The following is a 230686-nucleotide window of genomic DNA, read 5'->3' as shown; positions in this document are numbered from 1 at the left end:
ATTTGTGCGTCGCTTTCTCGTCATAAGTGCGACGATGAGAGCGACAAATAAGCCGGCTGACACCAACCAAACGATCGCTCGGTGTTGATGATAAAACTGCTGGAATAACTGTAGGTGGTCAAAAGCAAAATGAGTGAGTAAACCAAATACAGCAACCCAAATCGTTGTCGCAAGAGCGTTCCCTAATAAGAACTCATTGCGCGGCATTTTTGCTACGCCACACGCCAGTGGCATAAACTGCTTCATTCCTTCAACGAAACGGCTGATGACTAAGCATGCAGGACCATAGCGTTTTATCATCGATTGAAGCTTTTGCATTTTAGGGCCTGATACATAGCCCTTCTTATCCAGCCACCCCTCAAAATAGTAGCCAATCATATAGCCACAAGTATTACCCAAAAAGCAGCTTAACCAGGATATTGACAGGACCAAGCTTAGATTCATAACCTGTTGTGAAGAGAGTATTGAAGCTGCAATCATCAAAGATTGTCCTGGCATGGGAATACCAATACCTTCTAAAAAGATACTGACAATAAGAGCGAAGTAGCCGTACTGCTCAAGTAACGGTTTCATTGCGATCAAAAGGTCGTTGATATGTTGCAAATGCAGTATCCAAATAATGAAGATCTATTGATAGATACTCCTGTTATTCCTGTTCGTCAATCAAAGTCCCGACAAAACCTACACCTCACTGCTGAGCAATCGATTAACAATCTTCTCTTTACTAAACAACTGACAGGTGACATGGTTGACGCACGTTGTATATGAGAAAGGAAGATAAGATGCAGGATAAGTGTCAAGTTGTATTACCCGGAAATCGGGCGATTACACCCGCAGAGATGTTTTCGCAAATGGCGGCCTGGTGTGAGCAAAATGGTGTAAAGCACGACAAATATGGTGAGGGGGAATTGATACAATCCTTTGAGCGCCAAGTTGCAGAACTCCTCGGGTTTGAAGCCGGACTGTTTGTAATTACTGGCACCATGACACAGCCCACTGTGCTGCAAATTGCCTGCGAACAGCGAGGCAGTAACAATGTGGCAATGCATCCTTCCTGTCATATCTATATACATGAAAACCAAGGCTACCAGTTACAAAATCGTTTTAATGCATTGCCCGTTGGCAAACCTTATGAGCCTTGGAATGTGTCATCGCTTTTGCAAATTCCAGACACGCTAGGGGCGGCTGTTTATGAATTACCAATGCGAGAAATTGGTGGGCAGTTACCTAGCTTTGGTGAATTAGAGGCGATTAAAAACCACTGTCAAACCAACAACATTCACTTACACATGGATGGAGCTCGGCTTTGGGAGTGTGCTGCGTACTACCAGAAATCTTATCAAGAGATCGCTAATGGTTTTGATTCAGTTTACGTCTCTCTTTATAAAGGTATCGGAGGCTTAGGTGGCGCGATGCTGCTTGGTGATAAAACCTTCATTGATAAAGCGAGTGTTTGGATGCACAGGCAAGGTGGTAGTGTTTATCAGCGTTCTCCATATATAGTTGCAGCGGCGATGCAATTTGAATCACGCATTCAAGCACTTCCTGCCTTATTTGAGCGCACACTTGAGCTCTACCAAATGTTGGCAGATTACCCCTCTCTCACTCCGAATCCAGAAGCTCCGCAAGCTAATATGCTACATATCCATTTGCCAATTAGTCAGAAGAAAGCCATTGCCCTTCGCGATACCTTAGCGCAGCAGCTCAGTGTTTGGATTGGCAATCCCCAACAAGGGCTACTCGCACAGCAGAGCTATATTGAGTGGTATGTTGGTGACACATTGCTGCAGATGCCAGACGATGAGTTGAAAGGATATCTCGAGCTCATTGAGCAAGGTTGCCAGTAGTACGAGTAAAACCTGCAACCTTTTGACCACCAGTAAGCTTTTGGGCTATAGGTGGTCAAAAGCAAATAACCGACATTAAGAATGAGCAGTTTACTGAAACTGGAAGAGCGATAACTAGCGTAGTTGTCGCTCTTTTTTCTTATATCTCTCGTACAGTTAGCTACTAAGGTTGCGCCTGACTAAATCGTGCATCTGTTTAATGGTCATTAATGCTAGCCATATGATCTCTTCTACCGAGCGTTGACCTGATGTAGAGCTGAGTGCCTTGTCTGCGGTTTTATTACTCAAAGCAGGTAGTTCGTGAACTTGTTGGTCGCGCAGACTAAATATTAAGGCATCCATTGCGCTGTTGATTAAATACTCTACCTGCTTGGAACCTTGATACGAGATGCCAGCTCGCACCAAAGGCAAAAGCAAACAGAGGTAATGATTGAGCAGTCGGTAATGGCTTAGCATATCGTCATAATAATGTGGGTCACTGCGAGTGTGGCGTGGTTCTTGTTGCATCTCACTATATACCAACTCAAGGTCACTCTCGGCAGTAAGCATTGCGGCTCTTTGCTTAGTGAGATCTATGTGGCTTCTTTGAGCCGGCTCCGCTTGCAGTTGAGTGTAGCAATACACAAAAAGGCTTTTTGAGCTGTCTAATGCCTTTAATGCTTGAGAGTGAATTTCTTTACCGCGCCATTGTGGCCATAAAACGCTGTAGCCTAACAACACTATCGCTCCGCCAAGAAGATTATCGATCAAACGTGGTGCTGCAAAGTTAAGCCCTTGATGAGCCATAGCATGGTAAACCAGAATTAATAAAGCGGTGATGCATCCAATAGCAAGCGAATAACGGCGCATGATATTAAGCATAGCGACGGGCAGTAATACAATGATCAATGTGTATATAGCTGCGGGCGGCACTCCAATTTTAATGACAGTTGTTGCAAACAAGACGCCCAAGGCGGTGCCTAAACAGCGCTGCCATGTCTTACTGCGTGTGGCTAAGAAGCTAGGTTGGATCACCATTAACATGGAAATAAGCACCCAATCAGGACGAATCAATTCGAAATACTCAGCAATGCCTGCGCCAAGGGCAAACATTAGCCCCACACGAGCGACGTGTCGCCAAATTGGATTGTCTTTACTTGGCCAGCGCAAGGAAAGCTCGAAGGGCTGTACTTCAAAAGAGCGTTCGTAGGCGGGCTCGTTTAACTCAATGCGATGAGAGATGTGTTTAATCGCATAGGCCCAGTAGCGGAAACGCGGTTGATCTTCAAGCTTTACCGCTTCGATGAGATCGTGAGCCTCTTGCTCGAGTGAACTTAAATGGGCAGCCTTCTCATGAGAGTTGTACAGCAGCTGTCTCGCTTTGTGTTTGAGCCTTTGCTGACAGTGTTGGCTCCATACCAATAGTAGGTCACGTTTCGACTTACTGGATTGGAACTGTGATAACAGATCTGGGTTATTAGTGTGGCTGCTCAGAATAACTTCAAAAGTATCCAGAGCGAGAAATAAGGCCAGTCTAAGATCGTTAACGTCCTCATGTTTTGAGCGAAATGACTCAGATTGAAGGGCTTGTTGAAAAAGCTCAATAAGCTGGTATTTGATAAGACGCTTAGGAGCTTCACTTTCATTCCCTAACAAAAAAGCTTGTCGATATTGAATGTAGTCTGCCAATTTCTCGTAGATCGCCGAAAGGCAAACTCGCAACGCATAATGTTTCCATAAGGCAAACCATAGCCAACTGAAGAGCGCAAAAGTGAGCGGTCCAAGCACTAACATTGGATACAAAAGGGTGCTGGAGTGTGAATGATAAAGCGATAAAGTCACCACGGCGATAAGCAAACTCGACATACCCAGCCGCCCCCAGAATGGTCCATTAACGGCAAAACTTGCCATTACGGCACCAATAGCACCGTAAGTAAGCCACAAGGGTAATTCGCTCAAAAGCAATACGTAGCTAGCAACGAGAGTAAGACTCCACGTCATTGCAGTAATAGCAAACCGAGTCCAACGTCTAGGCCCCGCAGTGTCTAATCCGCTGATCAATGCTGCAGGCATTGTCATCAAAGCGGTCATCGCAATATTAACTTGATGGAATAACACACCTAAGCCAATAAAAATCACAATGGCGCTGGTGGCTCGTAGCCCTAAGTTGATGGATGGTGAGTACCAAACCTTACGTAAAATGGCAGGAGAAATGGTCATAAACCCTCGACACTTATTGTTATCCATTCAGTGTAACTCTAATTGTTACAGTTGTTTCGGTATCAACTACAGATTACTAAATTGTCGAGCTGAGAAGGCTCATTTGACAGAAAAGTGCGTTTGCTTTGTTTAGAGAAGGTCATAAGAAACAAAAAGGGCGATAACTCTAAGAGTTATCGCCCTTTCCAAACGTTTGGTGGAGCTGGCGGGAGTTGAACCCGCGTCCAGAAACCATTCATCATTGGTACTACATGCTTAGTCGATCTTTAATTTCACCACCAACCTGCGAACCGACACGCTAGTTAATGGCTAACCTGAATTATAATTCGCCGTTCATCTCTCAGGTGGGAAAATCCGGGCTAGCGCGTTTGGGTTTGATCTCTCGTTATTCCCCGTCTTACGTGCGGAAGCTAGGGCGAGAGAGCTCTGAGCAGGTTATTAAGCTGCTAGTGCGTAGTTTTCGTCGTTTGCGACTATTTTTTTGCGGCTTTTTACGTGGCCAACCGCCCCACGGCATGCACCTCAGACTGCAAAATTCCTGTCGAATCCTAAATCAGCCCCAAAGTGTTCCTTGCATAGTACCAGAAAAGCTTACGCTGTCTAGCTTTGCAAGTTTAAGTGGTCACTATTAACGCAAATTACTCTTCATAATTCGTGCTTTATCGCGAGCCCAATCTTTTTCTTTAAGATCAGCACGTTTGTCGTGAAGCTTTTTACCTTTCGCAACACCGACTTTGAGCTTCGCCCAAGAGCGAGACCAATAAAGTGCAGTCGCTACTAATGTCATACCATCACGGTTAACCAAACCAATAAGTTTGTCTAGTTCACGACGGTGCATCAGTAGTTTACGAACGCGAGTCGGTTCAGCCACGATGTGTGTAGATGCTTGGTTAAGTGGAATGATAGACATGCCACTGATGTACGCCTGACCATCACGGATATAGACGTAACTTTCTGCGATATTAGCTTTGCCTTGGCGAAGTGATTTTACTTCCCATCCTTGCAGCTCAATTCCAGATTCAATTTCGTCTTCGATGTGATATTCGTGGCGAACTTTTTTGTTCTGAGCGATGGTATTGCTACCCGCTTTTTTCTTTGAATTCTTCTTTACCATAATGGAGTCATTATAAGGTCTGTTTTTGGATTAAGGAAAGGCTTTTATGTGCTTGATTGATAAATTAGCAACAAGGGTGTGTGCTTGATTATGACGAAACGTAAGGTCGAGTAACTTGAGCTAACTCAAGGTAAACAGTAGAATCGGAGGCAGCCTTTTATTTTGAGGAAATTTTATGCAACAAGTGACGCGTTCAGCATTGGTGATGTTTAGTGCTGATCAAATGTTTAACTTGGTCAATGATGTTGACAGTTACCATGAGTTTTTGCCTGGTTGTTCTGGCTCTCGAGTTTTGGAGTTATCGAACTCAGGTATGGTGGCGTCGGTCGATGTATCAAAGGCCGGGATCAGTAAAACCTTTACGACAGCGAATACCTTGGTGCATGGCAGCGAAATTTTCATGGAATTGGTCGATGGTCCATTTAAGATGTTGAAGGGCGTTTGGTCCTTTATTCCTCTTGATGATCAGGCCTGTAAAGTGGAGCTGAAGCTAGAGTTTGAATTTTCGAGCAAAATGATTGAATTGGCGTTTGGTAAGATTTTCCATGATGTGACCAGTAATATGGTCAATGCATTTACCAAGCGTGCCAAAGAGGTGTACACCTATGAGTGCTGATAGTCAGCTTATCCATGTCGAAGTGGTGTATGCACTACCTCACGAGCAGCGCGTGTTTCAACTGGTTGTAAATCACGAGTCAACGGTCGAAGAGATCATTCAAAAGTCAGGCGTTTTAGCGGTTTATCCTGAAATTGATCTTGAAAACAATAAAGTGGGTGTGTTTAGTCGTAATGTTAAGCTGGACGCGACAGTACGAGATAAAGACCGTATTGAAATCTATCGTGCGTTGCTAGCTGACCCGAAAGAAATTCGACGTAAGAGAGCAGAGCAGGCTAAAATGGCTGGTACCGCTGACCCAGTTACTGGTGGAAAACCTGCTGCGCAGAGAAAGTCTGAATCTACATCCAGTTAGTGGTGACGCTTAAAAGACTCAAATAGAAAAGCTCGCTAAAAGCGAGCTTTTTTGATGTCTAATTTAGGCTTTCGTAGAACTGGTCACTGGCTTCATAATCGCCAGAGATACTGGTGAGAGTGCCTGTTGCATCGAAGTTGGCAACCAGATTACGTTGCACTGGATCATCGTGACCTTTCGTTGCATGGTAAATGTAATACCAAGTATTTGGGTAGCCATTTTCAATCAGCATAGGTGAGCCAAGTACGAAACGAACTTGTTCTTTTGTCATGCCGAAACGTAGCTGTTCAACAGCCGTTTGCTCAACAAAGTTACCTTGGTTGATATCGATACGATAAACGATTTTTTCGATCACTGAACATCCTGTCAGCATCGTGAGCGCGAGTGGTAATGCGATCAACCACTTTTTTAATTGCATAGCTTTAATTTACGACTTTGATTTTTGAGACTGCAAAGATAATAAACAAGGATGAAGCAGAAGTAAAAACTTGTCTGTCTTAGATTGTAACTAGAGACGCTATTTTATGAGTTAGCTTACAATCCTTGTTTAAAAAAACAATCCGATGGAACTATCGTGAAGTCCCGCAATCACGCCGCAATTAATAGCTCTTTCGCATTGGCCAGTGTGCTATCGGTAATCTGGCTACCGCCCAGTAACCGCGCTAATTCACTGATGCGTTGTTGTTCGTTTAGCGTCAACATACTGGTCTCTGTTTTGTTGGCTTTGGTAGTTTTCGTAACAAACAGCTGTTGATGGCCATGGCCCGCAACTTGAGGTAAGTGGGTAACGCACAGTACCTGAGTTGATTCTCCGAGCTTACGTAACATTTTGCCTACGACTGCTGCTGTTGGACCACTGATACCCACATCTACTTCGTCAAAGATGAGGCTAGGTGTGTCAACTTTTTGTGCGGTAATGACTTGAATCGCGAGTGAGATTCGAGATAGCTCACCACCAGAGGCTACTTTCGCGATTGGCTGCATTGGTTGACCTGGGTTGGTGGAAACAACGAATACCACGTTATCCATACCTGTTGGTGAAGGATGCTCTTGCTGGAAATCAACGGTAATGGCGAACTTGGCCTTCTCCATGCTCAATTCATGCATGCTTTGTGAGATCAATTTGTTGAGCTCTTTCGCGTAGCGTCCACGAGATTTGCTTAGCTTTTCACATGAGCGGACGTAAGCGTCGAAATGTGCAGAGACTTCTTCCTCCATTGCCGCTAACTTTTCATCGGAGCAGTCCAGTGCTTCAATTTGCCCCAGAAGATCTTGATGATGTTGGTACAGCTCTTCGGGCATCACATGGTGTTTTCGAGCCAGAGACATAATCTTTGAAAAGCGTTCTTCTACATAGGCCATACGTTCAGGGTCAACATCAATCTTATCAAGGTAACTGCGCAGCTCGGTATTGGCCTCCTCTAACTGAATCATGGCTTCTTCAATCATATTAGGTAGGGCAGTCAATTCGGTGTCTAACTCGGCAAGTTGAACCAGTTTACTGCTCACAGTTTGAAGCATACCTAATGCATTGACTTCTTCACCTTCATAGATGATATCAATGGCTTGCTGACAGGTGATTGCCAGCTCTCCGCTATTTGATAGACGTTTATGTTCTTGTTCTAATTCGGGAAACTCTTGTTCGCCAATCGCTAGCTCATTAAGTTCTTTTATTTGGTACTCTAAAAGTTGAAGCTGAGCGAGGTTATTAGCACTGTTTTCTTTTAATTGGGAGAGTGCAATATCGGCACTGCGCCATGCTTGGTATTTATTGCGAACTTGTTGCAATAAATTAGTGTGACCAGCGTATTGATCTAGCAGTGACAATTGGTAATCGCTTTTCATCAACTGGTGATGAGCGTGCTGACCATGGATGTTGATTAGAAGCTGCCCTAGAGATTTTAATTGCGATAACGGAACAGGGCTGCCGTTGATGAAGGCACGCGAACGACCTTCTTTGGTAATGGTGCGTCTTAAAATACATTCAGTGCCATCAAACAAGTCATTATCTTCCAGCCAACGTGTTGCTTGTTGGTTGTTTTCGATAACAAAAGCCGCGGTGACTTCGGTTTTATCTTCACCAGCGCGAACGGCTCCTGCTTCCGCTCTGCCACCTAAGCAAAGTCCTAGTGCATCAATCGCAATCGATTTACCTGCGCCAGTTTCACCGGTGATGGTTGTCATACCTGTACTGAGTTCTAACTGCAGAGATTTTACAATGGCAAAATTATTAACACTTAGATGAGACAGCATTTTTAGTTACCTGTTTAAATGAACATTACTGTATGTAAATTCAGTATATACTGTTTCTTTATACAGTAAAGTTGTACAGGTGTTTTTTTATGTGATTGAACGCACTGTTGTTGAATTTGTCGTCAATGTTAACGCTAGATACGAAAACCCCAGCATTATGTGCTGGGGTTCATCAATATGATTTTTAAAACAATTTGCTTGACCAGCCAAGCTTGTTTCTTAGGACGTGGTAATAGCTATAGTCTTTAGGGTGAATCAGTTTCAGACGATTTGGGCTTTGGTAAATATGAATCTCGTCACCTGGTGAGACGGGTAAGGAGATTTGCCCGTCACAACTGACTTCTTGAGTGCCTCGGTTATCGGGGGAGACAATCAGCTTAATGCGACAGTTTGCATCGACAACCAAAGGGCGACTAGAGAGAGTGTGAGGAAACATCGGCACCAGCGAAATCGCATTTAGGTTTGCGGACAGAATAGGGCCGCCTCCTGAAAGCGAATAGGCTGTTGAACCCGTTGGTGTAGAAACGATTAGCCCATCAGAGCGTTGGCTAAATGCAAAGGTATCATCTATGTATACCTCAAACTCGATCATATGTGCGACTTGTCCTGGGTGAAGGACTGCTTCGTTGAGAGCGGCATTATGACTCTTTATCTGGCCATGACGGTGAATTTCGGCTTCAAGAAGAAATCGTTCTTCTTCACGAAATTCCCCTTGAAGTACGGCTTCAAGAGAGGTTTCAAACCCTTCTGGATTTAAATCGGTCAAAAACCCTAAGCTACCTCTATTGACGCCAATAACTGCAACATCGAAGCGCGAGAGAACTCGTGCTGCTCCGAGCATGTTACCGTCACCTCCAACCACAATGGCGAGATCAGCTTCACGTCCAATACGGACTAGGCTAAAAAAGTGTTGTCGTGGGATATCGACGAGAATGTCGATAAGCCGGTCGTCCACCAATACTTTGTAGCCTTTAGAGGTGAGCCAGTGAAACAGTTCTTTATGGGTCTGAACGGCTTTCTGTGCTCTTGGTTTGCCTATGATGGCGATCACCTCAAAGGGTTTTTTCATATCACTTCCAAACTAATAGTGCTTGAATCACAAATCTTCATCCCCATAATATACCCAAAGTATGTATATATGCAGTGTTTGGTATGATTTTGATCCAAGTTTTATGGGCAAGTCATATTCTACATTGCCTTGAATTGAGTATTCCGGAGAAACCATGAGCAACGAAGAAAATAAGGTAAACCAAGAAGAGCTGCACACGCAAGAAGCGGAAGCGAAGCAAGCTGACGCTGATGTAGTTGGTTCTGACGCTGATGTTGAGTGGAACGAAGAATCCGAGCAAGATATTCAAGAATCGAAAATTGCTCAACTAGAAGCCGCTTTGCTAGCGAGTGAATCGAAAGTAAAAGAGCAGCAAGATGCTGTGCTTCGTGCAAAAGCAGACGTTGAGAACATGCGTCGCCGCACAGAACAAGAGATCGACAAAGCACGTAAATATGCACTGAATAAGTTTGCTGAAGAGTTGCTTCCGGTAATTGATAACCTTGAGCGCGCTATCGCCGCTGCTGACACAGAGAATGAAGCGGTAAAACCGATTGTTGAAGGCGTAGAGCTAACTCACAAAACGTTCGTTGATGTAGTAGCTAAATTTGGCTTGAAAGAAATTAACCCTGAAGGTGAAGCGTTCAATCCAGAGCTGCATCAAGCGATGTCTATTCAGGAAAGTGCTGATCATGAACCTAATACCGTAATGTTTGTTATGCAAAAGGGTTACGAGCTAAATGGCCGCGTGATCAGACCAGCTATGGTAATGGTGTCTAAATAACAAGCAAACAGTTAGGGATTGACACTAGAGGTTTATCCCGCTTGTTTTTGATTTATTGAGAAATGAAGCCTTATGGGCTTCATTTTTTTTGGTTATTTATTCTAATAACCTTTGAAAAAATAGGTGATAGTATTTTAAATTTTGGATAACAAAATGTAAAATTAATGCTTTATTTTGAGTTTCAGATCTGTAAGATGCCCTGAGCTTTCTACTAATAAGAAAGTAAATAACTATAAAAACACAGGGACTAAACACAACATTCTGGAGTTTATGAATGAATAAATCACTATCCCAAAAGATCTTTATAGGTCTATTTGCTGGCCTGCTAATTGGTACAGCTATTCAATACTTATTCGCAGGTGTCAGCATTTTTGACCAATACCTACTTGGTTTTGCTGAAGGTGTGGGCGGCATGTTCGTCTCGCTTATCAAACTGCTTGTTGTTCCACTCGTATACGTTTCTATTGTCTGCGGTATCGTAGAACTTAAAGACATCAACTCTTTTGGCCGTTTAGGCGGTAAAACTTTTGCGCTTTATATTCTTAATACTGTAGTCGCTATCACTTTTGCGTTAGCAATCGGTATGATTGTTCAGCCGGGTGCTGGTGCAAACCTTGGTGGTACAGTAGCTCAAGCCGTTGAGATTACGTCAACCACAACACCAGATATCTTCTCAATGATCACTAATATCGTTCCAAGCAATCCAATTCAGGCGTTTGCAAATGGCGATATGCTGCAAATCATCTTCATGGCGATTTTGACAGGTCTTGCCATCCAAGCATTGGATAAGAAGGGCGGTCCTGCTGTGAATGCGTTCAAAGTAGCGAACGACATCATGATGAAGCTCATTGGTCTAGTCATGAGTCTTGCTCCTTATGGTGTGTTTGCTCTTATGATTCAACTAGGTGCAACTCTAGATGCTGGTACGCTAGCTTCAGTGGCAGGTTATGTGGCACTGGTTGTTGGTATCCTTGTGCTTTGGATTTTTGTTGTGTATCCATTAATGGTGGGTGCAACAACCAAGATGACTCCTTCACAGTTTATTCGTGCGACTCGTGAGCAGGTACTGTTCTCACTATCAACAGCAAGTTCGAACGCTACGATTCCAGTAACGATGCGTACTTTGACTGACAAAATTGGTGTGTCTAAATCGGTAGCTGGTTTTGGTGTTCCACTAGGTGCAACGATGAACATGGCAGGAGCGTCTATTTATATTGCTATCGCAACTATTTTTATCGCCAACGCGTTTGGTCAGCCAATTCAAATGAGTGACCTATTTACACTAGGTTTCACAGTTCTACTACTTTCTATTGGTGCTGGTGGTGTTCCTGGTGGCGGCGTTGTCATGATCGGCGTTATCCTGCACCAACTAGGTTTGCCGCCAGAAGGTCTAGCTATTGTTGCCGCGGTTGACCGTATTAATGATATGTTCTGTACAAGTTCTAACGTTGTTGGTGATACTGCAGTGAATACGATTGTAGCGGGCAGCGAAAATGAGCTTGATGTTGAACAAGGTTCAGAAGCTCAACTTACTGAAAGCCGTGTCTAATCACCTTATTTAACGATTTGCAAAGCGGAGCCTCAAAGGTTCCGCTTTTTTTATGGATATCCATGCTTTCAAAGAGTTAGTTGTCCCTTTTATAGACAGTTTCTAATTTCTTCGGTAAAAAACTTAATTTTTTTTACCTTCCTCCCTTGAAAAGCATTTTGCAGCCCTTATTTAAGGTTCATACATAAAACAAACCTATTGCGAGCGGGTGTATTGCCGGCTCAATGCTCCATACTGGAGCTTGCAAACGAAACAATAGAATTTATTCGGAGATAGCCTGATGGGTAAAATCATTGGTATTGACTTAGGTACTACTAACTCTTGTGTTGCTGTTCTAGATGGCGACAAACCACGCGTAATCGAAAATGCTGAAGGTGAGCGCACAACCGCATCGGTTATCGCTTATACAGACGGCGAAACGCTAGTAGGTCAACCTGCAAAACGTCAAGCAGTTACAAACCCAGAGAACACGCTATTTGCTATTAAGCGTCTAATCGGTCGTCGTTTTGAAGACGAAGAAGTTCAGCGTGATATCGAAATCATGCCTTACAAAATTGTTAAGGCAGACAACGGTGATGCATGGGTAGAAGCAAAAGGCCAACAAATGGCGGCTCCTCAAGTATCTGCTGAAGTACTTAAGAAAATGAAGAAAACTGCTGAAGACTTCCTTGGTGAGGAAGTAACTGGTGCAGTTATCACAGTTCCTGCTTACTTTAACGATGCACAGCGTCAAGCAACTAAAGATGCTGGTCGTATCGCAGGTCTAGAAGTTAAACGTATCATCAACGAACCAACAGCAGCAGCACTTGCTTACGGTCTAGACAAGAAAGGCGGCGACCGCACTATCGCAGTTTACGACCTTGGTGGTGGTACATTCGATATCTCTATCATTGAGATTGACGAAGTTGAAGGCGAGAAGACATTTGAAGTTCTAGCAACTAACGGTGACACGCACCTTGGTGGTGAAGACTTCGATAACCGTATGATCAACTACCTAGTTGAAGAGTTCAAGAAAGAGCAAGGCATCGATCTTAAGAACGACCCTCTAGCAATGCAGCGTGTTAAAGAAGCAGCAGAAAAAGCGAAAATCGAGCTTTCTTCTACTTCTCAAACTGACGTAAACCTACCTTACGTTACTGCAGATGCAACTGGTCCTAAGCACATGAACGTAAAAGTGACTCGTGCGAAACTAGAATCTCTAGTTGAAGACCTAGTACAACGTTCTCTTGAGCCGCTAAAAGTTGCTCTAGCTGATGCAGACCTATCAGTAAGCGACATCAACGACGTAATCCTAGTTGGTGGTCAAACTCGTATGCCTATGGTTCAAGCGAAAGTGGCTGAGTTCTTCGGTAAAGAAGCTCGCCGTGACGTGAACCCAGACGAAGCAGTAGCAATGGGTGCTGCAGTTCAAGGTGGTGTACTAGCTGGTGATGTGAAAGACGTACTTCTACTAGACGTTACTCCTCTGTCTCTAGGTATCGAGACTATGGGCGGCGTAATGACTAAGCTAGTTGAGAAGAACACAACTATCCCAACGAAAGCGAACCAAGTTTTCTCTACAGCAGAAGACAACCAGAACGCGGTAACTATCCACGTTCTTCAAGGTGAGCGTAAGCAAGCGATGTACAACAAGTCTCTAGGTCAATTCAACCTAGAAGGCATTCAAGCTGCACCTCGTGGTATGCCTCAAATCGAAGTAACTTTCGACCTAGATGCGGACGGTATCCTACACGTATCTGCGAAAGACAAGTCGACTGGTAAAGAGCAGAAGATCACTATCCAAGCGTCTGGTGGTCTGAGCGATGAAGACATCGAGAAAATGGTTCAAGAAGCAGAAGCTAACAAAGAAGCGGACAAGAAGTTCGAAGAGCTAGCAGCTGCACGTAACCAAGCAGACCAAATGATTCACGGTACTCGTAAGCAAGTAGAAGAAGCTGGTGAAGCGCTACCTGCAGAAGAGAAAGAGAAGATCGAAGCAGCAATCACTGAGCTAGAAGAAGCTCGTAAAGGCGAAGACAAAGAAGCGATTGACGCGAAAGTTCAAGCGCTAATGGCAGCGGCTCAGAAGCTAATGGAAATCGCACAACAGCAAGCTCAAGCACAAGGTGCGGGCGCTGAAGCTGGTGAACAGCCTAAGCAAGACGACGATGTTGTTGATGCTGAGTTCGAAGAAGTAAAAGACGAGAAAAAATAATTTCTCGTCGCTATAAAGCCCAATCTCGGCGTCGGAAATGCTCATTTGCACTTTCTCTATGAAGACTAAGCAAATTGCGCGTTTCCTCCTTGAGCTTGAACTTTATGGCTTAGAGAATTCAGTGAACTGGATTCTCGAAAAGTGATTTATGCGGGCGTTTGGGGTAACCTTTACGCCCGCAAATTTGTAAACAGTGAGTTTACGAGAGTCATGTCGCTCTAGATAAGGACACCAATCTTTATCTAGAACGATACAATCCCCAAACAGCGTCGGGCTGTTTGTCGAAGTAATTGGTAACAAGCAATATGTCAAAACGTGATTTTTACGAAGTATTAGGCGTTGATCGTGACGCATCAGAGCGCGACATCAAGAAGGCGTACAAGCGTCTTGCGATGAAGTATCACCCAGATAGAAACCAGGGTGATGAAGCCGCTGCTGAGAAATTCAAAGAAGTAAAAGAAGCGTACGAAATTCTTACCGAGCCGCAAAAGAAAGCGGCTTACGATCAGTATGGTCATGCAGCCTTTGAACAGGGTGGTATGGGCGGTGGCGGCTTTGGTGGCGCTGGTGCTGATTTTGGTGATATCTTCGGTGATGTATTCGGTGATATCTTTGGTGGTGGTCGCCGTGGTGGTGGGAGTCGTGCACAGCGTGGTGCTGATCTACGTTACAACATGGAACTGTCACTGGAAGAAGCGGTTCGTGGTATCTCTAAGGAGATTGAAGTTCCAACGCTCGTTGAGTGTGAGACTTGTGACGGCAGCGGCGCGAAGAAAGGCTCTTCGCCACAAACTTGTGGTACCTGTCATGGACACGGTCAAGTTCAAATGCGTCAAGGCTTCTTTGCGGTTCAGCAAACCTGTCCTACCTGTCATGGCCAAGGTAAGATCATCAAAGACCCTTGTAATAGCTGTCATGGCCAAGGTCGTATTCAGAAGACTAAGACACTTAATGTTAAGATTCCAGCTGGCGTAGATACCGGCGATCGCATTCGTCTATCTGGCGAAGGTGAAGCGGGAGAGCATGGCGCCCCAGCAGGTGATTTGTACGTTCAAGTGCACGTGAAAGAGCATCACATCTTTGAACGTGAAGGCAACAACCTATACTGTGAAGTACCTGTGAGCTTTGCTCAAGCGGCATTAGGCGGCGAAGTGGAAGTTCCTACCCTTGATGGTCGTGTAAGCCTTAAAGTACCAGAAGAAACCCAAACAGGACGCATGTTCCGTATGCGCGGTAAAGGCGTGAAAGGTGTTCGTGGCGGCGGTGTGGGTGACCTTATCGTGAAGCTTGTAGTTGAAACACCAGTTAAGCTAAGTTCCCGTCAAAAAGAGCTACTACGTGAATTTGAAGAGTCATGCGGTGGTGATGCTGCTAATAAGCATAAGCCTAAATCAGAAGGTTTCTTCAATGGCGTTAAAAAGTTCTTTGATGATCTAACAAGTTAAGATTATTCAAACTATTGCTAAAGCTCGCGACCAGTCGCGAGCTTTTTTATTGCCCCCAACACGCCTTAGGGGTGGTCACTCCTAAGGCATTTAATGTCATCGACTTATCATCATCCAGACAGCTATCTTTCGTTTGTTGTTGTGATGATTGAGCCGTTGCCTTAATGATGTAGGCAATGGTGCTGCCAGCAGTTATTTCAAACCGATATCGCGTCGTTTGTGAGTCACAGATCGAACAAGTGCCGGCAGAAACGATTTGTTCGAAATGATAGCCGTTATCATAGCCGCGCTCTAGTTCGTATTGAATAGCGAGCATATCACTCAGCGCTACCATACGATGACTCTTCCTAACTTGTTGCAGGTAACTTGGGTAAGCAATACCTGTGATCACTGCAAGTATGGCTAAAGTAATAGCAACCTCGACCAAGGTTAAACCACGTTGAAGCCTGTTACTTTTATTGCATTTCATTTTTCTCCCTAGCCCTAAATAACTCATTTCATTTACTTTAATAGTTTTCGTGGCTGCTAAATTTAACGCAAGTCTTAGTCGTCATTTGTAGGTGGTTTCATTCTTTTTTGGGAAAGATCTCGCGGCTTCTCACTCTTTGAGTTGGTTATTGCGATAGCGGTTCTTGGTGCTCTGCTTTCTGCTGTAGCTCCTACCTTTCAAGACGCTTCTAAGAAACTCAAAGCAACGCGAGCCGCTAATGAGCTATATGCTCTGTTAATGCAAACAAAGGCCGAGTCGATTGCACAGAATACGCCGCTATGGGTTCATTTTTCGGGGCTCTCAGAGCATCCAGAAACTGAGCACTGGAGTGTTGAAGTGACGAATCGTGTTGATATTAATGATCCCGATGCCAGGTTGTTGCGGCAAATAAAAGGCGAGGTGTTTAAAGGCATTGGGTTGTCACTCAATCATTCTAACCATCGGATTAAGTTTGATAATTTGACGGGAATGGCCCTGTCTAATGGCACTATCAAATTACAGCCCTACAGTGATGAGGAGTCTTATATCAATATTCGGACTCACAGTGTTTCTGGTCGAGTGATTGTATGTGATGTTGGCGAGATCCAGTTTGGCTTTGGAGCCTGTCCTAAATGAGAAGTGCCCCTAATCTCGTACGTGGAGTCATGTTGATAGAGCTTGTCATTGCAATGGCTCTGAGTACGTTAGTGCTATCGGCACTTGTTACCTTCTATATGTCTATCCAACGTCATGTTATCGAGCGCTCGCAGTTACTTATTCTTCAGCAAGCGCTATCAACAACAGCACGGCGAGTTCAAAATGACCTTATACGCTCTGGTGCAGCTGGCTTTAATAATGCGACGCTGAATCCTCAAGGTTCAACACAGACTGTATACATATCCAACAATGGCATGTCGGTTCAATATGCTTATTGGGACGACAGAGACCCTAATGTGACCAAACCAATTGAAAATGTAGTGTGGCAATTTGATGCTGATAACCAAAAACTGAAGATTTGCCGTTCAGTTTCAAGTTTGGCATCGGGGGCAAGAGACATTAGTTTTTCCTTCGTCTCGGGATGTACATCCGTATTCGAACCAAACTTGGTGGCGATTTCACGCTTTGAGCTAATCAGCGATGAAGTGGGCTCTTCGAGTAGCACCAATCAGTACCTTAAATTGGAGATGGAAGGACACTTAAGAGCAAAACCTTCTGTCACCGCATCCATTTATCGAGACTTCATGGTGAGGAATGGCCAATGAGAGTCAGACATCAGTTAGGAGCGATCACTTTAATGATGACTTCAATATTGCTGAGTTTGGCTTTGATGTTGTTTATTGGTATGTATAAGACGACATTTTACGAGATCAAGCGTGCACAAAACGAAATTACCTCTCGAAAGTCTTTCTGGCTCGCTGAAGGTGGTGTGGAATGCGCGATTGCTCAGTATTTCCCTTCGCAGAAAATCCCTGCAAGCATTCAGGTTTGCGATGACACATTATCAGTGACAACAAAATTGTGGTCAGACAGTATAACTGGTGATGTGGTGGCTTCAGCGACATCAGGAAACCAGACTATCAGCCGGCGTTTTGCTTTAGCAACGTCCAAATTAAAGTCAGGGGCAATACAAACTTCTGCGAGCATTAAAATCAAATCGTCCTTGGTGATCAATACGCCGGATCCTGGTATGGAAGAGGATGAAGGCTGGGAATGTGCGGCATTTCGCTTCAAAGGTCATCTTTCAGTAAAAGGTTCATTAATTAATCGCGGATTGAGTGATGGTCCAGTGCCTAGTGAAGAGTTTATGAGTCATAAGAAGTGTTTGCAGGAGCACTTAACTACTGTCGTCGGTGATTGCAGCTCTTCTTCAGATCCCAAATGTTTTGCTAACGATTTTGTTCAAGATGACCAGCTTAGCGTATTTGAAGATTTTTTCGGTGTTCCTCGTCATCAACATGATGCGGTGAGAACTAACGGCATGTTTAGAGAGATAAACCTAGAAACTCAAACGGCAGAAGGCCTTTGGGAACGGAAAAACTGTGGAGAAGAGATACTCCAGCAGCTCCGACAGAATAACTTACATCTTTGGATAAATGGCTCATGTGTCATATCGGATGATTACTTAGCAGATATTAAAGTGCTATCGGAAGCGAGTGACGGCATTACGTTACTAGTTCATGAAGGTATATTTGCGATGCAAGGCGCAGCAAGCATTAAAGGTGTTTTGTTTCATTTCAATCAAGACTTTGAACCTTCAATTGAGCAATGGCAACAGTTAGGAATAAGCGACAGTATTACGACACACTTTCCTGAAGATCAATCACTTGCGGCTTATTACCAAGACGGCAGTTTTATGATTACTGGAGGCGCATTTTTTGATTACTCCAATGTAGAACATCTTGCATTATTCCGAGATTCCTTAAGCTTTCAATACAATCATGATGTCATCACTCATTCTAGTTCTTCATCCTCCAGTTACCTATGGAAGAAGGGGGCGTGGCGTGATTTTTAAACAGAGTGGCATCAGCATCATTGAAGTGTTAGTCGCATTGTGCCTTTTTGGAATTAGTGCGTTAGGTCTGGCGAAAATGCAAGTCGACATGGAGCAGCGCTCAGATTTTGCTTATCGAAGTACTCAAGCGCTAGCATTAGCGGAATCAAAGCTAGAGTGGTTTCGAACTCGCGGGGCTGACTCCTCAGTTTCCAATCGAGTTGTTGCAGATTATATGACGGATATTGTTGACGGACAGGACCACTCACATCCAGTGTTTGATGTTAAGTGGACTGTCTCGAAAGTAGCTCTGAATGGAAGCATCAAGACGGTTGAGGTTGAAGTATTTTGGGTTGATCGATTGGGAGTGAAACGCAATGTTGCTCTGGTTACTCAGATTTCCCGCTTTAGTGAGTTTGACTAATTCTCTTGCCTCTATCGTGTCATTTTTCCATTAAGTAAATGAACTGAGAGTCATAGCCAAGGTTTGCGTTATTGTCGCAAGCATTAGGCGCTTAGATGGTGGTGAAAATATAAGCTATGTTTATATAATCGGGTCTTTTGCGTGCTAGTTAGATAATTGTTTTGCATTTGTGCATTAACATGTTGGTTAAATGTTATGTTAGTCGGTGTTTTTTGCAAAATAAGTCTACAAATATGGAAAAAGTTCCAAATTATCTACTCTTTTCATCTTTTTTAAATAAAATGGTCACGCAAATATAATCTTCTCGCCTCGCGCGATGAGACCAACAAATAACAACATCACACACGGAGTTACCATGAGTAACCAATCGATTAATCAAGCGCCAGCTCCAAAGCCGAGTGGAATGGATCGCTTTTTAAACTTTATTGAGAAAGCAGGTAACAAGATCCCAGATCCTGCTATCCTTTTCTTCTGGGCACTGGTTATTGTTTGGGTTGCGTCAGCACTTTTATCTAACGTCAGTTTTGATCTGATTAACCCACGTACAGGTACTGCACTAGAAGTTAATAACCTACTTACTGGTGAAGCACTGGCTAGCTTTTTAGCTAATATGGTGACAACCTTCACTGGCTTTGCGCCGTTAGGTATCGTTCTTGTTGCGATGCTAGGTGTTGGTGTTGCTGACTCTTCAGGCTTTATTACTACAGGCCTTAAGAAGATGCTTAACTTCACACCAGCTAAGCTACTAACACCAATGCTAATTCTTGTTGCTATTGTATCGCACACAGCAGCAGATGCAGGTTATGTACTGGTTATTCCTCTAGGAGGTATCATCTTCCACGCAGCCGGCCGTCACCCATTAGCGGGTATTGCAGCAGCATTTGCTGGTGTATCTGGTGGTTTCTCTGCGAACTTTATCCCTTCTGGTATCGACCCACTACTTGCTGGTTTCACGCAGACATCTGCTCAAGTTCTTGATCCTGAGTACATCGTTAACCCTCTAGCAAACATTTTCTTCACTGGTCTATCTTCAGTGATTATTGTTGCTATCGGTTGGTACGTTACAGAGAAAATCATCGAACCGCGTCTTGCGAATACACCTGTAGATGAAGATGCAGAAGAAGCACCTGACCTAGGTACATTTACTGAGACAGAATCTAAAGCGTTCCGCGCTGCTGGTTGGTCAATGGTTGCTGGTATCGCGCTATTAATCGCAGCGATCATTCCTGAGACATCGGCACTGCGTTCACCTGAAGGTGAGATCACTGCGTTCTCTGCGCCATTAATGAAGTCGATTGTTCCTCTAATCTTCATTCTATTTATCATCCCTGGTTACGTATATGGACGTGTTTCTGGCACATTCAAGAACAGCAATGATGTAATCAAAGCGATGTCTGACACAATGGCGACAATGGGTGCGTACATCGTAATGTCATTCTTCTGTGCACAGTTCCTAGCTGCGTTTGGTCAATCAAACATTGGTACTATGCTAGCGCTTTATGGTGCAGAAGGTCTGAAAGCGATGAACCTTCCTGGTGAAGCGACGATTGTTGGTATGATTCTGCTAACAGCGTGTGTAAACCTGCTTGTTGGTTCTGCATCTGCGAAATGGGCACTAATTGGTCCTATCCTTGTTCCAATGCTAATGGCAGTAGGTATCTCTCCTGAGCTATCTCAAGCGGCATACCGTGTAGGTGATTCTGTTTCTAACATCATTTCACCACTAATGGTATTCTTCCCTCTAGTTGTGGTTTACTGCCAACGCTACGTTAAGTCGACGGGTATCGGTACGCTTGCGTCACTAATGATGCCGTTCTCTATTGCAATGCTAATTGGTTGGACAATCTTCTTGCTAGCTTACTGGGCACTAGGTATCCCTCTAGGTATCCAAGCGCCATACACTTATACAATGTAAGTTGGTAGACAGTTAGAACAAAGCCCGCCCTTTCTATAAAGGGCGGGCTTTTTAGTTTAAGTAATAGCTAAAACTTAGTCTTTCAAGAATCCAGCATGAAAGCGTAAGTGATCTTCAATAAAACTCTGAATGAAGAAATAGCTGTGGTCATAACCAGGCTGCATACGAAGCTTTATATCACTACCAGAAATTTCTGCCGCAGCTAACAACAGCTCTGGCTTTAGCTGCTCTTGTAGGAATCCGTCGTCTTCCCCTTGGTCTACTAAAATTGGCAGCGTTGCCATCTTAGCTTTAAGCAACTCAGCACTGTCATACTGTTTCCAGTCATCCGTATTGTTACCAAGGTACTGACTCAGTGCTTTTTGGCCCCAAGGGCAGTTCATTGGATTACTGATTGGGCTAAATGCCGAAATAGAGCGATATCTATCACTGTTCTTTAATCCAATCGTTAGCGCGCCATGTCCGCCCATGCTGTGTCCAGAAATGGATCGAACCTGCGTGACAGGGAAGTGCTGTTCGATAAGTGATGGCAACTCATCGACGACATAGTTGTACATTTGATAGTGTTGATTCCAAGGTGCTTGTGTGGCATTTACATAGAACCCAGCGCCTAGACCGAAGTCGTATGCACCCTCGGCATCATCAGGTACATCTTCACCGCGAGGGCTAGTATCAGGTGCGACGATGGCAATACCGAGTTTTGCCGCCATGCGGAAAGCGCCTGCTTTTTGCATGAAGTTTTCGTCGGTGCAGGTTAAACCTGAAAGCCAGTAGAGGACGGGGACTGGATTATCAGCGCTCGCTTCTGGTGGTAAATAGATGGCAAATCTCATCTGGCAGCTCAATGCCGAAGATTGGTGATGGTACTGTTTGTGCCACCCACCAAATACTTTGGCTTGGCTTACATTTTCTATGGTCATTCTATCAACCCAATTTAAAAGCAAGGGCTCTAGTACACTAGAGCCCTGAATCATTAATAGTGAATAACGGTACGAATACTTTCGCCTTTGTGCATTAATTCGAATGCTTCGTTAATATCTTCCAGTGGCATGGTATGAGTGATGAACTCTTGTAAGCCGAACTCACCTGCCATGTAACGGTTAACGATTTCTGGTAGTTCACTACGGCCTTTAACACCACCGAAAGCACTACCACGCCATACGCGACCAGTCACGAGTTGGAACGGACGAGTCGAGATCTCTTGACCTGCACCTGCTACGCCGATGATAACGGATTCACCCCAACCTTTGTGGCAGCACTCAAGTGCTTGACGCATCACGTTTACGTTGCCGATACATTCGAAAGAGTAATCAACGCCACCATCTGTCATCTCAATAATTACTTCTTGAATTGGCTTATCGAATTTTTGTGGATTGATCACGTCAGTCGCGCCAAGTTGCTGAGCAAGCTCGAATTTGCTTTCATTGATGTCAACACCAATGATTTTGCTAGCGCCAGCCATACGAGCACCAATGATAGCTGATAGCCCGATGCCACCAAGACCGAAGATAGCAACAGTGTCGCCTTTCTCCACTTTTGCTGTGTTCAGTACCGCACCCATACCGGTAGTAACACCACAACCAAGTAAACATACTTCCTCTAGAGGCGCTTCTTTGTTTACTTTAGCCAGAGAAATTTCTGGTAGTACGGTGTATTCAGAGAAAGTTGAACAACCCATGTAGTGGTAAATCGGTTGACCGTCTTTGTAGAAACGAGTCGTACCATCTGGCATCAGACCTTTACCTTGAGTCTCACGAACTGCTTGGCAAAGGTTAGTTTTACCTGATTTACAGAACTTACATTCGCCACATTCTGCTGTGTAAAGTGGAATAACATGGTCGCCAACTTCAACACTTGTTACACCTTCACCAACCATTTCTACAATACCGCCACCTTCGTGGCCAAGAATGCTTGGGAAAATACCTTCTGGATCATCGCCAGATAGAGTGAATGCATCGGTGTGACATACGCCAGTAGCAACGATTTTTACGAGTACTTCACCAGCTTTTGGAAGCATTACATCCACTTCTTCCATTTTAAGTGGTTGGTTAGGGCCCCAAGCAACAGCAGCACGTGATTTGATAAATTGTTCAGTCATGGTTATTCCTTATTATTACAAGGTCACAAAATTAACTAACGGCTAACTTGAGTAAGACTAGTTCACTTCACGCCGTTTGCATCAGATGGGGCTAGTATATTTATTTCTTAAATAATGATAATTAGCATAAATTGAAATACACTATTACATGAAAGTAATAGTGAGGGTTGAAATGGCAAATTGGGAAGGGATCAATGAGTTTGTAGCAGTGGTAGAAACGCAGAGTTTTACTGGTGCAGCAGACAGGTTGGCAACATCAGTAGCCAATATTAGTCGCAGAGTGAATGCGTTGGAGGAAAAGCTCGGCGTAAAGCTATTTGTTAGAACTACTCGCAAGGTTTCAGTAACGGAAGTGGGGGCGACTTACTATCAACACTGTAAACCTCTTGTTGATGGACTAGCGTTGGCAGAGTTAGCGATCACTCAACTTCAATCTACACCTAAGGGTAAAATAAAAATGACGGCGCCAGTCACCTTTGGTGAACAAGTTCTTGCGCCGTTGATGCACGAGTTTCTGTTGATGCACCCACAAATTGAACTGGACTTGATTCTTTCTAACCAGAAAATGAACTTGGTGGAAGAAGGGTTTGACCTAGCCGTTCGTCTTGGTCGACTCGAAGACTCTTCTATGATGGCCAGAAAACTACTCGACCGACATATGTTTGTGTGTGCAAGTCCAACCTACCTTGAAAACCATGGTGAGCCTCACACACTGTCGGAATTGAAAAGGCATAGCTGTTTACGAGGTTCAACAAAGTACTGGCGTTTCGATGAAAAAGGGTCTGAGCGTCTTATTCACGTTGAAGGTCGAGTTCAATGCAACAGTGGTTATGCGCTCGTTGATGCGGCTTTAAAAGGATTAGGCATAGTGCAACTTCCTGATTACTATGTGCAGCCGTATTTGGAAGCTGGGGAGCTGGTGGAAGTGCTGACTCCATATCGAGGTGATCGTGAGGGTATTTGGGCATTGTATCCACAGAACCGAATGCTCACTTCGAAAGTTCGAACGTTAATTGATTACTTATCAGAAGCATTAAGCCGAGAAAAACATGACTGATGAACAAATGACCTTTGAGTTTAATGATGAAGACCGTCGTTTTATGCAACGCGCGATGGAGTTGGCGAATCATGCTGAATCTGAAGGTGAAGTGCCTGTTGGAGCGGTATTAGTCAGAGGTGGGGAGATTATCGCTGAAGGATGGAATCAATCTATCGGTAATCACGACGCGACGGCGCATGCTGAGATGCAAGTGATTCGTAAAGCCGGGCAGAACCTAGAAAACTATCGACTGTTGGATACGACATTGTATGTAACGCTAGAGCCTTGTCCAATGTGTGCTGGAGCTCTGCTACACAGTCGTGTGAAGCGGGTTGTATTCGGTGCACCAGATTTAAAAGCTGGCGCAGCAGGGACGGTATTAAACTTGTTTGAAAGCCAAGCATCGTATCATTATGCCGATGTTGAATCTGGATTATTAGAAGAGGAATGTCGTCATCAATTGCAGGCATTCTTTAAACGCAGACGTAAAGAAATAAAGCAGAAGAAGCGTGATGAACAGATGAAGGGTGAGGAATGATTTATTAGCAAACATCTGCTGGGCAGATGTTTGCTGTCTGTGCTTTATGGAGTGAGTAACTGCATAAAAGCTCGGTGACGCCAAATAACCTTCTTCTTATTATTGGCCATTTTTCTTTTGCGGCGGTTTGCTGCCACCGTCTTATTAAGGTGTTTAGATTGCATTCTTTTCCTTGCAAGCATAAAACTACCTCCTATCACGAAAGATAAACCTCTCCGATCTGTATCTAGACACAATCATTGCGTAATAGATTTCCTTATCAATGGATCGATGCCGGAGTACGAAACACAATCCACCGCCCAACCTTGTCGTAGGGTGATTTCGATTATGCTGAGTATTTGCAGAGGGCACGACAGTACCTTGCGACAGAAGAGATTATCTCGCCAACCGAAGCGTTGGCGAATGATCAATCTCAAAGTTTAATGTAAGGGCTTGAGAATAAGATTTCAAGTATGCGATATACGATCACATTCGCATACTTGAAGATTGCTGATAGTTAACGTCCTGAGTGTCCAGTTTGCTGGGTTGATGCAGAGTCTGAGCCTGAGCTAACCTCCTCTTGTTCTGGCGCGACCGGTCCTTTCTCTGGAGGCAGTGGTGGGATGACGATTAAGTCTTCTGTACTTATTTCTTTTTCCGCTTCAACGGCTATCTGCTTGTCGATGTGACCAATAATGCTTTGATAGTAGCGACGAATATTCTCGACATAATTTCTTGCCTCATCACCGCGAGCATAGCCGTAACGTGTCTGGCTGTAATATTTCTTTTGGCGTAATAACGGTAAACGATCTTTCACATCCGCCCAAGCATCAGGATCACCACCTTGTCGTTTTGTCAGGCGTCTTGCGTCCATCATATGACCGAAACCGACGTTATAAGAGGCGAGGGCAAACCAGATTTTCTCATGTTCTGCGATAGAATCTGGAACACGATCAACAATTCGTCTTAAGTATTCCACACCGCCACGAACAGACTGTTCTGGATCCAAGCGGTTGGTAACACCAACACTTTTAGCCGTCGGTAATGTAAGCATCATCATACCGCGAACACCTGTTGGCGATTTAGCCACAGGATTCCAGTGAGACTCTTGATAGGCAAGAGCAGCGATTAAGCGCCAATCAAATTCGTTCGAATATTTCTTAAAGAGAGGCGACCACTTAGGCAATTTGCCATCTAAAGCACGGATAAACGCGCGAGTATCGACGTAGTCGAAAACACCGATGTGTCCGATATACTTCTCTTCTAAATTCGCCAGTTCACCTGTCTGTTTCAAGCGACCGAAGAACTCGATCAATAACGCGTACAGGCTTTCATCTTCTGACTTTCGCATATACCAAGAGATCGGTTGATCTTCAGTCATTTCAAACGCCAATGCGAGGTCAGGATAAATTCGTTGAGAAAGTGACAGTTCCACAGAGTCTGCCATGGTGAATTTAAGTTGGCCTTCAGAAACCTGCTTTAGTAGGTCATTGACGTCAGCATTAGCATCAATGTAGTAGCGGAACTCAGGGTTCTGGTTAGCGACATTCGCTAGTGTTTGCTCAAAGTGAGAGTCTTTTACTATCGCAAAGACCTCTTCACCATCGGCTTTATCGATTAACTCTTGCTGATTGTTTAATAATTGTTCTAAGTTTCTTGGTCGCCATTGACCCTTCTTATAGACCACCTGTTGGCTTACGTAGTAATAGGCAGGGCCTGCACGAAAGTGCTTGATACGTTCTGGAGATTGGCTTAGTCCGGCGGCGATAATATCGATTTCACCTTTTTGCAATGCTGGAAACAGACTTGCTTGGCGGTAAGCGGGCTTCATTTCTAACCGCACACCCAGTTCATCGGCAAACTGCCTTGCAAGCTCATAGTCCAAACCAGTCGGACCATCAGGACCAATATAATAAGAGAGTTGATTATTGAGAGTACCGACACGAAGCACACCACGCTCTTTAATATTCTCTAGTTCGCTTTTGGGATCAGAGTCGATTTGGCAGCCTGCCATTCCAAGCGTTAACAGACAAACGGATAGTAATTTGAGCCAGCGTAAATTTAACCAATAAACAGCAGATGGATTTTGCATTAATTCATTTATCTCACAACGATAGTGCTGTCTTTATACCAAAGCTGACGAGCTTGGCAAAGCAAGAAGGCATAAACACCCGAGAGTGGTCACTTTATCACCATGACGATATCGTTTGCTGCAAATCGAAAAAAAATGACGAAAACGTTTGCGTTAGCGGTTACGTCACAAAAAAAAATCCTCTATAATAGCGCCGCATTAGAGCAGGATAAATTGTTATAAGTTCAAAAATACAATCTAACCATTTGAATTTATACTAATTTCACCTCAATCAACTGCATAAGAGACCTAAGCACATGAGAATTTTGCGTGGTTCCCCAGCTCTTTCTGAGTTTCGTGTTAACAAGCTACTAGAGCTTTGTCGTGAACTAAACCTACCAGTAACAGGTATTTACGCTGAGTTTGCCCACTTTGCCGACCTAACGGCAGACCTGGATGAGTCTGAAGTTGAAAAATTAGAGAAGTTGCTGACTTACGGTCCAACGATTGAAGAGCACGAGCCAACAGGCACGCTGCTATTAGTGACACCTCGCCCTGGCACTATCTCGCCATGGTCTTCTAAATCTACGGATATTGCGAATAACTGTGGTCTAGACAAAGTGACTCGTCTAGAGCGCGGTACTGCTTACTATGTAGAGACATCAAGCGAACTGACGGAGCTTCAACTTGTTGAGCTTAAAGCGGTGATCCACGACCGTATGATGGAAGTGGTTTTCTCTGACTTCGAATCAGCGGCAGCACTGTTCCAAGTAGCAGAGCCAGCACCGGTAGCTGATGTTGAACTACTAACAGGTGGCCGCAAAGCACTAGAAGAAGCGAACGTGACGCTAGGTCTTGCACTTGCAGAAGATGAAATTGATTACCTACTTGAAAGCTTTGTGACTAAGCTAGAGCGCAACCCAACAGACATCGAGCTGATGATGTTTGCGCAGGCGAACTCTGAGCACTGTCGTCACAAGATCTTCAATGCAGATTGGACTATCGACGGCGTGAAGCAAGACAAGTCGCTGTTCAAGATGATCAAAAACACATTTGAAACGACACCAGACCACGTTCTATCTGCTTACAAAGATAATGCAGCAGTAATGGAAGGCTCTGAAGTGGGTCGTTTCTTCCCAGATCCAAAAACACGTCAGTACGGTTACAACCACGAGAAAGCACACATCTTGATGAAGGTGGAAACACATAACCACCCAACAGCGATTTCTCCGTGGCCAGGTGCCTCTACAGGTAGCGGCGGTGAAATCCGTGACGAAGGCGCAACAGGTATTGGCGGTAAGCCAAAAGCAGGTCTTGTAGGCTTTACGACTTCTAACCTTCGCATTCCAGGCTTCGAACAGCCTTGGGAAACGGATTTTGGTAAGCCAGGTCGTATCGTTAACGCATTGGATATCATGCTAGAAGGTCCACTAGGTGGCGCGGCGTTTAACAACGAATTTGGTCGTCCAAACCTACTTGGTTACTTCCGTACTTACGAAGAAAAAGTTACATCACACGCAGGTGAAGAAGTACGTGGTTACCACAAGCCAATCATGATTGCCGGTGGTATGGGTAACATCCGTGACGAGCACGTTCAGAAGAAAGAGATCCCAGTAGGTGCAAGCCTAATCGTACTTGGTGGTCCAGCAATGAACATCGGTCTTGGTGGCGGCGCAGCGTCTTCTATGGCGTCTGGTCAGTCTGCTGAAGATCTAGATTTTGCCTCAGTACAGCGTGAAAACCCTGAGATGGAACGTCGCTGTCAAGAAGTGATCGACCGCTGCTGGCAGCTAGGTGAAGACAACCCAATTGCATTTATCCACGATGTGGGCGCGGGCGGTATCTCAAACGCACTTCCTGAGCTTGTTGACGATGGTGAGCGCGGCGGTATCTTCCAGCTACGTGACGTACCAAACGATGAGCCAGGCATGAGCCCACTTGAGATCTGGTGTAACGAATCTCAAGAGCGCTATGTAATGGCGGTAGCGCCAGAGAACATGGAAGCATTCGATGCTATCTGTAAGCGTGAGCGCGCACCTTACGCAGTAGTGGGTGTGGCAACAGAAGAGCGTGAACTGAAACTTGAAGATTCACACTTCGACAACACGCCAATCGACATGCCGATGGACATCCTTCTTGGCAAAACGCCGAAGATGCACCGTGATGCGAAAACACTGAAAGTAGACAGCCCTGCGATCTCTCGCGAAGGCATTGAAATGAACGATGCGGTTGACCGCGTTCTTCGTCTACCAACGGTTGCAGAGAAAACATTCCTAATCACCATCGGTGACCGCACGGTTACAGGCCTTGTTGCTCGTGACCAGATGGTTGGTCCTTGGCAGGTGCCGGTAGCAAACTGCGCAGTAACAGCAGCGAGCTACGATACTTACCACGGTGAAGCGATGTCTATGGGTGAGCGCACGCCAGTTGCTCTACTAGACTTTGGCGCTTCTGCTCGTCTTGCGGTAGGTGAGTCTCTGACTAACATTGCAGCGACAGACATCGGCGATATCAAGCGTATCAAGCTGTCAGCTAACTGGATGTCTCCAGCGGGTCACCCAGGTGAAGACGCCGGTCTTTACGAAGCGGTGAAAGCGGTAGGTGAAGAGCTATGTCCAGCTTTGGGTCTAACGATTCCAGTAGGTAAAGACTCAATGTCGATGAAAACTAAGTGGAATGAGAATGGTGAAGACAAAGAAGTCACGTCTCCACTTTCACTAGTTATCACTGCATTTGGTCGTGTAGAAGATGTTCGTAAGACGGTCACGCCGCAGCTTCGCACTGACAAAGGTGAGTCGTCACTGGTTCTTGTTGATCTTGGTAACGGTAAAAACCGTCTAGGTGCAACGGCATTGGCACAGGTTTACAAGCAGCTTGGTGATAAGCCAGCAGACGTTGACAACGCAGAGCAGCTAAAAGGCTTTTTCGATGCGATGCAAACCCTTGTTCGTGATGACAAGCTAGTGGCCTACCACGATAAAGGCGATGGCGGTCTATTCGTAACGCTTGCTGAGATGGCATTTGCGGGTCACTGTGGTGTGAAAGCACACATTGCAAGCCTAGGCGAAGATGCACTAGCGGCGCTATTTAACGAAGAGCTAGGTGCGGTTGTTCAGGTTAAGAATGACGACCTTGAGGCGGTGAAAGCGGTTCTAGCGGCTAACGGCCTAGAAGCATGCTCTCACGTAATTGGTAGCGTTGAAGTGTCTGACGACTTCGTTATCACTTCTGGTGATGCGGTTGTTATCAAGCGCTCTCGTACAGAGCTACGTACTATTTGGGCTGAAACTACGCACAAGATGCAGTCTCTACGTGACAACTCTGCGTGTGCAGACCAAGAGCACGAAGCGAAGAAAGACAACTCTGACCCAGGTCTAAACGTGAAACTGAGCTTCGATGTTAAAGAAGACGTTGCAGCGCCATACATCGCAACAGGCGCTAAGCCTAAGATGGCAATTCTTCGTGAGCAGGGTGTTAACTCTCACGTTGAAATGGCAGCAGCGTTTGACCGCGCTGGCTTTGAAGCAACAGACATCCACATGAGCGACATCCTGACGGGTCAAGCAGTTCTAGAAGAGTACCAAGGTCTAGTGGCTTGTGGTGGCTTCTCTTACGGTGATGTTCTAGGTGCGGGTGAAGGTTGGGCGAAGTCTATCCTGTTCAACGACCAAGCGCGTGACCAGTTCCAGAACTTCTTCCACCGTGAAGACACCTTCTCACTAGGTGTGTGTAACGGTTGTCAGATGCTATCGAACCTAAAAGAGCTGATTCCAGGTGCAGACCTATGGCCACGCTTCGTTCGTAACGAATCTGAGCGCTTTGAAGCTCGCTTTAGCCTAGTAGAAGTTCAGAAGTCTGACTCTATCTTCTTCGATGGCATGGAAGGTTCTCGTATGCCAATCGCAGTTTCTCACGGCGAAGGCCGCGTAGAAGTTCGCGACACTGACCACCTAAACGCGATTGAAGCTTCAGGTACGGTAGCGGTGCGTTACGTTGATAACCACGGTAACCCAACGCAGCAGTATCCAAACAACCCTAACGGTTCACCAAACGCAATCACAGGTCTAACGACTCGTGACGGTCGTGTGACTATCATGATGCCGCACCCAGAGCGTGTATTCCGTACGGTTGCTAACTCTTGGGCGCCAGAGTCTTGGGGTGAAGACAGTGCTTGGATGCGCATGTTCCGCAACGCTCGCGTGAACGTTGGTAAGTAATCGACCAAGGCAACAGCCTCAAAGGTCGCAACCCAATAGTTAATGAAGTCCTCAGTGGAAACACTGGGGACTTTTTCTTATAAAAACTCTGAGCGTCAGCGCTCGATTTGTGTTCTAATACCGCGCTGGCTTAGGGATGGCCAGCATTACATTGCTGGAATATCCCTTAACAAAGTCTTTAGGAAATACATAAATGTCTGAAAATAAAAAATTTACTATCCGTCTAACGGAAAAGCGTAACGGTTGGTCTGCAGAGATCATTCGTCAAGTAACGTCTCGTCGCACTGTTGTTTCAAAGCGTGAGATGGGTTTTGAGAGTCAAGAGCTGGCTCAAGCTTGGGCGGATAAAGAGCTAGCTGGTTTCATTGAAAACCAAGCAAAGCGCAATGAGCGTAAAGCGGAAGCACGTGCTGCTAAAGCTGCTGCGGCTGTTGCAAGCGAAGAATAAGAATTTATGTACCTAAGGTCGGTTTAGGCCTTAGGTACTTTGTTACTTTATTGAGTGATTTGCGCATTCAGTTGTGCTACTAACCCCTCTTCTAAACCTAACTGGTTCGCCAGTTCTTTCAAATACGCTTTTTCCATAAAGTTTTGTTCATCCGCGACTAATAGGCTCGCTAAATAGATTTCAGTACCATGCTCGGGAGAGACGGCTAGCTTAGCAATTTCGCTTGGATCGAGGGGTTTTGCCATTTCAGTTTGAACAAGTCTATGCACTGATGGGTCTGCATCTAATCCTGTCAGAGCTTGTTCAATCTTCGCCATTTCTTGCTCATCAATATGACCATCTGCTTTAGCTGCGGCTATCATGGCTTTGAGTACCGATTCATCGTGCTGGTTAGTCTGAGTAAAATTAGCCGATGTTGATGAATGTGTAACTGTAGTAGCATCGGAGTTTCCTCCGTTGTTATTGCTGTAGTCGTTGTAAAGTTTATAGGCTAGAGCTCCAAGCGCTGCTGCACCGCCAACACCTAAGGCTTTCTTACCCATTTTCTTCGTTTTCTTAGAGCCCATTAACATGCCAAGAATACCGCCGCCTACAGCTCCTGCTCCTAACACTCCCAGAGTCTTTTTGTCACCAAGTGCGTTACTTAAACTGGATGAAGATTGGCTTGCTTTTTGAGTGGCCTGTTTTGCTAGATCTGAGTTGAGAGCTTGATTAAGAAGTGCTTTCAAGTCCATCTTGTTCTCCTGGTACTTACCGATATAGGTCATAGTAAAAGAGGGAAGATGAACAGAATATGAAGGTGATAAAAAAGGCCGCGTAAGCGGCCTTAAAGATAAAATTTAGCTCGTCTGGCGTAGAGGACCAGTCGCGATAACGCAGTATTACGCTAGCTGCGAAGTAACGTGCGCTACGATTTGTTCCATGGCAACTGGAGTCTTATCACCAGTGCGACGGTTCTTATACTCGAAGTTACCTTCGTCCATGCTGCGGTCGCCAATAACGATCGTATGAGGAATACCGATAAGTTCGATGTCAGAGAACATTACGCCTGGACGTTCTTTTCGGTCATCAAACAGAACTTCGATACCAGCAGCAGTTAGTTCAGCGTATAGCTTTTCTGCTGCTTCTTTAACGCGCTCAGATTTGTGCATGTTCATAGGAACTATAGCTACTTGGAATGGGGCAATCGCATCTGGCCAAATAATGCCGTATTTGTCATTGTTTTGCTCAATTGCAGAAGCAACTACACGAGAAACACCGATACCGTAGCAACCCATCTCTAGAATAGTATTTTTACCATCTGGACCAAGTACGCCACAGTTCATTTTCTCTGAGTAGTTTTTGCCAAGCTGGAAGATGTGACCAACTTCGATACCACGCTTGAGTTGGATAGTACCTTGACCACATGGGCTAGGGTCACCTTCAACAACATTACGTAGATCTTCAACTTTACCTAACTCTACATCGCGGCCCCAGTTGATGCCAAAGTAGTGTTTGTCATCAATGTTTGCGCCCGCACCGAAGTCACTCATTACTGCAACAGAGCGGTCTACGATAAATGGCAGTTCAAGGCCAACTGGACCAAGAGAACCAGGACCAGCACCAATAGCAGCGCGAATCTCTTCTTCAGTCGCCATTTCTAGTGGTGAAGCGATTTCAGCCAGTTTCTCTGCTTTGATCTCGTTAAGCTCGTGGTCACCACGAATGATCAATCCAACAAGTGGAGCATCAATCTCTTCAGAGGCTTTTACAAACAGTGTTTTGACGGTCTTTTCGATTGGTAGATCGAACTGTTCTACAAGCTCAGCAATAGTTTTTGCATTTGGTGTATCAACCAATGTCATCTCTTGAGTCGGTGCTGCTAGATCCATTGCTGGTGCTACTGCTTCCGCTTTTTCGATGTTAGCAGCGTAGTCAGATTCAGAAGAGAAGGCGATGAGATCTTCACCGCTCTCTGCCAATACATGGAATTCATGTGAACCGTTACCACCGATAGCGCCAGTGTCTGCTAGTACTGGACGGTAATCTAGACCCATGCGATCGAAGGCTTTGCAGTACGCCTCGTGCATCGCTTGGTAAGATTTTTCTAGACCTTCTTTGTCGATATCGAAGCTGTATGCATCCATCATCGAGAATTCACGTGCACGCATAACACCGAAACGAGGGCGACGCTCATCACGGAACTTAGTTTGAATCTGATATAGGTTCAGCGGAAGTTGCTTATAAGAGCTTACTTCGTTGCGAACAAGGCTAGTGATAACTTCTTCAGCCGTTGGGCTAAGAACAAACGGACGCGTGTGGCGATCAGTGAAGCGAAGTAGTTCCGCACCCATCTTTTCAGATCGGCCTGTTTCTTCCCATAGTTCAAACGGCTGCACTACGGGCATCAAAGTCTCAACTGCACCTGCATTATCGATCTCTTGGCGAACGATGTTTTCGACTTTACGCAGAACACGTAGACCCGTAGGTAGCCAAGTGTATAAACCTGAAGCTAGTTTACGAATCATACCTGCACGCAGCATTAGCTGGTGACTTACAACTTCTGCGTCGTTTGGTGTCTCCTTCAGAGTAGAAAGAAGATAGTTACTGGTACGCATTTATGGGTATCCGTTCATTATGTTAATAGAGAATTTGGGCAGAAGACCCAAATTGAGTTAAGCCGCTTATGATATCAGCCAATTCGCTTTCTACAAAGAGTCAATGGAAGTTACCAAGGCTAGTTGCGCGATTATTTTGAATTTTACGTTCCAATCGAAGAGTCTGACTCCGTATTCCTTATTATCAACCTTACTTTTTTTGTAAGCAGGTCGGGGATCTTGAGCGAGTACCTCTTTGATGACTTGCGTCTTATAGGCAACCTCCTTGTCCTTAGCTAGTTCCTCTAATGCAATGTCTGAAAACGCGACTTCTATCGATTCAGGTTCAGATTCCGCATAGCCACCGATGGCATCAGGGATTGAGTCTGAATAAGGGATATAAGGTTTGATATCGACGATTGGGGTGCCATCGACAAGATCAACACTGCCCACATCAATAAAGACTTGTGAACCTTGCTGACGAATACCTTTCAGTTCAACTGAAGACATCCCGATACCATTGGGACGAAATGTCGCGCGGCTGGCTAATACTCCGACTCGTTCATTGCCTCCTAATCGAGGCGGTCTCACTGTAGGTTTCCAGCCTGCGGCAAGGTTTTGGTCAAAGAGAAACAGCAACCAAAGGTGAGAAAACTGTTCAAGGCCGCGAACGGCTTCTAGACAATTGATGTCACCCTGCAACGCAATTGTTGCGGTGGCGCTCGAGACTAACCGAGGTTGTCTCGGTACAGCAAACTTCTCTTTGTAAGGAGAACGAATGATGCCAATTGGCTCCAATGAGTAAGTCACGAATTGAGTCCTAGTTCACATAAATCACAATCCATCATTTCAGAAGCGGAGTGTGTTTTCAATGATGATTTAGTTGAGCTTTTTTTATCCCTAATCGGTTGTCGATATTACAAAAAGGTAAATATGTCACGAGATTGTTATTTTTTGTTTTATATTTTTGTCATTATAAGTTGTTGTGTTTTTGCTAAATAACTGGATGTAAATTGCGCATTATTTACAATTAGCAACATTTTCGGCTTTTAATGTTGAGCTCCCTCACGTACCCTGCGGCTGCTTTTTTACAAAGTTGTCAGGAATCGACCATGGCTTTGTAAAGAATGCTAGGACAAATAAAAAAGGAGGGGACAGATGAGTTCATCTGCCACAATGAAACACAACAAGCCAAAAAAGCCTCTATTTACCCGTTTTCTTGACGCGGTAGAGTACTTGGGGAATCTATTACCCCACCCAATCACACTGTTTGCTATTTTCTGTGTTGCTATCTTAGTTATGTCAGGCATCGCCGGCTACTTTGACGTAGCGGTTGCCGATCCGCGCCCTGAAGGCGCTGCTGGTCGTGCAGCAGACGGCATGATTAAAGTAGTGAGCTTATTGAACGCAGAAGGCTTACAGCTAATCGTGACAAACTTAGTGAAAAACTTCACAGGTTTTGCGCCATTAGGAACCGTTCTTGTCGCTATGCTGGGTGTGGCAATTGCTGAACACTCTGGCATGCTATCTGCCGCAATGCGTGGTCTTGTTATGGGTGCTTCTCAGCGCATGGTAACAGTAACCGTTGTATTTGCAGGTATTATTTCTAACACTGCTTCAGAGCTTGGTTACGTCGTACTTATTCCATTGGCAGCGATGCTGTTCCACTCTCTAGGACGTCACCCTCTAGCAGGTCTTGCAGCAGCGTTTGCTGGTGTATCTGGTGGTTATTCAGCAAACCTCTTAATTGGTACTGTGGATCCACTACTATCAGGTATTACTGAAACTGCCGCTCAAATGATCGATCCAAACTACACCGTTGGCCCTGAGGTGAACTGGTACTTTATGTTTGTATCGACCTTCTTCATTGCGATTACAGGTGCCTTTGTTACCGAGAAAATCGTTGAGCCTAAACTGGGTAAATACAATGAAGAAGAAGCTGCAGAAGATCTTTCTAATGACAGCATGGGTTCACTGACTGCAGTAGAAAAGAAAGGCCTGAAAATGGCAGGTATTGCAGTACTGGTTGTAAGTGCAATCATTGCATCAACTGTTGTTCCTGAAAATGGCGTGCTTCGTACTGCTGATGGTCAGGTTGCAGGTTCTCCGTTCTTGAAGAGTATCGTAGCATTCATCTTTGTCTTCTTCGCGATTCCGGGCTTTGTCTACGGTAAAGTGACTGGCTCTATGAAGAATGACCGTGACGTGATCGATGCGATGTCGAAGTCTATGTCTTCGATGGGTATGTACATTGTATTGGTGTTCTTTGCTGCACAATTTGTTGCTTTCTTTAAGTGGACGAACTTTGGTCAGGTATTTGCTGTAGCGGGTGCTGACTTCCTACAGACTATCGGTCTAACAGGTCCTGCTCTGTTTTTTGCATTTATCCTAATGTGTGGCTTTATCAACCTAATGATTGGTTCAGCGTCTGCACAGTGGGCAGTAACAGCACCTATCTTTGTTCCAATGCTTATGTTGGTTGGTTATGCTCCTGAAACCATTCAGGCGGCATACCGTATTGGTGATTCAACCACCAACATCATCACACCTATGATGAGCTACTTTGGACTGATTCTGGCAGTGGCAACACGCTATATGAAGAATCTAGGTATTGGTACACTAATCGCAACTATGTTGCCGTACTCTATCTGTTTCTTGGTTGGTTGGAGTTTACTGTTCTATATCTGGGTATTCCTACTAGGTCTACCAGTAGGTCCAGGCGCAGCAACGTTCTATACACCTTAATAGATAAGCCTATAAAAAATGCTCCCAATGGGAGCATTTTTTTAATTACTTTAACTTTTCTAAATCCGCTTCAATCTCGGCAATTTTGCTAGAAACGACTTTTTCTAAGTGGCGAAGATCGGTGAGGATTTTCTGCTTAACATCGACTTCGGCGACTTCTACAGGTTTGGTTAGTTTATTTAATTCATCAATAACAAGCGTGAGATTGCGGTTAATTTCGGTGACTTCTTTGTAATTGCCACTGCTGCTATTAACACGAACATTCTTTACTTGTCTTGGATACTTAAACTTAACGCTTTTGGCGAAGAGCTCGCCCTTTTGCTTATGAAAGTATATCTTCAACACATCCTTGTGCGCTTCTTGTCGTAGTGAGTAACGCTCAATTTGTTTAGGATCGTGAATGCCTAAACCTGTGAGGTTTGGATACATAAGTTACCTCTTATTGCAGTGTGTTTTCTCTACAACTGTAGCAGGCAATTAATGTGGTAGATAGCTGATAATTAGACAAATAAGAGAGAAATGTGGACGAGATCGCTTAAATGATGCGCAATTTTAATTTAGGTGACTGGCCACGACGGTGTGGCCAGTCATTACTACTGACAACTATTTATTAACTAGCAATTTGTTCTGAAATTGTGTCGTGCAGTTTTTGTTTTAGCTGGCTCTGTTCCTCTTCAGACAGTCTGCCACCCGTTGCGCTTGTTAAGATAAATAAGTCTTCTGCACGTTCGCCAATTGTGGTGATTTTCGCCGCATGTAGATTAACGCCAAGCTGGGCAAACGTCGCTCCCACTTTTGCTAGTAAGCCTGGGGCATCTAAAGCGACCAGTTCCATCAGCGTGCGCTTTTTCCCCTTAGTGGGTAAAAAGTCGACCTGAGTTTTTACATTGAAATGCTTTAGGTTTCTTGGTGCGCGACGCGTTTTCACGCGGGTAGGGCGTCCATCCTCCAAGACATGAACCAAATGTTTGATCACTGCGGAGTGTCGCTCTACATCAATGGCATCACCATGTTGATCAAGCACCATAAAGGTATCAAGGACGAAACCGTCCTTACTGGTCATGATCTGCGCGTCATGCACGTTAAAATTACGGCGATCGAGTTCTGCAACCACTGTGGCAAACAATGCAGGCTGATCTTGGCAATATACAAAGACTTCAGTGCCGCCACGTGTCGCATTCTTACTCATCAGCACTAGTGGCTTAGTAGGATCATCGGCATTAAGGATGTGTTCACTGTGCCAGGCAATCTGCTTGTGAGTGTGTCTTAGGAAATAGTCAGCCTTGAATCGTTGCCAAAGTACTTCGATCTCTCGAGCGTTAAAGCCTTGCTTACGTAGAAGCGCTGAAGAGAGTTGTTGATTGTGTCGAATACGGTCACGAACATCGACGGGATTCTCTAGGCCTCTTCTGAGTGCTCGCTGTGTGGAGTAAAAGAGCTCAGCAAGCAAGGTTCGCTTCCAACTGTTCCATAGTTCTGGGTTCGTGGCACAGATATCGGCAACAGTGAGGCAGACTAGATACTCAAGGTATTCTTCATCGCGAACTTTTTTAGCAAATTCGATAATCACATCTGGGTCGTAAATATCACGACGTTGAGCGGTAACCGACATTAAAAGGTGATTTTGAACTAACCAAGAGACCAGTTTGGCTTCTGGTTTAGACAAGCCGTGTTCCATACAGAAATCATACGCTTCGACAGCGCCGATCTCAGAGTGATCGCCCCCTCGACCTTTACCGATATCATGAAAAATGGCAGCGAGGATAAGCAGCTCTTTTTTCTGCATACGAGGATAGACCTCGCAGCAAATGGGGTGCTTGGAGTAGTTTTCCTCGATACTAAAGGTGTGAATATGATTCAGCAGGCGGACACTGTGTTCGTCAACGGTGTAGACATGAAACAGGTCAAATTGCATTTGTCCAACGATCTGACTCCACTGAGGCAGGTAGGCTGATAAAACCCCTAGCTTGTGCATCAAGCGGAATGCTCGGTGCAGCGCGTTAGGATGGCGAACTAGATCCATAAACTTCTCTCTAGCTGCCGGAATGGTGTGCAAAAACTTGTTTAATCGACGTCGAGCAGTACGTAATTGACGCAATGTTGCTGGGCTGACGCCTTCAATACTCGAGTCATTAGCGATATGAATAAACATATCTAAGATGGTTTCTGGTCTAGCTTGAAATAGCGCTGGCTTTCTTGCTTCTATGAGTTTGCCTCTACGTTGGAAATCATCGTTAATGATGATGGCGTCTTGAATCTTGCCTTTATTGACGATGGCTTGATCAAACAGTTTCAGCAACATCTTATTCAGTTCAGCGACACGTCGTAGTGTTCGATAGAATTCTTTCATCATCATTTCGACCGCTACGTTGCCTTCACCGACAAAACCTAAGTTCTCGGCCACTTGAGCTTGATGAGCGAAGGTTAGCCGATTGTCGTAGCGTCGTAGTTCTATGTGTAGTGCAAAGCGTACGCGCCAGAGAAAGTTCTGGCACTCGACGAGTTCTCGGTACTCTGCATCGGTGAGGAAACCAAATCGGCTCATCTCGTACAAGGAAGTAGCGCCAAAGTGGCTGCGCGCTACCCAACTTAGAGTATGGATATCACGCAATCCGCCCGGTGTTGATTTAATATCGGGCTCTAGATTGTAGGTGGTGTCGTGGTACTTGGCGTGACGAGTGCGTTGTTCTTCGATTTTTGCGTGATAAAAGGTTTCTGAGGGCCAAAATTCTTCGGAATCAATCTGGCTCTTAAGTAAGGAAAAGGTGTCTTCGCTGCCACATAGCAAGCGTGCCTCTTGAAGATTGGTGGCGACGGTTAAGTCCGACTGGCCGATTTCTAGGCATTCTTGAACGGTTCTTACTGCGTGGCCGACTTCTAATCTCAGATCCCAAAGTAGGGTAATGAATTCACTAATGGTGCTTTCAAGGTTCGCTGGAAGCTTTTTGCGCGAGACCACCAGAATATCGATATCCGATAGCGGGTGCAGCTCACCGCGACCATATCCACCTACAGCCACTAACGCGAGGTTAGTTTGGTTAGCGAGACCAGTGAACTGCCATAACCGGTTAAGTAACTGGTCAATGTAATCTGAGCGACCTAGGACCAAATCGGTAATAGGGTGGTGATTTAAGAACTCCTGTTTCTGATGTTCAGAAAAGGTTTCTAATTGTGACTTTAACTCGCTGATCGTGAGTTGTTCGTCGCTTAGTGTGGTTGGGCTCTGAAAAGTCATGAGTGCGATCCGTGCAAGCAAAAAAGATTCTAACTACGGTTATACCAAAATGATTCAGATAAAAAAATATCCCCAGTGTTTGGGGATATTTTTGAATCGAAGCGGAATGGCTAGATATTGTTCATGTGACGAGGAATAGATTCGTCGCTACGTAAGGTCAATACTTCGCAACCTGTTTTGGTCACCACAATCGTATGTTCCCATTGCGCGGAGTTTTTGCCGTCGCCAGTGTAGACTGTCCAATCGTCTTCTGCGTCAATGCTGCAGCCAAATTTACCAGCATTGATCATTGGTTCAATAGTGAACACCATACCTTCTTTTAGTACACGGCGGTCGTTGTTTTTGTAGTGAACCACTTGTGGCTCCTCATGGAACTCAGAACCGATACCGTGGCCACAAAAATCCTTCACGATAGAGAACTTATTACGTGGGTTGTTCTTGTTATTCGTTTTAATGAATTTTTCAATCTCAGTACCGATAGCACCAACTGTGGAACCTGGTTTGACGGTCTTCATGCCCAGATACAGTGCTTCTTGAGCAACCATACATAGGCGCTTATCAGCAGGTGAAACATCACCGACTAAAAACATTTTTGATGTATCGCCGTGATAACCTTCTGGACGAGTGTCTAGTGAGGCATTTTCATCGTTAGGAATAATAACTGTCACGTCCACGTTGACGATATCGCCATTTTTTAGAACAGCCGGTTTTAGTTTACCTGTAGTACCCATTGCGTCTTGTTCTGCTGGGATACCGTGACAAACAATGTGGTTGATCGATGTGCAGATTGATTTTGGATAACCGTGATAATCAAGTGGGGCCGAGTAAGCGCCACGCTCACGAGTGTAATCCGCACAAATTCTATCGAGCTCTTCCGTCGTGACCCCTTCTTTCACGTGAGGTTCGATCATTTCTAAAAGCTCTGCTGCAAGCTTACCTGCGATACGCATTCTTTCGATTTCAGCTTCAGTTTTGATTTTGATAGACATCTGTGTTCTCTGCTTTCTAAATTGACGGGTTATTCTATCAGTGGCGAGATTAAGCGCAACAAGAATAAAACTCGTTTGTAGTTATGTACGTGATTCATTTTAGTTGGGTTTAGTTAAAAACTCACTGCTGTGATGATTGTACTTTGTACATTTATTGCGATTTTTGTAGAAATCAGTGGCCAAATTATGGTATAAAGCGCGCCGGAAACAGGACTTAGTTTCTTCGAATCGGCGAGCTCGGTTTTGTTCCCATTAACTTTAATTTAAATCACACACATTTCGTCACATGTTCCGGGGTGCTTGAGTAATCATTCATACCAAGTCGGATTCATGGGAAATGTGGAGGCCTAACCCCATAGAGGAATTTAAAATGGCAACTGTATCAATGCGCGATATGCTAAAAGCTGGTGTTCACTTCGGTCACCAGACTCGTTACTGGAACCCAAAAATGAAGCCATTCATCTTTGGTGCTCGTAACCGCGTACATATCATCAACCTAGAAAAAACTGTACCAATGTTCAACGATGCACTAGCTGAACTAGCTAAAATCGGTGAGAAGAAAGGTAAAGTTCTTTTCGTTGGTACTAAGCGCGCTGCATCTGAAGCTGTTAAAGAAGCTGCAATCAACGCTGACCAGTTCTACGTGAACAACCGTTGGTTGGGCGGTATGCTAACGAACTACAAAACTGTTCGTCAGTCTATCAAGCGTCTAAAAGATTTCGAAGCACAAGCTCAAGACGGTACTTTCGAGAAACTAACTAAGAAAGAAGCTCTAATGCGCACTCGCGAAATGGAGAAGCTAGAGAAGTCTCTTGGTGGTATCAAGAACATGGGCGGTCTACCAGACGCTCTATTCGTAATCGACGCTGATCACGAGCACATCGCTGTTAAAGAAGCAAACAACCTAGGTATCCCAGTATTTGCTGTTGTTGATACTAACTCTAACCCAGACGGCGTTGACTACGTTATCCCAGGTAACGACGACGCAATCCGTGCAGTACAGCTTTATCTAAACGCTGCTGCAGACGCGGTTAAAGAAGGTCGTAACAAAGACGTTGCAGCTGTAGCTGACAAAGACGGTTTCGTAGAAGAAGCTGAATAATAGCGGCTCGAAGTCACACTTAGTTTCGTAGACATCTAGTCTTCATATAAACTGAGTTATAGTTAGCATCAGGGGCCGAATGAGAGCCCCTGATTTTTACCCTAATCAGAATCAACTGAGGAATAGAGAATGGCTGTTACTGCTGCTCTAGTTAAAGAACTGCGCGACCGCACTGGCGCAGGCATGATGGAATGTAAGAAAGCGCTTGTTGAAACTAACGGCGACATCGAACTAGCAATTGAAAACATGCGTAAGTCTGGCGCTGCTAAAGCTGCTAAAAAAGCAGGTAACATCGCTGCTGAAGGCGCGATCATCATTAAAGAAGAGAACGGCGTTGCTGCTCTTCTTGAAGTTAACTGCCAAACTGACTTCGTTGCTAAAGATGCAAACTTCACAGCATTTGCTGAGAAAGTAGCTGACGAAGCTCTAGCAACTAAAGCAACTGCTGAAGAGCTAGTAGCTAAGTTCGAAGACGAGCGTGTTACTCTTGTTGCTAAGATCGGTGAAAACATCAACATCCGTCGCGTACAGTACGTTGAAGGCGCTGCTATCGCTACTTACCGTCACGGTGAGAAGATCGGTGTTGTTGTTGCTGGTGAAGGCGACGCAGAAACTCTTAAGCACGTTGCTATGCACGTTGCTGCTTCTCGTCCAGAGTTCGTTAACCCAGAAGACGTACCTGCAGACGTAGTAGAAAAAGAGAAAGCTGTTCAAGTTGAAATCGCTATGAACGAAGGCAAGCCTGCTGAGATCGCTGAGAAGATGGTTGTTGGCCGCATGAAGAAATTCACTGGCGAAATCTCTCTAACTGGTCAAGCGTTCGTAATGGAGCCAAAGAAAACTGTTGGCGAAATCCTTAAAGAGCGTGGCGCATCAGTAGCTACTTTTGTACGTCTAGAAGTTGGTGAAGGCATCGACAAGGGCGAGCAAATGAGCTTCGCTGACGAAGTAGCAGCAGCTCAGAAAGGTTAATCCTTGATGATTTGTTGATGAAAAGACCGTGGCCTTGGCTACGGTCTTTTTACGACTAGGCTATCTGTCATTTTTTAGCCGTCATGAGTTGAGTCTATACTAGTCTCAAGCCATGACCGTTAATCGATAACTCTTTGGAAGGTATACTTCATGACAACGAACCCTAAACCAGCTTATCAACGTATTCTGTTAAAACTTAGTGGTGAAGCGCTACAAGGCGAGGAAGGCTTTGGTATCGATCCAAAAATCCTTGACCGTATGGCACAAGAGGTTAAAGAACTGGTTGAACTGGGTGTTCAAGTTGGTGTGGTCATTGGTGGTGGTAACTTGTTCCGTGGTGCAGGCCTTGCTGAAGCAGGTATGAACCGTGTAGTTGGTGATCACATGGGTATGTTAGCAACGGTTATGAATGGCCTAGCTATGCGTGATGCTCTTCACCGTGCGTATGTGAACGCTCGTGTTATGTCTGCTATCCCTCTTAAAGGTGTTTGTGACGATTACAACTGGGCTGATGCTATTCGCGAATTACGTCAAGGTCGCGTCGTAATTTTCTCTGCAGGTACTGGTAACCCATTCTTCACAACTGACTCTGCTGCGTGTCTTCGTGGTATCGAAATCGAAGCTGATGTTGTGCTTAAAGCAACAAAAGTAGATGGTGTTTTCACAGCTGATCCAGTGGCTAACCCTGATGCAGTTTTATGTGATAAGCTTTCTTACAGCGCAGTTCTAGACAAAGAGCTGAAAGTAATGGACTTGGCGGCATTCACATTGGCTCGTGACCATAAGATGCCAATCCGCGTATTCAACATGAATAAGCCAGGTGCATTGCGTCGTGTTGTGATGGGTGAAGCAGAAGGCACACTTATCAGCGACGCAGAATAAGAGTACACTCTTAACCAGAATTATCGAAGGACATAGCCTGAAAGCAGACCGGCTTTCAGGTTACTATTATTTAAGGTGATATTGTGATTAACGAAATCCAACAAGACGCTCAAGAGCGCATGGCAAAAAGTGTTGAAGCACTTAAGAATAACCTAACTAAAATTCGCACAGGTCGTGCACACCCAAGCCTTCTTCAAGGTATCTCTGTTGAATATTACGGTGCGCCAACACCTCTAAACCAAGTAGCAAACGTTATTGCTGAAGACGCGCGTACACTTGCTATTACAGTATTCGATAAAGAGCTTGCGCCTAAAGTTGAAAAAGCGATTCTGACTTCTGACCTTGGTTTAAACCCAATGTCTGCGGGTACGGTTATCCGCGTGCCACTTCCACCGCTAACAGAAGAGCGTCGTAAAGACCTAGTGAAGATCGTTCGTGGTGAAGCTGAAGGCGGCCGTGTTGCAATCCGTAATATCCGTCGTGACGCTAACGGTGACCTGAAAGCGCTACTGAAAGATAAAGAAATCTCTGAAGATGAAGATCGTAAAGCACAAGATGAGATTCAAAAGCTTACCGATGCAGCAGTGAAAAATGTTGACGAACTGCTTGCTGCAAAAGAAAAAGAGTTGATGGAAGTCTAATATTTCACCACTCAGTTCTAGTTTGAACGCTGTGCTGACAGCACAGCGTTTTTTTATGCTACCCTGTCCGACCCGAATTATAACTATACTCTTTTATGCAAAACTCACACATCGTCAATGATTCCCTTCCAAAACATATCGCTATCATCATGGATGGTAATGGACGTTGGGCAAAATCTAAGGGAAAACCACGAGTTTTCGGGCATAAAAAAGGGGTTTCTGCTGTCCGTAAGACCATTTCTACCGCTGCAAAGCTGAATATTCAAGCCGTAACACTGTTTGCGTTTAGCAGTGAGAATTGGCGTAGGCCTGAAGATGAAGTTGGCTTGTTGATGGAACTCTTTATTAGCGTTCTGTCGAGTGAAATTAATAAACTTCATCAGAATAACTTAAGACTTTGTATCATTGGCGATAAATCTCGTTTTAACGACAGATTGCAAAGAAAAATCGCCGAAGCAGAGAAGTTGACAGAAAACAATACAGGTACTGTTATCAACATCGCTGCAAACTATGGTGGGAAATGGGATATTTTACAGGCAACTAAAACGCTGGCTGGTTTAGTGGAGCGAGGCGAGTTGTCAGCCGATGACATAACTGAAGATATGATCGGTCGTTATGTCACTATGTCTGATTTGCCAGATGTCGACTTACTGATCCGTACCAGCGGCGAATGTCGCATTAGTAACTTTATGCTTTGGCAAATGGCGTATGCCGAAATGTATTTCACGGATGAGTACTGGCCAGAATTTAACGAGGACAGCCTAATAAAGGCAATCACTTGGTTTGTGAATCGCGAACGACGCTTCGGTTGTACCGGAGAGCAAGTCAAAGCGTTAATGGAAGCCAATTAAGGACGATTTAATTTGAAACAACGAATTATTACCGCCCTAATACTAGCTCCGCTGGTGGTTTGGGGTATTTTTTCACTGCCATTAACTTGGTTCATAGGTTTTGTTGCCGCTGTTACGCTTATTGGAGCGTGGGAGTGGACTCAATTTACTCTTACTCGTTCTCGGCTGCTAGCCTTAATTCCTCCTGTCCTTACTGTTGGGCTCTCTTTGTTCATTGTCCCTTCTGACATTGTCTCTTTGAATCAGGTCGATTCATTGCATCTTTTATTGCTGGGTATTGGCTTTAGCTGGTGGCTCATTGCGAGTAGTCTAGCGATGACGTACCCTAAGTCCGCGGGACTGTGGGAGCACTCTAATGTACTGCGACATCTATTCGGACTACTAACTTTGCTACCATTTCTATGGAGCATTGTTATCTTGAGAGGACAGCACTATTACTTAGACCCTTATTACGGCTCAAAACTGGTTCTGTTTGTTTGTTTGATCGTTTGGGCTGCAGATAGCGGTGCTTACTTTGCTGGAAAAAGTTTAGGTAAGCGTAAGATGGCGCCTCATGTAAGCCCTAACAAAACCATCGAGGGTTTGATTGGCGGCATTGCGGCTGCTTTGGTTGTCGCGTGGGGAAGTTCATCACTCTTTGATATTCAGTTTACGAGCTATGCCAGTATGACTATCATTACTCTTGCCACAGTCGTTATTTCAGTGCTGGGCGACTTAGTGGAAAGTATGTTCAAACGAGTATCGAAGATAAAAGACAGCAGTAATATTATTCCAGGTCATGGTGGTGTTCTCGATCGTGTGGATAGTCTAACCGCAGCATTTCCTGTATTTGCTCTCCTTTATCTCATTTTCTAATCTCCCCAACCAGAGAGTAAGTTCTTATTCTCTGGTTGACTTATAAGCGGTTGTAATAGCATGCAAAATTTAACCATTCTAGGCGCTACTGGTTCTATTGGAGCAAGCACTCTAAAGGTCGTTTCAGAAAATCCTTCATCTTTCGCTATCTATGCTCTTGTTGGTGGTAAAAACGTAGCCAAAATGGCTGAGCTTTGCTCCATTTGGAAACCCAAGTTTGCGGTTCTGAATGACGAAGTGGATGCGTCAGAGCTAAAGCGACTACTTCCTAGCAATATGAGAACCGAAGTACTGTTTGGTCAACAAGCCATGTGCATGGTATCGGAATCCAAAGATGTCGACGTTGTAATGGCTGCTATCGTCGGGGCTGCGGGTTTGTTACCTACGCTTGCTGCTGTGAAAGCAGGCAAACGTGTACTGTTAGCTAATAAAGAAGCGCTGGTAATGTCTGGTAAGCTATTTATGGACGCCGTGTACGAATCTGGTGCTCAGTTGCTACCCGTTGATAGTGAACATAACGCCATATTCCAATGTTTACCTGCGAATATTCAAACCAATCTTGGGAACTGCCAGTTATCTGAAGCGGGTATCAATCATATCCTTTTAACCGGTTCGGGTGGCCCTTTTCGATATACTGACGTTTCAACGCTTTCTTCAGTAACACCTGCACAGGCAATTGCTCATCCAAATTGGTCGATGGGGCCAAAAATTTCTGTTGATTCTGCAACAATGATGAACAAAGGTTTGGAGTTTATTGAGGCCCGCTGGCTATTCAATACCAATCGAGAGCAGCTAAAAGTGGTCATTCATCCTCAATCGGTTATTCACTCTATGGTGCAATACAATGATGGTTCGGTCTTAGCACAGATGGGACAGCCAGATATGGCAACGCCGATTGCTTATTCGATGTCTTATCCCGACCGAATCCCTTCTGGTGTTGCTCCTCTTGATTTTACGACAATCGGTGAATTGACTTTTATGGCTCCAGACTATGCTAAGTATCCTTGCTTAGCGTTAGCAATAGATGCCTGTTTTGAAGGGCAACATGCAACCACGGCTATCAATGCCGCAAATGAAATTGCGGTTGAAGCCTTCTTGTCGGAAAAAATCCGTTTTACTGATATTAGCGTGGTAAATGAGCGCGTTATGTCGAAAGTCTGTTCAGCAAATGAATTTATACAATTAGATAACTTGGAAACTATTCTTGAGCTAGATAGAATGGCTCGAAACTATGCACGAGAAATCGTGCGTTCGATTTAGTGAGAGAATTTTTGATATGACGGACATCCTTTGGAACTTCGCGTCCTTTATCGTTGCGCTAGGGATTCTAGTCGCGGTACATGAATACGGTCACTTTTGGGTAGCGCGAAAGTGTGGTGTGTATGTCGAAAAGTTCTCGATTGGTTTCGGTAAATCGATTTGGTCTAAAGTCGGTAAAGATGGGACTGAGTATAGTATCTCCGTTATTCCTTTAGGCGGCTATGTCAAGATGCTCGATAGTCGAGTTGATGAAGTCTCTGAAGCCGATCACAAGTATGCCTTTGATAAAAAGCCTCTCTGGAAAAGAACCGCTATTGTAGGTGCAGGACCAGCATTTAACTTCTTTTTTGCGGTCTTTGCTTACTGGCTGGTGTTTTTGATTGGTGTGCCTGCGGTCAAGCCTGTTATTGGCGAAGTTACCCCGCACTCGATTGCTGCACAAGCTGGGTTAACACCAGGAATGGAGTTTAAGTCCATTGATGGTACGCCAACCTTGGACTGGGAATCGGTTAATTTGGGGCTAGTGTCGCATATTGGCGATAATCAAATGACGGTCACAGTTTCATCAGATAGCCAAATAGGAACGGACAAAAAATTAACAATTGATTTGTCGGGCTGGAACTTTAATCCAGAAACAGAGTCTGCTATGGGGACGCTTGGTTTTAAACCGTATACCCCAGAGATTAAAACAACGCTGACAAATGTAAGTGAAGACGGAGCCGGTTCGGCGGCTGGCCTTCAGGTTGGTGATACTATTATCTCGGCTGGAGAGCAAGACATCTCTCAATGGCAACAAGTCGTGGATGTGATTCAAGCGAACCCAAATAGTCCAGTGACTATACAAGTGCTGAGAGACGGTGAGCGATTAACAACAACATTGACTCCTGGGTCACGTGAGCTGCGAGATGGTACGGTTATTGGCTTTGCGGGTATCGCTCCAGAGATTGGTGAGTGGCCTGCTAGTTATCGCTTTGACCTTCAATACGGGCCGGTTGAAGCAGTAGGTAAAGCTATCGCGAAAACGGGACAAATTATCGAGCTTACGATCTCTATGCTGAAAAAGCTGATCGTGGGTGATGTTGGCCTAAACAACCTAAGCGGACCTATTTCGATTGCGAAAGGGGCAGGTACAACCGCAGATTATGGACTGGTTTATTTCTTAGGCTTCTTGGCGCTGATTAGTGTCAACTTGGGTATTATCAACTTAGTACCATTGCCAATGCTTGATGGAGGGCATTTATTGTTCTTTGCAATTGAAGCAGTAATTAGAAGACCAGTACCAGAAAAAGTACAAGAAATGGGGTATCGAGTGGGAGGGGCTATTATCTTCTCATTGATGCTGATAGCAATTTTTAATGATTTTACACGCCTTTGATATCAGAATTTAGGCAGCGGTATTAGCAAGGATTAATTAGAGCAGGTATGGCGATTAAGCATATTCTATTCGCATCTCTACTAGCGACCAGTGTGTCGGCGAATGGGGCTGAGGATTTTGTTGTACAGGACATTCGAATCGAAGGTTTGCAAAGGGTAGCACTAGGTGCTGCTCTTTTGAAAATGCCTGTACGTATTGGTGATTCGGTAGACAGTAAAGATATCTCAGAGATCATTAATGCCCTCTATCAATCGGGTAACTTTGAGGATATTAAGGTACTTCGTGATAAAGACGCACTGGTAATACGTGTGAAAGAGCGCCCAACTATTGCGAGCATCTCTTTCTCAGGTAACAGCGCGATAAAGGAAGAGCAACTACAGCAAAACCTTGATGCGTCAGGTGTTATTGTCGGTGAAGCACTAGACCGCACAACGTTAAGTAATATCGAAAAAGGTCTAGAAGATTTCTATTACAGTGTCGGTAAATACAACGCGAAGGTTCAAGCGGTTGTTACACCGTTGCCACGTAATCGTGCCGACTTGAAGTTTGTATTCTCTGAAGGTGTTTCGGCAAAGATCAAACAGATCAACTTTATCGGTAATACTGTCTTTAGCGATCAGGAATTGTTATCACGTTTTAATCTGAATGTAGATGTTGCGTGGTGGAACTTCCTTGCAGACGATAAATACCAGAAGCAAGTTCTTGCAGGTGATATTGAAGCTCTCAAGTCGTTTTACCTCGATCGTGGCTATTTAAAGTTTAAAGTCGATACGACTCAAGTATCGATTTCTCCGGACAAGAAAGGCGTTTACATCACGCTAGGTATCGATGAGGGCGAACCTTATCAAGTGAAAGATGTGACGTTCCGTGGTCAGCTAATTGGCAAACAAGCCGAATTTGAAAGTATGATCCCATTTAAGGATGGCGATACTTATAACGGCTCTAGTGTTACCGCATTAGAGGAGAACATTAAGCGCGTATTAGGTGAAGCTGGCTATGCTTACCCGCAAGTACGCACCATTCCAGAGTTTGATGATGAGAATAACCAAGTTTCTTTGGTCATCAATGTTGAAGCTGGAAACCGTATTTATGTTCGCGATATTCGATTCACAGGTAACAACTCCACCAAAGATGAAGTGTTACGTCGTGAAATGCGTCAGATGGAATCGAGTTGGTTGAACTCGAAGTCTATTGAAACCGGTAAAAACCGTTTGAACCGATTAGGTTTCTTTGAAACGGTTGATGTTCAAACAGTTCGTGTGCCTGGTTCTGATGATCAGGTAGACTTGGTATATGATGTCAAAGAGGCAAACTCAGGAAGCATTAACTTTGGTGTCGGTTACGGTACCGAATCAGGTATTAGCTTCCAGGTTGGTCTCCAGCAAGATAACTTTGCAGGTTCTGGTGACCGAGTTGGTATCAGTGCGATGACCAACAAGTATCAGAAAAACATAACGTTGGATTATCGCGACCCATACTGGAACCTAGATGGTGTCAGTCTTGGTGGTCAGATTTTCTACAATGAGTTTGAAGCATCGAAAGCAGGTATCGTTGACTATACCGACCAAAGTTATGGTGGTACGTTGACTTGGGGTTTCCCGGTCGATGAACTTAACTACCTAGAGTTTGGTGGCGGCTATACACATAGCCGATTAGGTAACATCAAAGAGTACGTTCAAATTGAGAAGTTCCTGCAAGCTCAAGAGAAGAACCGTGATGCTGAAGGTAACTTGATTACGGATGATTTCCACTTAACGGCAGCTTGGACTCGAAATAATTTAAACCGTGGACGTTTCCCGACCGCAGGTAACCATCAAAAACTCTATGGTAAAGTGACGGTTCCTGGATCGGATGTTCAATACTTCAAGACTCAATATGACGTAAGACAGTATTTTCCTATTACCGATAGTCACAGTTTTACGTTATTGTTGAAAGGTCGCTTAGGTTACGGTAACGGTTATGGTCAAACCAATGGCAATGATAACTTGCTGCCATTCTACGAAAACTTCTATGTGGGTGGTTTCTCAACACTGCGTGGTTTCCGTCAGAACTCGGTAGGCCCTAAAGCAGTCTATAACGATCCAAATGGTGGTGGGTGCGGTAATGTAGGTGGGAATAATCCGTGTTACTCCGCGACTGACCAGTCAGTGGGTGGTAACGCAGTAGCGCTTGCTAGTGTTGAGTTGATTGTCCCGACGCCATTTGCTTCGGATGAGTTCCGCAACCAAATTCGTACTAGCTTGTTTATGGATGCTGCGAGCCTTTGGGACACAGAGTTTACTTATGTTTCACCAGACCCTAACATGCCTGGAAGCCAGTATTATTACGATTACTCGGATCCGTCGAATTACCGAGCGTCGGTAGGTGTAGCAGTACAGTGGATGTCTCCAATGGGGCCTCTTGTATTCTCACTCGCAACACCAGTTAAGAAGTTTGAAGGCGATAAAACAGAAGCCTTTACCTTCACGATTGGTAATACTTTCTAACTATATATTTTGTAACGAAAATAGTTTCTATACGAACAGAGGAATCGACCTTGAAAAAATTAATGAAAGCGGCTGGACTTGGCCTAGTTATCCTTACGTCTTCACTGTTTGCAAACGCAGCAGAAGCGGCGCAGAAAATTGGCTATGTGAATACGCTTCAAGTTTTCCAAGCACTTCCACAGCGTGAAGCAACACTGCAAAAATTACAGAATGAGTTCAAGGACAAAGCTGCCGAGCTTCAAGCGATTCAAGCGGATGCAGCTAAGAAGATGGAAAAACTTCAGCGTGATGGTGAGCTACTAGGTAAAGATGAAATCGAGAAATTACGTATCGAGATTGGTCAGCTAGATAGTAAGTACAAGATCAAAGGCCAAGCTCTAGAAAAAGAGAGCCAGCGTCGTGAAGCGGAAGAAAAGCAGAAGCTGTTTAAGACCATCCAAGAAGCAGTTGAAAAAGTAGCGAAAAAAGAAGGCTACGACATGATCATCGATATTCAGGCGGTTGGTTATGCAAAAGAAGAGTTCAACATCTCGAAGAAAGTTATCGACTCACTTAAGTAACAGTATTGCAGTAGGTTAGACATGACAGCATTGACGTTAGCACAATTAGCGGAGATTACTGGTGGGGAAATCCATGGTAATGAGAGCACGCTAATTAGTGCGGTAGCGCCTATGAACAGCGCAGGTGAGGGACAAATTACTTTCCTCACTAATGTAAAATACGCAAAGCATCTTGGTGAATGCCAAGCATCGGCAATCATGGTGAAAGCCAGTGAGTTAGAGCATTGCAAAACCAATGCTCTAGTGGTTGCTGATCCTTATGTGGCCTATGCTAAAGTCGCCCAAGCGTTAGATACTACTCCAGCTCCTGCTGCATCTGGTATTGCGCCAAGTGCAGTGGTCTCTTCAGAGGCCTGCTTGGGTGAGAATGTATCCGTAGGCGCCAATGCTGTGATTGAAGCCGGAGCAGAACTTGGCGACAACGTAATTGTCGGCGCGGGTTGCTTTATCGGAAAGGGTGCTAAGCTAGGTCGCAATACTAAGCTTTGGGCTAATGTATCGATTTATCATGATGTAGTGCTTGGTGACGATTGTTTAGTGCAGTCAAGTACTGTCATTGGTTCTGATGGTTTTGGCTACGCTAATGAAAAAGGCGAGTGGGTCAAAATTCCTCAAGTCGGTACCGTGCGAATTGGAAACCGTGTAGAAATTGGTGCTTGTACCACTATCGACCGCGGTGCGCTGGACGACACCATCATCGAAGACAATGTAATCATTGATAACCAGATGCAAATTGCTCATAACGTGCACATCGGATATGGCACAGCAATGGCTGGTGGTACTATTGTTGCTGGTAGCACCAAAATCGGTAAATACTGCCAAATTGGCGGTGCGAGTGTTCTCAATGGACATATCGAAATTGCTGATGGTGTTATTGTCACAGGTATGGGAATGGTCATGCGTAGCTTGCCAGAAAAAGGCATCTACTCATCAGGTATTCCACTACAGACCAACAAAGAGTGGCGCAAAACGGCTACTCGAGTCCATCGTATTGATGAGATGAACAAGCGCCTCAAAGCAGTTGAGAAACTGCTAGAGCAAACAGAAGACTAACTTCTGTGGCTTAAAAATGAAGGCTCGCTTAGGCGAGTCTTTTTATGTGTGTCAGATAACGCTAGGTTGAGCACTGCTTCCCCCCGAACTGACACTAAGTGGCATTTGGGTATATAATGCCTCTAGTTAGAAAAAGAATTGATAATAGGATTTTTACTTTGAGCACTGATACAAAAACAATGACAATCACTGAGATCCAGGAACTGCTTCCTCATCGCTATCCGTTTCTGTTGATCGATCGCGTTACTGATTATCAAGAAGAAAAGTATCTAACCGCCATTAAAAATGTGTCTGTGAATGAACCACAATTTACAGGGCACTTTCCGCAATTACCTGTGTTTCCTGGTGTGTTGATTTTAGAAGCTATGGCTCAAGCGACGGGTCTATTGGCATTTAAATCGTTTGGTGCGCCAAAAGGCAATGAGCTGTACTACTTTGCGAGTGTCGATAAAGCGAAGTTCCGCAAGCCAGTTGTACCAGGTGACCAATTGATTATTGAAGTGGAATTTATCAAGGAGCGTCGCGGTATTGCTGCCTTCAACGGCGTAGCAAAGGTTGATGGTGAGGTTGTTTGTTCTGCTGAGCTAAAGTGTGCTCGTCGAGAGTTTTAATATGATTCATGAAACCGCTAAGATTCATCCTAGTGCCGTTATCGAAGGGAACGTCACTATTGGTGCAAATACCACAGTAGGTCCTTTTACCTATATCTCAGGTGATATCACAATTGGTGAGAACAATGAGATTATGTCGCATGTTGTTATTAAGGGTCATACTACAATAGGTAACGATAACCGAGTATTCCCTCAAGCGATCATTGGTGAAGAAAACCAAGATAAGAAATACGGTGGTGAAGATACGCGAGTTGTGGTTGGCGACCGGAATGTTATCCGCGAGAGCGTACAAATTCATCGTGGTACTGTTCAAGATAAGACCCAGACAGTGGTCGGTAATGACAACCTTCTTTGTGTAAATGCTCATATTGCGCATGATGTGATTGTGGGCAACCACACACACATTGGTAACAATGCTATTCTCGGTGGTCATGTAACGGTTGGTGATCATGCTGGAGTTATGGCATTGTCGGCGATCCACCCGTTCTGCACAGTTGGCGCTTACGCTTATGTTGGCGGGTGTTCGGCAGTAGTACAAGATGTACCACCATACGTTCTTGCGCAAGGCAACCATGCAACACCGTTTGGTCTCAACTTAGTGGGATTAAAGCGTAACGGTTTCGAGAAGCCAGAACTGCGTGCTTTGCAAAAAGCGTACAAAGAGATCTACCGTTCAGGCAAGACACTGGCAGAGGTAAAGCCTGTGCTTGAGGAAATGGCGCAAGAGTGGGCATCAGTTCAGCGTTTTGTGGATATTTTGGAAAGCTCTGAGCGTGGCATTATCCGCTAACGTTGGTCACGTAAGTATAAAAAGATCGCTAATCAGTTAGCGGTCTTTTTCTGTTTTATGGTATTCGAGAAATTTGGCGAAAATAAGGACTGGTAATGGAACGACCATTGCGAATTGGTATCGTAGCTGGCGAACTTTCCGGAGATACTCTGGGAGAAGGCTTCATTAAAGCAATAAAGCAACAATATCCAGATGCCGAGTTTGTTGGTATCGGTGGCCCTAAAATGATAGCTCAAGGTTGCGAGTCTCTTTTCGATATGGAAGAGCTTGCGGTCATGGGATTGGTAGAAGTTCTTGGGCGCTTGAAACGGTTGTTGCATGTTAAAGCAGAGTTGGTGAAATACTTTACTCAAAACCCGGTAGATGTGTTTGTCGGTATAGATGCCCCTGATTTCAACTTGCGTCTCGAATTGGACCTTAAACAAGCTGGAACAAAAACGGTACACTATGTCAGTCCTTCTGTTTGGGCGTGGAGACAAAAGCGCATTCATAAGATTGCTGAGGCGACTAACCTCGTACTTGCTTTCTTGCCATTTGAAAAAGCTTTCTATGACAAATTCCAAGTGCCTTGTGAGTTTGTCGGCCATACTTTGGCTGATGCCATCCCTCTAGAATCGGATGCACAACAAGCTCGCGAGCTTTTAGGATTAGCGCCTGATAAAAAGTGGCTAGCGGTCTTACCTGGTAGTCGTGGTAACGAGTTGAAGATGCTTTCACAACCGTTTATTGAAACCTGTGTGAAACTACATCAAGACGACCCAAATCTCGGTTTTGTGGTGGCTGCTGTCAACGAAAAGCGTAAACAGCAGTTTATTGAAGCTTGGCAGCAAATTGCGCCTCAGCTTGAATTTCACATTGTTCAAGATACCGCACGTAACGTTATTACTGCTGCAGATGCAGTATTATTGGCGTCTGGCACCGTAGCTTTAGAGTGCATGCTACTTAAAAGACCAATGGTCGTTGGTTATAAAATGAATGCAATAACCGCATTTCTGGCCAAGCGTTTAGTGAAAACCAAATACGTTTCCTTACCAAATATTCTCGCCGATGATGAGATAGTAAAAGAGTTTCTGTTAGAAGCTTGTACGCCGGAAAACTTGTACAATGAGCTCACCAAGCTTCTTAATAGTGACAACAGTGCGGTGATTGCCAAATTCACGGAAATGCACCACTGGATTCGTAAAGATGCCGATAAACAAGCGGCAAAAGCAGTGTTAAATCTAATTGGAAAGTTATGACAACGAAGAAAAAAAGTGCTGAGCTTCCCCCCTTTGATTATCCGCAAGGTTACTCACTAGTCGCGGGTGTGGATGAGGTAGGTCGAGGCCCTTTAGTGGGTGATGTCGTCACAGCCGCGGTTATCTTGGATCCCAACAATCCGATTGAAGGGTTGAACGACTCAAAGAAACTTTCCGAGAAGAAACGACTCGCCCTTTATCCTGAGATAAAAGAAAAAGCGCTGGCATGGGCAGTTGGGCGTTGTTCTCCAACAGAAATTGATGAGTTAAACATCCTACAAGCGACCATGGTAGCAATGCAGCGTGCGGTCGCTGGACTGCAAGTACAACCTGATATGGTGCTTATTGATGGCAACCGAACGCCAACGTTACCAATGGATGCTCAAGCGGTCGTTAAGGGAGACTTACGTGTCGCAGAAATCAGTGCAGCATCGATTATAGCTAAAGTCGTTCGCGACCAAGAGATGGAAGAGCTTGATCTGCAACATCCACAATTTGGTTTTGCTAAACATAAAGGCTATCCAACGAAAGCGCATTTTGAAGCCATTGAACAGCATGGCGTCATTGCAGAGCATCGCAAAAGTTTCAAACCAGTCAAACGCGCCTTAGGTATTAAAGACTAGCTCACGTTAGTCGTATTAAGGATCGTGATAGTACGATTCGTTAGAGTATGATTCGCCAAATAATCGTCATGGCAATTTAGGATTTATTATGTCAGACCCCAAGTTTATACACCTTCGAGTTCACAGTGACTTCTCCATGGTCGATGGCCTGTCGAAGGTGCCACCATTAGTAAAAAAAGTGGCAGAGATGGGTATGCCAGCAATGGCACTGACTGATTTTACTAACCTATGTGGGTTAGTGAAATTTTATGGTAATGCACACTCCTCTGGGGTTAAACCGCTGATTGGTGCTGACTTTGCTGTTCAGTCTGACGAATTTGGAGATGAGTTAACTCGCATAACAGTATTGGCAGCGGATAATACTGGTTACAACAATCTGACTTTGCTTATCTCAAAAGCATACCTTCGAGGCCATATCCAACATCAACCTGTGATTGATAAGGCGTGGTTAGTCGAGTTATCTGAAGGGCTTATCGTTCTTTCTGGAGCGAAAGAGGGTGATGTAGGTAAAGCGCTATTAAAAGGCAATACAACACTTGCTAAGCAGTGTGCTCAGTTTTATCAGACGCATTTTCCAGATCGCTACTATTTAGAGCTGATTCGTACAGGACGACCTGACGAAGAAAGTTACCTGCATTTTGCCGTAGAGTTGGCCGAGGAGCTCGATCTTCCGGTTGTCGCGACCAATGAGGTCGTGTTTGTCGACAAAGAACTATTTGATGCTCATGAAATTCGTGTTGCGATCCATGATGGTTACACACTTGATGACCCTAAACGTCCCAAAAAGTACAGTGCTCAACAATATCTTCGTAGTGAGGAAGACATGTGTGAGCTGTTTGCGGACATCCCAGAAGCACTTCAGAACTCAGTAGAAATTGCTAAGCGCTGTAACGTGACCGTGCGCCTCGGTGAATATTTCTTACCTGCGTTCCCAACTGAAGGTATGAAAGAGACTGATTTCTTGGTGATGAAATCAAGAGAAGGTCTTGAGGAGCGTTTGGAGTTTTTGTTCCCAGATGAAGCGGTGCGAGCAGAGCGTCGTCCTGAGTATGATGACCGACTACAAATTGAGCTTGATGTTATCAACCAAATGGGATTCCCAGGTTACTTCTTGATCGTTATGGAGTTCATCCAGTGGTCAAAAGATAATGCGATTCCAGTAGGACCTGGACGTGGTTCAGGTGCTGGTTCATTGGTGGCCTATGCTCTTAAAATCACCGACCTTGATCCGCTTGAATACGATCTTCTTTTTGAGCGATTCTTGAACCCTGAACGTGTCTCCATGCCCGATTTCGATGTCGATTTCTGTATGGATAAACGTGACCAAGTGATTGATCACGTAGCTGAGATGTACGGTCGGGATGCGGTATCGCAGATCATTACCTTCGGTACTATGGCTGCTAAGGCGGTTATTCGTGATGTGGGGCGTGTATTGGGTCACCCGTTTGGCTTTGTTGACCGCATATCAAAACTGATTCCAGCTGACCCTGGCATGACGTTAGAAAAAGCCTTCAAGGCGGAGCCTGCATTGCCACAGCTTTATGATGGCGATGAAGAAGTTCGAGACCTCATCGATATGTGCCGCATATTGGAAGGGTGTACTCGGAATGCCGGTAAACACGCGGGTGGGGTAGTAATTTCACCGACTACGATTACTGATTTTGCACCGATTTATGCCGACTCTGAGGGACATTTCCCTGTTACTCAGTTTGATAAGAACGATGTTGAAACGGCAGGCTTGGTTAAATTCGACTTCTTGGGTCTGAGAACATTAACGATTATCGATTGGGCGCTTGGACTGATTAACCCTCGACTCGAAAGAGAGGGTAAACAACCAGTTCGAATTGAATCGATACCACTTGATGACTCGGCTTCATTCCAGCTGTTACAGAATTCTGAAACCACTGCGGTATTCCAGTTGGAATCGCGAGGTATGAAAGAGCTTATCAAGCGTCTACAGCCGGACTGTTTTGAAGATATCATTGCATTGGTGGCGCTATTCCGTCCAGGCCCATTGCAATCAGGCATGGTTGATAACTTCATCGACCGTAAGCACGGGCGAGAGACGGTCTCCTACCCAGATGAAACGTGGCAACATGAATCTCTAAAAGAGACTCTGGAGCCTACGTACGGCATCATTCTTTATCAAGAACAGGTTATGCAAATTGCACAGATCCTAGCGGGCTATACGCTGGGTGGTGCGGATATGCTGCGTCGTGCAATGGGTAAGAAAAAGCCGGAAGAGATGGCTAAGCAGCGTGCCGTCTTTGAAGAAGGGGCGATAAACAACGGCGTTGATGGCGAACTCGCCATGAAGATCTTTGATCTGGTAGAAAAGTTCGCGGGTTATGGCTTTAACAAATCTCACTCAGCGGCATATGCACTGGTCTCCTATCAAACGCTCTGGCTGAAAACCCATTACCCTGCTGAGTTTATGGCGGCGGTTATGACCGCCGATATGGATAATACAGAGAAAGTTGTTGGTCTTGTAGATGAATGCTTCCGCATGAAGCTCAAAGTGCTACCACCTGATATTAATGCTGGTCTGTTCCGCTTCAATGTTAACGAAGAGGGCGCGATCGTTTATGGTATTGGCGCGATCAAAGGGGTTGGTGAAGGTCCTATTGATGTCATTATCGAGGCTCGTAATAAAGGTGGCCACTTCCGAGATTTATTCGATTTTTGTGCTCGTATTGACATCAAGAAAGTCAACAAGCGAGTAATTGAAAAGCTTATTATGTCGGGTGCGCTTGACCGACTAGGCCCGCATCGAGCGGCGATGATGGCATCACTGAACGATGCGGTTAAAGCGGCGAGCCAACACCATCAGGCTGAAGCCTTTGGTCAGGCTGACATGTTTGGTGTATTGACTGATGCGCCAGAAGATGTGGAGCATAAATATACTCAAGTTCCACCATGGCCAGAAAAGGTATGGTTAGAAGGTGAGAGAGAAACTTTGGGGCTTTATTTGACGGGGCACCCAATAAACGCCTATCTTAAGGAACTTACCAAATACACCAGTTGTCGATTAAAAGACGCAACACCAACAAGACGTGATCAATCGTTGACGGTCGCAGGTTTAGTGATTGCTGCTCGGGTAATGACAACCAAGCGTGGAACACGTATCGGACTGATGACTTTGGATGACCGGAGCGGTCGTATGGAAGTGATGTTGTTCTCAGATGCGCTAGATAAATATGCTGAATTGTTAGAAAAAGATAAAATAGTGGTCGTTTCTGGACAGGTCAGCTTTGATGACTTCAACGGTGGCCTTAAAATGTCTGGCCGCGAAGTTTTAGATTTAGGTAGCGCTCGTGAGAAATTTACACGAGGCGTATCCATTTCGTTGTTAGAGCAACAAATAGATGAGCGTTTTTACCAGCGCTTCACAGAAATATTAACCCCACACAAAGCTGGGACAGTACCTGTTAATATTTACTACCAGCGTGCCGATGCACGCGCAAAACTTACGCTAGGAACAGAATGGCGTGTAACGCCGAATGATGCGTTACTAGAAGAATTACAGCAGTTACTTGGTAAAGACCAGGTTGAACTCGAATTTAACTAATTGAGTCCCAGAGCAAAAAGACTTGGGGCTGAATCGATAAGGATTCACAGATGAGCTTGAACTTTCTTGAATTTGAAAAGCCAATTGCCGAACTAGAAGCAAAAATCGAAGCATTGCGTGACGTTTCTCGTCATGGTGGTGATAGTGCAATTGACTTAGATAAAGAAATTGAACAACTAGAGAAAAAGAGCTTAGAGCTTAAGAAAAAAATCTTTAGTGATCTTGGGGCATGGCAAGTGGCACAGCTTGCGCGTCACCCACAGCGTCCGTACACGCTTGATTATGTAGAGCATGTATTTACTGAGTTTGATGAACTGGCTGGCGATCGCGCGTTTGCGGACGATAAAGCTATTGTTGGTGGTATGGCTCGTCTAGATGGTCGTCCGGTTATGATCATTGGCCACCAAAAAGGCCGCGAAACAAAAGAGAAAGTGAAGCGTAACTTTGGTATGCCAAAACCAGAAGGTTACCGTAAAGCACTTCGGCTGATGAGAATGGCAGAGCGTTTTAATATGCCAATCATCACTTTTATCGATACTGCGGGTGCTTACCCAGGGGTTGGCGCAGAAGAGCGTGGTCAATCAGAAGCGATTGCGATGAACCTTAAAGTCATGGCAGGTCTAAAAGTGCCAGTCATCTGTAACGTTGTCGGTGAAGGCGGTTCTGGTGGTGCTTTAGCGATCGGTGTAGGCGATTACGTGAACATGCTGCAATACTCAACGTACTCGGTAATTTCTCCTGAAGGCTGTGCGTCTATTTTATGGCGTGACTCTGATAAAGCGCCGCAAGCAGCGGAAGCAATGGGACTAGTTGCTCCTCGATTAAAAGAGCTTGAGCTTATTGATGAAATCATTGAAGAGCCACTAGGTGGTGCTCATCGTGATGCGGTGCAAATGGCTGCCAATATGAAAGCGACATTGCTACGCCAATTAGAAGAACTCGATCAGTTGGATGATGACAACTTACTTGAGCGTCGTTATCAACGTTTGATGAGTTATGGCTACTGCTAAGTAGAAACTGTTTATATAATAAGGCGAGCGAGATGCTCGCCTTTTTTTATTTAACCTAGGAAGAAACCATGACTCTGTACCAGCAATTTTCTCAAGTGCTTGATGAACAGAAAGTGATGCATGGCAAGATCATTGTTGGATTTAGTGGCGGGGTGGATTCACGTGTACTGCTGCGATTAGCAGCAAGGTATAGCAAACAGCATTCAATAACCTGTTTAGCGGTACATGTGCATCATGGATTAAGCGATAACGCAAATGAATGGCAAGTTCAGTGTGAGCGTTGGGCTCAAGAGGAGGCCGTTGAGTTTACCTGCGAGCGCGTAACATTGTCGCAAGACTCGGGAGAAAGCCTTGAGCAGTTGGCGCGTCAAGCTCGGTATCAAGCACTGCGTCAACATATGCAGAGCGGCGATATTTTGCTTACGGGTCAGCATCTTGATGATCAAGCTGAGACCATGTTACTGGCCTTAAAACGTGGTAGCGGACCCAAAGGGCTCTCTTCGATGGCCTCTTCAATGAACTTTGGCTCGGGGAGGTTAGTTCGTCCACTCTTAAATATTGCACGACATGATATTGAGCGCTATGCGCAGCATGAGCAATTACAGTGGGTCGAGGATGAAAGTAATTCAGACACTCGATTCGACCGTAATTTTCTTCGTCAATCTGTCTTACCCGTATTGAATCAGCGCTGGCCTAGTTTTGCTAAAGCTGCAAGTCGCAGTGCGCGCTTATGTGCGAAACAAGAACGGTTAATTAAAGAGTTACTATTGCCTGAACTTGAAGTATGTATGAATGAGTTCCAAGGGCTGAGTATTTCCACGATGTCATCACACTCTATTTTAAAGAGAGAACAACTACTTAGACTGTGGTTAGAAGCCAATACTTCGTTGATGCCTACTGAGGTGCAGTTTCGCAAAATTTGGCAAGAAGTGGCACTAGCTAAGCAAGATGCTAACCCGGAAATGAATTTGGCTGGTGGAGCGATTAGACGTGCTCAGGGGCATCTATATTGGGTTGAAGCTTATAAAGATGTCAGCGATTGGCAACAATCATGGTTAGATAAAGACATGTTAGTGTTGCCAGATAACTTAGGCGTATTAAAGTTGGTTTCACCGAGCAAAGACGCAAAGATGACACTAGACCGCCAAACGTTGAATAGGTCGTTAAAAGTCATTTTCAACCCTGAAGGTTTGAGTGCTCACCCCCATGGACGAGCAGGATCTCGTAAGTTAAAAAAACTGTTCCAAGAGCTGAAAATACCTAGCTGGCAGCGACGTAGAATCCCAATTCTAATACAGGATGATAAGGTCGTTGCTGTTGGTAACTTATTTGTAGATAAAGCATTTTATGGTTCAGATTGTGAACTTGTATGGGACAAGTGACCACATTTCATGTCACAATCGTATACAATAATAAAGCGCCAGAAATGGCAAAGCGCAAACTAGAGTACACGCTGTTATCTGGCTTATATGGAAATACACAGAAGGTAAAGCAATGAAAAATATGGTAATTGGTGCAGTATTGGCTGCAGGCCTATTGAGTGGTACGGCGATGGCCGCTGACATTGAAGCTGGTAAGGCAAAAGCAGCGATTTGTGCCGCTTGTCATGGTGCTGATGGCATCGCAGTTATTCCAGGTTACCCAAACCTTAAGGGACAAAACGAGCAGTACTTAGCAACTTCTATCAAAGCGTACAAGAATAAAGAACGTACAGGCGGTTTGGCTGCTGTCATGCAAGCTCAAGCGTCAATGCTGAGCGACGAAGATATTGCCAACGTTGCTGCTTATTACGCTAGTCTGAAATAATCGCATTATCGATTTACTATTAAGAGACCCGAAGATTGCCTTCGGGTTTTTTGTTTTCGTTGATTGTTGGCGCAGCCTGCCAGATAATGGTGTCAATCAATGAGGTTTAAGGGAAGAACATGAAAAAGATTGAAGCGATTATCAAACCATTCAAACTTGATGACGTCCGTGAAGCATTGGCAGAAGTGGGCATTACAGGTATGACCGTATCTGAAGTAAAAGGTTTTGGTCGCCAGAAAGGTCACACAGAGCTTTACCGCGGTGCTGAATACATGGTCGACTTTTTGCCAAAAGTAAAATTGGAAATTGTCGTATCAAGTGACGTGGCTGATCAATGTGTGGAAACCATCATTGAGACCGCTCAAACGGGTAAGATTGGTGATGGTAAGATTTTCATCACTGATATCGAACGTGTAGTACGAATTCGTACTGGCGAAGAAGATGAAGACGCTATCTAAGTCGAATCTCAAAGAATCATAAAGGAGTAGGTAACTGCTCCTTTTTCGTTTTAGAGAAGAGGTATTATGAAGTTAAAGTGGGTACTGCTTACTGGTGTCGCTATTGTGGGAATGACAGTGGGTGGTTTTCAATCGGTATTTACCGTGCGAGAAACACCAGAAATTACCAGTATTAAGGATAGCCAAGTTCAAACGGAGCTAAAGTGTTACCGCAATGACCATCCAGTTGCGTTGGACGAGTCCGGACACTTGAATATTTTGGTTTGGAATATTTACAAACAAAATCGCGAAAACTTATTGCCCGAACTTACTCGTCTGTCCGAAGACCGACAATTGGTCCTACTTCAAGAAGCCAGCCTCGATGATACATTTTTAGATTGGTTACAGCGCTCGGACTGGGGGAGTAATCAAGTTAGTGCATTCAAAGCATTTGATGTCTCTTCTGGCGTACTTAATTTAAGCCGTACCATGCCTTCAATCGCTTGCGCGAATCTGCAAACCGAACCTTGGCTAAGATTACCTAAATCAGGCTTGTATGCGGAATACGCACTGACGAATGGACAAACTTTAATCAGTGTGAATCTGCACTCTGTAAATTTTACGATAGGAACAGAAGAGTATAAGCAACAACTCGAGTCCTTCAAGCAAGTACTCGAGAAGCATCAAGGACCACTGCTAATAGCAGGGGACTTCAATAGTTGGAGTGAATCACGACTCTCCGCGTTAAAACAAGCCCTACATAAATACCATATTAAAGAGGTCGAATTTCAACGTGATAACCGTAAGCGATTTATCACTGGTTTACCTTTGGATCACATTTTTTATCGTGGAATGGAACTGACAGGACAGCGCGTTCCTGAATCTGATGCCTCTGATCATAATCCTCTACTTGCTGAGTTTAGGATTGTCTCTAAGTAATTGAACCAATGAGGTGGTCAGACATTAAAAAAGCGGCGTAAACGCCGCTTTTTTAATGAGAACTAAGCACTAGTTTTGGTGACATCAACGTAGAGTTTCAGTTTTTGGCCCGGCTTAAGATATTTCTGTTTCTGAAGGTCGTTCCATTTAACAACATCGTTGGTACGTACTTTGAATTTCTGTGCAATACCGCTGATGGTATCCCCACTTCTTACAGAGTAGAAAACGGTGCGGATAATCGCGCCATCACTCGCATTTTTCCAGATTACGAGTTCCTGCCCAACTCTTAATGTGTCACGAGGCCCCATACCGTTCCATTTTGCCAACGATTGGTGAGAAACTTTATTTGCTCTGGCAATCGACCACAAACTGTCACCACTGGCAACTTTGTGGGTCACTTTATAGTTACCACGAGATGTTGATTGTGTTTTTGCCAAGCGATTTGCTGCGCTTAATGAATAGGTTGATTCATCTTTGGTTGATGTCGGAACGAGAAGATACTGGCCCGCGCGAATATTGTTGCCTTTTAACCCATTGGCACTGCGAATTACTTGCGTCGTTGTCTGGTGGTCTCGCGCAATCACACTCAATGAATCACCTGACTTTACTTTATAACGCACAAGACGCATCCCTTTACCGCGATTCTGTTCCAGTTCGAAGCGGAACTTATCTAAAGTCTCGATAGGTAGCAGTAATGTCTGAGGGCCATCTGGTGCAGTTGCCCATTGGTTGTATGCAGGGTTATAACTTTGCAGTTCCTTAATCGAAATGCCGGCATATTTGGCTGCAATTGCAAGATCGAGCTGTTCATTAGGGTCGACCAATTCCAACACAGGCTTGTTTGCGATTGGTGGAATGTCGACACCATACTTTTCTTTGTTAGCCAGAACATCAGCTAGAGCCAGCAACTTAGGGACATAGCTGCTAGTTTCTTTCGGTAAATCGAGAGAGAAAAAGTCCGTTGGCTTGCCTAAGTTACGATTTTTTCGAATCGCACTGTTTACTCGACCACCGCCACTGTTATAGGCCGCGATCGCGTGATTCCAGTTGCCATCAAAACGTTTGTTCAACTGAGTCAGATAATCTAAAGCGGCTTGAGTCGATGCGGTAACGTCACGACGACCGTCATACCAGTAGGTTTGGTCTAGGCCGAACGCTTTTCCTGTTGCAGGGACAAACTGCCATAATCCTGCGGCGCTGCCATGAGAATAAGCGAAGGCATCAAAGGAGCTTTCGACAATAGGCAGTAACGCAAGCTCTAATGGTAGGTTACGTGCTTCTATTTCTTCAGTAATCAAATATAGGAAAGGCTGAGCGCGCTGTGAGACTGTTCTCAAGTGGCTAGGGTGTTTAATATACCATTCGCGGTAATAGTCCACTTTAGCGTTGTCTGGAATCTCCATTTTTAGCTGCATAGCGATGCGCTGCCATACATCTTCTTGCTCTTGTGGCGTTAGTGCTTTTGCTGGAGTTGGAGTATCAACGGAAACGGGCTTTGTTGTATTAGTGGTTGCTGTTTCTGCAGGAGAGTTGGTGGGCTTTGTTGTGGTGTTGCTTGAATCTGGCTGTGTCATCTGACAACCGGCCAGCAACAGGGCTAAGGCCCAACTGTATTTCTTATGCATTTTGTTTGCTACAACCTCTAATTTGAACGGTTGTGCATAATACTAATACGGATTGGGCCAAACAAGCAGCAAAACGTTAAAATTCGTTTTTCCACTCACGTAATGCTGTAAAAGTTGATAGGGGATCATTATTGACAGTTCGGTTTGCTACCGAGCTCACAACTTCTGCTTGAGTAGTTCGTAAAAATGGATTGATGCGCTTCTCTATGGAAATCGTGGTTGGCAAGGTTGGGAAACCTTTAGCGCGTTTCTGATTGGCACCATCTCTGTACTCATGAAGGAACTCATTATGGGGCTCTACGGCCATGGCAAAGGCGAGGTTACTAAGTGTGTATTCGTGAGTGCAGTACACTTCCGTCTCTTCAGGCAGTAGAGTGAGTTTTTGCAGCGAATTGTACATTTGCTCTGGAGTGCCTTCAAAAATGCGCCCACAGCCCGCGGAGAACAGGACATCGCCACAAAATAGCTTACCGTCGCCTACATAGCCAATATGATCGAGCGTGTGGCCCGGTAAATTGAGCACCAAAAACTCTTCATTGAACAAGTTGATACGATGTCCTTCACTGACATGGTGAGTAAGCTGTCCTATATTGGAATTCTCAGGGCCAAGAACGGTGATCGTCGGGTATTTTTCTACCAGTTTCTCTATGCCACCAGTATGGTCCCAGTGGTGATGGGTAATCAATATCGTGACTAACTCAAGTTGATTGGCTTCTAAATATTCGATCACCGGTTCAGCATCTCCTGGATCGACAACGGCGCACAAGTTCTGGTTATTTTGAATCAGCCAGATGTAATTATCGTTAAATGCAGGTATGCTTTTGATATGTAACATTGTTGTTTCTCCAGTTCAGTATGGGAGAGAGCGCGTAAATGAAGCCAGCACGCAGCAAGAAAAAAGTTGATCATCCCCATTCTTGGGAAGAGCTTGCCAACGGTCAATGGGTCTCTGAATCTATTCAAACGAGGCTTGATGAGTGGTGCCCCAAGTTCTTTGGCTATCATATGCTAAAACTTGGAGGACTGAGTTGTGAACTCACAAGCTGCAATTGCAACATTCAGCATCAAGTGAACCTTGATTCTAAGAACCCTCTGCACAATGTTATCGCTGACCGCTACGAATTACCATTCTTAGAGAAGAGTTTTGATGCTGTTGTAATGTCGCATCAACTTGAGTATGCCGAAGACCCCCATCGCCTACTGCGTGAAGTGGATCGAGTGATGATCGATGATGGTTACCTTATCATTACTGGCTTCAACCCTATGAGCTTCACCGGTCTTGCTAGCTTGATGCCTTGGAGAAAGAACAATTTCCCTTGGAGTGGCCGCATGTTTACGCCAAATCGGATAAAAGACTGGTTAGGGGTACTCAATTATCAGGTCGTCTATGCGGATACTTATGCGCTGTTTCCTATGAAACGATATCGGACGATGTGGACGTGGTTAGAAAGCAGTATTGGTGACTGGGCGTCGCCCATGGGAAGCTTGTATTTTATCGTAGCGAGAAAGCGAACCTACCCGCTTAAACCGATAAAGCCGCATTGGCGTCTAAAGAAAAAGCTAACACCGGCCAGTGTTAGCTATCGTACTGCAGATAAAAAGCAAAGCTCGTAAGCAAGGGAAAGCTTTAAGCGGGAGGAACCTTAGCTTGGTTGATAGCCAGTGTCTTCTTCTGTTGGGTTTTCTGCAGCAGCTCTTGCTAGTTCATCACACATTTCATTTTCTCTATGACCTGCATGACCTTTCACCCAGCGCCAGTCAATATCGTGCCGTGCAGTCTCTGAGTCGAGTGCTTTCCATAGGTCCGCATTCTTAACGGGCTTCTTATCTGCGGTTTTCCAACCACGTTTTTTCCAGTTGTGTATCCACTGGGTAATCCCTTGTCGAACATACTGACTATCTGTGGTTAAGATAACGTTGCAAGGCTCTTTAAGTGTCTGAAGTGCAACAATGGTTGCCATCATTTCCATGCGATTGTTTGTTGTCAACGTATAGCCTTTGGCTAACGTCTTTTCGTTCTGTTTGTACCTTAGGACGATTCCATAGCCGCCGGGACCAGGATTACCCAAACAAGAACCATCTGTGAAAATTTCAACCTGCTTCGTCATGATTTGATACTATATAGCTCAGTAAGTTTATCTACATAGTCTGACATACAAAACATCATGAATACCAGTCTCAATTCAGAACAACGCAGAATAGTGGTACTCGATACCGAAACAACAGGTATGAACCGCGAAGGTGGTCCTCACTACATGGGGCATCGAATCATTGAAATCGGCGCGGTGGAAATCATCAACCGTAAACTGACTGGTCGCCATTTTCACGTCTATTTAAAGCCTGATCGTGAAATTCAACCTGATGCTATCGACGTTCACGGTATCACTGATGAGTTTCTATTAGATAAACCGCTCTACCATCAAGTTCACGAAGAGTTCTTAGACTTTATTAAAGGCGCAGAACTTGTTGCCCACAATGCGCCGTTCGATGTGGGCTTTATGGACTACGAGTTTGAGAAGTTAGACGCTTCGATTGGTAAAACGGAACAGTACTGTAAGGTTACCGATACGCTTGCGATGGCAAAACGCATGGCGAACATGCCGGCAAGAAAGAACCTCGACTCGTTAGCAAAACACTACACCATAGATACGTCTGCTCGTGTTCTCCACGGCGCTTTGCTCGATGCGGAGATCTTGGCGGATGTATATTTGGCAATGACGGGTGGCCAAACTTCGATGCAATTTAATGCGGGACAGTCCGATGGGGACGAAAGTGGTGGTGAAACCATTAAGAGGCTCACAACGGGAAGAAAATCGCTAAAGATCTTGCATGCTTCTGCCGATGAAATAGAAGCGCACAATTCGCGTTTAGATATTGTTGAAAAAGGTGGCAGTTGTCTCTGGCGCCTGTAGGAGAGAAACATGCAGAGGATTATTTTTGCGATGGCGTTATGGTTATCGCTGACAGTTGGTGCATTCGCGACTGAGTCCTCAATGTCATTTCTTGATAACCGTTTTCGAGTTGACCAAACGGTGGAACGAATCACTTTTTTGGTTTATCGACAGGATAACTCTAAGCCGGTTACGCTAGTTCGCCCTGACGGTAAAAAATACTACGCTTGGCGTCATCCTGAAAACGTTCACTGGATTGAAGAGCCTAGTGTCGATGTCATTTCAATCGAAAAGCCAATGCCAGGCCCTTGGCAAGCCATTGGCAAAGTCACGCCCAAAAATAACATTCAAATCATTTCTCAGCTGTCTTTAAAAGCTGACACCCTGCCACAGCGTATTTATCAAGGTGAGAAGTTAAAGTTTACTGCCCGACTCATGACCGATGGCAAGCCGTTAATTGTTGAGAACATCCTCGACCGTGTGAACCTTAAAGTGGTGATGACGCGCTATTTAGAATCTCAAGAACAAACGGATAACAAGGTGCGCCCGGTACCTATTGTCATTGGTGAGTTTTATGATAACGGTGAAGGGTTGGATGAGCGCGCTGGAGATGGTGTGTTCACCGTTGAGCTACCTATTGAACTTGAGCCCGGGAAATACAATGTTCGAATTACTACAGGCAATGGGGTGTTTTTACGCGCTCTAGAGCAAGAAGTGCTGATTTACCCGACGCCATTTTCTAGCAAATTTATCCAAGGCGATGATAAGAAACCACATCAAATTGTAGTTCGCGGTGAAGTCGCGACGATTGAAGCTGGTAGTTTGGCCACCTCAATTGAACTGCAGTCCCCTGATGAGTCAGAGCAGGTCGTGCAACACCAAGCGGACGCAGGTAAAAACGATGTCACCTCGTATTTTAACGACTTACATCAAATGGGGACCTATCATTGGACTGGCCATGTGTATGCCAATGAGGCTTCCACGGGGCGTTCGTTAGTGTTTGATCTTCCAATGCGTACCTTCAGTGTTGTCGGGGCTTTGGATTTAGAAAAAGCCGAGGAAATGCAAGTGGCGGCACGAGAAGCGAAGAAAAAAGCGGAACAAGAAGCGCAAATCCTTGCACACAGAGAACAAGTGAGAACTCGAGCAATACTGGCCATCGTGATCGGCAATCTAGTGCTTATCGTGGTGGGTGGAGTCATCTGGTGGTTGGTTCGACGTAAGCGAGCCATTAAGGCTTCACTACCAGAAATGCAGTTAAATATGCCGCGTTAGTTTAGTAACGGTAATGACATAAAAAAGGGTCAGCAATTGCTGACCCTTTTAGCTATTTGGAATGATCAATTACCTAGAGTGATCAATTACGCGACTTCTTCCATTGTCGGGTAGACAGGCTTTGCTGCTAGCTCCTCTGGAGCAAAGTCATCAACGTTTATAGTGTACAGGCGATGTGCTTCTGCAGTAATAAGCAAGGTCGCCTCATCCTGAGTGATTAGGCCTTTCTCTAAACCTAGTGCTGCGACTTTATCAAGCTGCGTAAATGGACGACGCTGCTCAAGCGCTTTACACACTTTAGTAAACACAGGCTCAGCACGTAGAATGATATCAAGCGCTTGCTCAATACGACCTGCCGCATTGAACTCGGTTGGTTCTAGGTATTGACCACGACCCAAACGGCTTCGAGCTCCACAAGGGGTTTGTAAGATACGAGCCACTTGGCTATCAAGCTTATCTGAAGGCGCTTTGCGAACTGTGCCCAGTGGCAAGACGATAAAGCGCATCAAACGACCAATCGCTTTATTAGGGAAATTAGCCAAGAAATCGTCCAACGCTTTTTCAGTTTGCATTAGGCTATCTTGTAGACCCCAATGAAGAAGCGGTAAATCTTCGCTGTTACGGCCTTCCACGTCATAACGTTTCAATGCTGCACTGCTGAGATACAACTGACTCAAAATATCACCAAGGCGCGCCGATAAGCGTTCTTTACGTTTTAGTGAGCCACCAAGGACCGCCATAGACACATCTGACAGCAATGCTAGGTTGGCACTGTAACGGTTCAACTGTTGATAATAACGTTTTGTTGCGTCTTTCTGCGGCGTTGATGAACCACGACCATCAGTAAGACCGAGCCAGAAACTACGTACTAAATTACTAATCGTAAATGAAACATGGCCAGCAAGGGCTTTGTCGAATTTATCAACAGCATCATTGGCGGTAGAGTGCGCAGCATCCATTTCCGTTAAAACATATGGATGACAACGAATCGCGCCTTGACCAAAGATGATCATTGAACGAGTAAGAATATTGGCACCTTCTACCGTTACTGCAATAGGTGAACCCTGATAGCCGCGTGCTAAGAAGTTCGATGGACCAAGGCAAATGCCTTTACCGCCAACAATATCCATAGCATCGATAATGCTTTGTTGACCACGGTGAGTACAATGATATTTAACGATGGCAGAGATTACTGATGGCTTCTCGCCCAAGTCGATCCCTGTAACCGTAAGATGACTGGCTGCATCCATTACGTAAGCATTACCGCCAATACGCGCTAATGGTTCTTCAATACCTTCCATATGGCCGATTGGTTGTTTGAACTGACGACGGATACGAGCGTAAGCACCTGTTGCCAAAGCTGCTGTTTTGATACCGCCTGTTGAATTTGATGGTAACGTGATGCCACGTCCAACTGAGAGGCACTCAACTAACATACGCCAGCCTTGACCAGCCATTTTTTGACCGCCGATAATGAAATCTAGTGGCACGAACAATTCGTTCGCTGTTGTAGGGCCGTTTTGAAACGGAACGTTCAGTGGGAAATGACGGTTACCAATCTCTACACCTTTAAGGTGTGTTGGAATAAGCGCACAAGTAATGCCCAAGTCTTCTTTGTCACCTAGCAGGCCATCTGGATCTCGAAGTTTGAAAGCGAGACCAAGTACGGTAGCGACTGGAGCAAGCGTAATGTAACGTTTGTTCCATGTGAGCTTCATGCCCAAGACTTCTTTGCCTTCCCACTTGCCTTTACAAACCACACCAAAATCAGGAATCGAGCCTGCATCAGAACCTGCTTCTGGGCTAGTTAGAGCAAAACACGGAATCTCTTTACCGATGGCTAGACGAGGTAAGTAGTAGTCTTTTTGATCTTCTGTACCGTAGTGCTGAAGGAGTTCACCTGGGCCCAAGGAGTTAGGAACACCAACGGTAGATGAAAGTACACCCGACACGCCAGTTAGTTTTTGTAAAACGAGAGACTGTGCATACGCAGAAAATTCAAGGCCGCCGTATTTTTTCTTAATGATCATGGCGAAGAATTTGTGGTCTTTTAGGTATTGCCAGACTTCTGGTGGAAGGTCAGCCAGCTCGTGAGTGACTTGATAATCGCTCACCATCGCACAGACTTCGTTAACAGGACCGTCTAAGAAGGCTTGCTCTTCTGCGCTAAGTTTTGGCTGACTAATATTCTGTAGCTTTTGCCAGTTTGGCTTGCCTTTGAAAAGCTCTGCTTCCCACCAAACCGTACCCGCATCCAATGCTTCTTTTTCTGTCTGAGACATGGCAGGAAGCACTTTCCTAAATAGTTTAAGCGCTTTAGCAGAAATCAGTGATTGTCGGATAGAAGGAACACACAATACCGCTACCGTAGCAACGTACAACGCCCATATGATGGCGCCAAATACACCGAGTAGTGAACCTAAGACCATAGCAGCGGTCACGAGTAATAAAGATTTTGCCAGCGATGCTCGTTGGTAGAAACTGAATCCAACTGCGCCGAGCAAGGCGACGAGAGAGAGCAAGATGTCCATGATTGTTCCTTTATCTGGGTACTTATCGTTGTTGTAGTGGTTGACCGTTTTAGTAATACGTAAGGTAAGAGGTCGTACCAGTAGTAATTGTAACTCAATTATTGCACAAATGTAAATTTTCAAAAGTAATTACTCTAATTCGATTCAAAAATGAGAGCTTTGTATAATTTCCCAGCAGTTTCGAATGCGAAGCTATGAAAAACGAATCAGGGAGGGAGTTAGATGAGCCTATGCCTATCGACAGAATTGGGGGTTTATAGTTAAACTCAGGTAATCGCAACGACGCGTTGATGTCGGAAAATAAAGAGAATAAACCTATGTACCAAGATCTAATTAGAAACGAGCTTACTGAAGCGGCAGACGTACTAAACAAATTCCTGAGCGACGATCACAACATTGCGCAGATCGAAGCAGCAGCGAAAATGATTGCGGAATCATTCAAGCAAGACGGCAAGGTACTGTCTTGTGGTAACGGCGGTTCGCATTGTGACGCGATGCACTTTGCTGAAGAGCTAACAGGTCGCTATCGTGAGAACCGCCCAGGTTACGCTGGTATCGCCATTTCTGATCCAAGCCACCTTTCATGCGTTAGCAATGATTTTGGTTACGATTACGTATTTTCACGTTATGTGGAAGCAGTAGGTCGTTCTGGTGATGTTTTGTTTGGTCTTTCTACATCGGGTAACTCTGGCAACATTTTGAAAGCTATTGAAGCTGCCAAGGCAAAAGGCATGAAGACAATTGCCCTTACCGGTAAAGATGGTGGTCAAATGGCAGGTGTTGCTGATATTGAGATTCGCGTACCGCATTTTGGTTATGCGGATCGAATTCAAGAAGTACACATCAAGATCATTCATATTGTGATTCAATTGATTGAAAAAGAGATGGAATAATCTCAGTTTACTAGTGACATTATTGTGGAAGAAAAAGAGTAGGGAACTCAATGTGTGAATTGCTTGGCATGAGTGCAAATGTGCCAACAGATATCTGTTTCAGCTTTACCGGTTTGATTCAACGGGGTGGCAACACCGGTCCTCACAAAGATGGCTGGGGTATAACTTTTTATGAAGGGAAAGGTTTTAGAACCTTTAAAGATCCGCAACCGAGTTGTGATTCTAAAATAGCGGAGTTGGTTCAAAACTATCCGATAAAGAGTCGTGCAGTTGTTAGTCATATACGACAAGCGAACCGTGGTCAGGTTAATCTAGAAAATACGCACCCATTCACGCGTGAACTATGGGGGCGCTATTGGACATTCGCACACAATGGTCAGCTCAGTGACTATCAAGGGCTGGAAACTGGTCACTTTCGTCCAGTTGGCGAAACTGACAGTGAATTGTCATTTTGCTGGCTGCTGCGAAAATTGGATGAGCGCTTTCCTGAACCACCGCAAGACATGATGGCGATGTTCGCATACATTTCCGAATGTTGTGATGAGTTGCGAGAATACGGTGTCTACAACATGCTGTTGAGTGATGGTGAGTTTGTGATGACCTATTGCACTAACCATTTGTACTGGATCACGCGTAAAGCCCCATTTGGTAAAGCGACTTTACTTGATGAAGATGTGACGATTAACTTCCACGAAGAGACAACACCTAACGATGTGGTGACGGTTGTTGCGACTCAACCGCTGACTAGTAATGAGAGTTGGCATCGAATGAAGCCGGGTGAGTTTAACCTGTTTCATTTTGGGGAGTTAGTCGCCAGCAATGTTGATGAGTTAAAAGACGTGGAGTTTGCGGAGGCAAAGCCTGCAAGCCAAGCGCCTACTGAGCCGTTATAAGTCCACATCAAACTGGAACATAAGAAAAAAGCGAGTGATGGAATCACTCGCTTTTTTGATATTGACTCGTTGTGAGTTAGAGGGTTATTTGTCTGCGTAGCCTTGAGGGCCAAGTTCTAAACCATCCAACATCGCTTTGCTACCATCCATAGATAAGCGGCCTTCGACGAACCATTTTACAACCAGCGGGTAGATCTTATGTTCCTGACTTTGAACACGCTGTTCTAGTGTTTCAATTGTATCATCATCGAATACCGGTACTTTAGCTTGCAAGATAATTGGACCACCATCTAGCTTCTCAGTAACAAAATGGATACTGGTGCCATGGTGTTCATCACAGTTATCAATTGCACGTTGATGTGTGTGCAAACCTGGATATTTTGGTAACAGTGAAGGGTGAATGTTGATCATTCGTCCCATGTAGTGGCGTACAAACTCGCCACTTAAGATACGCATGTAGCCTGCTAAGACCAATAAATCAGGTTTGTGCACGTCAATACGACGCATCAGTTCAGCATCAAACGCTTCACGTGTTTCACTTAATTTTGGATCAAGGAACTCAGCCTCCGCTCCTGCTTTACGTGCACGTTCTAAGGCGAAAGCGGACTCTTTGTTTGAGAATACCGCTCGAACCTTGGCGTTTTCGATGGTGGACTCACAAGCGTCAATAATCGCCTGCAAGTTGGTACCATTTCCTGAAACTAAAACAACAATATTCTTCATGAAACTAATTGATCTCTACTTGCTCTTCACCAGCTTGTGCAGTCGCGATCTCACCAATTACCCATGCGTTTTCGCCTTCAGCTTTTAATAGTTCAACTGCTGCCTCTGCTTGATCTTTTGGCAGAGCAACAATTAGACCTACGCCACAGTTGAAGGTGCGGTACATCTCAAATGTATCAACATTACCTTTCTGTTGTAGCCAGTTGAAGATTGCTGGCCATTCCCAGCTCTTGCCATCAATCACAGCTTTTGTTCCTTCAGGAAGTACGCGTGGGATATTTTCCCAGAAGCCACCACCTGTGATGTGTGAGATTGCATGGATATCGTGTTCAGCGATCATTTTCAGAGCTGATTTGATATAAATTTTCGTCGGTTCTAGTAAGTGTTCACCAATTGTGCGTTCACCTAGCATCTCGTTTTTATCTGCGCCAGATACTTCTAAGATCTTGCGTACAAGAGAGTAGCCATTTGAATGTGGACCACTTGAACCAACCGCGATAAGTGCGTCACCGGCAGCGACTTTTGTACCGTCGATAACTTCTGATTTTTCAACGACGCCGACACAGAAACCAGCAACGTCGTAGTCTTCACCTTCATACATACCAGGCATTTCAGCCGTTTCGCCACCAATCAGCGAACAACCAGCTTGGATACAACCTTCAGCGATACCAGATACAACATCAGCTGCAGTGTCTACGTCCAGTTTGCCTGTTGCGTAATAGTCGAGGAAGAACAATGGCTCTGCACCTTGAACAATCAAGTCATTCACACACATCGCAACCAAATCGATACCGATAGTGTCGTGTTTGTTCATATCTAGAGCTAGGCGCAGTTTGGTACCGACACCGTCTGTTCCAGATACGAGTACAGGCTCTTTGTATTTAGTTGGCAGCTCACATAAAGCACCAAATCCACCGATGCCTCCCATAACTTCAGGGCGACGAGTGCGCTTAACCGCGCCTTTAATACGGTCAACTAATGCGTTACCAGCATCAATATCTACACCAGCGTCTTTATAGCTTAGGGAAGTGTTGTTTCCGCTCACGGGACAGTCCTCGATAAATAAATGGATGTGAAAAGCGGCGCTATTCTAACAGGGGTTTAAACAAAAAGGAAAACGTTTGCGTAAGAAATTACAAACTATTTTTGAGTGAGGGTAATCTGTTGATATAGGCAGGTTTAAGCGAGTAAATATGCGGAAAAAACACCATTAACCTATAATCTTGACTGAAATAGCAAAAGAAACCATGTATAATTTGCAGGTTTTGTTAAAAATTGCCGGAGTAGGACATGAAAGTTGTTGAAGTTAAACACCCTCTTGTGAAGCACAAACTGGGTTTGATGCGTGAAGGGGACATCAGCACAAAGCGTTTCCGTGAACTTGCTACAGAAGTAGGTAGCCTGTTGACGTATGAAGCGACCGCAGACTTTGAAACTGAGAAAGTAACTATTGAAGGTTGGAATGGTCCTGTTGAAGTAGACCAAATCAAAGGTAAGAAAGTGACCGTAGTGCCAATTCTTCGTGCTGGTCTAGGTATGATGGATGGCGTGCTTGAGCACATGCCAAGTGCACGTATCAGTGTTGTTGGTATCTACCGTGATGAAGAAACGCTGGAGCCGGTACCCTACTTCAACAAGCTAGCGTCAAACATCGACGAGCGTATTGCGCTAGTTGTTGATCCAATGCTAGCAACGGGTGGTTCTATGATTGCAACCATCGACCTGTTGAAAGAAAAAGGCTGTAAAGCAATTAAAGTCTTGGTTCTTGTTGCTGCTCCAGAAGGCATCGAAGCACTAGAAAAAGCCCACCCAGATGTTGAGCTATATACTGCTGCTATCGATGAGTGTCTGAATGACAAAGGCTACATCGTTCCAGGTCTAGGTGATGCTGGCGATAAGATTTTCGGTACTCAATAATTAAGAGTCTGATGATTTAAGAAGAAAAAGGCTGACAAGTGTCAGCCTTTTTTGCGTTCAGAGCAATTAATCTTCCATTTGAGCGTTATCAACCATTTTATTCTCACCTAGGTCATGAGGAAGAATCTGGTTAAGAACAATCGCCACAATACCGCACAAACTCACACCTTGAAGGCTGAAGTCGCCAATACCAAATGCCATGCCGCCAATACCGAATACTAATGTGATAGCGACAATCACTAAGTTGCGGGATTTATGCAAATCAACATTGTTCTTAATCAGTGTATTCAGACCTACGGTAGCGATAGATCCAAACAGCAAGATCATGATGCCGCCCATCACAGGAACAGGGATGGTTTGTAAAATAGCACCAAGTTTACCTACCAATGCTAAGACGATCGCAGTCACTGCCGCCCAGGTCATGATAACTGGGTTGAACGCTTTGGTTAGCATCACAGCGCCGGTAACTTCGCTGTACGTCGTGTTTGGCGGAGCACCTACCATAGAGGCTGCGATTGTTGCTACGCCGTCACCTGTGATGGTGCGATGAAGCCCTGGCTTTTTCAAATAATCTTTACCAGTAACGTTCGAGATGGCTAGCATATCACCAACGTGTTCAACCGCTGGTGCAATCGCAACAGGTAACATGAACAGAATTGCATTGATGTTAAATTCGGGAGTAGTGAAGTTTGGCATCGACAGCCAAGACGCTTGAACAACAGGAGTAAAGTCAACGACACCAAATGCTAAACTAGTGACATATCCCGCCACGATTCCGCTGAAAATAGGCAGAAGCTTAAGGAAACCTTTTGCAAAGACACTGACAGCAATAGTCACTAATAGCGAAATTGACGAAATCCATAGTGCGGCATTACCGTTGACGAGTTCAATGGCGCCATCGCCAGTTTTACCCAATGCCATGTTTACAGCAACTGGCGCTAGGCCAAGACCAATCACCATAATAACCGGGCCTACTACAACAGGCGGTAATAGCTTGTGAATGATCTCCACGCCTTTTGCTTTGATAACGGCACCCATTATGACGTAAACAACACCTGCGGCCATCAAGCCACCCATAGTGGCACCGACGCCCCAAGTTTGAACACCGAACATGATCGGAGCGATGAAAGCAAAAGAAGACGCTAGAAAAATAGGAACGCTACGACGGGTGATTAATTGGAACAACAGTGTGCCCACACCAGCTCCAAACAGAGCAACATTAGGATCTAACCCAGTAAGCAGCGGTACTAGGACTAAGGAACCAAACGCGACGAATAGCATTTGCGAACCTTGTAAGATAGTTTTCATAGTTTGATATCCAAGCAAATAGAAGTTTTCACCCAAGGGCTTTGGGCAAATTGGCGCGATAATATCACTTTGCAATCGATTACTTAATGATCTTGGTAAAAAATCTGGATTATTTGTTAGTAAAACTTCTATACAAGGCCAGATATCGTGCTTTGGATCTTGATGGATAGGGGCTGTGGCAAAAAATATTAACCAAACCTTGAAGCACTTGGCTTGCTCCTGAACTCATACTTGCTTATCATTTCGACTTATATCTTTGTAATTTAGGATGCTTATGCGTTATTTAGCTTGGTTGTTGGCAACAGTCTTTGTACTGCCAGCTTATGCACTGACCAAGGTTGATATTTACTCGACCGAAGTGGTGGTGAATTCTGAAGAACCGAACGCTGATGAAGTGGCTCGCCAGCAAGGCATGCTGGAAGTACTCATTAAAGCCAGTGGTGATTCGAAAGCTGCGGCTAATCCCGTGGTAAAGAAAGCACTAGGCAAGAGCTCTCAGTTCATTACACAGTTGGGTTACACGCGGCTAAATGGTGAGCAAGCATTAAGAATGACATTCAATAGTGAGCAAATTAACACCCTATTGAAGCAAGCTGATTTGTCGTCTTGGCCAATTGAGCGCGCCAATGTCATGGTGTGGTTGGTTGAAGATGACGGTCGGGATCGCGCTATCACTTGGGAGCATACCAATTCTGAAGCGGCGAATCAGTTAAGAAAAGAAGCGAAACGACGTGGGCTTCCAGTAACGTTCCCTGTTGGCGACTTTGATGACATGACGGGAATTCAACCAACAGATTTGTGGGGAGGCTTTGTTGGCCCAATATCACAAGCAACTCAGCGTTATCCTGTAGATGCGGTGATGGTTGTAAGAGCTGAAGGTAGTAGTTTACGCTGGACACTATACGACCAAGCACCAGAAACCTTAGGTCGAAACCAGTTAGAGCCTATCACTGGTTCAGCGTCAGGTGGCGTTGCAATGGCTAACCTTATCGATCAAGTCAGTGACTATTACGCCTCTAAAAATGCAACAGTGATTAGCGGCGAAAGTGCAGGCACCGTTACTGTGTCTTTTACCGGTATGAAGAGTGCAGATGCGTTCTTTACTCTGGAACGTGCATTAGGGCGCTTAGCTTCGACGGCGAAAGTGGAAGTGGCTGAAGTTAAAGGTGATGAAGTCATTATCAGAGCTTACTTACTTGGTTCGATTGAGTCATTTGAACAAGAAGTACTTAAGCTTGGCTTAGTAAAGCTGGTTGAAGTTCTGCCGGAAGAAACTGTGGCTGAGCCTGCTCCTACAGCTGTACCTGCGACTTTACCTGAAGTCGATAGCTCAACGGCAAATCCCGAGGCGAATACTCCAGCTCAGCCCGATACCGCTGAACCAGCAACGGTGTCGTCGGTTGATGAGGTTAATGTGGCTACGGACTCATCAGAGTCTACAGCGTCTACATCTGGCCTAATCGCTAAGCCACAACTGACTTTTGAATGGCTATAATTAGCTGAGATGTAAATTTACAGATTAAAAAAGGAGGCAATGCCTCCTTTTTTCTTGGTCTTGAAACAAGAACCTATCCTTCTTCTTCAAAGCCTACTCTTCGAAGCGTTGCTTTTCCTTTTTCTCTACCGAAGACAGTCTTGGCAGCTTAAGTCCAAGCTCCTTTCCTTTTAATCTGGCGTAGAGGATGTTTCCTGCGAAGGCCGAACAGGTGAGCAGAAGTTCTACTAATGCTAGCCAACGTTCTCCTTCATCGGCATAAAGCAGTGTTAGTGCATGCAGAAAATACAACATCAACACAAAGTTCGCCCAAGCGTGGGTATAAGGTTTTCCCGCGATAATACCCGGTAACGGTAATAGCAGCGGAATCATCCAAGCGATTGTAATCGCAGTGGGACTAATGTGAGGGTGTGGAGACAAATAGCCGTGCCAAACAGTGACCCAAGTTAGCAATGCTAAGTTGGCTGCCAGTGCAAAGATGCGCATGGTTTTGGTTTTAAAAGGGATTGCTATCATGATTCCATTACTTCAATTTTCTGGCGGTTTGTGCCAAGCGTTTTCCTAACGCAAAAGCTAGCTCTGACTCTTCAATACTAAGTTGTGTGCTTGAATCTGCTACGTGTGATGCTCCGTAAGGCGTTCCACCGGTTGTCGTGGTATGTAACTGTGGCTCACTATAGGGAATACCTAGAATCATCATTCCGTGGTGTAACAGAGGAAGTAGCATACTCATGGCGGTGCTTTCTTGGCCGCCGTGCAATGAAGATGATGAGGTAAACACACAAGCGGGTTTATCGATTAGGTCTCCAGCGATCCATAAGCTGGTGGTTTGATCCCAAAAGTGCTTCAAAGGAGCAGCCATGTTGCCAAACCAAACTGGACTCCCCATAGCTAAACCGTCGCATTGCTTTAGATCCTTGATGGAGACAAACGGATCGCCACTGTTTGAGTCTGACTCTTTCGTCAACTCTTCCACTGTACGCAGAATGGCTTGGCATTGCTCGACTGATTCAACTCCTCGCGCTATTGCGCGAGCGAGTTGCTTGGTGCTTCCATGTCGACTGTAGTAAAGCACCAGAATTTGGCATGGCATTATAGAATGTCTAGCACTTGCTCAGGTGGGCGGCCGTGCTTTGCTTTACCGTTGCTGACCACTATAGGACGCTCGATTAGCTTTGGATTATCGAACATAGCCTGAAACAGTTGATCATCGGTCAGTGCTGGATCTGCTAGATTAAGTTCCTTGTAAATATCTTCTTTAGTACGCATCATCGCACGAACGCTTTCTAATTCCAGCTGACCAAAAATCTCTTTGAGCTTTTCTACTGTTGGTGGAGTATCTAGGTATTTAACTACTTCTGGTTGAATGCCTTTTTCTTCAAGAAGAGCAAGAGTTTGGCGGCTTTTAGAGCAACGTGGATTATGAAAAATGGTGACTGACATAGATGGCTATTCCTTTTTGGTTTTATTGTAATGCCATGAAACGGTCACGTTGTACCAGTAATTGGTCAATACGTGCGTCATAGCGAGCCTGTTTTAGGCTTCCTAACTCGGCCAGTTGACTAGCCTGAGAGTAAAGCTGAATAGATTTATCCCACTGAGCATTCAATGCCAAGATTTCAGCGCGTGCGGCGAGATCTTCGGCACTGTTGCCTAGTTTAATGTTAGCTTCCGATAACAAGTGCCAGCCATTAGTATCATTGGGGTGCTCGTGAGTGTATCGCTGGAGAACTTGAATTGAGTCTTTGTATTTTTCGCCCTTGAGTAGCGCGTTGGCGTAATTGATAGTGATGACTGGGTTATTAGGCTTAACAGTTAAGACTTCTTTCATCAGCTCGGCTGCCTTTTCAGGCCTCTTTTGAGCAATGTAAAGATCGGATGCTGCATCAAGATAGAAATTATTGTTTGGATCTTTCTTTAAAAGCTTGTCGAGTATCGCTTCAGCTTCATCGAGTTTATTTGTGTCTAGATACACTAGGGCTTTGCCGTATTCGAAAGAGTCCTGAATTTTCGGCCCGGCTTTACGAGCAGTTCGCTCGAACCAATCCATTGCCGAAGCGGACTTAATTCCAGCATAGCGGGCCACAATTCTAGCCCGAGCCAAGTGATAATTGATTGAAGGCTGTACTCGTAGTGGCGGATAGCTCTGAGCTCGCTCACGAGTGTCGGTAATACGATCTTCTGGAAGTGGGTGAGTCAGTAACATTGGTGGCGGCTTGCTTGCATAACGATATTCATCCGCAAGGCGACCGAAGAAGCGTGGCATATCGTTGACATCAAACTTTGCGCGAGCAAGAGTGGCAATGCCAAATCGGTCGGCCTCTTTTTCGTTACTGCGTGTATAGTTGATAGAAGCTTGCATCGAACCAGCGGTGGTCGCTGTGAGCGCTGCCATACCCGCTTGAGGGGAAGCAATCGCCAATAAGAGTGAACCAACAAGTGCTGCAACAGTAGCGGGTGAACGGCGAGCTTCGTCTTCCATTCTACGCGCTAAGTGGCGCTGAGTGACGTGGGCGATTTCGTGCGCCATAACGGAGGCCAGTTCACTTTCAGTATGGGCGTGAAGGAACAGCCCCGTATGCAGTGCGACATAACCACCAAAGAATGCGAAAGCATTTATGTTACGGTCGCGTATCATAAAAAAGGTGAAAGGGGTCTTTACATCATTAGCACTGGAAACCAATCGATGGCCAATAGAGTCAACGTACTCGTTGAGCACTGGGTCATTAACAATTGGAGAGCTAGCGCGAATCATCCGCATATACGCATCACCATAAATAAGTTCTTGATCTATGGTCAACGTTGCCCCTGCTGCAGTTCCGATATCAGGAAGATCGAGTTCGGCATAGGCAACTTGAGGGACGCTTAATGCGGTAGCAACGCATAGGCAAATCAATGAACGGGCGCGTTTCAACATACGACTGAGGTGACTCCTTAAAATGTGGTAGTTTTGACCATGAAATCCTAACTTGGTTTCCTACCTTATCCTCTTGCCACTCATTTTTGCATACGGAACTGGGATAGGAAAGGTTTTCTCATTCTCGGGCTTAGCTGTATTTTGTTATCTCTGGTTTGTGTGAATATCCATTATTCATAGTTTCTGTAACACTTACTGGTTGGGTATGCTATCAAAAGTCTTTACAATGGATGACTTTGAGAGATTCGTAGCGTATATGTTTAGTTTCAACGCTGTTCAAATGGAAAGTGTATGACCGATATACATCTAGACTTAGTGGAAGAACGATGCCCGATGTCATTACTCTTGGTCAAGCGCGCTTTTAAACAGATTGAAATAGGGCAACTATTGTCGGTGAGATTAATCGACAAACACTCAGTCTCGGACGTCCTTCAATACTTATCTATCCAGAATGCGGCAATACATCATAGGATTGAAGGTGAAGTGAGCGTTATCAATATTCGTAAACAGGATGATTAATTGATGCTAGATATGGTCCGTCGTTGGTATAAGCGACGTTTTTCAGACCCAGATGCAGTGAGCTTGGTAGTAATTCTGTTATTTGGATTTATTACCATCTACTTCTTCGGTAATTTGATTGCTCCGCTATTGGTGGCGATTGTTTTGGCGTACTTATTAGAGTGGCCGGTTAGTAAACTATGCGCACTTGGTGTACCGAGAACCCTATCAGTAGTAGCGGTCATCCTCCTCTTCATCAGTTTAATGCTGTTAGCAATTTTTGGTTTAGTACCAACAATTTGGAATCAGGTTGGAAACTTGCTGAATGATATTCCAAATATGTATAACGGCATGCAGCAGTTTGTTGCAACGATACCTGAACGATATCCTGATCTCGCTGAGATTCATTTAGTCGAAACCATTATGGGTAACGTGAAAGATAAAGTTCTCGTTTTAGGTGAAAATGTAGTGAAAGGCTCTCTGGCATCGCTCGTTAGTTTAGCGGCGCTAGCGGTATATTTGATTTTAGTACCGTTACTGGTTTTCTTCTTATTAAAAGATAAAGAAGAGATGGTCAGCATGGCGAGCGGCGTTTTACCTCGTAACCGTCGCCTAGCGAATAAAGTTTGGATCGAGATGAACCAGCAAATTTCTAACTACATTCGTGGTAAGGTATTGGAGATCTTGATTGTTGGTACAGTAAGTTATGTCACTTTTGCTATTCTAGATCTTCGTTATTCGGTCTTGTTGGCCGTGTTGGTTGGTTTCTCAGTACTTATCCCTTATATCGGTGCAGCAGCCGTTACGGTTCCCGTTGCTATGGTGGGTCTGTTCCAATGGGGCTTAGCACCACAATTTTACTGGTTACTTGTAGCATACGGTATTATCCAAGCGTTGGATGGTAATGTTCTTGTACCAGTACTCTTCTCTGAAGCGGTGAATTTACACCCGGTAGCAATTATCGTTGCGGTCTTGGTATTTGGTGGATTATGGGGCTTCTGGGGAGTGTTCTTTGCCATACCATTGGCAACGCTAGTTAAAGCGGTTTGGAATGCACTACCAAGTCATGATGATGGCACTCAGCAAGCCACTTAGCTATCTGAAAAGAGTAAAAAAGCCTCGCTAAACAAGCGAGGCTTTTTTGAATTGAATGTCCCGAACTACAAGGTGTATTAAGATGCTTTGTCGTTCAAGTAATCAAGCACTACTTCGTGGTGAGTTTTAGTCTTGAACTTATTAAATACATGCTCAATCACACCTTCTTCATTGATTAAGAAGCTGATACGGTGCAAGCCATCATAGACTTTGCCCATAAACTTCTTCTCGCCCCAAACACCGAATTGGTCTGCAACGGCATGGTCTTCATCTGAGAGAAGCGTAAAGTTAAGTTCATCACGCTCAATAAATTTACCTAGACGTTTTACTGGGTCAATACTGACACCCAATACCACAACGTTGTGAGCGTCAAGCTCGGCTTTAACGTCACGTAGCCCCTGAGCTTGCACGGTGCAACCCGGTGTCATAGCTTTAGGGTAAAAGTAAAACAGGACTTTCTTACCTTTGAAGTCTTGTAGTGTGACGGTGTTGCCGTCTTGGTCGAGCAAAGAAAAGTTTGGAGCTGGTGCACCCGCAGTCAACGTGTTCATTGAAATTCCTTTGAAGCTGAATGGTGTTATTGTTTTATTTACTACCGCTGATGAAGTTCAGCGAGCCTTTTACTGATAAGCGTTGACACAAAGAGTCGAACTCTTCTTGTAACTGCATCAAATTGCAATTTTCTTCTACGTTAGCAGTTAGAGCGATCTGGAATTGATCGACTTCTGTGCCCGCACGCTCTTTGACAATAGTTTGCGCGCTTAATGAAGCCAGACCGATCTGTTTATCGGCGAAAAACTGGGTAAATTGTTCAGTGAGTCCAATGCGGTCTTCTGATTCAATAAACACTTCAACAGTATATTGATTCGGTAAGGCATCGTGTTTGGATGTACGTTTCATCATCGTAATGAGATCATGTTCTTGCCCTAAAAGTGGCAAGGTAGTCTCAACTCTTGTGATGTAACTGGGGGTGCCGGATATCAGCATTATGAGAGTAAATTCATTACCAAACATGGCAATGCGACTATCGATGATGTTACATCCGGCTTGTGCGACCAGATGTACGACTTCATTACAAATCCCTGGGCGGTCAGTACCAACGGCGGTAATCACTAAATACTGATTCATGGTGTCACTCTAAAGTCCTTATTTGATGATATGGTAGCACAGCTAACGGTAAAGCTCTTGTGATAGATGTAACCGAATACCGACAAATTTAAGGGGAATAAGTTTATCAGCCAGAAAATTGACCTGTTGATGACACCTCGAAATAGTAATAGCGCACCTTATACGTGCCTCATATCTGAAATCTGATAATTATTCATTCACTTCTTGCGGGGATCGTTTTTAATCTCTTGTGTTTATCAATAGCATTACAGTACCATGCAAGAAGTATCAATTTAGGGAGATCACCATGTTTTCAGGAAGTATTGTTGCCTTATTAACCCCATTCACTCCAGACGGCGAAGTGGACTTCGTTAGCTTACGAAAGCTAGTTGAGTATCATATTGAAGCTGGTACAGACGGTATTGTTGCTGTCGGTACAACAGGTGAGTCTGCAACACTAACTGTTGAAGAACATGTCAAGGTCGTCGCGAAGACGGTTGAGTTTGCTGAAGGTCGTCTACCAATTATTGCTGGTACAGGTGCAAATGCGACGCACGAAGCGATTACATTTAGTCGGTTATTTAATAATGTTGGTATTGCGGGTTGTCTGAGTGTGACACCGTATTACAACAAGCCAACGCAAGAAGGCATGTATCAGCATTATAAAGCGATTTCCGAAGAGACAGACATTCCACAAATCTTGTACAACGTACCTGGTCGTACAGGTGTGGATCTACTACCAGAGACGGTTGCACGTTTATCTGAGATTTCAAATATTGTTGCACTTAAAGATGCGACAGGTGATTTATCACGAGTTCAAATTCATCGTGAACTTTGTGGCGAAGATTTTATCTTACTAAGTGGTGATGATTCGACAGGGCTTGATTTCATCAAGCAAGGCGGCACTGGTGTGATTTCCGTAACGAACAACATTGCAGCGGCAGACATGGCAAAAATGATGAAGCTGGCTCTAGAAGGTAAATTCGAAGAAGCTGAAATCATCAATCAACGTCTTATGCCTTTGCATAAAAATCTGTTTGTAGAATCTAGCCCGATTCCTGTGAAGTGGGCTGCGCATAAAATGGGTTTGATTGACAACGGAGATTTACGTTTACCTCTTGTTGAACTATCCGAGCAAGCAAAACCTATTGTTGCTCAAGCTCTAACAGAAGCTTGTATTTACTAATAGAACATTAAGAGGAGTGAACTATCGCTCCTCTTATTAAGGGAGTATCAATGAAATTTTCTCGTCAGCTAGCGGTATCGTCGTTAGCTGTTATTGTTTTAGCCGCTTGTTCGAGTGACCCTAACACTCGTCGCGAAGCAAAAGATGACTTTAACTACCTAGATGCGCCACCGCTAGAAAGTTGGACGCTACCGGAAGATGCCACGCCTCAGTTCTATCCAAATTATGAAATTCCTAAAGGGGATTACTCGGGTGGCATTGGCCGTGAGGTTGATATTCGTCCGCCTCAACAAGTTTTAGAGCTTATCCCTGGTGCTCGAGTAGAAAGGCAAGGCTCCGACGTAACACTGTGGCTGCTACAAAAAGATGAGATGGATAAAGTATGGTCAACAGTCAAGACCATGCTAGCTGAAATCAACGTCAAAGCACGAAAAGAAACCGATGACTTTATCGAAACCGACTGGGTGTCTTGGGTTTCTGAAGATGAGGACGTTGAGATTGGTAGCCGTTACGAGATAAGCCGTTTCGAAGCAAACAATCGTTATGGTTTCAAAATGAAGCTGATCGATTGGCGTGAGGGTGGAAAAGATAAGCCAGTAACTCGTGTTAACGAAGAGCGTTACAACACATTGATGACCAATTTGGTAACTGCTCGCTATGACAGAGACCTTCGTGAAGAAGCCGCTCGTCGAGCTCAAGAGTTGGTCAAGTCTATCCCGATTAGCATGGGTACGGACAGAAGTGGTCTGCCAGTCATCATTGCACGTACACCGTATAATGTAATGTGGCAAGAGATCCCAGAGCTGCTGCCTAAGATGGGCTTCACCATTGAAGAGCGTAACCAGTCTCAAGGTACTGCAAAAGCCAAATACGCTGCACCGGATGACGCGTTCTGGAATGACGTTGGCTTGAAACCAATTGATCTAGAACCGGGCGAATACACCTTCCTATTCGGTGATTTAGGGAACCGTACTTCGATTAATGTTACGGATAAAGACGGTAAGCCAGTAGCAGAGAACCTGCTCCGCTCCCTAGAACCGTTGATATCGACAGTGATCAAGAAAGACTAAAACAAAAAAGGACCGTTAAGGTCCTTTTTTTATGTCTTCGTCATCATCGCCATATTTTTGTTTATCTAACTCATTGAGGCGGTCAAGTTCATGTTTACGTGAACGGACGTTATCTTCTTGGTTGAACTTCATATTGGCGGTGTGTTTCAGTGCTGCAATGTTGCCAATCACAACGGCTACAACAACAATAATGATAACCCACGGGTTAAATAGCCATTCAATCATACTTCACTCTCAACGTTGTATATTTGTTATATATTGATTGTAGATGTAATCAAGTTGAGAAAGTATGGCACGTTGTCCCAAAATCTCTGATTGCTCTAAAGTTTCTTGAAGCAATGTGATGGAAAGTTGGCTAAGACATTGTTCTGCCGTGGCATGGTGGCTGATATGCCAGGGTTCAAAGGCTACTCCGCCACGATCTTGCTGATAAGGAAAGCGGAAACCATACCGGCTAGCATTGTTTTTTAGCCATTGATAGAAGGGTACTTGATGACCTTGTGTATATTCCCAAGGCTCTAAGGCGAGAGAAGTGTCAACAGGTAACAAGTTACCTGCATAGACATCAAAATCGGTACCCCAGTGATGGCGGCTTGCACCGGGTAAAGCACTCCAACGCAAAATTGCTCGAACCTTTTGCTCATCAGACAGTGAGGCAGTATCCATGGGGTGGCTATCATCGTCTAGAATTGGCTTACCCCCTGACATTTTGTTGTTCCAAATACCAAGTTGACGCTCGAAACTTCGAAATCCACTGGCGATATACAGTTGAAATCCATCGGATGAAGCAGCTTGAATCAGAGCGTGCAAATCTTGCCTAACTTGCTGATGCACAAGAAACGCTTTGTTTCCAACTTGAAGTGGAACTAGCTCACATTCACTTTGACCAACAAGCTGCTTTCTATCCATATCTATTTACCCAAAAGATTAAACAGAGTTTTCTCGTACATATCGGTGAGCTTTTCAAGGTCAGCAATGTTTACACATTCGTTTACCTTGTGAATGGTTGCGTTAACAGGACCAAGCTCTACTACTTGAGTGCCCATGCGTGCAATAAAGCGGCCGTCGGATGTACCACCCGTCGTTAGAAGCTCAGGTTTCTTATGGTTGACCTCTTCCACGGCATCGACTACTGCATCCAGTAATTCACCTCTATCCGTTAAGAACGGATGACCACTTAATGTCCATTTTAACTCGTAATCCAACCCATGAAGGTCAAGTGTCGAATGTACGCGTTGTTTGATGTCTTCGTCGGTCAGTTCAGTACTGAAACGGAAGTTGAACTGCACATCGAATTCACCAGGAATCACATTAGTTGCACCGGTGCCAGAATGTAGATTGGGGATCTGGAAGCTGGTTGGAGGAAAGAAGTCGTTACCTTCATCCCACTTTGTTGCAGCAAGCTCTGCTAATGCAGGAAGCGCTTGATGCACTGGGTTGTTTGCTAGGTGAGGGTAAGCAACATGACCTTGTATGCCTTTTACTTTCAAATCACCAGTGATAGAGCCACGACGGCCATTTTTAACCACATCGCCAACCGCTAGCGTACTTGAAGGTTCTCCTACAATACACATGTCGATCAGCTCGTTACGCTCCATCAAGGTATCGACCACTCGGGTAGTCCCGTTAATAAATGGGCCTTCTTCATCAGAGGTGATCAAGAAAGCAATGGAGCCCGTGTGGTTTGGGTTCTGTTCTATAAATCGTTCTACCGCAACAATCATACAGGCTAGCGAGCCTTTCATATCTGCTGCACCACGTCCATGAAGATGACCATCAATGATTGTTGGTTCAAATGGTGGGGTATGCCATTGTTCTTTTGGTCCAGCTGGTACAACATCGGTATGGCCAGCAAAGGCGAATAGCGGCGCTTCACTACCTTTGCGAGCCCAGAAGTTGGTGGTGTCTTCAAACACCATCACTTCGATCTCAAAACCGAGTTTTTCTAGGCGTTCAATCATTACCTTTTGGCAATCTGCATCTTCCGGTGTTACTGATTCGCGACTAATTAAATCTTTTGCGAGTGCCAATACGGGGCTGTCTGTCATCCTTGATGATCCTTGTACTTATCGTTAATTCGAATTATGCGTTGAAAATCTGTTGGTATTGATCAGCTTTGAAGCCAATGTGTTTGCTGCCGTCAATATCGACAATAGGACGTTTAATCATGGCAGGATGCTCAACAAGAAGTGAGATCGCAGAGTCTTCATTAAGTGTGTCTTTTTGCTCTTGTGAGAGCTGGCGGTATGTCGTGCCGCGTTTGTTTAGTACTTGTTCCCAACCTAGAGCATCACAAAACTCGCGAACCATTTGCTCTGAAATACCATTTTTACGATAGTCGTGAAATGTGTACTCCACGTCATTAGCTTCGAGCCACTTTTTAGCTTTTTTAATTGTGTCGCAGTTAGGGATCCCAAACATGGTGATCGACATAATGACTTCCTTTCTATAATTGACTTGCCGACTCGGCAATTTTGTTTTCAAGCATCCTATCAAGAACTCTCCTTATAAACAAAAACTTGTTCTTTATCACACTTGGTCTGATCTGTTTGTTCTGAACAGATGGCGCAAAAACAACAGAAAAGCCAGCTAAATTAACCGATATTGATGAAAAGTTACAAAATCTGAATTGTTGATATCGCGCGGATTATCGAGAAATTGATCAAGCGCAACACCATCTTGTTGAAATCCAATATATTGGAAATGCACATAAATAGGAGGTGTCAATGGAACTGAGTCCTGTTTTTGCACGTCGTCTCTATCTCGCATTGCTTGTTGAGAGCATCGAGAGACCGAATGTGCCAAAACTTATCGAAAAAACGGGGTGGCCTCGCCGAACAATTCAAGATGTAATCAAGGCGCTACCTGGTATCGGCATTGAGCTCATGTTTGTTCAAGATGGGCGTAGACACAATGATGGTTATTACCAGTTATCTGACTGGGGACCATTCGACAGCCAATGGGTGATTGAACGCCAAAATGACATCGAGTCAACTCTTGGCGTTTAAGCAGCATATCGTTGTTGAGTGTGAATTAAGTATCAGCCGTGTGCATATGGATGATAAATGAGGCCAGAGTGAAGACTCTGGCTTTATTTTTTACATCGGTACGCGCTACCTATCAAGGTTACCGACGTTTGAAAGTCGAGAGGGGATAGCAAAAGTACAGTATCTGCTTCCAACTCACTTGCATGATTCTTTATGTCATTCATTGCGCCACGGGCCAGTGCATCATTGCCATAAAAAATCGAGCTATACCAGCGTCCTTCTGAACCAGTGATGTCGCCTTTCCAAGCGCAAGACGAGACATCCATAGTGGCATCCAGTCTTACCTCAACACGTTCAGCTTGCGGTGATGAAAGTTGATTGGCTGGTGTTGAGCAGCCTTGCAGCACAATCAGTGCGGTGATAGCACCGAGACTACGTTTAGTTAAGAGCAACATAAGCAATAAAACCTATCCAGCTAAATACCAACAACATCCAAGGTAAACGGGTAGAGCCTACCTCCTGAACTTGAATGTCTTGTGTTTGATTGTCTGCTTCAACGTGGTCACGTTGCTGCTTATCTCTTTTCTGTTTTTTTAGCGCTTTATCTGCCTGACGTTTTTTTTCTTTCTGCTGTTTTTTAAATTGCGCGATGCCTTTTTCAATTCCTTGAGCGATCAATTTAGTCTGTTCTTTTGTTTGACCAGGCTTTTGGGTTGATTTCGCTATGCGCATCGCTTCTTGCTGCGTTTCTACAGAAGGCGCACTTTTGTTGGTTTTCATACTCATCCTAACTCAAAATTTGCTGCATTTTATCATAACCAAGAGTTTGAACTTGAATCATTGCGCCATTAACACCATATAGTTTGATATTAGTTAGAATTTGAGACGTATTATGCGCTATGGCATAGAACAATATGACCAGCACGGAATCCTCAAAGCGCCAATTTGGCTCTGGTTAGGGTGGGCGTTCCTGACACGTGCTTGGGTGGTATTTATTGTTGCTGGTGCGAGTCGCCAAGAAGGAAGTCAAATTCTCGAGTATGTTTACCCAAACCACACTATGCTTTACCTCGGATTGGCCATGGGGCTACCGATTGTTGTAGGAATGTGGCTAATGGGATTGCGTAAAGCGGATACAGACAAAATCAATCGCTCTGTTAGCTATTTAAGAGGCACTTCTATTCTCGTGGTGCTAATGCAGCTAGGACATACTGTCTACTTAGTCAGCTTACAGCACTGGCAGTTTACCTGGACCAACGCGATGACACTGGTATTGCTGTGCTGGTTTGCTATTTATTTGGTAAATAGTCGCTATGTGATAGATTGCTTAGCGATGCCAAGAAAAATCAATACAGTTACTGATCAAGGTCATACTACGAGTAACTAGTTAAAAATACACTGTGCAAAAACAGAGGAAAGATCAATGTCATTACCACAAAGTGCGATAACGCCTGATGCTGAACCATTTGCGTTGTACATGCAGTTAAAAGTGAATCAAAACCCTCAGCAAGTGCTAAGTGCACTGCAAGCATTACCACAGTTAGTAAAAGAGCTTAATGAGTCTCAACCTGGTGCTGAACTGACTTCATCAGTAGCATTCTCTCACTCATTCTGGACACAGTTTGAACAGGCGATGCCGCCAGAACTGAAAGCGTTCCCAGAACTAGGTGAAGGTGATATTCACGCTCCATCGACTGAGGTAGATGTATTAGTGCATTGTCACTCTAAGCGTCATGACCTGCATTTTTATGTGTTGCGTAAACTCATGGGTCAGATTGCTGAGGACGTAACTGTTGTGGATGAGACCTACGGCTATCGCTTTATGGATGCTCGTGATATGACCGACTTTATTGATGGCACTGAAAACCCGAAAGGTGAGCAGCGTGGTGAAGTCGCATTAGTTGCTGATGGTGAGTTTGCTTCTGGAAGTTACGTGATGGTGCAACGTTTTGAACATAATCTGCCAGCGTGGAACCGCCTTAATGTTGCAGCACAAGAAAAAGTGATTGGTCGTACCAAGCCTGATTCTATAGAGCTGGATGATGTCCCTGCCGCATCTCACGTGGGGCGTGTAGACATCAAAGAGGAAGGCAAAGGACTTAAAATTGTTCGTCACAGCTTACCGTATGGTACGGTAAGTGGCGCTCATGGCTTACTGTTCATTGCTTATTGTCATACGGTACATAACTTCGATGCGATGCTTGAAAGCATGTACGGTGCAACCGATGGTAAAACTGACCAGTTGTTACGCTTTACCAAAGCGGTCACAGGGGCGTATTTCTTTGCGCCGTCGCAAGAGATGCTTGCCTCACTAAATATCGCAGCATAATCCATATCTTGGTTCCTAGGCGTTTGTACTAGGAACCTTCTCACTACCTTTTTTCCCTTCAGTTTTTTCTCATTTAGTCGATATCAAACTAACCCTCTTGTTTTCGGAACTTGTATGTCGATTACTGTTAATACCAATGTCAGTGCAATGATGGCGCAGAATCAACTGAATAAAGCGTCTCAGGCGTTGAATCAGTCGTTAGAGCGCCTGTCATCTGGCTATCGTATTAATAGTGCTAAGGATGATGCAGCTGGCCTACAAATTTCTAATCGATTAGAAGCTCAAATAAGTGGTTTAGGCGTAGCGCAGCGTAATGCAAATGATGGTATTTCCATCATGCAAACTGCGGAAGGCGCGATGAATGAAACCACATCAATCCTACAACGAATGCGAGATCTCTCTCTGCAATCTGCCAATGGTTCCAATTCGGCTCAAGATCGAAAGGCGCTGCAAGAAGAGTTTACCGCCCTCAATGATGAGCTAAATCGAATCGCAGAAACCACCTCATTCGGTGGTAAAAGATTGCTCAATGGAAGCTTTGGTAAGGCCACGTTCCAAATAGGTGCGCAGGCAGGTGAGGCCATTCAAGTTGAACTAAAAAATATGCGTTCTGACCAACTGGAAATGGGCGGCGTTGCTTATCGTGCCAATAATGGCGTTTCTGAATCGTGGCTGGTGGATTCAAGTAATCGTAGCTTGAGTTTCAGTTATCAAGATGCTCAAGGTAGAACTCAGACTGACACGATAGAGCTTAAAGTTGGCGATGATATTGAACAGGTTGCAACTTACATTAACGGGCAAACAGATACGATTTCAGCCTCAGTAAACGGGCAGGGGCAGTTACAATTGTTTGCAGACTCCCAGCAAGTCATCAGTAGCGTTACATTTTCTGGGAGCTTTGCTCAGGCTTTAGATATTGCGACACAAGGTATTGTGACGGTGGATAATTTGTCTATCGAAGCAGTAGGAGGTGCGCAAATGTCGGTGTCGGTGATCGATCAAGCTTTAAAGTATGTGGATGGTCATAGGGCTGAGTTGGGTGCGTACCAAAATAGGCTAGGTCATACCATTAATAATCTGGCAAATATGGAAGAGAATTTATCGTCTTCGAACAGCCGTATTAAAGATACTGACTATGCGAAAGAAACAACCGAAATGTTAAAGCAACAAATCCTTCAACAGGTTAGCACTACGATTTTGGCTCAAGCAAAACAGACTCCTAACCTAGCACTTACTCTTTTGCAGAGCTAATAGCAAAATAGGTCGTACGACGGCTAGGCAGATAACTTTAGTTCTTTTTCCTACAAAACTTCACTTTTTATGTTTCTTATCACAATTCATGTCCAACCGCATAAAAAAAGTAACTTTCCATAAATAAACTTCTCAAGTCTTTCTTTTTGAAGACGATAAAGATAGTAACTTTGAGAGAACTACTTGGTTTTCCGAGACGTCGGAAACCGCTACACCGGAAAATCAATTGGAGAAACAACATGGCAGTGAATGTAAATACTAACGTATCAGCGATGACCGCTCAGCGTTACCTAAACAGTGCAAGTCAGGCGCAAGCAACGTCAATGGAGCGTTTGTCTTCGGGTCATAAAATCAACAGTGYGAAAGACGACGCAGCGGGTCTACAAATTTCGAACCGTTTGAACGTTCAAAGCCGTGGTCTTGATGTGGCAGTGCGCAACGCGAACGATGGTATCTCTATCGCCCAAACWGCTGAAGGCGCGATGAACGAGACAACGAACATCCTGCAACGTATGCGTGACCTATCACTGCAATCGGCAAACGGCYCAAACTCAAAAGCAGAGCGTGKGGCGATTCAAGAAGAAGTGACGGCGCTGAACAACGAACTAAACCGTATCGCTGAAACCACAGCATTCGGTGGTAACCGTCTACTGAACGGTACTTACGGTACCCAGTCATTCCAAATCGGTTCAAACAATGGTGAAGCGGTGATGCTAAGCCTGAAAGACATGCGCTCAGACAACAGCGGCATGGGTGGTTCGGTTTACCAAGCAGCGAACGCGAAAGATAAAGATTGGTCAGTGGCAGCAAACTCAACACTGACTATCGACATGAACGACAGCGCAGGTAATGCGATGACAACGCTGACGATTAACGCGAAACAAGGCGACGACATTGAGCAGCTAGCGACGTACATCAATGGTCAAACTGACCTAGTGCAAGCGTCTGTAGATGAAGATGGCGCACTACAAGTATTTGCGAGCAACAATAAAGATATCGACAGCGCTTCATTAAGCTTCGGTGGCACGCTAGCGGGTTCAGGTGAGCTAGACATGTCAGGTGCAGCGGCAGCAGCAACGGTTAACGATATTGATGTCACGTCAGTAGGTGGCGCTCAAGAATCCGTGGCGATTCTGGATTCTGCGATGAAGTATGTGGATAGCCACCGTGCTGAGCTTGGTGCTTTCCAAAACCGCTTCAATCACGCTATCAACAACCTAGACAACATCAATGAGAATGTGAACGCGTCGAAGAGCCGTATCAAAGACACGGACTTTGCGAAAGAGACGACAGCGATGACGAAGAATCAAATTCTATCGCAAGCTTCAAGTTCGATTTTGGCACAAGCGAAGCAAGCGCCAAACGCAGCATTGAGCCTACTAGGCTAAGCGTCACCTCAGATGACAAACAAAAAACCAGAGCTTCAGCTCTGGTTTTTTTATGGTCTCACACTTTTTAGCTACAAAAAATAAAGGAGGCAGACTGCCTCCTTTATGATATTTAAATTCTGACTTAGTTAGAGAACAAGATAGATGAACCTTGGTTTAAACTAGTCAACAATAATGTTTTTTCGTTAACGATATCAATACGTCGACTTTGCTGGGCTTCCATTTTTAGGAACTGCTTAATCATCGCAAGTTGCTCATGAGTAAACTCGTCCGATTGTGCCGTCGCAGTGTCTTTGAACTCTCGAGGTGAAATCAGTAAGTAGTTGTCACTGATAGTCCAAGCGCCTTTCTCAGAAATCTTAATTAAGGTGTGTTTTTCTGGATCGTTACCGTACAAGCGCATTGAAGATTCGCGGATATATTCACCACCTGGCAAATATTTTACGTTGGCCGACATTTCTAATCGGCTTAACGGGCCGATATCGGTATCTGGATAGTCACGGGCAGCAATGATACCTACCATGTTGGATTGCCATTCATTGGACGTTAGAACTTGCTCGATTTTTAAATCACTTCCCCAGTAAAGCCAAGCACTTAGAGCAGTAGATAGAGCAAGTAAAATAGCAGCGTATTTCATTTTCATCAGGACACTCCTTACTTGCACACTTTGCTTAAGTCTGATTGCTCAGTAAAAATACGCATTGTGCTATTTTCACCAGAGAATTCGACACTATGAATAAAGTTCAGTGCAATTTGATCACTCTGATCGCCTGTTACAATCACTTCTAGAGGCAACATGTCGTCGGTATGTGTTTCAATATACTTAGCAACACATTGCTCAATTTTTGGTTGCCAGCTAGAGACGTCAGGGTGGTTTTCAGGCGTCACAATCTTAACGCTTTCGACCATACCAAGCTCTTTAAAGCTTGATTGCGCCGGGTTGGTTACCATAAGCACAAGAATAGGTAGCAAAATTGCCACTACGACCATTGCCCAAACGGTTGGCGGTGTCTTTTCTTTTGGAGCTGGTGGGATCACTGGCTCTGAGTGAGGAACGGTTGACGCAGAGTTTGGCTCTTGCAGTTCTTTGGCAAGATCAACAACAGGAGCTTCGTTTATGGCTTCTGATGAAGCGACAGGCACAGAGCGCTCAACACTAGATATAAGCTGATAGCCACGCTTAGGCACCGTCTTTACAAATTGAGGTGACTTTGTTGGATCCTTCAGCATCTTGCGGAGCGTAGAAATAGCTTGAGTCAAGCTTGAGTCATCGACCTCAAAGCCTTGATCTCTCCAAACAAATTCATGAAGGTCGTTACGAGTCACGACTTCATTCGGTCTTTCAGCGAGTAGAAGTAAAATGCGACTTTCATTACTACCAAGACGGACTACTTCATCGTTATTGGTTTGATCGACTAAAGAGTTGCTATTAGGGTCAAAAATGTACTTTTGACCGAGTATAAACTTAGTGCCTATGTTACTCATTGCATTCTTCTTTTTAGTGCCGCAACGCGACAGATACTGATACTTTGGCACTGAATAATTGCAGGGCCAATTATAGGATTTTAGGATTTTTTTATAGTCAGGAGCAGTAGGATAATAAAAACCAATCAAAAAAACAGCATTTTTATGTTTTTTGACCTTGAATTTACAATCTTCATCCTCATTTCTTTAGCAGATTAATCATAGCAATAACGAGTTCCAGAAAATGTCGAAACTCGATATTAAATGTGTAATGGAGATAGCATGAGCACCGCTGAAACTAACAATAAAGAAACCCGTGGCTTTCAGTCAGAGGTAAAACAACTTCTTCACTTAATGATTCACTCTCTGTATTCAAATAAAGAGATCTTTCTAAGAGAGTTAATCTCGAACGCGTCCGATGCAGCCGATAAGCTGCGCTTTCAGGCGCTATCTAACGCTGACTTATATCAAGGTGACGCAGACTTAGGCGTTAAGTTGTCGTTTGATGCAGAGAGCAACACATTAACCGTTTCCGATAATGGTATCGGTATGACGCGCGATGATGTGATCGAACACTTAGGCACTATTGCAAAATCAGGTACAAAAGAGTTCTTTGCTAAATTGTCAGATGAGCAAAGTAAAGACTCACAACTAATCGGTCAATTCGGTGTTGGCTTCTACTCAGCGTTTATTGTGGCAGACGCGGTGACCGTACGCACGCGCGCAGCGGGCACGGCCGCTGACCAAGCGGTGCAATGGCACTCTGCTGGTGAAGGCGACTACACCATCGAAGACATCACTAAAGAAACACGTGGTACGGATATCATTCTTCACATGCGTGAAGAAGGTAAAGAGTTCCTATCTGAATGGCGTCTTCGTGATGTAATCAGCAAATATTCAGACCACATCGGCATTCCAGTATCTATTTGGACGCTTGAGCGTGATGAAGAAGGTAAAGAGACAGAACAAGGTAAGTGGGAACAGATCAACAAAGCGCAAGCACTTTGGACTCGCAACAAATCTGATATTACCGATGAAGAGTATCAAGAGTTCTATAAGCATGTGTCTCATGACTTTGCTGACCCTCTGCTATGGAGTCACAACCGCGTAGAAGGCAAGAATGACTACACTAGCTTGCTGTATATTCCAGCTAAAGCGCCTTGGGATATGATGAATCGCGATCATAAGAGCGGACTTAAGCTGTATGTACAACGTGTGTTTATTATGGATGACGCAGAACAGTTCATGCCATCTTATTTGCGTTTTGTCCGTGGTCTAATTGATTCAAATGACCTACCACTAAACGTTTCGCGTGAAATTCTTCAAGACAACAAAGTTACTCAATCGTTGCGTGGCGCATGTACCAAACGCGTGCTAACTATGCTTGAACGCATGGCTAAGAATGATGAAGAGAAATATCAATCGTTCTGGAAGGAGTTTGGCCTAGTACTGAAAGAAGGCCCAGCGGAAGACATGGCAAATAAGGAGAAGGTCGCTGGCCTGCTTCGTTTTGCGTCGACGGAGGTGGATTCTGCTGAGCAAACTGTGTCTCTTGCGTCTTATGTTGAGCGCATGAAAGAAGACCAAGACAAGATCTATTACCTAACCGCAGATAGTTACGCGGCGGCAAAAAACAGCCCACACTTGGAGCAATTTAAAGCGAAAGGCATTGAAGTTATTCTGATGTATGACCGCATCGACGAATGGCTGATGAACTACCTAACCGAGTTTGACGGTAAGCAGTTCCAGTCCATTACTAAATCGGGTCTTGATTTAAGTAAGTTTGAAGACGAAGCGGAAAAAGAGAAGCAAAAAGAGACAGAGGAAGAGTTCAAGTCTGTGGTCGAGCGCACTCAAGCTTACCTAGGTGATCGCGTTAAGGAAGTTCGCACCACGTTCAAGCTTGCGACTACTCCAGCTGTTGTGGTTACCGATGACTTCGAAATGGGCACACAGATGGCGAAGTTGCTTGAAGCAGCTGGTCAGGAAGTTCCTGAAGTTAAGTACATCTTTGAAATTAACCCTGAGCATGAGTTGGTTAAGCGCATGGCAGACGAAGCGGATGAAGATGCGTTTGGTCGCTGGGTTGAAGTATTACTAGGGCAAGCAATGCTGGCTGAGCGTGGCTCTATGACAGATCCATCTCAATTCCTAGGTGCAGTGAATAAGCTTTTGTCTAAAGTCTAATAACCTTAGATTTATTTTGTGACTTAAAGCATAAAAATGAGCCCAATAGTATTGGGCTCATTCATTTTAAAGTGTGGTTTAACACAGAGTTAGCGAACTTTAGATGCTTGTTGGCTATTCTTTAGTCGTATTTCGCGCCAAGCAAAAGATTTCTGTGTTAGAATGCGCCGCACGCATAAACATTCAGATCTTTGTTGAGCAATGTTTATACATTCAGAATTCATCTTTATACCGAAACTTATCGTAAAGCAGCCACTAAGGTGAAGCCTTTAGCTGTGAGCTTCGGTATAAAATCTTTTTAAGTATAAGAGGACAAGTCATGCGCATCATTCTTTTAGGTGCTCCAGGTGCTGGTAAAGGCACACAAGCTCAATTCATCATGGAGAAGTACGGTATCCCTCAAATCTCTACTGGTGACATGCTACGTGCAGCAATCAAAGCAGGCACTGAGCTTGGTAAGAAAGCCAAAGCGGTTATCGATGCAGGTCAGCTAGTATCAGACGATATCATTCTTGGTCTAATCAAAGAGCGTATTGCTCAAGACGACTGTGAAAAAGGTTTCTTACTAGATGGTTTCCCTCGCACTATCCCTCAAGCTGATGGCCTGAAAGAGATGGGTGTAGACGTAGACTACGTTATCGAGTTTGACGTTGCTGATGATGTGATTGTTGAGCGTATGGCGGGTCGTCGTGCTCACCTTGCATCTGGTCGTACATACCACGTTGTTTACAACCCACCTAAAGTGGAAGGTAAAGACGACGTAACAGGTGAAGACCTAGTAGTTCGTGATGACGACAAAGAAGAGACAGTACGTGCTCGTCTAGGCGTTTACCACGATCAAACTGCGCCGCTGATTGCTTACTATGGTAAAGAAGCAGAAGCGGGTAACACTAAGTACCTGAAATTTGACGGTACTAAGCAAGTTGCTGACGTAAGCGCAGATATCGAAAAAGCTCTGTCTTAATTCGCAATTGTGAATCAAGTAAAAAAACGACCTTATTAGGTCGTTTTTTTTGATCCATGGATGGTCAGCTAGAGTATATAATCCGTTTAGAAATCAAATAACAACTAAAAGGAAGTCTATGAGCGGTTCGCTAAAAACAGGAGTTTTGCTGGTTAACTTAGGTACGCCTGATGAACCTACAGCAAAAGGAGTGAAAGCGTTCTTACAAGAATTCTTGCATGATCACCGCGTTGTGGATATGAATCGTTGGCTTTGGTGCCCTATTTTGCACGGCGTCATCTTGCCTATTCGTTCGCCTAAAGTCGCTAAACTGTATCAATCAGTATGGATGGAGCAGGGCTCACCCTTGATGGTGTACTCCCGTCAACAAGCCGACAAACTGGCGCAAGCTCTAAATATGCCGGTTGAACTCGGTATGAGCTACGGCAATCCTTCTCTTAAAGATGGGCTCTCAAGATTACTAGACCAAGGGGTTGATAAGATCGTGGTACTGCCACTTTATCCTCAGTACTCAGGGACGACGACTGCGGCTGCATTTGATGGTATTGCCAAGGCTTGTAAATCTATCTCAACGCTTCCTAGCATTTCATTGGTACGCGACTATCATGACAACGCCAGATATATCAAAGCGCTAGCCAATTCGGTGCGAGCGCATTGGGAGCAGCACGGGCGCGCGGATTACTTGTTGTGCTCATATCATGGCATTCCAAAACGCTACGCTGATAACGGTGACGTCTATCCTCTGCATTGTGAAGCGACGACGAAGCTTCTGGGTGAAGAGTTAGGCTTAGATTCGTCGCAAATAGGAATGAGCTATCAGTCCATTTTTGGTCGTGAGGAATGGTTACAACCGTATACGGAACAGACGTTGAAGCAAATGCCAGATAAAGGCATTAAATCGCTGGATATTATCACACCGGCATTCTCGGTGGATTGTTTAGAAACACTGGAAGAAATCGCGGTGGAGGCGAAAGAAACCTTCATCGAAGCGGGTGGCGAAAGTTATCGTTATATTAGCTGTCTTAACGATTCGCAGGAACACATCGACATGATGGTTGAATTGGTTCAGTCTGCTTAATGGCTTGTCTTAATTAAAAAAGGGTCAGACATTCAATGTCTGACCCTTTTTAGTTATTAAGCTTATTCGTTTATTAAGCGAGTTGTGCTTGTTGCTCTTCTACTTCTTGAGCCTTGCTAATGCCGTTAGACTCGGCACCGTGCATCCATTTTACTAAGGTACTTGAGAACACGAGTAAAATAACACCACAAATGACGGCCGTTGCGGCAATGCCGCCAAAGATAGCCATTGCACCTAGTTCACCAACGTGTGAACCAATAAGGCCAGCCACATAGTTTGCAATCGCATTGAAACCAAACCATGCACCCATCATAAGTGATGCGAGGCGAAGCGGTGCTAATTTCGTTACAAGTGATAGACCGATCGGAGATAGGCAAAGCTCACCTAGTGTGTGGAAGAAGAACGCACCCACTAACCAAAGCATAGAGGTTTTAACCGCAGTGTCGCCGCCTTGCTCCATCACTGCACCAACCATACAAAGGAAGCCAAGTGCTAGGAAGAATAGTGCTAGAGCAAATTTAACTGGAGAGTTAGGTTCACGCTTACCAAGTTTCACCCAAACTGCCGCTAAAACAGGAGCAAGAGTAATAATGAAGAACGGGTTTAGCGATTGGAACCAAGCTGCTGGTACTTCAAAGTCACCAATCATACGGTCTGTATATTGCTGCGTGTAGATGTTCATCAGGCCACCAGCTTGTTCAAAACCAGCCCAGAAAACGATAACAAATAGACCCATGATAAGGATAACTTTAAGACGATCGATCTCTTCTTTAGTTAATGGCGCTTTTGTTTTTGAGTTGTTCAGTGCTTTTGCACGAGCAGCCGCAGGCACGTTACCGATTTCACCTAACCAAGATTTCGCCATAGTAAGCTGCATGATTAAGCTGAGCACCATACCGATACCAGCAACTACAAAACCTGCTGACCAACCGAATGAATCCGTTGCTGAGCCCACAACGATACCCGCTAGCAGTGCGCCTAAGTTGATACCCATATAGAAGATAGTGAAGGCACCATCACGACGGTTGTCGCCTTCTTCGTAAAGGTCACCAACCATGGTTGAAATGTTTGGTTTAAACATACCGTTACCAGCGATAAGAAGTGCCAAACCACCATAAAATAAGTGCGCATTAGGCTCGCCTGATGCTGCAGCAGCCAGAGTGAATTGACCCGCTGCCATCAATACACCACCAATGATGATAGATTTTCGTTGGCCTAGGAAGTTATCGGCAATGTAACCACCGATAAGCGGGGTGATGTAAACAAGTCCAGTATAGATACCATAGAGATCTAGAGCATCTTTAGTGGACCAGCCCATACCGCCATTCATAGTAGCATCAGTTAAGAACAGAACTAGGATGGCACGCATTGCGTAATAGGAAAAACGTTCCCATAGTTCGGTACCGAACAATAGAAACAGGCCTCGTGGGTGGCCTAGGATGTTGTGCTGTGCTGTCATAAGTTTTACTAATTTTAGTTATCAAAGAATATAATGTGCCAACTTGTATACATGACCAAATTAATAACTGCAATAGCATTAATTAATAGATATTGTGAATAAAATGTTTAACACAATGAAATGTAAGTAAATTTTTCAGGGATGGTACGAGAAAAATGTGCTGCAAACTAACATTTCATTTTTTGTTAACTCGCAATTATTAGGAATATTCCTCTTTACTATTCGATTCATTAATTGAACTTTAGAGAAAGACCGCAAATTTAGTGATACGATGTAGGTAATTAGAAACATTATGCAGTGAAAATGAAACGTTGGTATTTGCTTTATTGTAAGCGCGGAGAACAAGCTCGCGCGAAAATGCATCTCGAAAATCAAGGCTTAGAGTGCTACTACCCAGAGATCTCGGTAGAAAAAATATTGCGTGGCAAACGACAGAATGTGAAAGAGCCGCTCTTTCCATCCTATGTATTCGTGAAGTTTGATTATGAGGTAGGACCTTCTTTCACTACCGTTCGCTCGACACGAGGTGTGGTTGATTTCATTCGTTTTGGTGCTCAACCAAAAGAGATCAATGGTGATCTGATTTTTGAATTAAGATCGATGGTTCATTGTGATGAGCCAGATTGCGCTGACCTTCCTGACAAAGGGGAATGCGTGAGAGTGATTGGTGGTCAGTTTGCGGGCATTGAAGCCATTTTCCAAGAGGCTGACGGTGAGGCGCGTTCTATTATGTTAGTCAATTTGATTAACAAACAAGTCCCAGTAAGTATCGACAATAAAGATTTGGATATATAAAAAGAGCCTCAGCATTATGCTGAGGCTCTTTTTTGAACATCGTGATATTGCTACCGACTAGTTATTGCTGTGTAGCTCGCTGTTTAACTCAACCGCAGTCTTATTAGTTAGACATTCGATTTGACCAGTCACAGAGTTGCGACGGAATAGTAAGTCTGGCTTACCTGCAAGGTCACGTGCTTTGACGATTTCTACTTCTTGACCAGAAGCATCAAGCATACGTACTTTAGAACCCGCAGTAACATACAGGCCAGACTCAACAGTACAGCGATCACCAAGCGGGAATCCGAGACCCGCATTTGCGCCCAGTAGTGAGTTCTCACCAATAGACACTACAACCGTGCCGCCGCCTGACAGTGTGCCCATGATAGATGCACCACCACCAATATCAGAGCCGTTACCAACAACAACACCAGCAGAAATTCGGCCTTCAACCATGCTAACGCCTGTCGTGCCTGCGTTAAAGTTGATGAAACCTTCATGCATAACCGTTGTACCTTCACCAACATGTGCGCCAAGACGTACACGAGAAGTGTCGGCGATACGAACGCCAGTTGGAACCACGTAGTCCACCATTTTAGGGAACTTATCGACGCAATCAACCGTTAGCGTTTCGCCTGCAAGGCGAGCTTCGATTTGGCGGTCAGCCAGTTCTGGAAGGTCGATAGCACCTTGGTTAGTCCACGCGATGTTATGAAGTAGACCAAAGATGCCGTCTAGCACTGTACCGTGTGGTTGAACCAAGCGGTTAGAAATCAGTTGTAGCTTCAAGAAGCCCTCTGCGACAGATTGTGGCTTCTCGTCAGTGGCAAGAATAACGATAACTAATGGTTGAGAAGAGTTTGCTGCTTTTTCTGCGAAGGATGCATTTTGTACATCGTCGTTTGATGCGAATGCTGTCGCTAATGCAGCGCTTTGCTCTGCAGTTACTTCAATCGCTTGGTTACCGTCTGTGTAACCTGCTACTTCAGCAATGGCTGAGACCAGTGCGTCACTTGGATTTAGACGTGGGTGTGGGAAAAACGCTTCGATGATTTTACCGTCGCGGTTTTTGGTTGCGCTGCCGAAAGCAATTGAATATGCTGCCATGACTCTCGTTCTCCATGTATAGAATTGTCCAAAAGTCGCGCCAAACTGCAGCGACTTGGTGTAATTTGTTGGCAATCATCTTATAGAGTGACAGGATGTGATGAAAGGGCAAAAATGGCAAAAGTCTGTAAAACGATACCCTTTGTCTTTTTAGCGATAGTTTTGTCTAATAAGAAATAGTCGATACTAGAGACAAAAAAACCAGCAGGACCTGATTGGCCGTTGCTGGTTTATTGATGAGAAGGGGAATACTAAGGTAAGCGATTTATGCTGCAGCCTCGCTATCATCCTCTTCCACAGGCTCAACCACTTTTGGTTTCTTTGGTGTCGGTTTGCGTTTAGCACCCAGAGCATAAAGCACTTCTTCTTTACGTTGAGCAAGGAAAAGGGATAGCTCTTCCTGTTTTGCTTCATCTTCAATGAGCTCACTTTCGCCTAGCAGTGAGAATAACTCGTCTGCCATATCCAACATTTTGTCATAAGCGTCAGCTTCAGCTTTAGAGGTAAAAGTCATCTTTTCTTCTCCGTTGCGTTCCACCACGTACTTGACGATTACAGCCATGGTCAATCCTCTAATATGTTAATTTTGAAACGTGTAATACTGTCTGTTTATACAGATGCGAGATCCGCTTGTCCAGTCGGCGGGTCAAAAGTGAGAACTGATTGCCTATTTCCTATTCATGCAAGACTAGGCTTTATCCCACACCTGACAAAAATCGATAAAGTTCTTAAGCAGCGGGCTCTGATATTTCTCTTTATGAACTAATACCCAGAACCGTCGCTTCATATCCAGCGCAACGGGAAGTTGTTTGATACGACCGTCATTAATCGCTGTTTGTGCGGCAAGTTTAGATAAACATGCGAGACCTAATCCCGCCGATACGCAGTTAATGATCGCTTCTGTGGTATTCAGCTCGAATGCTTCGTGCCATACCTCTATTCTTGGTGCAACCGTTCTTAAAAAAAACTCTCTTGTGCCGGAACCCGGTTCTCGCAATATCCAATCGCTGTTTTCAAGCAAGGACAAATCATTCATATCACTAGTTGCTAGTGGGTGATTGACCGAGGAGACGATACACATTTCATCTTCACTAAACTGAGTGCTATTAAGTTCGGGATGCAGCGTTTTACCTTCAACCAAGCCAATATCTAACTCATAATCGATGAGCTTTTGGCAGATCAACGCGGTATTGGAAATAAACAACTGTTGCGCTTTATGTTGGTGTTGCTGGCGAAAATCACTCAATAAAAACGGCGCTAATTGATTACCAACGGTATCACTGGCGCCAATGCGTAGTTGCCCGCGATAACTTTGCTCATCGCTAAATAGAGATTCTATGTCGCGACTTCGACTAAGCAGTTCATCGGCGAGAGGGAGTAACTTCTGACCCTCTTGATTGATCACTAAACGGTTATTTACCCGATCAAAAAGAGCATGGCCGATTTGCTTTTCTAGTTCACTTAACGACATACTCACCGCCGCTTTTGAGAGAAACAGTGTTTCCGACGCAGCAGTGAGAGTTTGATGCTGAGTGACGGCTACGAAGACTTTAAGTTGCTTAAGCGAGATATGTGGGGTCATGTTTAGTTAATCTGAACGTTAGTTGAATTTTAATGGATATACCTAAACATAAGGCAGAGTTAGAATAAGCGCAACACATTAATTGAGGCAGCTAATAATGATTGCGACCGTGAAAAAAGCACACTACAGAGTTAAAGGCGCACCTACACCAATGGCAGGGTTGGCTTTAGGTATCGCGAGTCTTGGCTGGTGTTGGGAAAATGCACTGGAACTGCATCATGGCGCACAGTGGATGGGCGCGGCCATCGCGAGTGTATTACTTGTGATTTTGGCTTACAAATTTTTATTTCATAACCACCTATTAAGAGAAGACCTAGCACACCCTGTTGTGGGCAGTGTTGTTCCTACGTTTGCAATGGCCACTATGGTGGTCTCTCACTCAGTTGGTCAGTTTTTACCAAGACTCGGTGATGGTATCTGGCTAGTTGCTGTAGGCTTACATATCGTGTTCCTAGCAAGCTTTGTTTATCACCGTAGTCGTGATTTCGAATTACACCATATGGTGCCAAGCTGGTTTGTACCACCTGTTGGTATTGTGGTTGCGGATGTGGCGTTCTCTGGTAATCCAAATCTGCAATGGGTAGCAAATGGTGCTTTGTACTTTGGTCTAGGTGTGTACGCAGTGATGCTTCCTACCATGATTTATCGTTTGATTTTCACTCACGAAATTCCAGACGCAGCTAAACCAACATTAGCGATTATGGCAGCGCCAGCGAGTCTCTCACTTGCCGGTTACCTAACCGTGGCAGCAGAGCCTTCACCAGTGATACTTGCACTGCTATTCGGTATTGCAGTACTGATGACGATGATTATCTATTTAGCGTTCATTAAATTGCTTCGTTTACCATTTAGCCCAGGCTATGCAGCATTTACTTTCCCAATGGTTATAGGTGCAACAGCCTTGTACAAATTGGTAGCCTGGATGGGCGCTCACGGAATATCAGAGAGTGCGATTCAGCAAGTTCGAGTGCTAGCCAATATTGAGTTAATTGTGGCAACGATTGTTGTAAGCTACGTAGCGGTACGTTACTTAATGGCTTATCTACCTAAACCTTCACATCAAACAGCGTAGGGCTTCAAGTAAATATTAGAACTGAAGTTAATGTGTTAATCTTGAGTGAGGACAATTAGTTAAAGGCGCGCGGCAACGTGTTCACCGTTTATCACTCAAATCAAATCGATGTATTGAAATCTCTACTGGTGCAATTAATCAAGATTGACCCACTAGATAATCCATTCGAAAAAGAACAGATTCTTGTGCAAAGCCCAGGTATGTCACAATGGCTGAAAATGGCGCTGGCACAAGAATTTGGCATTGCTGCCAATATCGACTTTCCACTTCCCGCGACGTTTATTTGGGATCGATTTGTTCAAGTGTTGGATGAGGTGCCCAAGCGCAGTGCATTCAATAAAGAAGCGATGACATGGAAAATCATGCATCTGTTACCGCTTCATCTCAATGACCCAGACTTTGCTCCGCTCGCTCAGTACCTTTCCGATGATGCCGATGCCTCGAAACGCTATCAATTGGCTGAAAAAATCGCCGATATCTATGACGGCTACTTGGTTTATCGACCAGAGTGGATAGCGGCATGGGAAGCTGGGGAACCTGTCGTTGAACTGGAAGATCAGCAGCCTTGGCAACCTAAACTATGGCAGGCGTTGTATGATCATACGGTAGCGTTAGGTCAGTCACCTTACCACCGTGCTAACCTCTATGAACACTTTATTGATGCCTTAACACACAATGTGGATGTGAAATCGCATGGTCTAGATAGGCTGCCCAAGCGCTTATTTGTTTTCGGCATTTCTTCTTTGCCCCCGAGATACTTGGACGCCCTTAAGGCGCTCGGGCAGCATATTGATGTGCATCTGATGTTCACCAACCCTTGTCGTTATTACTGGGGTGAAGTGCGTGACAGAAAATATCTGTCCAAGCTTGCCGCCAATAAGCGCAAGCATTTACAACAAATTGCCGATGTGGCGCATTCTGGCGATATGTCGATGGTGGAGCAGCTTAAAGGCTCCATCGAGCAAAATATCGAAGATGAACTGCATATCTCTGAAGTTGGCAACAGCTTACTAGCGTCTATGGGTAAGTTAGGAAGGGATAATCTCTATCTTCTTTCACAGCTGGAGTCGAACGAAATAGAAGCATTTGTTGATGGACAGCGAACTACGCTGTTGGAAAATATCCAAGCGGATATTTTGAACTTAGAAGAACACCAAGATGATCAGCTATTGCTAAGTTCTCAACATAAGCCAACCATTTTGCCTCAAGATCATTCACTATCTTTACACGTTTGCCACAGTCCAATGCGTGAAGTGGAAGTGTTGCATGATAACTTGCTAGCGATGTTTGATCGTAACCCCGATCTCAAGCCGCGTGATGTGATTGTCATGGTAGCCGATATCAACGCCTATAGCCCTGCGATTCAGGCGGTATTTGGTAATGCTTCCGGTGAGCGCTACATTCCATTTTCGATCTCGGACCGAACGGCAGACAAAGAAAGCCCTTTATTGAATGCTTTTAACCTATTATTGCAGTTACCTGAGTTGCGTTGTTCCAGTAGTGAGTTACTTGAATTGCTTGAGGTACCTGCTATTTTGCAGCGATTCAATATCAGTGACAGTGAATTTGCTACATTAAAACTTTGGGTCGAAGAGGCTCAGATACGTTGGGGTTTGGATAACCACACTGCCAGTGAGTTCGACTTACCTGAATTTGAGCAAAACTCATGGATGTTCGGTATTTCTCGAATGCTGGCCGGGTATGCTATTAGTGAACAAGCTGGCTTGTTTGAGTTTGAGCATGGCACCATTGCGCCTTATGAGCAGACTCAAGGTATGCAAGCCGAAAGTGCAGGCAAACTGGCACAGTTTATCGATACCATTACCAAGTATCGTGGATTGCTTGCCAAATCCGCACCAATAGATACATGGCAAACCAACATAAATGCCTTGTTGGATGATTTCTTTGATGTTGATCTAGAAGGTGAAGTGGTTGTAAAAGCGATTCGTGACACGCTTTCTGGTCTCAAAGAACAGCTTCAAGATGCTTGCTATAGCGAACCACTTGCACCTCGCATTGTACGCCAATATTTTATCGATAAGCTATCGGGATCACGAGTCAGTCAGCGCTTCCTTGCTGGGCAAGTCAACTTCTGTACCTTAATGCCAATGCGCTCGATACCATTTAAAGCTGTGTGTTTGCTTGGTATGAATGACGGTGTTTACCCGAGAAGTGTTCCACCTGAAAGTTTTGACTTAATGACAGGTCGCACCAAACCGGGAGATCGATCTCGTCGAGATGATGACCGCTATCTATTTTTGGAAGCCTTATTATCGGCACAGCAACAGCTTTATATTAGCTACGTTGGACGCTCTATTCAGGACAACACTGAGCGAGTACCTTCGGTACTGGTATCAGAGCTGGTGGAATATTGTGAGCAAAACTACTGCTTGCAAGGAGATAGTGAGTTAAGCGTGGATGAGTCTGGAGCCAAACTTCGCAACAGTTTGGTTCAGGAATACGCGATGGTGCCGTTTAGTGCTTCTCATTTTAAGTCCGCACACAGCTATCAAAGTTATGCCTCCGAGTGGCTACCCGCTGCTTTGCAGCAGCTCAGTAATGTGAGGTTTGACGGTTCAGAGCCATTTACGCTTGAGCCTATTGAACGTGCCGTCGGCAGTGTTGTTGAGCTGGAACTTACCGAGTTGCAGCGTTTTTGGCGGTTGCCCGTTCAATATCTATTCAACCGCAGGCTTGAAGTCAGTTTTGATTCACAGCAGTTTACAACCGAAGACGATGAACCCTTTGCGCTTAATGGATTAGAGAGCTTTGTATTGCGAAAAGAGCTACTTGATTTCTTTACTAAATCAGAAGACGGCACTGACTTAATAACGGCATTTAAATCCGAACAGAAGGCGCAAGGCTATCTACCTATCAATCACTTCGGTGATTTGGAATTTGCATCGAACGTGGTGCAAACCGAAGAACTCGCTAAGGCCGTGAGACCGCTGTCGAATAAAGCATTGGACGATACCGAAATAAACCTGCAATTAACCTTGGGTTCGATCACCATTAAATTACAAGGTTGGGTCACGGGTATTTATGCCTCAGGCTTGCTTAGATACCGTAGTGGGCGTTTGCGTTCTAGTGACTATTTAAGTGCGTGGATTGACCATCTAGCACTGACCCTCGCAGGTCAACCAGCAGCGACCCATATGCTGGCCTACGACAAAAAAGAAGGGGTAGTACATCGTGTCTATCCTCAACTTGATAGTGTTCAAGCGGAACAGTATATGAGGCAATTACTTGAGTTGTTTCTTGGTGGTTTGGATAAACCTCTAGCCTATTTCCCTGAATCGGCATTAGCAGGTATCGAGGCGAACTATAGTCGAGGCAACTGGACTCCGAACGATGAAAAGATGTTGAGTAAAATGGAAGCTCGATTTATCGGTGGTTACATGCAAACGGGAGAGGGCGAGAATCCTTATATTTCTAGAGTCTGGCCTGAATGGAGTGAAGTGCTTGCCAATGATCTCAAATTAGTCTCGCAGCTCGTGCTAGAAGCCCCAAGAACCCTAAGTATGGATGCTGAAGAGTACTACTCTCATGAATAGGGAAAGTTTCGTGAATTTGGGAAGGCTGCGTGAGCAAGAAAGGGGGCGGCCGCCAGTATTTTTATAGTGTGTAGGGAGATTGCTGTGCGGCCAAGTAGGTCAGAGGGACCAGTTTCTAGGGCGCATAGTAGTGGGAGCAGATAATGAATTCCGTGAATGCGATCGCACCCTGTATAAATGATAGTTATATCTAATTGATAGAATTAAAGAATTAAGCGTTGGATCACACAGTTGAGTTTAAACACCATGTCACAGAGCCATGAACCAATAGCGTTAGACACCATGCAGTTTCCATTGCACGGTGCAAGATTAATAGAAGCGTCAGCGGGTACTGGTAAAACATTTACCATTGCGGGCCTTTATTTGCGCCTACTTCTCGGTCATGGCAGCGACCAAAGTCGTCATAAACAGCCACTAACTGTCGACCAGATTTTAGTCGTAACGTTTACTGAAGCGGCAACGGCTGAGCTTAGAGATCGTATTCGCGCTCGAATTCATCAGGCTCGAATTGCTTTTGCGCGCGGTGACAGTGACGACCCGGTCATTAAACCTCTTCTAAATGACATAACAGATCATCGCTTTGCGGTAGATACTTTGCTTCAGGCAGAACGCCAAATGGACGAAGCGGCGGTGTACACCATCCACGGTTTCTGCCAAAGAATGCTGACACAAAATGCGTTTGAGTCTGGATCTCGATTCAATAATGAATTCATCACCGACGAAAGCCGACTAAAAGCTCAAGTGGTCGCAGATTTTTGGCGCAGTCAGTTTTATCCGCTAGGGTTGGAGCTTGCAAGTGAAGTCCGAAAGCTATGGGCGACGCCAAATGATCTACTCAAAGTGATTGCCAATTACTTGACTGGCCCGGCGCTGTCGCTAACAAATGTCGATGCTTGTAGTGACATTACCCAGCTTCATGCACAGAATTTACAGCGAATCCGAACCCTTAAGTCGGAATGGCTAGCGGTCGCTGACGACATTGTTGGTTGTGTGAGTCAATCGGATGTAAACAAACGCAGTTACACTAAAAAGTCACTGCCGACTTGGGTTGAGGCGATTACTGATTGGTCTAAACAAGAAACATTGGACTACTACCTACCAACGCAATTAGAAAAATTCGCTCAAAACGTTCTTACAGAAAAAACGCCTAAAGGCGACGCGCCAACGATGGCGATCTTTACTGAGATTGAAGCCTTCTTAGCACAGCCACCTGAGCTCAAAACCTCGTTGTTGGCATTGGCTATTCAGCATTGTCGTCAGCGATTGGCTCTAGCTAAGGAACAAAAGCAATGGCTCTCATTTGATGATTTGCTGACCCATTTATCAGCGGCTTTGGACAGCGAATCTGGTGACACTCTGGCGGAAAAAATCCGAACACAATTTCCGGTGGCGATGATTGATGAGTTCCAAGATACAGATCCGCTTCAGTATCAGATATTTAGTCATGTGTACTTAAATCACGCCGACTGTGGTTGGTTTATGATTGGTGACCCGAAACAGGCAATCTATGGTTTTCGTGGAGCTGATATCTTTACTTATATACAAGCTCGAAACCAGGTACAAGACCACTATACGTTAGGTACGAATTGGCGTTCCAGCGAGAGCATGGTCACTGGCGTTAATGCACTGTTTAAACAGGCAGATTCGGCTTTTCTTTACGATGATGATATTCCGTTTCATGCTGTCAATGCTAGCCCTAAAGCGAGTAAAATGCAGTGGCAGTGTAACGGTGAACATCAAGCGGCAATGCAGTTTTGGCTCCAAGACGCGGAATCCCCCGTTGCTAAGAGTGAGTATGTACCAACGATGGCAGCTGCCACCGCTCAGCACATCAAACAGGTATTAACCCAGTCCCAAACCGGTAAAGCAGCGCTGATTAATGGTGACAACAACGAAGCGATTGAAGCGGGCAATATCGCAGTGTTGGTGAGAACTGGTAGTGAAGGTCAGTTGATTAAACAGGCCTTGGCTGAGCGCGGTATCGCTAGTGTTTATCTTTCCAACCGTGATAGCGTTTTTACCAGCGAAATAGCTGATGACTTACTGCGTTTGATGCTGGCAGTTTGGCATCAAGACGATGAAAGAATGCTAAAAAGTGCGTTAGCCTCCCAGCTATTTGCTCTGCCTGCCGTTCAACTGGACAGCCTCAATAATGATGAAAATCTCTGGGAACAAGTGGTTGCTGAATTTCGTGACTATCGCCAACAGTGGATATCGCGCGGTATTTTACCAATGCTGCGTTCAGTATTGTTTAAGCGAGAAATCTCCAACCGATTGTTGTCTACTGATGGTGGTGAACGATTACTTACCGACTATCTCCACTTGGGCGAACTGCTGCAAGCAGCAAGACAAGATATGGAGAGCGACAGTGCATTACTACGTTGGTTGGGGCAAGCGATAGAGGATGCCAAGCAAGGATTAGGCTCTAGTGATGAGCATATTCAGCGTTTAGAGTCAGAGCGTAATCTCGTTCAGATTATCACTATTCATAAGTCAAAGGGTTTGGAATACGACTTGGTTTATTTGCCGTTTGTGGTGAGTTATCGAGAAGCGATGGAAGCCAAGTATTATGATGCCGAAAGCCAATCATCGGTACTCGATCTACGTCAATCATCAGCCTCTATGGCACAAGCCGATAAAGAGCGGCTTGCCGAAGATTTGCGCCTCATCTATGTGGCATTAACTCGTGCAGTTTATGGTTGTTTTATCGGGATGGCGCCACTGAGAAATGGCCGCTCAACCAAGGAGCCAACTGGAGTTCATCACAGCGCAATAGGGCATCTAATCCAAAATGGTCAAGAAATGGGAGTGAGCGAGTTAAGTTCTGCGCTCAATCAGCTTGCCAATGCTTCTCAAGCTATCGCTATCACAGAGGTACCAGTACTTGATGAGGAGCGTTATCAAGAGTTGGCGCAACCGACCGAAGAGCTCGTCGCTAAAGCTCAATCAATGGCCATTGATCGTGACTGGCGAATCACCAGTTATTCAGCCCTTGTAAAACAGAGCCATCATAGCAACGATAGTGAGGTGTTTATTGAAGCATCCGGACTTGATATCGATTCATCCGAAGAGCATGAAGTCGACGTGTTATTGGAACCAGAAAAAACCATTTTTCATTTTCCTAAAGGGGCGCGTCCCGGCACGTTTTTACATACCGTGTTTGAAGAAATCGAATTTACAGAGCCCGCGACATCACTACAAAATAGCGAGGTTATTCGACAGCTTCTCGAGCGAGAGCAATACGATGCAGAATGGTTACCGGTGATTCAGCAACTTGTCGATCAGGTCATGAATACGGCGCTAGATGGTGAAGCGCTGTACTTAAGAGATAAGGACTCTACGCAACGTTTGGTGGAAATGGAATTTCTTTTGCCGATTGAAGTGCTTGATGCGGTGTCATTAAACCGTGTTATACAACGCTACGATGCGTTATCCGCTAAGGCGAGCGAGCTGGGCTTTTACACCGTTAAAGGCATGCTTAAAGGTTTTATTGACTTAGTGTTCGAACATCAAGGTAAGTACTATGTGCTCGACTGGAAATCTAACCATTTAGGTGATGAAGCAGAGCGTTATCAAAAACATCAACTCGATAACGCTATGGTTGATCATCGCTATGATCTCCAGTACCAAATTTACGCACTAGCGCTGCATCGGTTCTTGAAAACCCGTATCTCTGATTACGATTATGACCAGCATTTTGGCGGCGTGTTTTATCTCTTTTTACGTGGTGTTAGGCCCGATTCTGACTCCGGTATTTTTAGTGCTAGGCCCGACAAAGCCATGATAGAAGCATTAGATGGGCTTATTTCAGGAGAGTCTTTGCAATTAGATGAGACAAATGAGCAAATGGGGTTAGGATTCTGATGGCAATGGTATTAAAAAACTTCTCCGAATGGGTCATGTATCTAGCGGAAAAAAATGTCTTGAGACCGCTGGATTTTCAGTTTGCGAAGTTTATCTCTTCCATTGAGCAACAGCATCGAGATCCGTTGATGTGGTTAGCTGCGGTTACAAGCTACCAATTAGGTCAAGGGCATATTTGCGTCAACCTTGATGCAGATGAGCAAGTCTCTCTGCCGATGCCAAGCTTGATCGGTTTGTACGGTGAAGCTGCTGAGTCGCTAGAGTGCATGGTGAGTCAAGTCGATTGGCAAAAGGTAATGACGGAGGCGTCTACGGTTACCTGTTTGTCTCCAAACGACATTATGACATCGGCGGTCACGCCATTGGTTTGGCAGCAAAATAGATTATATCTACAGCGTTATTACTACTTTGAACAGACGATCGCTACTCGCCTCCATGCCATGGCTGAACCGATTTCCATTGAGAGAGATGCGCTGCAAAGCGTCGCAAAGATGTTAGATCGCCTATTCACGCGTGAGTACCACTATCTTTATTCCGCTTTGTCTGCTCTACCCGCAGAGCAGAATAATCAGGTTATGCGCCAGCAAGTTATCTGCGATTTTCTCGATGTGGTTAAGCCGGAATCTATCGATTGGCAATATGTTGACGATATAGTCACGCAAGCGACAAACGTAAAAGCACTTCAAGGTTTGGATGATGCTATTCCATTATCTCTGTGTTTAAACTGGCAAAAAGTGGCAGCCGCAGTTGCGCTTACACGTCGCTTCGCTGTGATATCAGGCGGACCTGGTACTGGCAAAACTACGACGGTAACTAAGTTGTTAGCTGCGATGGTACATCAGGCGAATCAAGCCGGTGAATCACCTTCAATTAAGCTGGTGGCGCCAACGGGGAAGGCGGCAGCTCGTTTGACGGAATCCATAGGTAAAGCGGTAGACTCGTTAACTGTGGAGCCAGAAATTAAGCAGCAAATTCCAACGGAGTCGAGCACGCTACATCGCTTACTCGGTGCAATCCCCGGTCGCGTTGAGTTTCGACATAACAACGCTAACCCATTGCATTTAGATGTGTTGGTTCTCGATGAAGCGTCTATGGTGGATCTGCCGATGATGCATCGTCTATTGGATGCGTTACCGGCGCATGCTCGACTTATTCTTCTTGGAGACAAAGACCAGCTAGCCTCAGTGGAAGCCGGAGCAGTGTTGTCGGACATTTGTGACTTTGCTCAGTTTGGTTACAGCAGTCAGCAAAATGATTTGATTCAAGCGTTAACACAGTTTGATTGCCGATTAGCTGGCAAAGTGGAATCCTCAAAATCCGCCTCTGCATTGGTTGATAGTTTGTGCGTGCTACAAAAAAGTTATCGTTTTGATGCAAGGTCTGGCATCGGTCAACTAGCTAAGCAAGTTAACTCGGCAAATAGCTACGGTTTTGATCAGGTCTGGAACAAAACATTTGATGATATTGAATGGCTAGCCTTAAGTGCGGATAGCTATCAACAGTTAGTTGATAAGCTAGTACGTACTTACAAAGATTACCTGACGCTATTGGTGCGCGCCAATCCGCAAGGAGAAGAACTGCAAAGTGCTGAAACGTTGTCACATTGGCAGCAGCGTTTGGCGAGAGAGGTGCTCTCCAGTTTTGCCCAAAGCCGGTTGTTGTGTGCGGTTCGTGAAGGCGATTTTGGAGTTTCAGGGCTTAATCAGCGAATCGAAAAACGTCTAAAGCAACGCGGGCTAATTTCTCGCGGTGACGAGGCGTGGTATATCGGCCGCCCTGTGATGGTGACGAGAAATGATCATGGTCTTGGCTTATTTAACGGTGATATAGGCATTTGTATGTGGGACCATTGCGCTGAGACACCAAGGCTTAAAGTATTTTTTGAATTGCCTGATGGTAGTATTAAGTCTGTGCTGCCGAGCCGTATGCCTGAGCATGAGACGGCTTATGCGATGACGATTCATAAGTCTCAAGGCAGTGAGTTTTCTCATACGTTTATGATTTTACCAGCCGACTTCTCGCCCTTGTTGACTAAAGAGCTTATCTATACTGGCATTACCCGAGCGAAAAAACAGTTCACTTTGGTGGCTGATCAACGAGTCGTGAATCGAGGTATTCGCCATAAAACTTTACGACATAGTGGTTTAGCGAAGCGGTTAGTGAACTAAAACGTGAGAAAGAGGGAGATACAGTGAGTGGTTTTCCACCATCCATGGCGGTAGATGCCCAAAGCCTTTAGTTAAAGACTTCTGAATACGTGATTTGGTTGATTCGATACTGTTGTTGGTAAATCTTCATTAGAGACTTTACCTTGTCAGTTACCGGAAACACGCAATGGACATTGTGTCCTTCTAAGAACTGGTTTTCAGCCATATCCCAGAAGCTCTGAATGGAATTGCAAATAACTGTACGCATAGATGTCACTCTTAAAGTTGTCGTGGCACACCTAGCTATCCTTGCATTCCCCAAAAAGCGCTATGTATTTGGGAGTCCCATCACAAAAATGCCTGTGATTTGAGCGAATTTTAGACAGTAATCTTTGAGAAGTAAAATAATTTGTGAATTTTATTGATAGCAATCGATTTCATAAAATCGACGGCTATCGAGCTATTATTAAACTGCTACAGACAATATCTTTGATTTGCGCTGTAGGTTGTACAAATCTTGTTTTGCCATTGGCAAGGACTCTACACCGATCTCTAAGAATCCTTGTTCTCTAAACCAGTGCAAGCTATGAGTGGTTAGCACAAAAATCTGCTCTATCCCTTTCATCTTTGATTGTTGTTTCATGTGATTGAGTAATAACACGCCACGGTTGCCATCACGATAATCGGGATGAATAGCGACACAGGCCATTTCCGCCATCTTTTCATGTAGATATGGATAAAGTGCCGCACAGCCAATGATCAACCCATCTTTTTCTATGATGGTAAACTGATGGATTTCCTGCTCAAGTTGCTCGCGCGAACGACGAACTAAAATACCTTTTTCTTCAAGCGGGCGAATCAAATCAAAAATACCGCCAATATCATCAATATCTGCCTGTCGAACTTGTTCGGCACTGGCCATGACTATCTGCGTTCCGATACCGTCAAGAGAGAATAGCTCTTGTATCAATGCGCCATCAATTTTATAGCTGATAAGGTGACAACGAGGAACGCCCGCGCGACAAGCCGACTGAGCGCCACGTAAAAAACGTAGCGTACCGCTGCTTTCACCCTCGTTAACGCGTTCTTTATCCTCGAACTGCTCGATAAGTTGATTGACCTCGGCAGGGAATAGTTCTGCAATAGCATTTCCATTTTCATCCAACACGCCTTGCTCGGAACAAAAACCAATTAATTTATCGGCATTTAATTTTATTGCGACTTGGGTCGCCACTTCTTCTGAGAGAAGGTTAAAAGTTTCGCCTGTGACAGAGCCGGCAACTGGGCCAAGAAGTACAATAGAACCTTGATCGAGTACTTGGTTGATTCCTTGGATATCGATACGACGGACTCGCCCACTGTGACAGTAGTCGATGCCATTATCGACTCCAAGAGGTTGCGCGATAACGAAGTTGCCACTGATGACGTTAAGTTGATTGCCTGCCATAGGAGTATTATTAAGGCTCATAGACAGGCGAGCGGTGATGTCGAGTTGCAATCTTCCCGTCGCTTGCATCACGTAATCGAGACATTTTTCCGTCGTGACACGTGTTCCCTTGTGGTAAGGACAATGGCAATCATTTTGCTCCAGTAATTGGTTTATCTGTGGTCTCGCGCCGTGGACGAGAACCAGTTTGACACCGAGGCTGTGCAGTAAGGCAATGTCGCTGACGATATTGGTGAAGTTTTTATCGGAAAACGCTTCGCCACCTAACATAATGACCATGGTCTTGTTACGGTGTGCATTAACATAAGGTGTGGACTGCCTAAATCCTTTAACTAAGGCGGTACTACGAATCTTCACGCGGCTTACTCTTGGTTTATTTATGTTGAAATAATGACTTTTTATTCAGTGTTGCGCAAGGTTTAATTTGCGCAGTTTAGGTGATGAGTTGCATGATTGGATTTGCAGTGACAATATGTCGCTGTCGATAAATGGTAAGGCTTGGTATGAGTAGCGGTAAGCAAAGCGGTGCAGTCGGAATCAAAGCAGTACCGGCAGCTAGACTAAAACCCAATAAGTGGTTGGAACGAACCTTAATCGTGCTGGCGTTAGTCGGTAGCTTAGCAGTATTAGGATTATATCAAGACTTGTATGACCGTTATCAATCTCATGCGAATCCAAAACAGGCCGTGTACGGTGTTTGGTACGAAAGAGATGCGGCTCCTTTTGCTAGAGATTCCTTCGAGCTTACTCCTGATAAAGTGGTTATCGATAACCGAGTAGTTGCGACAGACTTTGAGCTTACTCGTGATGAATTGTCATTCTATGTTGGTCCTACCTTGTATCGTTATCACATTCTTAATGAAGCTAAAACGGAATTGAGGCAATTATCACCGACTCATTACAATCCCATCTTTGTTTTGTCAGGAAAACACAAAAACAACCTACTATAACGTTCGGTTTTATTGCGCTTTTTTAAAGAGTTTGCCATCCTGAATGCACCACAAATAAGGGATGACTAACTTGATCAAACGTATTCTGCCTCTCGCCTCTGTATTGCTCGTATTTGGCTGCGCACAAACTGACCGCGCTCAGCAATATCAAGATGGCGAATTTACCAAACTGCTTAACAAGACCGAAGTTATCGAGTCGAACCAACCTAGAAACTTCAACTCTTTTGCAAGTCAGGCAGATGAAGTGATTAAGAAGTCGCCGTCGATGGCTAAAATCTATCAGCCTTTGTATGAGCAACTAGAGGCGTGGGCGATCCAAAGTGGCGATCCAGCGCAACTGGCAAATTTTGGTGTGCAAGCGGCCCAATTAGGTGGCGGCGATAACAAAGGTAATGTGTTATTTACAGGCTATTTTTCGCCAGTGATGGAACTGCGTCACAAGCCAGATGAAACCTTCCGCTATCCGGTCTATGCCTTACCAGATTGTTCGCAAGACTGCCCAACTCGAGCTGAAATCTACGGTGGTGCGCTTAATGGTCAAGGTTTAGAACTTGGCTATGCAAGCAACTTGATTGATCCATTCATTATGGAAGTGCAGGGTAGTGGCTTTGTTCATTTTGAAGATGATGACACGCTCGAATATTTCGCCTACGCCGGCAAAAACAACAAGGCATACGTGAGTATCGGACGTGTGCTTATTGAACGCGGTGAAGTACCAAAAGAAAAGATGTCGCTTAAAGCCATCAAAGATTGGGTGATGCAGCAAGATGAGCAGACCGTGCAAGAGCTACTAGAGCAAAATACCTCGTATGTGTTCTTCCAGCCTCAAGATGCCGCACCGGTGACGGGTACGGCTGGCATTCCATTATTGCCAATGGCGTCGGTAGCGGGTGATCGCTTAGCATTTCCAATGGGAACACCAATCCTTGCAGAAGTACCGCTGTTGAATGCGGATGGTACGTGGAGTGGTGCCCATGAATTACGTCTATTGATTGTGCTTGATACCGGTGGGGCGGTAAAAGGAAATCACTTCGACTTATATCATGGGATGGGTGATTTTGCAGGTACACAGGCTGGTCACTATAAGCACTTTGGTCGAGTTTGGAAGCTTGGTCTAGAAAACTCGGCGACAGAGAGTCCTTGGGCATTGCCACCTGAGAAAAAGTAACATTGAGAAAATAGTACGAGCGTGTTTCGTACATAGTTGACCTTTTTACTAAGAGTGCGTATAAATCGCACTCTTTCTTTTTTCTTCGAGACAAGTTAGGTAACCCATGCGAGAACTTAACCAACCAGCTTCTGATAGCTACAATCAAAGATTTGGCGGCACGCGCAGACTATACGGCAACAGTGAGGTCGAGATCTTACGTGCGGCGCATATTTGTGTGGTAGGAATTGGTGGTGTGGGTTCATGGGCGGTTGAAGCGCTTGCAAGAACTGGCGTGGGTGAGCTGACTCTTATCGATATGGATGACGTTTGTGTGACCAACATTAATCGCCAAATCCATGCGATGTCAGGTACTGTTGGTCAGAGCAAAATTGAAGTTATGGCTGAGCGGGTAAAATTGATTAACCCCGAATGCAAAGTTAATTTAATTGATGACTTTATTACAGCAGACAATGTCTCGGAATACATCAGTAAAGACTTTGACTATGTACTGGATGCCATTGACAGCATTAAACCTAAGGCAGCGCTATTGGCCTACTGTCGTAGCAACAAAATCAAAGTGGTGACCACTGGTGGAGCTGGTGGACAGACCGATCCAACACAAATTACGGTGGCGGATCTGACAAAAACGATTCAAGACCCGCTAGCTAAGAAACTCAAAGACACTTTGCGTCGTCATCACAACTTCAGTAAGAACCCTGCACGTAAGTTTGGCATTGACTGCGTATTTTCTACGGAGCAGCTTAAATACCCTCAAGCTGATGGTTCTGTCTGTGGAGTGAAGTCCACGGCGGAAGGGCCAAAACGTATGGATTGTGCAAGTGGTTTTGGCGCGGCTACGGTAGTGACAGCGACATTTGGCTTTGTTGCGGTGTCTCGTATCGTTGAGAAGCTTATTCAGAAATACGCGCAGAAATAGAGGCAGCTTATGTCATCAGATAACAACAACCCATTTGGATTGGAAATCAAAGCACAAGATGTTGTTGACGCCATGGCTCAATTGAAAGGTTGGGAAGACCGCTATCGACAGGTTATTCAGTGGGGTAAGAAGTTGCCAGTATTGGATGAATCCCTCAAGCAAGATCAGGTTCTAGTTGCTGGCTGCGAAAGCTCAGTATGGTTAGTTCTCTCCCAGCAAGAGGGCAAATGGCAGATTCAGGCAGATTCTGATGCGCGAATCGTTCGTGGCTTGATCGCTATCGTTTTGGCAGCTTTCAATGGTAAAACATCGGAGCAAATATTGGCGTTCGACTTGGATGAGTATTTCGCACAGTTAAACCTCATCAATCATCTTAGTCCGTCTCGCGGTAATGGCTTGAAAGCCATTGTTGACGTCATTAAGTCTAAAGCGTCAGAGTAATTGATTATAAATAAGGTCGACTCACATTCGTTAGTCGACCTTATTATTGAAGCGATGTTGTTGAAGTTTGAAACGTTATCGTTACAGCATATCCACCGCTTTAGTTAGTGCGATAAGAAATCTCTCTACATCTTCTTTTGTGTTGTAAATAGCAAAAGATGCTCGAACTGTTCCCTTCACACCAAGCGCATCCATTAATGGGTGAGCACAGTGATGACCAGCTCTTAATGCAATGTTCTGTTGATCTAACAGCGTGGCGATATCTTGATGGTGAACGCCATCCATCACAAAAGTGATGACGCTTGCACCAGGTTGGTAACCAATGATGCGAATATCCTCTAAGGCGTTCAAACCCTGAAAAGCTTGATGTTGTAGGTCACTGATGTGACTCTCCAGTAGTTGACGGTCATAGCTTGATAGCCAGTCTATGGCACAAGCTAGTGCTAAGGCTCCTGCCACGTTCGGAGTCCCAGCTTCAAACTTTCCGGGTAGTTGACTAAATGTGGTGCCTTCAAAGGACACTTTTTCCACCATCTTGCCACCACCATGCCAAGGCGGCATAGCTTCCAGTAGGGCTAGCTTGCCATACAGTACCCCAATACCAGCTGGTGCATACAGTTTATGTCCTGAAAAGACGTAGAAATCAGCATCCAACGCTTGTACATCCGTTTGCTGATGAACAATACCTTGCGCACCGTCGACGATGATAATGGCATCGGTGTTAGCTCGGGTTAGCGTTACAATCTTATCCAACGGTAGAGCAGTTCCGGTAACATTGGTGATTTGCGTAGTGGCGACAATTTTCGTTCTCGGGCTGAGTAGCGCCTCAAACGCATTAAGATCAAAGTGACATTCTGGTGTTATTGGAATCTTAACAACCTTCGCGCCAGTCTGCTCAGCAACGATTTGCCATGGGACAATATTTGCATGATGTTCCATCTCAGAAACCAGAATCTCGTCCCCTGGTTGTAGGGTGCTTCGAGCGTAAGTCTGTGCGATAAGATTGAGTGCTTCGGTTGCCCCTCGTGTCCAGATGATCTCTTTACTGGAAGCCGCATTAATAAAGCGTGCCACGGTTTCTCTCGCTGCTTCAAAGCGCTCGGTTGCAACTGCGGTGAGTGAATGTGAACCACGATGGACGTTGGCGTTTTGGTTACCATAATACTGAGTGATACAGTCGATTACAGCTTGCGGTTTTTGTGTCGTTGCCGCACTGTCCAGATAAACCAAATCGCCATCAATAGCTGGGAACTGGGCCCGAATGTTGAGTAACTCACTCATCGTATTTACCCATTTTATGGTAGTGAAGAGTCGGGTTAGTGATCATTGGCTCAGCCACTTGCCAGGCTTTTTCTTTACCACACAAGGCGATGATAATTTCAATCGCAAATTCGAGGGCGGTCCCAGGGCCTTGGCTCGTGATAAGGTTGTGGTTGATATCAATTGTTACTCGTTTGCTGCGCCAGCGGTTTTCTGGGATATGTGATTGAAAACTTGGGTGGCCTGTCATCAGCGCATTTGGGTAAAGCTGATGATGTTGCAGCACCAATGCAGGCGCTGCGCAGATAGCACCAACCAGTTTACCGTCGTATTGGTGTTGGCGAACCATTTCGACTAATAATGTGCTGTCTCGAAATGTTTCGGCACCGCCTACACCGCCTGGTAAGGCGATAACATCGAACTCTTCATCGGCGACATCGACCAGCCTGCAATCCGCAGTCAGGGTGACACCGCGTGACGCTTTCATAGTCAGCGCTCCATCAAATGCCGCGCTAGCGACGGTCACGTTGAAACCTGCACGCACCATAATGTCGATGATGGTAATCGCTTCCATCTCTTCGGTGCCTGGCGCTATGGGAACAAGGATTTTCTTAGTCATGTTGATTCCAACTTGATTCGATCTGTTTAATTTGATGATACAGGGCTAGGTTGGTGGGAACAGCAATACCGTATCGCTTTGAAATAGAGACCACATAGCCGGTAATATAATCAATTTCGCTTTGTCTTTTATTATAAATGTCTTGATGCATGGATGAGTAGTTTTGCGCAGTGGCATGGATGACTTTGTAGACGGTATCCAACATCTCTTCTGCTTTAAGAGCCACTCCCACTTTGTTTGCACACTCAGTTGCTTCGCGCACTACCATGGCGATCTGTTGCTGATAATCTTTATGAGCCAGTCCACCATTTTGACAGTTGTTGATAGCTGTTAATGGGTTTATGGCACAGTTAATAACAAGTTTGCTCCATAGTGCCGTTTGAATTTCAGAATTCCAAGCTACAGGTTTGAAAGCATGGTCGAGAACGTCGGCGATAAAGGAACAACGTGAGCCTTTGTCATTCCAGGCCCCTATAAAGGTCTGGCCTAGGCCGGTATGGCGTACTTGTGAGCTTGATAGTTTAAGCGCGCCGTGAGTAGAAGTACCAAGTAACACTGGGTGGTGATTAATGGCGGTTTCTAAGTGCTCAACGGTGCCCATACCATTATGAAGAAAGAGCAAGATGGTATCGCTATTTAAATGTTTAAGTAGTGGCTTTAAAGCCAATTCCACTTGCCATGCTTTCAATGTAACGATAACAAGATCACTCGCTTTAAGTGAGGTGATATCGCAATTGGGTAAGTGGATAGCACTACCACCATCTAGCTCGATGGCTACGGTATCTTGAGGTGATCGGCCCCAAACCGAAACTCGATGCCCTGCCTGATGAAGCTTATAAGCGTATAAAGAGCCAATAGCGCCGGGGCCCAAAATAGTAATATTCACAATAGCTATGTAATCGTGGAAAGAGAGGATAGAAGAATAGCAAATTTAGCTGTGGTTTTCGAAAGCTATGTTGGCGATTTGGTGATACAAAAAATGGCGCCGCAGCGCCATTTTATCTAACTTCGAAGAATTAGAAGTTGTATTGCAGACGGTAGATGATTGCATCACCGTAGTGCTGTTCGTAGTTTGTTGAACCCCAAACACCAAGTTTGTTTTGGAAGTAACGATACTGAATTGCTGCTGTTAGGTGCTCTGTTGCGTGCCAGTTAAACAATAATGCACCGTTAAGGCCTGTCTTACCGCCTTGAGCTTTAGCGTATTCATCGTTGCGGTCAAATTCGATTTCGTTCCAGTTAACGAACGAGAAGTTTTGACCGAATGCTTCGAAACCATAGCGTGCAGTCCAACCTGCCATGTAGCCGTTGCGACCGTTGATGTTTTGGCTCATGCCATCAGATTCTTTATTAAAAGAGTCCCAAGAAGTGATGTCATGAACACCAATCCATGGTTTGAAGAACCAGTTATCACCTTGTAGAGCCGTATAACCAAGACCCAGAACGCGGTTGGTTTCACTTTGAGCTGGGTTATCGTGGTGGTAAACCTGACCGTAAAGCGATACGCCAGTATCACCTAGGTAAACATGCGCAGTACCTTTGAATGAGTTCTTTTGCTCTGATGCACTTTTCTCAACACTTTCGCGATCGTAGAAGCCGTAGATTTCGCCCCAAGTGAAGCCAGCGCCACCTTCAATACCTAGTACAAATTGGTTACGTTGGTCACCCACTGCACCGTTATCGATTTTGTTAGGACCGTGATCCCAGCTCTGATGATCAAGATAAACGCCACCAAAACCGTATAGATATTCTGCTGAAGCTGGTACAGAAGCTACCGCTGCAACAACGCCAAGAGCTAAAAGTGATTTACGCATAGTGTTAACTACTCTTTAAGTTGTACTGAAATTAGCCGCGAATCCATGCGAACTCATCCGATGGGTGGGCATGATAGCGATTTATATCTCAAAGTAAATGTGCAACATCGCAAACGTTTACTAAAGTTTGTGAGAGATATCACAAATACTAACGGTGAGTGGGAACTTTTATAAATAGCCTACAATTTAATCAATATTGTCGATCTGTGTGATAACAAAATCTCGATAGTTGTTAACATATGTTGGTTCTGATCGTATTTAGCGAGTTAGCGTACAAAGGGTATATAAAACTAAAAGGAACTATGATGACGCAGATAAAGTTGTTTCCATTGCGCTCCGTGGTGTTACCCGAGGGAAAAATGAGGCTCAGGATCTTTGAACCTCGCTATAAACGCATGGTAACGGAGTGTCTTAAAAACGAAACAGGGTTTGGAGTCTGTTTGATCAGTGCATCTGCGGGAGCTATCCCTAGTAACGTTTCATCTGTAGGCACCTACGTCAGAATTGTTGATTTCGAGAGCCTTGAAGATGGAATGCTTGGCGTTACCGTTTCTGGGATACGCAAGTTTCAGATTCACCATGTTGTTTCTGAAGAAGACGGTTTGCGTCAAGCTCAGGTCAGTTGGATAGAAAGTTGGCCTCCAACCGATTTAAGTGATGAAGACCAATTTCTTGGTGAGAGGCTTCAGCACGTCTACGAAAAGTTTCCTCAAATTGGCGATCTTTACCTTCACCGCTTTTTCGATGATGCGACTTGGGTTAGCCAGAGGTGGCTGGAAGTATTGCCACTCGAATGTCATCATTTTGAACATCTTGTAACTCAGCAGGATTGCTCAGCTACTTTGTCATTTTTGGGAGAAGCGTTTCGCAGCGACGACGTTGATAATGCAACTCGACACTAAATATTTGTGCAATCGTAGTGATCATTGTTGTAAATTTGTCGTAAGTATTTAGGTAGAAAGACGGATCATCTGGAACTCTAGGGATACAAGGCATGACATTAGACAGTCCTCAAGCCCTTAGTAAGCAAGAATGGGCAGAATGTATGGAACGGGTCAAGCAAAGGGACAAAAGTGCCTTCGCTAACCTGTTTAACTATTTCACTCCTAGGTTGAAGCAATTCACCTTTAAGCACATGGGTAATGAGCAAGTGGCCATTGAAATGGTCCAAGAAACCATGGCGACGGTATGGCAAAAAGCTCACTTATTTGACGGCTCGAAAAGTTCGTTGTCGACTTGGATTTATACGATTGCTCGTAACTTATGCTTCGACATGCTCCGCAAGCAAAAAGGTAAAGAGCTTCACGTCCACGCCGATGATATTTGGCCTACAGATTATTGTCCACCTGACTTTGTAGAACACTATTCTCCGGAAACTGATCGTTTGAAAGAGCAAATAATTAAGTTTTTGGATGAGCTGCCAAAGGCTCAGAGGGAAGTAGTGCAAGCAGTCTATTTGGAAGAGTTACCGCACCAACAAGTCGCTGAGATGTTTAATATTCCGCTGGGAACCGTTAAATCGAGGTTGAGGTTAGCAGTGGAGAAACTTCGACATTCAATGGAGGCAAATTGATATGAGTCACCACCCTAATTCAGAATTATTAAAGCTATATGCGACGGGTGAGATAGATTCTGCGCACGGTGCAGCAATCGCCTCACATATTGAGTCTTGCTCAGAATGTCGCGCTAAAGTGATGAGATTTGAAGCTGAAGTTGGCGAAGCGATGATGTCCTTAAGTTCAAAGGATGAAAAGTCTTCAAAAGATCTGGAGCTGGTTTTTTCTAATATGCTCGACGATATAATGACCCTTGATGCCGACTATTCGAAGCCCAAGGTGAGAAAACCCGGCAAGGTGCAAGTAGATGGCAAAGAATTTACTGTACCGGCGACAATAGCTCCTCTCGTAGAGAGGATGAGTGAATGGCGTAGCTACGGCGGCAAGGTGTTTACGTCAACAATCGATGTGGACGAAGAATGTAGAGTAAGTCTCCTCTACATAAATCAAGGCGTTCAGGTGCCTCAGCACACCCATAAAGGGTTCGAATCGACACTTGTGTTACACGGTAGTTTTAAAGACGAAAAAGGCGAATATCATGTTGGAGATTTCATTCGTGAAGACGGTGAAACCAAGCATGCGCCTCAGACCGTTGAAGGTCAAGATTGCTTGTGCCTATCGATCCTAACAGAGCCAATGATTTTCACCCAGGGCGTAGCAAGAGTATTTAATATGTTTGGGAAGGGAATGTATCCTTAAGCCTCAAGGCTCGACAAAGACGCAGAGAAAAGAGCCTCAATTTATTCTTGAGGCTCTTTTTATTTCAACGATGTATCTATTCAACGATCTTATCGTCTTTAATTTCTTCTTGGTCTCTTTTACGTGCTTTATCCAAGAGATCGGTAAAATAGTGCCTTAATGAATAGAGCATAATAAGGCTTGGAATGACCATTAACGACGTAATGACAAAGAAGAGAGCCCAGTCATTTAGCGCATCAACCAATTCCCCACTAAATGAAGCCAGGGTAGTTCTACCGAAGTTACCCAAAGAAGCCAACAAGGCGTATTGTGTAGCCGAGAAAGCCTGACCTGTCAGTACGGTAAGGAACGAAACGAAAGCGACAGTGGAGAAGGCGGTGGTAAAGTTGTCCACTAGAATGGTTGCTAAGAACAGGTGCTCACTCGGACCAACCTTCGCGATCCATGCAAACATCAAGTTACTGGCACTCATCGCGATACCACCAATCATCAACCCTTTTACAATACCAAAACGCACATTGAACATGCTGCCTAATAGTGTAAATAAGATGGTTGCGCCCCAGCCAATGAGTTTGGAATAGTAGCCGATTTGCTCGTTACTAAAACCGATCTCTTTGTAGAACGGAATTGACATTCTACCTAAGAAGGCCTCGCCGATTTTAAACAAGAAAACAAACAACAGTAGGGTAATCGCGACTTGAACACCATTACGGCGGAAGAAGTCGAGAAAAGGCTCAATAACAGTAACTGATAGCCAGCTAATTACTGGGTTGCCAACCACTTTCTCATGGCGCTTCTCGGCTTCAGCTTGCAGTTTATCCCGTGCGGTTTTTGGTTCTCCTACGAGAAGGGTAAATAGCATCAAAATAGCAACGATTCCGGCCATGCCATAGTAGACGCCATTCCATCCCATTGAGTCAGCATTGATAAACGCGAGGTAGCCAGGTAACGAGTAGCCTGTCCACCAACCAATCACAGCCATAGCTGATGCTTGTGGTAGCTTGTTCGACTCAGATTTTGGGAAGGTGTCGATACGAAATGCATCGATAGCAATATCTTGCGTTGCCGATGAAATAGCGATACACAAAGCGAGCATTGACGTAAACATCAAGTCATTGGCGGGGTTAACACCTGCAATGAATAAGGTAGCAACCAGAATGGAGCTCTGACACAAGAATATCCAACTACGACGTTGACCGAGGGCTGAGTGCAAGACAGGTAACTTTACCCTGTCGACTAATGGAGCCCACAAAAAGTTGATTGCATAGACAGCAAAAACAGAACCAAAATATCCGATGGCAGCACGAGTTAAACCTGCATCTTTAAGCCATCCGGACATATTCGAGCCAATTAGAACCCATGGAAAGCCACTTGAGCACCCCAACATAAAGACCCAAAGCAGTCGTTTGTCCCAATAGCTTTTGACCGTGTCTAACCACGTCATTTTATGTTCCACAAGTACGCTCCTTGCTAGGGGGTGAGCTGATAGGAAAATGAGAGAGGAAATCCTCTCTCATTTTTGCGTATTATTCAGTAATACGTTGTATTTTTGTAATGACGATAGGCTCTAAAGGAACATCTCGCATTCCACGAACACTGCGTGTGGGTTTCTGTGCCATTTTCTGGACGACGTCAAAGCCTTCGATAACTTGGCCAAATACTGCGTAACCTGGATTTGTCACGCTGTAATTCAAGAAATCATTATCAACGAAGTTAATGAAGAACTGACGTGTTGCTGAGTTTGGATCTTGAGTTCTGGCCATTGCAATGGTTGCTGCGTCATTATCCAGTCCGTTTGAGGCTTCATTTTTGATTGGGGCGTTAACAGGTAAGCGGTTAAACTTGCTGTCAAAACCACCACCTTGTGCCATAAATCCCGGAATTACGCGGTGAAATTGACTGTTTACGTAACTGCCATCTTCAACATAGGTTAAGAAGTTTTCTACCGTAATAGGTGCCTTCTCTTGGTTTAGTTCTACGATGAATGAACCCAAATTTGTTTCGACTTCTACTTTTGGTCCCGCAAAAACGCTCGTAGCGATCAGTGCTAGGGAAGCGACAAGTGTTTTAATCATTAGAAACGTTCCTTCATGTAATCTTGTAGCTCAGTATCGTTAGAAATTTCTTTTAAAACAAGGTTTACGGTGTCGTTAAGCACGGTTTCGATCTCTTCGTTAGAAGCACTCATTAACCCAGAGCGCTTTGCGGTACCAGTGTAGGTTTTCACCAATTTACCCTGCTCATTCTCTGCTGTTAGCTCGAGAATGACCGTTGCGTTCATATCATTCTCCATCACAGTGTGCTTGACTGAGACTAATGCTTCTTGGATCTCAACTTTTAGTGTGTTTTTGCTGTTTACGGTAACCTGATAACCCTCTGAAGAGAATTGGTTGACTAGGGCGTTCTCGATACCAATGCGAACATTCTGTCTAGCATGCACTGGGGTGATGTTCGCTCGACCATTATCCAGTAAAGCTACGTATTGCGCAGTACGGACATCTTGGCTAGAGATGGACATCGCCTTACCTTCAACGATCTTGGCAGCGCTGGTTGCCGCGGTAGGCGCAAAATTAATCTGTTCTTTTTGAGGACTTGCACATGCAGCAAGTAAAACGACTGAAGCAGCCAGAACGAGCTTTCTCATTGATTATTCCTTTTCACACTCTTCAAAATGACGAGTAAAGTTATGAAGTCCGCTTGGGCTTCATGATGAATATTATCCGATTATTGTTAAGCTATATGACTATTAGCAGCAACAATGACTCAAACTTTACTTAGTTGCCTGTAAAATAACAAATTTGGCGTTAGATGCGACAAGTTTTACATTGTGTTTGCCAAAGAGTCGCGCTAGTTTTTTATCGTAGCCTAGATGACGATTGCCGATAACCATTAACTCCCCTGTATCTCGAAGAACTTGCTTAGCATCACAGAACATTTGCCACGCAATGTGATCGGTCACCGCTTGTTGTTGATGGAAAGGTGGGTTGCAAACTACCAAATCTTGACTATTTGCCTGGAAACCGTCTAAACAATTATTCGCCACAAACTCACAACCATCGAGAGCGAGGTTGTTTAAAGTTAGGTTGTGATGAGCTGACTTCACGGCCATAAAGCTTTCGTCGATAGCTGTGATATTTGCTTGAGGATTGAGTTGCTTTAGCTTCAGTGTCAATACGCCATTACCGCACCCCAAATCCACGATATCTTGATATTTGGTGTTGCTCTTAAGATGTTCTAGGATAAACCGCGCACCCAAATCAAGACTTTCCCCGGAGTATACATTTGGTAAGTTAGAAAGTACCAGTTTATGCTCTGATACTGGCCAAGTTGTATAAGGGTCAATACTCTCTTGATGCACGCTATTCAGATCTGAAAACACCAAACGATGCTTTTTCCAAGCGAGTGAAGTTGTGGTGTGTCCTGCATATTTTTCAAAAATCTTAAGAGTAGAACTATGGATCTCTTTTGCTTTGTTCACGGCAATGAGCGAGCAGTTATCTCTGTACTTTAAGGCGATTTGGTTGAGTTGCCATGTCAAGTAACGATTGTTACGGGGAATCTGCATCAACACGATATCTACTTGTTGCGGCCATTCATCGGTTGAGGCTCGAAGATCGATGGGTTTGCAATGGTTAAGCGCTAAATTATGCTTAATGCCTTGATGAGAGATAAAAGAATCACTGATTGTAGTCACTTTATGCTGTTCTGAAAACCAGCAACTTAGGGCACCAAAACTGTCGTTAAGAATCAGAATGTTAGAGCCAGTAGGCAGTTTTAGCTCTTCAAAATTTTGAATCAGGTATTCGTCTCCAGCATCCCAAGCTTGAAGTTGTTCATTGTTGAGTTTAGGGAAACGAAATAGTGAATATGAGCGCTCAAATAGGTTTAATTCAGTCTTCATAATGCTGTGATTTGGTGACAATGGTTGTATTTTGACAAAATCTCGGAACTTTCGCCAAGGCGAATATGATTTAAGGGAAGATTCTTGATTAAGTAAAGTATATACTTTACCGTCTAAATAAAAATAAATAGTTACAGCCCAAGGAAGTAAGATGATTCAACAAACCATCGAGCAAAAGCTCCATCAGACTTTCAACCCCACATTCTTAGACGTTCGCAACGAAAGCAATATGCATAATGTCCCTCCAGGGTCAGAGAGTCATTTTAAAGTAATTGTTGTCAGCGATAGCTTTAATGGCGAGCGTCTTATTGCAAGGCACCGTAAAGTCAATACGGTCTTAGCAGATGAATTGGCAGGTCCTGTTCATGCCTTAGCAATCCATACTTATACACCAGAAGAGTGGACAAAAGAGAATCAACTCGCCCCAGACAGCCCTAATTGCGCAGGCGGCGGTAAATAGCTCTATACTCTTTCTAGTTTTGGTGCAGGTCATAGCGTTTCGGTAACAATCACACGCGTCAACAATAAACCGCAGTTATTTTTACGTAAGTGTTTGATGGAGCTGCTACCACTTTGGTGGTAATTCATTAACAGCGTGTCAACATATAATGTTATGTGTTTTTGTTAGTTAGGAATGTTTCAGGATATGAATGGGGCAATTGCTTATTTTCAAAAGGGTTAATAAGACTTTGTGCGATTGGTCAAAGTTATACATATTCGCAACCCTAGAGATAGCAAAAGTTTCGAAATAATGACCCCTTTGCAGGGATTCATCATGGCATCCCCTTTGCAAATGATGCTAAACTACCGCACCAGAAAAATCTCGCAGTGATTCTATGACGAGATTGTTAAAGTGATGTTGCTGCCTTGGTGCTAATAAAACCAAGGTTAGACACTCAATGTCGTGTCTATATGTTACGCAATTTTAAAGAATCTTTTTCCCGATAAAAGTAGTGCAAGTGCGTATGATTACAATAAAGAAGGGCTTGGATCTTCCTATCGCAGGAACTCCATCCCAGGTGATTAATGATGGTAAGTCCATCACTAAAGTCGCCTTGCTTGGCGAAGAGTACGTGGGTATGCGTCCAACAATGCATGCTCGCGTGGGTGATGAAGTGAAAAAAGGTCAGGTTCTTTTTGAAGATAAAAAGAACCCTGGTGTTAAGTTCACTTCTCCAGCAAGCGGTAAGGTTATTGAAGTTAACCGTGGCGCGAAGCGTGTCCTACAATCTGTTGTGATTGAAGTGGCAGGTGACGAGCAAGTTACTTTCGATAGCTACACAGCTGACCAACTAGCAGGTCTTGATCGCGAAGTGATCAAAACTCAACTGGTTGAATCAGGTATGTGGACTGCGTTGCGTACTCGTCCGTTTAGCAAGGTACCGGCGATCGATTCAACGACTCAAGCGATTTTCGTAACTGCAATGGATACTAATCCACTTGCGGCTGAGCCTGAATTGGTTATCAATGAGCAAAAAGAAGCGTTCGTTGCAGGTCTTGATATTCTGTCTAAATTGACAGAAGGCAAAGTTTACGTCTGCAAAAAAGGAACGAGTCTACCTCGCTCAAATCAATCCAATGTCGAAGAGCATGTTTTCAATGGTCCACACCCAGCTGGTCTTGTTGGCACTCACATGCATTTCCTATATCCAGTTAGCGTGAATAACGTTGCTTGGAGCATTAATTATCAAGATGTGATTGCATTCGGTAAGCTCTTCACCACTGGCGAAATCTATACAGATCGTGTGATTTCACTTGCTGGTCCAGTAGTTAATAACCCTCGTTTAGTTAGAACTCAACTAGGTGCAAGCCTAGATGATGTCACTAACAACGAGCTGATGCCTGGTGAAGTACGAATCATTTCTGGTTCAGTACTGTCTGGTACTCAAGCTTCTGGTCCACACGCTTATCTAGGTCGTTACCATCAACAAGTGTCTGTATTGCGCGAAGGTCGTGATAAAGAACTGTTTGGTTGGGCGACACCAGGTAAGAACAAGTTCTCAATTACTCGTTCATTCCTAGGTCACCTATTCAAAGGTCAGTTGTTCAACATGACAACTACGACTAACGGTAGTGATCGTGCAATGGTTCCAATCGGCAACTACGAGAAAGTAATGCCTCTAGATATGGAGCCAACGTTATTACTTCGTGATCTATGTGCAGGTGATCAGGACAGCGCTCAGCGTCTTGGTGCTCTTGAACTAGATGAAGAAGATTTGGCGCTATGCACCTTTGTTTGTCCAGGTAAGTACGAATATGGTCAACTCCTACGTGAGTGCCTAGACAATATTGAGAAGGAAGGGTAATCCATGCTTAAGAAATTCATCGAGGATATCGAGCATCATTTCGAACCAGGCGGCAAACATGAAAAGTGGTTTGCACTGTACGAAGCAGCGGCAACGCTATTCTACACGCCAGGTCTGGTCACGAAGCGCAGCTCGCATGTCCGTGATAGCGTTGACCTAAAACGCATCATGATCATGGTTTGGTTCGCAGTATTCCCAGCAATGTTCTGGGGTATGTACAACGCGGGTAACCAAGCAATTATGGCACTTAACCATCTTTACGCTGGCGCTGAGCTTGCGGGCGTTATCGATGGCAACTGGCACTACTGGCTAACCCAAGGTCTTGGCGGAACGCTAGGGACTGATGCGGGTTGGGGCAGCAAGATGCTACTTGGTGCAACTTACTTCCTACCAATCTACGCGACAGTATTCATTGTCGGTGGTTTCTGGGAAGTCTTGTTCTGTATGGTGCGCAAGCACGAAGTTAACGAAGGTTTCTTTGTAACTTCTATTCTGTTCGCACTGATTGTTCCACCAACTCTTCCTCTTTGGCAAGCTGCTCTAGGTATTACCTTCGGTGTTGTTGTTGCAAAAGAGATCTTTGGTGGTACAGGTCGTAACTTCCTTAACCCAGCTCTAGCTGGCCGTGCTTTCCTATTCTTTGCGTACCCAGCACAAATCTCGGGTGACGTGGTATGGGTTGCAGCAGATGGCTTCTCTGGCGCGACGGCTCTAAGCCAATGGGCACAAGGCGGCGAAGGCGCACTTATCAACAACATTACTGGCCAAACGATCACTTGGATGGACGCGTTTATTGGTAACATCCCTGGCTCAATTGGTGAAGTATCGACACTTGCACTTATGATCGGTGCAGCGATGATTGTTTACATGGGCATTGCTTCATGGCGCATTATCGCAGGTGTTATGGTTGGTATGGTTGCTGTGGCGACGCTATTCAACGTTGTTGGCTCAGATACTAATGCAATGTTTGCAATGCCTTGGCATTGGCACCTAGTGCTAGGTGGTTTTGCATTCGGTATGTTCTTTATGGCAACGGATCCTGTATCGGCTTCGTTCACTAATAAAGGTAAGTGGGCTTACGGTATTTTGATTGGCGCTATGTGTGTCATGATCCGTGTTGTGAACCCTGCATACCCAGAAGGTATGATGCTAGCAATTCTATTTGCTAACTTGTTCGCACCGCTATTCGACCACTTTGTGATCGAGAAGAACGTTAAACGGAGAGAAGCACGCTATGGCAAGTAATAACGATAGCATTAAAAAGACGCTGTTTGTTGTTATCGCGTTGAGCTTAGTGTGCTCAATCGTTGTATCGCTTGCAGCAGTTGGTCTGCGTGACAAGCAAAGAGCGAACGCGTTACTAGACAAACAGTCAAAAATTATCGAAGTCGCTGGCATTAAAGAGAATGGCACAGTCGCTGAACTTTATAGTCAGTACATCGAACCTCGTCTTGTGAACTTTGATACTGGTGAGTTTGTTGATACAGCTCCAGATGGTAGCGATGCAAACAACTACGATCAGCGTAAAGCGGCGAAAGACCCTTCGGAGTCAATTCGCCTAACAGCTGAACAAGACCAAGCAAAAATCATTCGTCGTGCTAACGTAGGTACTGTTTATCTAGTTAAGCAAAATGGCAAAGTGAGCAGCATTATCCTACCAGTACATGGTACGGGTTTATGGTCTATGATGTACGCGTTCGTGGCAGTTCAGACAGATGGTAATACTGTGAACGGTATTACATATTACGAGCAAGGTGAAACTCCAGGATTGGGTGGTGAGATTGAGAACCCGTCTTGGCGTGCACAGTTTGTTGGTAAGAAACTGTTTGATGAAAACTTCAAGCCAGCGATCGAAATCGTAAAAGGTGGCGCACCTGAAGGCTCTGAACACGGTGTTGACGGTCTATCTGGCGCAACACTGACAGGTAACGGCGTTCAAGGTACGTTTGACTTCTGGTTGGGTGATATGGGCTTTGGTCCATTCCTAGCAAAAGTTCGTGACGGAGGTCTGAACTAATGTCTAGTGCTAAAGATGTGAAAAAGAGCCTGATGGCACCGGTGTTGGATAACAACCCGATTGCACTTCAAGTTCTAGGTGTGTGTTCTGCTCTAGCAGTAACCACTAAGTTAGAGACAGCATTTGTAATGACTTTAGCAGTAATTTTCGTTACTGCACTGTCTAACTTCTTTGTATCTCTGATTCGAAACCATATTCCAAATAGCGTACGTATCATCGTTCAGATGGCGATCATCGCATCATTGGTAATCGTGGTAGACCAAATTTTGAAAGCGTATCTTTACGATATATCTAAACAGCTTTCAGTTTTCGTTGGCCTTATCATTACCAACTGTATTGTAATGGGTCGTGCGGAAGCATTCGCTATGAAGTCTGAGCCAATCCCATCATTAATCGACGGTATTGGTAACGGTCTTGGCTATGGCTTCGTTCTAATCACTGTTGGCTTCTTCCGTGAACTATTTGGTTCAGGCAAGCTGTTCGGTATGGAAGTTCTACCGCTGGTAAGCAACGGTGGTTGGTATCAACCTAACGGTATGATGCTTCTAGCGCCTTCAGCGTTCTTCCTTATCGGCTTCCTGATCTGGGTAATTCGTATTATTAAGCCAGAACAAGTAGAAGCGAAGGAGTAACGGCGTCATGGAACATTATATTAGCTTATTAGTTAAGTCGATTTTCATCGAAAACTTGGCGCTTTCTTTCTTCTTGGGTATGTGTACATTCCTAGCGGTTTCAAAGAAAGTTAAAACTTCTTTCGGTCTTGGTGTCGCAGTAATCGTTGTACTTACAGTCGCAGTACCTGTAAACAACCTACTGTATAACCTAGTTCTAAAAGAAAATGCGCTAGTTGCAGGTGTCGACCTTAGCTTTTTGAACTTTATTACCTTTATCGGTGTAATCGCAGCACTAGTACAAATCCTGGAGATGGTACTAGACCGCTTCTTCCCACCTTTGTATAACGCACTAGGTATCTTCCTACCGCTAATCACGGTGAACTGTGCAATCTTTGGTGGCGTATCATTTATGGTACAGCGTGATTACAACTTTGCTGAATCAGTCGTTTACGGCTTTGGTTCTGGTGTGGGTTGGATGCTAGCTATCGTTGCGCTAGCGGGTATCCGTGAGAAGATGAAGTACTCTGATGTACCTCCTGGTCTTCGTGGTCTTGGTATCACGTTCATCACAGTAGGTCTGATGGCACTAGGCTTCATGTCTTTCTCTGGTGTTCAACTGTAAGGTATAAGGAATAGTCAATGGACATTATTCTTGGTGTAGTGATGTTTACGCTGATTGTTCTAGCCCTAGTTTTAGTGATTTTGTTCGCTAAATCTAAGCTAGTACCAACAGGCGACATCACGATCTCTGTAAACGGCGATCCTGAGAAGGCAATCGTAACTCAACCAGGCGGTAAGCTTCTGGGTGCTCTAGCTGGTGCTGGCGTATTCGTGTCTTCTGCTTGTGGTGGTGGTGGCTCTTGTGGTCAGTGCCGCGTGAAAGTGAAAACTGGTGGTGGCGACATTCTGCCTACTGAGCTTGACCATATTACTAAAGGTGAAGCACGTGAAGGTGAGCGTCTAGCATGTCAGGTTAACATGAAGACGGACATGGACATCGAGCTTCCAGAAGAAATCTTCGGTGTTAAGAAGTGGGAATGTAGTGTTATTTCAAACGATAACAAAGCAACCTTCATCAAAGAGCTTAAGCTTCAGATTCCAGATGGCGAATCAGTACCTTTCCGTGCTGGTGGTTATATCCAGATCGAAGCACCTGCTCACCATGTTAAGTACTCTGACTTCGACGTACCTGAAGAGTATCGTGAAGACTGGGACAAGTTTAACTTGTTCCGCTATGAGTCAGTGGTTAATGAAGAATGCATCCGTGCATACTCAATGGCTAACTACCCAGAAGAAGAAGGCATTATTATGCTAAACGTGCGTATCGCTACGCCGCCGCCTAATAATCCTGATGTACCACCGGGTATCATGTCATCGTTCATCTGGTCACTTAAAGAAGGTGACAAGTGTACGATTTCAGGTCCGTTCGGTGAGTTCTTCGCGAAAGAAACAGACAACGAAATGGTATTCATCGGTGGCGGTGCTGGTATGGCTCCAATGCGCTCGCACATCTTTGACCAACTTAAGCGTCTGAAGTCTAAGCGTAAGATGTCTTTCTGGTATGGTGCTCGTTCTGTACGTGAAATGTTCTATGTAGAAGATTTCGACGGCCTACAGGCTGAGAACGATAACTTCCAGTGGCACGTTGCTCTATCTGACCCAATGCCAGAAGATAACTGGGATGGTTACACAGGCTTCATCCACAACGTAATCTATGAGAACTACCTCAAAGATCACGAAGCACCAGAAGATTGTGAATACTACATGTGTGGTCCACCAATGATGAATGCGGCTGTTATCGGCATGCTGAAAGATCTTGGTGTAGAAGATGAAAACATTCTTCTAGATGACTTCGGTGGTTAATCTTCGTTGAAGCATCGACATGGCTGGCTCATGTGAGTCAGCCATTTGTATTTTCAGGGACAACACATTTCCTGTTTCTAAGTTTCTGAAACTATTCACGTTTGTCTAGAAATTTATTTTTTGGGCAAACGTAAATACTTTTGAAAGTAGGTGAGTAAAGGTATGTTTCATCTAGCTAAACATCTTAAGCTAATTTTGGTTGTATTGTTTGCGACTGTAATTTTGTCGGGTTGCGGTAATCAGCGTGAGCAGGTTCATTTGAGTGGACCAACAATGGGCACAATCTACAATGTTAAGTACATTGTGACTGATACGTCCCCTAAACCGGAAGTCATTCAAGCTGAAATCAATCGATTACTTGAAGAAGTAAACGATCAGATGTCGACGTATCGTCAAGACTCTGAACTGAGTCGCTTCAATCGTTACTATGGTACGGAACCATTCCCTGTTTCACGACAAACCGCTATCGTAGTTAACGAAGCTATTCGTTTGAATGAAGTGACACAAGGCGCACTTGATGTGACAGTAGGTCCGTTGGTTAACTTGTGGGGTTTTGGACCAGAAGCTCGTCCAGAAGTAGTCCCGAGTGATGAAGAACTGGCGTCTCGTAAGGCGCAAACTGGCATCAAGCATTTGTCTGCAACCGATACAACGTTAAGAAAAGACCTTCGTAGTCTGTATGTAGATCTATCTACTATTGCAAAAGGTTGGGGCGTTGATGTTTTAGCTAACTACCTTGAAAGTATCGGTATTCAAGATTACATGGTTGAAGTGGGTGGTGAAATGCGTCTGAAAGGGATTAATCGTGACAGCGTGAAATGGCGTATTGCGATTGAAAAGCCAACCGTAGACGAGCGCAATGTACAAGAAATTATTGAACCTGGAGATATGGCGATTGCCACGTCAGGTGACTATCGTAACTACTTTGAGAAGGATGGTGTGCGCTATTCTCACATCATTGATCCTTCGACAGGTAAGCCGATTCATAATAAAGTGGTGTCGGTGACGATTTTGGATAAGTCATCCATGACAGCGGATGGACTTGCGACAGGACTGATGGTTTTGGGTGAAGAGAAAGCACTAGAGATCGCTGATCAAAACAATATCCCAGCCTTTATCATAGTTAAAACAGAAGACGGTTTTGAAGAGTTTGCATCAGAAGCGTTTAAACCTTATCTGAACAAGTAATAGGTCAATCACATGAATACATTTTTAATTACGTTTGGTGTTTTCTTAGCGGTTATTGCTGCCATGTCGATTGGCTATATTATCCAGAAGAAAGTAGTAAAAGGTAGCTGCGGTGGACTAGGTGCCGTAGGTATTGACAAAGTTTGTAACTGCCCAGAACCATGTGACGCACGTAAGAAGCGTGAAGCACGTGAGCAAGCGCGTGCTGAGAAGCTAGCAGCGTGGGAAAAGGACCGTATTGCGTAAGCGTTCAATCTGGTTTGCTGCGGTTTTGATAATTGCGTCAACCTTAATACTTTATGAAAGACCAGAGTAATGCTCTGGTCTTTTTGTTTTGATTACCTGAAAACTCGTCGTATAATTAAACTGTATAAATAAACAGTTGTGAGTGGCGGTGTCTGACAAAATACGAAAATTCATCCATGTTGATATGGATTGCTTCTACGCCGCAGTGGAAATGCGAGATAATCCTCACTATCGCGGTAAGGCACTAGCGGTTGGTGGCAGCGAGCGCCAGAGAGGCGTAATAAGCACATGCAATTATGAAGCTCGAAAGTTTGGGGTTCGTTCAGCTATGCCAACTGCACAAGCGCTTAAGCTTTGTCCCAATTTGTTGCTAGTCCCTGGACGTATGCAGATTTATAAAGAGACCTCAATTAAGATTCGAGAGATATTCTCTCGTTATACTTCGTTGATTGAGCCACTGTCTCTGGACGAAGCTTATTTAGACGTTACCGATTCTCCACACTGTCAAAACTCTGCAACTCTGATTGCGGAAGCGATTCGCAAAGACATCTGGGATGAATTACAACTCACGGCTTCAGCAGGCGTCGCACCATTGAAGTTTCTCGCCAAAATCGCTTCAGACATGAATAAGCCAAATGGTCAGTTTGTGATTCCACCCGATAAAGTACAACAGGTTGTTGATGATCTCGAACTTGGTAAGATACCTGGAGTGGGAAAGGTCAGCCTTGAGAAACTTAACAAAGCAGGTCTTTTTACTTGTTTAGACGTTCGTAATAGTGATTACCGAGAGCTGATCGTACGGTTTGGCCGCCTTGGCGCTTCTCTGTGGAAAAAGAGTCACGGAATTGATGAGCGGGAAGTGGTCGTTGAGCGAGAGCGTAAGTCTATTGGTGTTGAAAGGACGTTTAGTACTAATATTTCCTCCTTTGAACAATGTTGGCAAATAATAGAAGAGAAGTTGTATCCAGAACTGGATATGCGGCTTAATAAATCTCAGCCTAAACGTAATGTTATCAAGCAAGGCATCAAAGTGAAGTTTGCTGACTTTAAACTAACGACCATCGAGCATGTCCACAATAGATTGGATTTAGCATATTTTAAAGACCTGCTGCGAGAGGTGTTAGAGCGTCAACAAGGCCGCGAGATTCGTTTGTTAGGATTAAGCGTTATGTTGGAGCCCATAGAGCAAGCTCGCCAACTAACGATGTTTGAAGATTAACCGTTACATTGTTAACTAGTAATTGTAGTAAGGAGCTCAATGGACAAGCAAGCGCTGCTAGACGACGTGATCGATCAACTGGAACAGAACGTTGTGATGTTAACTTCCGCGATGGAGAAAACGGTTGACGCCGCTACCAATGAAGAAACAGTGCCAGAGCATAAATATGATACCTTGGCTTTAGAAGCGTCATACCTTGCTCACGGGCAAGCGGTGAGGTTGGAGCAAGTAAAAAGCGATATCGCATTACTTCGCAAAATGGTATTGAATCCATTCTCGTCACTAGACAATGTTAGACTTACCACCGTGGTAGAGATAGAAGATGAAGACGAAGTAGTGTCGCGATTTTTCGTACTACCATGTGCTGGCGGCCTGACCATTGAAGAGCCGACAATCAAGGTAGTCACACCACATTCTCCTTTAGGTAGGGCCCTAATTGGTAAGTCTATTGATGATGAGGTTGTGGTTAGTATTGGAGAGAAACTGACGCATTATGCTATTATTCACTTATATTAAGCGTATGCTATAGGGTAATTTATGAAGATACACAATAGAGTGTTCAGTCGTAGTCTATTATTAAGCACCTTACTAGCCTCGGGTCATGCTTTGGCTGTGGGTCAGTGTGGTGTCGATATCAAGAATGAAGTTCACCTTGATGGCGAGCAGGTAGAAATTGTAAAGACCCCCGCTTCTAAAGTACTTATTGATCAAGACAATAACTTATTCATCAATGGGAAAGCGATAGAGCTGACTCAGTTGCAAAAAGAAGCACTTGAAAGTTATCGCGAAAACATGAATAAGTACGTGCCTAAAGCGAAGGAGCTTGCGGAAAACGGGCTCGAACTTACCAATGAACTTATCGACGATGTTGCAGAGAGTTTTGACAACTCAGAAGCGTTCCAAAACGTAAAACAAGCCGTTGCCGAGTTTTTTGCTGATGTGGAATCTCGATATGAAAATAATGGCGAGTTTGTTCTACAATCTGAAGCCTTTAGCTCCTTTATGGACAATTGGGAACAAGATGTCGCTAAAGCGAAAGAAGTTTTTAATAAAGAATTCTTTAGTAGTGCGTTTACTGCTCTTCAAGAGAAAATGAGTGAAGAGGGAGGCTTGAATTTGACTGAACTATCGAAGCAGATGGACGAGCTCAAAACTCGTATGTCAGAAACCATGAAGGTACAGTCTGAATCGTTGAAGCAACAAGCAGAAGATTACTGCGATTCTCTCAATGATGTTGCTGAACAAGAGCAAGATCTTCAAAAGAAAATCCCAGAGTTAAAGGACTATCAAGTCTTTACTATTTAACTTTGTTATTACTGTAAGTTATCTATGAGCTCCGCTAGTGCTTAAAAAGTAATAGCGGAGTTTTTTGTATTAGGATGTTGGGTTTTAGTGTTGCATCTCTTGGTAATTGTAAATTAAGTTGCTTTTTTTTTGCTGTAACGAAAAACTTACTATTAATACTGATGTTTATATTAGAGTATTTAACTAAATAACATTGCTCTCGTCGCATTTTTATCATACTGTACCAGCAAACTAGTACGGTATGATATTCGCAGTGGACATTTCTAATTCTTCTTCAGCTCCAAGGGAGCATTTTGGTTCTCGACTTGGCTTTATACTGGCTGCAGCTGGTGCAGCTGTTGGTCTCGGCAACATCTGGGGATTCCCAACTCAAGCTGCAAGTAATGGCGGTGGGGCATTTTTGTTGGTTTATTTGGTGATGATTTCGGTGGTCGCCTTTCCTATGTTGGTTGTGGAAATGGCGATTGGTCGTCATGGTCAAGCCAACCCAGTGGATAGTATGAAGTCACTAACCACTAATGCTCTAGGTAAACGAGCGGGCGGCCTCGTTGGCTGGATTGGCCTTTCTGTGCCATGCGCAGTACTAGCATTTTATTCCATTGTTGGTGGCTGGCTGATTTGCTTCTTGTTTGGGGCGTTAGCAGATATTGCAGGCTTAACGAGTCTTGCCGACTGGTTCAAGGGTTTTAGTGTCGAACGCAACGTGTTCGGTACCATTGTCTTCTACCTTCTCACTGTTCTTATCGTTCAAGGTGGTGTTAAACAGGGGATCGAGAAATGGTCAACCCGATTAATGCCTTCACTCTTCATTCTATTTGCGTTGTTATTCGTTTATATCATGATGCAACAAGGAGCGATGGAAGGACTCAAGCATTACCTAATCCCTGATTTCGAAAAAGTTTGGGACAGGAAATTAATTCTTGCTGCCATGGGACAGGGTTTTTTCTCATTAACGATAGGTGGCTGTTCAATGCTGATTTATGGCTCTTACCTTTCAAAAAAAGAGAACCTGCCGAAGATGGCGATGAACGTCACGTTAGTAGATACAGCGGTGGCATTTATCGCTGGTTTGGTGGTGATGCCAGCGATGTTTGTTGCTATGCAGAAAGGGGTACAAATCTATGCTGAAGACGGTTCATTATTGAGCTCCGACACGCTTGTTTTTACCGTGCTGCCATTGATGTTTGAATCTCTTGGTTTATTGGGTTTAGTGTTTTCTGTTGTTTTCTTCTTGTTGCTTACAATTGCAGCGCTAACGTCTTCTATTTCGATGCTTGAATGTCCGGTAGCGTTAGTAGATGAACGCTTCAAGACTGGCCGTAAGAAAACCAGTTGGGTACTGGGCGCATTAATCGCTCTATTTAGTGTCTATATTGTGTTTAATTTTGCAGAGCTATTTGGCCTAGTAGCAATGGTAGCAACGCAATATTTACAACCAGTCGCAGCACTGCTGTTCTGCTTATTTGGTGGTTGGGTCTGGAGCCGAGCTGGTAAGATAAAAGAGCTTGAACAAGGCTGTCCAGACTTTCAGCTTGGCTGGTTTGGCAAGGTATGGCCTTTCTACGTGAAATTTGTCTGCCCAATCTTAGTGATTACGGTTATTTGGGCATCGTTTGGCTAAGACAAACAGTATGAGATCAGTAAAAAAGCTCTGCATTTGCAGAGCTTTTTTACAAAGAAAACGTCGTGTCTACGTCTTATCGAAATTGACCAGCCTCGGGAAGAAAATCAAACCCAGCACTTGCTAGTTTCTCAATTAATGCCGACTTACTGATATCGAAGAAGTTAGCAAGTTTGTCGAGATCGCCAGCAAAATCGTCCCGTAGCTTCATATTAACAATACTCATCAGCATGACAGGGTCCATACTCTCAAAGTTCGCTAGATTCATAGTGTGCTCTCTACTTATCTTCAAAATCGGAAATGAGTAAATTGGCCGCGGCAAAAGCTGCCTTTTCACGTGTTTCCAAAGGTAAGGATTCGTCCGCTGCAATGTCGTTTAACGCACGTACTGCACAAGAAATAGCCTGAGGGATATAACCTTGGTCACCACTACCAATTTGGGCGTAGATTTCTCTTACTAAGTCACAACAACCGTAAACTTGCATATCAATGATCTCTGTAAATGATAACTTGTCTCAATATACACAGAGGTAACGGAAAAAACAAAACTGCCTTTTGATATGAAACAAAAAAGCCGATGTTATGGTTAAACATCGGCTTGATCATGGCGATTAAAGCAGCGAATTATGCTTTAGCAGGAATAGCTTCTAATAGCGCAACCATTTGGTTCCAGAACAGTTCAACGGTATCGATTTTCACTTTCTCATCTGGCGAATGAGGGAACTTGATCGTTGGGCCAAACGAGACCATATCCATGCTAGGGTATGGTTCTTTGAACAGACCACACTCTAAGCCCGCGTGAATGACCATAATGTTTGGTTTGTGACCATAGATACCTTCATACATGTCACGGAAGATAGCCATGATTTCTGATTCTGGATCAGGCTTCCAACCAGGATATGCGCCTGAGCATTGGATAGTAGCGCCAGCTAGCTCTGCGATAGAGGCTAGCATGCCTTCAACTTGTGAACGCCCAGAGTCAATTAAAGAGCGAATCAAACAAAGTACTTCTACTTTATCTGTTTGAGTGGTGATAACGCCAACGTTTAACGAGGTTTCTACCACGCCTTCAATATCATCACTCATGCGAATCACGCCATTTGGACAAGCGTTTAGTGCTGCAATGAAGCGAGTTTGAGATTCTGTCGCAAATACATCAGCTAAGTCAGCTGCATCGTTAAAGGTAACAATATCGGTTTCGATAGCGCCAAGCTCAGATTTCAGCAGTTCAGTATAGAAGCTGTATAATTCGTCCAGCTTTGCTAGATTCGTTTCTGGCAGTGCAAGGGTGACAAAACCTTCACGTGGGATGGCATTACGTAAGCTACCGCCACGGAACTCAATAAGACGTGCGTCTAACTCTTGAGCATGACCAGCAAGGAAGCGAGCCAGCAGCTTGTTAGCATTGCCGCGACCAGTATGGATATCACACCCGGAGTGTCCGCCTTTAAGACCTTTTAATGTCAGCTGACGCGCCACATAACCTTCAGGAGCTGCTTCACGATTTACCTCGAAAGTAATTGCTGCGTCGATACCGCCAGCACAGCCCATGTAGACTTCACCTTCTTGCTCTGAATCCGTGTTAAGTAGGATGTCACCTTCCAGCCAACCTGCTTCAAGACCAAACGCGCCAGTCATACCAGCTTCTTCGTCGATAGTCAGCAATACCTCTAGAGGACCGTGTTTGATGTCATTAGAAGCAAGTACAGCTAAACATGTTGCCATACCAATACCGTTATCAGCACCCAATGTTGTGCCTTTTGCGGTTACCCATTCGCCATCGATGTAAGGTTGAATTGGGTCAACGGTAAAGTCATGATCAGTATCTTCGTTCTTTTGCGGTACCATATCGATGTGCGCTTGAAGCACAACACCTTTCTTGTGCTCCATTCCTGCGGTAGCAGGCTTCTTAATGAAGACGTTGCCAGTTTTGTCACGTTTTACTTCAAGACCTTGCTCCTTTGCCCAGCCGACAATGTACTCTGCAAGAGCTTCTTCATGCTTAGATGGGTGAGGGATAGAGCAGATTTTATCGAAAAATTGCCAGACAGGTGCTGGTGACAACTTACTGATTTCAGAATGGAATTCAGACACGGAACTCTCCTTTTGACGGGCTTTGCTAGATAGTTGTTCCTCAGATGCCCCTTATTTTGAAGGGAACGTCTGGTTTTCTAGCTTATTTAAGATAAAGCAAAGGATATCATTAGTTGTAAATAGGTAGTAGTCAAACCTGAAGTATCTTGTAGAAACGATGGTAAAGCTTAGTTACCAGACTTAAATGAGTCTAGGTGCATATTTGATAGTGTTGTTTTTGTAATTTAATTACAGTTTTAGGTAATAAATTAGTCACTAATAAAATAATTGTGACTTAGATCGCTTTTGTGCTTGTAATAAAAATCCGATATGGTATTCTTTTGAACAGTTGAGAGACTCAACGATACTGCTCACGGAAAGAGCCCGATTTATCGCCTCCAAGGAACCGAGATTCAAAGCAATTAATGCACAATGATGTTTTGTTAGAAGGTGATGTTTATGAAAGGTTTAGCAAGCGCGATGTTTTGGACAACTCAAAACGTATACACAAAAGACTTCGCGTACAATGTCTACTTTGGTAGATAGTGAACGATTTATACCCCTATATTTAGAATTTTTCGTTGGTTATATACCCCAATTGATGACCAAATTATTCTACCGCCACTCAACTGAGTGGCGTTTTTTTTGCCTTTTATCTCCCCAAACTACCGTCTTAATCTCAAAAAACGTTCAAATAGTGAACGAACGGTAAATAGCCTGACTACACTGAATTCTATTGGCGATTGAGTAACTACATCAAATTGTTAGTTATTGTTACCGAATAGGTTTCATATCAACTTAAAATTATTTGGTTTAGAGTCAAAATTCTAGGTGGAATTTGCGTTTTGATAACCTTATAATTCGCGCCAATCGTTTACGCAACCGTTTACTTTTTACATTTTAGGGATTCGATTATGCTCGAAAGGCTGTTTAAACTCAGTGAACATGGCACCAATGTGCGCACTGAGATCATCGCAGGTTTAACAACCTTCCTGACGATGGCTTACATTATTTTTGTTAACCCAGCAATTCTAGCTGATGCCGGCATGGATCGCGGCGCAGTATTCGTTGCTACCTGTCTTGCGGCTGCTATTGGCTGTTTCATCATGGGCTTCGTAGCTAACTATCCAATCGCACAGGCTCCTGGTATGGGGCTGAATGCGTTCTTTACCTACGCGGTTGTGCTAGGTATGGGTTACACATGGCAAGTGGCTCTAGCGGCAGTATTTTGCTCAGGTGTCTTGTTCATCCTTTTGAGTGTGTTCAAAATTCGTGAGTGGATCATTAACTCCATTCCAATGTCGCTTAGAACCGGTATTTCTGCGGGTATTGGTCTATTTTTGGCACTTATCGCGCTGAAAAACGCGGGTATTGTTGTCGATAACCCAGCAACACTGGTTTCGCTTGGTCATATCACGTCACTGCCAGCAACTCTCGCTGCAGTTGGTTTCTTTCTGACTATTGCACTTGTACACCGTGGTGTAAAAGGTGCAGTAATGATCGCTATCTTGGCGGTAACCGGTCTTGGTCTTATTTTTGGTGACGTGCAGTGGGGCGGTATCATGTCTGCTCCACCAAGCATTGCGCCTACCTTCATGCAATTAGATTTCTCAGCTGTGTTTGAGATCGGCATGATTTCAGTGGTATTTGCTTTCTTATTCGTCGACTTGTTTGACACTGCCGGTACGCTGGTTGGCGTTGCTCAAAAAGCAGATTTAATCGGCAAAGATGGCAAAATCCCACGTTTGAACAAAGCGCTTCTAGCGGATTCAACAGCGACATCAGTAGGTGCACTACTGGGTACGTCAAACACAACCTCATATGTAGAGAGTACAGCAGGTGTGGCTGCTGGCGGTCGTACAGGTCTGACTGCAGTTGTTGTTGGCATTTTGTTTGTACTTGCTTTATTCTTCTCGCCTTTGGCGGGTATGATCCCAGCTTACGCAACTGCAGGTGCTCTGTTTTACGTGGCAATTCTTATGATGTCTGGTCTAGTTGGTATCGACTGGAGAGACATTACAGAAGCTGCGCCGGTTGTTGTAACTTGCTTGCTGATGCCTTTTACATTCTCTATTGCAGAAGGTATCTCGTTAGGTTTCATTGCTTACGCGGCGATCAAAGCATTGAGTGGTAAAGGACGTGACGTTTCTCTAAGTGTATGGGTAATGTCGGCAATCTTTATCATGAAGTACATTTTGGCTGCATAACGCACGAACACGTTTTAATTAGGTTTTTACTATGGCTAACAAATTCATCATCACATGGGACAATATGCACGCATATTGCCGTCAACTTGCTGAGCGTCAAATGCCAGCAGAACAGTGGAAAGGCATTCTAGGCGTAAGCCGTGGTGGTCTGGTTCCTGCTGCAATTCTGGCTCGTGAGCTAGGTATTCGTTACGTAGATACGGTATGTATCTCTAGCTACGATCACGATCATCAGCGTGACATGACAGTGCTAAAAGCACCTGAGCATGATGGTGAAGGTTATCTAATCGTTGATGACTTAGTAGACAGTGGCGACACTGCTCGTAAGATCCGCGAGATGTACCCTAAAGCTAAATTTGTAACAGTATGTGCGAAACCTGCGGGTGTTGAGCTTGTTGATGAATACATCGTTGACATCGCTCAGGACTGTTGGATTGAGCAGCCATGGGATATGGTGCTGTCTTACGTTGAGCCAATCAACCGTAAACAAAAATAAATACATCAATCTGTATTTGCGAAAAATGACCCTTTATTGGGTCATTTTTTTTATTACTATATAGGACAAAGTTCCATTAGAAGGCTATGACATGTCTGAAGAAACCAGCAAGAATATCTCTGAGACGTTGTTCGAGAAAAACAAACAGGCAAAAGAAACCTCCCGTCTGATTAGATATATGCCGAGTAGCGATAAGCTGCTTGAGGAGCGCAGAGCGGAGAGCCCCACCTCTTGGTACCGAAACCTACTACGGTTGCAATGGGTTTGGCAGGGTATTGATCCTATCGAACAGGAAAGTGTGTTAGCGACCATTGCCTCATCAAAACATTCTCGTACGGTTGACGAGTGGCTGGATACCGTAATGGGCTATCACGGTGGCAACTGGAACTATGAGTGGACGAAGCTTGGTATGTTGCATCAAAAGCGTGCTAATGATGTGACCGGGGATGACTCGGCCGAAGAGTTATTTAAAGCCTCACTTTGTTTTAGCATTGCAGGTTACCCTCATCTAAAGAACGACAATCTTGCGTTACAGGCGCAGGTGCTGGCGAATACGGCTTACAATGAGGCAGCAAAACGCACTAGTCACATTATTAAGCAAATTGAGGTTCCTTATAAGAACAAACGTATTATTGCCAATCTGCATCTAGTTAGCACAGACAAACCACAACCTGTTGTTATAGTGAGTGCTGGCCTCGACTCCTTACAAACAGACATGTGGCGTTTGTTCCGCGATTATCTTGCGCCCGCAGGTATCGCGATGTTAACCGTCGATATGCCTTCTATCGGTCACAGCTCTCATTGGCCCCTAACGGAAGACACGTCTTGCTTACACCAAGCTGTGCTAAACGAGCTACCAAATATCCCATGGGTCGATCATTTCAAAGTAGGTCTATTAGGTTTCCGTTTTGGTGGCAACGCGATGGTTAGGTTGTCTTTCCTTGAACCCAATAAGATTAAAGGCTGTGTATCACTTGGCGCACCTATCCATGACTTGCTGACGAGTCCAAAGAAAATCCAGAACATGCCTAAGATGTATTTGGATATGCTGGGCTCTCGATTAGGCAAAGATGCTATTGATATCAATAGTTTGTCAGGGCAGCTAATGGCTTGGTCACTCAAGATACAAGGCTTCCTCAGTGCTCGTCGCACGAAAGTGCCGATCTTAGCAATGAGCCTAGAAGGCGATATGGTTTCACCACATTCAGACAACCGCTTGGTAGCCATGTTCAGTGATTACGGCAAGGCAAAACAAATACCTGCGAAAGGTATTGCTAAAGGATATGAGCAATCACTCGAAATGGCGATTAAGTGGTTGGAGGACGAACTTTGGAGGTGACATTTGTGGTAAATTAGTTAAATATGAAATAAGCGTGTAATCAAATATATGATAAAACAATAAATATCTCGGAAAATTTAACGCTATTTCAATTCAATAACTAATTTTACTTATAAATGGAGTTTCCCCATGTCAGAAGCGGCTAAAAACCCTACGCATTATCGTTTGCTCACTGCTCTAAAAGCGATTGGTCCTTATCTTAGAGAGCCTCTATGCAAAGAAGGGTTTTATCACTTTGATTGCCTTTCCGTTTGTGTTGATGATACTAAGTCTCCAGAAGATAGAGAGTTTTGGGGTTGGTGGGTTGATTTGAGCCTAGTTGATGAGCAATTTGAAGCAACGTATCAGATTGGTCGCTATAACCAAGTAGGTGAGTGGGTCCTAGAGTCGGCTCCGGAATCAGCAACTCAAGAGATTACTCGAACACAAGAAGTGTTCCATGAAAAGTTGGTTTCTGCGCTTCAAGAAAAGTTCTCGTTGGATGTAGCAATACATGATGACTCTGTAGAGTTCGTGTAACGTTTACAAAGCCTCAATGTCTCGATTGGGGCTTTTTTTTGCTGCTTTTCCAATCCTCTCACTTTTTACTTGTATAAATGATGTTTGATTGCTAAAACATCACTCCTTATTTAACTTTCGTGTCCAACAAACAGAGATGACAACTGATATTAATCGTCAAGCTACAGACAAAAAAACTGTAGTGGTGAAGTTAGGAACAAGCGTTCTTACAGGTGGTTCCCTAGCGCTAAACAAAGCGCATATGGTCGAGCTCGTTAGACAATGTGCTGAGCTGAAAAAGCTTGGTCATTCTGTGGTTATGGTATCTTCTGGTGCTATTGCCGCAGGCAGAGAGCACCTAGGATACCCCGCACTTCCCAATTCAATGGCGAGTAAGCAGCTATTAGCGGCTGTGGGACAAAGTCAGTTGATTCAAGTTTGGGAGTCGCTATTTGCGATTTACGGACTTAAAATCGGTCAAATGCTGCTAACACGCGCAGATCTTGAGGATCGTGAGCGATTCTTGAATGCACGTGACACCATCAATGCGCTAGTGGAAAACGACATTATTCCGGTTGTAAATGAGAATGATGCGGTTGCGACTAGCGAGATTAAAGTTGGTGATAACGATAACCTGTCAGCATTGGTGGGTATCTTGTGTGGTGCAGACAAACTGCTGCTGTTAACCGATCAGCGTGGCCTGTTTACCGCCGATCCTCGCAAGGATCCTAATGCGGAACTTATTCGCGAAGTCACTACGATTGATGAAACGCTTCGTAAGATTGCTGGCGGCAGTGGAACGACATTGGGCACAGGCGGTATGGCAACCAAACTTCAGGCAGCGGATATTGCACGTCGTGCCGGTATTGAAGTTATTATCGCTGCTGGTAGTGCTGAGAACGTGGTGTTTGATTCGTTGTCAGATGAGCCCCAAGGTACACGCTTCCTACCACTTCCAGAAGCACTAGAGAATCGTAAACGTTGGATTCTTGCTGGCCCGGCAGCAACGGGTAACATTGTCATCGATGCGGGGGCAGTCAATGCTGTGATTGGCAAAGGCAGCAGTTTACTCGCAAAAGGTGTTGTTAAAGTTTCAGGCCGCTTCGCTCGAGGTGAAGTGGTGCGTGTGACAACCAAAGACGGAGCACTGGTTGCAAAAGGAATTTGTGGCTACTCCGATACTGACCTAGCGAAAATTGCAGGTAAACACAGTAAAGAAATCGGTGAGACTCTAGGCTATGACTATGGTGCTGAAGTCATTCACCGCGACGATATGGTTGTCATTCAAGATTAAGAATAAAGGGATAAGTAATGGATATGATTAAACTCGGTCAGAATGCCAAGCAAGCAAGCTTCTCTCTGGCTACTGCATCGACTGCTCAAAAAAACAATGCGCTACAGATCATTGCTGATGAGCTAGAAGCGAATGCTGACGTAATCTTAGCGGCAAACGCTAAAGACATTGAACTTGGCCGTCAAGCAGGGCTTACCGAAGCACTTTTGGACCGTTTGCTGTTAAACGAGCAGCGCTTGAAAGGCATTGCTGATGACGTGCGCAATGTGATCACCTTGTCAGATCCTGTTGGCAGTGAAATTGACAGCAAAATCCTTGAGAACGGCATGAGTCTGTCTCGTCGTCGCGTGCCACTTGGTGTAGTAGGTGTTATCTATGAAGCGCGTCCAAACGTAACCATCGATATTGCGGCGCTCTGCCTAAAAACAGGTAACGCAAGCATTCTGCGTGGCGGTAAAGAGACGTTTTACTCCAATATGGAACTGGTGAAAGTCATTCAATTGGCGTTAGATAAAGCGGGCTTACCAGCTGCTTCGGTTCAGTATATTGAAAAGCCAGATCGTGAGCTTGTATCACAACTGCTTAAGTTGGATGATTATGTCGATATGATCATTCCTCGTGGTGGTGCCGGTTTACACAAAATGTGTAAAGAGAACAGTAATATACCAGTAATCATTGGCGGCTTTGGTATCAGTCATATTTTCGTTGATGAGTCTGCTGACCTAGTACGTTCTTTAGATGTGGTTGAAAACTCTAAAGTTCAGCGTCCATCTGCGTGTAATGCATTGGACACCCTACTAGTGCATGAGAAGGTAGCGGCGGAGTTCTTATCGATGCTTGCCGAGCGTCTCAAAGGTAAAGTGAGCCTAGTCGCTGAGCCAAAGGCGGAGGCTATTCTAGCTGGCGCTGCAGATTTAAGAAGTGCAGGCGAAGGCGATTTTGATACTGAGTGGTTGAGTTTTACGCTAGGTGTGAAAGTGGTTGCGGATGTGGAAGAAGCGATTCACCATATGCGAATACATAATGCCAGTCACTCCGACGCTATTATGACTAACAGCTTGGTGAACTCAGAAAAGTTCATCAACTCAGCAGGTTCGGCAGCGGTTTATGTTAACGCATCTACGCGTTTTACCGATGGAGCGCAGTTTGGCTTAGGTGCTGAAGTTGCCGTGTCTACTCAGAAGCTTCATGCTCGTGGTCCAATGGGCTTAGAAGAACTAACCAGCTACAAGTGGGTTGGAAAGGCTGATTACTTGCCACGTGCGTAATTAATCACAAGCATTATGAATTGAAAAAGTCAGAGCCATAAGCTCTGACTTTTTTGTTTGTGCGCTTCTGTTTGCACCGACGACTTACTTGGAGTGCGCTATCGCTTCGCTTTAGCCAAAAAGCGGTCTAAATTATTGGCAAATTCGCGTCGTTCAGTTTGTCCTAACGGTGCGGGCCCGCCAGTTTGAACGCCACTCGAGCGCATGGTATCCATAAAGTCGCGAATGTTGAGTCGTGCTTTAATTGTATCTTTAGTGTACATCTCGCCGCGCGGACTTAGCGCTAGGGCATTCTTGGTGATGACTTCATCTGCAAGCGGGATATCTGATGTGATGACTAAATCGCCCTCGCTAACACGCCTTACAATTTCATTGTCAGCGATATCAAACCCTGAAGGCACAGTGAGTGAGTGAATGTTCTCTCGTTTTGGTACAGGCACCGCGTGATTCGCCACGAATGTGCAGGTTAATCCGGTTCGCTCTGCTGCTCGACAAATGGTTTCGCGAATTACCTTTGGACACGCATCGGCATCCACCCAAATCTTAACCATTGTTCTGCTCCAGCTTGGTCAGTCTTTCCGTCAGTAGCGCGACTTGTTGTTCTAATTCCTTCACTCTGAGTTCCAATGGCTGAATCTCAGGCTCAGCAGCCACTTCAACTTTAGGAACGTGTTGGCTACTCTTCCAGGACTTAATTACAGTGATTAGTGCAGGCATAGGCACTTTGGTCTTCAAACGCGCCTTTACCAAAGCGACTGTTGGTTCCTTGCCCTCAGCATGCAATGAGTTTAAAGCCGCTTCAATTTCTGCGGAGACATCTTTCGTTAGCATGTTTTTTTCCATTCAATAAGGGATAACTAAATAGTACCTGTGATTTTGGTCGGGGTACAGAAAAGCAAAAGTCGATTCTCGTCACACTTTGGCATTGATGGCTTCATTAATAAGCGCGCTAAAACGGAAGAGGCTTGTGCGAGATCTCTCACAGCAGTTGTGAGAGAAAGAGATAAAAGCGCGAGAAATTTGGAAGGAAATAATATTAAGTGTTTGTATTTATTGATTTTTAACCGTTGTGAAACATTTTGGTGCGGAAAAAATTGAGTTTTCTGCATTGCTCAAAAACGGCAATCGCGTAAATTAGAACTTGTCGGAAGGATGCTGACACGGAACAGGAAAGACATTGGAAGGTCATCTTCAGGAAGAAGATTTGGTTACCAAGGGAATCGTAACCAGCAAGGAAGTTAGGATAGCGCGGGATGCGAACAATCATCAGGAAGATGATTTAAAAGGAAAAGGATACACTCAGGAAGAGTGAAGGAACCCCATCAGGAAGATGGTCAAGGACACCGCTCAAGGAACAAGTGAAGCGAGCTGACTGGGATGGTTAGCGTCATTGGATGAGATGGACACCGCTAGGACGGCGACGAATGGATATAGCTGAAGGATTCAGCCACTATTACGGATGATGCATGGAGCATTTTTAGTAGCCGGACTGCTGCGAGTAAGACTATAGCCCCAATACGCAAGTGTTGGGGCTTTTCTTATATCTGAGATCAATAAATCTCATGGAATCACTTGTTATAGTCTGCACGCGAAATCAAAGGAATGTAATAACGTTATGACGATCGCTACGCTACGGACAGTATTAATCCCCTATACCGACCATCTCGAGTCGGATTTTCTCATGCTTAACGTCTGTGCTAAGAATAGAAAGCACATGAATGGGCCTCACACGCTGGCAAAAGCACGCACTATTTTTCAATCGATCTTAACCGACCCTGATATTTATGCCATGGCAGTCTTGGACATTCGAACCCGGGACTATCTAGGTCATATATTTGTCGACAGGCATGCGAGTAGTGAAGGGGAACTGGGCTATATCTTTGATAAACAGTATTGGAATAAAGGTATTGCCACGGAAGTGTTGCGCGCGTTTATTCCTGACGTGGTTGCCACCTTGGGATTAAGTAAATTGACGGCGAATGTCGATACTGATCATGAACCTTCCATCAGACTACTTAAGAAGCTCGACTTTGAGCAAATAGGCCATGCGAAAGATGAACATGGCCCGTATTTGATCTTTCAATCTACATTCGGTGCGGTGGCAGATGAAAATTCAGAACATGAAAGCCTTTCATCAACAGCTTTCCTTGATAGTAATCATCGCCTAGGGCTGAAAACTCAAATTCATAAATAGTATGCCAACCCCATCTACCGTTGGCATCTCTTAGTTTGTGTGCGCCGAACGACACGCTAAGCATCTGCAGATCCAATTCTTTGCAACGCCTACTTACCGCAGCTTTAGCAATTTCACCTTGTCGTCTTTGTTGCCAAAACAAAAAGCAAAATAAGCTCAATGCTAAGATCATCAGTAAATTGTTGATCACCGTTAGGTCTCCTTAGTGCATCCGGCCCTGAGTGGCGCTTTGCTGAAGCGCAACTAAAGCCTGTGCTAGTTCAGGGGACGGACTAGAGTGCAACAGTGGCAGCAGAACCAAACGTAAACTTGGCATCATAACCAGATCGGCGAACAGCTGGTTGAACAGAGTCTGGTTTCCTGTTTGTGCCAGCCTAATCAGAAATTGCTCTGCCAGCGCTGGTGTCGTTAACGGTAACCAAGAGCGACCCGCGATTGCGATGAGAATTTCTTGATGACTGAGTGTCGCACTGGCCAAAATGGTAGTAATCAGCGACTCAAGTTGTTCCGGTTTTCCTCCAGATAAGGCACGGACATATGCGGATAGTAGGAACAGATCGGTATACTCTGTCTCCACCTCTTTTTGTGCCAATTCAAATAAGGTATCAGAAAGTTTTGCTGGAAGGGCAATATGCTCCAAGGCTCCAAGCAGAGCATATCTCGGCTCGTTAGCAATATGTCGTAAACTGGTTCTTACTAGTCGACTGTTATCATCAGTACTGAGACGAGCGGCAATGTCAGTAATACCTTGTAGACCGACAGTTTGCCAATTATCCCATCCCAGCTTACCGGCAAAATATTCTTGCGCATGCGTGTAGTATTGGCTGGTTGGTAGTGCTAACTCAGCACGAAGTACGCTATGAAACACGGCAAGCTTGTCGTCTTTTGGTTTGAACGTAAATGGATTATTAGCGAGCTTTTGTTGTTGCTCTTCACTCATTTCTTTACTCAGCCGACTCCCCATCGCTTCCATCACAAACTTAAGAAACTGGCCCACATCAGCCTGACTAAGTAGGCCACGCTCATCGAGGTTAAACTTCAGAAACCATATCCAAGGTTGTTTCTCCGCGTTCCAGTAGGCAATCGCAAACTGTGCCTGTCTTTGAATCGGATAAGGGTACGGTTGGCTTGCTTGCTCAACGTTGGCAAATTGATCATTGTCGATGCGCTGAACTCGTCGAGAAATATCATAAATGTGATATTCGCAGCCACTGTTTACCAGAAGGTCCGACAAAGTATGAATGGTATCCATGGAGTAATTCCTAGTACGGTTTGGGTATAGAACAATAGATGGTATTCTATCGCGAATTTTCAAGTCATTGGTTGCCAATTTCATCGAATGATGAGACCGCAATCTAACGAACGGCCTATTTACCATGAAGCTATTGCTCGTAGAGCTAAAAGAGTTGCTTAAAAAACATGCACTGTGGCAAATCCAAGAGCCAACAGCCAGTGCGATGAGCAGCCAACAACCTTTCTCTGTCGATACTTTGGAACCCCATGAGTGGCTACAGTGGGTTTTTATTCAGCGTATTGAATCTATGATAGAGACGGGACAGCCATTACCGAAGGGCTTTGAGATCGCTCCTTACTTTGAAGAGGTATGGAAGCTGCGCCCTGAGTATCAAGAAATAATCCTTGTATTGAAAAAACTGGATGATAACGCCAAATGACCGAAACCATGACTCTACCTGCCGTGGAACCACTAGAGATCGTTTATCAAGACCAATATTTAGTCGCGGTAAATAAACCTGCGGGTATGCTTGTGCATCGTTCGTGGCTTGATAAAAACGAAACACGTTTTGTCATGCAAACATTACGAGACCAAATTGGCCAACATGTATTCCCACTGCATCGCTTAGATCGACCAACGTCTGGCGTGTTGTTATTTGCTCTGTCTAGTGAAATCGCTTCACAGGCTATGCCGATGTTTGCTGAGCACAACATTGAGAAAACCTATCATGCCATCGTTCGAGGCTGGATCACTGAGGGTGATGTTCTCGATTACCCTCTTAAAGTGGAGCTTGACAAAATCGCCGATAAATTTGCTTCTCAAGACAAGGAAGCGCAGCCTGCAGTAACCGCTTATCAGCCATTGGCATCGGTTGAAGTGCCTTATTCAACAGGGCGATTCCCAACTAGTCGCTATTGCCTGGTCGAGATGAAACCTAAGACTGGTCGTAAACATCAACTCCGCCGACACATGCACCATCTGAGTCACCCGATTATTGGTGATACTAGTCACGGTGATGGCAAGCACAATCGTTTGTTTCGCGAACACTACGATTCGCACCGCCTATTGCTACACGCTTCTGAACTGAAGTTTGTTCATCCTATTACAGAGCAGGAAATAACCATTTCTGCAAACTTTGATGCGGTCTGGCAAAGTCTTGTTGATGCATTTGATTGGCAAGAGTGTGAAGCCATTCAGCAATACCATAGATAACGGGCTTAACTGGTCAAATAGTGGATTTCTTAATAGGTGAATTTTCGCTAAACTGGGAAATCAACCACAGGAGGTGTTATGCATTGTCCCTTTTGCACTGAAAATGATACAAAAGTTATCGACTCAAGGTTGGTAGCGGATGGCCACCAAGTGCGTCGTCGTCGTCAATGTTTGGCATGTAGTGAACGTTTCACCACCTTTGAAACGGCCGAACTGGTGATGCCTAAAGTCATCAAGTCTAACGGCAATCGTGAACCGTTTAATAAAGATAAAATGGTTGGCGGTATTCAGCGTGCTTTAGAAAAGCGTCCGGTAAGTGCAGACGCTATTGAACTTGCTATCAGTCATATTGAGTCACAACTTCGTGCGACTGGAGAGCGTGAAGTACCAAGTGAGATGATTGGTAACCTTGTTATGACTCAATTAAAAGAGTTGGATAAGGTCGCTTATATTCGCTTTGCCTCCGTTTATCGAAGCTTTGAAGATATTCGAGAGTTTGGAGAAGAAATCGCTCGTCTCGAAGACTGATCGACCCAGATGCATTTAGCCATAGATATGGAAAGTTATGAGCCAATTTAGCGCTATTGATTATCAAATGATGAGCCGTGCCATAGAGCTCGCGAAAAGAGGGCGCTTTACCACTGCGCCTAACCCAAATGTAGGCTGCGTCATTACCTTAAACAACGAGGTAGTGGGAGAAGGCTATCATAAGAAAGCCGGTGAGCCACATGCGGAAGTTCATGCCTTAAGAATGGCAGCAGAGCGAGCTAAGGGCGCGACCGCTTATGTCACATTGGAGCCATGTTCACACTATGGACGAACACCTCCATGTGCTGAAGGGCTGATAAAAGCAGGAGTGTCTAAAGTCATTTGTGCCATGTCTGATCCCAATCCGCAAGTGGCTGGCCGAGGCTTTAATATGCTTCGTGAAGCTGGTATTGAGGTGTCCGTTGGTCTTTTGGAACAAGATGCGCGAGCGCTTAACCCTGGTTTCCTGAAGAAAATGGAAACAGGGATGCCTTTTGTTCAACTGAAAATGGCAGCCAGCCTTGATGGGCAAACGGCATTAGCTAATGGCAAAAGCCAGTGGATTACTGGCCCCGAAGCACGTCGAGACGTTCAAGCATATCGTGCCCAGTCAGGAGCTATTCTATCGACCAGTCAAACAGTCGTAGAAGATAACGCCTCTTTGAATGTACGTTGGGATGAGCTTCCAAGTCATGTCACTGATGTAATTAAGCCTGATGAATTACGCCAACCTACTCGCGTGATTTTGGATAGACAAAATGCACTATCGAGAGAGCTGAAATTGTTCCAATCTGAGGGTGATATGATTCGAGTGGCTCAGGCTGGTGGCGATCTTAACGTGACAATGAACTCAGCTAATCAACTGGATTTAGCTGAAACACTGCAAGGCTTGGCTAAAGACCAACAAATTAATCATGTATGGATAGAAGCTGGGGCAACGCTAGCGGGCTCGATGATTCAACAACAGCTCGTTGATGAGCTTATTGTGTATTTAGCACCTAAGCTTATGGGGGCCGATGGGCGAGGGCTTATTGGGGCACTTGGATTGACTGAGATGCAAGACGTCATCGAGCTCGATATAAAAGATATTCGTATGGTGGGAAGCGACATTCGCATTGTCGCCACACCACAACTAAAGCAGAAGTAGAACAATGTTTACAGGAATTATTGAAGCGGTTGGCACACTGAAGGGTATCACTCCAAAAGGAGAAGATATCAGTATTCATGTTGAAGTGGGCAAACTGGACATGAGTGACGTAAAACTAGGAGACAGCATCGCGACAAATGGCGTCTGTCTTACGGTCACCAACTTCACAGACAACAGTTACCATGCGGACTTATCCGTTGAGACGCTAAAGAAAACAGGCTTTGCTCACTACAGCGTTGGCGACAAAGTAAACCTAGAAAAAGCGATGCTACCAACGACACGATTTGGCGGGCACATCGTGTCTGGGCATGTGGATGGTGTCGGAGAAATTGTGGACCGACAACAAGTTGGTCGCGCCATAGAGTTTTGGGTGCAGATGCCGTCTGAGCTAGGCAAGTATGTAGCGGAAAAAGGTTCTATTACCGTAGATGGGATCAGTCTGACGGTAAACGACGTTCGCAAAGATGCCTTTAAACTAACGATTGTGCCCCATACATCTGAAGAAACGACCATCGACAACTTTCATGTTGGCCGAAAAATTAATTTAGAAGTGGATGTCCTAGCTCGTTATATGGAACGATTGCTGCAATCGAAAGCCAGTGACGAATCTGAGTCTCGAATTACCATGGACTTCCTACAACAAAACGGCTTCGCTTAAAATCTGACGCAAAGCTTGATGCCCAACGAACCAATACAGGAATGTGAAATGCCAATTAGTACGCCGCAAGAAATCATTGAAGACATTCGCCTTGGGAAAATGGTTATCCTAATGGACGATGAAGACCGTGAGAATGAAGGTGACCTTATTATGGCCGCTGAACATATCACACCAGAAGCCATTAACTTTATGGCGACTCATGGACGTGGATTGATTTGCTTAACCATGACAAAGAGCCGTTGTGAAGCACTAGGCTTACCACCTATGGTTCAAGACAACAACGCGCAGTACACTACTAACTTTACTGTGTCTATTGAAGCCGCGGAAGGCGTAACCACTGGTATCTCTGCGGCAGATCGCGCACGTACAGTTCAGGCCGCAGTTGCAAAAGACGCAAAGGCTGCAGACTTAGTGCAACCAGGACACATTTTCCCATTGGCAGCTCAAGACGGTGGTGTGTTAACTCGCGCTGGTCATACTGAAGCTGGCTGCGATCTGGCAAAGCTCGCGGGTTTTGAACCTGCCTCTGTGATTGTCGAGATTCTTAATGACGATGGCACTATGTCGCGCCGTCCTGACTTAGAAATATTCGCCGAAAAACACAACATTAAGTTGGGAACGATTGCTGACCTCATCGAGTATCGTAACAATAACGAGACCACTATTGAACGCGTTGCTGCGTGTCATTTGCCGACTGAATACGGTGACTTTGAGTTAGTGACCTACCGCGACACTATCGACAATCAAATCCACTACGCGATGTGTGCTGGTGATTTGACGGCTAGCACTCCATTAGTTCGCGTGCATTTGCAAGACACCTTCACTGATATCTTACGCTCAAATCGAAACTCCGATCGCAGCTGGACTTTGGACAAAGCAATGAAGCGCATTGGAAAAGAAGGTGGTGTACTGGTGATTCTTGGTAATGAAGAAAGCACTGAGGCTATTGTTCACAAGATCAAGGTATTCGAGCAACAAGACAATGGCTCAGCACCGACCATGGCTAAAAAACAAGGCACATCACGCCGAGTAGGCGTAGGGTCGCAGATTCTTGCGGATCTTGGTGTACATGAAATGAAGCTTCTGTCTTCGGCGGATAAAAAGTATCACGCACTGGGTGGCTTTGGTCTGAGTGTCACCGAATACATTACTGAGTAATTTATCCAAGCCTTTGCTTATGAAACGCAAAGGCTTTTTCTTTTTCGTCGCGCCGCAACCGATTTCAAGTATTGTGAAAGCAGTGTTTGACTAAAGTTAGCGGTGGATATTAATAATTGAGTTGTGCTAGAATCCGGCGATTCTCGCGCGATGAACATAGTTTATAAGGAAAGCATATGAAAGTTATCGAGGGTGGCTTCCCAGCACCGAACGCAAAGATTGCTATTGTAATTTCTCGTTTCAATAGTTTTATCAATGAAAGCCTATTATCTGGTGCTATCGATACTTTAAAACGTCACGGCCAAGTAAGTGAAGACAACATCACTGTTGTTCGCTGCCCTGGTGCGGTAGAGCTACCATTGGTTGCTCAGCGAGTTGCTAAAACAGGTAAGTTTGATGCAATCGTGTCTTTGGGTACAGTAATTCGTGGCGGTACACCACATTTCGACTATGTTTGTAGTGAGTGTAATAAAGGTCTTGCGCAAGTGTCTCTGGAATATAGCCTACCAGTAGCATTTGGTGTATTGACTGTTGATACTATCGATCAAGCAATTGAGCGTGCCGGAACCAAGGCTGGTAATAAAGGTGCAGAGGCTGCACTAAGCGCGCTTGAAATGATCAACGTTCTTTCTGAAATCGATTCCTAATGGGGGCCAGTGTGAAACCAGCCGCACGTCGTAATGCACGTCAATTTGCTCTGCAAGCAATTTATTCTTGGCAAATTACTAAAGAAAATGTTGCCACTGTTGAAGAACAGTTCTTATCAGGTGGTAAGTATGATGAAGAAGAGCATCATGCTGCTGAGCCTGCGTTGACTGCGCCAGAGACTGACGTTGTATATTTCCGTGATTTGCTCACGGGTGTCGCGTTGAATCACACGGAACTAGACAGCAAGTTACGTCCGTTCGTTTCTCGTCCAATGCAAGATCTAGACATGATGGAGCTTGCGCTTCTTCGTCTAGCTATGTACGAAATGACGAGCCGCGAAGACGTACCTTACAAAGTGGTTATCAACGAAGCTATTGAGCTTGCGAAAGTATTCGCAGCAGAAGACAGCCACAAGTTCGTTAATGGTGTTCTAGATAAAGCAGCACCTCACGTTCGCAAAAAGTAACGATTAACGTTTGTCTATTCGTAAAAAGGTCAGCAAATTGCTGGCCTTTTTTATATACTCTTCTCACCTTTCCAGCACAAAGCCTACAAGATGTCCGGTGAATTTAGTTTAATCGACAAGTACTTCGCGTATAAACAGCAGCAACGCAAAGACGTGGTCTTAGCACAAGGTGATGATTGTGCTATTGTTGCCCCTCCAGCTGACAGCCACATCGCCATTAGCACTGATACCTTAGTATCCGGTACCCACTTTCTCGCTGACGCCGATCCGGCTTGGATTGCACATAAGGCACTTGCCTCGAATATCAGTGATTTAGCTGCAATGGGTGCATCACCTGCTTGGGTCTCCATGGGGATCTCATTACCAGAAGTGAACGAACGCTGGCTTGAACGTTTTTGCAATGCGTTTTTCTCGTTAGCAGACTATTACGGTATTCAGCTCATTGGCGGCGACACCACAAAAGGACCGCTGGCGATTACTCTTACTGTGCAAGGCACACTGCCACAAGGCAAAGCCTTGACTCGAAGTGGGGCAAATTCTGGAGACTGGATTTATGTGACAGGTCACCTCGGTGATGCCAAAGCTGGCCTTGATGTGATTCTGGAAAAAAACATCAGCGCGAATACCGAACTCAACCGCGTGCTAGAAAAGCGCCACTTTGAGGCTACGCCGAGAGTACTTGCAGGCATTACGCTTCGCGATATCGCTTCTGCTGCGATTGATATCTCTGATGGCCTTATTTCTGACTTAGGGCATATTTTAAAGCGCTCAGACGTTGGCGCTCGTATTGATGTCGACTTGCTGCCTGTTTCGTCTGAACTCAAGCAATTCGTGGAGTCTGATGACATCGCAAAGCAGTACGCATTAACTAGCGGAGAAGAGTATGAACTCTGCTTTACGGTGCCGGAAGCCAACAGAGGGCAACTTGAGATCGCGCTATCAAATACGCCATTTACCTGTATTGGACAAATAACGGGCACGGGCTATCTTGATCTACATTCTAACGACCAACCACTTGACTGGCAGTTGGGTGGATTCGACCACTTTAAGGTGAGCCAATGAGTAACCCCCTTGACTTAATCTCTTTGAAAAACCCTTGGCATTTGCTTGCGACTGGCTTTGGCAGTGGTCTATCGCCTGTTGTACCCGGTACTATGGGTACACTGGCAGCGATTCCGTTATATCTACTGTTAGCACAATTGCCTTTGAGCATGTATCTTATCGCGGTTTTACTGTCTTGTATTATCGGTATCAAAATCTGCCAAGTGACCTCAGATGATATGGGTGTGCACGATCATGGCTCTATCGTATGGGATGAGTTCGCCGGATTTTGGATCACCATGGCGATAGTCCCAGCACTCAAACTACCGATTGACGATTGGAAGTGGTTACTGACAGGCTTTGTGCTATTCCGTTTCTTCGATATGGTAAAACCATGGCCAATCGGTTGGCTCGATAAGCGCGTTCATGGTGGTTTAGGTATCATGATTGACGACATTGTTGCGGGTGTGATGGCGGGTATTTCACTTTACCTGGTCGGACGACTAGCAGGTTGGATTTAATAACGCTTTGTAATTAAACAATAAAATAAACGTGCCTTTAGAAAGGCACGTTTGAATGACAAAGCTTTACTATACGTTTAGCCAAAAGTTGCTATGATTGCGACCTCTTTAAGTTTTGTAACAATTGGTATGTTCAGCAATCTACGTCTCTTCATCAATTCTTTTCTAGTAATGGCAAATACGGCTGTGACTGCATTCGTAGTTTGCACATTCTCGATCATCAAATTACTACTGCCACTGAAATTCGTTCAGACATTGATGACCAGCCTATCTAATAAACAGATGTGGCTTTGGGCGACGATTAACTTATGGCTGCTAAACTTGAATAACAACATTGAATGGGACGTTGAAGGCGGTGACGATCTGACGCCAGACCAATGGTATATGTTGTTGTCTAACCATTTAAGCTGGGCTGACATTGTTATCATCACATCCGTGATGAAAAACAGAATGCCAATGTGCAAATTCTTACTAAAACAAAGCTTACTGTATGTGCCTTTCGTTGGTCTTGCTTGTTGGGGCTTGGATATGCCATTTATGAAGCGACACTCGCAGGCCTATCTGGTTAAGCACCCCGAGCGACGCAATGATGACTTTAATGCGATTCGCAAGGCTTGTAAAAAGTTTGAGCACGTGCCAACAACGATGATCAGTTTTGTTGAAGGGACGCGATATAGCGAAGAAAAGTTGGCGACGGTTAAAACACCTTATCGACACCTATTGAAGCCAAAAACAGGTGGTGTAGCGTTCACACTTAACGCCATGAACCATTTGTTGGATGGGGTCGTTGATATCACACTGGCGTATCCAGAAAATCGAGAAGACCCATTTAATGATTTGTTGAAGGGTAAGTTGACGAAAGTTGTGGTCAAAATCGATGTATATCAGATGGACGAAAACCTCAACGGCGATTACTTCAACGACAAAGTCTTCAAACGTCGCTTCCACAACTGGCTCAACGATGTATGGAAGCGCAAAGATGAAAAATTGGAAGCTATCTATTCGCAGAGCTAATAATAAGTGACAAGAATACAAAAAAGGGTCTACCAGTTGGTAGACCCTTTTTAATATCAATACATTAGGTTATCAATACAGACTACCCAACCGGTAATCTTGGAATGACTCGACAGCACCTTTCTGCTTCATTGATTAACACAGAAACAGCATGTGTATGGTAATTCTCTCCGCTCTTCCAAACGGTTTCTCCGAATATCTGACACAACTCAAAATCAGAAATAGTTCCCTTCATTTCTTGGTAGGCGACGGCAGAGATGATTTTCTGTTCCAATGATTCTGGACAGGATTCAACACGCCAACGACTCACTTGAATATTCGGCAAAGCACACTCCTTGTGGTCATATTTTCGTCATCCAAGCCACAGTAACACTATGAATTTACAGGATCAAGTTGATCTTGCTCACAGTTTTTTTGGGCTATTAATGTGCTAGTCGTAACCTATTGTAAACGCGCGAACTTATTTTTATTTGGTTAATACTTAATCATTAAAATAGTTTTTGCGAGTGATATAACGTTTGAGTTAAATGGTTTTCTGTACGGTTTCTATGTCGGACTCTGATTTGAAAGATCTTACTAGAGCGATCAGCTCTGGTAACAGCCACAGTGAAGAGACATACAGAGCATACTCGGCAAGAAGCCCAACAAGCGCCATGCCAACAGCAGTTTCTGTTCCTAAATAATTAGGTAGTACGTAGCTAAGAAGTAGGTAGGTAAAGATGGTATAGCTGACCGTAAGCCATAAAGGGTCACGACTGTTTTCAGAGAGCTTATTAGCTTTGGATTGGTGTTTAGAGCGTGATTGATTTTCCTTAATCATGGACAGTACTTCCTAATTATCCGTTACGTCTAAGATATTCAAACACTCTAGTCGCTGTTCACAAGAATACTCGACGGCTAATTAGAGCAATCTCATAATTCTATAAATTAATATTGTTAAGAATGAACCTCGCTCACAATTACTCGCTTAACACCATGGATCCAAGTATCTAGCTTTTTTCGTGATGACCTCTCATTTTAGAGTATTGATCCTAATTGTGATGGTTTGCCGACTACACTTTGAGATAACTATTAGAGTTCACATATCGGATGCGATAGACGATTAGATAGAGGATACAAGGATGGATTATCAACGCATTAAAGTAACTAGGGACGAGCACGTCGTGACTGTACGCTTAAACAGGGCGGATAAGCTTAATGGTGTCGACATGATTATGTTTAATGAGTTGATTCATGTGAGCAAAGTGCTTCGTAACGACCGAACGCTGAGGGCAGTTATCCTGACGGGAAGTGAAGGCAACTTTAGCTCAGGACTCGATTTCAAATCTATGATGAAAAACAAGAGCTTTGCTGCAAGACTCTTGTTTAAGTGGCTTCCTGGCCAATCAAATCGTGCACAGCAAGTAAGCAGTAATTGGCGAAAGCTATCCGTTCCTGTTATTGCTGTAATCGAAGGATATTGCTGGGGAGCGGGTATGCAAATCGCGCTAGGGGCCGATTTTAGATTCTGCGCGCCTAATGCCAACCTTTCAATCATGGAGTCGCGGATGGGATTAACCTCAGATATGGCGGGATCCATTGCTCTTAGAGAAATCATGCCGAAGGACCAAGCGATGCGAATCTCGATTTGCGCTACAGAACTTGACGCTAAGGCAGCATTATCTATGGGATTAGTGACCGAAGTCAGCGATGACCCTATGACAGAGGCATTGGCACTTTGCACTCAAATCGCCCAAAAATCCCCAGATGTGACCGCTGCTATGAAGCATATGTACACTCGTTATTGGACCGCACCTGCATGGAAACTTTTGGCGTATGAAACTTATAGCCAGATACGCATTATGCTGGGGAGAAATTTTGTTCGCGTACAACAGGCTTTGAAAAAGAAAACATCACCACAATTCGAGCCAAGACAGCGTCACTGGTAAGTTCAACTATTTACGCTCACCACTTTTTATGATCAATGTAACGTGGCTGTGCTCTAGCCAGCCACGCCCATTGAGTTCATCTCTGCTTAATATTCAAAGTTAATTTACTCACATCAAATACCTCTCTTTGTGTTTTTAAAACGCAGTTTCAAAACCAGATCTAGTTCAAGATTTAACCGTTAATTTTCTAATTTTAAGGATCAGTGATCACGTCTACGGTTGTTCATATGTGAATGTTATTGATCATATAAGAACGACTGTTACTATTAAAAGCATAAATTACGGTTAAGGAAAGTTATGTTAACGAAGTATTCAGCGAACCCTAGAGACGTGAAAAAGTACTCCACTGCACAACTGCGTGATGAGTTCTTGATCGACGAGCTATTCATACCATCTCGGGTATCGGTAGCGTATAGCCATATTGACCGAGCGGTTGCTTTAGGAATTTGTCCTCAAGATAAACCATTGATTTTAGAGGAGTGGATAGATAGTAAGTCGTTCGGGACCGAGTTTTTTCTTGAGCGAAGAGAGCTTGGGTTAGCTTGCTTAGAAGGAGCTGTAAAAGTAACCGTAGATGCAAAAACGTTCCATTTAAACGCTATGGATGTGCTTTATGTCGGCCTAGGCTCAAAGACAATTGAGATAGAGAAAGTAGAAGGTAACGCGACAGTCTACGGATTAAGTGCACCAGCGCACAAATCGCTACCCACAAGGGTAATTCCTCAGAGTGAGGCACGTGTGGTAGAACTTGGTTCAATAGAGACGGCAAACCAACGCGTCATTAACCAATACCTGCATCCGGATGTGATAGAAACCTGTCAGCTATGTTTAGGAATCACTCATTTAGCACCGGGTAGCGTTTGGAACACGATGCCTGCACATACTCACGAACGTCGAATGGAAGCGTATGTGTATTTCAATATCAAGCCGGAACAAGCCGTGTTTCATATGATGGGCGAACCTACCGAAACTCGTCACATTCTAGTTAGAGATAAACAACTCGTACTGTCACCAAGTTGGTCGATTCATTCGGGGTGTGGTACGCAAAACTATAGCTTTGTTTGGGGAATGTTAGGTGAAAATCAAACATTCGACGATATGGACTTTATTCCAATGGATACATTGGCTTAGTTGATACTAATAGGAAATTAACATGAACAAAACTCTGAAAAATGTACTTCTTACTACCGTAGCGGGCGCAGCAGTCACAGTATCATCAATGACATTTGCAGCAACGGAAATCAAAGCGGCATTTAACCAATCTGACAAGCACCCTCAATATTTGGCTTTGGAAGAGTTTGGTAAACAGTTAGAAGCGGAAACGGATGGTCGTTACAAAGTTACTATTTATCCCAATGCACTGCTCGGCGATCAACGTGCGTCGTTGGAACTGGTTCAAGCTGGCGCAGTGCAAATGGCGGTCGTAGCAAACCCGTTGGTAGAAAACTATGACAATACCTTCACTGCAATCGGTATGCCTTTCGCTTATACCGGTATTGAGCATCAAGAAAAAGTGTTTACTTCCGGGGCTCTAGACAAGCTATTTGCTTCTACCAAAAAGTTTGGTTTTGAAGTGTTGACGGCTTATACCGCTGGTTCTCGTAACGTTTATACCAAGGGGCATAACGTTAAGTCCGTCGAGGACATGAAAGGTCAGAAAATCCGTGTGATGCAGTCGAATACTATGGTAGAGATGCTAGGGTGCATGGGCGGTACTGGTGTACCGATGAGTCAAGGTGAAGTGTATACCGCGGTTCAACAAGGTGTCCTTGACGGCGGTGAGAATAATGAAATTACTTATGCCGATATGAAGCACTATGAAGTGGCTCCTTACTTTAGCAAAACTTCTCACTTGATGGTGCCTGACCTAGTCGTTATCAGCGACGACTTCATCAATTCAATGTCGAAGGAAGACCAGGCGACTATTCGTCGTTTAGCTAAAGAGTCGACTGTTGACGAGTTTGCTAAATGGAATGCTCAAATTGGTAAGGCTCGTGCGTTAGCGGAGGAGAATGGTGCGACCTTTATTGATGTCGACGTGAGACAATTCCAGGAAAGCTGCAAACCTCTACAGCAAAAATTGATTAAAACTGACGCACAGAAAGAATTAACTAAGGCGATCAGTGAACTGAGCTAATTAAGAAGGAGTTAGGCGCCAAGCCTAACTCCTTTTTTGCAAGGAAAAGTCTAGTGGAAAAGTTGTTAGTCTGGACAGATAAGTTCAAGAAAATCATCGACTGGGTAGTGGAACGAGCTTGTATCGCTATTATGGCATTCTTGACAGTTCTTGTTACTTATCAGGTCGTTACTCGTTATGTCTTCAATAGTCCAAGTGCGGTGAGTGAAGTGCTGTCACGATACATGTTTGTCTGGTTGGTGTTGATTGGTGGGGCTTATGTGTTTGGCTTGAGAGAACATATGGCTATTACCTATGTACGAGATAAGTTCTCGCCGAAAATAGGCATACTGGTTGATATTTTCACTGAATGGACAATCGCTATATTTGCTTTCGTGGTTATGTGGCAAGGCGGATTCAAAGCGTCCGTTCGTCAAATGTGGCAGTTAGATTCGGCCTTAGAAGTGCCAATGGGTGTTATTTACTCGGCATTACCTATTGCCGGAGTGCTTATTCTTGTTTATTTCGTTATCAACCAACTGAAACTAATACATCAGTTTCAGCAACTTAGTGTAAAAGGATAGACATATGGATGCTGCTACCCTCGCTGCTCTTATTATGTTCGGCGGCGCTATCATTCTACTCGTTTTAGGTGCGCCGATAGGTATTAGTATTGGATTGCCTTCATTTGTTGCCATGGTCAGTATTTTGCCATTAGCAGGTGCTACGACGACAGCCGCCCAACGTATGTTCACGGGTTTGGATAGTTTTGCATTGCTCGCGATACCGTTTTTCATCTTAGCGGGCAATATTATGAATAACGGTGGCATAGCCATACGACTCATTAATTGCTCGCGCATAGTAACGGGTTATTTTCCTGGAGCATTAGCCCAAACTAATGTGGTCTCGAATATGTTGTTTGGTTCAATCAGCGGCTCTGGCGTTGCTTCGGCAGCGGCGATTGGTGGCATTATGAATCCTATTCAAGAGAAGGAAGGGTACGACTCGCCATTTAGAACAGCGGTAAATATTGCATCTGCTCCAACTGGAATGTTGATTCCACCAAGTAACACGTTAATTGTTTATGCGACAGTCGCTGGTTCGGTATCTATTTCAGCACTCTTTATGGGCGGTTATTTGCCCGGCTTACTCTGGGGTGGTGGCGTTATGCTAGTGGCAGGGTTTATGGCCTACCGCCGTGGATATATGTCGAAACATGTGATGAGCCTTTCTGAGCGCGCCAAACTATTTATTGATGCAATACCTAGTTTGTCATTAGTGGTGGTAGTGATAGGAGGTATTCTCGCAGGCATCTTTACACCGACAGAAGCTTCAGCTATTGCGGTCGTTTACTCTTTGGCGCTTGGGTTTATATACAAAGCTCTGAAAGTTGAACAGCTCCCAAGTATTTTGTTGTCGACTGCCAAGTTAACTGCGATTGTCATCTTTATGATAGCCGCTTCGTCAATCATGTCGTGGGTAATGGCGTTTACGCAAATTCCTGGAGCTATAGCCGATGCTTTGTTGTCGTTAACCGATAACCCGATTGTGATTCTTCTAATCATCAATGTGATTTTATTGTTTGTAGGGACCTTTATGGATCCCACGCCAGCGGTATTAATTTTCACACCCATCTTTCTACCGATTTGTATGAATTTGGGTATGGATCCAGTCCAGTTTGGTATTTTGTTGGTGTTTAACTTGTCACTTGGCACCATAACACCACCAGTTGGACCAATACTATTTACTGGTTGTAAGGTTAGCGATATCAAAATTGACCATGTGATCAAAACGCTGCTACCATTCTTTGCGGTGATATTTTTAGTACTAATGGCAGTGACTTATATCCCGGCAATCTCGATGACGATCCCACAAATGATGGGCTTAGTGAAATAAGGAGCAGGTACTTGGAAAAAGTTGTTCGGCAGGAGTATAACGCCCCAGCCTTAGAGAAAGGGTTGGATATACTGGAGTTGCTAGCAAGTTCAGCTGAACCCATGTCAAAGAAACAGATCGCAGAGATGGTCGGTCGTAGTGTGGGAGAGATTTTCCGAGTACTCTCCGTGTTGGCTCGTCGTGGTTATGTGACCTTTAATGAAGATAGCGGTAAATATATGTTTTCTATGCAGATGTTTACCGTTGCTAATCAGTATCCACCTCAGTCTCAACTGTTAAATATCGCCAAGCCATTAATGAAAATGGTGAGTGAAAAAGTCAATCAATCATGCCATGTTTCATGGTATGACAATCAGCATCTGGTGGTGATCGGAAGGGAAGAGAGTCCATATAAGATGGGCTTTAGCCTTAAGATTGGCGCTAAGTTAGACGTATGTTCATCCGGCTCTGGAATCGTACTGTTGAGCTTTAGTGATGAGCTCAAAAGAGAGAAAATACTCAAGCAGAGTGGTGCAACTGATTACGAAATAGAACAAGCGAACGCTTTACTCAATCTGACCAAGAATCAAGGTTACTTTATTGGTCCCAGTCCACAAATTTCGGGTATTACTAATATCAGTGTGCCGATCTTTACGGGCAGTGAGATGTTGGCTGTGTTAACTGTTCCATATGTCACTTTAGACTCTGATGCAGTTCATCATGCTGTAGATAGTATTGAAACGACAAAGAACGAGTTAGTCGCTATTTGCCAATCAATCAGTCATCAGTTAACGCCTCAAGTGTAATACTTTCAAAGGCGTGTGGTTATTTCATAGATAGCGACATGCCTTTACTCTTCTTAGGTCTAATTGTTCAATAATGCCTCTGAATTCATCAAGACCACGCTAGATTATTCATCTGTGACAAGCTAAGATTTCTTCTTTCTATTCAGCACATTTATCACAGAGTTTTTTAACTCTAACGCGCTAATTTATCGAACAAATTTACGAGACTAACAACGTATAGCACCATGTGGAGCCACGAGTGAGCGAATTCCAAGATCTATCCATACAAATCGAACAAATCTCTCAAGCTGAGGAGCATGAGCAACCAAGTGTGCTTAATGAACTTATAGAGCAGGGGATGGAGTCGTCGTCGGTGGGGTTGATATTGGAAGCCTTTCCTATAGAGCAAAGGGTTCGTTTGTGGCGTGAGTTGCCGCTGGAAATGCACATCGAAGTGCTCACAGAGACTCGTGCGGAAGTACGTGTTTCTATTCTGGATGCGTTATCGGAAACTGAGCTTAAGCTTACGCTGGCGAAGTTGGATAACCTTTCGCTTATCGAGTGGGCGGACTCACTGCCTGATGACATCATTGCCGAAGCTATCTCTTTACTTGAAAAGGATGAGCTAGAGCTTTATGACCAAGCCAATGAATATGAAGAAGATCAGATTGGCCGCTGGGCAGATAGGAAAGTCATTACGATTCCTTTTAGTATCTCAGTAGACAGAGCCAAGCTGTTGATTGATAAATACAATTATGAGCAGCCAGAGCATATTTATCTAATTGATAAGCAAAAACGTTTTCGTGGGATGGTGGATTATAGCGATGTCTTAAAAAGTGATCCTAAAACGCGAATCAAACAGTTGGTTTTGGAGCACGTCACCACGCTTAGTGCAAAGCTAACATTGGCCGAATCGGTGGAAGCAATGGAGCGTTCCTCCTTCAGTGCATTGCCTATTCTTGATGAACGTAAATTGTTGGTAGGGGAGATTGACTGGAAGTTTGCTCTTAGCACGCAACGAGAAATCTACGAGACGCGTTTAATGGCCGGTACAGGTATGGATGAAGGCGATGACCTCTTCGCACCAGTATTGAAAAGTTCGCAAAAGCGTGGGGTTTGGTTGGGGATTAACTTGCTTACCGCTATCTTAGCTTCAGTGACAATTGGCTTGTTTGAAAACGTCATTTCGCAGGTTGTTGCCCTTGCGATTCTTATGCCTATTGTCGGTTCTATGGGTGGGATTGCAGGAAGCCAGACACTAACTTTGATCGTGCGTTCTATGGCTCTCAACCAGATTACCTCCGGTAACCGATTTGCCCTTATCAAGAATGAGTTGGGCATTGGTGCAATTAACGGCCTACTGTGGGCGATCATCATAGGTGCGATGGCTGGATTGTGGTTCCAGTCTTCGATCCTTGGTGCGACCATAGCGTTGGCTATCGTCGTCAATATCATCACAGCAGCGTTGTTTGGTGTCTTGATTCCTCTGGTTCTGGATAAGCTCAAGCTTGATCCTGCTTTAGCGGGTTCAGTCATATTAACGACGGTTACCGATGTGGTCGGCTTCTTTGCGTTCCTTGGTACCGCAAGCCTAGTCATGTTGTAAGTCTTCATTAAGAGGGTTGTAAGAATTGGACTGCAACCCTCTTTTCCTATGATTTTAAAACGAAAAACCTTCCCTTTTCCCCAGATTTTAATTGAGCCTTTATGTTTTGTAATTAGTTGAATATAAATGTAAATTCATCCTGTTTGACATTGTTTTGGCTGTTTGGGCTCTTCTCTTTCTAATTCCTTTGTTTTTATCAATAAATCTCTAGTTTTTAAGTGCTTGCGATGCTCTAAAGTCTGGCTATAATCGCGCGCCATTTTATTAATGGTGTAAATGGGATGAGCCGCTCGCCTGGCGCCTCTCCTGTAATAATCCACTTTAATCAACTTGCTCATCATTTATCTATCGTGATGATGCGAGAGGATCGCGAAACAAATGAAACTAATTAAAACCACGATTGCTGCTGCACTAATGTCTACTATGCTAACTGGCTGTATTGGCCAAATGGCAACAACGAGTATGGTGATGTATGAAGTTAACCTAAAAGGTGTGGACAACCGTTATGCTCGTGCTGGCCTATACACTTTGATGTCACCAGTTTATGCCATTACAGCGGCAGCGGATCTATTCGTGATTAACTCTATTGAGTTCTGGACTGGTACCAACCCACTAACTAAGAAAAAGGCGGTAGCGGACACTCCTGCTGAAGCGTACATCAAAGTAAACCACAAGGTAGGAAAGAAGCTCTCTACTGCACCTGTTAAGTTATCTATGCTGGATGACAACACAACGCAGATGGACTTCATTGATGATTCTGGTAAGGCACGCACACTTGTAGGAGTGAGCGGTAAAGATTCTGTTGATTTCTACCTAGATGGCGAGTTCATTACTACGGCATCCCACGCAGAACTAGAACAGTACGCAACGGCGTCTTAACTGTTATCAGAGCCTGCTCATTGATTCGAGCAGGCTCGTTTTTGCCAGCCGCTTACCAACTTAACACTTCAACTATCAACACTTTTATTGATGCAGAAACTGGAGTTCCACACGCTTTCCTCCTATCATCCGCACATATTTCTGCGATCGTGTAAACCTATCATGTCTTTTTCTGAGTTAACGTTAAGCTCGGCATTAATTGATGCCATTCCTAGTGAATTCTCTCATGCTACTCATATTCAAACCCTCGCTATTCCTGCAATTACCGCACAGCGCGATGTCTTGGCTCTTGCACAAACTGGCAGCGGTAAGACCTTAGCCTTTGGTCTTGGGCTGATAGAGCAGTTGCTTAACAACGAGATAAAGCAAGCCTTGATACTAGTGCCTACGCGTGAGTTGGCGAAACAGGTAACAGAGACCATCGATCCTATCGTCGCTCTATTAGGTTATTCAGTCGCTGTGGTTTGCGGCGGCGAGGATGTAGAGCCGCAGGTGGGTCAGCTTAATGCTGCTCCAGAGATTGTAGTGGCAACACCAGGACGTTTGCTCGATATCATGAATAAACAGCTGGTGGACACTCAACGTATTGAAACTGTGGTGCTTGATGAAGTTGACCGTTTACTCGATATGGGTTTTTGGCCAGACATTCAGAGTATACTCAATGGATTGAGCCACAGAAAACAAACCTTAATGTTCTCAGCAACGCTACCAGAACAATTGGAAGCAAAAGTCACGACTTTGCTTAACAATCCAATCAGAGTTGTAGCCAATAAAACCAATAGTGTGGTGGAGCAGATTGCAGAGACATTGTATTTGGTAAATAAAGGCAGTAAAGCCAATGTGCTGATTAAGAAAATTACTGAGTATCAATGGCCTCAGGTGTTGGTGTTTATTGGTGCACGAGACAATGCCGATGCGCTTTGTAAGAAGTTGAATAAAGCAGGTATTACTAGTGGCGCCTTACATGGTAATAAGGAGCAAACGGAGCGTGAACGTACCTTACAGGCCTTCAAACAAGGTGAGATTCAAGTACTGATTGCTACCGATATTTTAGCTCGAGGGATCCATGTAGATGATCTTCCAGTCGTGATTAATTATGAGTTGCCAAGTGACCCATCTGTATACGTGCATCGAGTTGGGCGCACCGCCAGAGCAGGAAAAATGGGACAGGCATTGTCGCTAGTTTGCCATGGTGAAACCGAATATCTTGAGGCGATTCGTCAACTCACATCACGAAGCTTAGTGTTGGAAGAGCTGGCTGACTTTCCGGTGACGGACAAACCCTCGACAGGAGAAAGCAAGCGCCCTAAACGAGATAAGCAAGCCAATCGACGCACCAATAAAAAGACCCGTGCGAGTCAATTCAAGAGCAAGAAACGTTAGCATCGAGTTCGCAACAGAGAGCGTTAAGGAAAACAGTCATGGCAACCATGAAAGACGTAGCAGAGTTAGCAGGGGTTTCGACAGCGACAGTATCGAGGGTAATTAATCGCTCACACTACGTAGAACCAGTAACGTTGGAGCGGGTGGAGAAAGCGATTAAAACGCTTAACTATCGTCGTGACCCTCGAGCCGCTGCGTTAGCGAAACGAAGCAATAACACGCTAGGTCTACTCACAGGTAACTTGGCTGATCCCTTCTTTGCATTAATCGCCAAAAATGTGGAAGAGGTGGTACGTATTAATGGTCATCAACTGGTAGTGGTGAGTGGCGGTCACAATGCGGAACGTGAAAAAGAAGGCTTGGACTTTCTTATCAGCCAAGGCTGCGAAGCTATGGTTGTGCATGCCAAAATGCTTGATGATGCCACTTTGCTCCGCTACGCTGCCCAAGCTCCTGCTATGGTTCTACTCAATCGCACTATTCCACAGATCTCGAATCGCTCGGTATGGGTGGATAATCAAGCTGGAGCAAAGGTCTCGGTGGAGCATTTGATTGCTTTAGGTCATCGCAAGATAGCCTACGTCACCAGCGACCTGCCGATAGAAGATAGAACCGATCGCCTTCAAGGCTATAAAGACGCCATGTCATCTGCCAACATTGAAGTACCGCCTAGCTGGATTATTAACGAGAATTTCAGTGAGTCTGGCGGTGAAGCGGCAGGAAAGGCGTTGATGGCGCGGTGCCCAGAAGTTACTGCTGTGGTGACGTTTAACGATGTCATGGCGGCGGGGCTGATGGCGAGTCTCTACGAACAAGGCGTTGTAGTACCTGACGATATGTCTATTGTGGGTTTTGATGATGTGTTGTTGGCACGCTATCTTTATCCACGTTTAACCACAATGCATAACCCTATCGACGAGATGTCGGTGCATGCCACGAAGCTAGCACTGAACCTCAAAAAATCAGCCTATACTCCTCCCCATAACCATCGATTTGAAGCCAATTTAGTCGAAAGACAGACCGTCAAGCCGTTAAAAAGGTAATTATCAATGAAAAAGCGTGAGAATGTTCACATCAGATAACCTCATGTAAGCGCTTACATGAAACAGTCATCTAGCTCTCAATTTTGGAATGAGGCTAAGGATATTATCTCTGCGAACAAACCCTACACAGTTTTTGAGGATATACATTATGACAAATTCAAAGCCTCTGCCCTCATTTGGTTTAGCGCTCGCCCCTATCGCGGTGATGTTTTTGCTTTTGGCAATCGGCTACGGAGCGCTAGGACTACGAATTGAAGTCTTGCTGCTGATTTCTGCGGCATTTACTGGTTTCATCGCTTGGAAGATGGGCTACAACTGGGATGACATTATTGGCGCTATTGTTGAGAAGCTTGCCAAGGCGATGCCAGTCATCCTAATTCTTGTTTCTGTTGGCGGCCTTATCGCCAGTTGGATGGTGAGCGGCACGATCCCTTATATGGTGTATTGGGGACTTAAAGTGATCAGTCCCGAATACATCCTTATCGCTGCCTTTTTCGTGACTAGCGTAGTATCGGTATGTACAGGTACATCTTGGGGTTCAGCAGGTACTGTTGGTGTTGCACTAATGGGTGTTGCGGCTGGCCTAGATGTGTCGCTTGCTGCCGCTGCGGGTGCAGTAGTTTCCGGCGCTTATTTCGGCGATAAAATCTCTCCACTGTCTGATTCAACCAACTTTGCTCCAGTGGTATCAGGCACAACCTTGTACGAACACATCCAACATATGCTCTACACTACCTTGCCAGGCTTTGTGATTGCGGCAACCGTGTTTTTCTTTGCTGGTCAAAGTGCCGATGTGGCAGGAGTGAGCGAACCAGAGAAAGTCGTTGAGATCTTAGCGGGCCTTGAAAGCCTTTATAACCTCAACATTGTTCTTATTATTCCACCAGTGATGATCCTTTGGGGTGCTCTTACTAAAAAGCCAGTATTACCGCTGATGCTTGCAGCGTCGGCGATTGCTATAGCACTTGGCATGCTACTTCAAGGCTTCTCGCTACAACAAGGTTTCCAAGCGTATGTTGATGGCTTCAATCTATCAATGTTTGAAGCGAATGGTCACGAAGTATCAGGCATCATTCCGGATGTAGCGAAGCTGCTTAATCGTGGTGGTCTGTTCTCAATGATGAGCACTATCTTGTTGGTATTCTGTGCCTTCTCTTTCGCAGGTATTTTAAGCTTAACTGGCGCATTGAACGTGGTACTTGGTCGCTTCCTGCATCTGATTCACTCAACGGGTCAACTGATTGCTTCAACGGTTATCGCGACGATTACGGTTGTGTTCACAACATCAGACGGCAAATTAGCACTATTGATTCCGGGAGAACTGTTCCAAAACGCTTACCGAAAAATGGGTCTAGATACCAAGAACCTCTCTCGTACTATCGAAGATGCAGGCACAATTATTGAACCGCTAGTGCCTTGGACCGCTGCAGGTATTTACATGGCGGGCACGCTAGGCGTAGCAACGCTTGATTATCTACCTTGGGCGATTCAGTGCTATACCGGCGTTATCTTCGCGCTGATTTACGGTTTTACTGGTTTTGGTATTGCGAAAGCAAAGCCAGAATCAACAGATAATACAGAATTACAAACTGTTGCTACCCCAACAAAATAAGGTAACTGCTGAATGAATTGCTTCGACCAAATGTTAGAACGTCGTAACACTGGCTCGCTTAAATGGGATTTTATGGGTCAGAAGCTAGGATTGCATCAATCGGATTTACTCCCTATGTGGGTCTCAGACTATGATTTCAAAGCGCCACAAGTGGTATTAGATGCGCTAACGCAGCGCACTGAGCATGGTGTCTTTGGCTATGCAGAGCGAGATGCTGACTATTATCAAGCCATCATTGACTGGTTTGCTACTCAGCATGACACCCATATCGATAAGGAGTGGGTGACAACGATCCATGGTGTGTTGCCTGGGTTATCGATCGCACTGCAAATGCTTACCAATATTGGTGACCAGATTGTCATGCAGTCTCCGGGCTACGGGTCCTTTCGCAAAATCATTGAGTTCAACGACCGTGTAGTGAAGGAAAATCCCTTAACGCTTGAGAATGGCGAGTACAGTATTGACTTTGAACACCTCGAGCAGTGCTTTGCTCAAGGTGCAAAGGCGATGATCTTTTGTAATCCTCACAACCCAACGGGACGTGTGTGGTCACAGCAAGATGTGCTAAAGCTTGCAGAGCTTTGCGAGCGCTATCAAGTGTGGTTGTTAAGTGATGAAATTTGGTGCGATCTTACGCTTTCCGGCCAACAACACTATTCGGCGCTGAAACTGCCGCAAAGCCTAAATCAACGTTTGATAGTGGCAACGGCAGCGAGCAAGACCTTTGGCCTTTCGTCACTGCGTATCTCTAATTTCATTATTCCTAATGAAGAACTGAAAGCACGCTTTGTTAGACGATTAGATGCTCATGGCATGGATGTGTTTAATAGCTTGTCTTTGGTCGCCGCGACCGTTGCCTATCAGCATTGTGCCGAATGGTTGGAGCAATTAAAGCAGTATCTAGAACGAAATATCGAGCTACTTCAACGCTTTGTAGAATTGGAGCTTTCAGGTACAGGGGTGAAGTTTTTACCTCCTCAAGCGGGCTATCTAGCATGGTTGGATTGCCGAGCACTTGGCCTTACTGACAACGATCTGGAGCAGCGCTTTATCAACTCTGGCGTGGTGCCAAGTATGGGCACAGCCTTTGGTAAAGAAGGTTCGGGCTTTGTCCGCCTTAACCTTGGTTGTCCAGAGACTACGTTGCAAAGAGCACTTACTTGTATTAAACACGCCTTAGTATAACCCTACATCTGTGATGTGATTCACGTATTCTTTGATAACTAGCGAGTACTAGGAATTTTTCCTAGTACTCCTAAGACCGCCTCTCAAGCCATTATCCCGGCCAATTCTTACACTCTTGCTCATAGATTTTCAGCGCTATCAGCGCTGATCCTCAAACGAATTTACTTTTTGCACCACACCAAGACCGGCGATGGGTCGCTCTTTGGGTAGTGCTGCCCCTTATGTTGAGAGTCTAAGGATTCATCATGTTGAAATTTCTAGAGCAAGTGCGTAAGCCGACGTTGGATCTTCCCGTCGAGCAAAGACGCAAAATGTGGTTTAAACCCTTCTTACAGTCCTATTTAGTGGTCTTTATCGGTTACATGACCATGTACCTGATTCGTAAGAACTTCAATATCGCGCAAAACGATATGATTTCGAACTATGGGCTTTCCATGACTGAACTTGGTTTGATTGGTCTTGGTTTCTCCATCACTTACGGTATTGGTAAAACCGTGGTGTCCTACTATGCCGATGGCAAGAACACCAAACAGTTCCTTCCGTTTATGCTGATCCTTTCAGGTCTTGCGATGCTTGGCTTCAGTTTCAGTATGGGTGGCGGCAGCGTTAGTCTATTCCTAATGATTGCATTTTATGCACTAAGTGGTTTCTTCCAAAGTACCGGTGGACCTTCTAGTTATTCAACCATTACTAAGTGGACGCCACGTAACAAGCGTGGTTCATACCTTGGCCTTTGGAACATGTCGCACAATGTAGGTGGTGCAGGTGCAGCAGGTGTTGCACTATTCGGTGCTAACTACCTGTTTGATGGTCACGTGATTGGTATGTTTGTGTTCCCATCTATGATTGCTTTGGTGGTTGGTTTCTTTGGTCTTCGTTACGGTAGTGACTCTCCCGAAGCTTACGGTCTAGGTAAAGTAGAAGAATTGTTCGATGAAGCGGTGAGTGAAGAAGACGAAGCGGCTGAAGAAAACCAAATGACCAAGCGTGAAATCTTTGTTGAGTATGTACTTAAAAACAAAGTGATTTGGTTACTGTGTTTTGCCAATATCTTCTTGTATATCGTGCGTATCGGTATCGACCAATGGTCAACGGTTTATGCCTATCAAGAACTTGGTCTATCCAAAGAAGCGGCAATCTCAGGTTTCACTTTATTTGAAGTCGGTGCATTAGTGGGTACCTTACTTTGGGGTTATCTGTCTGATTTGGCGAATGGTCGCCGTGCTCTGGTAGCTTGTGTGTCATTGGCGCTAATCATCGTAAGCTTGGAGTTCTACCAGCATGCGACAAGCGAGTTCATGTATCTTGCTTCTCTATTTGTTCTAGGTTTCTTGGTCTTTGGTCCTCAACTACTTATCGGTGTAGCGGCAGTAGGTTTCGTACCTAAGAAAGCCATCAGTGTTGCCGACGGCGTGAAAGGGACGTTTGCTTACCTCATTGGTGACAGCTTCGCGAAGTTAGGTTTAGGTATGATTGCCGATGGAACGCCTATCTTTGGTCTGACAGGATGGAAAGGTACCTTTGCGGCGCTGGATACATCTGCGGCGATTTGTATCGGTCTATTGGTCTTCGTAGCTATCGCAGAAGAGAAGAAAATTCGTAAAGCTAAGAAGCAGTTACAACAAGCTACCGCTTAATATACCCCTGAAAAGCGCTGTCTACGATTTCGTATTTGGTTTGCCTGAGCCACTGGAATCATAGATGGCGCTTTTTTTAGAACCAAACGCTATTTGCTTAATCGATGCGTCGGCGTTAAGTTACCCCATTTTCGCCTTTCTCTAGTCGGTACTTCATCATGATCAATGTTGTTTTAGTGGATGACCACATCATCGTACGTTCTGGGTTTGCTCAATTACTCAATCTAGAGGAAGACATTAATGTAGTCGGTGAGTTTAGCTCGGTTGAAGAAGCTAAAAGAGGGCTGCCGGGCAGTGGTGTGCAGGTATGTATTCTGGATATCTCGATGCCGGACGAAAGTGGTCTCGCGTTACTAGAGTCGATGCCCAAGGGCATTGCCTGTGTGATGCTCAGTGTGCATGACTCTCCTGCTATGGTGGAAAAGGCATTGGAATTAGGTGCACTGGGTTATTTGACCAAACGTTGCAGTCCTGATGAACTGATTCAAGCGGTGCGAACCAGTGCCAACGGTGGTTGCTATCTTACCCCGGATATTGCCATGAAACTTGCTTCTCCAAGACCGTTCCAACAAGCCTTATCTCGACTTACTAAACGTGAATATGAAGTGTCAGAGCTCTTGGCGACGGGACTCGATGTGAAGGCGGTAGCGGCCGAACTTGGATTAAGTCACAAAACCGTTCATGTCCATCGTGCTAATGCACTGGATAAACTTGCTGTCAAAAACAATGTGGAACTTGCCAAGTTGTTTAGGGCAGAAGCGACGTTGTAATGCGAACTTACCTCGTTGCCAGCGCCAGTGCATGGCTGATAACCCTGTGCAGTTGGTTTTGTTTATGGGTGATTTCCTATTACTTCGTTAACGACGCTGAGTTGGCAATTCTGTTTTTCCCGTTCGCTCTTAGGCTTGGGATTACCCTGCATGCCGCTAAAAAATACTGGGGTGCCGTTTATGCTGCTGAGTGGTGCTTAACCATCTCTCTGGCTATTTTGCTTGCGCAGCCTCAGTGGTCGGCCATTTTGGTTGCTAGTGCGCTAAGTATTCCTGTTGCCTTGGTTGCTGAGCGTTATTATCAAGGTGCTCAGTGGCGACGATTACTGATTCAAGCTGCAGCGATTGTTGCCTGCGCTCTGATTAACATGCTTGCTGTCGGCAGTCATAGTGATTCTCTGAGTTTTGTCGGTTTGGTGAGTATTACGGCGGGGCTGATGCTGGTGCCGAGCTGTTACCTCATTTGGAATTACCTGTTTCAAAGTACGTGGCGACCTTTGACATCTAACCTCATCCATCAACCAATCGAATTTCACTATAAGCCCATTTTGCTGTTCATTGCACTGTTTGCGGTGAGCATTTCTCTGCAAGTCGGGCTGCCTGACGAGCTCAGGCGCTTTGCTCCGTTTTGTTTGGCAATACCTATCATCTTGCTTGCGTTTCGTTATGGATGGCAGGGTGCTCTGCTAGGTACGCTTCTTAATAGTTGTGCATTAATAGCGGCGCGTAGTGGGGTGTCACAGCTGGAAGTCACGGACCTACTGTTATCAATAAGTGCTCAATCATTAACGGGAATATTGCTGGGAATGGCGGTGCAGAGACAGCGCGATTTAAACCATCAGCTTCGCTCTGAACTTACTCGCAACAAGCACTTAGCGAAACAGTTGGTGCAAGCGGAAGAGTCGGTGCGTAAGGACATTGCTCGCGAACTGCATGATGAAATTGGTCAGAATATCACTGCTATTCGAACGCAAGCGAGCATTATTAAGCGCGTCAACAATCCTGATTTGAGCATTGGTTGCGCTGATACCATTGAATCCTTGTCTCTGAATGTCTATGACACCACAAAAGGACTGCTTACTCGATTAAGACCAAAAACCTTGGATGATTTAGACGTGATCTCCGCTATTCAGCAAATGGTGCGTGAGATGGAGTTTGAACAGCTTGGTATTGAAGTTGAATTTACTGTCGACAATGTTAGCCAGCGAGTGCTCTCAGATATGATGGAGGTGACGTTGTTCCGTTTATGCCAAGAAGCGCTGAATAACATTCTCAAATACGCTCAAGCCAAACAGGTGCGAATAGAGCTCGTCATTGATGCGACAATCACGCTAAAGATTGCTGATGATGGCATTGGCTTTCCGCTTCAAGATAGCCAAAAAGGGTTTGGCCTTAAAGGCATGAAAGAGCGTGTTCAAGCGTTAGGTGGCCAGTTTGAGATTCGTAGCGTTGTTGACGGAGATGAAGCACAACGTGGCACCGAAATTGATGCACGACTTCCATTGGTGTAGCGGGGTAGTTCATGACAGTCAAAGTAGCAGAACAACAGATGAAACATCAAGATAGCACGAGTGTCGATACTCGCTATCGGTACTGGCGTTTTCACATCATGCTGGGAATGTATCTCGGTTATGCCGGTTTTTATCTCACCCGAAAAACTTTCAATTACACCGCACCTGCACTTATTGCCGACCTTGGTTTAGACAAGGGAGACATCGGCATGATGGGCACCATGTTCTATTTGATGTATGGGCTATCAAAATTTGTCTCAGGTATTATTTCCGACCGTTCCAACCCTCGTTACTTTATGGGTATCGGGCTTATTGCCAGTGGAGTGGTAAACATTGTCTTTGGTTTGTCGAGTTCGCTGTTTGTTCTCGCGAGTTTATGGATTCTTAATGCTTGGTTCCAAGGTTGGGGCTGGCCGTCCTGCTCCAAGCTTTTGACCACCTGGTACTCCAGAACCGAAAGAGGATTTTTCTGGTCGCTTTGGAATACAGCACATAATGTCGGTGGTGCGATGATTCCTTTGCTGGTGGGCTTTCTAACCTTTCATTATAGCTGGCGCGAAGGGTTTATTATTCCGGGGATAATAAGCGTTCTGATAGGTTTATTTCTTTGTTGGCGACTGCGTGATAAACCCACGTCAATGGGACTGCCTACCGTAGGTCAATGGCGCAATGATAAGTTAGAACTAGCTCAAGAAAATGACGGAGTAGGGCTGAAGCCGAAGCAGATTCTCTGGTCGTATGTTCTCAACAATAAATACATCTGGTTGCTCGCTTTTAGCTACGTATTGGTTTACATCGTGCGCACGGCGATTAATGACTGGGGTAACTTGTATCTGACTGAGCAGCATCATTACAGTTTAATCAACGCCAATGCATCAGTATCTTTGTTTGAAGTCGGCGGCTTTGTGGGGTCTTTAGTAGCTGGCTGGGGCTCAGACAAGCTATTTGGCGGTAATCGTGGACCAATGAACCTGATTTTCGCAATGGGGATTTTCCTGTCTGTTGCCGCGCTCTGGTTAATGCCATTAACCAACTTTGTGTTTCAGTCTGCTGGTTTTTTTGCCATTGGTTTCTTTGTATTTGGACCGCAGATGCTCATTGGTATGGCGGCGGCTGAGTGTTCACATAAAGACTCAGCAGGTGCGGCTACAGGATTTGTTGGACTGTTTGCCTATATGGGCGCAGCTCTTGCTGGCTACCCACTTGCGATGGTATTAGAGCAGTTCCATTGGACTGGGTTCTTTGTGGTGATATCGGTCTGTTCGGCTGTCATCGGCCTATTGTTGTTACCCTTTTTACAAGCACAATTCAGTCAGCGTTAATTCATGGTTTGATGGCTCGGACTCATTGCCGTTGTATCCAATCAACCAGTGTGGAGTGAAGCCATTTTATCGCGTGTGTATCTCGGCTTTGGGCTGGGTAGATAAGCCAGAATTTGACGGGTTCAACCGGACCCGGAAATGGCAAGATCTTGATGGGTAACCGATTGGCATGCTGCTCAGCGAATCGTCTGGTACAGAGGCACAGTGCTTCACTTTCTGAAGTAAGCGACAGCATGGAGGTTAAAGAGGTTTGCGTGCTTAAGATACGTCTTTTGGGTGGCGGTGAATTATATAGCATTTCAAACAGCGAAGACTCTCCAAATTGGTAATTCAATATGATGTGCGACTCTTCGGCAAACTGCTCTGGTGAGATGGTGGAGCCTACTCGTGGATGGTTTTTCGAAGCGATCACCACAATTTCATCTTCAAATAACAGATCGTTGCAAATGTTCGGTTCAGCGAGCTGGAAAATATCTATGATGGCATCGGCGTGTTTGAATTTTAAAGTCTCGTAGCTATCGCTATTACTATAAAGGATATCCAACCATTCGAGACGAAAACGAGTTTCAGTGTGATTGGCAAGCTCGGTGCTTTTTATGTGTTCAAATATGATGGGTTCAGGTGCTTGTACCACCACTTTTCGTGGTGTTGATTGGTGAACACCATAAAGGCAGTCATTGGTAATTACATCGAATTCATGGAGCAGAGGGGCAATGCGTTCTATTAAATGATGCGCTTGTAGGGTTGGAGTTATACCGCGGCCTCGACGCATAAATAACGAGGTGTTGAGCTCAATAGAAAGCTTTTTAATTGATTGGCTTACTGATGCTGGAGTGACGTTGAGCTCTTCTGCTGCACGACTAATCGAGTCATGTTTGTACACGGTAGCAAAAGTTCGAAAAAGGTTTAAATCAATCTTGTCACTGTATTGAGTCATAGAGTTTGCCATGAGTTAAAGTAGGTAACCTTCCGTGGTTACTTAGTTAACTATAGGAAAGATAGAGATTATTTCCTACGATTCTGAGAACTCGTGCTCTAGCGCATCAAGTGTTGTTTGAGACACTAATTGGTCATCAATGTAGTAACTGATCTTGTCGCCTTCTTTTACACCTATCACTTTCGATTGCTGACCATCCGCCAAGGTCACTTCCATTTCAATTGTATTTTCATCCAGGTAACGAATGGTGCCTGAGTTAGGCGTGCTCATTGTCAGTGGATCAATCGGTGCATCGTGCAGGCTAGAATCAACCTTGTCATTCACTTCTAAGTAGGTCTCTGTTTTTGTATCAAACACATGAGGCTTACCGTTAATTGGGTTGGTACCTGACCAGAATTCGATTGAGTTCACAACGAACAAGTCAGCCACTAGCGTAAAACCATAGACAGGAGATAGCAGGAAGTTAACGCCTGCACGTGCGTAACGGTTGTCCACGACTTTAACGTTGAAGCCCATCAGTTTTTCGGTCACAGCGTTACTGCCGACACAGCCACTGAGTGTCAGCGCAGAAGCGAGAAAAAATGCAATTTTAGTTTTGGTGTTCATAACAAGCCTTAAGCAGTAATAATAAGTTGGTTGTTACCAAAGATGTTCAGGTTCTAGGGGGTTAGGCAGGAACCTAAACAAACCTTTGGTAACGGAGGGGGCGCAGCCTAAAGCGGTGGAGGGAACAGATAAATGTGTTTGGTTTAAAAGACGTTTAAGTGCTGGTTAATAATGACATAAGACGAATTTTTCTTTAATTAACAGATAGTAATGGAAAGCTGCTGAGCGCGATGTCATAAGGTGAAACAAGTTGACATAACTCTGATGTATCTGATGATGAAATGTATCAAAAGTGGAGGCGGATATTTGTAATGAATAGGGAATGTAGAACACAGATAAGTGGAATGAAAACGGCAAGCGTGAAGTGCTTGCCGTAAAATAGTTTTAACTCGCTGGTGACTTTGTTATAGCGTCAAAGTCGTTGCTGCTTTGCCATCTGATTGGCAATTTTTGGTGCATACCAAAGACTCGGCGCAATAATGAAGGAGGCAGGCACTGCGGTGATAACAATAAATGACTGTAATGCAGATATCCCACCACTGCCCAGCGAAATCAGAACAATGGCAACGGCACCCATAATGATTCCCCAGAAAGCACGAATCGTCGCGTTCGGTTCTTTGTCTCCACTAATCACCATGGTGATGGTGTAAGTCATGGAGTCACCCGTGGTGACAATAAAAGTCGTGGTGAGAATCAAAAATAAAATGGAGATCAGCGTCGGGAATGGCAACTGTTGTGTAATCGCTAAAAGTGCCCCTGGCATATTGAATCCCTCAAAGCCTGCCTGAATCACACCAGGATTTTCCAATTCAAAGGCAAGTCCAGAACCACCGACGATGGTGAACCAAAAGCAAGTTACTAGTGGGGCGGCGATACTAATGGCAAGTACTAATTGGCGGATAGTGCGGCCACGGGAAATACGGGCAATAAAAATCGCCATCATCGGAGCATAGCCAATAAACCAACCCCAGAAGAACACGGTCCACCAACCTAACCACTCAGGGTTTCCTCGATACAGCGCCATTGGAACAAATTGGTCAATCATTTGACCTAAACCTTGAACATAGCTATCGATAATAAAGCCAGTGGGACCAGCAAATAGAATAAACACGATAAGAGCCACGGTAAGAATAATGTTATAGCGACTCACCAACTGGATACCGCGATTGACTCCGCTTAATGCCGAGAGGGTATAAAATACCATCGCAACGACCACTACTATAGCTTGGGTTATGAAGGTGTCCGTAGTACCAAAGAGCTCTTGCATAGCATAGCTGATTTGCAGCCCCAGAAAACCAATAGGGCCAATTGTGCCAGCGGCAACAGCGATAATACTCAGTGCATCTACCGTGTTGCCGATTCCGCCTTTAATAGCTTTTTCCCCAAGTAGCGGATATAGCAAGGTTCTCGGTTTTAGAGGTAAGCCTTTGTCGTAATGCAGATGCATTAACACGATAGAAGATAAACAACCTAAAACAGCCCAAGCTAGGAAACCCCAATGAACAAAAGACTGAGAAAGTGCGTTGATGGCATTGGTTTTAGCATCTTGAGAGCCAAATAAAGGTGGAGGTGAAACAAAGTGTGCGATTGGCTCAGCAGCAGCCCAGAACACGCCGCCACCTGCGAGCAGCGTACACAATACTATCGATAGCCATTTGAAATTCGTTACATCAGGAGTATTGAGATCTCCTAAGCGAACATCACCGGTACGACCAAAACAGAGGGCGAGACCAATAACGAAGTTGGCTAACAACAAAATTTGCCAAAATGCGCCAAAATAGCGAGTTGCCAGCTGAAAACCAGAATCGACAAAAGAGGAAAGAGTAACAGGATGGGTGAGGGCAAGTAGAACAAATAGAGTTAGAAAAGAGCCGCTAATCCAAAACACAGGATTGTTCATTTCCAGTTTGGCTGCGAGCTGTCTCAGTCGTTCAGGTGGATGGATAGCATCGTACGCTGAGTTTGAAGCTGCTGAAGTAGATTCAACAGTATTAGAATTTAGCATTAAATAATCACTATTCACTATATGCTGCTGTTAAGCGAGCAATGTGGATTTGGACACAATTTTGCAGAGCAAAATGTGAGCTGCGTCATAAAAAGTCGGCCATCCTAACATATTGCTTGGTGGGGAACAGAGATTTTTTACGGATATATGGTGCTTCAATAAGAAAGCGTCTGATGTTTAGGAAGTTTTAGAGCGCAGATAAATATAAAGGCCTATCAGATGCTGAGTCTTTTAGGCCTTATTAACCAACAAATAGGATGTCGAAAATTGGAGGTTCATTGGTTTGCGATGATCATATCAGTCTGGTCGCGGACTGCTAGAAAATTCGGACACAAATATTGTAAGTATCAGTGTCCTTTTTCTTTAATTTTTCATTTTTAACTATATGAATAATATAGGTTTGTTAATCTTTTGATCGTTTGTTGAGCAGGCTGGGTAATGTTGTAAGAAAGTGCGTTATTTGGTTAACACATTCTCATTAAAGTCCTTCTGAAAATACAAAACTTTTTGTAAATAGCGCCGCGCTTCATCTTTCGGATGTTGTGTGGTGAGAGCGGTATAAACTTGCTGTGGTTCCATCTGGTTTAATTTGTTCATCGCTCGTTTCCTATCTTTATCAAATGTCGCCAGTACCCCACCAGTTCCGCCGTTATAGGCCGAAATCATGCTGAAATGCAGAGAAGTAGGGTGCTTTACATCGCGTAAATAACGATTCTTTAGGATGTAAAAATAGGCAGCGCCCGTATCAATATTATTAGCAGGATCAAAAAGGTACTCTTTGGTCGGTATGCCGGGTTTGTTCTTGACCAAATTGAACACATCCGCCCCTGCGGTTTTAGGAATAACCTGCATGAGACCGTAGGCACCTGCGTGACTCACCGCATATGGGTTAAAGCTACTTTCGGTTTTTATGATCGAGTAAATGAGATCTTCAGATAAGCTGTAACGTTTTGCTGCGCTTTGGATCAGATCCGCGTATTGATACTCGCGCTGCTGCAAGTGATCGTCCGTCATCGAGATCTCGACATAGTAAGCGTTACCATTTTTAATTGGCTTGGTGTGCATTTGAGTAGCGATCAAATGTTTGGCGTAACGATTGGCTCGCCACTGCCATTCAATCGGCTTGCCATCATGGTCGAGTACTTGACCAAGTAGAAAAGGCTTTCCCTTTAGAACCACTTCTTTGTCGGAAAACAACTCTGCATGTTCTGGATCGGCCGGCATCAGCAGCGTTTGTACAATGGCTTTTTGCAGTTGTTGTTTTGGATGACTTTGAGACAGCGTGGAGACGTAAATTTTTCCGCGGTCAAAATCGATATGCGCTCGGGTTCGGTAGCCGTCTAGGTATTTCACGTAGCGATGCTTACCAGCTTGAACAAACTCGTCCTCTCCCCACTTTTCTTTGGCTTGACCTGCAACGTAGTTCAAAAGTTGATTGATGACTTGCTTTTGGGTGTTCGATGATGTGGAAGACCCAGGAGGATTCGTGTGGTTAGCACAGCCAAATAACAGCAGTACTGAGATAAGAAGCGCTTTCTTCACCAAGTGTTACTCATAACATGGAATATACGAGGCTAAGTATCTGATAACTCGCGTGCTTTAAAAATCTACTTTCTCATTGAGTGAGTATTTGCTACTACAGAGTTGAAGTGGAAAGCCTCAATGCGACGTGCTTGGTGGCGAGTGAGCAAAACAGCCTACGATAACCAGAGGCTGCTTTTACCTAGTTGAGATGACTAGTATGGTTTGGGTGTCGGTGCTTGATTACTTGAAATACGCTTTGCGGTGACGATAAGCCCTTGGGTATAGCTAAAGCCATAACCATAACCGTAGCCGCCATATCCGCTATCACCACGCCCTCCTGGCTCCAGTAGCGCTTTAAAATCATAGTCACCACTGGTAATGGGTGTAATCGAAATCACTTCGTAGCCATCGTGGTTAAGAGTTTCTACGGCTTTTTGAAGATCTTCTGTGAGGCGAACACTGTCAATGACAGACTTAGAGTAACCCGTTTTGGTCCAAACAGGCGTGTCACTATAGTCGACAGCTTCATGCTTGCCGACTTCACAAAAGTGAGCGGGCACATGAACAACTCGATTCATACTGATACCTTTTTATATTGTTATTCTGATATACCTAAGGCGAGTTAGTCTTGGTGCTAACTTTTTATATAGGTGCGGTCATTTTACATAACTATATCGTCAAGTCTTGCAATTTATTGTTTTTCATCAGTAGCTTGAATGTATTAGTGAGTTGGTTTCTTCTCGACAAAATAGGCAATGTGACGCCGTATTACATGGACTTGAGGCGACCGTTAAAGTGCGCATAGACATCATCATTATTAAATCCATCTACATTCTGACTTGAGAATATCAGCGGCTCTACCCCTTTTTCGAGTGCAAGCTTTTGCGCCTCGGTGGTAATTGTATTGACCAGCGCCATACCTGAGATGCTTGAAAAGGCACCGGTAACGCGTTGGTTGATTTCGCATAGACCATCGCCACTTGGAACTTGGTTATCTAACACGATATCAGCGATGTCCATCAGCTTTAATCCAGAACTATGGCGGCTCGGGTATTGAGACGATTGGGTGACGGAAGTAATAGCGATCACAGGGTGATCTTTTTGCTTAGCTAACTGAGCAAATTCGACCGGTAGCGCATTTCTTCCCGAGTTTGATACCACCATAATGACGTCACCACTCGAAATGTTCTGCTCTTCCCATAAGATCTGCGCAAGACCTTCTAGCTTCTCGAGCTTTGAACCTCGCAAGGCACCATCTGAAGTCAGTACGGTTGAATCTAAGATAGCATTCACATTACCAAGCCCTCCTGCCCGGATAAAGCCTTCCAACCCCACCATATGCGAATGTCCGGTGCCAAGGATATGAATCATGTTATCGCCGACAATAGCATCAGCAAAAAGCTGAGAAGATTGAATAATCTGAGATTGATTGGTTTTAAAAAGTGTATCGAGTGCAGAAATGAGTTTTTGGCTGTATTCAAACATGGTTCGGTTCTCTTTTATCGTTGAGATAAATGGATTAGAACAGAGATATACTGAGATAAGAAGGGGAGATGATAAGGAGTGCGCTGTCGAGCAAGTGTTTTATTTAAAAGGAAAATAAATAGCGCCAATGTAAATCGGCGCTGAGTACGTAAAGATTCATTGTATTAGAGGGGACTACTTGATAATTCGAATTGATTCCGCCTCTACAGCAACATCACTGTCACCTTTTTCAATCTCGCCATAGATTTTTACTTTGTCTTTTGGCGTGATGGTTTGTCCTGCCCATTGGTCGGCGTCGATTTCTACCGGCATTTCACCAGTATCATCTTTAAACATATACACTTCATGACCCATTGATTTTACCAAATAGCCCACGATGGTGACCTTGTTACCGTCGGTTAACCAGCCCGCATCCATGATTTCCTGAACCGTGTTTAAAGAGTCTTCCGCTGACGGTCCTTGAAACCCACCCGTTGTCGTTTCCATAGCTTCTTGATTAATCGTGCTTTGAGCAGCGAAAGCAGAGGTTGAAAGAATGAGTGAGGTAATGATAGCAAGAGGGATTTTTTTCATATTGATTCCTTAGAAACCAGATCGAGACAGTGTGACTGCCCAGCCATTGAGTATGTGCAAAACCATTACTCGTAGTTATAGAGCAATATGCAGGAAATGCCATATTTCAATGAGTGGATAAATATCAGCTACGAAGATTTCACGCAATTGGATCTGATGAAAAATAAGCTATCGAAAATAGAGAGTTAACTGGGTGTATTGTCGTCTAGTGATAACAAAGATTGCTTTTTAGCATGGATAGCAGTACATATAAGCAGATTCCACTACTGGGCTTTTTCTTTGAAGCGACTCATTGAGCTTTTTCCACTGATTGCGACCTTGCTATCGATACTGCTGTTGGGCGGGATCGTTAATGCTATGGAAGTGGATTTGCCTCAATATCAAGCGACGGTCATCACTCCGGATCGCACTCCTGACCTTGCCAATGATAACCAGTTGCTGCGCAGCTCGACGTTTCGAGTACCTATTCCCAAAGCTCAGCCAGCCTCAAAAGAAGTCCTGCCGTGGCTGCTTGTCGTTGCCGCGTTCGCATGTCTGATAACTACTTGCTGGGGAGCCCGTTACACGCCACGAAGTTACTTGTTTTCAGACAGTCGACGCTTAGCCGGATGGCAGGACAGTAACCTTCAATATCGGTTTATCCATTCTCGTTAAGTACGCCTCATTCCTGCTGTTATTTCCTTAGTTAACTGTTGGTTTTTGGAGTCGTTATGTTTGAAGCTACTCAGGATGTCTTGATTGCTATTTGGAATCAGGACTTTAATGCGCTGCTTGCACCAGAGAGCGCCATTTTAATTTATGTGTTGGTGACATTTTTTATCGGGTTAGAAAGTAGCTTTCTTCCAGCTGCCCCCTTACCTTGCGACAGTGTCGTCGTTTTAGTTGGGACGTTGTCGGCAGTCGGTGTTCTTAGTCCATTTATCGCGTTTCCACTACTCATCGTTGCTGCGGCTGGTGGTAGTTGGCTCGCCTATCTACAAGGTAAGTGGCTTAACAAGCTTCCTATTGTTCGTGGTTGGTTAGCGAAAGTTCCTGAGAGCAATATGCGTTTGGTGGACAATTTACTTTGTCGTCATGGGCTCGTCGCTTTGTTCTGTGCTCGCTTTGTTCCGGGTGTGCGTTCTTTAGTCCCAATGGTCATGGGGATTCGTGTTCATGATGCCCCTCGCTTTCACTATTTCTCATGGCTTAGTGCCACGCTGTGGATTGGCTTGTTGGCGGGTGTAGGATTTCTCTTACCTTCGTTGCCTGAGCCTATTAGCAGAGTGACCACTATGGTCTTAATGGCTGCTCCCTTTGTGACGCTGTTTGCAGCGATTTTTACTTTTATGACATGGCGACTACGTAAAGCTATTCGCGGATTTAGGCAAACCGCTAAAAAGCACTAATTGAGAGCAGTTTCTTCGTTGTTCCTTTCACCATTTTATCAATCCAAGTGGCGATATTGTGCGTCACTTTACCGAGCTATATTTTGAAAAAGTACCTTATTCCACAAATAGACCTGTCTATTGTGTTAGCGATTCTGTCTTTGATGTTACTGAGTACCTTAACGATATGGAGCGCCAGTGGTTATAACGAGGCCGTTATCACCAACCACCTAATTCGATGCGTTATTTCACTGTCTTGTCTTGCGATCATGTCGTCGATTCCTGCCAAACAGTACCGCCGTTTTTCACCATATCTGTATTTTTTGACGGTAACACTTCTGGTAGCGGTTGTGTTTGCTGGGGATAGTACTAACGGCTCCCAACGTTGGTTGAGCATTGCTGGGTTCCGTTTTCAACCTTCTGAACTAGTGAAATTAGCCATTCCTATGATGGTGGCTTGGTTTATCCAGCAAGATGGCGAGAGACCGACAGGGATGAAGATTGTGTATGCCATGATACTGACCGCCATCCCCGCAGGGCTTATCTTTGTTCAGCCAGACTTGGACGGGGCAATATTTGGCGTGATTTACATGTTATTTGTACTCTATTTCGCGGGAATGAGCTGGAAGATCATCGGTGGTTTTATTGGTTTGGTCGCGACAATGATCCCTTTGCTTTGGTGGTTTGTTATCGAGAGCTATCAAAAGAAGCGCATCCTGCAGTTTCTTAACCCCGAAAGTGATCCATTGGGCTCTGGGTATCAGATTATTCAGTCACATATTGCGATTGGCTCAGGTGGTATTACGGGTAAGGGTTGGACTAATGCAACGCAAAGCTCGCTGGGTTTTATTCCTGAAAGTCATACCGACTTCATCTTTTCCGCCTACGCAGAAGAGTGGGGGTTCATTGGTAGTGTACTGCTGCTATCGCTCTATTTATTCATCACGCTGCGTACGCTCTGGCTTTCCTGTCATTGCCACCATGCATATAGCCGCCTAGTGACGGGTTCGTTGGCATTAAGTTTCTTTCTATATGCTTTTATTAACACGGGCATGGTGAGTGGGATATTACCGGTGATGGGTAGCCCCTTGCCTTTCTTTAGCTATGGTGGGACCGCCATGATCACTCAAGGTATCTGCTTTGGAATCATTATGTCGCTATGTCGTGCATCCTCACGATTTGAGTCCTGACGATAACAAGGAAGCGGTTATTGCTGCAATCGAACATTGACATTGTTTGATGATCAAACTAAATTTAAATCAAATAATTTGATAATCAAACAATATAATGAAAATAGCTAATGACACACTGACTCATCATCACCATTTTTCTAGTCACAATCATCAAGGTGAAAAGCGAACGCTTTACGTGCTGCTTCTTACGCTGACCACGATGGTAGTCGAAATTGTCGCGGGCACGGTCTATGGCTCTATGGCGCTTTTGGCAGACGGTTGGCATATGGGCACACATGCGGCAGCGTTCTGCATTACCTTGTTTGCCTACCGATATGCGAAAAAACATCAGAGTAATGATAGGTTTTCGTTTGGTACGGGAAAGGTCAGTGTGCTTGGTGGCTACACAAGTGCCATTGCACTTGGGATTGTTGCGTTATTAATGTTGGTTGAGTCGGTCCATCGCTTGCTTAATCCGCAGTCGATTCAGTTTAATGAAGCGATTATCGTCGCTTGTATTGGCTTGGCAGTGAACGTCATCAGTATGCTGCTGCTAGGTGACCATCACCACCATGGACATGATGATGCTCATCATCACGAGCACTCACACCATCATGGACATGATGATGCTCATCATCACGAGCACTCACACCATCATGGACATACACATCACCATGATCATAATTTGCGAGCAGCCTACTTACACGTGCTAGCAGATGCGCTGACTTCCGTGATGGCAATTGTGGCCTTGGTACTAGGGAAGTTCTATGGTTGGAATTGGCTCGATGCGTTGATGGGCATGGTCGGTGCGTTAGTGATCAGTAAGTGGACATTGAACTTACTCAAGCAAACAAGCCCGATTCTGCTTGATGAAAATATCGATGATAAATATCGAAAGGCAATCCAAGATGAGCTTACGCCAGTAGCCCTTGTTACGGATTTACATATTTGGAAGGTGAGTGGACATCATCACGCAGCGGCAATTACGCTTATAGACCAAGCGGGTATTTCATTGGATGAGTATAAGCAAAAGCTAAGCAAGTTTGATAAGATTGACCATCTCACTTTAGAAGTACATTCAACATAATGCGAAACTTAGAATCGTTAAATCAGTTACTTACCGAGTTTTACGACAAGATGTCTTCATGGGAACAGTCAGTGGTCAAAGAGACTGGCTATTCCCTTGCACAAGTCCACACCATTGAAGTGCTCGGTATTCATGGTGCTATGAGAATGAAAGAGCTTGCCGACAAGCTCGGCATTACTACGGGCACATTAACGGTTCAAGTAGATAAACTTGTTGCTGCCAACCTGATGGAACGCTTACCACACCCTAATGATCGTCGCGCCATCGTGGTGGCGCTAACACAGCAAGGGCAAGAGATTCATCGTCATCATAACCAGTTGCATTTGGATTTGGTTAAAGATTTAACGAGGCATATCGAGCCGGAACAAGAAGCCTTGTTGATTTCATGTCTCACAAAGATGAATAGCGAGTTCTAGGCTAGTCGGAAGCCAGGCTGTCGACGAAGAATTGATAGTCTAAATAGGCGCGACGTACTCGCTCTGGTATTGGCTTTTCATAAATCCGAGCATCGTCAATTTTCGCCATTGACCAACCTTGAAAAATGACGAGCTCATAACCACTCAATTCTTTCCCATTTGTCTGTGACAATAGCTGATAGCGGATATTCTGGACGTGATACCACGGTGAACTCTTGCCTCGAAAGTGATTAAGAATAGGGTACTGAATTAAAAATATTTCACAGCACATCAGCTGCGCCAGCATACAATCGACGCTTGATCTCTGTTCTTCAGGGTAGAACAACAACACCTTTTTGAGCTCTCGATTACATTCCTGAATGATACTTGGCATTTCCTCCTCCCTAATCTCATTGATAATGATAAGTTGTCACTCGTCGTGTCGAGTTAAGTCACAAGGGATTATTTCAGCTTAGCAGTGCACTCAAACAAAACAAAAGTATTGGTCACCATTAGTCTCTTATTGGTTTGCAATAAACTTATTTGTTACCTAAATAGCCGTAGTCAAATTTAATTAATTAAAATGTTATTAATGAGTTTGATAGATAACGAGTGCATATTCCAATCGTAATTTAATTAAATAAGCTAATTGTTATTTTTTCGCTTTGTTATTTAAGAGTAATTTCTCGCTTTTTACGATTAACTCTTAATTAATACTTCAATTTCTATCTTGAGAGTTGCCATAAAGTAGCTTTAAATCAATGGTTTAAATTTCAACTTTGTCAATTTAATTTTCTAGAGTATATGCTCTTATTGAGTGTTCACTCTTCGGGTTTATTTAGTGATTTGAAGTGCAAAAAACAATCAATAGTAAACCTTATTATTTGCAAGTTAGTGACAACACCTTATAGCTAAATAGTTCATAAATGGTCACTGAGGTGATAGTTCGTGAATGAAAATAATTAAAATGGCTAGATAAGGAAAGATTACATGCACAACACAAAAGGGGTTTATACCCTGTCATCACTAACCTTGGTTCTACTTGGTACCTCTATAGCGAATGCTTCTCAGATAGCGCCATTCAACGAAGATGACTTTCCAGCTAAGTACATTATTAAGTTCAAAGAAGAGGTTTCTAGAGAGGTCTTCTCTGCGGACGGTACAGAGCCAAGCTTGAATCAGTTGCCAGAGAATGTTCTCCAAGCTGCCCAAGCGAGTGCGGTGGAGAAGATCAGCGCTGAGCCGATTTACAGCATAGAGGTCAACGATGCTGAGCTTTCAAAGTTAAGAAGTCATGAACAAGTAGAGTATGTGGAAGTTGACCCTCCCCGTTTTCTACTGAGCGAAACAACACCGTGGGGATACAACGCTGTTAATGCGCAGTTGCTGAGTGATAGTAATGCTGGCAATCGAACAGTTTGCATTATTGATTCGGGCTACGATGTTAGCCATAACGATCTGAGTGGAAATCGTGTTCGTGGTACCAATGACAGTGGAACGGGTTCTTGGAGTGAACCGGGATATAACAACGCTCACGGTACGCATGTTGCGGGAACTATTGCTGCCATTGCAAATGGTGAAGGTGTGAAAGGAGTCATGCCAAATCAGCAGGTGAATCTACATATTGTTAAGGTTTTCAACGAGTCGGGGTGGGGTTATTCGTCAAGCTTGGTGAAAGCAATACAAACCTGTGCAGAGAATGGTGCCGATGTTGTGAACATGAGTTTAGGTGGTAGCCAAGCCAGCCGCACTGAGCAAAATGCTTTGCAGTCATTGTCCGACCAAGGCGTATTGCTCATCGCTGCTGCAGGTAACGATGGGAATACCGCGCATAGCTATCCAGCGTCATACGAGGCGGTAATGTCTGTGGCAGCTGTTGATAACAACGACGATCATGCAGCGTTTTCTCAGGCTACTGACCAAGTAGAGATTGCTGCTCCGGGTGTCGCAGTACTGTCTACGGTAACCGTTGGAGAAGGGGTGTTGAGTGACATTGTATTCAATGGCGTCAGTCAGTTTAAGCGTGGTGTGGTATCGCACAACCGCAAGTCAAAAACCTCTGGCCGTTATTTATCGGACTCAATCTCAGGATCCTTTAGCGGAGAATTAGCACAATGTGATGTGTCGTCTGGCGATTATCGCTGCGGCGATCTTACCGACAAAGTGTGTTTGACTGAGCGTATCGAGAATCAACGCTCTGGCGTTCGCCCTGAGATAAATGCTGTCAAAGCCTGTTATAACGCAGGTGCTAGGGCTGCTATTGTCTACAGCAACAGTGAATTACCAGGTTTACAGAACCCGTTTGTATTGGATGACAACGACCAATATCGCTTGATTTCAGTAACGGTCAATAGGGAACTCGGGCTAGAGCTTGCCGCTCAACAAGGCCAAATTGTTACCGTTTCCACATCAAAAGGGCAAGACTACGAGTATTACAATGGAACTTCCATGGCTACGCCACATGTTGCCGGTGTAGCAGGACTCGTGTGGAGCTATCATCCAAATTGCACCGCGTCACAAGTTCGTCGAGCATTAACCGCAAGTGCAAAAGATATCGATGTTGCTGGCAGAGATAACAGAACCGGTTATGGCTTAGTCGATGCTGATGCGGCAAAGCGCTATCTCGATCAAGGTTGTAATGGTCCGGATGGTGGGCAGGGAGAAACGGTATTAGTTAATGGTATTGCTAAAGGGCCGCTCCAAGGTAGTGCTCAATCAAGTCGTCTGTTCACATTTGATGTACCTGATGATGCAACCGAGCTTAGCTTCTCATTAGTGGGCGGCAGTGGTGATGCTGATCTTTATGTGAGTTTTGAGCAAGAGCCGACGAATCGTCGTTATGATTGTCGTTCATGGGAATCTGGAAATAATGAACGCTGCACTATAAGTGACGTCTCAGCAGGCACGTATCATGTATTGGTGAAGGGCTACTCGGCGTATTCTGGTGTGATGCTCACCGCCGCTCATGATGGTGCAGAGAGCGGCACTCAACCACCATCCACTTACACCAACAGTACCGCGGTCAAGATCCCTGATAACAATACTAGCGGAGCAACCAGCCAAATAGAGGTCTTACGCTCTGGTGACTCCGGAAGCCTTGAGGTCACCGTGGACATTAGCCATAGTTATATCGGAGATCTTAAACTGACATTGATCTCACCGACCAATAGTGAAAAAGTACTGCACGAAAATAGTGGGGGTTCTGCCAGCGACATCAAGACCAGCTATTCTATAGACTTTTCTGGTGTTGAGTCTAAAGGGAACTGGACGCTTAAAGCGGTAGATAGCGCTCGCCAAGATACCGGAACAATCAATAGTTGGACACTGTCATTTCAGTAAGGAGTGGATATGAAGAACTACATAGCTTCTCGCTCTCAATGGCTAACTTGGTTAATCGGATTTGTCCTTGTATTTAGCATGACAGCAACCTTTGCGGACAACCCGGCCTTTCCACCAATAGATGAGAGGCCAGTGGACATCACAGAGCAGCCAACCCGATTTTACGTTAAGTACACTCAGGGAGCGGTGCAACAGGTGAGGGAGTTATTAATGTCTCATCAATTAGAAGTAGTCGAGGTATTGGACAATCAGAGGGTGTTTGTTGTCTCTGGTGAGCAGGAAAAGGCGGATTCCTTAGCTGATAGCGCATTGGTTGAGTACGTGGAGCCTGAGCCAATTAGGAAACTGTACTCTCAGTAATCCGGTGCTTCATTTCAAGATACTGAGTAGGCGTTAACGAGAATGCCTCGGTTTGATAATCAGGCCAAGGCATCTATTCAACGCCATCTAAAGAGGTGGCGTTGATAACAAGACTAGCGAAAAGAGGCCTAAAACACGCCATTTTCATTTTCGATATCGCCACCACTGATAAGTGAATATACTCGCATTGAGAAGTCGAGCGCTTGAATCGAATCCCAATGCTCTACAATCCGACCATCTTCAATACGCCAAGTATCGATAATATTCATCCCTTTTTGATCGTTTCCTCTGTCTTCACTGTTGAGTGTGGCGTGAGAGTGAAAAATCACATAGTCACCGTCAGCATAGATATGTTTTACATCATAGCTGTACTCTGGGTAGTCCTCGACAAACTCCTTGAGAAATCCAACTAGCCCGGTGACTTTATCGGGGAGGTTTCGGTTGTGCTGAACGTAAGAACTATCATTGTAGTGCTCCATCACATAGTCAAAGTCATGGTTGTTCATTAGGTGCTGAACAAAATCAGTAATTAGTGCGGCATTTTTCGCTTCTTGTTCTGTCCAGTTCGCTTTTGTTAAGTTTTTAAAATCAATAGTTAAAGTGTCTGCTGATTGTGCGCAGACGTGGCTAGTCACGATAATAAGGATGAATGTAGTTAGTGCTTTAAACATAGTTAACTCCCTTTCACAGTTTTCCATTGGTTACTTTTAGTAACTATAGTAATTTATAGTAACTAGCAGTACAATAAGGCACCAAAAGATGCGTTAGTTACCTTTTGGTAACTGTTGGCGGGTTTGGTACAGAGAAAAGGTAAGAAGTTATGGTCAAAGCAACAAAGACGGAAAGGCGTGTGTTTTATAACACTCAGGACTGTCCCGTTAGAAACGTGGTAGCTCAAATCGGTGACAAATGGTCGTTGCTTATTTTATTTGCACTAGTGGATGGGCCTGACCGATTTAACGATTTAAAGTCTAGAATTGAAGGAATCTCTCAACGTATGTTGACGCAAACTCTTCGTGACTTGGAAAGAGAAGGTTATGTAAATAGGACCGTTTACCCAGAAGTACCTGTTCGCGTGGAATATGCGTTGACTGACTTAGGTAAACAAGTAGTTAAGCCATTATATGAACTTGTTCAATGGGCCGAGAATCATAAACCTAATATTGAGCAAGCTCGCGCTGAGTATGATAGTAAAACAAAAGGCTAGAAAATGATGTGCATGTCATAGCGTCTAAAGAGTCTTAAAAGTTCAACCATATGCGTTTTATTCTACATATCTAACTCTCTATTCTCATTGGAACACATGCTCCTGAAGCCCTTCTCTTGCGCGAGGGAGACTGATGATCATCCGCAATGAAGATATTTACATAAACTTCGCTTCAGCTCTTGAATAACATTCACCATCCACATAAATACCACTGTTTAATATATACAAACCTCGTTTGCTTTTTAAGCAATGAGCTTGTACTTCAATTAACGTGTTAAGAGGTATTGGCTTGATAAAGCGAACATCAAGCTGGGCTGTCATGGCACAAACGTCGCGAGAGAAAAGGCAGTGGGTCATGGCGGCATCATGTAGAGCGCTGATTGCCCCACCTTGCATGACATCTTGGTAGCCTTGCACATTCTCCATGGGTACGATTTTAGCTCTTACTCCACCATCTAACGTAGGAATGAACTCAAGAGTTGTATGTGGGTTGAAAAAAGGCTGGCAGCAAATGGCGCATTGCTGGTGGTTGATAGGATGATGAATAGACATAACTTACCTTCAGGTTAATGGACTCCTTAAGCTTTGCCAGAGATACTATAAATATAACTGGCATATGCCAATAATTAGTTGTGAGAAATTAGTGTTCATATAACAAGGGTGACAGGTGTTTTTCAGATAGAGTGCTCCAACACTGGCAACAATGATATAAACGTTATAGCGGCTAGGCTGATATTAAACATGCGCTGTTTTAAGGTGGTATTGAGATAAACTCGGATTTTTTGACCAACCCAAACCCAAGTGATATTGGCAAACAGTCCAAATGTCGTAAATACTAGGGTAATCAGTGCCACAGAGAGCCAATAGCTGGAGGGTAGGCTATAGCTTGTTACCAAAGCGAGTGATGCCATCCAGGCTTTCATATTACCCAGTTGAAATAACGTAGCCTGAGTCATATTGATTGGTTTGCTCTTGGTGGATTTTCCGGAGAAAGGGTTGGTACATAAAAGCTTTATCATCAACCAAAACATATAAGCCAGACCAAGGTATTTTATTGCTAGATACCAACTAGGGTGAGTTGTAAGAGCGACACCTACGCCACATGCACAGAGCAGGATCAGCCCGGCTACACCAATACGAATACCAATCAGATGTCGCCATGATTTCCGGATACCAAATTGTGCCCCTGAATTGGCGAGCAATAAATTGTTCGGTCCCGGGGTGATGGCGGTAACAAATGCGAATAAACTCATGGCCGGCATTAAGTCCCATAATGTCGTCATTTCCTTTCTTCTCCTCTCAAACAAGTACAGACAGCCCAAGAGTAAAGGTGCTCAGAGAGATTGACCTACAGTTAATGCGTCATGGTGACAATTCTTTGGTTTCATTTTCATCAGGCCTTATTTATCCTGATTACAAGAAACAATTGTACCCCTTTGGAGAGAGACAATGTTAGTCCCAGATATATCGGGTCGTTCCGGACCTAAGTTTATGGCACTGGCTGATGCGATTGCCGAGGTGATAGAAAGTGGTGAGCTGGAGCCAGATACTAAATTGTTACCCCAGCGTATTTTGTCTTATCGATTGGGTGTGACAGTTGGAACGGTGACTAGAGCCTATCATGAGCTTGAGCGAAGGGGACTAACGGAGCCCAAAGTAGGAAGCGGGACCTATGTTCGGAACAGAGAAACTGAACTGAATCACTTTTATCATCCGGTATTGGAAGAAAAAGGTATTGATTTGGCACGTTGCCGACCTTTTCTGTTGTCACAGCCGAAATTTCTTGCTGACGCATTGAAGGAGTTATCTCACGAAGAAATCGCGCAAGCAGCGGTACTGGATTATTACTCCGCTGATGGTATTCATGGTCATAGTGAGACCCTTCGACAATGGCTGATGACCAAATTCAATATCGATATTGATGCCCGACGAGTGGTGTGGACACATGGAGGGCAGCACGGAATATCGTTGATTATACAAGCACTAAGCCGTCCCCAAGATACTATTCTTGCTGAAGGCTTGTGTTATCCGGAATTCATGCACGCATGTCAACAAGCCGAACGAAAGTTAGTGCCAGTAAAAGTTGATGAGCATGGATTAGATCCAGAAGATTTGGCTTTGCACTGTAAGAGACATCGTCCCAAACTACTTTATCTAACTCCGGGAGTTCAAAACCCGACCGGAGCCCAGCTATCGGACAGCCGAAGACTGAAAATCATTGAAATATGCCGTCGCTACAACGTGCTAATTATTGAGGACGATGTGCTCTACTGCCCGCCGTCTCATCGAAAGACTCCGTTAGTTGCTATCGCTCCGGATATTACCTTATACGTGGGTAGCTTTTCTAAGTACTTTGCGGGTGGGTTGCGACTGGGTTTTGTCATTCTACCATTGTCCTTCAAGGACTTAATGCAACGTGCGCTACGAGCCAGTTGTATGTATGTTAGCCCGCTAATCATCGATCTGGTGTGTCGCTGGCTAACCAGCGGTGCGATGCAAGCTGTGGATGAAGAGATCGCGATGGAACTCAATGCACGTCACCGGGTCTGGAAGAAGGTATTTCCCAAAATCCAGATTGGTGTACCTGGCTACAATGTTTGGCTACCTTTGCCTGAACCGCTAACCGGGTATCATTTTAACCAATCGTTGCTGAAATATGGGGTCAGAGTGAGAGAAGCAGAAATGTTTGCTGTGGGTCGTTATGAAGTTCCGGCAGCGGTGAGGGTATCTCTGGCAGGTCCATCAAGTCGTCCACAATTGCAATCAGCTTTAGAGATTGTAAGAGAGCAAATTGCACGGCTCACTTAAACTTCATCGTTAATGTCGTTTGCGTCAGCAAGAGCCTCGCTAACTCACTTTTTTCGAGATTCATTGAGGCAATAAAACAAAAATGCCCACGAGACAAATATCTAGTGGGCATTAAAATTATTTAATTAGCAGCTGAGAGAGTTACTCGTAGTCAGAAGCGTAAGTGTCTTCGTAAGAGTGAGAGTAGAACTCAAATAAGTTACCAAACGGGTCTTCTAGGTAAACCATTTGCGCTTGCTTAGAATCATCTTCTGGGTGGTAACGGTGAATATCCATGCGCACTTTACCGCCAAACTCTTCTACACGTTTGATTGCTGATTCAAACTGCTCTTTTGGCAATTGTAGACAGAAGTGGAAGATACCTAGACGAGAAAAGTCAACGTTATGACGTTCTTCACGGTCAACCATTTCGAACAGCTCTACACCGATACCGTCATTAGTTACTAGGTGAGCAATGTTGAAGCCTTTGAAGCCTTCACCAAATACTGCAATACACATACGACCGATTGCACTTTCGCGCTCTTCGATTACTTTAGTGTTGTTCATTACAACGCGAAGGCCTAGCGCTTTAGTGTAGAACTCTACCGCTTTGTCCATATCGCCAACCATGATACCAACGTGATTCATTTTCATAACTTTCTCCAAAAACTGATTTGATTATTCGTTTCGTATTTCGTTTCGATGTGGAGAAGTATAAGTATGACTGGTAGTATTTAAAAATTATCAATAATTATAAAAATGATAACATAACGTTATTAAATGCAGTTGCCCTTTATGAGTTTGATGTGGGTATACTCCAACCTCAACTCCTGTTGCTTGACCTACTTTCCAAACATTGGGAGCGCTAAGTATGCGGTCATATTTATTTATCCATTACAAATAGGAAATTCTCTTCATGCGTAAATCAGATAAGAAAGTTGAAAATTTAATTAGAGACGTACTAACAGAAGTATGTGAAGGGACGCTAAAAAGCTACGATGGTTTTCTTTGGGTGACTCATACTGTTAAATTCGGTTCTTTTCCGCAGAGCTTAAAAATCGTCTGCGTATTCGAAACGAATCAAGATAGAGCAAACTTTTTAATAGGGGAAGGTCAGCAACATGTCTCAACGACTATCCAAAATGCGTTTAGTAAGGTCGGGGTGCAACTAAAAAACGTAAGTAAGCAAATTAGTTACGATATACGGTAAAGTGCCTAAATCTAGTCATTCCTGCGAGGGCTGGAATCTACCATCAGAGTCCTCTGAGTCAGATGAGTCACCTCTAGCTTACTTTTGCCCCAAAATGCGTTAGGTCAACACAATATTGAAATTAGTATAGGTAATATAAAATATGCTCAATTTTTGAATTTGACCTTTGTAAAATGTCTAAAGCAAGTGAAATCCCATATCCGTTAATCTTGTTTTATCAGCATCATTTAAAGTTTTCACAGCCCATATTAAACAGTGTTTAGGCCTTGATGAGGCAACATATGCGAACCTAGCAGCCTCACTGCTTTGACTATCAATCCAACTGCGCCAATGAGAACCAGGCTGCCCACCTGCGCGTGCCGTTGAAATTAGAATGGTGACATCGTGTGTTTCGCCTTTTGCTCCATGAATTGTAGTCTTACGGTGCAATGTTGTTGTTTTAGTTGTTTGTCCTAAAAATGTGTCAACTTGGTTGCCTGCTTGACCAGAGGGTGATGTCAAATTTACATTATTTAGTGGGGATATGACTTGGGCAATCTCTTGTATGATGAATTTTTGACTTGATAGGTTTCGAACTAATGTCTTAGCACTACGTACCCAATTTGACCAAGAACCTGTCATTTGTTTTAGGTTATTATTGGTGAAATACTTAAGTGATGAACATAAAAACCTTCTCCATGCTAGGTTTGAGTCTATGCTTTGTGGACAATTGAAACTGTTTGGTTTAATGCACTCTTGTAGATGGTGGCGAATAAACTCCGAGAATAATGTCACGGATTTTTCTAGTGCATCCATATCATCGGGGTCAAATAGCTTTATTGCTAATGCTAGTTTCTGGACGTTGTTTAGCTTCGAAGCAGAAGTTTGAAACTTTTGTAGGATTGAGTGCCCTCTAGAGATAATAGTGTTGTTTTTATAACCATTACATAGTTTTTCAAATGTACTAATCAGTTCCGTTGGGCACCTATCATACTGGGCAATGAAACACTTTGGTTCTAACCACGTTACTTGCCCGATAATATCTCTACGACCTGTTAGTTTTTCACATAGGTTGATGATATTTTGACAACTTCGGAAATTGCTAGTTAGCTCAAGTGAAACGAAATTGTTGTTTCCTACAAATTTACTGATCTCCTCGGGGTCAACGTCTCTAAATCCATATATAGCCTGGTGAAGGTCGCCAACAAAATGCAGTTTAATACCAACATTTGAGAGACATTGAAGAATCATAAGCTGTTCAAAAGAAAGATCTTGGCACTCATCCACAATTATTAGCGGATATTTTTTTGCGAATAGTTGAACAAATTTTTCAAATTTCTCTTCGGTAAGTGCTTTCAGTGCTAAATACTCAATGTCTTTATAAGTTGCGTAGCCAGCAGCAAGCATTAGATTTTTGGTTTCTTTTAGATCTCTTTCTTGCCAGCTTTCAAGGGTAACTGCATTTAGTTCTCGATCTTTGATTGAATCCCCAGTATCGAAGATAGCTCCACCATTTTTCAAGTCCATAGAATAGTGATGTGCATGTATGTTGCCGCGACGAGCTATGCCCCACCTTGTTCTAAAACCTAAAGTTGAAGTTCCTTCAATAATGCGAATTGTACAATCTCCAGCTTGCCCGTTAAATCCAGTCAACTGAGTTGCTAAAGGGTTAACAATATTCTTGTAGATAAAACTATCGAACGTCCCCAAAAAGTGAGGAAAGAGACTGCGTCCAATTGGCAAATATTTCATAACTCTATTTTTTAATTCGTCAGTTGCACTATTTGCAAAAGATAATACAGCCATACCTCCTGGATACTTACGCCATCTTTTGGCTTCTGTAGCTACTTTTGCTGCTACTACTTCAGTCTTTCCGCTACCAGGGCAAGCTTCTAAAAAAACATGTCTATTAATATCTGATTCGATATAAGCCTGTTGCTCTTCAGTGAACTCGAACATTACTCTTGCTCCCCTGTTTTCTCCAGAGAACAAGCCCACAGAATGGCATCTTCAATGTATTTAGGAACGCTAATGCTTAGTTTTTCTTTTTCAATTTTATCGGTGAAAACTTGAGCAAAAATACCTTTGCCAACTTTATCATCATCAATGCGCTTCAGAATTTCGTGGGCAGATACGGATTTTTCCTCAGACGTTTTCGTTGTCCATTCTTGGCCAGCAATCTGATTGAGAGTATCTATTACAGTGCTATTCCCTGTTTTAGGTTTTGGCCAAAGTGAAGCGACAACCTCAGCCATTAGAGCTACGTTATTACCTTCCATAGCCAAATCGTACTCTAGCGTCTTATACTTACTGACAAACAAGCGAGCGTTTTCAGATGAGTTGATTGAATCAACTAATTTAATAGCATGGTTCATGCCTTTAAGTAGATGTGAATCGTGTGGAATAAAGTCGACTTCTTTATCAATGGTTTCATCTTCATTTTCTTCGCTAGCGACTTGGATAGTTTGTTTCTTTGGAGGGTCTAGATCTGTAACGCCAGCACAGCGAACTGGTATATTTAGGCCTTCTTGATCTTCTTCATCTTCGAGGTCTGTTAAATTGCAATATAGTCTTATGAAATGCTTAAAATAAATGCCATTAAGGTTGATGGTTGAAACTCCCAGATCTTCTAAATTCTTTTTCCCGTCACTTTGCTCTTTTAGAACCTCCTTCGCCAGAATGGGAAACAACATTTGTTCTGCAATTCCCTCAACAAGAATGAGACCACTTGCGAACAACAAGTTTGACTTTGTTACATCCAGCCATCGGTTGATAAACTGTGTACTTCCGTCAGGAAGTCCGCATGAACGCAACGGTGTTGCTGTTGGTGAACTAGATTTAGATAAGTGGATGATTGAGTCGATTTCCACCGAAGAAGCCAAGACGGTTGAGTGACTGGTGACTATGACTTGAACATTGTTATTTTTATCTGCAACTGACTTTAGATGATTTAGAAGCCTAATCTGCAATTGAGGATGTAAGTGAGCTTCTGGCTCTTCAATTAGCAATAATTTAAGCAGGGGTTGTTCGTCTTCTCCATCATCATCATTGAGGGTTAGCTCTGCGAGGATTGATGCTATGTATAGTAGGTTGTTATATCCAAGGCTATTTTGACTTAAGCTTCGGAATAAATCTTGATCATCCGCAGACATGTCAGGGAAAAATAGGAGCGTCAAACTTTCGGCTATTTTGGTAAAATCGCTTTCAGCAAACTGAATTCGAGTTTTCTGTCCAAAATGATGACCTATTGCTTTGACTAAGTGTTCAGTAATAAGTTCGTTTGCTCCTTTAATGCTCAAGCTTTTATCTGTAACCAGAGTGTCGTTAAAGTTTTTGAATTGCTCCTCTAGAGGGTGAGGAGTATTGTTTATTCGACATTCTTTTAATGCGTTGCGGTTAATTGCCTTGAGTAATTTAGATAAGCGTGATTGCCTACCATTGGTGAGCTTAGATTCAGCATCTCTCAATGGTGGCAAATAAATGCATTGAATTAAGTCGAGTAACTCAGGATCGAATTGTGAGCTTCGAGAGGAACCTCCCCAAACTAGCTTTTTGTATCTTCCTCTGACTTCTCTATTCTCTGCTTGTAGGTTTAGGACAGCAGTGTCTGTACCACCACTCCAAGGCAGCAATGCAATTTTTTCATCTGAGTCTAAACCATTGAAATTAGCTTTGATTGAGAAGGATGGAGCTATTGGAGAGCCTTGGGTGAATGCAGAGTAAAAGTCATCCTGGCTAATGCTATATCGCCCAGACTCTGAGTCCTGGAACAATTGCCGAATTGCACTAATTATAGCGGTTTTGCCTGCACCATTTTCACCTACGAGAACATTCAAACCAGGCGAGAAAGGAATTTTGAACTCTTCATCAAAACAACGAAAGCCTTTTACTCGTAACTCATTTAAGTACATACATTCCTCACAAATTACTCCAATACATTTATATGCCATAAAGCACTATGCGCATACTAACATTCTCTAGTACTGATTTTTGTGAGGAGGACAAAACATAACAACGGTATTTAATTGAAAATGTTGAATAACTTTTGGAGTTACATTCAAATTAAGGTGCTAATATTTTTGCGGGCTACAAGAGAATACTTAGGTTGTGGCATCCCAATAGTGTTTGCGAATATCACTAACAATGAGCGGAGCAGGTCTTGCGTTTGCCTTGTCACTTTACCGATACTATTCCTAATCCACACTATCCGAGCTAAAGCAAAACCTCTAGCTCATTTATGTCCAAAAATGAGTCGAAACTCTCATTTAGGGCTCATTCCTTAACGAAAGCTTTTAGAGTTTCCACTTAGTCAATCAGGCTTTTTCAATAAGCTATACGCACGCCTCAAGTCTTGACATCATGCTATGGAAAGCGAGTCTCCTATAGAGTCTCAAGAAGGGGGTTGTATTTGGAAGCGCCGAATCGCTATAAAAACAAGCGGCTAAGATTGCAGCTTGGTGAGGTTGCTCGATTTATCGTCAAAATGTATTAGATATCAAAGTCTAACCTATGATTTTCCTACACAGAAAGCCAAAAACAACAAAGGGCTAGCAATCACTAACTTGCTAGCCCTTTTAATATGGCGCTCCCGACAGGATTCGAACCTGTGACCTGCCCCTTAGGAGGGGGCCGCGCTATCCAGCTGTGCCACGGGAGCTTATGACTAATAATACTCAATTATTTTAATAAGTTAAGTCGCTTTTCTACATTTATTATAGTTTGTTCATCACGTCACCAATTTGAATACTGTTGGCGAGGCTTGGCTGGTCGACGGTTGCTTCAGCATCATTTTCATAGACGCGTGACACGGTTAGGGTGATGTCGCTCTGACTCACTTTATTGCGCGGCAAACCATTCTGGTCGATAAAGGAGCCTGTATGCCAAAGTTGCAATCGGTCTCCCGCTTGCACACCGTGGACTCGGCCTAAGTCGATGGTGACTTTATTGCCGTAAGAGGCGACCACTTCAGGCAAGGTCATCTTACAAGAGATCTCTGCTTCGAGATCGAGCATGATATTACGGCTGACTTTCTGCATCATTTCGCCGTAAGCAGATGTCCAGAAACGAGCACTTTTGGTGTCGACTTTACTGGTTTTAGCAAATGGCCACTGGGCGATTTCACGGTAGTTACGTTGATAGATTTCATGGCCGGTTTTGCCGTCGTAGACCGACATATCCATAGCAAACTGGCGATTGATTACATCATCGGACAGCAATCCGCCCTGAGTTATGGTGGCTGTCAGATCGTTAATCTGTCCGGTTACTAAGTATTGTGCTCCCAGATCTTCGGCGATCATCTTAATACGCTCAGGTTGCCGTTTATTAATCTCATAGCGTGTGGTACCGACCGAAACAAAACTGTATGAGCGATGTTCAAGCTGATTAGAGATAACAGAACTGAAGTCTTCACCCAGGTCGTATATTTGCCCCATGACCGCTTGTTGTGGATCAACGATATCAAACATTGCCACGCCAAATGTCTTTTTGTATTGCTCGTTATGGCAAGCCTTTGCCGTTGGGTAAATGTCGATCCGCGCTTTGACGACCATTTGATTGCCGCTTTTGTATTGATCGTCGATGACGATTTGGCGAACTTCGGAATCAATGAATTGGTATTGTTTTCTATCGTCTTCGAGCAACGGGGCTAAGTTTGCAAGCCCACCGATATCAGCTCCAGAGAAGTCTACTGCTTTGTAGACGGCATCTTCTAGTGCGTAGATCCTTGCCGCTTTCTCAGAGGAGACGATGGTGGAAGTACCGGTGACTTCATACCATGCAGCAAAGGCAGAGCTACTGCTAAAAGTAACCAATACCGTTGAAATTAAAGAAGAAACGATTTTTTTCATACAACCAATCCAAATGCGGAACAATATTTGCTAGCTAGTTTGTAGCGAATATTGGAGCGGGCTTTCTTATTAAGGACAGAATGAGAATAGCAAGGATTGTTCCAACCTTGAAAAGGTGGGGAACCTATCCATCCAATTAATAACTTTTTGGAGAGTGTGTAATGAAAAAGTGGCTCCTGATGGCATCAGTGTTAACACTGACCGCTTGTGCCTACTCACCAATCTATAACGGTAAGGAACCCTATTCCGGCAGTAAGTTTATGCTGATGGAAAGTCCTCGCCATACGATGGATTATTTCGTCGAGAGTTTGACGGAAGACTTAGTTGAATCGAACACTAGCGTGTCGTCTCGCACTCCGATAGCGGTGGCATCGTTTGTTGATTTGCAGAATATGGATGCGACGAACTGGTTGGGGAACTCGGTATCAGAGGGCTTTATCTACCAGCTTCAGCGCCGTGGCTTTAAGGTTGTTGACTTCAAGACAACGGGCTCAATTCAGGTGACCAGTCAAGGTGACTTCGTACTAAGTCGTGATTGGAAAGATCTGGCCCAAGAGCAGCAGATTCAGTTCGTCTTGACGGGAACCATGTTGCGCCAAGAAGGTGGTGTACTGGTTAATGCTCGTGTTGTTGGCATGCAGTCGCGTATTGTGGTCGCTTCGGCTCAAGGCTTCTTGCCTGCTGACCGCATTGGCCGTGATTTGGATACGCTGAATCAAATGCGTACCGAAGATGGCGTTCTGATTCGTTCAGACCCGACTATGACGACACCTCATACAGTCATCTTGCGCCCATAGGAAAGGATAATGAGATTTTTATTTGCCGCGCTTGTAGCGCTTGTGATGATGGGTTGTACTCCGATTACAGCCATGGACCAGAACACACTAACGGCGGTGGGCTATGCGAGTATCAGCGAGCAAACTGGCCGCAATGAAGAAGAAAAGCAAGTTCGTGCCATGCGTGCTTCTAAGATTGATGCTTACCGCGAGTTAGCGGAGCAAGTGTACGGCCTACGAGTGTCTGCTCGTGCTGACTTACAAGATCAACGCTTGGGTGTTGAATCGACAACAGGCGCGGTAGATGGTGTCATTCGTGGTGCGGAAGTAGTTCGCAGCTATAAAGTTGGTGACAGCTATGTTACTGAACTGCTACTCGATATTGATAAGATGAATCGTCTAAGAGACTACGGCGAAATCCGCCGAGTGCCTGAGAAGAAACGTCAGAGCTTGTTCTAATATCAACACTCTAGATAGCAAAAAGCGGCAACAGTTCTCCTGTTGCCGCTTTTTTGTATTTGAGATATTAGGCTTTTAAGTTAGTTCCTAATGTCGACAAGGTGTGGGTTTGGCCACCTGCGTTGTAAGTCATGCCCACTTTGCCATGACTTTGCTGCATCAAATTATTGAGCTTATTAAAGCTTAATTGGGCGCGTTGTAGACTCTGACCATTGATGTCGTTGAGTTGTTGGCAGTCGAGGATAATCGACTTAATGTCAGCCACCTTTTGAGCCAGCACGGCTTCTTCGGTGAGTCTTGCTACATCTTGATGTTGAGCCAGTCTTTGATCGGTTTGTTGAAGCTGACCAATGATTGCCATCTTTTCTTTGGCAAATCTTTCAATTTCAGATGATTCGCGAGCAGTAATGGCCTTGGTCTCCTCGGAGAGGAGCATAGACAGTGCTTTTGCATTTTTCAGTTGGTATTCAACCAAATCAACCAGTGCTGCCATTAATATACCTGTGAGTATTATCTGTTAACCTGTTTAGCGTAATCCGCCAAGTTCGTCTTCGAACTTCATCATGTTGTCTGCCAGTTTTTCAGCATCGACGGTGTAAGAACCGTTCGAGATTGCTTCTTTGATTGCCGCAACTTTTGCCGCGTCAAAGGTAGGCTGACTTGCCATTTGCTGATGCATCTGACCAATGGCTTTACCGCCTTGGCTCAGTGTTACGGCATCTTGCTGCGCTGATGATTGACCAACTTGAGCTGAACTACTGTCTTTGCTTGCTTCCGAACGGGCAGGAGCGCGACTTGTCGTCGTTAGCGTCTGTCCAGAACGAATATTATCAATGCCTGCCATCGTTTAGCCTTCTTGTTGCCTAATTTGCATAGTTTACCTGTATATCGAGCATATCGACCAGCGTAATGATTACTTTAGGAAAAAATCAAAAATTAACCGTGATTTCCGCAACGCCAGTAACAATACCCTCAATTATACGCTGAGACTTGTCATTTTTCACTCTTACTTGATCGCCGTTAGCGCCATCGGTAAGTGCTGTGCCTTTAGTGGAGATGGTCATTTCACCTTTCACTGCACGAATAACGACTTTTTCGTTGCGGCAAACAACACAGACATCATTACGCTCAATAACATCACCCATCTTCATGTTTTTCTTGAGCTTTGCGCCAACCACTTGGTCAAACTCGGTAAAGCCTTGGCGGCGAAAACGGTTCTTATCCACCATGCTCATCGTGACATCGTCACTGGATACAATATTGCCTCGAGATAACGGGCGAGTTGCGGTCACTAAGGGCAAGGAAATGGACATTCGAACGGGTACGTAAAGTCGCCAATTATCTTCCGGACACTCCACCAAAACGGTGACATTACTGCTGGTGTTGCGGGTGTTTGACGACGAGGTCAAAAGCGGAGAGGGGCAATCTGTTGCATGTACTCGAGAGTCGATACGGCCAGGTGTGGCAACAATTTCACCGCCGATAGGTTGCTCAATAGTATTTAAAACATGAGCTTGGGCAGCCTTTTGAATGTTTTCTATTTGCTCAGGCGTTGCTGCGTGCGTTAATACACTAAAGAATAACGCTTGCCAGACGATACAGAGGGAAAGCCAGTTGCGCCTTAACCTCGTTTTGTAACTGGATGTACACAAAAAAGATGTCTTATTATACAGCATTCTGTTTCTCGGGTTCCTTGTTGCCTGTGTAGACTATCACTTTTTTAGCTTTAAAGTTTGAGATGGAGATGAACTTATGACCGGTATCTTGGATTCGGTGAATCAACGAACGCAACTGGTTGGTCAAAACCGACTAGAGCTACTGACGTTTCGTCTGATGGGCCGCCAGCGTTACGGCATTAATGTGTTCAAAGTTAAAGAAGTGCTTCAGTGCCCTAAATTAACGCGCATGCCCAACCTACATCGTCTTGTCAAAGGGGTGGCTCATATTCGTGGTCAAACTATCTCAGTGATTGATTTAAGTCTTGCTGTTGGTGGTCGACCAACAACGGACATTGAAAACTGTTTTGTGGTTATCTCAGAGTTTAACCGTAGCGTACAGGGATTTTTGGTAAGCTCTGTTGAACGCATTATTAACATGCATTGGGAATCGATTTTGCCGCCGCCTGAAGGTGCAGGTAAAGCCAACTACCTGACAGCTGTGACCAACATCGACAATGAATTGGTTGAGATTCTGGATGTTGAGAAGATTCTCGCTGAGATTTCGCCTGTGGTTGAGACCATGGACAGCAATATCGCCACGGAAATTGCCGCAGCTGAAGAGAAAGAGCAAAAGCAGATCGTTAAGCGTATTATGATCGCTGATGATTCCGCAGTGGCACGAAAACAGGTCCAACGAGCCATTGAGTCTATTGGCTTTGAGTCCATTTTGGTGAAAGATGGTAAAGACGCTTACAACAAGCTGACAGAGATGGCAGCTGAAGGCGATATTCATGATCAGATTTCCCTGTTGATTTCTGATATTGAAATGCCAGAAATGGACGGTTACACCCTAACGGCAGAAGTGCGCCGCCATCCCGATCTTAAAGATCTTCATATTATTTTGCATACCTCGTTAAGCGGTGTGTTTAACCAAGCAATGGTAGAGCGAGTAGGGGCTAACGAATTCATCGCTAAGTTCAACCCTGATGAATTGGGAGGCGCCGTCAAAGCGGCCATTTTGCCGACAAATTAAACAAACAAAATTAGAGCTTGTAGTCGCTTGAGAAAAGCGTATAAAGCAAGCCTTCAAAGCAGTATAGAGAAGTGAATGACAGCGATAACCATAAGCGATCAAGAGTATCGTGATTTTAGCCGCTTTTTAGAGTCCCAATGCGGTATTGTTCTTGGCGATAGTAAACAGTATTTAGTCCGCAGCCGTTTAAGCCCGTTGGTGGCAAAATTCGGTCTAGTCTCTTTGTCTCAGTTATTAAGAGATGTGGTTACTGGACGCAATCGTGAGTTAAGAGTTGCCGCTGTTGATGCCATGACCACCAACGAAACCTTATGGTTTAGAGATAACTACCCATTTACGGTGTTGTCTGACAAACTGCTCCCAGAACTTGCCGCCAACAAGCGACCGATTAAAATTTGGTCGGCTGCGAGTTCTTCTGGTCAAGAACCGTATTCCATGGCGATGACAGTTTTGGAGACACAAAACAAGAAGCCGGGAATGATCCCTAACGTGTCGATTACCGCGACGGACATCTCGTCTACGATGTTAGATATGTGTCGTCTTGGAGAATATGACAACCTCGCGTTGGGTCGCGGTCTATCACCGGAGCGTCGCCGAGTGTTTTTTGAAAACACCAGTAACGGTAAGATGAAAGTGAAAGACAACGTAAAGCGTTTGGTGAACTTTCGTCCGCAAAACCTGATGGACTCGTATGCGTTGTTGGGTAAGTTCGACATTATCTTTTGTCGTAACGTACTGATTTACTTCTCCCCTGAAATGAAGTCTAAAGTGCTGAACCAAATGGCACGTAGCCTAAACCCAGGTGGTTACTTGCTGTTAGGGGCATCGGAGTCGCTAACGGGGCTGACGGATCAATTTGAAATGGTGCGTTGTAATCCGGGCATTATCTACAAGCTCAAATAGTTAATAGTTATTCTCCACAATCTTTACCGTATCTAGCCTTGGTTTTCGCCAAGGCTTTTTTCTTGCTATTCTCTAGGTTCAGTGACGGTTTGGAGGCCATCACTGTCGACATTCCTAATTAAACCCTCCGCCAAAACTGGCGTACATTTTGCTCTCTATCTTTGCCAGAAGGAGCACGATGAACGTCGAATTGAATAGCGTCATCAGTGGTTGTTACCAAAAAATAACTTTTGGCGCGGAAATTGCTTTATCTTTGTATAAGGCACGTATTTTTGAACGATGAGGTTTCAATGGCCATCTCTTTTAACAATGCATTAGGTATTCATCAGTACACCGTTGGTGTGCGTGAGAAGAATGCTGAAGTCATCTCCACCAATATCGCGCAGGCGAATACGCCGGGTTATAAAGCGAAGGGGATGGAGTTTGATCGTGCGTTAAAAGCGGCAAGCTCAGGGGCAAGTATTGGGCTTAGTCGAACTGATGGACGGCATATTTCTGCCTCTACTAACGTCAGTGGCGAAATGCTTTACCGCATTCCGACACAGCCAGATACCGGTGACGGCAATACTGTAGACGTAGATTTAGAAAGAAACTTGTTCATGCAGAACCAATTAAGACATCAGGCATCACTCGATTTCTTAGGCGGCAAATTCAAAAATATGACCAAAGCGATTAAAGGGGAGTAATTTAGATGAGCTTATTTAATGTATTTAATGTGACAGGCAGTGCGATGAGCGCTGAGTCGGTTCGTCTAAATACCACCTCAAGTAACCTTGCCAACGCTGACAGTATTAGTAGCTCGGCAAAAGAGACTTACAAAGCTCGCCACGCCGTATTTGGCGCGGAACTGAGTAAAGCTCAATACAACCGCGATCATTCAGTACCTGTGAAAGTATTGGGTATTGTAGAGAGCGACAAACCCTTAAGTGCAGAGTACAACCCAGATCATCCACTCGCTAACGATGAAGGCTATATCTACAAGCCGAACGTTAACGTGATGGAAGAAATGGCCAACATGATTTCAGCTTCGCGCTCATACCAGACTAACGTTCAGGTAGCGGACGCGAGCAAGCAAATGTTGTTGAGTACTTTGCGAATGGGTCAATAGAGATAGGAGTAGCTCATGGCTGGAATCAACAACGTTGGTCAAGGCAGTTTATCCTACATTGACCAACTGAAAAAACTGCAAGAACAAAGCAAGCCTGAAGAGACAACCGGTAAGCAGGATCTGAAGCAAGAAGACTTCTTGTCCCTACTCACCAAACAGTTGGCTCAACAGGACCCATTTAAACCAGTCAGCAACGACCAGATGATTGCTCAAATGGCGTCGTTTGCCACGGTAGATGGTATTGGCAAGATGAACACTCAGTTCGAGAGTTTGAACTCGTCAATGACGTCTAACCAAGCACTACAAGCGTCTTCACTTGTTGGGCGTGATGTCTTGGTACCCGGTGCGGCTGGTGTGAAGGAAGCAGACGCTGGCATGGCGGCAATGGTCAAATTGCCACAGTCCATGGATAACGTGTTTGTTCGTGTAGAAAATGAAATGGGTCAATTAGTACGTACCTTTGATGTCGGCGCAAAACCTGGCGGTGATGCTCGTGTCGAATGGGACGGTAAAGATGATCAGGGTAATCCAATGCCTGCAGGTAAATACAAAGTGAAAGCTTCGGGTTTACTTGATGGAGAAAGCCGCGAGTTCGAAGTGTCGACTTATGCGAACGTGAACAGTGTGCTTCTTGGTAAAGGGGATGGAAACGTACTACTCAATCTAGCTGGCTTCGAAAATCCAGTTCGGCTAGCAGAAGTACTGGAAGTCGGCAAAGCGTAACCGCTGGCTAGATTAGGAGATTAGGAATGTCATATGTATCTTTAAGTGGTCTATCTGCGGCTCAGTTAGACCTCAACACCACCAGTAACAACATTGCCAACGCCAACACATTCGGCTTTAAAGAGTCACGTGCCGAGTTTGGTGATGTGTATTCAAACTCACTATTTACTAATGCGAAAACCACACCGGGTGGCGGTGCTCAGCCAAGCAAGATTGCTCAGCAGTTCCACGAAGGTTCGAGCATATCGACTAACAACCCAATGGACTTGCGCATTAGCGGTACTGGCTTCTTTGCCGTATCTAAAGATCGTCTTGTACCACAACAAAATGAGCTAACGCGTAACGGTGCTTTCCACCTAAACAAAGATAGCTACATGGTGACGTCGAACGATGAGTTTCTACTGGGTTATGAAGTGAATAAAGATACCAATGAGGTTGTGTCTTATGAGCCTCGTCCAATCAATATACCGCCAGAGTTTGGTAAGCCGAAACAGACTGCGAATATTGAGATTGGTGTGAACCTTCCTGCTAATGGTGATCTAAAAGATCCGGCTCTGTTCGACTTTACTGATCCTGAAACTTATAACCGTTCAACATCATCAACGATTTATGATTCCATGGGACAGTCGTATAAAATGACGACGTACTATGTGAAAGATCAAACTCAGCAAAACACGTGGCAAAGTTACTACACGGTAACCGATGGCCAAGGTGAAAAACCAGTGAATATCGCTGGTGGTGATGCAACAACGCCAACAGGGCATGTTGGTCATACAATGCGATTCAACAACGACGGTACACTAGCGAGCTTGAACAATGGGCAGCCAATTGTCACTACTGATCTTGGTGCAAATGGTATCGATATGAACGGTGCCGATCCTGCACAGACATTGTCGTTTAGTCTTGATAGTGCCACTCAGTTTGCCGCTCCGTTTGAACTGACTAAGTTCCAAGAAGATGGTGCGACGACTGGCTTCCTAACTAAAGTCGACTTTGATGAGCAAGGCAACGTGTTAGGTACTTACTCAAACGGTGAGAATGTGACATTAGGTCGTGTCGCTATGGTACGTGTAGCGAACGAACAAGGTCTTGATAAGAAGGGTGGTACCCAATGGGATTCTACGACTGCTTCTGGTGCTAAGATTTGGGGCGAATCAAACAAGGGTTCTTTTGGTACCATCAATAACGGCACGCTAGAACAATCGAACATTGATATGACCCAAGAGTTGGTAGACCTGATTTCAGCGCAGCGTAATTTCCAAGCAAACTCACGTGCTTTGGATGTACATAACCAGCTGCAACAAAACATTCTACAAATCCGTTAAGTCATAGTATGAGTGGCTGTCAGTCACTCGTCGTTAATGTCTTGAAAAATCGAGCGTACGAGTGCATATGGACATTCGTACGCTGTTTTGCGTTTCAACAAAGCGGTCATATTGTTGCCGCACCGTTGCCACCTTGCCGTTTAGCTTTGCCTCTTCGATAGAACATCGGTTGCCGATCCTCCGCTTTCTTACCTTATTTCCCGTTTATTTCTTTGATTTATAAGGAATAAAATTAGTGGCATAGTCTTTGCTTTATAAGCTCCGTACTTTGAATTTTGGAGCTATCAATGGATCGTGCCCTTTACCTCTCAATGAGCGGCGCAAAGCAGAATATGCAAGCTTTGCAGCTTAGAGCAAACAACCTTGCGAACGCGAGCACGCCTGGCTTTCGAGCTGACCTTGCCCAAGCGCGCTCAATGCAAGCGTATGGTGAAGGCATGCCAAGTCGTGTGTTTAGCATGACAGAGCGTCCAGGACATAACTTCGAACAAGGCAGTGTTGTGACGACAGGTCGCGACCTTGATGTCACTATTGAAGGCCAAGGTTGGATTTCAGTATTGGATAAAAACGGCAAAGAAGGGTTAACCCGCAACGGCAGTTTACGCGTGGATCAAAACGGTTTGTTGGTCAATGGCAACGGTAACCTTGTGTTAGGGGAACGTGGTACGCCAATTACTGTACCTATTCCATTGCGTAAGATTGAGATTGGCCGTGACGGCACCGTCTCTGTTATACCGCAAGATGCACCTGCTGACGAAATGGAAATCGTTGACCGTATCAAGCTCACCAATACTGATAACCGTTCACTATTCAAAGACACTAATGGTTTATTTCGTAATAAAGATCCTCAATTAGGCTACACCGCTTCAGCTAATGTACAGCTTATGACCGGGGCTATTGAAGGCAGTAACGTTAATGCCGTTGGTGAAATGACAAGCTTAATTGATTTGCAGCGTCAATTCGAAATGCAGGTCAAGCTGATGAGCACCGCAGAAGACATGGATAAGGCTTCAGACTCATTGCTTCGCATGGGTTAATAGGATTGAGAGAGGAAGAATAGAATGCATCCGGCACTATGGGTAAGTAAGACTGGCTTAGACGCTCAGCAAACCAATATTTCGACAATTTCAAACAACCTAGCGAACGCATCAACCATCGGTTACAAGAAAAGCCGTGCGGTGTTTGAAGATTTGTTTTATCAAAATATCAATCAGCCTGGTGGTCAATCATCGCAAAACACCGAACTGCCTTCAGGCTTAATGCTAGGTGCTGGTTCAAAAGTGGTGGCAACGCAAAAGATCCATACACCGGGTAATGCTCAAACTACGACCAACAGTCTCGATATGATGATTGAAGGTGATGGATTTTTCCAAGTATTGATGCCAGACGGCAATATTGGCTATAGCCGCAACGGTCAGTTCACGCTAAACGATGAAGGGACTATTGTTACGTCTGGTTCAGGCTATGCGTTGGAACCAGAAATTGCGATTCCTGAAGATGCGATTTCCATTACTGTGGGTACCGACGGTGAAGTGTCCGTTCGAGTACGTGGCCAGCAAGATAACCAAGTCGTGGGTAACATTACCACTGTCGACTTCATTAACCCAGGCGGTCTAGAGCCTATCGGTCAGAACCTTTACTTACCAACCGGTGCTAGTGGCGATCCAAATGAAGGGGTTCCGGGTTTAGATGGTTTCGGTCAAATTCGCCAGTCGATGTTAGAGACTTCAAACGTTAACGTAACGGAAGAGCTCGTTAACATGATTGAAGCGCAGCGCGTGTATGAAATGAACTCTAAAGTTATCTCGTCAGTCGACAAGATGATGAGCTTTGCTAACCAGCAGCTTTAACGAATAAGGACGACATTGAATGAAAAAGTTATTGTGTGTCTCTTTACTTGCTGTGCTCTCGGGTTGCGCTCAGTTTGGTCAGGAAGAATCGGTAGACGATGTCTCGAACAGCACGACGACGGTCGATGCAGTTGAAGGAGATAAAACCCAATCGTCTGGGATTGTTGATACGCTACGTGGTCGAACTGACCCTATTGCCGATGACCCAGCATGGGCGCCGATTCACCCAAAAAACAAGCCAGAACATTACGCAGCGGCAACGGGTTCACTGTTTAATACTCACTACGCGCGCGATTGGTATGATGATTCTAAACCCCGTGGCATTGGTGACATCATTACGGTAGAACTTAATGAAGCAACGAAAGCAGCAAAAAGTGCTGATGCGGATCTCTCGAAAGCCAATGACTCTTCAATGGATCCACTTTTCGTTGGTGGTAGACCCGTCACCGTCAATGACTATGACTTCTCTTATGAGTTGAAGAACGACAACAACTTCAAAGGTAATGCTTCGGCCAATCAGAGCAACAGTTTATCAGGTTCGATTACCGTAGAAGTGATTGAAGTGCTTGCCAATGGTAATCTCGTCATTCGTGGTGAAAAGTGGCTAACTTTAAATACTGGAGATGAGTACATTCGTTTAAGCGGCACGATTCGCCCAGATGATATTGAGTTTGATAACACCATCGCATCTAACCGTATTTCTAACGCTAGAATTCAGTATTCGGGGACCGGAACCCAACAAGATATGCAGGAACCTGGATTCTTGGCACGATTTTTTAATGTCTCTCTATAGGGATAGGAATCGACGAATAATAAGCGGCAAACCCTCTCCTCAGAGGGTTTGTTTGTTTTTAGGGTAACATGATGAAAAAATTCACGTTTTTACTTCTTGGTTTATGTTTTGCTGCGGCAAGTGTCCAAGCGGCACGCATTAAGGATGTGGCAGAAGTTGCCGGGGTGCGTAGTAACCAATTGGTGGGTTATGGTCTGGTGACTGGTCTTCCGGGCACAGGTGAGAAAACGCCGTTTACAGAGCAAAGTTTCCGCTCGATGCTTGAGAAGTTTGGTATTCAAATGCCAATAGGCTTTAAGCCTAAGTTCAAAAACGTGGCAGCGGTTATCGTTACCGCAGAATTACCTGCGTTCTCAAAACCTGGTCAGCGCGTGGACGTGACAGTTTCTTCAATCGGTGCGGCAAAAAGTCTCCGTGGAGGTACCTTGATGCAGACCTTCTTGCAAGGTTTGGATGGTGAAGTCTATGCTGTGGCACAAGGTAATTTAGTGGTAAGTGGCTTTAGTGCCGAAGGTTTAGATGGCTCTAAGATTGTGGGCAATAACCCTGTGGTCGGAATGATTTCAAGCGGTGCAACGGTTGAACGCGAAATTCCAAGTCCGTTCTCTCGCGGTGATTACATTACCTTTAACCTTCTGCAATCAGATTTCACAACGGCGCAAAACATGGCAAATGCCATCAATGACTTTCTGGGTCCGCAAATGGCGAGCCCATTAGATTCTACCTCTGTTCGAGTTCGTGCGCCTCGCGACCTCAGCCAACGTGTAGCTTTCCTATCAGCGGTTGAAAACGTTGAATTCGACACCGCAGACAGCGGTGCAAAAATCATTGTTAACTCGCGTACAGGGACAATCGTGGTTGGCAAACACGTCAAGCTTAAACCAGCGGCAGTGACTCACGGTGGTATGACGGTTGCTATCAAAGAAAACTTGAAAGTAAGCCAGCCCAATGCGTTTGGTGGGGGCGATACGGTGGTGGTGCCGAACTCAGATATTCAGGTAACAGAAGGTTCGGGCAAGATGTTCAATTTCCAACCGGGTTTGACTCTAGATGATCTCGTTCGTGCCGTTAACGAAGTGGGCGCAGCACCATCAGATCTTATGGCGATTTTACAGGCGCTTAAGCAAGCTGGTGCCATTGAAGGTCAGTTGATCGTTATCTAGGTAAGTATCATGATTAAAAACTCCAATGACATCGGTTTTATCCATGATATCAGTAGCCTAGATAAGCTTCGTCAGAAAGCCGTGAGTGGTAAAGAAGGCGATGATGATGCGGCATTACGCGCTGCAGCTCGTCAGTTCGAATCTATCTTTACTTCTATGATGTTAAAGTCGATGCGCGATGCGAATACTCATTTTGAATCGGATCTGACCAATAGCCAAAACGGTCAATTTTACCGTCAAATGCTTGATGAGCAGATGTCGAGTGAGTTGAGTGCCAATGGTTCTCTGGGATTAGCAGATATGATCGTCGCTCAGCTTGGTGCAGCACGTTCACCAGAAGCGCACGCTGCAGCAGGCAGTGAAATCCGTATGCGTAATGAAGCGTTCGATACGTCACTTAATCTCCCTTACGATGAAGCAAAGGCTCGTAAAACTGCGAAATCACTAGGCCTTGACGGAGCCCCTGTTGCTCAGCCTGTTGATTTCAAGACACCACAAAATTTTGTCGAGTCTTTGAAACCATACGCGGACAGAGCAGCTCAGTCGTTAGGGGTGGATTCATCGTTATTATTAGCGCAAGCGGCTTTAGAGACTGGTTGGGGGCAAAAAGTCGTCAACAACAGTAAGGGCAGCAGTAACAACCTATTTAATATTAAGGCTGACAGAAGTTGGCATGGCGATAAGGTCGCAACGCAGACACTGGAATACCATCAGAATGTACCTGTGCAAGAACGCGCAGCATTCCGTTCTTACGACTCGTATGAAGACAGCTTTAACGATTATGTGAAGTTTCTTAATGACAATCCACGTTATCAGTCGGCATTGAATGGTAACCAAGGTTCTGAACGTTTCATACGTGATGTTCATCGAGCTGGATATGCGACAGATCCAAACTATGCGGACAAAGTGTTGCGCGTTAAGGCGCAAATCGATGATATGTCGCTTTAACGGCTATCGATAGTTTTCCTTATACTTATTGGTCCCGGCAAATAGCCGGGATTTTTCTTACTACCTTCATCTTTTTCCGTTCATTCTTATCTTTTTTAGTGCCAAGCTCAGCGGCAAAGATACTCTGGCATATATATTGCAAATTAAACGGCAGAGTGGCGTAACTTGTGGATTTAGTTAGGCTAATTTTGGTTTTTTGGAGGCGATATGGCGTCAGATCTTCTGAACTTAGGTGCGCAAAGCGTACTGACAGCTCAGAGACAGTTAAACACGACTGGTCATAACATTTCTAATGCAAATACAGAAGGTTACAGCCGACAATCTGTTATACAGGGGACCAATACCCCGCGACAGTTTGGTGGTCAAACCTACGGTATGGGAGTGCATGTGGAAAATGTTCGCCGCTCGTGGGATCAGTTTGCCGTCAAAGAACTCAACATGGCAACGACTCAGGTGAATTATCGCAACGAAAACCTGACTAACCTCGATATGATGTCGGGGATGTTGTCGTCTATGTCGTCTAAAAAGGTGCCTGAAAGTCTTAACGACTGGTTTGATGCTGTAAAAACATTGGCCGACACCCCCAATGATATTGGTGCGCGTAAAGTCGTACTTGATAAAGCCAACCTGATTCGTCAATCGATGAATGATTTCCACGATACGGTTCGTGAACAGCGGGATAACGTCAACAAGAAACTCGAAGTGAGTGTTGAGCGAGTGAACCAAATCGGTATCGAAATTCGTGATATTCACCGCTTAATGATGCGCTCGCCTGGTCCACATAACGACTTGATGGATAAGCATGAATCGTTAATCAAAGAGTTGTCCGAATATACCAAAGTGACGGTGACGCCTCGCAGGAACGCTGAGGGCTTCAACGTTCATATCGGTAACGGTCATACTTTGGTATCGGGTACAGAAGCCAGTCAGTTGAAGATGATTGATGGATTCCCAGATACTCACCAGCACCGCCTTGCGATTGTAGAAGGCAAAGGTATTAAACCAATTACCAGTGATGATATTGGCGGACGCTTAGAAAGTATGTTTGAAACTCGTGACAAAGAGATTCCATACGTTTTGGATGAACTCGGTCGTCTCTCTATCGCTTTTTCTGAAAAAGTAAATGAATTGCAAGGGCAAGGGCTTGATTTGAATGGCCAAGTCGGACAAAACCTGTTCGCGGATGTCAATACTCTCGCGTTTGCTAAAGCAAGGGTCGTTGCACCAGTCAACTCAAGTGCTGACGTGGCAGTGTTTATTGATGATACCTCACAACTCAAGGGTGGAGAGTATTCATTGAAGTTTGACGGTGCTAATTACCATGTGACCAACTCAGATGGTGTGACTCAGTCTTTCTCAGGCCCGAGCATGCAACTAGATGGCATTCGAGTCGTAATTGGTAATCCGCCTGCCGTTGGCGAAAAGCTTTTGCTGCGTCCGACGAGAGACGGTGCAGCCAATATGAAAATGACGACTAACGACCCAAAAGCCATAGCAGCACAGAGCTTTGAAGCCTCAACTACGTTTGCGCAGGGTGATGCCAAATTTAAAGTCTCGTCAGTGGGCAGTTTGAAAGAATTTGAAGTGGTAGTGTCGCCAACGGGGACGGAATTTGCCGTCACTGACAAAAGCGGCAACGTATTATTGAGCCCAACGCCTTACCCTCCGGCTGGTCCGGTGACGGTACTTGGCACCACGTTCGAGCTCAGTGACGGAGCGATGGCAAATGACAAGTTCACCGCTAACCTCAATCCGGCAGAGGGTGATAACGGTAACTTGAGAAAAATGCTGCATATTCAGACTGATAAATCGATGAATGATGGCGACTCAACGGTCATTGATATCTATCACAACTTAAATACCGATGTGGGTTTGAAAGCCTCGACGGCGACTCGTTTACAGGAAGTCGCTGAGCTTGAGCATGAAAACGCGCAAAGCCGAGTAGCGTCTATTTCGGGCGTTAACCTTGATGAAGAAGCGGCCAACATGATGAAGTTTCAGCAAGCGTACATGGCGTCTTCTCGAGTGATGCAGGCGGCGAATGAAACCTTCGATACTATTTTGCAGCTAAGGTAAGGAGCTAGATTATGATGAATCGAATTTCTAGTTTTCATAATTACCAAACGGTGCAAAATGATATGCGCCGCCAAGAAAACAAAATTCATGAAAACCATGCACAGCTCGCCTCTGGTAAACAGCTGCAAAAGCCAGCGGACTCACCACTAGCGACGCATTATTTGCAAAAACTTAAACAGCAGACGCAGCAGTTGGATCAGTACGACAGCGCCATCACGTTGTCGAGAAATCGCCTTGAGCATCAAGAAGTCATGCTCGGTGAGACAGAGCAGTTTGCCGATAATGCAAAGCGATTAACGATGCAAGCAATCAACGGTGCGCTTTCTCCCGAAGATCGTGAAGCCAAAGCTCGTGAAATAGAGGAGTTGGCAAAGAACTTTCTCGCACTTGCTAATACACGTGATGAATCGGGTAATTATAGCTTTGCTGGCACAAAACCTAAGACTCAACCATTTTTCGTCGATGGGGAAGGGCGTATTTCTTACGCTGGTGATGACTATCAACGCAAAATGCGCATTGCAGCAAGTCTGGAAGTGGCTACGAGCGATCCAGGTAGCAAACTGTTTATGGAGATTGATAACCCACTTGGGGATTACAAAGCCAATTATCAGCTGCAAAAAGGCTCAGAATTGCTACTTGAAAAAGCCACTAACAGTAATGCTAACGACAACAGTACTTACAAAGTGACGTTTGTCGATATGGGTAATCAGCAATTTGGTTATCAGCTTGAACAGAACAATACGGTTGTTGCTGCGGGAAATTTTGACCCAAGCCAAGGCATTCAATTCCAAGGGCTCAACATTCAGACCAAAGGGCAAATTACACCGGGGGACGCGATTGAAATCGAACCTCAAAAAACATTTAGCGTCTTTGATACGTTTAATGATGCGGTGTATTGGATGGATAACGATGTAGCCGATGCTTCGGCCAGTGCTCAGCTTCATCAGGTCACTGAGCAGTTTCACGCAGCATTTTTGCACTTAACCAGTTCACGTACCGACGTTGGAGTAAGGCTAAACAGTCTTGATATCCAGCAGTCGCAACATGAAGATTTTAAAATTTCGCTCGCTCGTTCTAAAAGTAATTTTGAGGATCTCGATTACTCAAAAGCAGTCATCGACTTTGAAGAGAACTCACGAGCACTGCAGGCTTCACAGCTTGCTTTCGGAAAAACCAAGGACCTGACGTTATTTAATTATCTATAGCGAAAGTTTGGCATCTCGGTTGCCGCATGAGCATTGCCATGTGTGCAGAGGTGAGAACGTTAGGTGGCAATCTTAAGCCACTTTGAACGCGCTAACGAGGTCATGGTATGCATTGGTTCAATGAAAGAGCTTTAATGTATTGATTTATAATTGAATGTATTAGTTGGCATAGAAAATGCTAAACATGAATACAAAGTACCCGATTAAGGGCTAACTCGATAAATAAGCACTTTAGATACTCCACCTGATACGGGGTATTAGGTGGGCGTAGTAACAATATTGAATCAACAATGTTTGTTATTAAGTGAGCCTACTTGAAGCTTGCGAACTCAATTAGGAGAGCACAATGGCAGTAACAGTAAATACAAACGTTTCGGCTATGACAGCCCAACGCTACCTGAACAAATCCAGCGATGCGCTAAATACTTCAATGGAGCGTTTGTCGTCTGGTCACAAGATCAATAGCGCACGAGACGATGCTGCAGGTTTGCAGATCTCGAACCGATTAACAGCGCAATCACGTGGTCTTGATGTGGCAATGCGTAATGCTAACGATGGTATTTCGATTGCACAGACTGCGGAAGGTGCCATGAATGAATCTACTAGCATCTTGCAGCGCATGCGTGACCTGGCGATTCAATCGGCAAATGGTACTAACTCTCCTGCTGAGCGTGTTGCAATTAATGAAGAATCTAATGCACTTCAAGCGGAGCTAAACCGTATTGCTGAGACCACCTCATTTGGTGGCCGTCGTTTGCTTAATGGCAGCTTCGGTGAAGCGTCATTCCAAATCGGTGCTAACTCGGGTGAGGCTTTAATTATGGGCCTAACCAGCATTCGTGCGGATGATTTCCGTATGGGCGGGACCACATATACCGCAAACAACGGTAAAGGTGCCGATTGGCGTGTGGATAACACGAATAACCAGTTGGACATTAGCTTTACGACCAAATCTGGCGAAGCAGTCGCTATCAACATCACAGCAAAGCAAGGCGACGATATTGAGCAGTTAGCAACGTATATCAATGGTCAGTCTGACAAGATTAGCGCTTCTGTAGGTGATAACGGTGAGCTTCAAGTGTTTGTCGCAGAACCTGACATTGACCTAAACCAGTCAGTGACAATTGGTGGTTCGTTAGCCACAGACTTAGACTTACAAACTGCATCTGCTGCTCAGTCTACAGTGCAAGATATTGACATGACTTCAGTCGCCGGATCGCAAAACGCTATCTCGATTATCGATTCTGCACTTAAGTATGTGGATTCACAACGTGCAGATTTAGGGGCGAAGCAGAACCGCTTAAGCCACAGCATTAACAACTTGGCGAACGTTCAAGAGAATGTTGATGCCTCGAACAGCCGAATCAAAGATACCGATTTTGCTAAAGAGACAACCGAAATGACCAAGAACCAGATTCTACAACAAGCTGGTACGTCAATTTTGGCGCAAGCAAAACAGTTGCCTAACTCAGCGATGTCTCTACTACAATAGAGATAGTGTCCGAGTTCTAAGTGACAGGAACATAAGCCAGACGTGGCAATAAATTTCCTGTTGCTTGGCAAACATACTTTGTGATGTGTTGGGGCTCTCTCTCAACCTGCCTCAATACGGCATCAAAGTATGTAGGTTAGCTAGGGTGTGTTTATTTCTCTCTGATCTCCGCACGCTACTAGCCACCACCCAGCCCCAGTTCTCTCAAAGGAAAAGGGGCTTTTTCTTTTCTTAAGATCCACAACTCACGTCTAGCAAATTAAGCAAAATTCCAGTGTTTCGGCGGTATTTCGCTAAACTTTAGTCTTTTCTTTTTAATCTTTCGTTAACTGCTTAAATCCTAATCAAACGGACGTTTTCTTTTGTTTTTTCGAGTTTTTTTCTAAAGGTTTTTTCACTCGTGTCGTTAAAAGATTAACTTTGAGAGAACTACTTGGTTTTCCGAGACGTCGGAAACCGCTACACCGGAAAATCAATTGGAGAAACAACATGGCAGTGAATGTAAATACTAACGTATCAGCGATGACCGCTCAGCGTTACCTAAACAGCGCAAGTCAGGCGCAAGCAACGTCAATGGAGCGTTTGTCTTCGGGTCATAAAATCAACAGTGCGAAAGACGACGCAGCGGGTCTACAAATTTCGAACCGTTTGAACGTTCAAAGCCGTGGTCTTGATGTGGCAGTGCGCAACGCGAACGATGGTATCTCTATCGCCCAAACTGCTGAAGGCGCGATGAATGAGACAACGAACATCCTGCAACGTATGCGTGACCTATCACTGCAATCCGCAAACGGCTCAAACTCAAAAGCAGAGCGTGTAGCGATTCAAGAAGAAGTGACGGCACTGAACAACGAACTAAACCGTATCGCTGAAACCACAGCATTCGGTGGTAACCGTCTACTGAACGGTACTTACGGTACCCAGTCATTCCAAATCGGTTCAAACAATGGTGAAGCGGTGATGCTAAGCCTGAAAGACATGCGCTCAGACAACAGCGGCATGGGTGGTTCGGTTTACCAAGCAGCGAACGCAAAAGATAAAGATTGGTCAGTGGCAGCAAACTCAACACTGACTATCGACATGAACGACAGCGCGGGTAACGCGATGACAACGCTGACGATTAACGCGAAACAAGGCGACGACATTGAGCAGCTAGCGACGTACATCAATGGTCAAACTGACCTAGTGCAAGCGTCTGTAGATGAAGATGGCGCACTACAAGTATTTGCGAGCAACAATAAAGACATCGACAGCGCTTCATTAAGCTTCGGTGGCACGCTAGCGGGTTCAGGTGAGCTAGACATGTCAGGTGCAGCGGCAGCAGCAACGGTTAACGATATTGATGTCACGTCAGTAGGTGGCGCTCAGGAGTCCGTGGCGATTCTGGATTCTGCGATGAAGTATGTGGATAGCCACCGTGCTGAGCTTGGTGCTTTCCAAAACCGCTTCAATCACGCTATCAACAACCTAGACAACATCAATGAGAATGTGAACGCGTCGAAGAGCCGTATCAAAGACACGGACTTTGCGAAAGAGACGACAGCGATGACGAAGAATCAAATTCTATCGCAAGCTTCAAGTTCGATTTTGGCGCAAGCGAAGCAAGCGCCAAACGCAGCATTGAGCCTACTAGGCTAAGCGTCACCTCAGATGACAAACAAAAAAACCAGAGCTTCGGCTCTGGTTTTTTTTCATTTGGCTTTAGAGCGTTGCAAACACAACTATCCTCCATTCGAATCTCCGATCTAAATCACATTTATCCAATCAATTGAATTAATAGTAAAAAAAACGCCAATTTGTTCTAAAGCTTCTAAATTTATCGCCGTTACAGGGATTGAGAGAAATAAAATCGGATGTGCCAATGTGAGGTGAGAGACACAGAGGCCATCTATCCTAAATGCCTAAGGAGATCAGTATGGCAATTAATGTAAACACGAATGTGTCTGCAATGACTGCTCAGCGTTATCTGAATAACGCAGCAGAGAACACACAAAAATCAATGGAACGCTTGTCTTCGGGCTACAAAATCAACAGTGCGAAAGACGATGCAGCAGGTCTGCAAATTGCGAACCGATTGAATGTTCAAAGCCGCGGCTTAGATATGGCTGTAAAAAACGCAAACGATGGTATCTCTATTGCGCAGACAGCTGAAGGTGCTATGGATGAAACTACTAACATCCTACAACGTATGCGTGACCTATCTCTACAATCTGCAAACGGCTCTAACTCAAAAGCAGAGCGTGTAGCAATTCAAGAAGAAGTGACAGCGCTTAATGACGAGCTAAACCGTATCGCGGAAACCACGTCTTTTGGTGGCAACCGTCTTCTAAATGGCACATACGGTACACAGTCGTTCCAAATCGGTTCTAACAGTGGCGAAGCAGTTATGCTGAGCATGAACGATATGCGCTCTGACAATGCACAAATGGGCGGTTCTTCTTATAAAGCGGCTAACGCGAAAGATGAAAGCTGGACAGTTGGAGCGGGTGCTACTTTAACGATTGACCTAAATGACAAAGCGGGTAACGCAATGACTCAGATTGCTATCACTGGTAAAGAAGGTGATGATATCGAGCAACTTGCAACCTACATCAATGGTCAAACAGACCAAGTTCAAGCATCTGTTGATGAAGACGGTGCTCTGCAAATCTTCGCAAGCAGCAACGGCGAAGCTGATAGTGCTTCACTAACGTTCGGTGGTTCACTAGCGGGCGGTTCTGAGCTTGACCTTTCTGGCGCAGCAAGCGCGGTATCAGTTAATGACATCAACGTTACTTCTGTAGGTGGTGCACAAGAATCAGTAGCTATTCTAGATGCGGCGCTAAAATACGTAGACAGTAACCGTGCAGAACTTGGTGCGTTCCAAAACCGCTTCAATCACGCAATCAATAACTTAGATAACATCAACGAAAACGTTAATGCATCTAAGAGCCGTATCGAAGACACCGATTACGCGAAAGAAACGACGGCAATGACCAAGAACCAAATCCTGCAGCAAGCGAGTACTTCAATTCTAGCTCAAGCGAAGCAATCGCCTTCAGCTGCACTTAGCCTACTAGGCTAAAAAAGGCTTACACCTTAGGCAAGTGTGTTGGTGATAGGGTTACTCTATCACCAACTTCCAATTTCAAGCTTATTGCTCAACTAGTTTTACCCCAGTTGG

223 protein-coding genes, 1 tRNA gene, 1 other RNA gene and 1 pseudogene (2 of these 226 cut by a window edge) are annotated in these 230686 nt (G+C 44.6%); 146 read left to right on the top strand and 80 right to left on the bottom strand.

What is annotated here, in order from left to right; all coding sequences use genetic code 11:
- On the top strand, position 1 holds a 1-nt sliver of the coding sequence (locus HOP38_RS13135) for a GNAT family N-acetyltransferase (RefSeq protein WP_198558207.1). It extends 518 nt beyond the left edge of the window; just 1 of its 519 coding nucleotides falls inside the window; the start codon falls outside the window, past its left edge; its stop codon straddles the left edge of the window (only 1 of its three bases is visible, at position 1).
- Here HOP38_RS13135 and HOP38_RS13130 read toward each other — a convergent pair.
- Positions 1–573 carry the 5' portion of a DedA family protein gene (locus HOP38_RS13130; protein ID WP_038167581.1) on the bottom strand. It extends 3 nt beyond the left edge of the window, so only the first 573 of its 576 coding nucleotides appear in the window; it begins with the start codon at positions 571–573; its stop codon lies beyond the left edge, outside the window. The genes HOP38_RS13135 and HOP38_RS13130 overlap by 4 nt on opposite strands.
- A gap of 21 nt (positions 574–594) precedes the next feature.
- Between HOP38_RS13130 and HOP38_RS13125 the strand changes: the two genes are divergently transcribed.
- Both HOP38_RS13125 and HOP38_RS13120 read left to right on the top strand, forming a co-directional pair.
- The gene (locus HOP38_RS13125) at positions 595–768 is read left to right on the top strand and encodes a hypothetical protein (RefSeq protein WP_198558206.1); all 174 of its coding nucleotides are present in this window, start codon (positions 595–597) and stop codon (positions 766–768) included.
- A gap of 14 nt (positions 769–782) precedes the next feature.
- A complete protein-coding gene (locus tag HOP38_RS13120; protein ID WP_198558205.1) occupies positions 783–1847 on the top strand; it encodes a threonine aldolase family protein in 1065 nt (354 codons plus the stop codon).
- Between the two features lie 156 nt (positions 1848–2003).
- On the opposite strand, the gene HOP38_RS13115 is transcribed toward HOP38_RS13120, so the two are convergent.
- The 3 genes from HOP38_RS13115 to smpB form a co-directional block, all read right to left on the bottom strand.
- Positions 2004–4046 (bottom strand): FUSC family protein, encoded by a 2043-nt coding sequence (locus HOP38_RS13115; RefSeq protein WP_198558286.1) that lies wholly within the window; start codon positions 4044–4046, stop codon positions 2004–2006.
- Between the two features lie 194 nt (positions 4047–4240).
- Positions 4241–4607, bottom strand: a transfer-messenger RNA (tmRNA) gene (ssrA, locus tag HOP38_RS13110).
- 67 nt (positions 4608–4674) lie between these two features.
- Entirely contained in the window at positions 4675–5160 is a 486-nt protein-coding gene (gene smpB / locus HOP38_RS13105; RefSeq protein ID WP_006072527.1) for an SsrA-binding protein SmpB, read from the bottom strand.
- A 175-nt stretch (positions 5161–5335) separates the two neighbouring features.
- Between smpB and HOP38_RS13100 the strand changes: the two genes are divergently transcribed.
- Together HOP38_RS13100 and HOP38_RS13095 are read left to right on the top strand one after the other, a co-directional pair.
- Positions 5336–5776 (top strand): SRPBCC family protein, encoded by a 441-nt coding sequence (locus tag HOP38_RS13100; RefSeq protein ID WP_006072526.1) that lies wholly within the window; start codon positions 5336–5338, stop codon positions 5774–5776.
- Positions 5766–6131, top strand: a complete 366-nt coding sequence (locus HOP38_RS13095) for an RnfH family protein (protein ID WP_107307153.1) — start codon at positions 5766–5768, stop codon at positions 6129–6131. Before HOP38_RS13100 ends, HOP38_RS13095 begins: the two co-directional genes overlap by 11 nt.
- 58 nt (positions 6132–6189) lie before the next feature.
- Here HOP38_RS13095 and bamE read toward each other — a convergent pair whose 3' ends face one another.
- The 3 genes from bamE to nadK all read right to left on the bottom strand — a co-directional run bounded on the left by bamE (position 6190) and on the right by nadK (position 9453).
- The gene (bamE, locus tag HOP38_RS13090; protein WP_006072521.1) at positions 6190–6549 is read right to left on the bottom strand and encodes an outer membrane protein assembly factor BamE; all 360 of its coding nucleotides are present in this window, start codon (positions 6547–6549) and stop codon (positions 6190–6192) included.
- Positions 6550–6719: 170 nt separating this feature from the next.
- Positions 6720–8384 (bottom strand): DNA repair protein RecN, encoded by a 1665-nt coding sequence (gene recN / locus HOP38_RS13085; protein WP_006072519.1) that lies wholly within the window; start codon positions 8382–8384, stop codon positions 6720–6722.
- A gap of 184 nt (positions 8385–8568) precedes the next feature.
- A complete protein-coding gene (gene nadK, locus HOP38_RS13080) occupies positions 8569–9453 on the bottom strand; it encodes an NAD(+) kinase (RefSeq protein WP_006072517.1) in 885 nt (294 codons plus the stop codon).
- Between the two features lie 154 nt (positions 9454–9607).
- On the opposite strand from nadK, the gene grpE reads away from it, so the two are divergent.
- The 4 genes from grpE to dnaJ all read left to right on the top strand — a co-directional run bounded on the left by grpE (position 9608) and on the right by dnaJ (position 15404).
- A complete protein-coding gene (grpE, locus tag HOP38_RS13075; RefSeq protein ID WP_006072516.1) occupies positions 9608–10216 on the top strand; it encodes a nucleotide exchange factor GrpE in 609 nt (202 codons plus the stop codon).
- A 274-nt stretch (positions 10217–10490) separates the two neighbouring features.
- Positions 10491–11765: a dicarboxylate/amino acid:cation symporter gene (locus HOP38_RS13070; protein WP_198558204.1), complete on the top strand. Its 1275-nt coding sequence runs from the start codon at positions 10491–10493 to the stop codon at positions 11763–11765.
- A 280-nt stretch (positions 11766–12045) separates the two neighbouring features.
- Entirely contained in the window at positions 12046–13959 is a 1914-nt protein-coding gene (dnaK, locus tag HOP38_RS13065) for a molecular chaperone DnaK (protein ID WP_006072514.1), read from the top strand.
- A gap of 305 nt (positions 13960–14264) precedes the next feature.
- Positions 14265–15404, top strand: coding sequence for a molecular chaperone DnaJ (dnaJ, locus tag HOP38_RS13060; protein WP_006072513.1), 1140 nt, complete (start codon positions 14265–14267; stop codon positions 15402–15404).
- Between the two features lie 46 nt (positions 15405–15450).
- On the opposite strand, the gene HOP38_RS13055 is transcribed toward dnaJ, so the two are convergent.
- Complete coding sequence (locus HOP38_RS13055) at positions 15451–15873, bottom strand: type IV pilin protein (protein WP_198558203.1); 423 nt, start codon at positions 15871–15873, stop codon at positions 15451–15453.
- Positions 15874–15972: 99 nt separating this feature from the next.
- Between HOP38_RS13055 and HOP38_RS13050 the strand changes: the two genes are divergently transcribed.
- From HOP38_RS13050 to HOP38_RS13030, 5 genes are all read left to right on the top strand, one after another.
- Positions 15973–16509, top strand: coding sequence for a GspH/FimT family pseudopilin (locus tag HOP38_RS13050; RefSeq protein WP_268665816.1), 537 nt, complete (start codon positions 15973–15975; stop codon positions 16507–16509).
- Positions 16506–17135 carry a PilW family protein gene (locus HOP38_RS13045; RefSeq protein ID WP_062460725.1) on the top strand — a complete coding sequence of 210 codons (630 nt, stop codon included), beginning with the start codon at positions 16506–16508 and terminating at the stop codon, positions 17133–17135. Before HOP38_RS13050 ends, HOP38_RS13045 begins: the two co-directional genes overlap by 4 nt.
- Complete coding sequence (locus HOP38_RS13040) at positions 17132–18385, top strand: hypothetical protein (protein ID WP_124940190.1); 1254 nt, start codon at positions 17132–17134, stop codon at positions 18383–18385. The genes HOP38_RS13045 and HOP38_RS13040 overlap by 4 nt, the downstream gene beginning before the upstream one ends.
- Positions 18375–18788, top strand: a complete 414-nt coding sequence (locus tag HOP38_RS13035; protein ID WP_006072506.1) for a type IV pilus modification PilV family protein — start codon at positions 18375–18377, stop codon at positions 18786–18788. Before HOP38_RS13040 ends, HOP38_RS13035 begins: the two co-directional genes overlap by 11 nt.
- A 355-nt stretch (positions 18789–19143) precedes the next feature.
- On the top strand, positions 19144–20703 hold the full coding sequence (locus HOP38_RS13030; protein ID WP_006072502.1) for an AbgT family transporter: 1560 nt from the start codon (positions 19144–19146) through the stop codon (positions 20701–20703).
- Between the two features lie 74 nt (positions 20704–20777).
- On the opposite strand, the gene fghA is transcribed toward HOP38_RS13030, so the two are convergent.
- Both fghA and HOP38_RS13020 read right to left on the bottom strand, forming a co-directional pair.
- On the bottom strand, positions 20778–21623 hold the full coding sequence (gene fghA / locus HOP38_RS13025) for an S-formylglutathione hydrolase (RefSeq protein ID WP_038228008.1): 846 nt from the start codon (positions 21621–21623) through the stop codon (positions 20778–20780).
- Between the two features lie 53 nt (positions 21624–21676).
- Positions 21677–22801: an S-(hydroxymethyl)glutathione dehydrogenase/class III alcohol dehydrogenase gene (locus HOP38_RS13020; RefSeq protein WP_006072498.1), complete on the bottom strand. Its 1125-nt coding sequence runs from the start codon at positions 22799–22801 to the stop codon at positions 21677–21679.
- A gap of 172 nt (positions 22802–22973) precedes the next feature.
- Between HOP38_RS13020 and HOP38_RS13015 the strand changes: the two genes are divergently transcribed.
- The gene (locus HOP38_RS13015; RefSeq protein ID WP_062460732.1) at positions 22974–23858 is read left to right on the top strand and encodes a LysR family transcriptional regulator; all 885 of its coding nucleotides are present in this window, start codon (positions 22974–22976) and stop codon (positions 23856–23858) included.
- A complete protein-coding gene (tadA, locus tag HOP38_RS13010; protein WP_198558202.1) occupies positions 23851–24378 on the top strand; it encodes a tRNA adenosine(34) deaminase TadA in 528 nt (175 codons plus the stop codon). Before HOP38_RS13015 ends, tadA begins: the two co-directional genes overlap by 8 nt.
- Before the next feature lie 496 nt (positions 24379–24874).
- On the opposite strand, the gene mltF is transcribed toward tadA, so the two are convergent.
- Positions 24875–26449, bottom strand: coding sequence for a membrane-bound lytic murein transglycosylase MltF (gene mltF / locus HOP38_RS13005; protein ID WP_198558201.1), 1575 nt, complete (start codon positions 26447–26449; stop codon positions 24875–24877).
- Between the two features lie 296 nt (positions 26450–26745).
- Between mltF and purL the strand changes: the two genes are divergently transcribed.
- Together purL and HOP38_RS12995 are read left to right on the top strand one after the other, a co-directional pair.
- On the top strand, positions 26746–30645 hold the full coding sequence (purL, locus tag HOP38_RS13000) for a phosphoribosylformylglycinamidine synthase (RefSeq protein ID WP_198558200.1): 3900 nt from the start codon (positions 26746–26748) through the stop codon (positions 30643–30645).
- Between the two features lie 193 nt (positions 30646–30838).
- Positions 30839–31093 (top strand): DUF3622 domain-containing protein, encoded by a 255-nt coding sequence (locus HOP38_RS12995; protein WP_031496763.1) that lies wholly within the window; start codon positions 30839–30841, stop codon positions 31091–31093.
- A 47-nt stretch (positions 31094–31140) separates the two neighbouring features.
- Here the strand turns inward: HOP38_RS12995 and HOP38_RS12990 are convergent, their stop codons facing one another.
- The 3 genes from HOP38_RS12990 to tsaA all read right to left on the bottom strand — a co-directional run bounded on the left by HOP38_RS12990 (position 31141) and on the right by tsaA (position 34479).
- Positions 31141–31827, bottom strand: coding sequence for a tellurite resistance TerB family protein (locus tag HOP38_RS12990; protein ID WP_198558199.1), 687 nt, complete (start codon positions 31825–31827; stop codon positions 31141–31143).
- A gap of 147 nt (positions 31828–31974) precedes the next feature.
- The gene (locus HOP38_RS12985) at positions 31975–33690 is read right to left on the bottom strand and encodes a proline--tRNA ligase (RefSeq protein WP_006072485.1); all 1716 of its coding nucleotides are present in this window, start codon (positions 33688–33690) and stop codon (positions 31975–31977) included.
- A gap of 90 nt (positions 33691–33780) precedes the next feature.
- The gene (tsaA, locus tag HOP38_RS12980; protein ID WP_198558198.1) at positions 33781–34479 is read right to left on the bottom strand and encodes a tRNA (N6-threonylcarbamoyladenosine(37)-N6)-methyltransferase TrmO; all 699 of its coding nucleotides are present in this window, start codon (positions 34477–34479) and stop codon (positions 33781–33783) included.
- 348 nt (positions 34480–34827) lie between these two features.
- On the opposite strand from tsaA, the gene HOP38_RS12975 reads away from it, so the two are divergent.
- On the top strand, positions 34828–36414 hold the full coding sequence (locus tag HOP38_RS12975) for an AbgT family transporter (protein ID WP_006072482.1): 1587 nt from the start codon (positions 34828–34830) through the stop codon (positions 36412–36414).
- Positions 36415–36459: 45 nt separating this feature from the next.
- Here HOP38_RS12975 and HOP38_RS12970 read toward each other — a convergent pair whose 3' ends face one another.
- From HOP38_RS12970 to map, 3 genes are all read right to left on the bottom strand, one after another.
- Positions 36460–36843, bottom strand: coding sequence for a DUF3461 family protein (locus HOP38_RS12970; protein WP_006072480.1), 384 nt, complete (start codon positions 36841–36843; stop codon positions 36460–36462).
- Positions 36844–37024: 181 nt separating this feature from the next.
- Entirely contained in the window at positions 37025–39649 is a 2625-nt protein-coding gene (gene glnD, locus HOP38_RS12965) for a bifunctional uridylyltransferase/uridylyl-removing protein GlnD (protein WP_006072479.1), read from the bottom strand.
- 110 nt (positions 39650–39759) lie between these two features.
- Entirely contained in the window at positions 39760–40638 is an 879-nt protein-coding gene (gene map, locus HOP38_RS12960) for a type I methionyl aminopeptidase (RefSeq protein ID WP_062460750.1), read from the bottom strand.
- Positions 40639–41008: 370 nt separating this feature from the next.
- On the opposite strand from map, the gene rpsB reads away from it, so the two are divergent.
- The 21 genes from rpsB (at position 41009) to HOP38_RS12855 (ending at position 63697) form a co-directional block, all read left to right on the top strand.
- On the top strand, positions 41009–41740 hold the full coding sequence (rpsB, locus tag HOP38_RS12955) for a 30S ribosomal protein S2 (RefSeq protein WP_006072474.1): 732 nt from the start codon (positions 41009–41011) through the stop codon (positions 41738–41740).
- A 129-nt stretch (positions 41741–41869) separates the two neighbouring features.
- A complete protein-coding gene (gene tsf / locus HOP38_RS12950) occupies positions 41870–42712 on the top strand; it encodes a translation elongation factor Ts (protein ID WP_038227908.1) in 843 nt (280 codons plus the stop codon).
- A 150-nt stretch (positions 42713–42862) separates the two neighbouring features.
- Positions 42863–43594 (top strand): UMP kinase, encoded by a 732-nt coding sequence (pyrH, locus tag HOP38_RS12945; protein WP_124940180.1) that lies wholly within the window; start codon positions 42863–42865, stop codon positions 43592–43594.
- A gap of 83 nt (positions 43595–43677) precedes the next feature.
- On the top strand, positions 43678–44235 hold the full coding sequence (gene frr, locus HOP38_RS12940; protein ID WP_031494736.1) for a ribosome recycling factor: 558 nt from the start codon (positions 43678–43680) through the stop codon (positions 44233–44235).
- Positions 44236–44330: 95 nt separating this feature from the next.
- The gene (locus tag HOP38_RS12935; RefSeq protein ID WP_124940179.1) at positions 44331–45086 is read left to right on the top strand and encodes an isoprenyl transferase; all 756 of its coding nucleotides are present in this window, start codon (positions 44331–44333) and stop codon (positions 45084–45086) included.
- A 12-nt stretch (positions 45087–45098) separates the two neighbouring features.
- Positions 45099–45941, top strand: a complete 843-nt coding sequence (locus tag HOP38_RS12930) for a phosphatidate cytidylyltransferase (protein ID WP_006075682.1) — start codon at positions 45099–45101, stop codon at positions 45939–45941.
- Between the two features lie 60 nt (positions 45942–46001).
- Positions 46002–47201 carry a 1-deoxy-D-xylulose-5-phosphate reductoisomerase gene (ispC, locus tag HOP38_RS12925; protein WP_124940177.1) on the top strand — a complete coding sequence of 400 codons (1200 nt, stop codon included), beginning with the start codon at positions 46002–46004 and terminating at the stop codon, positions 47199–47201.
- Between the two features lie 16 nt (positions 47202–47217).
- Positions 47218–48576 carry a sigma E protease regulator RseP gene (gene rseP, locus HOP38_RS12920; RefSeq protein ID WP_198558197.1) on the top strand — a complete coding sequence of 453 codons (1359 nt, stop codon included), beginning with the start codon at positions 47218–47220 and terminating at the stop codon, positions 48574–48576.
- 47 nt (positions 48577–48623) lie between these two features.
- Positions 48624–51062: an outer membrane protein assembly factor BamA gene (bamA, locus tag HOP38_RS12915; RefSeq protein WP_198558196.1), complete on the top strand. Its 2439-nt coding sequence runs from the start codon at positions 48624–48626 to the stop codon at positions 51060–51062.
- A 50-nt stretch (positions 51063–51112) separates the two neighbouring features.
- Positions 51113–51622: an OmpH family outer membrane protein gene (locus HOP38_RS12910; RefSeq protein WP_038223300.1), complete on the top strand. Its 510-nt coding sequence runs from the start codon at positions 51113–51115 to the stop codon at positions 51620–51622.
- A gap of 21 nt (positions 51623–51643) precedes the next feature.
- Positions 51644–52675, top strand: a complete 1032-nt coding sequence (gene lpxD, locus HOP38_RS12905; RefSeq protein ID WP_006075358.1) for a UDP-3-O-(3-hydroxymyristoyl)glucosamine N-acyltransferase — start codon at positions 51644–51646, stop codon at positions 52673–52675.
- A gap of 116 nt (positions 52676–52791) precedes the next feature.
- Entirely contained in the window at positions 52792–53286 is a 495-nt protein-coding gene (gene fabZ, locus HOP38_RS12900; RefSeq protein WP_370736793.1) for a 3-hydroxyacyl-ACP dehydratase FabZ, read from the top strand.
- A 1-nt stretch (position 53287) separates the two neighbouring features.
- The gene (gene lpxA, locus HOP38_RS12895) at positions 53288–54076 is read left to right on the top strand and encodes an acyl-ACP--UDP-N-acetylglucosamine O-acyltransferase (RefSeq protein ID WP_124940175.1); all 789 of its coding nucleotides are present in this window, start codon (positions 53288–53290) and stop codon (positions 54074–54076) included.
- Positions 54077–54171: 95 nt separating this feature from the next.
- Positions 54172–55314 (top strand): lipid-A-disaccharide synthase, encoded by a 1143-nt coding sequence (gene lpxB / locus HOP38_RS12890; RefSeq protein ID WP_198558195.1) that lies wholly within the window; start codon positions 54172–54174, stop codon positions 55312–55314.
- Positions 55311–55937 carry a ribonuclease HII gene (gene rnhB / locus HOP38_RS12885; RefSeq protein WP_198558194.1) on the top strand — a complete coding sequence of 209 codons (627 nt, stop codon included), beginning with the start codon at positions 55311–55313 and terminating at the stop codon, positions 55935–55937. Before lpxB ends, rnhB begins: the two co-directional genes overlap by 4 nt.
- Before the next feature lie 88 nt (positions 55938–56025).
- Positions 56026–59505: a DNA polymerase III subunit alpha gene (gene dnaE, locus HOP38_RS12880; RefSeq protein ID WP_198558193.1), complete on the top strand. Its 3480-nt coding sequence runs from the start codon at positions 56026–56028 to the stop codon at positions 59503–59505.
- 50 nt (positions 59506–59555) lie between these two features.
- The gene (accA, locus tag HOP38_RS12875; RefSeq protein WP_006075352.1) at positions 59556–60515 is read left to right on the top strand and encodes an acetyl-CoA carboxylase carboxyl transferase subunit alpha; all 960 of its coding nucleotides are present in this window, start codon (positions 59556–59558) and stop codon (positions 60513–60515) included.
- Positions 60516–60583: 68 nt separating this feature from the next.
- Complete coding sequence (tilS, locus tag HOP38_RS12870; protein ID WP_198558192.1) at positions 60584–61897, top strand: tRNA lysidine(34) synthetase TilS; 1314 nt, start codon at positions 60584–60586, stop codon at positions 61895–61897.
- Positions 61898–62009: 112 nt separating this feature from the next.
- On the top strand, positions 62010–62321 hold the full coding sequence (locus HOP38_RS12865) for a c-type cytochrome (protein WP_031495636.1): 312 nt from the start codon (positions 62010–62012) through the stop codon (positions 62319–62321).
- 119 nt (positions 62322–62440) lie between these two features.
- Entirely contained in the window at positions 62441–62779 is a 339-nt protein-coding gene (gene glnB / locus HOP38_RS12860; RefSeq protein WP_031495634.1) for a nitrogen regulatory protein P-II, read from the top strand.
- Between the two features lie 66 nt (positions 62780–62845).
- Positions 62846–63697: an endonuclease/exonuclease/phosphatase family protein gene (locus HOP38_RS12855; RefSeq protein ID WP_107307139.1), complete on the top strand. Its 852-nt coding sequence runs from the start codon at positions 62846–62848 to the stop codon at positions 63695–63697.
- A 62-nt stretch (positions 63698–63759) separates the two neighbouring features.
- On the opposite strand, the pseudogene HOP38_RS12850 reads toward HOP38_RS12855, so the two are convergent.
- Both HOP38_RS12850 and gloB read right to left on the bottom strand, forming a co-directional pair.
- A pseudogene (locus HOP38_RS12850) lies at positions 63760–65157 on the bottom strand (LysM peptidoglycan-binding domain-containing protein); the annotation flags it as partial.
- Between the two features lie 241 nt (positions 65158–65398).
- The gene (gloB, locus tag HOP38_RS12845) at positions 65399–66157 is read right to left on the bottom strand and encodes a hydroxyacylglutathione hydrolase (RefSeq protein WP_198558190.1); all 759 of its coding nucleotides are present in this window, start codon (positions 66155–66157) and stop codon (positions 65399–65401) included.
- Between the two features lie 38 nt (positions 66158–66195).
- On the opposite strand from gloB, the gene HOP38_RS12840 reads away from it, so the two are divergent.
- Entirely contained in the window at positions 66196–66936 is a 741-nt protein-coding gene (locus HOP38_RS12840) for a class I SAM-dependent methyltransferase (RefSeq protein ID WP_038227875.1), read from the top strand.
- A 29-nt stretch (positions 66937–66965) separates the two neighbouring features.
- On the opposite strand, the gene rnhA is transcribed toward HOP38_RS12840, so the two are convergent.
- The gene (gene rnhA / locus HOP38_RS12835; RefSeq protein ID WP_038227874.1) at positions 66966–67430 is read right to left on the bottom strand and encodes a ribonuclease HI; all 465 of its coding nucleotides are present in this window, start codon (positions 67428–67430) and stop codon (positions 66966–66968) included.
- Between the two features lie 57 nt (positions 67431–67487).
- Between rnhA and dnaQ the strand changes: the two genes are divergently transcribed.
- Together dnaQ and HOP38_RS12825 are read left to right on the top strand one after the other, a co-directional pair.
- On the top strand, positions 67488–68234 hold the full coding sequence (dnaQ, locus tag HOP38_RS12830; RefSeq protein ID WP_171390418.1) for a DNA polymerase III subunit epsilon: 747 nt from the start codon (positions 67488–67490) through the stop codon (positions 68232–68234).
- Between the two features lie 9 nt (positions 68235–68243).
- Complete coding sequence (locus tag HOP38_RS12825) at positions 68244–69488, top strand: TIGR03503 family protein (RefSeq protein ID WP_198558189.1); 1245 nt, start codon at positions 68244–68246, stop codon at positions 69486–69488.
- A gap of 86 nt (positions 69489–69574) precedes the next feature.
- On the opposite strand, the gene fadE is transcribed toward HOP38_RS12825, so the two are convergent.
- Positions 69575–72019: an acyl-CoA dehydrogenase FadE gene (gene fadE / locus HOP38_RS12820; RefSeq protein WP_006072835.1), complete on the bottom strand. Its 2445-nt coding sequence runs from the start codon at positions 72017–72019 to the stop codon at positions 69575–69577.
- 317 nt (positions 72020–72336) lie between these two features.
- Here fadE and lpcA point away from each other — a divergent pair, with 317 nt between their 5' ends.
- Both lpcA and HOP38_RS12810 read left to right on the top strand, forming a co-directional pair.
- The gene (gene lpcA, locus HOP38_RS12815; RefSeq protein WP_006072836.1) at positions 72337–72912 is read left to right on the top strand and encodes a D-sedoheptulose 7-phosphate isomerase; all 576 of its coding nucleotides are present in this window, start codon (positions 72337–72339) and stop codon (positions 72910–72912) included.
- A gap of 50 nt (positions 72913–72962) precedes the next feature.
- Complete coding sequence (locus HOP38_RS12810) at positions 72963–73805, top strand: class II glutamine amidotransferase (protein ID WP_006072837.1); 843 nt, start codon at positions 72963–72965, stop codon at positions 73803–73805.
- Between the two features lie 84 nt (positions 73806–73889).
- Here HOP38_RS12810 and purN read toward each other — a convergent pair whose 3' ends face one another.
- A complete protein-coding gene (gene purN, locus HOP38_RS12805; protein WP_006072838.1) occupies positions 73890–74528 on the bottom strand; it encodes a phosphoribosylglycinamide formyltransferase in 639 nt (212 codons plus the stop codon).
- 4 nt (positions 74529–74532) lie between these two features.
- A complete protein-coding gene (purM, locus tag HOP38_RS12800) occupies positions 74533–75573 on the bottom strand; it encodes a phosphoribosylformylglycinamidine cyclo-ligase (RefSeq protein WP_031495244.1) in 1041 nt (346 codons plus the stop codon).
- Positions 75574–75818: 245 nt separating this feature from the next.
- Between purM and upp the strand changes: the two genes are divergently transcribed.
- Positions 75819–76445: a uracil phosphoribosyltransferase gene (gene upp, locus HOP38_RS12795; protein ID WP_006072840.1), complete on the top strand. Its 627-nt coding sequence runs from the start codon at positions 75819–75821 to the stop codon at positions 76443–76445.
- A 66-nt stretch (positions 76446–76511) separates the two neighbouring features.
- Here upp and HOP38_RS12790 read toward each other — a convergent pair whose 3' ends face one another.
- Positions 76512–77753 (bottom strand): uracil-xanthine permease family protein, encoded by a 1242-nt coding sequence (locus HOP38_RS12790; RefSeq protein ID WP_062460781.1) that lies wholly within the window; start codon positions 77751–77753, stop codon positions 76512–76514.
- 274 nt (positions 77754–78027) lie between these two features.
- Between HOP38_RS12790 and HOP38_RS12785 the strand changes: the two genes are divergently transcribed.
- On the top strand, positions 78028–79248 hold the full coding sequence (locus tag HOP38_RS12785) for a DUF2066 domain-containing protein (protein ID WP_198558188.1): 1221 nt from the start codon (positions 78028–78030) through the stop codon (positions 79246–79248).
- Between the two features lie 93 nt (positions 79249–79341).
- On the opposite strand, the gene HOP38_RS12780 is transcribed toward HOP38_RS12785, so the two are convergent.
- From HOP38_RS12780 to bepA, 4 genes are read right to left on the bottom strand one after another with little or no spacing between them, the layout of a single operon-like run.
- On the bottom strand, positions 79342–79764 hold the full coding sequence (locus HOP38_RS12780) for a DUF2069 domain-containing protein (protein ID WP_062460787.1): 423 nt from the start codon (positions 79762–79764) through the stop codon (positions 79342–79344).
- A gap of 7 nt (positions 79765–79771) precedes the next feature.
- Positions 79772–80341: an NAD(P)H:quinone oxidoreductase gene (wrbA, locus tag HOP38_RS12775; protein ID WP_198558187.1), complete on the bottom strand. Its 570-nt coding sequence runs from the start codon at positions 80339–80341 to the stop codon at positions 79772–79774.
- The gene (gene arsC, locus HOP38_RS12770) at positions 80341–80691 is read right to left on the bottom strand and encodes an arsenate reductase (glutaredoxin) (RefSeq protein WP_006072845.1); all 351 of its coding nucleotides are present in this window, start codon (positions 80689–80691) and stop codon (positions 80341–80343) included. The genes wrbA and arsC overlap by 1 nt, the downstream gene beginning before the upstream one ends.
- A gap of 22 nt (positions 80692–80713) precedes the next feature.
- Positions 80714–82165 (bottom strand): beta-barrel assembly-enhancing protease, encoded by a 1452-nt coding sequence (bepA, locus tag HOP38_RS12765; protein ID WP_006072846.1) that lies wholly within the window; start codon positions 82163–82165, stop codon positions 80714–80716.
- A 291-nt stretch (positions 82166–82456) separates the two neighbouring features.
- On the opposite strand from bepA, the gene HOP38_RS12760 reads away from it, so the two are divergent.
- Together HOP38_RS12760 and HOP38_RS12755 are read left to right on the top strand one after the other, a co-directional pair.
- Entirely contained in the window at positions 82457–82684 is a 228-nt protein-coding gene (locus tag HOP38_RS12760) for a sulfurtransferase TusA family protein (RefSeq protein ID WP_006072847.1), read from the top strand.
- Positions 82685–82687: 3 nt separating this feature from the next.
- Positions 82688–83758 (top strand): AI-2E family transporter, encoded by a 1071-nt coding sequence (locus HOP38_RS12755; protein ID WP_006072848.1) that lies wholly within the window; start codon positions 82688–82690, stop codon positions 83756–83758.
- 77 nt (positions 83759–83835) lie between these two features.
- Here the strand turns inward: HOP38_RS12755 and bcp are convergent, their stop codons facing one another.
- Together bcp and HOP38_RS12745 are read right to left on the bottom strand one after the other, a co-directional pair.
- A complete protein-coding gene (gene bcp / locus HOP38_RS12750) occupies positions 83836–84309 on the bottom strand; it encodes a thioredoxin-dependent thiol peroxidase (RefSeq protein WP_063604072.1) in 474 nt (157 codons plus the stop codon).
- 34 nt (positions 84310–84343) lie between these two features.
- Positions 84344–84886, bottom strand: coding sequence for a glycine cleavage system transcriptional repressor (locus HOP38_RS12745; protein WP_006071054.1), 543 nt, complete (start codon positions 84884–84886; stop codon positions 84344–84346).
- Positions 84887–85172: 286 nt separating this feature from the next.
- On the opposite strand from HOP38_RS12745, the gene dapA reads away from it, so the two are divergent.
- Both dapA and bamC read left to right on the top strand, forming a co-directional pair.
- Positions 85173–86051: a 4-hydroxy-tetrahydrodipicolinate synthase gene (dapA, locus tag HOP38_RS12740; protein WP_038227841.1), complete on the top strand. Its 879-nt coding sequence runs from the start codon at positions 85173–85175 to the stop codon at positions 86049–86051.
- Positions 86052–86101: 50 nt separating this feature from the next.
- On the top strand, positions 86102–87121 hold the full coding sequence (gene bamC, locus HOP38_RS12735; protein ID WP_006071057.1) for an outer membrane protein assembly factor BamC: 1020 nt from the start codon (positions 86102–86104) through the stop codon (positions 87119–87121).
- A 15-nt stretch (positions 87122–87136) separates the two neighbouring features.
- Here bamC and HOP38_RS12730 read toward each other — a convergent pair whose 3' ends face one another.
- From HOP38_RS12730 to HOP38_RS12715, 4 genes are read right to left on the bottom strand one after another with little or no spacing between them, the layout of a single operon-like run.
- Complete coding sequence (locus HOP38_RS12730) at positions 87137–87346, bottom strand: DUF2897 family protein (protein WP_006071058.1); 210 nt, start codon at positions 87344–87346, stop codon at positions 87137–87139.
- Positions 87347–87355: 9 nt separating this feature from the next.
- Positions 87356–88030: a M15 family metallopeptidase gene (locus HOP38_RS12725; RefSeq protein WP_006071061.1), complete on the bottom strand. Its 675-nt coding sequence runs from the start codon at positions 88028–88030 to the stop codon at positions 87356–87358.
- Between the two features lie 2 nt (positions 88031–88032).
- A complete protein-coding gene (gene dapE, locus HOP38_RS12720; RefSeq protein WP_006071062.1) occupies positions 88033–89169 on the bottom strand; it encodes a succinyl-diaminopimelate desuccinylase in 1137 nt (378 codons plus the stop codon).
- A 34-nt stretch (positions 89170–89203) separates the two neighbouring features.
- Entirely contained in the window at positions 89204–89554 is a 351-nt protein-coding gene (locus tag HOP38_RS12715; RefSeq protein ID WP_006071064.1) for an ArsC family reductase, read from the bottom strand.
- 293 nt (positions 89555–89847) lie between these two features.
- Between HOP38_RS12715 and HOP38_RS12710 the strand changes: the two genes are divergently transcribed.
- A complete protein-coding gene (locus tag HOP38_RS12710) occupies positions 89848–90129 on the top strand; it encodes a winged helix-turn-helix domain-containing protein (protein ID WP_006071066.1) in 282 nt (93 codons plus the stop codon).
- A gap of 83 nt (positions 90130–90212) precedes the next feature.
- On the opposite strand, the gene HOP38_RS12705 is transcribed toward HOP38_RS12710, so the two are convergent.
- Together HOP38_RS12705 and HOP38_RS12700 are read right to left on the bottom strand one after the other, a co-directional pair.
- Entirely contained in the window at positions 90213–90563 is a 351-nt protein-coding gene (locus HOP38_RS12705; RefSeq protein ID WP_006071068.1) for a DUF4156 domain-containing protein, read from the bottom strand.
- On the bottom strand, positions 90547–90888 hold the full coding sequence (locus HOP38_RS12700) for a DUF2956 domain-containing protein (RefSeq protein ID WP_198558186.1): 342 nt from the start codon (positions 90886–90888) through the stop codon (positions 90547–90549). Before HOP38_RS12700 ends, HOP38_RS12705 begins: the two co-directional genes overlap by 17 nt.
- Positions 90889–91000: 112 nt before the next feature.
- Here HOP38_RS12700 and HOP38_RS12695 point away from each other — a divergent pair, with 112 nt between their 5' ends.
- The 4 genes from HOP38_RS12695 to HOP38_RS12680 all read left to right on the top strand — a co-directional run bounded on the left by HOP38_RS12695 (position 91001) and on the right by HOP38_RS12680 (position 95076).
- Entirely contained in the window at positions 91001–91495 is a 495-nt protein-coding gene (locus HOP38_RS12695; protein WP_198558185.1) for a DUF2919 domain-containing protein, read from the top strand.
- A 36-nt stretch (positions 91496–91531) separates the two neighbouring features.
- Positions 91532–92437 (top strand): Dyp-type peroxidase, encoded by a 906-nt coding sequence (locus HOP38_RS12690; protein ID WP_006071073.1) that lies wholly within the window; start codon positions 91532–91534, stop codon positions 92435–92437.
- A gap of 114 nt (positions 92438–92551) precedes the next feature.
- Positions 92552–93688: a flagellin gene (locus tag HOP38_RS12685; RefSeq protein WP_198558184.1), complete on the top strand. Its 1137-nt coding sequence runs from the start codon at positions 92552–92554 to the stop codon at positions 93686–93688.
- Between the two features lie 239 nt (positions 93689–93927).
- Positions 93928–95076 carry a flagellin gene (locus tag HOP38_RS12680; protein WP_198558183.1) on the top strand — a complete coding sequence of 383 codons (1149 nt, stop codon included), beginning with the start codon at positions 93928–93930 and terminating at the stop codon, positions 95074–95076.
- Between the two features lie 124 nt (positions 95077–95200).
- Here the strand turns inward: HOP38_RS12680 and HOP38_RS12675 are convergent, their stop codons facing one another.
- Both HOP38_RS12675 and HOP38_RS12670 read right to left on the bottom strand, forming a co-directional pair.
- A complete protein-coding gene (locus tag HOP38_RS12675) occupies positions 95201–95719 on the bottom strand; it encodes a regulatory protein ToxS (protein ID WP_006071076.1) in 519 nt (172 codons plus the stop codon).
- Positions 95720–95730: 11 nt separating this feature from the next.
- The gene (locus HOP38_RS12670; protein ID WP_006071078.1) at positions 95731–96561 is read right to left on the bottom strand and encodes a winged helix-turn-helix domain-containing protein; all 831 of its coding nucleotides are present in this window, start codon (positions 96559–96561) and stop codon (positions 95731–95733) included.
- 261 nt (positions 96562–96822) lie between these two features.
- Between HOP38_RS12670 and htpG the strand changes: the two genes are divergently transcribed.
- The 3 genes from htpG (at position 96823) to hemH (ending at position 100769) form a co-directional block, all read left to right on the top strand.
- Positions 96823–98727, top strand: coding sequence for a molecular chaperone HtpG (gene htpG / locus HOP38_RS12665; RefSeq protein ID WP_124940158.1), 1905 nt, complete (start codon positions 96823–96825; stop codon positions 98725–98727).
- Between the two features lie 319 nt (positions 98728–99046).
- Positions 99047–99691, top strand: a complete 645-nt coding sequence (gene adk / locus HOP38_RS12660) for an adenylate kinase (protein ID WP_006071083.1) — start codon at positions 99047–99049, stop codon at positions 99689–99691.
- A gap of 118 nt (positions 99692–99809) precedes the next feature.
- Entirely contained in the window at positions 99810–100769 is a 960-nt protein-coding gene (gene hemH, locus HOP38_RS12655; protein ID WP_198558182.1) for a ferrochelatase, read from the top strand.
- Positions 100770–100842: 73 nt separating this feature from the next.
- Here the strand turns inward: hemH and HOP38_RS12650 are convergent, their stop codons facing one another.
- Positions 100843–102228, bottom strand: a complete 1386-nt coding sequence (locus HOP38_RS12650; protein WP_006071085.1) for a peptide MFS transporter — start codon at positions 102226–102228, stop codon at positions 100843–100845.
- A 303-nt stretch (positions 102229–102531) separates the two neighbouring features.
- On the opposite strand from HOP38_RS12650, the gene rfaH reads away from it, so the two are divergent.
- Positions 102532–103023 (top strand): transcription/translation regulatory transformer protein RfaH, encoded by a 492-nt coding sequence (gene rfaH / locus HOP38_RS12645; protein ID WP_006071087.1) that lies wholly within the window; start codon positions 102532–102534, stop codon positions 103021–103023.
- Positions 103024–103080: 57 nt separating this feature from the next.
- Here rfaH and dapD read toward each other — a convergent pair whose 3' ends face one another.
- The 3 genes from dapD to HOP38_RS12630 all read right to left on the bottom strand — a co-directional run bounded on the left by dapD (position 103081) and on the right by HOP38_RS12630 (position 105694).
- On the bottom strand, positions 103081–104112 hold the full coding sequence (dapD, locus tag HOP38_RS12640; RefSeq protein ID WP_198558181.1) for a 2,3,4,5-tetrahydropyridine-2,6-dicarboxylate N-succinyltransferase: 1032 nt from the start codon (positions 104110–104112) through the stop codon (positions 103081–103083).
- 265 nt (positions 104113–104377) lie between these two features.
- Entirely contained in the window at positions 104378–104674 is a 297-nt protein-coding gene (locus HOP38_RS12635; RefSeq protein WP_006071091.1) for a YebG family protein, read from the bottom strand.
- Positions 104675–104800: 126 nt separating this feature from the next.
- Positions 104801–105694, bottom strand: coding sequence for a LysR family transcriptional regulator (locus HOP38_RS12630; protein ID WP_006071093.1), 894 nt, complete (start codon positions 105692–105694; stop codon positions 104801–104803).
- A 97-nt stretch (positions 105695–105791) separates the two neighbouring features.
- Between HOP38_RS12630 and HOP38_RS12625 the strand changes: the two genes are divergently transcribed.
- The 4 genes from HOP38_RS12625 to recD all read left to right on the top strand — a co-directional run bounded on the left by HOP38_RS12625 (position 105792) and on the right by recD (position 116352).
- Complete coding sequence (locus tag HOP38_RS12625; protein ID WP_006071095.1) at positions 105792–106766, top strand: TDT family transporter; 975 nt, start codon at positions 105792–105794, stop codon at positions 106764–106766.
- A gap of 77 nt (positions 106767–106843) precedes the next feature.
- On the top strand, positions 106844–110320 hold the full coding sequence (recC, locus tag HOP38_RS12620) for an exodeoxyribonuclease V subunit gamma (RefSeq protein ID WP_198558180.1): 3477 nt from the start codon (positions 106844–106846) through the stop codon (positions 110318–110320).
- A 246-nt stretch (positions 110321–110566) separates the two neighbouring features.
- Positions 110567–114184, top strand: a complete 3618-nt coding sequence (gene recB / locus HOP38_RS12615; RefSeq protein WP_198558285.1) for an exodeoxyribonuclease V subunit beta — start codon at positions 110567–110569, stop codon at positions 114182–114184.
- Positions 114184–116352, top strand: a complete 2169-nt coding sequence (recD, locus tag HOP38_RS12610; RefSeq protein WP_198558179.1) for an exodeoxyribonuclease V subunit alpha — start codon at positions 114184–114186, stop codon at positions 116350–116352. The genes recB and recD overlap by 1 nt, the downstream gene beginning before the upstream one ends.
- 67 nt (positions 116353–116419) lie before the next feature.
- Here recD and HOP38_RS12605 read toward each other — a convergent pair whose 3' ends face one another.
- Complete coding sequence (locus HOP38_RS12605) at positions 116420–116599, bottom strand: hypothetical protein (protein ID WP_006071100.1); 180 nt, start codon at positions 116597–116599, stop codon at positions 116420–116422.
- A gap of 198 nt (positions 116600–116797) precedes the next feature.
- Positions 116798–118135, bottom strand: a complete 1338-nt coding sequence (gene argA, locus HOP38_RS12600) for an amino-acid N-acetyltransferase (RefSeq protein WP_038222242.1) — start codon at positions 118133–118135, stop codon at positions 116798–116800.
- Positions 118136–118281: 146 nt separating this feature from the next.
- On the opposite strand from argA, the gene HOP38_RS12595 reads away from it, so the two are divergent.
- The 4 genes from HOP38_RS12595 to csdE all read left to right on the top strand — a co-directional run bounded on the left by HOP38_RS12595 (position 118282) and on the right by csdE (position 121256).
- Entirely contained in the window at positions 118282–118728 is a 447-nt protein-coding gene (locus HOP38_RS12595; protein ID WP_006071103.1) for a DUF2850 domain-containing protein, read from the top strand.
- Positions 118729–118798: 70 nt separating this feature from the next.
- Entirely contained in the window at positions 118799–119896 is a 1098-nt protein-coding gene (mltA, locus tag HOP38_RS12590) for a murein transglycosylase A (protein WP_198558178.1), read from the top strand.
- Between the two features lie 106 nt (positions 119897–120002).
- A complete protein-coding gene (gene tcdA / locus HOP38_RS12585) occupies positions 120003–120815 on the top strand; it encodes a tRNA cyclic N6-threonylcarbamoyladenosine(37) synthase TcdA (protein ID WP_088876100.1) in 813 nt (270 codons plus the stop codon).
- Positions 120816–120824: 9 nt separating this feature from the next.
- Positions 120825–121256: a cysteine desulfurase sulfur acceptor subunit CsdE gene (gene csdE / locus HOP38_RS12580; RefSeq protein WP_198558177.1), complete on the top strand. Its 432-nt coding sequence runs from the start codon at positions 120825–120827 to the stop codon at positions 121254–121256.
- An 81-nt stretch (positions 121257–121337) separates the two neighbouring features.
- Here csdE and csdA read toward each other — a convergent pair whose 3' ends face one another.
- From csdA to HOP38_RS12560, 4 genes are all read right to left on the bottom strand, one after another.
- Complete coding sequence (gene csdA, locus HOP38_RS12575) at positions 121338–122537, bottom strand: cysteine desulfurase CsdA (protein ID WP_198558176.1); 1200 nt, start codon at positions 122535–122537, stop codon at positions 121338–121340.
- Positions 122530–123135 carry a DJ-1 family glyoxalase III gene (locus HOP38_RS12570; protein WP_006071112.1) on the bottom strand — a complete coding sequence of 202 codons (606 nt, stop codon included), beginning with the start codon at positions 123133–123135 and terminating at the stop codon, positions 122530–122532. Before HOP38_RS12570 ends, csdA begins: the two co-directional genes overlap by 8 nt.
- The gene (panE, locus tag HOP38_RS12565) at positions 123128–124021 is read right to left on the bottom strand and encodes a 2-dehydropantoate 2-reductase (protein WP_198558175.1); all 894 of its coding nucleotides are present in this window, start codon (positions 124019–124021) and stop codon (positions 123128–123130) included. Before panE ends, HOP38_RS12570 begins: the two co-directional genes overlap by 8 nt.
- A gap of 130 nt (positions 124022–124151) precedes the next feature.
- A complete protein-coding gene (locus HOP38_RS12560; protein ID WP_124940150.1) occupies positions 124152–124949 on the bottom strand; it encodes an outer membrane protein OmpK in 798 nt (265 codons plus the stop codon).
- A 305-nt stretch (positions 124950–125254) separates the two neighbouring features.
- On the opposite strand from HOP38_RS12560, the gene HOP38_RS12555 reads away from it, so the two are divergent.
- From HOP38_RS12555 to HOP38_RS12545, 3 genes are all read left to right on the top strand, one after another.
- Positions 125255–125851 (top strand): LON peptidase substrate-binding domain-containing protein, encoded by a 597-nt coding sequence (locus HOP38_RS12555; protein WP_198558174.1) that lies wholly within the window; start codon positions 125255–125257, stop codon positions 125849–125851.
- A gap of 92 nt (positions 125852–125943) precedes the next feature.
- The gene (locus HOP38_RS12550; protein WP_006075194.1) at positions 125944–126522 is read left to right on the top strand and encodes an RNA polymerase sigma factor; all 579 of its coding nucleotides are present in this window, start codon (positions 125944–125946) and stop codon (positions 126520–126522) included.
- Between the two features lies 1 nt (position 126523).
- Positions 126524–127204, top strand: coding sequence for a ChrR family anti-sigma-E factor (locus tag HOP38_RS12545; protein WP_198558173.1), 681 nt, complete (start codon positions 126524–126526; stop codon positions 127202–127204).
- Positions 127205–127280: 76 nt separating this feature from the next.
- Here the strand turns inward: HOP38_RS12545 and HOP38_RS12540 are convergent, their stop codons facing one another.
- The 4 genes from HOP38_RS12540 to HOP38_RS12525 all read right to left on the bottom strand — a co-directional run bounded on the left by HOP38_RS12540 (position 127281) and on the right by HOP38_RS12525 (position 131105).
- The gene (locus tag HOP38_RS12540; RefSeq protein WP_198558284.1) at positions 127281–128648 is read right to left on the bottom strand and encodes an AmpG family muropeptide MFS transporter; all 1368 of its coding nucleotides are present in this window, start codon (positions 128646–128648) and stop codon (positions 127281–127283) included.
- Between the two features lie 82 nt (positions 128649–128730).
- Positions 128731–129279, bottom strand: a complete 549-nt coding sequence (locus HOP38_RS12535; protein ID WP_124940148.1) for a peptidylprolyl isomerase — start codon at positions 129277–129279, stop codon at positions 128731–128733.
- A complete protein-coding gene (locus HOP38_RS12530) occupies positions 129279–129848 on the bottom strand; it encodes a YajG family lipoprotein (protein WP_006075190.1) in 570 nt (189 codons plus the stop codon). Before HOP38_RS12530 ends, HOP38_RS12535 begins: the two co-directional genes overlap by 1 nt.
- Positions 129849–129974: 126 nt before the next feature.
- Positions 129975–131105, bottom strand: a complete 1131-nt coding sequence (locus tag HOP38_RS12525) for a methyltransferase (protein WP_006075189.1) — start codon at positions 131103–131105, stop codon at positions 129975–129977.
- Between the two features lie 151 nt (positions 131106–131256).
- Between HOP38_RS12525 and bolA the strand changes: the two genes are divergently transcribed.
- The 13 genes from bolA to HOP38_RS12460 all read left to right on the top strand — a co-directional run bounded on the left by bolA (position 131257) and on the right by HOP38_RS12460 (position 143484).
- The gene (gene bolA, locus HOP38_RS12520; protein ID WP_062458105.1) at positions 131257–131565 is read left to right on the top strand and encodes a transcriptional regulator BolA; all 309 of its coding nucleotides are present in this window, start codon (positions 131257–131259) and stop codon (positions 131563–131565) included.
- A 505-nt stretch (positions 131566–132070) separates the two neighbouring features.
- Positions 132071–133411 carry a Na(+)-translocating NADH-quinone reductase subunit A gene (locus HOP38_RS12515; RefSeq protein ID WP_006075187.1) on the top strand — a complete coding sequence of 447 codons (1341 nt, stop codon included), beginning with the start codon at positions 132071–132073 and terminating at the stop codon, positions 133409–133411.
- Positions 133412–133414: 3 nt separating this feature from the next.
- Positions 133415–134656: an NADH:ubiquinone reductase (Na(+)-transporting) subunit B gene (locus HOP38_RS12510; protein WP_006075186.1), complete on the top strand. Its 1242-nt coding sequence runs from the start codon at positions 133415–133417 to the stop codon at positions 134654–134656.
- Complete coding sequence (locus tag HOP38_RS12505; RefSeq protein ID WP_198558172.1) at positions 134646–135428, top strand: Na(+)-translocating NADH-quinone reductase subunit C; 783 nt, start codon at positions 134646–134648, stop codon at positions 135426–135428. The genes HOP38_RS12510 and HOP38_RS12505 overlap by 11 nt, the downstream gene beginning before the upstream one ends.
- Positions 135428–136060 carry an NADH:ubiquinone reductase (Na(+)-transporting) subunit D gene (locus HOP38_RS12500; RefSeq protein ID WP_006075183.1) on the top strand — a complete coding sequence of 211 codons (633 nt, stop codon included), beginning with the start codon at positions 135428–135430 and terminating at the stop codon, positions 136058–136060. The genes HOP38_RS12505 and HOP38_RS12500 overlap by 1 nt, the downstream gene beginning before the upstream one ends.
- A gap of 7 nt (positions 136061–136067) precedes the next feature.
- Positions 136068–136664 carry an NADH:ubiquinone reductase (Na(+)-transporting) subunit E gene (gene nqrE / locus HOP38_RS12495; RefSeq protein ID WP_006075182.1) on the top strand — a complete coding sequence of 199 codons (597 nt, stop codon included), beginning with the start codon at positions 136068–136070 and terminating at the stop codon, positions 136662–136664.
- A gap of 17 nt (positions 136665–136681) precedes the next feature.
- Positions 136682–137905 carry an NADH:ubiquinone reductase (Na(+)-transporting) subunit F gene (nqrF, locus tag HOP38_RS12490; protein ID WP_006075181.1) on the top strand — a complete coding sequence of 408 codons (1224 nt, stop codon included), beginning with the start codon at positions 136682–136684 and terminating at the stop codon, positions 137903–137905.
- Between the two features lie 162 nt (positions 137906–138067).
- On the top strand, positions 138068–139093 hold the full coding sequence (locus tag HOP38_RS12485; RefSeq protein ID WP_198558171.1) for an FAD:protein FMN transferase: 1026 nt from the start codon (positions 138068–138070) through the stop codon (positions 139091–139093).
- A 12-nt stretch (positions 139094–139105) separates the two neighbouring features.
- Positions 139106–139339, top strand: a complete 234-nt coding sequence (gene nqrM / locus HOP38_RS12480) for a (Na+)-NQR maturation NqrM (protein ID WP_006075179.1) — start codon at positions 139106–139108, stop codon at positions 139337–139339.
- A gap of 148 nt (positions 139340–139487) precedes the next feature.
- Positions 139488–140558: a DNA polymerase IV gene (dinB, locus tag HOP38_RS12475; protein WP_198558170.1), complete on the top strand. Its 1071-nt coding sequence runs from the start codon at positions 139488–139490 to the stop codon at positions 140556–140558.
- A gap of 39 nt (positions 140559–140597) precedes the next feature.
- The gene (locus HOP38_RS12470; RefSeq protein WP_171390857.1) at positions 140598–141074 is read left to right on the top strand and encodes a GreA/GreB family elongation factor; all 477 of its coding nucleotides are present in this window, start codon (positions 140598–140600) and stop codon (positions 141072–141074) included.
- A gap of 21 nt (positions 141075–141095) precedes the next feature.
- Positions 141096–141863, top strand: a complete 768-nt coding sequence (locus HOP38_RS12465; RefSeq protein ID WP_198558169.1) for a YggN family protein — start codon at positions 141096–141098, stop codon at positions 141861–141863.
- A gap of 259 nt (positions 141864–142122) precedes the next feature.
- Positions 142123–143484: a sodium-dependent transporter gene (locus HOP38_RS12460; RefSeq protein ID WP_198558283.1), complete on the top strand. Its 1362-nt coding sequence runs from the start codon at positions 142123–142125 to the stop codon at positions 143482–143484.
- A 76-nt stretch (positions 143485–143560) separates the two neighbouring features.
- Here the strand turns inward: HOP38_RS12460 and HOP38_RS12455 are convergent, their stop codons facing one another.
- From HOP38_RS12455 to HOP38_RS12445, 3 genes are all read right to left on the bottom strand, one after another.
- A complete protein-coding gene (locus HOP38_RS12455) occupies positions 143561–143752 on the bottom strand; it encodes a DUF4250 domain-containing protein (protein WP_198558168.1) in 192 nt (63 codons plus the stop codon).
- A 10-nt stretch (positions 143753–143762) separates the two neighbouring features.
- The gene (locus tag HOP38_RS12450; protein ID WP_006075713.1) at positions 143763–143969 is read right to left on the bottom strand and encodes a YaeP family protein; all 207 of its coding nucleotides are present in this window, start codon (positions 143967–143969) and stop codon (positions 143763–143765) included.
- Positions 143970–144108: 139 nt separating this feature from the next.
- Entirely contained in the window at positions 144109–145578 is a 1470-nt protein-coding gene (locus tag HOP38_RS12445) for an aminoacyl-histidine dipeptidase (RefSeq protein WP_088876084.1), read from the bottom strand.
- A gap of 893 nt (positions 145579–146471) precedes the next feature.
- On the opposite strand from HOP38_RS12445, the gene HOP38_RS12440 reads away from it, so the two are divergent.
- The 6 genes from HOP38_RS12440 to HOP38_RS12415 all read left to right on the top strand — a co-directional run bounded on the left by HOP38_RS12440 (position 146472) and on the right by HOP38_RS12415 (position 152659).
- Entirely contained in the window at positions 146472–147764 is a 1293-nt protein-coding gene (locus HOP38_RS12440; protein WP_031494607.1) for an NCS2 family permease, read from the top strand.
- Positions 147765–147795: 31 nt separating this feature from the next.
- A complete protein-coding gene (gene gpt / locus HOP38_RS12435) occupies positions 147796–148260 on the top strand; it encodes a xanthine phosphoribosyltransferase (protein WP_038229262.1) in 465 nt (154 codons plus the stop codon).
- Between the two features lie 91 nt (positions 148261–148351).
- Positions 148352–149599, top strand: a complete 1248-nt coding sequence (gene frsA, locus HOP38_RS12430) for an esterase FrsA (protein ID WP_124940143.1) — start codon at positions 148352–148354, stop codon at positions 149597–149599.
- 129 nt (positions 149600–149728) lie between these two features.
- Positions 149729–150118 (top strand): sigma factor-binding protein Crl, encoded by a 390-nt coding sequence (crl, locus tag HOP38_RS12425; protein ID WP_006075710.1) that lies wholly within the window; start codon positions 149729–149731, stop codon positions 150116–150118.
- 136 nt (positions 150119–150254) lie between these two features.
- Positions 150255–151391 carry a glutamate 5-kinase gene (gene proB / locus HOP38_RS12420; protein ID WP_082795499.1) on the top strand — a complete coding sequence of 379 codons (1137 nt, stop codon included), beginning with the start codon at positions 150255–150257 and terminating at the stop codon, positions 151389–151391.
- 17 nt (positions 151392–151408) lie between these two features.
- Complete coding sequence (locus tag HOP38_RS12415; RefSeq protein ID WP_198558167.1) at positions 151409–152659, top strand: glutamate-5-semialdehyde dehydrogenase; 1251 nt, start codon at positions 151409–151411, stop codon at positions 152657–152659.
- A gap of 98 nt (positions 152660–152757) precedes the next feature.
- Here the strand turns inward: HOP38_RS12415 and HOP38_RS12410 are convergent, their stop codons facing one another.
- Together HOP38_RS12410 and HOP38_RS12405 are read right to left on the bottom strand one after the other, a co-directional pair.
- The gene (locus HOP38_RS12410; RefSeq protein WP_038229268.1) at positions 152758–153210 is read right to left on the bottom strand and encodes a YaiI/YqxD family protein; all 453 of its coding nucleotides are present in this window, start codon (positions 153208–153210) and stop codon (positions 152758–152760) included.
- Positions 153203–153490: a hypothetical protein gene (locus HOP38_RS12405; protein ID WP_006069864.1), complete on the bottom strand. Its 288-nt coding sequence runs from the start codon at positions 153488–153490 to the stop codon at positions 153203–153205. Before HOP38_RS12405 ends, HOP38_RS12410 begins: the two co-directional genes overlap by 8 nt.
- Positions 153491–154340: 850 nt before the next feature.
- On the opposite strand from HOP38_RS12405, the gene HOP38_RS12400 reads away from it, so the two are divergent.
- Complete coding sequence (locus HOP38_RS12400; RefSeq protein WP_242456526.1) at positions 154341–154853, top strand: GNAT family N-acetyltransferase; 513 nt, start codon at positions 154341–154343, stop codon at positions 154851–154853.
- On the opposite strand, the gene HOP38_RS12395 is transcribed toward HOP38_RS12400, so the two are convergent.
- Together HOP38_RS12395 and HOP38_RS12390 are read right to left on the bottom strand one after the other, a co-directional pair.
- Positions 154744–155043, bottom strand: a complete 300-nt coding sequence (locus HOP38_RS12395; RefSeq protein WP_198558165.1) for a DUF3301 domain-containing protein — start codon at positions 155041–155043, stop codon at positions 154744–154746. The two genes, HOP38_RS12400 and HOP38_RS12395, sit on opposite strands and share 110 nt — an antisense overlap.
- A 12-nt stretch (positions 155044–155055) precedes the next feature.
- Positions 155056–156105 carry a DUF3549 family protein gene (locus HOP38_RS12390; protein WP_198558164.1) on the bottom strand — a complete coding sequence of 350 codons (1050 nt, stop codon included), beginning with the start codon at positions 156103–156105 and terminating at the stop codon, positions 155056–155058.
- A gap of 124 nt (positions 156106–156229) precedes the next feature.
- Here HOP38_RS12390 and HOP38_RS12385 point away from each other — a divergent pair, with 124 nt between their 5' ends.
- The 11 genes from HOP38_RS12385 (at position 156230) to HOP38_RS12335 (ending at position 164480) form a co-directional block, all read left to right on the top strand.
- Positions 156230–156526 carry a YqcC family protein gene (locus HOP38_RS12385; protein ID WP_198558163.1) on the top strand — a complete coding sequence of 99 codons (297 nt, stop codon included), beginning with the start codon at positions 156230–156232 and terminating at the stop codon, positions 156524–156526.
- Entirely contained in the window at positions 156523–157299 is a 777-nt protein-coding gene (truC, locus tag HOP38_RS12380; protein ID WP_198558162.1) for a tRNA pseudouridine(65) synthase TruC, read from the top strand. Before HOP38_RS12385 ends, truC begins: the two co-directional genes overlap by 4 nt.
- Before the next feature lie 78 nt (positions 157300–157377).
- Positions 157378–157827: a transcriptional regulator NrdR gene (nrdR, locus tag HOP38_RS12375; protein WP_006069872.1), complete on the top strand. Its 450-nt coding sequence runs from the start codon at positions 157378–157380 to the stop codon at positions 157825–157827.
- Positions 157828–157864: 37 nt separating this feature from the next.
- The gene (gene ribD, locus HOP38_RS12370) at positions 157865–158974 is read left to right on the top strand and encodes a bifunctional diaminohydroxyphosphoribosylaminopyrimidine deaminase/5-amino-6-(5-phosphoribosylamino)uracil reductase RibD (RefSeq protein WP_198558161.1); all 1110 of its coding nucleotides are present in this window, start codon (positions 157865–157867) and stop codon (positions 158972–158974) included.
- Positions 158975–158978: 4 nt separating this feature from the next.
- Complete coding sequence (locus HOP38_RS12365) at positions 158979–159632, top strand: riboflavin synthase (RefSeq protein WP_198558160.1); 654 nt, start codon at positions 158979–158981, stop codon at positions 159630–159632.
- Between the two features lie 48 nt (positions 159633–159680).
- Positions 159681–160790, top strand: a complete 1110-nt coding sequence (gene ribBA, locus HOP38_RS12360) for a bifunctional 3,4-dihydroxy-2-butanone-4-phosphate synthase/GTP cyclohydrolase II (protein WP_198558159.1) — start codon at positions 159681–159683, stop codon at positions 160788–160790.
- 176 nt (positions 160791–160966) lie between these two features.
- Positions 160967–161437 carry a 6,7-dimethyl-8-ribityllumazine synthase gene (gene ribH / locus HOP38_RS12355; RefSeq protein WP_004415274.1) on the top strand — a complete coding sequence of 157 codons (471 nt, stop codon included), beginning with the start codon at positions 160967–160969 and terminating at the stop codon, positions 161435–161437.
- Complete coding sequence (gene nusB / locus HOP38_RS12350) at positions 161437–161904, top strand: transcription antitermination factor NusB (protein ID WP_006069876.1); 468 nt, start codon at positions 161437–161439, stop codon at positions 161902–161904. Before ribH ends, nusB begins: the two co-directional genes overlap by 1 nt.
- 90 nt (positions 161905–161994) lie before the next feature.
- On the top strand, positions 161995–162966 hold the full coding sequence (gene thiL, locus HOP38_RS12345) for a thiamine-phosphate kinase (protein WP_198558158.1): 972 nt from the start codon (positions 161995–161997) through the stop codon (positions 162964–162966).
- Positions 162963–163466 (top strand): phosphatidylglycerophosphatase A, encoded by a 504-nt coding sequence (gene pgpA / locus HOP38_RS12340; RefSeq protein ID WP_198558157.1) that lies wholly within the window; start codon positions 162963–162965, stop codon positions 163464–163466. Before thiL ends, pgpA begins: the two co-directional genes overlap by 4 nt.
- Positions 163467–163595: 129 nt before the next feature.
- Entirely contained in the window at positions 163596–164480 is an 885-nt protein-coding gene (locus HOP38_RS12335) for an acyltransferase (RefSeq protein WP_038221894.1), read from the top strand.
- A gap of 82 nt (positions 164481–164562) precedes the next feature.
- On the opposite strand, the gene HOP38_RS12330 is transcribed toward HOP38_RS12335, so the two are convergent.
- Together HOP38_RS12330 and HOP38_RS12325 are read right to left on the bottom strand one after the other, a co-directional pair.
- On the bottom strand, positions 164563–164805 hold the full coding sequence (locus HOP38_RS12330; protein WP_038167169.1) for a hypothetical protein: 243 nt from the start codon (positions 164803–164805) through the stop codon (positions 164563–164565).
- A 198-nt stretch (positions 164806–165003) separates the two neighbouring features.
- The gene (locus tag HOP38_RS12325) at positions 165004–165300 is read right to left on the bottom strand and encodes a hypothetical protein (protein ID WP_031494511.1); all 297 of its coding nucleotides are present in this window, start codon (positions 165298–165300) and stop codon (positions 165004–165006) included.
- A 301-nt stretch (positions 165301–165601) separates the two neighbouring features.
- On the opposite strand from HOP38_RS12325, the gene HOP38_RS12320 reads away from it, so the two are divergent.
- From HOP38_RS12320 to uhpC, 16 genes are all read left to right on the top strand, one after another.
- Entirely contained in the window at positions 165602–166408 is an 807-nt protein-coding gene (locus HOP38_RS12320; RefSeq protein WP_198558156.1) for a crotonase/enoyl-CoA hydratase family protein, read from the top strand.
- Between the two features lie 297 nt (positions 166409–166705).
- Positions 166706–167539, top strand: a complete 834-nt coding sequence (gene kduI, locus HOP38_RS12315; RefSeq protein WP_198558155.1) for a 5-dehydro-4-deoxy-D-glucuronate isomerase — start codon at positions 166706–166708, stop codon at positions 167537–167539.
- A 22-nt stretch (positions 167540–167561) separates the two neighbouring features.
- Positions 167562–168545 carry a TRAP transporter substrate-binding protein gene (locus HOP38_RS12310; protein ID WP_006069883.1) on the top strand — a complete coding sequence of 328 codons (984 nt, stop codon included), beginning with the start codon at positions 167562–167564 and terminating at the stop codon, positions 168543–168545.
- Positions 168546–168598: 53 nt separating this feature from the next.
- On the top strand, positions 168599–169108 hold the full coding sequence (locus HOP38_RS12305) for a TRAP transporter small permease (protein WP_006069884.1): 510 nt from the start codon (positions 168599–168601) through the stop codon (positions 169106–169108).
- Positions 169109–169112: 4 nt separating this feature from the next.
- Positions 169113–170420, top strand: a complete 1308-nt coding sequence (locus HOP38_RS12300; protein WP_031496093.1) for a TRAP transporter large permease — start codon at positions 169113–169115, stop codon at positions 170418–170420.
- Positions 170421–170431: 11 nt separating this feature from the next.
- Positions 170432–171205 (top strand): IclR family transcriptional regulator, encoded by a 774-nt coding sequence (locus HOP38_RS12295; RefSeq protein WP_198558154.1) that lies wholly within the window; start codon positions 170432–170434, stop codon positions 171203–171205.
- Between the two features lie 238 nt (positions 171206–171443).
- Positions 171444–172790, top strand: coding sequence for a magnesium transporter (locus HOP38_RS12290; protein ID WP_038229294.1), 1347 nt, complete (start codon positions 171444–171446; stop codon positions 172788–172790).
- A gap of 378 nt (positions 172791–173168) precedes the next feature.
- Entirely contained in the window at positions 173169–173669 is a 501-nt protein-coding gene (locus HOP38_RS12285) for a DUF3332 domain-containing protein (protein ID WP_198558153.1), read from the top strand.
- Between the two features lie 162 nt (positions 173670–173831).
- On the top strand, positions 173832–175052 hold the full coding sequence (locus HOP38_RS12280; protein ID WP_198558152.1) for a DEAD/DEAH box helicase: 1221 nt from the start codon (positions 173832–173834) through the stop codon (positions 175050–175052).
- A gap of 38 nt (positions 175053–175090) precedes the next feature.
- Positions 175091–176095, top strand: a complete 1005-nt coding sequence (locus HOP38_RS12275; RefSeq protein WP_198558151.1) for a LacI family DNA-binding transcriptional regulator — start codon at positions 175091–175093, stop codon at positions 176093–176095.
- Between the two features lie 148 nt (positions 176096–176243).
- Positions 176244–177707: a Na+/H+ antiporter NhaC gene (gene nhaC, locus HOP38_RS12270; protein ID WP_006069891.1), complete on the top strand. Its 1464-nt coding sequence runs from the start codon at positions 176244–176246 to the stop codon at positions 177705–177707.
- Between the two features lie 12 nt (positions 177708–177719).
- The gene (locus HOP38_RS12265; protein ID WP_124940129.1) at positions 177720–178892 is read left to right on the top strand and encodes a MalY/PatB family protein; all 1173 of its coding nucleotides are present in this window, start codon (positions 177720–177722) and stop codon (positions 178890–178892) included.
- Between the two features lie 245 nt (positions 178893–179137).
- Positions 179138–180529, top strand: a complete 1392-nt coding sequence (gene uhpT, locus HOP38_RS12260) for a hexose-6-phosphate:phosphate antiporter (protein WP_124940128.1) — start codon at positions 179138–179140, stop codon at positions 180527–180529.
- 158 nt (positions 180530–180687) lie between these two features.
- Complete coding sequence (gene uhpA, locus HOP38_RS12255; protein WP_006069894.1) at positions 180688–181299, top strand: response regulator transcription factor UhpA; 612 nt, start codon at positions 180688–180690, stop codon at positions 181297–181299.
- A complete protein-coding gene (uhpB, locus tag HOP38_RS12250) occupies positions 181299–182810 on the top strand; it encodes a signal transduction histidine-protein kinase/phosphatase UhpB (RefSeq protein WP_198558150.1) in 1512 nt (503 codons plus the stop codon). Before uhpA ends, uhpB begins: the two co-directional genes overlap by 1 nt.
- A gap of 11 nt (positions 182811–182821) precedes the next feature.
- Entirely contained in the window at positions 182822–184132 is a 1311-nt protein-coding gene (uhpC, locus tag HOP38_RS12245) for an MFS transporter (RefSeq protein WP_124940126.1), read from the top strand.
- Positions 184133–184154: 22 nt separating this feature from the next.
- Here uhpC and HOP38_RS12240 read toward each other — a convergent pair whose 3' ends face one another.
- The 7 genes from HOP38_RS12240 to HOP38_RS12210 form a co-directional block, all read right to left on the bottom strand.
- Complete coding sequence (locus HOP38_RS12240) at positions 184155–185069, bottom strand: LysR family transcriptional regulator (RefSeq protein ID WP_164491426.1); 915 nt, start codon at positions 185067–185069, stop codon at positions 184155–184157.
- Between the two features lie 75 nt (positions 185070–185144).
- Positions 185145–185675: a DUF3332 family protein gene (locus HOP38_RS12235; protein WP_006069898.1), complete on the bottom strand. Its 531-nt coding sequence runs from the start codon at positions 185673–185675 to the stop codon at positions 185145–185147.
- Positions 185676–186087: 412 nt separating this feature from the next.
- A complete protein-coding gene (locus HOP38_RS12230; RefSeq protein WP_006069899.1) occupies positions 186088–187680 on the bottom strand; it encodes a BCCT family transporter in 1593 nt (530 codons plus the stop codon).
- A 456-nt stretch (positions 187681–188136) separates the two neighbouring features.
- Positions 188137–189222: a membrane-bound lytic murein transglycosylase MltC gene (gene mltC, locus HOP38_RS12225; RefSeq protein WP_124940125.1), complete on the bottom strand. Its 1086-nt coding sequence runs from the start codon at positions 189220–189222 to the stop codon at positions 188137–188139.
- 194 nt (positions 189223–189416) lie between these two features.
- On the bottom strand, positions 189417–189782 hold the full coding sequence (locus HOP38_RS12220; protein ID WP_006069902.1) for a hypothetical protein: 366 nt from the start codon (positions 189780–189782) through the stop codon (positions 189417–189419).
- Between the two features lie 190 nt (positions 189783–189972).
- Positions 189973–190689, bottom strand: a complete 717-nt coding sequence (locus HOP38_RS12215) for a sugar isomerase domain-containing protein (protein ID WP_006069903.1) — start codon at positions 190687–190689, stop codon at positions 189973–189975.
- 174 nt (positions 190690–190863) lie between these two features.
- Entirely contained in the window at positions 190864–191262 is a 399-nt protein-coding gene (locus tag HOP38_RS12210; RefSeq protein WP_006069912.1) for a YgiW/YdeI family stress tolerance OB fold protein, read from the bottom strand.
- Positions 191263–191541: 279 nt separating this feature from the next.
- Between HOP38_RS12210 and HOP38_RS12205 the strand changes: the two genes are divergently transcribed.
- The 5 genes from HOP38_RS12205 to HOP38_RS12185 all read left to right on the top strand — a co-directional run bounded on the left by HOP38_RS12205 (position 191542) and on the right by HOP38_RS12185 (position 195304).
- Entirely contained in the window at positions 191542–191916 is a 375-nt protein-coding gene (locus HOP38_RS12205) for a hypothetical protein (RefSeq protein WP_051868256.1), read from the top strand.
- A 56-nt stretch (positions 191917–191972) separates the two neighbouring features.
- Entirely contained in the window at positions 191973–192650 is a 678-nt protein-coding gene (locus tag HOP38_RS12200; RefSeq protein WP_006069914.1) for a DedA family protein, read from the top strand.
- Between the two features lie 83 nt (positions 192651–192733).
- Positions 192734–193819 (top strand): rod shape-determining protein RodA, encoded by a 1086-nt coding sequence (gene rodA, locus HOP38_RS12195; protein WP_006069915.1) that lies wholly within the window; start codon positions 192734–192736, stop codon positions 193817–193819.
- A gap of 97 nt (positions 193820–193916) precedes the next feature.
- Positions 193917–194888, top strand: coding sequence for a CDF family Co(II)/Ni(II) efflux transporter DmeF (dmeF, locus tag HOP38_RS12190; RefSeq protein ID WP_198558149.1), 972 nt, complete (start codon positions 193917–193919; stop codon positions 194886–194888).
- Entirely contained in the window at positions 194888–195304 is a 417-nt protein-coding gene (locus HOP38_RS12185; protein ID WP_006069917.1) for a MarR family winged helix-turn-helix transcriptional regulator, read from the top strand. Before dmeF ends, HOP38_RS12185 begins: the two co-directional genes overlap by 1 nt.
- Before the next feature lies 1 nt (position 195305).
- Here HOP38_RS12185 and HOP38_RS12180 read toward each other — a convergent pair whose 3' ends face one another.
- Positions 195306–195677: a hypothetical protein gene (locus HOP38_RS12180; protein WP_006069918.1), complete on the bottom strand. Its 372-nt coding sequence runs from the start codon at positions 195675–195677 to the stop codon at positions 195306–195308.
- A 596-nt stretch (positions 195678–196273) separates the two neighbouring features.
- Between HOP38_RS12180 and HOP38_RS12175 the strand changes: the two genes are divergently transcribed.
- Entirely contained in the window at positions 196274–198622 is a 2349-nt protein-coding gene (locus HOP38_RS12175; RefSeq protein ID WP_198558148.1) for a S8 family serine peptidase, read from the top strand.
- A 9-nt stretch (positions 198623–198631) separates the two neighbouring features.
- Positions 198632–198982, top strand: a complete 351-nt coding sequence (locus HOP38_RS12170; RefSeq protein WP_198558147.1) for an ATPase — start codon at positions 198632–198634, stop codon at positions 198980–198982.
- Between the two features lie 128 nt (positions 198983–199110).
- On the opposite strand, the gene HOP38_RS12165 is transcribed toward HOP38_RS12170, so the two are convergent.
- Complete coding sequence (locus tag HOP38_RS12165; RefSeq protein WP_006069921.1) at positions 199111–199653, bottom strand: nuclear transport factor 2 family protein; 543 nt, start codon at positions 199651–199653, stop codon at positions 199111–199113.
- A 149-nt stretch (positions 199654–199802) separates the two neighbouring features.
- Here HOP38_RS12165 and HOP38_RS12160 point away from each other — a divergent pair, with 149 nt between their 5' ends.
- Positions 199803–200189 (top strand): winged helix-turn-helix transcriptional regulator, encoded by a 387-nt coding sequence (locus HOP38_RS12160; protein WP_198558146.1) that lies wholly within the window; start codon positions 199803–199805, stop codon positions 200187–200189.
- Between the two features lie 156 nt (positions 200190–200345).
- On the opposite strand, the gene HOP38_RS12155 is transcribed toward HOP38_RS12160, so the two are convergent.
- The gene (locus HOP38_RS12155; protein ID WP_006069923.1) at positions 200346–200741 is read right to left on the bottom strand and encodes a PaaI family thioesterase; all 396 of its coding nucleotides are present in this window, start codon (positions 200739–200741) and stop codon (positions 200346–200348) included.
- 122 nt (positions 200742–200863) lie between these two features.
- Positions 200864–201472, bottom strand: a complete 609-nt coding sequence (locus HOP38_RS12150; RefSeq protein ID WP_006069924.1) for a LysE family translocator — start codon at positions 201470–201472, stop codon at positions 200864–200866.
- Positions 201473–201638: 166 nt separating this feature from the next.
- Here HOP38_RS12150 and HOP38_RS12145 point away from each other — a divergent pair, with 166 nt between their 5' ends.
- Positions 201639–202997, top strand: a complete 1359-nt coding sequence (locus HOP38_RS12145) for an aminotransferase-like domain-containing protein (protein WP_198558145.1) — start codon at positions 201639–201641, stop codon at positions 202995–202997.
- A gap of 141 nt (positions 202998–203138) precedes the next feature.
- On the opposite strand, the gene HOP38_RS12140 is transcribed toward HOP38_RS12145, so the two are convergent.
- Positions 203139–203630, bottom strand: coding sequence for a VOC family protein (locus HOP38_RS12140; protein WP_006069926.1), 492 nt, complete (start codon positions 203628–203630; stop codon positions 203139–203141).
- 262 nt (positions 203631–203892) lie between these two features.
- Between HOP38_RS12140 and HOP38_RS12135 the strand changes: the two genes are divergently transcribed.
- Positions 203893–204186 (top strand): Fis family transcriptional regulator, encoded by a 294-nt coding sequence (locus HOP38_RS12135; RefSeq protein WP_198558144.1) that lies wholly within the window; start codon positions 203893–203895, stop codon positions 204184–204186.
- A 177-nt stretch (positions 204187–204363) separates the two neighbouring features.
- Here HOP38_RS12135 and HOP38_RS12130 read toward each other — a convergent pair whose 3' ends face one another.
- The 4 genes from HOP38_RS12130 to HOP38_RS12115 all read right to left on the bottom strand — a co-directional run bounded on the left by HOP38_RS12130 (position 204364) and on the right by HOP38_RS12115 (position 210011).
- A complete protein-coding gene (locus HOP38_RS12130) occupies positions 204364–206124 on the bottom strand; it encodes a UvrD-helicase domain-containing protein (protein WP_198558143.1) in 1761 nt (586 codons plus the stop codon).
- Entirely contained in the window at positions 206124–208076 is a 1953-nt protein-coding gene (locus HOP38_RS12125) for an ATP-dependent nuclease (protein ID WP_198558142.1), read from the bottom strand. Before HOP38_RS12125 ends, HOP38_RS12130 begins: the two co-directional genes overlap by 1 nt.
- Positions 208077–208745: 669 nt before the next feature.
- Positions 208746–208822: transfer RNA gene (locus HOP38_RS12120), tRNA-Arg, on the bottom strand.
- Between the two features lie 55 nt (positions 208823–208877).
- Positions 208878–210011, bottom strand: coding sequence for a flagellar assembly protein FlgT (locus HOP38_RS12115; protein ID WP_124940115.1), 1134 nt, complete (start codon positions 210009–210011; stop codon positions 208878–208880).
- Positions 210012–210172: 161 nt separating this feature from the next.
- Here HOP38_RS12115 and HOP38_RS12110 point away from each other — a divergent pair, with 161 nt between their 5' ends.
- Both HOP38_RS12110 and HOP38_RS12105 read left to right on the top strand, forming a co-directional pair.
- Positions 210173–210808: a FlgO family outer membrane protein gene (locus tag HOP38_RS12110; RefSeq protein WP_006069933.1), complete on the top strand. Its 636-nt coding sequence runs from the start codon at positions 210173–210175 to the stop codon at positions 210806–210808.
- Positions 210809–210817: 9 nt separating this feature from the next.
- A complete protein-coding gene (locus tag HOP38_RS12105; RefSeq protein ID WP_006069934.1) occupies positions 210818–211246 on the top strand; it encodes an LPP20 family lipoprotein in 429 nt (142 codons plus the stop codon).
- 67 nt (positions 211247–211313) lie between these two features.
- Here the strand turns inward: HOP38_RS12105 and HOP38_RS12100 are convergent, their stop codons facing one another.
- The 3 genes from HOP38_RS12100 to flgA form a co-directional block, all read right to left on the bottom strand.
- On the bottom strand, positions 211314–211739 hold the full coding sequence (locus HOP38_RS12100; protein ID WP_006069935.1) for a flagella synthesis protein FlgN: 426 nt from the start codon (positions 211737–211739) through the stop codon (positions 211314–211316).
- 33 nt (positions 211740–211772) lie between these two features.
- Positions 211773–212090: a flagellar biosynthesis anti-sigma factor FlgM gene (flgM, locus tag HOP38_RS12095; RefSeq protein ID WP_006069936.1), complete on the bottom strand. Its 318-nt coding sequence runs from the start codon at positions 212088–212090 to the stop codon at positions 211773–211775.
- Between the two features lie 85 nt (positions 212091–212175).
- Positions 212176–212922 carry a flagellar basal body P-ring formation chaperone FlgA gene (gene flgA, locus HOP38_RS12090; RefSeq protein ID WP_031493497.1) on the bottom strand — a complete coding sequence of 249 codons (747 nt, stop codon included), beginning with the start codon at positions 212920–212922 and terminating at the stop codon, positions 212176–212178.
- Between the two features lie 76 nt (positions 212923–212998).
- On the opposite strand from flgA, the gene HOP38_RS12085 reads away from it, so the two are divergent.
- From HOP38_RS12085 to HOP38_RS12010, 16 genes are all read left to right on the top strand, one after another.
- The gene (locus HOP38_RS12085) at positions 212999–213937 is read left to right on the top strand and encodes a chemotaxis protein CheV (protein ID WP_006069938.1); all 939 of its coding nucleotides are present in this window, start codon (positions 212999–213001) and stop codon (positions 213935–213937) included.
- Between the two features lie 75 nt (positions 213938–214012).
- Positions 214013–214840 (top strand): protein-glutamate O-methyltransferase, encoded by an 828-nt coding sequence (locus tag HOP38_RS12080; protein WP_006069939.1) that lies wholly within the window; start codon positions 214013–214015, stop codon positions 214838–214840.
- A gap of 290 nt (positions 214841–215130) precedes the next feature.
- Positions 215131–215526 carry a flagellar basal body rod protein FlgB gene (gene flgB, locus HOP38_RS12075; RefSeq protein ID WP_006069940.1) on the top strand — a complete coding sequence of 132 codons (396 nt, stop codon included), beginning with the start codon at positions 215131–215133 and terminating at the stop codon, positions 215524–215526.
- 5 nt (positions 215527–215531) lie between these two features.
- Positions 215532–215948 (top strand): flagellar basal body rod protein FlgC, encoded by a 417-nt coding sequence (gene flgC / locus HOP38_RS12070; protein WP_006069941.1) that lies wholly within the window; start codon positions 215532–215534, stop codon positions 215946–215948.
- 15 nt (positions 215949–215963) lie between these two features.
- Positions 215964–216671, top strand: a complete 708-nt coding sequence (gene flgD, locus HOP38_RS12065) for a flagellar hook assembly protein FlgD (protein ID WP_006069942.1) — start codon at positions 215964–215966, stop codon at positions 216669–216671.
- A gap of 26 nt (positions 216672–216697) precedes the next feature.
- Positions 216698–217996: a flagellar hook protein FlgE gene (flgE, locus tag HOP38_RS12060; protein ID WP_006069943.1), complete on the top strand. Its 1299-nt coding sequence runs from the start codon at positions 216698–216700 to the stop codon at positions 217994–217996.
- Between the two features lie 287 nt (positions 217997–218283).
- Positions 218284–219033 (top strand): flagellar basal-body rod protein FlgF, encoded by a 750-nt coding sequence (flgF, locus tag HOP38_RS12055; RefSeq protein WP_006069944.1) that lies wholly within the window; start codon positions 218284–218286, stop codon positions 219031–219033.
- Positions 219034–219057: 24 nt separating this feature from the next.
- Entirely contained in the window at positions 219058–219846 is a 789-nt protein-coding gene (gene flgG / locus HOP38_RS12050; protein ID WP_006069945.1) for a flagellar basal-body rod protein FlgG, read from the top strand.
- A gap of 19 nt (positions 219847–219865) precedes the next feature.
- Entirely contained in the window at positions 219866–220639 is a 774-nt protein-coding gene (flgH, locus tag HOP38_RS12045) for a flagellar basal body L-ring protein FlgH (protein WP_198558141.1), read from the top strand.
- 71 nt (positions 220640–220710) lie between these two features.
- The gene (locus HOP38_RS12040) at positions 220711–221802 is read left to right on the top strand and encodes a flagellar basal body P-ring protein FlgI (RefSeq protein WP_006069947.1); all 1092 of its coding nucleotides are present in this window, start codon (positions 220711–220713) and stop codon (positions 221800–221802) included.
- Between the two features lie 9 nt (positions 221803–221811).
- Positions 221812–222750, top strand: coding sequence for a flagellar assembly peptidoglycan hydrolase FlgJ (flgJ, locus tag HOP38_RS12035; RefSeq protein ID WP_198558139.1), 939 nt, complete (start codon positions 221812–221814; stop codon positions 222748–222750).
- A 207-nt stretch (positions 222751–222957) separates the two neighbouring features.
- A complete protein-coding gene (gene flgK / locus HOP38_RS12030) occupies positions 222958–224826 on the top strand; it encodes a flagellar hook-associated protein FlgK (protein WP_198558138.1) in 1869 nt (622 codons plus the stop codon).
- Between the two features lie 11 nt (positions 224827–224837).
- Complete coding sequence (gene flgL / locus HOP38_RS12025; RefSeq protein ID WP_006069950.1) at positions 224838–226031, top strand: flagellar hook-associated protein FlgL; 1194 nt, start codon at positions 224838–224840, stop codon at positions 226029–226031.
- Between the two features lie 346 nt (positions 226032–226377).
- Positions 226378–227523 (top strand): flagellin, encoded by a 1146-nt coding sequence (locus tag HOP38_RS12020; RefSeq protein ID WP_006069951.1) that lies wholly within the window; start codon positions 226378–226380, stop codon positions 227521–227523.
- Between the two features lie 489 nt (positions 227524–228012).
- Positions 228013–229161, top strand: a complete 1149-nt coding sequence (locus HOP38_RS12015; protein WP_006069952.1) for a flagellin — start codon at positions 228013–228015, stop codon at positions 229159–229161.
- A gap of 277 nt (positions 229162–229438) precedes the next feature.
- On the top strand, positions 229439–230587 hold the full coding sequence (locus HOP38_RS12010) for a flagellin (protein ID WP_006069953.1): 1149 nt from the start codon (positions 229439–229441) through the stop codon (positions 230585–230587).
- Positions 230588–230686: the final 99 nt, after the last annotated feature.

The sequence above is a fragment of the Vibrio mediterranei genome, from assembly GCF_013364395.1.
Classification (GTDB): Bacteria; Pseudomonadota; Gammaproteobacteria; order Enterobacterales; family Vibrionaceae; genus Vibrio; species Vibrio mediterranei.
Note: the sequence above shows the minus strand (reverse complement) of the source record. Positions and strands in the feature narration are given on the sequence as shown.

Bases quoted from the DNA above. Each gene is read 5' to 3' on its own strand.
- glnB (WP_031495634.1), top strand. From the start codon at position 62,441: ATGAAAAAGATTGAAGCGATTATCAAACCATTCAAACTTGATGACGTC.
- HOP38_RS12220 (WP_006069902.1), bottom strand. From the start codon at position 189,782: ATGAATCGAGTTGTTCATGTGCCCGCTCACTTTTGTGAAGTCGGCAAG.
- HOP38_RS13040 (WP_124940190.1), top strand. From the start codon at position 17,132: ATGAGAGTCAGACATCAGTTAGGAGCGATCACTTTAATGATGACTTCA.
- HOP38_RS13095 (WP_107307153.1), top strand. From the start codon at position 5,766: ATGAGTGCTGATAGTCAGCTTATCCATGTCGAAGTGGTGTATGCACTA.
- glnD (WP_006072479.1), bottom strand. From the start codon at position 39,649: ATGACTTTTCAGAGCCCAACCACACTAAGCGACGAACAACTCACGATC.
- HOP38_RS13020 (WP_006072498.1), bottom strand. From the start codon at position 22,801: ATGACTGAACAATTTATCAAATCACGTGCTGCTGTTGCTTGGGGCCCT.
- HOP38_RS12450 (WP_006075713.1), bottom strand. From the start codon at position 143,969: ATGCAAGTTTACGGTTGTTGTGACTTAGTAAGAGAAATCTACGCCCAA.
- HOP38_RS12385 (WP_198558163.1), top strand. From the start codon at position 156,230: ATGAAGCTATTGCTCGTAGAGCTAAAAGAGTTGCTTAAAAAACATGCA.
- HOP38_RS12200 (WP_006069914.1), top strand. From the start codon at position 191,973: ATGTTTGAAGCTACTCAGGATGTCTTGATTGCTATTTGGAATCAGGAC.
- HOP38_RS12115 (WP_124940115.1), bottom strand. From the start codon at position 210,011: ATGAAAAAAATCGTTTCTTCTTTAATTTCAACGGTATTGGTTACTTTT.
- HOP38_RS12630 (WP_006071093.1), bottom strand. From the start codon at position 105,694: ATGACCCCACATATCTCGCTTAAGCAACTTAAAGTCTTCGTAGCCGTC.
- HOP38_RS12285 (WP_198558153.1), top strand. From the start codon at position 173,169: ATGAAACTAATTAAAACCACGATTGCTGCTGCACTAATGTCTACTATG.
- purL (WP_198558200.1), top strand. From the start codon at position 26,746: ATGAGAATTTTGCGTGGTTCCCCAGCTCTTTCTGAGTTTCGTGTTAAC.
- HOP38_RS12760 (WP_006072847.1), top strand. From the start codon at position 82,457: ATGACCGATATACATCTAGACTTAGTGGAAGAACGATGCCCGATGTCA.
- HOP38_RS12145 (WP_198558145.1), top strand. From the start codon at position 201,639: ATGTTAGTCCCAGATATATCGGGTCGTTCCGGACCTAAGTTTATGGCA.
- rseP (WP_198558197.1), top strand. From the start codon at position 47,218: ATGACGGACATCCTTTGGAACTTCGCGTCCTTTATCGTTGCGCTAGGG.
- flgE (WP_006069943.1), top strand. From the start codon at position 216,698: ATGTCATATGTATCTTTAAGTGGTCTATCTGCGGCTCAGTTAGACCTC.
- nusB (WP_006069876.1), top strand. From the start codon at position 161,437: ATGGGGGCCAGTGTGAAACCAGCCGCACGTCGTAATGCACGTCAATTT.
- recN (WP_006072519.1), bottom strand. From the start codon at position 8,384: ATGCTGTCTCATCTAAGTGTTAATAATTTTGCCATTGTAAAATCTCTG.
- flgJ (WP_198558139.1), top strand. From the start codon at position 221,812: ATGATTAAAAACTCCAATGACATCGGTTTTATCCATGATATCAGTAGC.
- HOP38_RS13030 (WP_006072502.1), top strand. From the start codon at position 19,144: ATGAGTAACCAATCGATTAATCAAGCGCCAGCTCCAAAGCCGAGTGGA.
- tcdA (WP_088876100.1), top strand. From the start codon at position 120,003: ATGCGAGAACTTAACCAACCAGCTTCTGATAGCTACAATCAAAGATTT.
- truC (WP_198558162.1), top strand. From the start codon at position 156,523: ATGACCGAAACCATGACTCTACCTGCCGTGGAACCACTAGAGATCGTT.
- HOP38_RS12935 (WP_124940179.1), top strand. From the start codon at position 44,331: ATGCAAAACTCACACATCGTCAATGATTCCCTTCCAAAACATATCGCT.
- HOP38_RS13055 (WP_198558203.1), bottom strand. From the start codon at position 15,873: ATGAAATGCAATAAAAGTAACAGGCTTCAACGTGGTTTAACCTTGGTC.
- HOP38_RS12595 (WP_006071103.1), top strand. From the start codon at position 118,282: ATGAGTAGCGGTAAGCAAAGCGGTGCAGTCGGAATCAAAGCAGTACCG.
- purN (WP_006072838.1), bottom strand. From the start codon at position 74,528: ATGAAGAATATTGTTGTTTTAGTTTCAGGAAATGGTACCAACTTGCAG.
- HOP38_RS12530 (WP_006075190.1), bottom strand. From the start codon at position 129,848: ATGAGAAAGCTCGTTCTGGCTGCTTCAGTCGTTTTACTTGCTGCATGT.
- HOP38_RS12390 (WP_198558164.1), bottom strand. From the start codon at position 156,105: ATGGATACCATTCATACTTTGTCGGACCTTCTGGTAAACAGTGGCTGC.
- tadA (WP_198558202.1), top strand. From the start codon at position 23,851: ATGACTGATGAACAAATGACCTTTGAGTTTAATGATGAAGACCGTCGT.
- HOP38_RS12215 (WP_006069903.1), bottom strand. From the start codon at position 190,689: ATGTTTGAATACAGCCAAAAACTCATTTCTGCACTCGATACACTTTTT.
- lpxB (WP_198558195.1), top strand. From the start codon at position 54,172: ATGGAACGACCATTGCGAATTGGTATCGTAGCTGGCGAACTTTCCGGA.
- smpB (WP_006072527.1), bottom strand. From the start codon at position 5,160: ATGGTAAAGAAGAATTCAAAGAAAAAAGCGGGTAGCAATACCATCGCT.
- lpcA (WP_006072836.1), top strand. From the start codon at position 72,337: ATGTACCAAGATCTAATTAGAAACGAGCTTACTGAAGCGGCAGACGTA.
- adk (WP_006071083.1), top strand. From the start codon at position 99,047: ATGCGCATCATTCTTTTAGGTGCTCCAGGTGCTGGTAAAGGCACACAA.
- HOP38_RS12410 (WP_038229268.1), bottom strand. From the start codon at position 153,210: ATGGTTAAGATTTGGGTGGATGCCGATGCGTGTCCAAAGGTAATTCGC.
- HOP38_RS13045 (WP_062460725.1), top strand. From the start codon at position 16,506: ATGAGAAGTGCCCCTAATCTCGTACGTGGAGTCATGTTGATAGAGCTT.
- HOP38_RS13015 (WP_062460732.1), top strand. From the start codon at position 22,974: ATGGCAAATTGGGAAGGGATCAATGAGTTTGTAGCAGTGGTAGAAACG.
- dnaJ (WP_006072513.1), top strand. From the start codon at position 14,265: ATGTCAAAACGTGATTTTTACGAAGTATTAGGCGTTGATCGTGACGCA.
- HOP38_RS12125 (WP_198558142.1), bottom strand. From the start codon at position 208,076: ATGTACTTAAATGAGTTACGAGTAAAAGGCTTTCGTTGTTTTGATGAA.
- lpxA (WP_124940175.1), top strand. From the start codon at position 53,288: ATGATTCATGAAACCGCTAAGATTCATCCTAGTGCCGTTATCGAAGGG.
- flgF (WP_006069944.1), top strand. From the start codon at position 218,284: ATGGATCGTGCCCTTTACCTCTCAATGAGCGGCGCAAAGCAGAATATG.
- dnaE (WP_198558193.1), top strand. From the start codon at position 56,026: ATGTCAGACCCCAAGTTTATACACCTTCGAGTTCACAGTGACTTCTCC.
- arsC (WP_006072845.1), bottom strand. From the start codon at position 80,691: ATGTCAGTCACCATTTTTCATAATCCACGTTGCTCTAAAAGCCGCCAA.
- ribH (WP_004415274.1), top strand. From the start codon at position 160,967: ATGAAAGTTATCGAGGGTGGCTTCCCAGCACCGAACGCAAAGATTGCT.
- HOP38_RS12280 (WP_198558152.1), top strand. From the start codon at position 173,832: ATGTCTTTTTCTGAGTTAACGTTAAGCTCGGCATTAATTGATGCCATT.
- HOP38_RS12625 (WP_006071095.1), top strand. From the start codon at position 105,792: ATGATTGCGACCGTGAAAAAAGCACACTACAGAGTTAAAGGCGCACCT.
- HOP38_RS12140 (WP_006069926.1), bottom strand. From the start codon at position 203,630: ATGAAAATGAATCACGTTGGTATCATGGTTGGCGATATGGACAAAGCG.
- map (WP_062460750.1), bottom strand. From the start codon at position 40,638: ATGTCTATCAAAATCAAAACTGAAGCTGAAATCGAAAGAATGCGTATC.
- HOP38_RS12100 (WP_006069935.1), bottom strand. From the start codon at position 211,739: ATGGCAGCACTGGTTGATTTGGTTGAATACCAACTGAAAAATGCAAAA.
- HOP38_RS12040 (WP_006069947.1), top strand. From the start codon at position 220,711: ATGAAAAAATTCACGTTTTTACTTCTTGGTTTATGTTTTGCTGCGGCA.
- flgM (WP_006069936.1), bottom strand. From the start codon at position 212,090: ATGGCAGGCATTGATAATATTCGTTCTGGACAGACGCTAACGACGACA.
- HOP38_RS12275 (WP_198558151.1), top strand. From the start codon at position 175,091: ATGGCAACCATGAAAGACGTAGCAGAGTTAGCAGGGGTTTCGACAGCG.
- rpsB (WP_006072474.1), top strand. From the start codon at position 41,009: ATGGCAACTGTATCAATGCGCGATATGCTAAAAGCTGGTGTTCACTTC.
- thiL (WP_198558158.1), top strand. From the start codon at position 161,995: ATGTCCGGTGAATTTAGTTTAATCGACAAGTACTTCGCGTATAAACAG.
- HOP38_RS12015 (WP_006069952.1), top strand. From the start codon at position 228,013: ATGGCAGTGAATGTAAATACTAACGTATCAGCGATGACCGCTCAGCGT.
- flgD (WP_006069942.1), top strand. From the start codon at position 215,964: ATGGCTGGAATCAACAACGTTGGTCAAGGCAGTTTATCCTACATTGAC.
- HOP38_RS12455 (WP_198558168.1), bottom strand. From the start codon at position 143,752: ATGAATCTAGCGAACTTTGAGAGTATGGACCCTGTCATGCTGATGAGT.
- nqrF (WP_006075181.1), top strand. From the start codon at position 136,682: ATGGACATTATTCTTGGTGTAGTGATGTTTACGCTGATTGTTCTAGCC.
- HOP38_RS12325 (WP_031494511.1), bottom strand. From the start codon at position 165,300: ATGATTAAGGAAAATCAATCACGCTCTAAACACCAATCCAAAGCTAAT.
- HOP38_RS12210 (WP_006069912.1), bottom strand. From the start codon at position 191,262: ATGAAAAAAATCCCTCTTGCTATCATTACCTCACTCATTCTTTCAACC.
- HOP38_RS12790 (WP_062460781.1), bottom strand. From the start codon at position 77,753: ATGAAAACTATCTTACAAGGTTCGCAAATGCTATTCGTCGCGTTTGGT.
- dnaK (WP_006072514.1), top strand. From the start codon at position 12,046: ATGGGTAAAATCATTGGTATTGACTTAGGTACTACTAACTCTTGTGTT.
- ribD (WP_198558161.1), top strand. From the start codon at position 157,865: ATGAGCCAATTTAGCGCTATTGATTATCAAATGATGAGCCGTGCCATA.
- gloB (WP_198558190.1), bottom strand. From the start codon at position 66,157: ATGTTACATATCAAAAGCATACCTGCATTTAACGATAATTACATCTGG.
- proB (WP_082795499.1), top strand. From the start codon at position 150,255: ATGACAACTGATATTAATCGTCAAGCTACAGACAAAAAAACTGTAGTG.
- hemH (WP_198558182.1), top strand. From the start codon at position 99,810: ATGAGCGGTTCGCTAAAAACAGGAGTTTTGCTGGTTAACTTAGGTACG.
- HOP38_RS12695 (WP_198558185.1), top strand. From the start codon at position 91,001: ATGCGCTATGGCATAGAACAATATGACCAGCACGGAATCCTCAAAGCG.
- HOP38_RS12535 (WP_124940148.1), bottom strand. From the start codon at position 129,279: ATGATTAAAACACTTGTCGCTTCCCTAGCACTGATCGCTACGAGCGTT.
- HOP38_RS12135 (WP_198558144.1), top strand. From the start codon at position 203,893: ATGCGTAAATCAGATAAGAAAGTTGAAAATTTAATTAGAGACGTACTA.
- recD (WP_198558179.1), top strand. From the start codon at position 114,184: ATGGCAATGGTATTAAAAAACTTCTCCGAATGGGTCATGTATCTAGCG.
- HOP38_RS12710 (WP_006071066.1), top strand. From the start codon at position 89,848: ATGGAACTGAGTCCTGTTTTTGCACGTCGTCTCTATCTCGCATTGCTT.
- HOP38_RS12560 (WP_124940150.1), bottom strand. From the start codon at position 124,949: ATGCGTAAATCACTTTTAGCTCTTGGCGTTGTTGCAGCGGTAGCTTCT.
- HOP38_RS12185 (WP_006069917.1), top strand. From the start codon at position 194,888: ATGCGAAACTTAGAATCGTTAAATCAGTTACTTACCGAGTTTTACGAC.
- bamE (WP_006072521.1), bottom strand. From the start codon at position 6,549: ATGCAATTAAAAAAGTGGTTGATCGCATTACCACTCGCGCTCACGATG.
- flgL (WP_006069950.1), top strand. From the start codon at position 224,838: ATGATGAATCGAATTTCTAGTTTTCATAATTACCAAACGGTGCAAAAT.
- uhpB (WP_198558150.1), top strand. From the start codon at position 181,299: ATGCGAACTTACCTCGTTGCCAGCGCCAGTGCATGGCTGATAACCCTG.
- fadE (WP_006072835.1), bottom strand. From the start codon at position 72,019: ATGGACATCTTGCTCTCTCTCGTCGCCTTGCTCGGCGCAGTTGGATTC.
- HOP38_RS12570 (WP_006071112.1), bottom strand. From the start codon at position 123,135: ATGACTAAGAAAATCCTTGTTCCCATAGCGCCAGGCACCGAAGAGATG.
- HOP38_RS12970 (WP_006072480.1), bottom strand. From the start codon at position 36,843: ATGTATCCAAACCTCACAGGTTTAGGCATTCACGATCCTAAACAAATT.
- HOP38_RS12400 (WP_242456526.1), top strand. From the start codon at position 154,341: ATGCTTAACGTCTGTGCTAAGAATAGAAAGCACATGAATGGGCCTCAC.
- flgK (WP_198558138.1), top strand. From the start codon at position 222,958: ATGGCGTCAGATCTTCTGAACTTAGGTGCGCAAAGCGTACTGACAGCT.
- rnhA (WP_038227874.1), bottom strand. From the start codon at position 67,430: ATGACGAAGCAGGTTGAAATTTTCACAGATGGTTCTTGTTTGGGTAAT.
- frsA (WP_124940143.1), top strand. From the start codon at position 148,352: ATGTCTGAAGAAACCAGCAAGAATATCTCTGAGACGTTGTTCGAGAAA.
- HOP38_RS12825 (WP_198558189.1), top strand. From the start codon at position 68,244: ATGCAGAGGATTATTTTTGCGATGGCGTTATGGTTATCGCTGACAGTT.
- HOP38_RS12020 (WP_006069951.1), top strand. From the start codon at position 226,378: ATGGCAGTAACAGTAAATACAAACGTTTCGGCTATGACAGCCCAACGC.
- HOP38_RS12855 (WP_107307139.1), top strand. From the start codon at position 62,846: ATGAAGTTAAAGTGGGTACTGCTTACTGGTGTCGCTATTGTGGGAATG.
- HOP38_RS12440 (WP_031494607.1), top strand. From the start codon at position 146,472: ATGCTCGAAAGGCTGTTTAAACTCAGTGAACATGGCACCAATGTGCGC.
- dmeF (WP_198558149.1), top strand. From the start codon at position 193,917: ATGAAAATAGCTAATGACACACTGACTCATCATCACCATTTTTCTAGT.
- HOP38_RS12865 (WP_031495636.1), top strand. From the start codon at position 62,010: ATGAAAAATATGGTAATTGGTGCAGTATTGGCTGCAGGCCTATTGAGT.
- HOP38_RS12810 (WP_006072837.1), top strand. From the start codon at position 72,963: ATGTGTGAATTGCTTGGCATGAGTGCAAATGTGCCAACAGATATCTGT.
- nhaC (WP_006069891.1), top strand. From the start codon at position 176,244: ATGACAAATTCAAAGCCTCTGCCCTCATTTGGTTTAGCGCTCGCCCCT.
- HOP38_RS12155 (WP_006069923.1), bottom strand. From the start codon at position 200,741: ATGTCTATTCATCATCCTATCAACCACCAGCAATGCGCCATTTGCTGC.
- fabZ (WP_370736793.1), top strand. From the start codon at position 52,792: ATGCCTCTAGTTAGAAAAAGAATTGATAATAGGATTTTTACTTTGAGC.
- HOP38_RS12235 (WP_006069898.1), bottom strand. From the start codon at position 185,675: ATGAACACCAAAACTAAAATTGCATTTTTTCTCGCTTCTGCGCTGACA.
- dapE (WP_006071062.1), bottom strand. From the start codon at position 89,169: ATGACAGACAGCCCCGTATTGGCACTCGCAAAAGATTTAATTAGTCGC.
- HOP38_RS13120 (WP_198558205.1), top strand. From the start codon at position 783: ATGCAGGATAAGTGTCAAGTTGTATTACCCGGAAATCGGGCGATTACA.
- grpE (WP_006072516.1), top strand. From the start codon at position 9,608: ATGAGCAACGAAGAAAATAAGGTAAACCAAGAAGAGCTGCACACGCAA.
- HOP38_RS13125 (WP_198558206.1), top strand. From the start codon at position 595: ATGTTGCAAATGCAGTATCCAAATAATGAAGATCTATTGATAGATACT.
- HOP38_RS12230 (WP_006069899.1), bottom strand. From the start codon at position 187,680: ATGCTAAATTCTAATACTGTTGAATCTACTTCAGCAGCTTCAAACTCA.
- bcp (WP_063604072.1), bottom strand. From the start codon at position 84,309: ATGAACACGTTGACTGCGGGTGCACCAGCTCCAAACTTTTCTTTGCTC.
- HOP38_RS12240 (WP_164491426.1), bottom strand. From the start codon at position 185,069: ATGACTCAATACAGTGACAAGATTGATTTAAACCTTTTTCGAACTTTT.
- nqrE (WP_006075182.1), top strand. From the start codon at position 136,068: ATGGAACATTATATTAGCTTATTAGTTAAGTCGATTTTCATCGAAAAC.
- HOP38_RS12995 (WP_031496763.1), top strand. From the start codon at position 30,839: ATGTCTGAAAATAAAAAATTTACTATCCGTCTAACGGAAAAGCGTAAC.
- HOP38_RS12470 (WP_171390857.1), top strand. From the start codon at position 140,598: ATGGACAAGCAAGCGCTGCTAGACGACGTGATCGATCAACTGGAACAG.
- bepA (WP_006072846.1), bottom strand. From the start codon at position 82,165: ATGTTGAAACGCGCCCGTTCATTGATTTGCCTATGCGTTGCTACCGCA.
- flgG (WP_006069945.1), top strand. From the start codon at position 219,058: ATGCATCCGGCACTATGGGTAAGTAAGACTGGCTTAGACGCTCAGCAA.
- uhpA (WP_006069894.1), top strand. From the start codon at position 180,688: ATGATCAATGTTGTTTTAGTGGATGACCACATCATCGTACGTTCTGGG.
- HOP38_RS12485 (WP_198558171.1), top strand. From the start codon at position 138,068: ATGTTTCATCTAGCTAAACATCTTAAGCTAATTTTGGTTGTATTGTTT.
- HOP38_RS12985 (WP_006072485.1), bottom strand. From the start codon at position 33,690: ATGCGTACCAGTAACTATCTTCTTTCTACTCTGAAGGAGACACCAAAC.
- tilS (WP_198558192.1), top strand. From the start codon at position 60,584: ATGACTCTGTACCAGCAATTTTCTCAAGTGCTTGATGAACAGAAAGTG.
- upp (WP_006072840.1), top strand. From the start codon at position 75,819: ATGAAAGTTGTTGAAGTTAAACACCCTCTTGTGAAGCACAAACTGGGT.
- HOP38_RS12715 (WP_006071064.1), bottom strand. From the start codon at position 89,554: ATGTCGATCACCATGTTTGGGATCCCTAACTGCGACACAATTAAAAAA.
- lpxD (WP_006075358.1), top strand. From the start codon at position 51,644: ATGACAGCATTGACGTTAGCACAATTAGCGGAGATTACTGGTGGGGAA.
- ispC (WP_124940177.1), top strand. From the start codon at position 46,002: ATGCAAAATTTAACCATTCTAGGCGCTACTGGTTCTATTGGAGCAAGC.
- HOP38_RS12335 (WP_038221894.1), top strand. From the start codon at position 163,596: ATGTTCAGCAATCTACGTCTCTTCATCAATTCTTTTCTAGTAATGGCA.
- HOP38_RS12755 (WP_006072848.1), top strand. From the start codon at position 82,688: ATGCTAGATATGGTCCGTCGTTGGTATAAGCGACGTTTTTCAGACCCA.
- HOP38_RS12705 (WP_006071068.1), bottom strand. From the start codon at position 90,563: ATGTTGCTCTTAACTAAACGTAGTCTCGGTGCTATCACCGCACTGATT.
- HOP38_RS13115 (WP_198558286.1), bottom strand. From the start codon at position 4,046: ATGACCATTTCTCCTGCCATTTTACGTAAGGTTTGGTACTCACCATCC.
- uhpC (WP_124940126.1), top strand. From the start codon at position 182,822: ATGACAGTCAAAGTAGCAGAACAACAGATGAAACATCAAGATAGCACG.
- HOP38_RS12700 (WP_198558186.1), bottom strand. From the start codon at position 90,888: ATGAAAACCAACAAAAGTGCGCCTTCTGTAGAAACGCAGCAAGAAGCG.
- HOP38_RS12510 (WP_006075186.1), top strand. From the start codon at position 133,415: ATGCTTAAGAAATTCATCGAGGATATCGAGCATCATTTCGAACCAGGC.
- HOP38_RS12555 (WP_198558174.1), top strand. From the start codon at position 125,255: ATGACGCAGATAAAGTTGTTTCCATTGCGCTCCGTGGTGTTACCCGAG.
- HOP38_RS12550 (WP_006075194.1), top strand. From the start codon at position 125,944: ATGACATTAGACAGTCCTCAAGCCCTTAGTAAGCAAGAATGGGCAGAA.
- fghA (WP_038228008.1), bottom strand. From the start codon at position 21,623: ATGACCATAGAAAATGTAAGCCAAGCCAAAGTATTTGGTGGGTGGCAC.
- HOP38_RS12525 (WP_006075189.1), bottom strand. From the start codon at position 131,105: ATGAAGACTGAATTAAACCTATTTGAGCGCTCATATTCACTATTTCGT.
- HOP38_RS12175 (WP_198558148.1), top strand. From the start codon at position 196,274: ATGCACAACACAAAAGGGGTTTATACCCTGTCATCACTAACCTTGGTT.
- HOP38_RS12310 (WP_006069883.1), top strand. From the start codon at position 167,562: ATGAACAAAACTCTGAAAAATGTACTTCTTACTACCGTAGCGGGCGCA.
- wrbA (WP_198558187.1), bottom strand. From the start codon at position 80,341: ATGCCATGCCAAATTCTGGTGCTTTACTACAGTCGACATGGAAGCACC.
- HOP38_RS12675 (WP_006071076.1), bottom strand. From the start codon at position 95,719: ATGAAAATGAAATACGCTGCTATTTTACTTGCTCTATCTACTGCTCTA.
- HOP38_RS12975 (WP_006072482.1), top strand. From the start codon at position 34,828: ATGAGTTCATCTGCCACAATGAAACACAACAAGCCAAAAAAGCCTCTA.
- HOP38_RS12635 (WP_006071091.1), bottom strand. From the start codon at position 104,674: ATGGCTGTAATCGTCAAGTACGTGGTGGAACGCAACGGAGAAGAAAAG.
- flgB (WP_006069940.1), top strand. From the start codon at position 215,131: ATGGCCATCTCTTTTAACAATGCATTAGGTATTCATCAGTACACCGTT.
- HOP38_RS12110 (WP_006069933.1), top strand. From the start codon at position 210,173: ATGAAAAAGTGGCTCCTGATGGCATCAGTGTTAACACTGACCGCTTGT.
- HOP38_RS12130 (WP_198558143.1), bottom strand. From the start codon at position 206,124: ATGTTCGAGTTCACTGAAGAGCAACAGGCTTATATCGAATCAGATATT.
- HOP38_RS12415 (WP_198558167.1), top strand. From the start codon at position 151,409: ATGGATATGATTAAACTCGGTCAGAATGCCAAGCAAGCAAGCTTCTCT.
- mltF (WP_198558201.1), bottom strand. From the start codon at position 26,449: ATGCAAAATCCATCTGCTGTTTATTGGTTAAATTTACGCTGGCTCAAA.
- uhpT (WP_124940128.1), top strand. From the start codon at position 179,138: ATGTTGAAATTTCTAGAGCAAGTGCGTAAGCCGACGTTGGATCTTCCC.
- HOP38_RS12785 (WP_198558188.1), top strand. From the start codon at position 78,028: ATGCGTTATTTAGCTTGGTTGTTGGCAACAGTCTTTGTACTGCCAGCT.
- HOP38_RS12840 (WP_038227875.1), top strand. From the start codon at position 66,196: ATGAAGCCAGCACGCAGCAAGAAAAAAGTTGATCATCCCCATTCTTGG.
- HOP38_RS12730 (WP_006071058.1), bottom strand. From the start codon at position 87,346: ATGATTGAATGGCTATTTAACCCGTGGGTTATCATTATTGTTGTTGTA.
- nrdR (WP_006069872.1), top strand. From the start codon at position 157,378: ATGCATTGTCCCTTTTGCACTGAAAATGATACAAAAGTTATCGACTCA.
- HOP38_RS12540 (WP_198558284.1), bottom strand. From the start codon at position 128,648: ATGACGTGGTTAGACACGGTCAAAAGCTATTGGGACAAACGACTGCTT.
- HOP38_RS12690 (WP_006071073.1), top strand. From the start codon at position 91,532: ATGTCATTACCACAAAGTGCGATAACGCCTGATGCTGAACCATTTGCG.
- csdA (WP_198558176.1), bottom strand. From the start codon at position 122,537: ATGAGTGAGTTACTCAACATTCGGGCCCAGTTCCCAGCTATTGATGGC.
- ribBA (WP_198558159.1), top strand. From the start codon at position 159,681: ATGCCAATTAGTACGCCGCAAGAAATCATTGAAGACATTCGCCTTGGG.
- HOP38_RS12650 (WP_006071085.1), bottom strand. From the start codon at position 102,228: ATGACAGCACAGCACAACATCCTAGGCCACCCACGAGGCCTGTTTCTA.
- HOP38_RS12990 (WP_198558199.1), bottom strand. From the start codon at position 31,827: ATGGACTTGAAAGCACTTCTTAATCAAGCTCTCAACTCAGATCTAGCA.
- kduI (WP_198558155.1), top strand. From the start codon at position 166,706: ATGTTAACGAAGTATTCAGCGAACCCTAGAGACGTGAAAAAGTACTCC.
- bolA (WP_062458105.1), top strand. From the start codon at position 131,257: ATGATTCAACAAACCATCGAGCAAAAGCTCCATCAGACTTTCAACCCC.
- crl (WP_006075710.1), top strand. From the start codon at position 149,729: ATGTCAGAAGCGGCTAAAAACCCTACGCATTATCGTTTGCTCACTGCT.
- htpG (WP_124940158.1), top strand. From the start codon at position 96,823: ATGAGCACCGCTGAAACTAACAATAAAGAAACCCGTGGCTTTCAGTCA.
- HOP38_RS12545 (WP_198558173.1), top strand. From the start codon at position 126,524: ATGAGTCACCACCCTAATTCAGAATTATTAAAGCTATATGCGACGGGT.
- HOP38_RS12605 (WP_006071100.1), bottom strand. From the start codon at position 116,599: ATGCGTACAGTTATTTGCAATTCCATTCAGAGCTTCTGGGATATGGCT.
- HOP38_RS12105 (WP_006069934.1), top strand. From the start codon at position 210,818: ATGAGATTTTTATTTGCCGCGCTTGTAGCGCTTGTGATGATGGGTTGT.
- HOP38_RS12500 (WP_006075183.1), top strand. From the start codon at position 135,428: ATGTCTAGTGCTAAAGATGTGAAAAAGAGCCTGATGGCACCGGTGTTG.
- HOP38_RS12150 (WP_006069924.1), bottom strand. From the start codon at position 201,472: ATGACGACATTATGGGACTTAATGCCGGCCATGAGTTTATTCGCATTT.
- bamA (WP_198558196.1), top strand. From the start codon at position 48,624: ATGGCGATTAAGCATATTCTATTCGCATCTCTACTAGCGACCAGTGTG.
- HOP38_RS12300 (WP_031496093.1), top strand. From the start codon at position 169,113: ATGGATGCTGCTACCCTCGCTGCTCTTATTATGTTCGGCGGCGCTATC.
- nqrM (WP_006075179.1), top strand. From the start codon at position 139,106: ATGAATACATTTTTAATTACGTTTGGTGTTTTCTTAGCGGTTATTGCT.
- dapD (WP_198558181.1), bottom strand. From the start codon at position 104,112: ATGGCAGCATATTCAATTGCTTTCGGCAGCGCAACCAAAAACCGCGAC.
- dnaQ (WP_171390418.1), top strand. From the start codon at position 67,488: ATGAATACCAGTCTCAATTCAGAACAACGCAGAATAGTGGTACTCGAT.
- csdE (WP_198558177.1), top strand. From the start codon at position 120,825: ATGTCATCAGATAACAACAACCCATTTGGATTGGAAATCAAAGCACAA.
- HOP38_RS12505 (WP_198558172.1), top strand. From the start codon at position 134,646: ATGGCAAGTAATAACGATAGCATTAAAAAGACGCTGTTTGTTGTTATC.
- HOP38_RS12465 (WP_198558169.1), top strand. From the start codon at position 141,096: ATGAAGATACACAATAGAGTGTTCAGTCGTAGTCTATTATTAAGCACC.
- HOP38_RS12165 (WP_006069921.1), bottom strand. From the start codon at position 199,653: ATGTTTAAAGCACTAACTACATTCATCCTTATTATCGTGACTAGCCAC.
- HOP38_RS12365 (WP_198558160.1), top strand. From the start codon at position 158,979: ATGTTTACAGGAATTATTGAAGCGGTTGGCACACTGAAGGGTATCACT.
- flgH (WP_198558141.1), top strand. From the start codon at position 219,866: ATGAAAAAGTTATTGTGTGTCTCTTTACTTGCTGTGCTCTCGGGTTGC.
- gpt (WP_038229262.1), top strand. From the start codon at position 147,796: ATGGCTAACAAATTCATCATCACATGGGACAATATGCACGCATATTGC.
- rfaH (WP_006071087.1), top strand. From the start codon at position 102,532: ATGAAACGTTGGTATTTGCTTTATTGTAAGCGCGGAGAACAAGCTCGC.
- recB (WP_198558285.1), top strand. From the start codon at position 110,567: ATGTCACAGAGCCATGAACCAATAGCGTTAGACACCATGCAGTTTCCA.
- flgC (WP_006069941.1), top strand. From the start codon at position 215,532: ATGAGCTTATTTAATGTATTTAATGTGACAGGCAGTGCGATGAGCGCT.
- accA (WP_006075352.1), top strand. From the start codon at position 59,556: ATGAGCTTGAACTTTCTTGAATTTGAAAAGCCAATTGCCGAACTAGAA.
- HOP38_RS13070 (WP_198558204.1), top strand. From the start codon at position 10,491: ATGAATAAATCACTATCCCAAAAGATCTTTATAGGTCTATTTGCTGGC.
- HOP38_RS12080 (WP_006069939.1), top strand. From the start codon at position 214,013: ATGACAGCGATAACCATAAGCGATCAAGAGTATCGTGATTTTAGCCGC.
- dapA (WP_038227841.1), top strand. From the start codon at position 85,173: ATGTTTTCAGGAAGTATTGTTGCCTTATTAACCCCATTCACTCCAGAC.
- pgpA (WP_198558157.1), top strand. From the start codon at position 162,963: ATGAGTAACCCCCTTGACTTAATCTCTTTGAAAAACCCTTGGCATTTG.
- pyrH (WP_124940180.1), top strand. From the start codon at position 42,863: ATGACAACGAACCCTAAACCAGCTTATCAACGTATTCTGTTAAAACTT.
- flgA (WP_031493497.1), bottom strand. From the start codon at position 212,922: ATGCTGTATAATAAGACATCTTTTTTGTGTACATCCAGTTACAAAACG.
- HOP38_RS12405 (WP_006069864.1), bottom strand. From the start codon at position 153,490: ATGCTAACGAAAGATGTCTCCGCAGAAATTGAAGCGGCTTTAAACTCA.
- HOP38_RS12725 (WP_006071061.1), bottom strand. From the start codon at position 88,030: ATGGATAGAAAGCAGCTTGTTGGTCAAAGTGAATGTGAGCTAGTTCCA.
- HOP38_RS12170 (WP_198558147.1), top strand. From the start codon at position 198,632: ATGAAGAACTACATAGCTTCTCGCTCTCAATGGCTAACTTGGTTAATC.
- HOP38_RS12265 (WP_124940129.1), top strand. From the start codon at position 177,720: ATGAATTGCTTCGACCAAATGTTAGAACGTCGTAACACTGGCTCGCTT.
- nadK (WP_006072517.1), bottom strand. From the start codon at position 9,453: ATGAAAAAACCCTTTGAGGTGATCGCCATCATAGGCAAACCAAGAGCA.
- HOP38_RS12320 (WP_198558156.1), top strand. From the start codon at position 165,602: ATGGATTATCAACGCATTAAAGTAACTAGGGACGAGCACGTCGTGACT.
- rnhB (WP_198558194.1), top strand. From the start codon at position 55,311: ATGACAACGAAGAAAAAAAGTGCTGAGCTTCCCCCCTTTGATTATCCG.
- HOP38_RS12685 (WP_198558184.1), top strand. From the start codon at position 92,552: ATGTCGATTACTGTTAATACCAATGTCAGTGCAATGATGGCGCAGAAT.
- HOP38_RS12085 (WP_006069938.1), top strand. From the start codon at position 212,999: ATGACCGGTATCTTGGATTCGGTGAATCAACGAACGCAACTGGTTGGT.
- HOP38_RS12010 (WP_006069953.1), top strand. From the start codon at position 229,439: ATGGCAATTAATGTAAACACGAATGTGTCTGCAATGACTGCTCAGCGT.
- bamC (WP_006071057.1), top strand. From the start codon at position 86,102: ATGAAATTTTCTCGTCAGCTAGCGGTATCGTCGTTAGCTGTTATTGTT.
- HOP38_RS12745 (WP_006071054.1), bottom strand. From the start codon at position 84,886: ATGAATCAGTATTTAGTGATTACCGCCGTTGGTACTGACCGCCCAGGG.
- tsf (WP_038227908.1), top strand. From the start codon at position 41,870: ATGGCTGTTACTGCTGCTCTAGTTAAAGAACTGCGCGACCGCACTGGC.
- HOP38_RS12515 (WP_006075187.1), top strand. From the start codon at position 132,071: ATGATTACAATAAAGAAGGGCTTGGATCTTCCTATCGCAGGAACTCCA.
- HOP38_RS12180 (WP_006069918.1), bottom strand. From the start codon at position 195,677: ATGCCAAGTATCATTCAGGAATGTAATCGAGAGCTCAAAAAGGTGTTG.
- HOP38_RS12160 (WP_198558146.1), top strand. From the start codon at position 199,803: ATGGTCAAAGCAACAAAGACGGAAAGGCGTGTGTTTTATAACACTCAG.
- HOP38_RS12670 (WP_006071078.1), bottom strand. From the start codon at position 96,561: ATGAGTAACATAGGCACTAAGTTTATACTCGGTCAAAAGTACATTTTT.
- HOP38_RS12780 (WP_062460787.1), bottom strand. From the start codon at position 79,764: ATGATAGCAATCCCTTTTAAAACCAAAACCATGCGCATCTTTGCACTG.
- HOP38_RS13100 (WP_006072526.1), top strand. From the start codon at position 5,336: ATGCAACAAGTGACGCGTTCAGCATTGGTGATGTTTAGTGCTGATCAA.